This window comes from Kushneria sinocarnis (genome assembly GCF_003633775.1).
Lineage (GTDB): Bacteria > Pseudomonadota > Gammaproteobacteria > Pseudomonadales > Halomonadaceae > Kushneria > Kushneria sinocarnis.
Genome location: NZ_RBIN01000005.1, coordinates 113333 through 344018, shown reverse-complemented (window position 1 = coordinate 344018; position 230686 = coordinate 113333). Strand labels below are relative to the sequence as shown.

General features: G+C 65.0%; 202 protein-coding genes and 3 pseudogenes (2 of these 205 cut by a window edge). 93 read left to right on the top strand and 112 right to left on the bottom strand.

Features of this window, described 5'->3' with window-relative positions:
- The 3 genes from C7446_RS10215 to C7446_RS16480 all read left to right on the top strand — a co-directional run.
- On the top strand, nt 1-644 hold the 3' portion of the coding sequence (locus C7446_RS10215) for a Crp/Fnr family transcriptional regulator (protein ID WP_245977798.1). 94 nt of this gene lie to the left of the window's left edge; the window shows 644 of its 738 coding nt (coding positions 95-738); the start codon falls outside the window, past its left edge; its stop codon occupies nt 642-644.
- A 126-nt stretch (nt 645-770) separates the two neighbouring features.
- Nucleotides 771-2186, top strand: a complete 1416-nt coding sequence (locus C7446_RS10210) for a PepSY-associated TM helix domain-containing protein (RefSeq protein WP_121173002.1) — start codon at nt 771-773, stop codon at nt 2184-2186.
- Nucleotides 2187-2281: 95 nt separating this feature from the next.
- Nucleotides 2282-2446: a hypothetical protein gene (locus C7446_RS16480; RefSeq protein WP_170150055.1), complete on the top strand. Its 165-nt coding sequence runs from the start codon at nt 2282-2284 to the stop codon at nt 2444-2446.
- 6 nt (nt 2447-2452) lie between these two features.
- On the opposite strand, the gene C7446_RS10205 is transcribed toward C7446_RS16480, so the two are convergent.
- The 4 genes from C7446_RS10205 to C7446_RS10190 form a co-directional block, all read right to left on the bottom strand.
- A complete protein-coding gene (locus C7446_RS10205; protein WP_121173001.1) occupies nt 2453-3229 on the bottom strand; it encodes an ABC transporter ATP-binding protein in 777 nt (258 codons plus the stop codon).
- On the bottom strand, nt 3226-4266 hold the full coding sequence (locus tag C7446_RS10200; protein WP_121173000.1) for a FecCD family ABC transporter permease: 1041 nt from the start codon (nt 4264-4266) through the stop codon (nt 3226-3228). Before C7446_RS10200 ends, C7446_RS10205 begins: the two co-directional genes overlap by 4 nt.
- Complete coding sequence (locus tag C7446_RS10195; protein WP_121172999.1) at nt 4263-5339, bottom strand: ABC transporter substrate-binding protein; 1077 nt, start codon at nt 5337-5339, stop codon at nt 4263-4265. Before C7446_RS10195 ends, C7446_RS10200 begins: the two co-directional genes overlap by 4 nt.
- Before the next feature lie 228 nt (nt 5340-5567).
- Nucleotides 5568-6626 carry an SDR family oxidoreductase gene (locus C7446_RS10190; RefSeq protein ID WP_121172998.1) on the bottom strand — a complete coding sequence of 353 codons (1059 nt, stop codon included), beginning with the start codon at nt 6624-6626 and terminating at the stop codon, nt 5568-5570.
- Nucleotides 6627-6744: 118 nt separating this feature from the next.
- Between C7446_RS10190 and C7446_RS10185 the strand changes: the two genes are divergently transcribed.
- The 4 genes from C7446_RS10185 to C7446_RS10175 all read left to right on the top strand — a co-directional run bounded on the left by C7446_RS10185 (nt 6745) and on the right by C7446_RS10175 (nt 8996).
- The gene (locus C7446_RS10185; protein WP_245977796.1) at nt 6745-7689 is read left to right on the top strand and encodes a LysR family transcriptional regulator; all 945 of its coding nucleotides are present in this window, start codon (nt 6745-6747) and stop codon (nt 7687-7689) included.
- Nucleotides 7690-7792: 103 nt separating this feature from the next.
- Nucleotides 7793-8191, top strand: a complete 399-nt coding sequence (locus tag C7446_RS16595; RefSeq protein WP_211327934.1) for a YrhK family protein — start codon at nt 7793-7795, stop codon at nt 8189-8191.
- Entirely contained in the window at nt 8188-8610 is a 423-nt protein-coding gene (locus C7446_RS16590) for a hypothetical protein (protein WP_211327933.1), read from the top strand. Before C7446_RS16595 ends, C7446_RS16590 begins: the two co-directional genes overlap by 4 nt.
- 182 nt (nt 8611-8792) lie before the next feature.
- The gene (locus C7446_RS10175; protein ID WP_121172997.1) at nt 8793-8996 is read left to right on the top strand and encodes a putative motility protein; all 204 of its coding nucleotides are present in this window, start codon (nt 8793-8795) and stop codon (nt 8994-8996) included.
- Nucleotides 8997-9060: 64 nt separating this feature from the next.
- Here the strand turns inward: C7446_RS10175 and rarD are convergent, their stop codons facing one another.
- Nucleotides 9061-10017, bottom strand: a complete 957-nt coding sequence (gene rarD, locus C7446_RS10170; protein ID WP_121172996.1) for an EamA family transporter RarD — start codon at nt 10015-10017, stop codon at nt 9061-9063.
- Between the two features lie 221 nt (nt 10018-10238).
- On the opposite strand from rarD, the gene C7446_RS10165 reads away from it, so the two are divergent.
- Both C7446_RS10165 and C7446_RS10160 read left to right on the top strand, forming a co-directional pair.
- Nucleotides 10239-11219: a metal ABC transporter solute-binding protein, Zn/Mn family gene (locus C7446_RS10165; RefSeq protein ID WP_121172995.1), complete on the top strand. Its 981-nt coding sequence runs from the start codon at nt 10239-10241 to the stop codon at nt 11217-11219.
- A gap of 177 nt (nt 11220-11396) precedes the next feature.
- The gene (locus tag C7446_RS10160) at nt 11397-12311 is read left to right on the top strand and encodes a DMT family transporter (RefSeq protein WP_121172994.1); all 915 of its coding nucleotides are present in this window, start codon (nt 11397-11399) and stop codon (nt 12309-12311) included.
- On the opposite strand, the gene C7446_RS10155 is transcribed toward C7446_RS10160, so the two are convergent.
- The 3 genes from C7446_RS10155 to C7446_RS10145 form a co-directional block, all read right to left on the bottom strand.
- Nucleotides 12308-12736 carry an NUDIX hydrolase gene (locus tag C7446_RS10155; protein WP_121172993.1) on the bottom strand — a complete coding sequence of 143 codons (429 nt, stop codon included), beginning with the start codon at nt 12734-12736 and terminating at the stop codon, nt 12308-12310. The two genes, C7446_RS10160 and C7446_RS10155, sit on opposite strands and share 4 nt — an antisense overlap.
- A 128-nt stretch (nt 12737-12864) precedes the next feature.
- The gene (locus tag C7446_RS10150) at nt 12865-13182 is read right to left on the bottom strand and encodes a TraR/DksA C4-type zinc finger protein (protein ID WP_147408746.1); all 318 of its coding nucleotides are present in this window, start codon (nt 13180-13182) and stop codon (nt 12865-12867) included.
- Between the two features lie 178 nt (nt 13183-13360).
- Nucleotides 13361-14554, bottom strand: coding sequence for an ROK family transcriptional regulator (locus C7446_RS10145; protein ID WP_121172991.1), 1194 nt, complete (start codon nt 14552-14554; stop codon nt 13361-13363).
- Between the two features lie 367 nt (nt 14555-14921).
- On the opposite strand from C7446_RS10145, the gene xylB reads away from it, so the two are divergent.
- The 3 genes from xylB (at nt 14922) to C7446_RS10130 (ending at nt 17821) form a co-directional block, all read left to right on the top strand.
- Nucleotides 14922-15659, top strand: coding sequence for a D-xylose 1-dehydrogenase (gene xylB, locus C7446_RS10140; RefSeq protein ID WP_121172990.1), 738 nt, complete (start codon nt 14922-14924; stop codon nt 15657-15659).
- A gap of 86 nt (nt 15660-15745) precedes the next feature.
- A complete protein-coding gene (locus tag C7446_RS10135; RefSeq protein ID WP_121172989.1) occupies nt 15746-17155 on the top strand; it encodes a sugar porter family MFS transporter in 1410 nt (469 codons plus the stop codon).
- 138 nt (nt 17156-17293) lie between these two features.
- Nucleotides 17294-17821, top strand: coding sequence for an ankyrin repeat domain-containing protein (locus C7446_RS10130; RefSeq protein ID WP_121172988.1), 528 nt, complete (start codon nt 17294-17296; stop codon nt 17819-17821).
- Between the two features lie 10 nt (nt 17822-17831).
- On the opposite strand, the gene C7446_RS10125 is transcribed toward C7446_RS10130, so the two are convergent.
- The 3 genes from C7446_RS10125 to C7446_RS10120 form a co-directional block, all read right to left on the bottom strand.
- Nucleotides 17832-18434: a gamma-glutamylcyclotransferase gene (locus C7446_RS10125; RefSeq protein WP_121172987.1), complete on the bottom strand. Its 603-nt coding sequence runs from the start codon at nt 18432-18434 to the stop codon at nt 17832-17834.
- Between the two features lie 65 nt (nt 18435-18499).
- Nucleotides 18500-18622: a hypothetical protein gene (locus tag C7446_RS16780; RefSeq protein ID WP_281272348.1), complete on the bottom strand. Its 123-nt coding sequence runs from the start codon at nt 18620-18622 to the stop codon at nt 18500-18502.
- 453 nt (nt 18623-19075) lie between these two features.
- Nucleotides 19076-19990 carry a LysR family transcriptional regulator gene (locus C7446_RS10120; protein ID WP_121172986.1) on the bottom strand — a complete coding sequence of 305 codons (915 nt, stop codon included), beginning with the start codon at nt 19988-19990 and terminating at the stop codon, nt 19076-19078.
- 145 nt (nt 19991-20135) lie between these two features.
- Between C7446_RS10120 and C7446_RS10115 the strand changes: the two genes are divergently transcribed.
- The 4 genes from C7446_RS10115 to C7446_RS10105 all read left to right on the top strand — a co-directional run bounded on the left by C7446_RS10115 (nt 20136) and on the right by C7446_RS10105 (nt 24007).
- Entirely contained in the window at nt 20136-21155 is a 1020-nt protein-coding gene (locus C7446_RS10115; protein ID WP_121172985.1) for a zinc-dependent alcohol dehydrogenase family protein, read from the top strand.
- Between the two features lie 190 nt (nt 21156-21345).
- Entirely contained in the window at nt 21346-21678 is a 333-nt protein-coding gene (locus C7446_RS16475; protein ID WP_170150054.1) for a hypothetical protein, read from the top strand.
- Nucleotides 21629-22405 carry a hypothetical protein gene (locus C7446_RS10110; RefSeq protein ID WP_121172984.1) on the top strand — a complete coding sequence of 259 codons (777 nt, stop codon included), beginning with the start codon at nt 21629-21631 and terminating at the stop codon, nt 22403-22405. The genes C7446_RS16475 and C7446_RS10110 overlap by 50 nt, the downstream gene beginning before the upstream one ends.
- Nucleotides 22406-22573: 168 nt before the next feature.
- The gene (locus tag C7446_RS10105) at nt 22574-24007 is read left to right on the top strand and encodes a glycoside hydrolase family 28 protein (RefSeq protein ID WP_121172983.1); all 1434 of its coding nucleotides are present in this window, start codon (nt 22574-22576) and stop codon (nt 24005-24007) included.
- A 111-nt stretch (nt 24008-24118) separates the two neighbouring features.
- Here the strand turns inward: C7446_RS10105 and C7446_RS10100 are convergent, their stop codons facing one another.
- Together C7446_RS10100 and C7446_RS10095 are read right to left on the bottom strand one after the other, a co-directional pair.
- Entirely contained in the window at nt 24119-24397 is a 279-nt protein-coding gene (locus C7446_RS10100) for a hypothetical protein (RefSeq protein ID WP_121172982.1), read from the bottom strand.
- 182 nt (nt 24398-24579) lie between these two features.
- The gene (locus C7446_RS10095) at nt 24580-25641 is read right to left on the bottom strand and encodes an aldo/keto reductase (protein WP_121172981.1); all 1062 of its coding nucleotides are present in this window, start codon (nt 25639-25641) and stop codon (nt 24580-24582) included.
- A 385-nt stretch (nt 25642-26026) separates the two neighbouring features.
- Here C7446_RS10095 and C7446_RS10090 point away from each other — a divergent pair, with 385 nt between their 5' ends.
- The 4 genes from C7446_RS10090 (at nt 26027) to arfA (ending at nt 30220) form a co-directional block, all read left to right on the top strand.
- Nucleotides 26027-27448: a glycoside-pentoside-hexuronide (GPH):cation symporter gene (locus C7446_RS10090; RefSeq protein ID WP_121172980.1), complete on the top strand. Its 1422-nt coding sequence runs from the start codon at nt 26027-26029 to the stop codon at nt 27446-27448.
- An 82-nt stretch (nt 27449-27530) separates the two neighbouring features.
- The gene (locus C7446_RS10085) at nt 27531-28226 is read left to right on the top strand and encodes a glycoside-pentoside-hexuronide (GPH):cation symporter (protein WP_170150053.1); all 696 of its coding nucleotides are present in this window, start codon (nt 27531-27533) and stop codon (nt 28224-28226) included.
- A gap of 14 nt (nt 28227-28240) precedes the next feature.
- Nucleotides 28241-28675, top strand: a complete 435-nt coding sequence (locus C7446_RS10080; protein WP_170150052.1) for an MFS transporter — start codon at nt 28241-28243, stop codon at nt 28673-28675.
- Between the two features lie 33 nt (nt 28676-28708).
- The gene (gene arfA, locus C7446_RS10075) at nt 28709-30220 is read left to right on the top strand and encodes an arabinosylfuranosidase ArfA (protein ID WP_121172977.1); all 1512 of its coding nucleotides are present in this window, start codon (nt 28709-28711) and stop codon (nt 30218-30220) included.
- A gap of 56 nt (nt 30221-30276) precedes the next feature.
- Here the strand turns inward: arfA and C7446_RS10070 are convergent, their stop codons facing one another.
- The 3 genes from C7446_RS10070 to C7446_RS10060 form a co-directional block, all read right to left on the bottom strand.
- Nucleotides 30277-32478, bottom strand: a complete 2202-nt coding sequence (locus C7446_RS10070) for a TonB-dependent siderophore receptor (protein WP_121172976.1) — start codon at nt 32476-32478, stop codon at nt 30277-30279.
- 98 nt (nt 32479-32576) lie between these two features.
- On the bottom strand, nt 32577-33527 hold the full coding sequence (locus tag C7446_RS10065) for a helix-turn-helix transcriptional regulator (protein ID WP_121172975.1): 951 nt from the start codon (nt 33525-33527) through the stop codon (nt 32577-32579).
- Nucleotides 33528-33655: 128 nt separating this feature from the next.
- Nucleotides 33656-34603 (bottom strand): LysR family transcriptional regulator, encoded by a 948-nt coding sequence (locus C7446_RS10060; RefSeq protein ID WP_121172974.1) that lies wholly within the window; start codon nt 34601-34603, stop codon nt 33656-33658.
- A 222-nt stretch (nt 34604-34825) separates the two neighbouring features.
- Between C7446_RS10060 and C7446_RS10055 the strand changes: the two genes are divergently transcribed.
- From C7446_RS10055 to rhtB, 7 genes and pseudogenes are all read left to right on the top strand, one after another.
- On the top strand, nt 34826-35803 hold the full coding sequence (locus C7446_RS10055; protein ID WP_121172973.1) for a sugar phosphate isomerase/epimerase family protein: 978 nt from the start codon (nt 34826-34828) through the stop codon (nt 35801-35803).
- Between the two features lie 49 nt (nt 35804-35852).
- Nucleotides 35853-36803: a 3-hydroxyacyl-CoA dehydrogenase family protein gene (locus tag C7446_RS10050; RefSeq protein WP_121172972.1), complete on the top strand. Its 951-nt coding sequence runs from the start codon at nt 35853-35855 to the stop codon at nt 36801-36803.
- A 227-nt stretch (nt 36804-37030) separates the two neighbouring features.
- The gene (locus tag C7446_RS10045) at nt 37031-38434 is read left to right on the top strand and encodes a GntP family permease (protein ID WP_121172971.1); all 1404 of its coding nucleotides are present in this window, start codon (nt 37031-37033) and stop codon (nt 38432-38434) included.
- A gap of 304 nt (nt 38435-38738) precedes the next feature.
- A pseudogene (gene araD1, locus C7446_RS16470) lies at nt 38739-39692 on the top strand (AraD1 family protein); the annotation flags it as partial.
- A gap of 90 nt (nt 39693-39782) precedes the next feature.
- On the top strand, nt 39783-41360 hold the full coding sequence (locus C7446_RS10040; RefSeq protein WP_121173042.1) for an aldehyde dehydrogenase (NADP(+)): 1578 nt from the start codon (nt 39783-39785) through the stop codon (nt 41358-41360).
- A 192-nt stretch (nt 41361-41552) separates the two neighbouring features.
- Nucleotides 41553-43376 carry a glycoside hydrolase family 15 protein gene (locus C7446_RS10035; protein WP_121172970.1) on the top strand — a complete coding sequence of 608 codons (1824 nt, stop codon included), beginning with the start codon at nt 41553-41555 and terminating at the stop codon, nt 43374-43376.
- A gap of 176 nt (nt 43377-43552) precedes the next feature.
- A complete protein-coding gene (gene rhtB, locus C7446_RS10030; RefSeq protein WP_121172969.1) occupies nt 43553-44176 on the top strand; it encodes a homoserine/homoserine lactone efflux protein in 624 nt (207 codons plus the stop codon).
- Between the two features lie 108 nt (nt 44177-44284).
- Here the strand turns inward: rhtB and C7446_RS10025 are convergent, their stop codons facing one another.
- The 4 genes from C7446_RS10025 to C7446_RS10010 all read right to left on the bottom strand — a co-directional run bounded on the left by C7446_RS10025 (nt 44285) and on the right by C7446_RS10010 (nt 48410).
- Nucleotides 44285-45805 (bottom strand): tripartite tricarboxylate transporter permease, encoded by a 1521-nt coding sequence (locus tag C7446_RS10025; protein ID WP_121172968.1) that lies wholly within the window; start codon nt 45803-45805, stop codon nt 44285-44287.
- 4 nt (nt 45806-45809) lie between these two features.
- Nucleotides 45810-46283 carry a tripartite tricarboxylate transporter TctB family protein gene (locus C7446_RS10020; RefSeq protein WP_121172967.1) on the bottom strand — a complete coding sequence of 158 codons (474 nt, stop codon included), beginning with the start codon at nt 46281-46283 and terminating at the stop codon, nt 45810-45812.
- 88 nt (nt 46284-46371) lie between these two features.
- On the bottom strand, nt 46372-47322 hold the full coding sequence (locus C7446_RS10015) for a Bug family tripartite tricarboxylate transporter substrate binding protein (RefSeq protein WP_121172966.1): 951 nt from the start codon (nt 47320-47322) through the stop codon (nt 46372-46374).
- A 44-nt stretch (nt 47323-47366) separates the two neighbouring features.
- A complete protein-coding gene (locus tag C7446_RS10010) occupies nt 47367-48410 on the bottom strand; it encodes a 4-hydroxythreonine-4-phosphate dehydrogenase PdxA (RefSeq protein WP_121172965.1) in 1044 nt (347 codons plus the stop codon).
- Nucleotides 48411-48643: 233 nt separating this feature from the next.
- Here C7446_RS10010 and C7446_RS10005 point away from each other — a divergent pair, with 233 nt between their 5' ends.
- Nucleotides 48644-49312, top strand: coding sequence for a GntR family transcriptional regulator (locus C7446_RS10005; protein ID WP_121172964.1), 669 nt, complete (start codon nt 48644-48646; stop codon nt 49310-49312).
- Nucleotides 49313-49340: 28 nt separating this feature from the next.
- Here C7446_RS10005 and dcm read toward each other — a convergent pair whose 3' ends face one another.
- A complete protein-coding gene (gene dcm, locus C7446_RS10000) occupies nt 49341-50735 on the bottom strand; it encodes a DNA (cytosine-5-)-methyltransferase (protein WP_121172963.1) in 1395 nt (464 codons plus the stop codon).
- 243 nt (nt 50736-50978) lie between these two features.
- On the opposite strand from dcm, the gene C7446_RS09995 reads away from it, so the two are divergent.
- On the top strand, nt 50979-52121 hold the full coding sequence (locus C7446_RS09995) for an aldo/keto reductase (RefSeq protein ID WP_121172962.1): 1143 nt from the start codon (nt 50979-50981) through the stop codon (nt 52119-52121).
- 87 nt (nt 52122-52208) lie between these two features.
- Here C7446_RS09995 and C7446_RS09990 read toward each other — a convergent pair whose 3' ends face one another.
- From C7446_RS09990 to gltB, 4 genes are all read right to left on the bottom strand, one after another.
- On the bottom strand, nt 52209-52727 hold the full coding sequence (locus tag C7446_RS09990; RefSeq protein ID WP_121172961.1) for an Hsp20 family protein: 519 nt from the start codon (nt 52725-52727) through the stop codon (nt 52209-52211).
- Between the two features lie 489 nt (nt 52728-53216).
- The gene (locus C7446_RS09985; protein ID WP_121172960.1) at nt 53217-53753 is read right to left on the bottom strand and encodes an Hsp20 family protein; all 537 of its coding nucleotides are present in this window, start codon (nt 53751-53753) and stop codon (nt 53217-53219) included.
- 227 nt (nt 53754-53980) lie between these two features.
- Nucleotides 53981-55471, bottom strand: a complete 1491-nt coding sequence (locus C7446_RS09980) for a glutamate synthase subunit beta (protein ID WP_121172959.1) — start codon at nt 55469-55471, stop codon at nt 53981-53983.
- Nucleotides 55468-59991 carry a glutamate synthase large subunit gene (gene gltB / locus C7446_RS09975; protein WP_121172958.1) on the bottom strand — a complete coding sequence of 1508 codons (4524 nt, stop codon included), beginning with the start codon at nt 59989-59991 and terminating at the stop codon, nt 55468-55470. Before gltB ends, C7446_RS09980 begins: the two co-directional genes overlap by 4 nt.
- A gap of 166 nt (nt 59992-60157) precedes the next feature.
- Here gltB and C7446_RS09970 point away from each other — a divergent pair, with 166 nt between their 5' ends.
- Nucleotides 60158-61363 (top strand): PQQ-dependent sugar dehydrogenase, encoded by a 1206-nt coding sequence (locus C7446_RS09970; protein WP_121172957.1) that lies wholly within the window; start codon nt 60158-60160, stop codon nt 61361-61363.
- Between the two features lie 7 nt (nt 61364-61370).
- On the opposite strand, the gene C7446_RS09965 is transcribed toward C7446_RS09970, so the two are convergent.
- The 4 genes from C7446_RS09965 to C7446_RS09950 all read right to left on the bottom strand — a co-directional run bounded on the left by C7446_RS09965 (nt 61371) and on the right by C7446_RS09950 (nt 66563).
- A complete protein-coding gene (locus C7446_RS09965) occupies nt 61371-61715 on the bottom strand; it encodes a DUF427 domain-containing protein (RefSeq protein WP_121172956.1) in 345 nt (114 codons plus the stop codon).
- Nucleotides 61716-61790: 75 nt separating this feature from the next.
- Entirely contained in the window at nt 61791-62975 is a 1185-nt protein-coding gene (locus C7446_RS09960; RefSeq protein ID WP_121172955.1) for a cobalamin-independent methionine synthase II family protein, read from the bottom strand.
- A 161-nt stretch (nt 62976-63136) separates the two neighbouring features.
- Complete coding sequence (locus C7446_RS09955) at nt 63137-64957, bottom strand: aminopeptidase P family protein (RefSeq protein ID WP_121172954.1); 1821 nt, start codon at nt 64955-64957, stop codon at nt 63137-63139.
- 19 nt (nt 64958-64976) lie between these two features.
- Nucleotides 64977-66563, bottom strand: a complete 1587-nt coding sequence (locus C7446_RS09950) for a peptide MFS transporter (RefSeq protein WP_121172953.1) — start codon at nt 66561-66563, stop codon at nt 64977-64979.
- Between the two features lie 228 nt (nt 66564-66791).
- Between C7446_RS09950 and mmuM the strand changes: the two genes are divergently transcribed.
- Nucleotides 66792-67760 (top strand): homocysteine S-methyltransferase, encoded by a 969-nt coding sequence (gene mmuM / locus C7446_RS09945; RefSeq protein ID WP_121172952.1) that lies wholly within the window; start codon nt 66792-66794, stop codon nt 67758-67760.
- Here mmuM and C7446_RS09940 read toward each other — a convergent pair.
- The gene (locus C7446_RS09940; RefSeq protein ID WP_121172951.1) at nt 67753-69009 is read right to left on the bottom strand and encodes a DUF445 domain-containing protein; all 1257 of its coding nucleotides are present in this window, start codon (nt 69007-69009) and stop codon (nt 67753-67755) included. The two genes, mmuM and C7446_RS09940, sit on opposite strands and share 8 nt — an antisense overlap.
- Before the next feature lie 293 nt (nt 69010-69302).
- On the opposite strand from C7446_RS09940, the gene C7446_RS09935 reads away from it, so the two are divergent.
- From C7446_RS09935 to C7446_RS09905, 7 genes are all read left to right on the top strand, one after another.
- Complete coding sequence (locus tag C7446_RS09935) at nt 69303-70904, top strand: hypothetical protein (RefSeq protein WP_121172950.1); 1602 nt, start codon at nt 69303-69305, stop codon at nt 70902-70904.
- 379 nt (nt 70905-71283) lie between these two features.
- Nucleotides 71284-72930: a 6-pyruvoyl-tetrahydropterin synthase-related protein gene (locus C7446_RS09930; RefSeq protein ID WP_121172949.1), complete on the top strand. Its 1647-nt coding sequence runs from the start codon at nt 71284-71286 to the stop codon at nt 72928-72930.
- 456 nt (nt 72931-73386) lie between these two features.
- The gene (locus tag C7446_RS09925; RefSeq protein ID WP_121172948.1) at nt 73387-75075 is read left to right on the top strand and encodes a hypothetical protein; all 1689 of its coding nucleotides are present in this window, start codon (nt 73387-73389) and stop codon (nt 75073-75075) included.
- A gap of 87 nt (nt 75076-75162) precedes the next feature.
- Nucleotides 75163-75438, top strand: coding sequence for a DUF2218 domain-containing protein (locus tag C7446_RS09920; protein WP_121172947.1), 276 nt, complete (start codon nt 75163-75165; stop codon nt 75436-75438).
- 207 nt (nt 75439-75645) lie between these two features.
- Entirely contained in the window at nt 75646-77040 is a 1395-nt protein-coding gene (locus tag C7446_RS09915) for a DEAD/DEAH box helicase (RefSeq protein ID WP_121172946.1), read from the top strand.
- A 116-nt stretch (nt 77041-77156) separates the two neighbouring features.
- A complete protein-coding gene (locus C7446_RS09910) occupies nt 77157-78317 on the top strand; it encodes an App1 family protein phosphatidate phosphatase (RefSeq protein ID WP_121172945.1) in 1161 nt (386 codons plus the stop codon).
- 298 nt (nt 78318-78615) lie between these two features.
- The gene (locus tag C7446_RS09905) at nt 78616-79980 is read left to right on the top strand and encodes an OprD family outer membrane porin (protein ID WP_121172944.1); all 1365 of its coding nucleotides are present in this window, start codon (nt 78616-78618) and stop codon (nt 79978-79980) included.
- Here C7446_RS09905 and C7446_RS09900 read toward each other — a convergent pair.
- Both C7446_RS09900 and uraD read right to left on the bottom strand, forming a co-directional pair.
- A complete protein-coding gene (locus tag C7446_RS09900; protein WP_121172943.1) occupies nt 79977-80636 on the bottom strand; it encodes a DUF938 domain-containing protein in 660 nt (219 codons plus the stop codon). The two genes, C7446_RS09905 and C7446_RS09900, sit on opposite strands and share 4 nt — an antisense overlap.
- Before the next feature lie 31 nt (nt 80637-80667).
- Nucleotides 80668-81171, bottom strand: a complete 504-nt coding sequence (gene uraD / locus C7446_RS09895; protein ID WP_121172942.1) for a 2-oxo-4-hydroxy-4-carboxy-5-ureidoimidazoline decarboxylase — start codon at nt 81169-81171, stop codon at nt 80668-80670.
- A 93-nt stretch (nt 81172-81264) separates the two neighbouring features.
- Between uraD and uraH the strand changes: the two genes are divergently transcribed.
- Nucleotides 81265-81594: a hydroxyisourate hydrolase gene (gene uraH / locus C7446_RS09890; RefSeq protein ID WP_121172941.1), complete on the top strand. Its 330-nt coding sequence runs from the start codon at nt 81265-81267 to the stop codon at nt 81592-81594.
- A 193-nt stretch (nt 81595-81787) separates the two neighbouring features.
- Here the strand turns inward: uraH and guaD are convergent, their stop codons facing one another.
- The 5 genes from guaD to xdhA are packed head-to-tail and all read right to left on the bottom strand — an operon-like array spanning nt 81788 to nt 87848.
- Nucleotides 81788-83098 (bottom strand): guanine deaminase, encoded by a 1311-nt coding sequence (gene guaD, locus C7446_RS09885; protein WP_121172940.1) that lies wholly within the window; start codon nt 83096-83098, stop codon nt 81788-81790.
- Nucleotides 83095-83325, bottom strand: coding sequence for a hypothetical protein (locus tag C7446_RS16775; RefSeq protein ID WP_281272349.1), 231 nt, complete (start codon nt 83323-83325; stop codon nt 83095-83097). Before C7446_RS16775 ends, guaD begins: the two co-directional genes overlap by 4 nt.
- A gap of 38 nt (nt 83326-83363) precedes the next feature.
- Nucleotides 83364-83963, bottom strand: coding sequence for an XdhC family protein (locus tag C7446_RS09880; RefSeq protein ID WP_281272347.1), 600 nt, complete (start codon nt 83961-83963; stop codon nt 83364-83366).
- A 7-nt stretch (nt 83964-83970) separates the two neighbouring features.
- Entirely contained in the window at nt 83971-86409 is a 2439-nt protein-coding gene (xdhB, locus tag C7446_RS09875; RefSeq protein WP_121172939.1) for a xanthine dehydrogenase molybdopterin binding subunit, read from the bottom strand.
- Between the two features lie 2 nt (nt 86410-86411).
- Nucleotides 86412-87848 (bottom strand): xanthine dehydrogenase small subunit, encoded by a 1437-nt coding sequence (gene xdhA / locus C7446_RS09870; protein WP_121172938.1) that lies wholly within the window; start codon nt 87846-87848, stop codon nt 86412-86414.
- A 169-nt stretch (nt 87849-88017) separates the two neighbouring features.
- Between xdhA and C7446_RS09865 the strand changes: the two genes are divergently transcribed.
- The gene (locus tag C7446_RS09865; RefSeq protein ID WP_121172937.1) at nt 88018-88698 is read left to right on the top strand and encodes a TetR/AcrR family transcriptional regulator; all 681 of its coding nucleotides are present in this window, start codon (nt 88018-88020) and stop codon (nt 88696-88698) included.
- Between the two features lie 154 nt (nt 88699-88852).
- Entirely contained in the window at nt 88853-90169 is a 1317-nt protein-coding gene (shiA, locus tag C7446_RS09860) for a shikimate transporter (protein ID WP_211327932.1), read from the top strand.
- Nucleotides 90170-90420: 251 nt separating this feature from the next.
- Here the strand turns inward: shiA and aroQ are convergent, their stop codons facing one another.
- Nucleotides 90421-90846, bottom strand: coding sequence for a type II 3-dehydroquinate dehydratase (aroQ, locus tag C7446_RS09855; RefSeq protein ID WP_121172935.1), 426 nt, complete (start codon nt 90844-90846; stop codon nt 90421-90423).
- Nucleotides 90847-90942: 96 nt separating this feature from the next.
- Between aroQ and C7446_RS09850 the strand changes: the two genes are divergently transcribed.
- Both C7446_RS09850 and C7446_RS09845 read left to right on the top strand, forming a co-directional pair.
- Nucleotides 90943-91989, top strand: a complete 1047-nt coding sequence (locus C7446_RS09850; protein WP_121172934.1) for an NAD(P)H-dependent flavin oxidoreductase — start codon at nt 90943-90945, stop codon at nt 91987-91989.
- 127 nt (nt 91990-92116) lie between these two features.
- Nucleotides 92117-93646, top strand: coding sequence for a C69 family dipeptidase (locus C7446_RS09845; RefSeq protein WP_245977794.1), 1530 nt, complete (start codon nt 92117-92119; stop codon nt 93644-93646).
- A gap of 50 nt (nt 93647-93696) precedes the next feature.
- Here C7446_RS09845 and C7446_RS09840 read toward each other — a convergent pair whose 3' ends face one another.
- From C7446_RS09840 to C7446_RS09830, 3 genes are all read right to left on the bottom strand, one after another.
- On the bottom strand, nt 93697-94623 hold the full coding sequence (locus C7446_RS09840; protein ID WP_121172933.1) for a ribokinase: 927 nt from the start codon (nt 94621-94623) through the stop codon (nt 93697-93699).
- 61 nt (nt 94624-94684) lie between these two features.
- Nucleotides 94685-95092 (bottom strand): D-ribose pyranase, encoded by a 408-nt coding sequence (gene rbsD / locus C7446_RS09835; RefSeq protein WP_121173040.1) that lies wholly within the window; start codon nt 95090-95092, stop codon nt 94685-94687.
- A 149-nt stretch (nt 95093-95241) separates the two neighbouring features.
- The gene (locus C7446_RS09830) at nt 95242-95940 is read right to left on the bottom strand and encodes a pirin family protein (RefSeq protein ID WP_121172932.1); all 699 of its coding nucleotides are present in this window, start codon (nt 95938-95940) and stop codon (nt 95242-95244) included.
- A 479-nt stretch (nt 95941-96419) separates the two neighbouring features.
- Here C7446_RS09830 and C7446_RS09825 point away from each other — a divergent pair, with 479 nt between their 5' ends.
- The gene (locus C7446_RS09825) at nt 96420-97163 is read left to right on the top strand and encodes a Crp/Fnr family transcriptional regulator (RefSeq protein ID WP_121172931.1); all 744 of its coding nucleotides are present in this window, start codon (nt 96420-96422) and stop codon (nt 97161-97163) included.
- Nucleotides 97164-97797: 634 nt separating this feature from the next.
- Here the strand turns inward: C7446_RS09825 and C7446_RS09820 are convergent.
- The 7 genes from C7446_RS09820 to C7446_RS09790 all read right to left on the bottom strand — a co-directional run bounded on the left by C7446_RS09820 (nt 97798) and on the right by C7446_RS09790 (nt 109324).
- The gene (locus C7446_RS09820) at nt 97798-98637 is read right to left on the bottom strand and encodes an HAD-IIA family hydrolase (protein ID WP_245977792.1); all 840 of its coding nucleotides are present in this window, start codon (nt 98635-98637) and stop codon (nt 97798-97800) included.
- Nucleotides 98638-98731: 94 nt separating this feature from the next.
- Nucleotides 98732-99760 (bottom strand): SDR family oxidoreductase, encoded by a 1029-nt coding sequence (locus C7446_RS09815; protein WP_121172929.1) that lies wholly within the window; start codon nt 99758-99760, stop codon nt 98732-98734.
- A 27-nt stretch (nt 99761-99787) separates the two neighbouring features.
- Nucleotides 99788-102199: a glycoside hydrolase family 65 protein gene (locus tag C7446_RS09810; RefSeq protein ID WP_211327931.1), complete on the bottom strand. Its 2412-nt coding sequence runs from the start codon at nt 102197-102199 to the stop codon at nt 99788-99790.
- Nucleotides 102200-102221: 22 nt separating this feature from the next.
- Complete coding sequence (locus C7446_RS09805) at nt 102222-103184, bottom strand: PfkB family carbohydrate kinase (RefSeq protein ID WP_121172927.1); 963 nt, start codon at nt 103182-103184, stop codon at nt 102222-102224.
- Between the two features lie 34 nt (nt 103185-103218).
- The gene (locus C7446_RS09800) at nt 103219-106305 is read right to left on the bottom strand and encodes an FAD-binding and (Fe-S)-binding domain-containing protein (RefSeq protein ID WP_170150051.1); all 3087 of its coding nucleotides are present in this window, start codon (nt 106303-106305) and stop codon (nt 103219-103221) included.
- Between the two features lie 100 nt (nt 106306-106405).
- Nucleotides 106406-107506, bottom strand: coding sequence for an enolase C-terminal domain-like protein (locus C7446_RS09795; RefSeq protein WP_121172925.1), 1101 nt, complete (start codon nt 107504-107506; stop codon nt 106406-106408).
- Nucleotides 107507-107521: 15 nt separating this feature from the next.
- Entirely contained in the window at nt 107522-109324 is a 1803-nt protein-coding gene (locus C7446_RS09790) for a thiamine pyrophosphate-requiring protein (RefSeq protein ID WP_121172924.1), read from the bottom strand.
- Nucleotides 109325-109887: 563 nt separating this feature from the next.
- On the opposite strand from C7446_RS09790, the gene C7446_RS09785 reads away from it, so the two are divergent.
- Both C7446_RS09785 and C7446_RS09780 read left to right on the top strand, forming a co-directional pair.
- The gene (locus tag C7446_RS09785; protein WP_121172923.1) at nt 109888-111708 is read left to right on the top strand and encodes a glycoside hydrolase family 15 protein; all 1821 of its coding nucleotides are present in this window, start codon (nt 109888-109890) and stop codon (nt 111706-111708) included.
- A 138-nt stretch (nt 111709-111846) separates the two neighbouring features.
- Entirely contained in the window at nt 111847-112989 is a 1143-nt protein-coding gene (locus tag C7446_RS09780) for a glycosyltransferase family 9 protein (protein WP_170150050.1), read from the top strand.
- Nucleotides 112990-113097: 108 nt separating this feature from the next.
- Here C7446_RS09780 and C7446_RS09775 read toward each other — a convergent pair whose 3' ends face one another.
- The 4 genes from C7446_RS09775 to hpxO form a co-directional block, all read right to left on the bottom strand.
- Nucleotides 113098-113574, bottom strand: coding sequence for a hypothetical protein (locus tag C7446_RS09775; RefSeq protein WP_121172921.1), 477 nt, complete (start codon nt 113572-113574; stop codon nt 113098-113100).
- 249 nt (nt 113575-113823) lie between these two features.
- Nucleotides 113824-114216 carry an MAPEG family protein gene (locus tag C7446_RS09770; RefSeq protein WP_121172920.1) on the bottom strand — a complete coding sequence of 131 codons (393 nt, stop codon included), beginning with the start codon at nt 114214-114216 and terminating at the stop codon, nt 113824-113826.
- 199 nt (nt 114217-114415) lie between these two features.
- The gene (locus C7446_RS09765) at nt 114416-114853 is read right to left on the bottom strand and encodes a DUF4174 domain-containing protein (protein WP_245977790.1); all 438 of its coding nucleotides are present in this window, start codon (nt 114851-114853) and stop codon (nt 114416-114418) included.
- A 78-nt stretch (nt 114854-114931) separates the two neighbouring features.
- Complete coding sequence (gene hpxO, locus C7446_RS09760) at nt 114932-116107, bottom strand: FAD-dependent urate hydroxylase HpxO (RefSeq protein WP_121172919.1); 1176 nt, start codon at nt 116105-116107, stop codon at nt 114932-114934.
- 355 nt (nt 116108-116462) lie between these two features.
- On the opposite strand from hpxO, the gene C7446_RS09755 reads away from it, so the two are divergent.
- Nucleotides 116463-117860, top strand: coding sequence for a nucleobase:cation symporter-2 family protein (locus C7446_RS09755; protein ID WP_121172918.1), 1398 nt, complete (start codon nt 116463-116465; stop codon nt 117858-117860).
- 115 nt (nt 117861-117975) lie between these two features.
- Nucleotides 117976-118566, top strand: coding sequence for a DUF421 domain-containing protein (locus C7446_RS09750; RefSeq protein ID WP_121172917.1), 591 nt, complete (start codon nt 117976-117978; stop codon nt 118564-118566).
- A gap of 45 nt (nt 118567-118611) precedes the next feature.
- Here the strand turns inward: C7446_RS09750 and C7446_RS09745 are convergent, their stop codons facing one another.
- On the bottom strand, nt 118612-119424 hold the full coding sequence (locus tag C7446_RS09745; protein ID WP_170150049.1) for a sugar phosphate isomerase/epimerase family protein: 813 nt from the start codon (nt 119422-119424) through the stop codon (nt 118612-118614).
- Between the two features lie 271 nt (nt 119425-119695).
- Here C7446_RS09745 and C7446_RS09740 point away from each other — a divergent pair, with 271 nt between their 5' ends.
- Both C7446_RS09740 and C7446_RS09735 read left to right on the top strand, forming a co-directional pair.
- Complete coding sequence (locus tag C7446_RS09740; RefSeq protein WP_121172915.1) at nt 119696-120304, top strand: UbiX family flavin prenyltransferase; 609 nt, start codon at nt 119696-119698, stop codon at nt 120302-120304.
- Nucleotides 120305-120383: 79 nt separating this feature from the next.
- A complete protein-coding gene (locus C7446_RS09735) occupies nt 120384-121133 on the top strand; it encodes an SDR family oxidoreductase (protein WP_121172914.1) in 750 nt (249 codons plus the stop codon).
- Between the two features lie 43 nt (nt 121134-121176).
- Here the strand turns inward: C7446_RS09735 and C7446_RS09730 are convergent, their stop codons facing one another.
- Nucleotides 121177-121875, bottom strand: a complete 699-nt coding sequence (locus tag C7446_RS09730; RefSeq protein WP_121172913.1) for a GntR family transcriptional regulator — start codon at nt 121873-121875, stop codon at nt 121177-121179.
- A gap of 321 nt (nt 121876-122196) precedes the next feature.
- Between C7446_RS09730 and C7446_RS09725 the strand changes: the two genes are divergently transcribed.
- From C7446_RS09725 to C7446_RS09705, 5 genes are read left to right on the top strand one after another with little or no spacing between them, the layout of a single operon-like run.
- Nucleotides 122197-123408, top strand: a complete 1212-nt coding sequence (locus C7446_RS09725) for an NRAMP family divalent metal transporter (protein WP_245977787.1) — start codon at nt 122197-122199, stop codon at nt 123406-123408.
- A gap of 15 nt (nt 123409-123423) precedes the next feature.
- Entirely contained in the window at nt 123424-124194 is a 771-nt protein-coding gene (locus tag C7446_RS09720) for a LamB/YcsF family protein (protein ID WP_121172911.1), read from the top strand.
- Nucleotides 124191-124988, top strand: coding sequence for a putative hydro-lyase (locus C7446_RS09715; protein WP_121172910.1), 798 nt, complete (start codon nt 124191-124193; stop codon nt 124986-124988). Before C7446_RS09720 ends, C7446_RS09715 begins: the two co-directional genes overlap by 4 nt.
- Before the next feature lie 35 nt (nt 124989-125023).
- Nucleotides 125024-126628 carry a 5-oxoprolinase subunit B/C family protein gene (locus C7446_RS09710; RefSeq protein WP_121172909.1) on the top strand — a complete coding sequence of 535 codons (1605 nt, stop codon included), beginning with the start codon at nt 125024-125026 and terminating at the stop codon, nt 126626-126628.
- Nucleotides 126625-128421, top strand: coding sequence for an acetyl/propionyl/methylcrotonyl-CoA carboxylase subunit alpha (locus tag C7446_RS09705; RefSeq protein ID WP_121172908.1), 1797 nt, complete (start codon nt 126625-126627; stop codon nt 128419-128421). Before C7446_RS09710 ends, C7446_RS09705 begins: the two co-directional genes overlap by 4 nt.
- A 34-nt stretch (nt 128422-128455) precedes the next feature.
- On the opposite strand, the gene C7446_RS09700 is transcribed toward C7446_RS09705, so the two are convergent.
- Both C7446_RS09700 and C7446_RS09695 read right to left on the bottom strand, forming a co-directional pair.
- Complete coding sequence (locus C7446_RS09700; protein ID WP_121172907.1) at nt 128456-128899, bottom strand: CBS domain-containing protein; 444 nt, start codon at nt 128897-128899, stop codon at nt 128456-128458.
- 97 nt (nt 128900-128996) lie between these two features.
- Nucleotides 128997-130160 carry an N-acetyltransferase gene (locus C7446_RS09695; RefSeq protein ID WP_121172906.1) on the bottom strand — a complete coding sequence of 388 codons (1164 nt, stop codon included), beginning with the start codon at nt 130158-130160 and terminating at the stop codon, nt 128997-128999.
- Between the two features lie 208 nt (nt 130161-130368).
- On the opposite strand from C7446_RS09695, the gene C7446_RS09690 reads away from it, so the two are divergent.
- Nucleotides 130369-130596, top strand: a complete 228-nt coding sequence (locus C7446_RS09690) for a hypothetical protein (RefSeq protein WP_121172905.1) — start codon at nt 130369-130371, stop codon at nt 130594-130596.
- Nucleotides 130597-130623: 27 nt separating this feature from the next.
- Here the strand turns inward: C7446_RS09690 and ppsR are convergent, their stop codons facing one another.
- Nucleotides 130624-131463: a posphoenolpyruvate synthetase regulatory kinase/phosphorylase PpsR gene (gene ppsR / locus C7446_RS09685; RefSeq protein ID WP_121172904.1), complete on the bottom strand. Its 840-nt coding sequence runs from the start codon at nt 131461-131463 to the stop codon at nt 130624-130626.
- A gap of 392 nt (nt 131464-131855) precedes the next feature.
- On the opposite strand from ppsR, the gene ppsA reads away from it, so the two are divergent.
- Nucleotides 131856-134291 carry a phosphoenolpyruvate synthase gene (gene ppsA, locus C7446_RS09680; RefSeq protein ID WP_121172903.1) on the top strand — a complete coding sequence of 812 codons (2436 nt, stop codon included), beginning with the start codon at nt 131856-131858 and terminating at the stop codon, nt 134289-134291.
- Nucleotides 134292-134553: 262 nt separating this feature from the next.
- On the opposite strand, the gene C7446_RS09670 is transcribed toward ppsA, so the two are convergent.
- The 13 genes from C7446_RS09670 to C7446_RS09610 all read right to left on the bottom strand — a co-directional run bounded on the left by C7446_RS09670 (nt 134554) and on the right by C7446_RS09610 (nt 149023).
- Entirely contained in the window at nt 134554-136419 is a 1866-nt protein-coding gene (locus C7446_RS09670) for a bifunctional sugar phosphate isomerase/epimerase/4-hydroxyphenylpyruvate dioxygenase family protein (RefSeq protein ID WP_121172902.1), read from the bottom strand.
- A gap of 162 nt (nt 136420-136581) precedes the next feature.
- A complete protein-coding gene (locus C7446_RS09665) occupies nt 136582-138078 on the bottom strand; it encodes a tripartite tricarboxylate transporter permease (protein ID WP_121172901.1) in 1497 nt (498 codons plus the stop codon).
- Between the two features lie 18 nt (nt 138079-138096).
- Nucleotides 138097-138567, bottom strand: a complete 471-nt coding sequence (locus tag C7446_RS09660; protein WP_121172900.1) for a tripartite tricarboxylate transporter TctB family protein — start codon at nt 138565-138567, stop codon at nt 138097-138099.
- A gap of 62 nt (nt 138568-138629) precedes the next feature.
- Nucleotides 138630-139631 carry a tripartite tricarboxylate transporter substrate binding protein gene (locus C7446_RS09655; RefSeq protein ID WP_121172899.1) on the bottom strand — a complete coding sequence of 334 codons (1002 nt, stop codon included), beginning with the start codon at nt 139629-139631 and terminating at the stop codon, nt 138630-138632.
- A gap of 291 nt (nt 139632-139922) precedes the next feature.
- Nucleotides 139923-140771, bottom strand: a complete 849-nt coding sequence (locus C7446_RS09650; RefSeq protein ID WP_121172898.1) for a shikimate dehydrogenase family protein — start codon at nt 140769-140771, stop codon at nt 139923-139925.
- A 60-nt stretch (nt 140772-140831) separates the two neighbouring features.
- On the bottom strand, nt 140832-141476 hold the full coding sequence (pcaG, locus tag C7446_RS09645) for a protocatechuate 3,4-dioxygenase subunit alpha (protein WP_211327930.1): 645 nt from the start codon (nt 141474-141476) through the stop codon (nt 140832-140834).
- Between the two features lie 5 nt (nt 141477-141481).
- Nucleotides 141482-142201, bottom strand: coding sequence for a protocatechuate 3,4-dioxygenase subunit beta (gene pcaH / locus C7446_RS09640; RefSeq protein WP_121172897.1), 720 nt, complete (start codon nt 142199-142201; stop codon nt 141482-141484).
- The gene (pcaDC, locus tag C7446_RS09635) at nt 142198-143385 is read right to left on the bottom strand and encodes a bifunctional 3-oxoadipate enol-lactonase/4-carboxymuconolactone decarboxylase PcaDC (protein WP_121172896.1); all 1188 of its coding nucleotides are present in this window, start codon (nt 143383-143385) and stop codon (nt 142198-142200) included. The genes pcaH and pcaDC overlap by 4 nt, the downstream gene beginning before the upstream one ends.
- Before the next feature lie 25 nt (nt 143386-143410).
- Nucleotides 143411-144727: a short-chain fatty acid transporter gene (locus tag C7446_RS09630; RefSeq protein ID WP_121172895.1), complete on the bottom strand. Its 1317-nt coding sequence runs from the start codon at nt 144725-144727 to the stop codon at nt 143411-143413.
- Between the two features lie 32 nt (nt 144728-144759).
- Nucleotides 144760-145974 carry a 3-oxoadipyl-CoA thiolase gene (pcaF, locus tag C7446_RS09625; protein ID WP_121172894.1) on the bottom strand — a complete coding sequence of 405 codons (1215 nt, stop codon included), beginning with the start codon at nt 145972-145974 and terminating at the stop codon, nt 144760-144762.
- Entirely contained in the window at nt 145971-146813 is an 843-nt protein-coding gene (locus C7446_RS09620; protein WP_121172893.1) for a CoA-transferase subunit beta, read from the bottom strand. The genes pcaF and C7446_RS09620 overlap by 4 nt, the downstream gene beginning before the upstream one ends.
- Nucleotides 146810-147655 carry a CoA transferase subunit A gene (locus C7446_RS09615; protein ID WP_121172892.1) on the bottom strand — a complete coding sequence of 282 codons (846 nt, stop codon included), beginning with the start codon at nt 147653-147655 and terminating at the stop codon, nt 146810-146812. The genes C7446_RS09620 and C7446_RS09615 overlap by 4 nt, the downstream gene beginning before the upstream one ends.
- 201 nt (nt 147656-147856) lie before the next feature.
- Nucleotides 147857-149023 (bottom strand): lyase family protein, encoded by a 1167-nt coding sequence (locus tag C7446_RS09610; protein ID WP_121172891.1) that lies wholly within the window; start codon nt 149021-149023, stop codon nt 147857-147859.
- Nucleotides 149024-149261: 238 nt separating this feature from the next.
- On the opposite strand from C7446_RS09610, the gene C7446_RS09605 reads away from it, so the two are divergent.
- The 4 genes from C7446_RS09605 (at nt 149262) to C7446_RS09590 (ending at nt 153047) form a co-directional block, all read left to right on the top strand.
- The gene (locus tag C7446_RS09605) at nt 149262-150371 is read left to right on the top strand and encodes an aromatic ring-hydroxylating dioxygenase subunit alpha (RefSeq protein ID WP_121172890.1); all 1110 of its coding nucleotides are present in this window, start codon (nt 149262-149264) and stop codon (nt 150369-150371) included.
- A gap of 21 nt (nt 150372-150392) precedes the next feature.
- Nucleotides 150393-151118, top strand: a complete 726-nt coding sequence (locus tag C7446_RS09600) for a GntR family transcriptional regulator (protein ID WP_121172889.1) — start codon at nt 150393-150395, stop codon at nt 151116-151118.
- Between the two features lie 47 nt (nt 151119-151165).
- On the top strand, nt 151166-152173 hold the full coding sequence (locus tag C7446_RS09595; protein WP_121172888.1) for a PDR/VanB family oxidoreductase: 1008 nt from the start codon (nt 151166-151168) through the stop codon (nt 152171-152173).
- Between the two features lie 70 nt (nt 152174-152243).
- The gene (locus C7446_RS09590; protein WP_121172887.1) at nt 152244-153047 is read left to right on the top strand and encodes an IclR family transcriptional regulator domain-containing protein; all 804 of its coding nucleotides are present in this window, start codon (nt 152244-152246) and stop codon (nt 153045-153047) included.
- A gap of 15 nt (nt 153048-153062) precedes the next feature.
- On the opposite strand, the gene C7446_RS09585 is transcribed toward C7446_RS09590, so the two are convergent.
- The 6 genes from C7446_RS09585 to C7446_RS09560 all read right to left on the bottom strand — a co-directional run bounded on the left by C7446_RS09585 (nt 153063) and on the right by C7446_RS09560 (nt 158854).
- On the bottom strand, nt 153063-154349 hold the full coding sequence (locus tag C7446_RS09585; protein WP_121172886.1) for a TRAP transporter large permease: 1287 nt from the start codon (nt 154347-154349) through the stop codon (nt 153063-153065).
- Nucleotides 154339-154851, bottom strand: coding sequence for a TRAP transporter small permease (locus C7446_RS09580; RefSeq protein WP_121172885.1), 513 nt, complete (start codon nt 154849-154851; stop codon nt 154339-154341). Before C7446_RS09580 ends, C7446_RS09585 begins: the two co-directional genes overlap by 11 nt.
- The gene (locus C7446_RS09575; protein WP_121172884.1) at nt 154848-155885 is read right to left on the bottom strand and encodes a TRAP transporter substrate-binding protein; all 1038 of its coding nucleotides are present in this window, start codon (nt 155883-155885) and stop codon (nt 154848-154850) included. The genes C7446_RS09580 and C7446_RS09575 overlap by 4 nt, the downstream gene beginning before the upstream one ends.
- A gap of 216 nt (nt 155886-156101) precedes the next feature.
- The gene (locus C7446_RS09570; RefSeq protein ID WP_121172883.1) at nt 156102-157310 is read right to left on the bottom strand and encodes a 4-hydroxybenzoate 3-monooxygenase; all 1209 of its coding nucleotides are present in this window, start codon (nt 157308-157310) and stop codon (nt 156102-156104) included.
- A 183-nt stretch (nt 157311-157493) separates the two neighbouring features.
- Nucleotides 157494-158294, bottom strand: a complete 801-nt coding sequence (locus C7446_RS09565; protein WP_170150048.1) for a DUF3298 and DUF4163 domain-containing protein — start codon at nt 158292-158294, stop codon at nt 157494-157496.
- Between the two features lie 59 nt (nt 158295-158353).
- Entirely contained in the window at nt 158354-158854 is a 501-nt protein-coding gene (locus tag C7446_RS09560) for a C40 family peptidase (protein WP_121172881.1), read from the bottom strand.
- Nucleotides 158855-159123: 269 nt separating this feature from the next.
- Between C7446_RS09560 and C7446_RS09555 the strand changes: the two genes are divergently transcribed.
- Nucleotides 159124-159792 carry a ZapG family protein gene (locus C7446_RS09555; protein ID WP_121172880.1) on the top strand — a complete coding sequence of 223 codons (669 nt, stop codon included), beginning with the start codon at nt 159124-159126 and terminating at the stop codon, nt 159790-159792.
- Nucleotides 159793-159853: 61 nt separating this feature from the next.
- Here the strand turns inward: C7446_RS09555 and C7446_RS09550 are convergent, their stop codons facing one another.
- The gene (locus C7446_RS09550) at nt 159854-160486 is read right to left on the bottom strand and encodes an OmpW/AlkL family protein (protein WP_121172879.1); all 633 of its coding nucleotides are present in this window, start codon (nt 160484-160486) and stop codon (nt 159854-159856) included.
- Between the two features lie 239 nt (nt 160487-160725).
- Here C7446_RS09550 and C7446_RS09545 point away from each other — a divergent pair, with 239 nt between their 5' ends.
- Nucleotides 160726-161823, top strand: a complete 1098-nt coding sequence (locus C7446_RS09545) for a M42 family metallopeptidase (RefSeq protein ID WP_121172878.1) — start codon at nt 160726-160728, stop codon at nt 161821-161823.
- A 167-nt stretch (nt 161824-161990) separates the two neighbouring features.
- Here the strand turns inward: C7446_RS09545 and C7446_RS09540 are convergent, their stop codons facing one another.
- Complete coding sequence (locus tag C7446_RS09540; RefSeq protein WP_121172877.1) at nt 161991-162635, bottom strand: LysE family translocator; 645 nt, start codon at nt 162633-162635, stop codon at nt 161991-161993.
- Between the two features lie 157 nt (nt 162636-162792).
- Between C7446_RS09540 and gloA the strand changes: the two genes are divergently transcribed.
- The 3 genes from gloA (at nt 162793) to C7446_RS09525 (ending at nt 165441) form a co-directional block, all read left to right on the top strand.
- Nucleotides 162793-163329, top strand: coding sequence for a lactoylglutathione lyase (gene gloA, locus C7446_RS09535; protein ID WP_121172876.1), 537 nt, complete (start codon nt 162793-162795; stop codon nt 163327-163329).
- Nucleotides 163330-163405: 76 nt separating this feature from the next.
- A complete protein-coding gene (gene alkA / locus C7446_RS09530) occupies nt 163406-164878 on the top strand; it encodes a DNA-3-methyladenine glycosylase 2 (RefSeq protein WP_121172875.1) in 1473 nt (490 codons plus the stop codon).
- Nucleotides 164875-165441: a methylated-DNA--[protein]-cysteine S-methyltransferase gene (locus C7446_RS09525; protein ID WP_121172874.1), complete on the top strand. Its 567-nt coding sequence runs from the start codon at nt 164875-164877 to the stop codon at nt 165439-165441. Before alkA ends, C7446_RS09525 begins: the two co-directional genes overlap by 4 nt.
- Here C7446_RS09525 and C7446_RS09520 read toward each other — a convergent pair.
- From C7446_RS09520 to C7446_RS09505, 4 genes are all read right to left on the bottom strand, one after another.
- Nucleotides 165393-166781 carry a mechanosensitive ion channel family protein gene (locus tag C7446_RS09520; protein WP_121172873.1) on the bottom strand — a complete coding sequence of 463 codons (1389 nt, stop codon included), beginning with the start codon at nt 166779-166781 and terminating at the stop codon, nt 165393-165395. The two genes, C7446_RS09525 and C7446_RS09520, sit on opposite strands and share 49 nt — an antisense overlap.
- 179 nt (nt 166782-166960) lie before the next feature.
- Complete coding sequence (locus C7446_RS09515; RefSeq protein ID WP_121172872.1) at nt 166961-168259, bottom strand: TRAP transporter large permease; 1299 nt, start codon at nt 168257-168259, stop codon at nt 166961-166963.
- The gene (locus C7446_RS09510) at nt 168259-168858 is read right to left on the bottom strand and encodes a TRAP transporter small permease (protein ID WP_121172871.1); all 600 of its coding nucleotides are present in this window, start codon (nt 168856-168858) and stop codon (nt 168259-168261) included. The genes C7446_RS09515 and C7446_RS09510 overlap by 1 nt, the downstream gene beginning before the upstream one ends.
- An 81-nt stretch (nt 168859-168939) precedes the next feature.
- Nucleotides 168940-169986, bottom strand: coding sequence for a TRAP transporter substrate-binding protein (locus C7446_RS09505; RefSeq protein ID WP_211327929.1), 1047 nt, complete (start codon nt 169984-169986; stop codon nt 168940-168942).
- A 395-nt stretch (nt 169987-170381) separates the two neighbouring features.
- Between C7446_RS09505 and C7446_RS09500 the strand changes: the two genes are divergently transcribed.
- From C7446_RS09500 to dgoD, 4 genes are all read left to right on the top strand, one after another.
- A complete protein-coding gene (locus C7446_RS09500; protein WP_121172869.1) occupies nt 170382-171176 on the top strand; it encodes an IclR family transcriptional regulator in 795 nt (264 codons plus the stop codon).
- Nucleotides 171173-172126: a 2-dehydro-3-deoxygalactonokinase gene (locus C7446_RS09495; RefSeq protein ID WP_121172868.1), complete on the top strand. Its 954-nt coding sequence runs from the start codon at nt 171173-171175 to the stop codon at nt 172124-172126. Before C7446_RS09500 ends, C7446_RS09495 begins: the two co-directional genes overlap by 4 nt.
- Before the next feature lie 26 nt (nt 172127-172152).
- Nucleotides 172153-172776 (top strand): 2-dehydro-3-deoxy-6-phosphogalactonate aldolase, encoded by a 624-nt coding sequence (locus C7446_RS09490; RefSeq protein WP_342768365.1) that lies wholly within the window; start codon nt 172153-172155, stop codon nt 172774-172776.
- 169 nt (nt 172777-172945) lie between these two features.
- Nucleotides 172946-174094: a galactonate dehydratase gene (gene dgoD / locus C7446_RS09485; RefSeq protein ID WP_121172866.1), complete on the top strand. Its 1149-nt coding sequence runs from the start codon at nt 172946-172948 to the stop codon at nt 174092-174094.
- 27 nt (nt 174095-174121) lie between these two features.
- On the opposite strand, the gene C7446_RS09480 is transcribed toward dgoD, so the two are convergent.
- Nucleotides 174122-175210, bottom strand: coding sequence for an Lnb N-terminal periplasmic domain-containing protein (locus C7446_RS09480; RefSeq protein ID WP_121172865.1), 1089 nt, complete (start codon nt 175208-175210; stop codon nt 174122-174124).
- A gap of 159 nt (nt 175211-175369) precedes the next feature.
- Here C7446_RS09480 and yccS point away from each other — a divergent pair, with 159 nt between their 5' ends.
- Nucleotides 175370-177625, top strand: coding sequence for a YccS family putative transporter (yccS, locus tag C7446_RS09475; RefSeq protein ID WP_121172864.1), 2256 nt, complete (start codon nt 175370-175372; stop codon nt 177623-177625).
- On the opposite strand, the gene C7446_RS09470 is transcribed toward yccS, so the two are convergent.
- The 5 genes from C7446_RS09470 to C7446_RS09450 all read right to left on the bottom strand — a co-directional run bounded on the left by C7446_RS09470 (nt 177597) and on the right by C7446_RS09450 (nt 183221).
- Nucleotides 177597-178745, bottom strand: a complete 1149-nt coding sequence (locus C7446_RS09470) for a CapA family protein (RefSeq protein ID WP_121172863.1) — start codon at nt 178743-178745, stop codon at nt 177597-177599. The genes yccS and C7446_RS09470 overlap by 29 nt on opposite strands.
- Nucleotides 178746-178779: 34 nt before the next feature.
- A complete protein-coding gene (locus C7446_RS09465; protein WP_121172862.1) occupies nt 178780-180066 on the bottom strand; it encodes a flippase in 1287 nt (428 codons plus the stop codon).
- 158 nt (nt 180067-180224) lie between these two features.
- Nucleotides 180225-180479 carry a hypothetical protein gene (locus C7446_RS09460; protein ID WP_121172861.1) on the bottom strand — a complete coding sequence of 85 codons (255 nt, stop codon included), beginning with the start codon at nt 180477-180479 and terminating at the stop codon, nt 180225-180227.
- 133 nt (nt 180480-180612) lie between these two features.
- Entirely contained in the window at nt 180613-182172 is a 1560-nt protein-coding gene (locus tag C7446_RS09455) for a carboxylesterase/lipase family protein (RefSeq protein ID WP_170150047.1), read from the bottom strand.
- 65 nt (nt 182173-182237) lie between these two features.
- Nucleotides 182238-183221, bottom strand: a complete 984-nt coding sequence (locus C7446_RS09450) for a DUF2235 domain-containing protein (protein WP_121172859.1) — start codon at nt 183219-183221, stop codon at nt 182238-182240.
- Nucleotides 183222-183460: 239 nt separating this feature from the next.
- Here C7446_RS09450 and C7446_RS09445 point away from each other — a divergent pair, with 239 nt between their 5' ends.
- Both C7446_RS09445 and C7446_RS09440 read left to right on the top strand, forming a co-directional pair.
- A complete protein-coding gene (locus tag C7446_RS09445) occupies nt 183461-184378 on the top strand; it encodes a LysR family transcriptional regulator (RefSeq protein WP_121172858.1) in 918 nt (305 codons plus the stop codon).
- A gap of 92 nt (nt 184379-184470) precedes the next feature.
- Nucleotides 184471-185010, top strand: coding sequence for an inorganic diphosphatase (locus C7446_RS09440; RefSeq protein ID WP_170150046.1), 540 nt, complete (start codon nt 184471-184473; stop codon nt 185008-185010).
- Nucleotides 185011-185034: 24 nt separating this feature from the next.
- Here C7446_RS09440 and C7446_RS09435 read toward each other — a convergent pair whose 3' ends face one another.
- The 5 genes from C7446_RS09435 to C7446_RS09415 form a co-directional block, all read right to left on the bottom strand.
- A complete protein-coding gene (locus C7446_RS09435; protein WP_121173037.1) occupies nt 185035-185646 on the bottom strand; it encodes a cell wall hydrolase in 612 nt (203 codons plus the stop codon).
- Between the two features lie 205 nt (nt 185647-185851).
- Complete coding sequence (locus C7446_RS09430) at nt 185852-187465, bottom strand: aldehyde dehydrogenase family protein (RefSeq protein ID WP_121172856.1); 1614 nt, start codon at nt 187463-187465, stop codon at nt 185852-185854.
- The gene (locus C7446_RS09425; protein WP_245977803.1) at nt 187398-188309 is read right to left on the bottom strand and encodes an NAD(P)-dependent oxidoreductase; all 912 of its coding nucleotides are present in this window, start codon (nt 188307-188309) and stop codon (nt 187398-187400) included. Before C7446_RS09425 ends, C7446_RS09430 begins: the two co-directional genes overlap by 68 nt.
- 41 nt (nt 188310-188350) lie before the next feature.
- Nucleotides 188351-189517, bottom strand: a complete 1167-nt coding sequence (locus C7446_RS09420; protein ID WP_425454110.1) for a M20 aminoacylase family protein — start codon at nt 189515-189517, stop codon at nt 188351-188353.
- A 35-nt stretch (nt 189518-189552) separates the two neighbouring features.
- Nucleotides 189553-190848, bottom strand: a complete 1296-nt coding sequence (locus tag C7446_RS09415; RefSeq protein ID WP_121172854.1) for a DUF3100 domain-containing protein — start codon at nt 190846-190848, stop codon at nt 189553-189555.
- Between the two features lie 610 nt (nt 190849-191458).
- On the opposite strand from C7446_RS09415, the gene C7446_RS09410 reads away from it, so the two are divergent.
- The 3 genes from C7446_RS09410 (at nt 191459) to C7446_RS09400 (ending at nt 194110) form a co-directional block, all read left to right on the top strand.
- Nucleotides 191459-192031: a hypothetical protein gene (locus tag C7446_RS09410; protein WP_121172853.1), complete on the top strand. Its 573-nt coding sequence runs from the start codon at nt 191459-191461 to the stop codon at nt 192029-192031.
- A gap of 455 nt (nt 192032-192486) precedes the next feature.
- Nucleotides 192487-192771, top strand: coding sequence for a hypothetical protein (locus C7446_RS16305; protein WP_147408745.1), 285 nt, complete (start codon nt 192487-192489; stop codon nt 192769-192771).
- A 337-nt stretch (nt 192772-193108) separates the two neighbouring features.
- A complete protein-coding gene (locus C7446_RS09400) occupies nt 193109-194110 on the top strand; it encodes a DUF2235 domain-containing protein (RefSeq protein ID WP_121172851.1) in 1002 nt (333 codons plus the stop codon).
- A gap of 494 nt (nt 194111-194604) precedes the next feature.
- On the opposite strand, the gene C7446_RS09395 is transcribed toward C7446_RS09400, so the two are convergent.
- Nucleotides 194605-195471, bottom strand: a complete 867-nt coding sequence (locus C7446_RS09395; protein ID WP_121172850.1) for a LysR family transcriptional regulator — start codon at nt 195469-195471, stop codon at nt 194605-194607.
- Nucleotides 195472-195584: 113 nt separating this feature from the next.
- Here C7446_RS09395 and C7446_RS09390 point away from each other — a divergent pair, with 113 nt between their 5' ends.
- The 3 genes from C7446_RS09390 (at nt 195585) to C7446_RS09380 (ending at nt 197903) form a co-directional block, all read left to right on the top strand.
- The gene (locus C7446_RS09390; protein WP_121172849.1) at nt 195585-196820 is read left to right on the top strand and encodes a YbfB/YjiJ family MFS transporter; all 1236 of its coding nucleotides are present in this window, start codon (nt 195585-195587) and stop codon (nt 196818-196820) included.
- 55 nt (nt 196821-196875) lie between these two features.
- Nucleotides 196876-197367, top strand: a complete 492-nt coding sequence (locus C7446_RS09385; RefSeq protein ID WP_170150045.1) for a pyridoxamine 5'-phosphate oxidase family protein — start codon at nt 196876-196878, stop codon at nt 197365-197367.
- Nucleotides 197368-197534: 167 nt separating this feature from the next.
- The gene (locus tag C7446_RS09380; protein ID WP_121172847.1) at nt 197535-197903 is read left to right on the top strand and encodes a tautomerase family protein; all 369 of its coding nucleotides are present in this window, start codon (nt 197535-197537) and stop codon (nt 197901-197903) included.
- 361 nt (nt 197904-198264) lie between these two features.
- Here the strand turns inward: C7446_RS09380 and C7446_RS09375 are convergent, their stop codons facing one another.
- From C7446_RS09375 to C7446_RS09360, 4 genes are read right to left on the bottom strand one after another with little or no spacing between them, the layout of a single operon-like run.
- On the bottom strand, nt 198265-199194 hold the full coding sequence (locus C7446_RS09375) for a PfkB family carbohydrate kinase (RefSeq protein ID WP_121172846.1): 930 nt from the start codon (nt 199192-199194) through the stop codon (nt 198265-198267).
- A complete protein-coding gene (locus C7446_RS09370) occupies nt 199191-200642 on the bottom strand; it encodes a purine-cytosine permease family protein (protein ID WP_121172845.1) in 1452 nt (483 codons plus the stop codon). The genes C7446_RS09375 and C7446_RS09370 overlap by 4 nt, the downstream gene beginning before the upstream one ends.
- 5 nt (nt 200643-200647) lie before the next feature.
- Nucleotides 200648-201685, bottom strand: a complete 1038-nt coding sequence (locus tag C7446_RS09365; protein ID WP_121172844.1) for an ADP-ribosylglycohydrolase family protein — start codon at nt 201683-201685, stop codon at nt 200648-200650.
- Nucleotides 201682-202389, bottom strand: coding sequence for a GntR family transcriptional regulator (locus C7446_RS09360; protein ID WP_121173036.1), 708 nt, complete (start codon nt 202387-202389; stop codon nt 201682-201684). The genes C7446_RS09365 and C7446_RS09360 overlap by 4 nt, the downstream gene beginning before the upstream one ends.
- Nucleotides 202390-202662: 273 nt before the next feature.
- Here C7446_RS09360 and C7446_RS09355 point away from each other — a divergent pair, with 273 nt between their 5' ends.
- Nucleotides 202663-203040, top strand: coding sequence for a DUF6979 family protein (locus C7446_RS09355; protein WP_121172843.1), 378 nt, complete (start codon nt 202663-202665; stop codon nt 203038-203040).
- A gap of 135 nt (nt 203041-203175) precedes the next feature.
- Nucleotides 203176-203943: pseudogene (gene murI, locus C7446_RS16680) on the top strand (glutamate racemase); the annotation flags it as partial.
- A gap of 104 nt (nt 203944-204047) precedes the next feature.
- On the opposite strand, the gene C7446_RS16675 reads toward murI, so the two are convergent.
- Nucleotides 204048-204989 carry a 2-hydroxyacid dehydrogenase gene (locus C7446_RS16675; protein WP_121172841.1) on the bottom strand — a complete coding sequence of 314 codons (942 nt, stop codon included), beginning with the start codon at nt 204987-204989 and terminating at the stop codon, nt 204048-204050.
- A 68-nt stretch (nt 204990-205057) separates the two neighbouring features.
- Entirely contained in the window at nt 205058-205951 is an 894-nt protein-coding gene (locus C7446_RS09340) for a LysR family transcriptional regulator (protein ID WP_121172840.1), read from the bottom strand.
- Nucleotides 205952-206068: 117 nt separating this feature from the next.
- On the opposite strand from C7446_RS09340, the gene C7446_RS09335 reads away from it, so the two are divergent.
- A complete protein-coding gene (locus C7446_RS09335) occupies nt 206069-206707 on the top strand; it encodes an NAD(P)H-dependent oxidoreductase (RefSeq protein ID WP_121172839.1) in 639 nt (212 codons plus the stop codon).
- On the opposite strand, the gene C7446_RS09330 is transcribed toward C7446_RS09335, so the two are convergent.
- Nucleotides 206607-207737 (bottom strand): glycosyltransferase family 2 protein, encoded by a 1131-nt coding sequence (locus C7446_RS09330; protein WP_170150044.1) that lies wholly within the window; start codon nt 207735-207737, stop codon nt 206607-206609. The genes C7446_RS09335 and C7446_RS09330 overlap by 101 nt on opposite strands.
- A 281-nt stretch (nt 207738-208018) precedes the next feature.
- Here C7446_RS09330 and C7446_RS09325 point away from each other — a divergent pair, with 281 nt between their 5' ends.
- Nucleotides 208019-209314, top strand: a complete 1296-nt coding sequence (locus tag C7446_RS09325; protein ID WP_121172837.1) for an MFS transporter — start codon at nt 208019-208021, stop codon at nt 209312-209314.
- Between the two features lie 39 nt (nt 209315-209353).
- Here the strand turns inward: C7446_RS09325 and C7446_RS09320 are convergent, their stop codons facing one another.
- The 7 genes and pseudogenes from C7446_RS09320 to C7446_RS16580 form a co-directional block, all read right to left on the bottom strand.
- Nucleotides 209354-210511 carry a DegT/DnrJ/EryC1/StrS family aminotransferase gene (locus tag C7446_RS09320; RefSeq protein ID WP_121172836.1) on the bottom strand — a complete coding sequence of 386 codons (1158 nt, stop codon included), beginning with the start codon at nt 210509-210511 and terminating at the stop codon, nt 209354-209356.
- Nucleotides 210508-211375: pseudogene (locus C7446_RS09315) on the bottom strand (sugar nucleotidyltransferase). The gene C7446_RS09320 and the pseudogene C7446_RS09315 overlap by 4 nt, the downstream one beginning before the upstream one ends.
- Complete coding sequence (gene rfbB / locus C7446_RS09310; RefSeq protein ID WP_121173035.1) at nt 211375-212451, bottom strand: dTDP-glucose 4,6-dehydratase; 1077 nt, start codon at nt 212449-212451, stop codon at nt 211375-211377. The pseudogene C7446_RS09315 and the gene rfbB overlap by 1 nt, the downstream one beginning before the upstream one ends.
- A 293-nt stretch (nt 212452-212744) precedes the next feature.
- Complete coding sequence (locus tag C7446_RS09305; protein ID WP_121172835.1) at nt 212745-213821, bottom strand: glycosyltransferase family 2 protein; 1077 nt, start codon at nt 213819-213821, stop codon at nt 212745-212747.
- Between the two features lie 252 nt (nt 213822-214073).
- Nucleotides 214074-215579: an FAD-dependent oxidoreductase gene (locus C7446_RS09300; RefSeq protein ID WP_211327926.1), complete on the bottom strand. Its 1506-nt coding sequence runs from the start codon at nt 215577-215579 to the stop codon at nt 214074-214076.
- 182 nt (nt 215580-215761) lie between these two features.
- On the bottom strand, nt 215762-216496 hold the full coding sequence (locus C7446_RS09295; RefSeq protein ID WP_211327925.1) for a LysR substrate-binding domain-containing protein: 735 nt from the start codon (nt 216494-216496) through the stop codon (nt 215762-215764).
- Between the two features lie 23 nt (nt 216497-216519).
- Nucleotides 216520-216771 (bottom strand): helix-turn-helix domain-containing protein, encoded by a 252-nt coding sequence (locus tag C7446_RS16580; RefSeq protein WP_211327924.1) that lies wholly within the window; start codon nt 216769-216771, stop codon nt 216520-216522.
- A 213-nt stretch (nt 216772-216984) separates the two neighbouring features.
- On the opposite strand from C7446_RS16580, the gene C7446_RS09290 reads away from it, so the two are divergent.
- The 8 genes from C7446_RS09290 to C7446_RS09255 all read left to right on the top strand — a co-directional run bounded on the left by C7446_RS09290 (nt 216985) and on the right by C7446_RS09255 (nt 223526).
- The gene (locus tag C7446_RS09290; RefSeq protein WP_121172833.1) at nt 216985-217179 is read left to right on the top strand and encodes a hypothetical protein; all 195 of its coding nucleotides are present in this window, start codon (nt 216985-216987) and stop codon (nt 217177-217179) included.
- A 30-nt stretch (nt 217180-217209) separates the two neighbouring features.
- Nucleotides 217210-218394 carry an L-rhamnonate dehydratase gene (rhmD, locus tag C7446_RS09285; RefSeq protein ID WP_121172832.1) on the top strand — a complete coding sequence of 395 codons (1185 nt, stop codon included), beginning with the start codon at nt 217210-217212 and terminating at the stop codon, nt 218392-218394.
- A gap of 40 nt (nt 218395-218434) precedes the next feature.
- On the top strand, nt 218435-218788 hold the full coding sequence (locus tag C7446_RS09280) for an L-rhamnose mutarotase (RefSeq protein ID WP_211327923.1): 354 nt from the start codon (nt 218435-218437) through the stop codon (nt 218786-218788).
- A complete protein-coding gene (locus tag C7446_RS09275; protein WP_121172831.1) occupies nt 218775-219671 on the top strand; it encodes an amidohydrolase family protein in 897 nt (298 codons plus the stop codon). The genes C7446_RS09280 and C7446_RS09275 overlap by 14 nt, the downstream gene beginning before the upstream one ends.
- A gap of 40 nt (nt 219672-219711) precedes the next feature.
- Nucleotides 219712-220767, top strand: coding sequence for an L-rhamnose/proton symporter RhaT (gene rhaT / locus C7446_RS09270; protein ID WP_121172830.1), 1056 nt, complete (start codon nt 219712-219714; stop codon nt 220765-220767).
- A gap of 45 nt (nt 220768-220812) precedes the next feature.
- Nucleotides 220813-221583 (top strand): L-rhamnose 1-dehydrogenase Lra1, encoded by a 771-nt coding sequence (gene lra1, locus C7446_RS09265; RefSeq protein ID WP_121172829.1) that lies wholly within the window; start codon nt 220813-220815, stop codon nt 221581-221583.
- Nucleotides 221584-221706: 123 nt separating this feature from the next.
- Complete coding sequence (locus tag C7446_RS09260) at nt 221707-222474, top strand: HpcH/HpaI aldolase family protein (protein ID WP_121172828.1); 768 nt, start codon at nt 221707-221709, stop codon at nt 222472-222474.
- Between the two features lie 56 nt (nt 222475-222530).
- On the top strand, nt 222531-223526 hold the full coding sequence (locus C7446_RS09255) for an aldose 1-epimerase (protein ID WP_170150043.1): 996 nt from the start codon (nt 222531-222533) through the stop codon (nt 223524-223526).
- 66 nt (nt 223527-223592) lie between these two features.
- On the opposite strand, the gene C7446_RS09250 is transcribed toward C7446_RS09255, so the two are convergent.
- Together C7446_RS09250 and C7446_RS09245 are read right to left on the bottom strand one after the other, a co-directional pair.
- Nucleotides 223593-226703, bottom strand: coding sequence for an efflux RND transporter permease subunit (locus tag C7446_RS09250; RefSeq protein WP_121172826.1), 3111 nt, complete (start codon nt 226701-226703; stop codon nt 223593-223595).
- Nucleotides 226700-227854, bottom strand: coding sequence for an efflux RND transporter periplasmic adaptor subunit (locus C7446_RS09245; protein ID WP_121172825.1), 1155 nt, complete (start codon nt 227852-227854; stop codon nt 226700-226702). The genes C7446_RS09250 and C7446_RS09245 overlap by 4 nt, the downstream gene beginning before the upstream one ends.
- Nucleotides 227855-228082: 228 nt before the next feature.
- Here C7446_RS09245 and wrbA point away from each other — a divergent pair, with 228 nt between their 5' ends.
- Entirely contained in the window at nt 228083-228682 is a 600-nt protein-coding gene (gene wrbA, locus C7446_RS09240; RefSeq protein ID WP_121172824.1) for an NAD(P)H:quinone oxidoreductase, read from the top strand.
- Between the two features lie 90 nt (nt 228683-228772).
- On the opposite strand, the gene C7446_RS09235 is transcribed toward wrbA, so the two are convergent.
- Both C7446_RS09235 and C7446_RS09230 read right to left on the bottom strand, forming a co-directional pair.
- Nucleotides 228773-229408 (bottom strand): peroxiredoxin, encoded by a 636-nt coding sequence (locus C7446_RS09235; protein WP_121172823.1) that lies wholly within the window; start codon nt 229406-229408, stop codon nt 228773-228775.
- Nucleotides 229409-229575: 167 nt separating this feature from the next.
- Entirely contained in the window at nt 229576-229893 is a 318-nt protein-coding gene (locus C7446_RS09230) for a hypothetical protein (protein WP_121172822.1), read from the bottom strand.
- Nucleotides 229894-230032: 139 nt separating this feature from the next.
- On the opposite strand from C7446_RS09230, the gene ligB reads away from it, so the two are divergent.
- Nucleotides 230033-230686, top strand: the 5' end (the start) of a protein-coding gene (gene ligB / locus C7446_RS09225; RefSeq protein WP_211327922.1) for an NAD-dependent DNA ligase LigB. The gene runs 1056 nt beyond the window's last position; 654 of the gene's 1710 nt are visible here — the first part of the coding sequence; it begins with the start codon at nt 230033-230035; the stop codon falls past the right edge of the window.

The following is a 230686-nucleotide window of genomic DNA, read 5'->3' as shown; positions in this document are numbered from 1 at the left end:
CCCCCGAGAAGCTGCCCCCCGAGCGCGTGGTGTGGCGCGAGGGCGGGTCCGCCAACGAGCTGGCCGTGCTCAGCGAGGGCTGGGCGTGCAGCTATTACACCCTGGAGGATGGCAGCCGGCTGATTCTGGATATCTATCTGCCCGGTGATGTCATCGGCCTGCGCGAGTTTGCCACCTCGGAGCACCTGGCAACCGTCGAAACCATTACCGAGTGCACCCTGTGCCGCTTTCCGCACCACCATCTGACGGATATCTTCGCGAAGTCCTTCCGGCTGACCAGGGTGTTCTTTGCGGTGGCGACCACCCAGCAGTCGATCCTGGTCGAGCGCATGATCAATCTCGGTCGGCGCAAGGCCTCGAGCCGCATTGCCCACTTCCTGTGCGAGATGCACGCCCGGCTGGGGCGGATGAACGAGCACATGGGCAACCAGTTCCGGCTGCCGCTCTCCCAGGAGATGCTGGCCGATATCATGGGGCTCTCCTCGGTGCACGTCAGCCGCACCTTCTCCCAGCTTTACGATGATCATCTGGTGGAGCGCTCGCGCCACAATATCCGCATTCCGGACATGGATCGGCTGATCGAGCATGCCGGTTTCAGCAACAGCTACCTGGGCCGGCAGTCGATCATCCGAGACCGGGCCTGAGGACGCATGCCGGGCGTCATGAAGCCGCACTGAAGGCTCCCGACGGAGCGTGCGGAAAGTGATTCACAATACCTGTGTGCGGGGTTAAGGTTTGCGCCTGACCGCCACTGCTGCACGGGTACCGCCATGACCACTTCCACGTCCCGCACTGCCTCTGCCCGGAAGGCCCGGAGCGAGACGACCGGTATGCTGATGGCACTGCTGATGCGCCTGCACTTTCATGTCGGGCTGCTGGTCGGCCCCTTTCTGCTGGTGGCAGCGACCAGCGGCCTGCTCTATGCACTGACGCCGCAGCTCGAAAACGCGGTCTTTCATCATCAGCTGTATACCGACGCCCGTGGACCGACCCTGCCACTGGCCGAGCAGATCGGTGTCGCCCGGGGCGCCATCGGTGACGAGGCGCGGCTTTCGGCGGTGCGTCCGGCGCCGGCGCCGGGTAACACCACCCGGGTCATGTTTCACGAGTCCGGCATGGGGCCGTCGGATGCCCGGGCCATCTTCGTCGATCCGGTCACGGGCGAGGTGCGTGGTGATCTGCCCGTCTATGGCACCAGTGGGGCGCTGCCGCTGCGCACCTGGATCGACAAGTTCCATCGCAGCCTGCTGCTGGGCGACTGGGGCCGGCTCTACAGCGAGCTGGCGGCCTCCTGGCTGTGGGTGGTGGCGCTGGGCGGACTGGTGCTCTGGCGGCAGCGTCGGCGACGGGTCGCCGCCGGCCGTGAACGACCCGCGGGCATGCGCCGCTGGCACGGTACCCTGGGTGCCTGGCTGATGCTCGGGCTGCTGTTCTTCTCGGCCACCGGGCTGACCTGGTCGCAGTGGGCCGGCGGCAACATTGCCGTACTGCGCACTGCCTGGGGCTGGGGGACGCCGAGCGTGTCGACCCGGCTCGAGGGGAGCGAGCCGACACCGGCGCAGACGGCAGCGAACGTGCCCCACACCACGGGTGGCGCCACCACGGCCGCAGCCGGCGGCGTTACCCCCGAACGATTCGATGGCGTCCTCGCGGCTGCCCGGCAGGCCGGCCTCGAGGCCGGAAAGATCGAGATCATTCCACCCGCCCGGGCCGATCAGGCGTGGCAGGTGCGCGAGATCGACCGGGGCTGGCCGACCCGGGTCGATGAGGCGGCGATCGACCCGAAGACGCTGGAGATCACCGATCGCACCCGGTTCGAGAATTTTCCGCTGGCGGCCAAACTCACCCGCTGGGGCATTGACGCCCACATGGGATCGCTGTTCGGGCTGGCCAATCAGCTGCTGCTGGTGATGGTGGCCAGCGGCCTGATCGTGATGATCGTGCTGGGCTATCGCCTGTGGTGGCAGCGGCGGCCGACCCGGTACCGGCACGCCCGGCCGCCGCTGGCCATCCTGCGTCGGCTGCCGTGGCCGCTGACGCTGGGTATCGTGAGCCTGGCGGCACTGGTGGGCTGGGCGCTGCCGGTGATGGGGGCCAGCCTGCTGGCGTTTCTGGTGATCGATTCGCTGCTGTTGTACTACCGCCAACGCCGTGAGAGGGCCGCTTCGACCGAGGCCTCTTCATGACGCGATCAGCAGGCCAGGCTCCGAAAGCAGCTTCACGCACCGCTGTCGCCCCGGCATGAGCGCCACGGCGACAGCCCGCACGGAGAGTGAGATCCATGACCGAACACGACCCCCATCATGACCGCAGTCAGAACGGGACGAGGGCGCGACGCCGGCTGCCCTCTCTCGAGCAGCACCTGAGTCTTTATATCATCACGGCCCTGGCCTCGACCTTCATTCTGGGTTTTCTGGCCTTCGGGCTGAGTTCGCTGTTCGGCTGAGCGAGCTTACGCCGGAGGCAGATCGGGCAGGTAGTGGACCTGCAGCCGGCCGTGATGCGGCGAGCGCTCCACCACGGCGGTAACGCCGTAGACCTCGTGGATCAGCGCCGGGGTCAGCACCGTCGCCGGCGTGCCTTCCGCCACCAGCTGTCCGCGGTGCATGACGATCAGCCGGTCGCAGAACATCGCCGCCAGGTTGAGATCGTGCAGTGCGATCACGCTGGTCAGCGCCAGCCGGCGGATCAGGGCGAGCAGATCAAGCTGGTGCTGGATGTCGAGATGGTTGGTGGGCTCGTCCAGCAGCAGCACTTCCGGCTGCTGGGCCATGGCCCGGGCCAGCTGCACGCGCTGGCGCTCGCCGCCGGAGAGGGTGTGCCAGCGCCGGCGGCGCATCCCGGCCAGGCCGACGCGCTCGAGCACCTGGCGAATGATCCGCTCATCCTCGGGCTGCCAGGGCCTGAGCGGCCCGCGATGGGGGGTGCGGCCGAGCTGCACCACCTCTTCCACGCAGAGATCGGCCTCGGTCGTGGCATGCTGTTCGACCAGTGCCAGCCGCCGGGCAATCCGACGCCGGCTCTGGTGCCGCAGGGGCATGTCGCCGAGGCGCACCCGGCCGGTGTCGGGGGTGCGCAGGCTGGCCAGCAGCTGCAGCAGCGACGACTTGCCCGAGCCGTTGGGGCCGAGCAGACCCAGCGTCTCGTGCGGCTGTACCGTCAGGGTGACGTCATCGACGATGGGTGTCTGGTGTTTCATCCAGCGCAGCTCGTGGCCTTCGAGGCTCATGTCGATGGCCTTGCACGATAGAGGATGAGGGCGAAGGCAGGGGCACCGAACAGCGCGGTGACCACGCCGATCGGCAGCACCTGCTGGGGCACGATGATCCTCGAGAGGATATCGGCCAACACCATGAAGTTGGCGCCGATCAGGACCGAGGCCGGCAACAGGCGCAGGTGCCCCGGGCCGATGAGAAAGCGCGCCGCGTGCGGGATTACCAGCCCCACGAAGCCCACCGCCCCGACGATACTGACCATGGTGGCAGTAATCAGAGCGGTAACGGTCAGCAGAATCAGGCGCACAGGGGCCACGGCGACCCCGAGCGCGGCAGCGGCGTCCTCGCCAAAGGCGAAGGCATCCAGGGTGCGGGCGAAGCAGAGACAGATCAGGCCCCCGAGGATCACGATCGAGGCGGCCAGCCCGACATCCGGCCAGCGTACGCCGCCGAGACTGCCCAACAGCCAGAACATGATGCTGCGCGACTGTTCTGCATTGGCCGAGGTACTGACCACCCAGGCGGTCAGGGCATTGAACAGCTGGGCAGCGGCGACTCCGGCGAGGATTACGCGGGTCGTACTGCTACGCGCGCCGGCGGCCAGCAGGATCACCAGCGCAAAGGCGGCCAGAGCACCCAGGAAAGCGCCCATCGGCATGCCGATGAGTCCGCCGCCCAGGCCCAGCAGCAGCACCGTGACGGCACCGGTGGAAGCGCCTGCGGAAATCCCGAGGACATAGGGTTCGGCCAGTGCGTTACGCAGCAGCGCCTGCAGGATGGTGCCACACAGCGCCAGTCCGGCACCGCAACTGGCTGCCATCAGGGCCCGGCTCATGCGGTACTGCCAGACAATGCCCTGCTGAATGCGATCCAGCGGCAGGTCGGTGATGCCCAGACCATTGGTAATACTGGCGAGCGTCACCGACAGCGGGATCGGCATCTCACCGATCGAGGCCGCCAGGATGACAACGCCCGCGAGCATGATCAGGGCCAGCAGCGCCAGTAACCAGCGCGCCGGCCAGCCGGCGCGAGCAGCCAGCCATTCGATCATGAGTCGGCAGCGCGAAAGTCGGCCAGTTGTCGACCGATGGTTTCAATGGCATCGACCACGCGCATGGAGGGGTTGAGCCCCTGGGCACCGACGGTAATGATGTGGCCCTGCTCCACGGCATCGAGTTCGCGGGCCACCGGGTCGTGGTGGAGGAAGTCGAGCTTCTTGCGGACATCGTCGGCGGGAAAGCGCCTCCGGTTCATGTCGGCAATCACAATGATATCGGGGTCAAGGGTGGCAATTCGCTCCCAGCTCACGGCCGGCCATTCCTGAGAACTATCGATGATGTTATCCAGCCCCAGGGTGCGCGAGATGACGCCCGGCGCCCCATCGTTGCCGGCTACCCAGGGATCGCCCTGCAGCCGCGGGCTGGAGAACCAGTACACCACCGTGGGTTTGTCACTGCCCTCGGGCAGTGCCAGGCGAGCCTTGGCCCGGGTAATACGCTGATGCAGCCGATCGATCAGCGCCTGGCCCCTGGCCTGGACATCGAGAATGCGTGCCAGCTGGGTGATTTCCTGATCGATCACGGCCATGGTGAAGGGGCGGCTGCGGCTGCCATCGCTGTTGGAGCTTTCGGTCACCTGCTTGCCGAGGCAGTCGCTGGGTGACACCCAGGTGTGGATGCCGAGCTGCTCGAACTGATTCCGGGTAGCCACCTCACCGTGGGCACCCAGATGATAGGTGAACTGGGCAGCGACCAGGTCCGGTCGCAGACGGGTCACGGACTCGAAACTCGGCACATCTTCCGACAACCGGGGGACGGTTTGGTTGGCCTGACGCAGGGGCGGCCGTACCGGGCCGAACCAGACAGCAGTGCCCGCGATACGGTCGGCCACGCCCAGCGAGAGCAGCAGTTCGCTCTCCAGCTGACCCAGGGTGACAATTCGCCGGGGGGCCTGCTCGAAGGTCAGCTCATGACCGCAGTTATCGATCACGAGCGGATAGTGGGTACGAGACGCCGGAGACCGGGGGTCGGGGCGCTGTTCGTCGGCCTGTGCCTGCCCGATCAGCAGGCCGCCCAGCAGCAGGGCAGAAAGGGCCAGGGCGTGTGGCCGGCGGTGCACAGCCATGAACTGGGGTCCTCCGTTGAAAGCAGGATGCCTTCGGGAGCAAAGGCGACACCGAGCTTAACATTACTGAAGCCGATTAAAAGATATGTTATATTATAACAATATAAGGTCGCAATGATACACCGGCTCGGACGCTCGGCACAGGCACGAGCCGGACAGATGGCAAGACAGATGCAAAAGAGAGCGCCCGCAGGCGCCCTCCCGAGTGTACCCTGAATCCCCGCTTCCTCAGGGGATGATGCGCTCGGCGCGCAGCCGGGCGAACAGATCGAGGAAGGCGGCCCGGGTTTCGCGGAACTCGCTGAAGCCGAAGTCGCGGCACTTGGTGAGATCGTTGACGCACTCCTGCTCGCGGCCCAGGTCGGCATCGGTGTGCCACCAAGAGGCCAGCTGCGTGACATCCGACTCGACCAGACCATGGCGTTCGGCGATCCCGCGCCAGGTCTCTTCCATGCCGGCCATCTGCTCTTCCAGTGGTTGCGGGGTTTCCGGGCAGTCCGGCACCTCGAGACAGAAGAATTCGCCGATCTCCTGCCACATCCGGCGCCAGCGGAAGGTGTCTCCGTTGACCGTGTTGAAGGCCTCGTTCTGCGCGCCGGGCGCGAGTGCCGCCCACTCCATCTGGCGTGCCAGCAGCAGCGCATCGGTCATGTCGGTGAGCGCATTCCACTGGGTCTGCGAACCGGGGAAAACGAAGGGCCAGCCCTGCTCGCGGCAGATCGAGGCATAAACGGCGATGGTCACGCCCATGTTCATGGCATTGCCACGCGCATGGCCGATCACGGTGTGCGGGCGGTGCACGTTCCAGCTGAAGCCGTGGCGTTCGGCGGCCTCGATCAGGATGTCTTCCAGGGTGTAGTAGAAGTTCTCGCCCGGCACCCGCGGCGCGGACTCCCGGAAGGGGGTCTCGACCCGGCCGCTGCCGTAGCTTTCGAAGGCACCGAGATACTGCTTGGTGCCGGTCACCAGTGAGGCGTGCCGGAGACTGCCGGCATCGAGCGCATCGAACAGGTTGTTCATCATCGCACCGTTGGCCCTGACGTTCTCCTGCTCGCTGTCGCGCCGGGTCCAGGTGCAGAAGAAGACATGGCTGATCGGCAGGCCGTCCAGCGCCTGGCGGGTTGCGTCGCGATCGAGCAGGTCGGTGGCCACGGGAATCACCCCGGCCTGCCCCGAGGGGCGGCGTGAGAGACCGTAAACGGTCCAGCCGCTGGCGACCAGATAGGCAGCCAGATTGCCGCCGGTGATGCCGGTGGCGCCGACGACCAGTGCGGTACCCTTGCGCATATCGCTTTCCTCCTGTGAATGCCGAAGGCAGCGTCGACTGACGCCGCCGATACGCCCTACAGTCTGGTCAGCCGCTTTTGTTGCTACAATAGAAAAGATTGCAAAGCATTATTGCGCCATGGACAACTCGATCGATCTCAACGCCCTGCGGGTCTTCGAGCGGGTCGCGGCCAACGGCAGTTTCACCGCCGCGGCCCGCCACTTTCACGTCGCCGTCTCCTCGGTATCGCGTCAGATCAGTGCGCTGGAAGCCTCATTGGGGGTCCAGCTGCTCTATCGTCACACCCGGGCGGTCAGTCTCACCGATGCCGGGCGGCAGTATTACGAACGCATCCGGGGCACGCTGGAGCAGCTCGAGCGTGCCACCGAAGCGCTGACCGAGGGCGGTGCCGAGCCTTCGGGCACGCTGCGCATCAACGCGCCGGTGGCCTTCGGTCAGCGGCGAATCCTGCCGCTGCTGAACGACTTTCAGCAACGCCATCCGGCCATCCGGGCGGAACTGCTGCTGAGCGATGAGGTGACCGATCCGGTGCGCGAGGGCAGTGACATCACCTTCCGCGTCGGCGAGCTGGCGGACTCCTCGCTGGTGGCTCGGCCACTGGCCCCGATGAACTATGTCACCGCGGCGTCGCCGGCCTATCTCGACCGGCGCGGCACACCGGAGACGCCGCAGGCGCTGTTCGATCACGACTGTCTGCTCTACCAGGGCGAGATGGGGCGTCAGCGCTGGTACTTTCGCGGCGCCGGCGAGGCGCGCGCCACGGCCCTCGGGCTCGCCGGCTCGCTCTACAGCAATGATGCCGAAAGCCTGCTGCATGCCGCACTGCTGGGGCAGGGGATCGTGATGTTTCCCACCTGGCTGATCGGCGAGCTGCTGCACGAGGGCCGGCTGGTGCCACTGCTGGAAGCGTGGCAGTGCGAGGTCGCACCCCGGCGGCGCATGATTCACATGCTGACTACCGAGGGGCGCCAGCGTACCCCGAAGGTGCAGGCCTTCATCGATCATCTGCTGGCGGCCGTCGATCCGGTTCCCCCCTGGGATCGCTGGCGCGACGCCCACTGAGCGCCACCGCGCTGCGTTGCGCTGCGCCTGGCCGAATGGCCGTACCCGAACCACAATTGCCTGAATTCCATGCTTATGTTCCGGAACCGGGTGATTATCTCGTATGCCGCATCTGTTCACGAACCGGCCGCGCACTTCAAAGGTCTTCAGTCAGGATTCCAATCTGAACATCAATTTCCGCTGGGAAACGGTCAACTCCCTGCTCTACGAGCTGGGCGGCCTGCTGTTCATCATCGGCAGTGCGCTGTTCTTTCCCCGCTTCGAGGCGTTCAAGGACATCGGCGCCTGGCTGTTCTTCGTCGGCTCGCTGGTCTATCTGCTGGTGCTGGTGCACGACATGATGGAGATCTACCAGTTCTGGCCACGGCAGCGGCTCTCGCCCAGCCGGATGCTGGAGGTCAGCGCCCTGTGGTCGTACATCGCGGGCACCATATTGTTCACGGTGGGCAGCCTGTTCTTTCCTGGTGGGACTGGATCACGCCCGGCGCCTGGTGTTTCGTGATCGGCTCGGTCCTGTTCGTGTTCGGGGCCTGTCTGAACGTGCTGATGATCATCCGGGCCTCGTCGCTGATGACGCTGCAGCTGATGAACCTGACCGCGGTCACCTTCGTGATCGGTTCCGGTCTGTTCGTGGTCGCCTCCATTCCCTATCTCTGGGACATCAGGAGTCCGGCGGACGAGGAGAAGATGTTCGCCTTTCTCGCCTGGCTGTTTCTGATCGGCAGTGTGCTGTTCCTGGTGGGCGGGCTGTTCAACCATCAGCGCTCGCGGCTGGTGATGCAGGCAAGGCTCGATGCGCTGGCCAATGACCCCCAGGCCGACAATCGATTGCTCTCCTTCGTGCGCGGCGAGATCGAGGAGGATGAGTTCTACTCGCACAAGCAGGGACGTATCGGCGATTCTGCCGGGCAGGGCGACTGATGGGGGCGGCCTGCGCATCAATTTTTACCGGCGCAGGCCGTTAAGGCTCATGTACGCCCGTGTCGGCGCGGCATGGCCGGTGGGCGTGCACGGGCCGCAGCGGCCCCTGCCGGCACCGTCCTGCGGCAGCCGGTCGGTGTGCCGCTGCAGCAACGATTGATCCCGCCTGGAGGAGTAGCGGCATGGAGATGTCCGTCAATGCCACCGTCAGCTCGGCGCTGGCACTGCAGCAGGTCAATTCACAGCAGCAGGCGCAGGCCGGTCTGCTGAAGGAGTCGCTGGATGCCCAGGCCGCTCAGGTCGGCCAGCTGATGGCGCAGGTCGCACCGCAGCCGGCGCTGGCAACCAGTGGTGATGTGGGAACGCGCCTCAACACCTTTGCCTGATCGCAGGGTGCGGGGGTAACCGATGCCGTGGCGATAGTCGCCACGGCATTCTTGTATCGGCAGGTCAGGCCTGGCCCTCGCCTTCGGTATCGGCGCGGGGAGCATGCGACCCGGGGGCTGCCGCCCCGCCACGGTCTTGCCGCTGGCCGCGCAGGGTGTCGGTGGTATAGAGCGCCAGCCCCAGCCAGATACAGGCAAAGGTGATCAGATCGCTCTGCCGGAAGGGCTCTTCGAACAAAAAGACCCCCGTCAGCAGATGCAGGGTCGGGGTCATGTACTGGATCAGCCCGATGGTGCCGAGCTTCAGCCGGCGCGCCCCCATGGCAAAGAACACCAGTGGAAAGATGGTCACCACGCCGCAACCGAACAGCAGCAGATCAATGCTGCCCCGGGTGGTCAGGAAGACGGCCTCGTGGTGGGCATACAGCCAGCCGAGCCAGCTCAGGGCGAAGGGCAGCAGTAGCAGGGTTTCGATGAACAGCCCGGTGATGCTGTCGACCGTGAGCTGCTTGCGAATCAGCCCGTAGAGCGCGAAACAGCCCGCCAGCGCCAGCGAGACCCAGGGCACTTCCCCGTAGCCGATCACCATGATCAGCACGCCCACGGTCGCGATGGCGACCGCCAGCCACTGCAGCGGCCGCAGGCGCTCGCGCAGGAAGAGGCAGCCCAGCAGCACGTTGAGCAGCGGATTGATGTAGTAGCCCAGGCTGGTCTGCAGCACGTGGTTGCTGGTCACCGCCCAGATGAAGGTGCCCCAGTTGCAGCCGATCAGCGTGGCCGTGGCGATCAGCGCCAGCAGCAGACGCGGGGTGCACAGCGCGTCGCGGACGCGCCGGGCGCGGCGCGAGAGCAGCACGAACAGCGCCAGCAGCACGGCTGCCCAGAGCACCCGATGGATCAGGATCTCCCACGCCGAGACCGTCGGCCCGATCAGGTGGAAATAGAGCGGCAGAAAGCCCCACAGCAGAAAGCAGCCGAAGGCCGACAGCAGACCGACAGCCTGATCGCGCGATTGAGACATGAGCAGCGTCCGGGCGGGAGAAACCGGCATCATACGCCCGGTGCAGGCGCATGGCGATGCCCGTGACAGGCAGCACCCGGCGCCCCCGTTGCGCTCGAGGCCCGGCTCCGCTCCGGGGCGCTACCAGCCCGGGGCCCGGCGGGGCAGCGTGAACAGGGGTAGTGCATGTTATCCAGATGTTATAACATCACAATATCAACCGAATCGAAGGATGACAGGCAATGAAGGCATGGCGTTGGTGGGTGGCCGGGATCTCGGGACTGATGCCGGCGGTGGCGCTGGCAGCACCGCTGAACGTGGCGGTCAGCATCATGCCGGAGAAGTGGCTGGTCGAGCGGATCGGGGGAGACGAGGTGGATGTCTCGGTGCTGGTCAAGGCGGGCATGGAACCGCATGACTATTCGCCTTCGCCCCGTCAGCTGGCCGAGCTGACCCGCGAGCAGCTCTACTTTGCCATCGGCGTGCCCTTCGAGCAGGTCTGGCTGCCGCGGCTTCGCGAGCACGCCCCCGATATGGAGGTGGTGAAGCTGCAGCAGGGGCTCGAGCTGCGACAGATCGAGGCGCATGTCGAGCACGAGGCAGAAGGCGACGAGGCTGCCGGCGGCGAGGCGCAGCATGCTCACGACCACGACCACGACCACGACCACGACCACGACCACGACCACGACCACGGGCATGGGCATGGGCATGGGCACGATCATGGCGGCGCCGATCCGCACGTCTGGCTCGATCCGCACAACATGATCCTGATGGCGAAGCGGGTGGCGGACAGCCTGGCCGAACGTCTGCCCGAGCAGCGCGACGCCATCCGTCAGCGTGAGCAGGCGCTGGTGCAGCAGCTGCAGGCGCTCGATGCGCAGATCGCCCGGCAGCTCAAGCCCTGGGCGGGCGCCACCTTCATGGTCTATCACCCGGCCTTCGGCTATTTTGCCGATCGCTATCAGCTGCAGCAGCTGCCCATCGAGCTGAGCGGCAGCGAGCCCGGCGTGCGGTCGCTGGGTCGGCTCATCGACCGGGCGAAGGCGCACGATATTCATGCCATCTTCGTGCAGCAGCAGTTTTCGCAGCAGACCGCCGATCGCCTGTCACAGGCGCTGAACGCCCGGATCATCCCGCTCGATCCGCTGGCCGAGGACTATCCCGCCAACCTGCGCGCCATGGCCGATGCGCTGGCGAGCGGCTTCGAGCAGGGTAACGACTGAGCCTGCCGGCAGGGCGCCGTTTCCGGTGGCCCGCTTCGCTGGCTCTTCAGGGTCGGTGCTTCGGCGCCGACCCTTTCTGCTATCATGCCTTCCCCCGTGCCGGACCATGACGCAGGCGGTGCTGCCCCTGCTGCCGGTCCGGCCGAGTGCGATCATCGCCGCTACAGGGAAGGCAGCATGCAGAGTCATGACAGGGCAGGTCCTCTCGCCATCTGGGTAGCGCTGCTGGTGCCCGCCCTGTGGGGGCTTTACTGGATACCGCTGCGCTATCTGGAGGCGCATGTCGGCGCGGGGGCCTGGAGCAATGTCGGGGTGGTGCTCATCGCCTGTCTGGCCATGCTGCCGATGGCCTGGCGCCGGCGCCGGACGCCCGGTCATGCCAGCCGCACGGGCCTCTGGAGCACCGCCCTGGGCGGTGGCGCCTTTACCCTGTATTCGGTAGCCCTGCTCTACGGCAGTGTGGCGACGGTGATCGTGCTGTTCTACATGACCCCGGTCTGGAGCATCCTCATTGCCCGCTTCCGGCTGGGCGCCACCATCTCCCGCTGGCGCTACGCCGCCATCGGGCTGGGCCTGGCCGGCGTCTTTCTGGTCCTCAACGGCGGCAATGCGTCGGGCCTGCCGCTGCCGAGCAACATCGGTGACTGGATGGGGCTGCTGTCGGGCATCCTGTGGTCGATAAGCTCGACCGGCATGAATCGGCACTCCCGGCTTGATGCCGCGATCAGCAACTTCATCTTCTGTCTCGGTGCCCTGCTGACGTCGCTGCTGCTGGGGGTGGTGCTGGGCGCTCCCGACAGCGGTCTGCCCACCGAACCGGATTACGGTGCGATCCTGCTGGCGTCGCTGGCGATCGGTATCCTCTGGTGGGCGTTCTCGCTGACGGCCTTCATGTGGTCGGTTACCCGGGTGGACCCGGCCCGGCTGGGCATCTTCATGATGACCGAGGTGATCATGGGCGCCATCTCCTCCGCGCTGCTGGCTGCCGAACCCTATACGCTGATGATGGCGCTCGGCACCGGACTGGTGGTGCTGGCCGGTGGCTGCGAGGCGTATTCGAGCCGTGCCGGCCGGCCCCGCCCGGCCGGCTAGCGGCCGTCGGGAGCCAGCGCGAGTCGCGCCAGCCATTCGACGTCGGCGCTTGTCTGGTGATCGGCGGCGGCGATCTCATCCGGAGTGAACCAGCCGATCTCGCTGGCATCGTCATCGGCGATGCCATCACCCGTCTGCCAGTGACAGCGCACCGCGATCAGCACGAAGTGATGGTGGATGGCCTGGCTGCTGCCATCGATGACATTCAGCGCGGTCAGCACCTCGCCGGCGGTCGCGACCACGCCGGTCTCCTCCCGAAGCTCGCGTACCGCGGCCTGCTCGAGTCGTTCCCCCCATTCGATGCGCCCACCGGGAAAGCCCCACAGCCCGGCATCGGGTGGGTTGTGGCGGCGTACCAGCAGGACGCGATCGCGGCGCACGACCACGCTCAGGGCGGCGGGGCGCGGAATGGCAGGGTCCGTCATGGCGAGCACCGATAGTGGATGGCACCAACAGCAGCGCCGGCAACAGGCGCCACAGCGCCCGGAGCCGGGCAGTCATCCAATGACAACAGTCGCTGCCTGCCGTGTGCAAGGCCGCGCCGAGGGCCGGTTCACCTGGGGGAGTCATGATGCCAGGGCTGGGCCTGACAGTGGGCACACAGCGTGGTGCAGGGGTCGGCGGTGAGCTGCCAGCCATCGAGCGTCATCATGCAGCGGGCGCAGTACTCGCCCTCGCCGGAGGCGATGCGCAGCAGGGTACGCTCCACCCGTTCCAGTTCCTGCCTGGTCCGGGCAAGGTGCCGGGTCATGTCATCCTCGGTGGCCGGCTGCGGTCCGCCGGGCGTGCCGGATCGTTCGGGACGGTAGTGGCGCAGCCGTTCGCGCAGGTCGTAGCGCAGTGCTTCGAGTGCCATCTGACGCTCATTCATGATGCACCCCTCGAATGATCGGGCGTGCCCGCCGTGGCCGGGCACACCGGTGGTCGGATTGTGGTTGTCCGGGGTTGCTGCCGGGCAGCGCGTGCCGCCTTCTTCGGGTATAGCCAGGTCCGGCCGGCTTTTGAAGCGGGAATTGCACTGACGGGCGCACTCATCCGCCCTTCGAGGCTCAGGGAGCGCCGACCGCCCGGGCCATCACTTCGGCGGCCGCGCCGCGTGCGGCGGTAAAGGTACTGTCGTCGAGCACCCGGATGGCCACCTGGCCGTCGGTATTCAGCAGCCCGCTGCGATGGCGTTCGAAGTAGTCCAGTGCCGGCACCAGCAGGGCATCACCAAGCCCGGTCAGGGAGCCGCCGATGACGATCTCGGGCGGATTGAGAGTGTGGTGCAGGTTGAGCAGCAGCATGCCCAGCGCTTCGCCTGCCCGGCGCAGGGTGAGCGCCACCTCCGGCTCGCTGAGTCGTGGCCACAGGGCTTCGGTGACCCCCTGTTCGGGAGGAATGTTGAGCGCCGCCCGGATTGCCCAGCCACTGACCAGGGTTTCGACGCAGCCGCGATTGCCGCAGTGGCAGTAGAGGCCGCCGGGCTGCAGGATGGTATGGCCGATTTCGCCGACCAGCCCGCCCCGGCCGCGGACCACGGTCGGCATCTGACCGTCGCCTGCCACCAGACCGCTGCCGATGCCGGTGCTGGCGCTGAGATAGACCAGCGATTCGGGCGGGACACCGGGGTGGAAGTAATACTCGCCGAAGGCGGCGGCATTGGCTTCGTTGTCCAGCAGCCAGTGCCCGGTGATCTCCGGCAGCAGCGGCTTCAGCAGCTCCAGAAAGGGGATGTCGCGCCAGCCCAGGTTGGGGGCCAGCCGCAGCAGCGGCTGATCGGGCGCCACCGGCCCGGGCAGGGTGACGCCCAGCCCGAGGCAGTGGCGGTGGCGGATGGTCTCGTCGGCCAGCATCTCCCGGATCCGTGCGGCCAGCACGCCTGCCGTCTCTTCGGGGGTGGTCGGTGCCTGTTCGAGGTGGCGCTGCAGCAGCGGCTCCCCGGCCAGGGTGCAGGCGATCAGGCGCAGGCTCTTGACGCCGGCATCCACCCCCAGCAGCACATGGCGGCTGGCGTCCGGGTGCAGGCTGCGTCCCGGCCGGCCGCCGCCGCTCTGTCGCAGCTCGCCCTCGCGCAGCCACTCCCGATGCAGCAAATCCTGCACGATGGCACCGACCGTGGCCTTGGTCAGGCCGGTCAGCACGGCGATGTCCGCCCGGGTCACGCCCGGCGAACGGCGTACCGTTTCGAGGATGGCGCTGCGATTGTGGCGCTTGAGAAAACTGAGATTGCCACCGTGATGGGGGCGGGGGGTACCGGTCATGGCGCTGGTGGGTCCGCGTTGGCCGCACGGAGACGGCGGTGATGAAGACGCTGGTCCGAAGGTGGTCGCAGTGCGCCGATCGGCCTGCTGATGAGTTCATTGTCAGCATGAACGAAGTGCCAGTCTCACCTGCATGGTCCCGGAAAAGGAATACCACCCTGGTCGTAGCCGGCATGGCTGCTACGACCAATGTAGCGGGTACGGAAGGCGGTTTTTCGACCTTCGCTCAATGGCGACGCTGTCTTCACGGGCTCACTATCGGTACTTGGTTAAAAGCTCATACCAAGTACCCGGTGTGACCTGCCGGGAGGAATCATTCGCCCCGTTGTGAAGGTAGTGCGCAACCGGGCAAAGGGGACCGCAGGACATGAACTATGCCATTTATCCCAGCCTGAAAGGCAGGCGCGTGGTCGTTACCGGGGGCGGCTCGGGCATCGGCGCCGGCGTGGTGGAAGCCTTCGTGCAGCAGCAGGCGCAGGTCGATTTCCTCGATATCGACGGTGACGCTTCCCGGGCGCTGGTCGACCGGCTCGGCGACGGCGCCCGCTATCATCCGTGCGATCTGACCGATCTGTCCCGGCTTTCGCAGACACTCTCGAGCATCGGTGACGTCGATGTGCTGGTCAATAACGCGGCCAACGACGATCGCCATACCCTGGCCGAGATCACCCCCGACTACTGGGAGCAGGGTACGGCCGTCAACCTGCGCCACCTGCTGTTTGCCACCCAGGCCGTGGCGCCCGGCATGAAGGCGCGCGGCGGCGGCGCGGTGATCAATTTCGGCTCCATCAGCTGGCACCTGGGGCTGGAAAACCTCGTTACCTACGAGACCGCCAAGGCGGGCATCGAAGGCATGACCCGGGCGCTGGCACGCGAGCTCGGGGGCGACAACATCCGGGTGACCTGCGTGGTACCGGGCAATGTCGAAACGCCGCGCCAGAAGCAGTGGTACACCCCCGAGGAGGAACAGCGCATCCTCGACAGCCAGGCGTTGAAGCAGCGCCTGCAGCCCGAGCATCTGGCGCGTCTGGTGCTGTTTCTGGCGGCCGATGACGGTGCCCTGTGTACCGGTCACAACTACTGGATGGATGCCGGCTGGCGCTAGGCGCGTCAGGAATCGGCCCGGTTCCGGCTTTTCAATGCCGTGCGCGACCACCGCAGGCGGGGTCGCCGCACCCGAGGAGAGAGAAGATGGCAACAGCTTCCACTGATTCACAGCGCTCCATGGTGGTATTTCTCACCTGTTGCGTGGCCGCCATCGGCGGTTTCCTGTTCGGTTTTGACAGCGGTGTCATCAATGGCACGGTCGATGGTCTCAAGCAGGCCTTCGGCTCCAACAGTGCTGCCACCGGTTTCAACGTCGCCTCCATGCTGCTTGGCTGCGCCGTGGGCGCCTTCTTTGCCGGACGGCTGGCGGATCGCTTCGGTCGCCGTTCGCTGCTGCTGGTATCGGCGGTACTCTTTCTGATCAGCGCCTGGGGCTCGGGGGTTGCCACCGGGTCGATCGAGTTCGTCATCTATCGCGTGCTGGGTGGCCTGGCGGTCGGTGCTGCCAGCGTGATGTCACCGGCCTATATCAGCGAGATTGCCCCGGCCGGAGTACGCGGTCGACTGGCCACGGTACAGCAGATCGCGATCATTTCCGGGCTCTTCTTTTCCTTTCTCAACAACTATGTGCTGGCGCATCTGGCCGGGGCCTCGACCGAGACGCTGTGGTTCGGCTTCGAAGCCTGGCGCTGCATGTTCTGGATGGAACTGCTGCCTGCCGGCATCTTCCTGGTAGCGCTGCTGTTCATTCCGGAGAGCCCGCGTTATCTGGTCAGTGCCGGCAAGACCGAGCAGGCCGACCGGGTGCTCAACATGGTGCACGAGGAGAGCGCTGCCCGGGAGCGGCTCGGCGAGATTCGCAATTCGCTGGCGCAGAGTCACAAGCCGCGTCTTCGCGATCTGATCAACTCGAAGACCGGCAAGATCTACAGGGTCGTCTGGGTCGGTATCGGGCTGGCGATCTTCCAGCAGCTGGTCGGCATCAACGTGGTCTTCTACTACGGCGCGGTGCTGTGGCAGGCCGTGGGCTTCTCCGAAAACGACGCCCTGCTGATCAACGTCATCAGCGGCGCGGTCAGTATCGTGGCGTGTCTGCTGGCGATCGGGCTGATCGATCGCATCGGCCGCAAGCCGCTGCTCTGGGTGGGCTCCGTCGGCATGTCGATCACCCTGATGATCATGGTCTATGCCTTCTCCACCGGTGAGCTGGTCGATGGCAGCCTGCAGCTGCCGGGCAACAACGGCGTGATCGCGCTGCTGGCCGCCAATGCCTACGTGTTCTTCTTCAACTCCTCGTGGGGACCGGTGATGTGGGTCATGCTGGGCGAGATGTTCCCCAACCGGGTACGTGGCTCGGGGCTGGCGGTGGCCGGTCTGTGCCAGTGGCTGGCCAACTTCGGCATCACCATTACCTTCCCGATCATGCTTTCGGCGATCGGTCTGGCCGGGGCCTACGGCTTCTACGCCCTGTGCGCGATCATTTCGGTCTTCTTCGTGTTCCGCTTCATTCTCGAGACCAAGGGTCGTGAGCTGGAGGACATGGCCTACGAGTGATCGGGCATCCACTGCCCGCCAGCACGGGGCCCGGGGGCATTGCGCCCTCGGGCCCCGTTGCCTGTCGGGGCTATGCTGGTAGCGACAAATGATCGATCATGCATGAACATGATTACCCAATGCGCAACAGGAGCTTCCATGTCGGACGAACAACAGCCGCCCCGGGATGAGCCGGACGAGGAGACGATCCGGCTGGCCACCGAGGTGTTCAACAGTGCCCGCAATGGCGAGACCGAGAAGTTCCGCAACTGGCTGCCACAGGGGCTGCCGCCCAACATGCGTAACCACAAGGGCGACAGCCTGCTGATGCTGGCCAGCTATCACGGTCATCTCGACACGACCCGGGTGCTGCTCGAGCACGGTGCCGATCCCGAAATGACCAACGACAACGGTCAGAGTCCGCTGGCCGGTGCCGCCTTCAAGGGCAATCTGGCAATGGCGCAGCTGCTGCTGGAAAACGGCGCGGCGGTCGATGGCACCACGCCGGATGGCAAGACGGCGCTGATGTTCGCTGCCATGTTCAATCACACCGCAATCGTCGACTACCTGATCGCCAACGGAGCCGATCCGAATGCGCGTGCCGTGGGCGGCATGAGTGCCCACGATCTGGCGGTATCGATGGGCGCCAGCGATACCGCGGCGCAACTGGCCGGCTCGGACGGATGAGCCGAGCGGGTCAGCCGCCGCGCTCGAGGTTCAAAAGTGCCCGCTCCAGGGCGAAGACATGCTCGTCGGCGTGGCCGAGCGCGCGCAGGGTGGCGGCCAGCTGCAGCAGGTAGTCGCGGTTGGGGCCGCTGGGGCCACTGGAGTCGGCGATCTGCCGGGCAATATGGTGATCCGGTGCCTCACCCAGCCAGGCCTCGTTATCCTCGGTCGCGATGTAGACCAGCCCCTCTTCGCGGCCGCCGTCATCGAAGTACAGCTCGGTCACGAAGCGCAGGTAGCCGTTCTTCTCGCGGATATCGAGCTGATCGAACACGGCCGGGGTGATCAGATAGGCCATGCCATCGCAGACGGCGCCCGGTTCGGGGACCAGGGTGGCCACCCGGCCGGGTGCCCCGGGCGTGCCGCGATGGTCGTGTGAACCCTGCCAGAAGCGCCGGGCCCAGCCGTGGATGGCGGCGGGGCGGCATTCAAGCCAGGGGAAGCCGGCCTTGTAGAGCAGTGAGCCATAGCCGAACAGCCAGACCTGATCGTGATGGTCGAAGTAGTCCATCAGGCGGTTGGCGGCGGTGGTGTCGAGGCCGGCGCTCGGGGTGGCGGATGCGTCGTGGGACATGCAGGGCTCGTCGCTGCGGGAAGTATCATCATTGTGCGCAACGTATCGCCGGGCTGTCACCGGCATCAGGGCGAACGCTGCCAGCGGGATGGTCGACGGTCACGCCACCGCGGCCTGCGCGCAAGCGTGCGACGTACCGAGGCGATCAGGGCCGCGGCAATCAGCACGATGATCAGGCGGGGTTTCATGGCCGTGTGTCCTGTAGTGGCGAGTTCTGCCGGGGGCGCCGGGGCGGCCCCCTCGATCCTTCCTTCAGGCCGAGCGGCAGTGACTGCCCGGCCATGCCGGTCGCGCGTGGTGAGTCATGCTACGGGCGGCGGATGACGCTGATGTGTCAGCCTCGCCACCCGCTCGCTTCAGCAGCCGCGTGACTGCAGCCGGCGTGCGAAGCTCATCCGTCTGCATCGCAGCGTGCAGCGGATCGCGGCGACCGCGGCCAGCACGAGCAGTGCGATGATCAGGCGGGCTTTCATGAGGCGTTTCCTCCGAAGGAATGAGGGCGGCAGGGGGTAATGACAACACTCTGCGCCCGGCCGGGCACGGAAACGAATCGAAAGCAGCGAAGTCGAATATCGACAGCAGCAATAACGGCCGCCATGGCCGACCGCTTGAGCGGGTCGGCCATGCCGGAGGCGGTGTTTTCAGAGCGACTCGGGATCGCCGGCAAACATCTGGATGCGCGAGCGCAGCCAGCGCTCGCCGGGGTCGTTGTCCTGGGCACCGCGCCAGACCATGGAGAGCTCGAAGGGCTGGACCGCGAAGGGCAGCGCCTCCTCGCGCAGGCCGCCGGCTGCGGTTAGTACCCCGGCGGCGTAATCCGGCACGGTGGCGATGATATCGGTACCGGCGAGCAGCGACCCCAGGCCGTTGAACTGGGGCACGGCCAGCGCCACGTGGCGCTGACGCTCCATTCCGGCGAGATAGTCATCGACGTAGCCGGTCAGATCGCCATCGTGGGAGACCAGTGCGTGGGGGCGGGCGCAGAACTCGTCCAGTGTCAGCGCCCCGGGGCCGCTGTCGGCGCGGATCACCCGTGGCCGGGTGCGGCGCAGGATACGGCGCTTGGCGTTGGCGGGAAGTTCGCGGGTATAGCACACCGCGACCGTGATCTCGCCGGAACTCAGCAGATGAGGGGCCTGCAGATAGTTGGCCCGCCGGATGACCAGCGCCACGTTCGGGGCCTCGCTGCGCAGCCGCCTGACCAGCGGCGGGAGCAGGGCGAATTCGACATCATCGGACAGCCCGATCCGGAATACCGCCTCGCTGGTGGCCGGATCGAAATCGCGGGTGCTGCTCAGCACACCGGAGATGGCATCCAGCGCCGGCTGCAGCGATTCGAAGATCTCCCGGGCCCGGGTGGTCGGCTCCATGATGCGGCCGGTGCGCACGAACAGCGGGTCGTCGAACAGGGTGCGCAGGCGCGCCAGGGCGGCACTGGTGGCAGGCTGGCCGAGAAACAGCCGTTCGGCCGCGCGCGATACGCTGCGCTCCTGCATCAGGGTTTCGAAGACGATCAGCAGGTTGAAGTCGACCCGTCGCAGATCGTTGCGATTCATGAGCACCCCCGAATGATGGCTGCGGCCTGCCGCCCGGTCCGGGACAGCTATCATTGTCGGTTATAAAGAGTATCAATGCTCGTGCATAGTGTTTACCCCGGTCACGGGATAGAGTCGGGGTATCCAATGACAGGAGGGCTGACCCATGTCTCGCATGATTCGGTTCAATCGGTTCGGTCCCGCCGATGTACTCGAATTTGTCGAGCACTCGCCATCCCGGCCGGAGCCCGAGGAGGTCGTGATCGCGACCGAGGCCATCGGCGTGGGCTGGCGTGACGTGCTCTGGCGTCAGAACCTGGCCCAGACGAAGGCGGCCCTGCCGGCCTTCATCGGTGCCGAAATGGCCGGCCGGGTGGTGGAAGTCGGCGAGCGCGTCGAGCAGTTTGCCCCCGGTGACCGGGTGGCCTCGATTCCGGCCTTCGATCCCAACCGCTACGGCACCTATGGTGAGCGGATCGTGCTGCCACAGCAGGCGCTGATCCGCTATCCCGACCTGCTCGAGCCGGTGCAGGCGTGCATCCATTATGCGCCGCTGCTGAGCAGCTGGCTGGGCCTGAAGGAGCTGGCCGGGATCGCGCCCGGCGATATCGTGCTGATCACGGCCGGCTGTCAGCTCAACGGGCCCTACGCCATTCAGATGGCCAGCGTGCTGGGTGGGCGGGTCATCGCCACCACCGCCCGCGAAGCGCATGTCGACTATCTGCGTGAGCTGGGGGCCGAGTGGGTCATCGATACCGAAACCCGCGACCTGCTGAGCAGCATCGAACGGATCACCCATGGCAAGGGGGTCAATATCGTGCTGGATGCGCTGGGCGGGCCGCAGATGAGCCTGCTGGGCGAGGTGCTGGCGCCCTGTGGCCGGCTGATCCTCTATGACATGCAGGGCGGCAATCAGACCAGCTTTCCCGCCCGGGCCGCCTTCAGCAAGAATATCCGCTTCTTTCTGCACTGCCTGTCGAACTTTGCCGGCAAGCCGGAGCTGGGCATCGAGCAGAACCGTGATGCCATGCAGCGCGCGATTCGCGCCGTCGATCACTTCACGCTCGAAGGGCGTCTGCAACCCCATGTCGATCGACTCTTTGACTTCGACGAGATGGTCGAGGCCCATCGCTATCTGGAAAAGCACCGCGGCCCGCGCGGGCGGATTGCCGTGCGCGTCGGCTGAGCCTGCCGGCCGGGCGGTCCGGGGGTATCGGAAATGACTAGTCATTGGCTAATACATTTTTACTTGTTGAGTCATTTCCACGTTTGATATAGCCTAATCCTATACTGGCCAGAGAGTAATCAGCGTCCGGTGGCCGACGGAGCATCGGCCGAACAGGTATCGCTACCGCCTGCGCTGACCCTGAACATCGATGCATGCCCTGGCCCGGCTGGCAGCTCTTGCCAGCGCACACCCTTTGAACCTCGATCCCCGGATCGGGGTTTTTTTGTGTCCGGTCCTGCTGGCTGAAGCCCTTTCTCCTGAAAAAGGGGCAAGAACATGCGGCCGAAGACGAAAAAAGAAGCGAATGACCGCGATTGAAGGTTCCGGGTTTAACGCCTGTCGTTACACGATTACCGGCTTTTCCGAATACAAGAATAAAAACACGGTTTCGGAAGCAGGGAATCGCAACACAGTTACCCGGGAGAAACAGCATGAAGTTGGCCAGAAGGCCGGAAACGGCCTGGGCACTTGCCCACGATAATAATATTGCTTCATCCATTACAGGGATATCGGAGTACATGATGTTCGGATGTCGGATACAGAAAGATCGCTGCAATGGTGCCGGTGCATCGGCATATTCGGAATATCATTCCGTGCTGAAAGTCATCGAGAATATCCCGACCGGCAAGCGCGCCATCGGTCACTATCTTCACGGACCATGGGACACGATAAAGGCCGGTAAATGGCTGGATCACGCTGCAGAAACCATCGAGCAGCGGCTCTATGAAAGTCATCCCGGCTTCAGGAAATGGTCAAGAGTCAGAAAGCACAAGGTGCACTATCTGGCCAGGGTAATGCTCATGGCCCATCGCCAGTGTGCAGAGGATGAAAGACCGGTATGGTCGCCCGGAAGGATACGCAAGTGCATGTGGCAGCACTTCGGTGAGACGCTAGAAACCCGCTACTGGAAACGCAACTGGCAGAGTTGCTGGCAGGCTCTTGAGGACGCACTTGATGAGCTCAATGCGGAGATTCTGGCGCCGGTCGATCTGGCGCTCAAGGCTCTCGATAGTCGTCTTGACGGTGACGATGATGTGCGGGCAGACGGTGGCCCGGAAAGGCAAAAGGTCTTTACGGTCATTCACCGGAAATGTCCGCTGACATCAGGTATCGGTCAGCCGGTTACGGGCGTTTCCGATAACGACAAAGAGCCTGCGGGATGGTCTGCCGGCAACAGCATCGTGTCCGGAAATACCGGTTTGCGCTGAGCAGTAATCAAGCCGTCGGCCCGCAGGGTCGACAGGGATGACCGCCCGCCCCGGCGCCCTTCAGGTGACCGGGGCGTTGCAGGATATTCAGCTTTCAACCCCGCCGGGCCGCGCCCGAGCGGGGTTTTTTTACGTGCCCCTCAGGCCGTTAACAGTGAGGAGTCTGACATGGTCAATGATGCATCAATGCAGCAGCCTGCCGGTCGAGCGGATCTTGGCAGGGTCGGTTATCAGCGACCGATGCCCCGGCAGCTGCTGACCATTGCCGATGAGGACTGGGCGCAGTCCGCCAGCGAGCACATCCTCTCTCACGTCTCGACGCCCGTCTTTCCCGACTACAGCGTGGAGATTACCGCTCATGGGGCGCTCGGGGACGGCAGCACCGACAGTACGGCTGCCATTGCACGGGCGATCGACGAGTGCGTCAGGATGGGAGGCGGCCGGGTAATCGTGCCCGAAGGGACCTTTCTGACCGGTGCCATTCATCTGCAGAGCAATGTCGAGCTGCATGTCGGTCGCGGTGCCGTGCTGCTGTTCAGCCGCGATCCCGATCGGTACCTGCCGGGGGTGCATACCCGCTTCGAGGGGGTCGAGCTGATCAATCACTCGCCCTTCATCTACGCCCGGGGTGCAGAGAATGTGGCGGTGACCGGCCCCGGCATGCTCGATGGCCAGGCCGACCGGGAGTGCAGGTGGCCGTGGCCGGATGGGGACACGGCGGGGCAGTGCGACGCGGCAGCCGAACGGGCGGAAGCGATCAGCCAGCTGCATGCCATGGCCGACGACGGTCTGCCGGTCGAGCAGCGGCGCATCGAAGCCGGCGCCCTGCTGCCGCCCGCCTTCATCCAGTTCTATCAGTGCCGCAATGTCCTGATCGAGGGGGTCACCCTGCGCCGGGCACCGCAGTGGAGTGTCCACCCGGTACTGTGCGAGAGCGTGCGGATCCGCGGCCTGCATATCGACGGTTACAGCCCCGACAGCGATGGCTGCACGCCCGAGTCCTGTCGCCATGTGGTCATCGAACACTGCACCCTGGCCGTTGCAGGCAACTGCATTGCGCTGCGCTCGGGCCGGAACAGTGATGGTCGGCGGATCAACGTACCCTGTGAGGATGTCCTGATCCGGCACTGCACCATGACCGCCGGTCGCGGCGGCGTGGTGATCGGCAGCGAGACCAGCGGTGGGGTGCGCAACCTGCTGGTGCATGACTGCCGGTTCGCCGAGCACGACGTGGTGCTGCACATCAGGACCAACGCCCTGCGTGGCGGGGTGATCGAGAATGTACGCATGCAGAACGTCGTCGTCGAACGCGCGGTGGATGCCTTCATGTGCATCGACCTGTGTGACGACGAGGGCGACGTCGGCGTCTACAAGCCACTGGTGCACAACATCGATGTCCGGCGGGTCACCGTCGGTCAGTGCGGCGAACATGCGCTCGATCTGCAGGGGCTGCCCGATGACGTGCTCGCCGGCATCACCATCAGCGACACCCTCTTCAACCGGGCCGGGGCGGCGTGGCGCATCGACAATGCCGATGTGGCGCTTTCCAATGTGGTCATCAACGATGCGCACTACCCCCATCGGGTGCTGAAGGCCACATGATCCGGCGCTGTTCGGCCGGTCGATCCGGTCATGCCGGTCGGCAGCCGGGGCGATGGCTGCTCCGGGCCAGCGACGCGCTGCTCGACGGTCGCCGGAATGCGCAGGCGGGCTTCAGTGGCTGGTGCGAAAGCGTTCGATGCGTTCGCGCAGGGCCTGTTCGGGGCCGATCAGCTCGTTCAGTTCCGCTTCGGTCAGCTCGATGTGGCGGTGGTTGTGCACGATCTCGGCGTAGCTGCCGCCTGCCGTCATGGCCTGTTCCACCAGCAGCGAGAGCTCCTTGCGGTGGCTGATGGCGGCATGATCGAACCGCTGCTGATTGCGCTCGAGCTGGGTGCGCTGCTCGCGACGGCAGCGCTCCAGCAGATCCCGGGTAATGAACTGGGCAGTCATGGTCACGCTCCTCGTGGCAGGCCGATGTCTCCATGCTGGGCAGAGCCGGTGCTTTTCACCATCGCGCTTTGGGCGTATCGCCGAAAGTTGCATACTGCTGCCGTGCCCGGACATGACAGCGCCCGCTCGATGAGCGGGCGCCGGTTCAGCAGCGCTGGCCGCCGCGCGGCAGCGGGCGCGGATCACTCGCTGTCATCGAGATAGGGCTGGTGCAGGATGCGATCGTGCGAACCAAAGCGGTTGGCAGCCGTCTTGAGCTGATGCCAGTAGGGGTAGATCAGCGGCGGTCGACTGGCGGATTCGATCGCCTCGATCTCGTGCCGGGCGAGTTTCAGCTCGACTCCGGCCAGGTTGTCCTCCAGCTGATGATCCTTGCGGGCGCCGACCACCGCAGTGGTCACGCCCCGGCGGGTGAGCAGCCAGGCGAGGGTGACCTGGGCGGCGGAAACGCCGTGGTTCTCACCGATCTTCACCAGGGTGTCGATGACATTGTAGAGCTGCTCCTCGTCACGGATCGGCGGCTCGGTCCAGCCCTGGCTGAAGCGGGTGCCATCGGGGTTGGTCTGACCGCGGCGATACTTGCCGGAAAGCAGGCCACCGGCCAGCGGGCTCCAGATCATGGTGCCCAGTCCCTGATCGCCGGCGGCCGGCATCAGCTCGTATTCGGCATCGCGCGCCTGGGGGGTATAGTGAATCTGCTGGGAGACCGGCTTGATGAAGCCGTGACGCTCGCAGGTCTGCATCACCTTCATCAGGTGCCAGCCGGAGAAGTTGGAGATGCCGTAGTAGCGCACCTTGCCGTCGCGCACCAGCTGATCCATGGTCTGGAGGGTCTCCTCCAGCGGTGTCAGGCCATCCCACTGATGCAGCTGGTAGAGGTCGATGCGATCGGTCTGCAGTCGGCGCAGGCTGGCATCACACTGGGTCAGGATGTGCTGGCGCGACAGGCCGTCCTCGTTGGGCCCCTCGCCCATCGGAAAGCGCACCTTGGTAGCCAGCAGGATGTCGTCCCGCTTGTCCTTGATCGCCTCGCCGAGAATCTCTTCCGAAGCGCCCGCCGAGTACATGTTGGCGGTATCGAAGAAGTTGACCCCGCGATCGATGCACATGTCGATCTGACGCCGGGCGCCGGCCACATCGGTATCCCCGAGACTGGCCATCCTGCCCGAGCCGCCGAAGGTCATGGTGCCCAGGGTCGCGGTCGAGACACGCAGTCCCGAATTGCCCAGATTGCGATATTCCACAACGACCTCCTTGGTGAAATTGGTCAATGACACGCCGGCGCGATGCCGACCGTCCGTGGATACCTTCAGTGTGGCTGCTCGTTGGCCATTCAGCGAATCCCGACCGGGCCGGCGCGTCGTCCGTTGCGCCCGGCGCCGCGATGGTGATCACCATGCGACATTGGGCTAATCGGGCCTGCCCGCCCATTCGACTCTAGTGCAGGGGGCAGGTCGATACGCTGTTATATCTCTCTGTTTTCACTGCATGCCAATGACAACGATAACCGTAATATCATCAATGGGTGATGGTTTGGTTATTGGGCAGATGAGCGGGTTCTTGTATAGCTTCTGACGAAAGCAGCCGGCCTCGGGGAGGGCCGGGCGTCCGCGGTACCAAGAGCGCGACATGCAGGGCACCAGACTCGGCATCATCGAAAAGATCGGCTTCGGCATGGGTGATGCCGGCAACAACATGACCTTTGCCGCCGTGGTCATGTACCTCTCCTATTTCTACACCGATGTCTACGGCATCTCGCCGGCGGTGGTCGGCACCATCTTCCTCTCCATGCGCTTCGTGGATGCGGTCACCGACCCGCTCATGGGCGCCATTGCCGATCGTACCCACAGCCGCTGGGGGCGCTTTCGCCCCTGGCTGCTGTTCATTCCGGTGCCGCTGGCTGCAGCCTGCGTTTTGATGTTTACCACCCCGGACTTCTCGCAGGGCGGCAAGATTCTCTATGCCTTTGTCACCTATGCGGTGATGTCGCTTCTGTACACGGCCGTCAACATTCCCTACTGCGCACTGGGCGGGGTAATCACCAGCGACCATCGCGAGCGGGTGTCGTGCCAGTCGTGGCGCTTCGTGCTGGTGGGGGTGGCCTACCTGATCCTCAACAGCGGCCTGCTGCCGCTGGTCGAGTGGTTCGGCGGCGGCGATGAGGCGTTCGGCTTTCAGATCACCATGGGGCTGATGTGCGTGATCGCGCTCGGCATGTACGCCTTCTGCTTTGCCACCGTGCGCGAGCGGATCACGCCGCCGGTGCAGAGCAGCCGCAACCCGTGGCGCGATCTGCGCACGCTGGCCGCCAACCCCAAGTGGTGCATCATTCTCTCCATTACCTTCCTGCAGGCGCTGCAGTTCTTCCTGCGCCAGGGTGCGGCGGTCTACTACGCCAACTGGGTGCTGGGGCTGGGCGCCACCGGGATCTCGCTGTTTGTCACCCTCGGCGTGGTGGGCAAGATGATCGGCACCGCCGTCTCGCCGCTGATGACCGGACGCATCAGCAAGCGCTCCGTGTTTCTGGGCAGCACCCTGCTGCTGATCCTGGCCTCGGCGCTGCTGTTCGTGATTCCCGGCAGCACGCTGATCGTCGCCACCCTGGTGTTCATCCTGATCAACTTCTTCCACGGCATCGGTACGCCCGTCTCCTGGGCGCTCATGGCGGATGCCGAGGACTACGGCGAGTGGCGCAACGGGCATCGTCTGACCGGTGTCTCCTTCGCCGGCAACCTCTTCTTTCTCAAGCTGGGGCTGGCGCTGGGTGGCGGACTGATCGGCTTTCTGCTCTCCTGGGGTGGCTATGACGCCGGGCTGGAGCAGCAGGGCAGTGATGCGCTGCTGGCGATCACCCTGATGCTGACGCTGATTCCGGCCGCCATCTGCGTGCTGATGTGGGGGGCCATCTGGCTGTTCGGGCTCGATGATCGCACCATGGATCGCATTCACCGCGATTTCGAGGCGCGCAGCGATGCCCGCCACGCCGCCGAGGATGATCGCGCTTCCTTTGAGGATGACGACATGCGACCCGCTTCGACGCACCCCGGCTGAATGCCGGGGGCACGCGGTGACGCACGCTCGACGCCTCGCCGCACTTCGTTCATGGCAGTTCCATCGCAGGAAGGGTGCGAAGATGCAGCGGGGTGGTGTCAGCGTTATCGAAAAGATCGGGTTCGGCATGGGCGATGCCGGCAACAACATGACCTTCGCCGCCGTGGTCATGTATCTCGCCTATTTCTACACCGATGTCTACGGCATCTCGCCGGCAGTGGTGGGCACTATCTTTCTCTTCATGCGCTTCGTGGACGCGGTGACCGACCCGCTCATGGGCGCGATTGCCGATCGTACCCGCAGCCGCTGGGGGCGCTTCCGCCCCTGGCTGCTGTTCATTCCGGTGCCGCTGGCCGTGGCCTGCGTTTTGATGTTTACCACCCCGGACTGGTCGGAGCAGGGCAGGATCATCTATGCCTTTGTCACCTATGCGGTGATGTCGCTTCTCTACACCGCGGTCAATATTCCCTACTGCGCGCTGGGCGGGGTGATCACCAGTGACCACCGCGAGCGGGTGTCGTGCCAGTCGTGGCGCTTCGTGCTGGTGGGGGTGGCCTATCTGATTCTCAACTCATCGCTGATGCCGCTGGTCGAGTGGTTCGGCGCCGGTGACGAGGCCCGCGGCTTCCAGGTCACCATGGGGCTGATGTGCGTGATCGCGCTTTTCATGTTCGGTTTCTGCTTCGCCACCGTGCGCGAGCGGGTGCAGCCGGTCGGCAACACCTCTCACGGCTTGCTGAAGAACCTGCGCGCGCTGGCGTGCCGGGCAATCAGATAATCCCGGCGGGGATCGTGGTGATCGCGATCAACATCTGCCACGGCATCGGCACGCCGATTGCCCGGGCCTTCATGGCCGATGCCGAGGACTACGGCGAATGGCAGAGCGGCTATCGCAACACCGGGGTCTCCTTCGCCGGCAACCTCTTCTTCCTGAAACTGGGCCTGGCGGCCGCAGGCGGGCTGGTGGGCTTTCTGCTGTCGCTGGGCGGCTATGAAGGCGGGGCCGAGGCCCAGAGTGAGTCGGCGCTGACCATGATCGTGCTGCTCTTCACCCTGATTCCGGCGCTGATCAGTGCCCTGATGACCCTGGCCGGCTGGCGCTTCGGGCTGGATGACGGCGAGATGGACCGCATTCGCCATGATCTGGAAGCGCGCGCCGGCAACCGTTCGGGCCGTGCCGGGGCCGAGCCGGGCGCGACCGGCGCGGCCCGTCCGGCCACCCCCTGACACCGACCATGACCCTCTGACCGGGAGATCCCCATGAAGACCCGAGTGACCCTGCATCGCGACTTTGTCATCAGCGAGATCGATGACCGGCTCTACGGCGCCTTTCTCGAACACATGGGGCGCGCCATCTATGGCGGCATCTTCGAGCCCGGCCATCCGCAGGCCGACGAGCAGGGCTTCCGGCGTGACGTGCTGGCGCTGGTACGCGAGCTGGCGCCGCCGGTGGTGCGCTATCCCGGTGGCAACTTCGTCTCCTCCTACAACTGGGAGGATGGTATCGGCCCATGGGAAGTGCGCCCGGTGCGGCTCGATCTCGCCTGGCACAGCCGCGAATCGAATCAGGTGGGCATTCACGAGTTTGCCGACTGGTGCGAGCAGGCCGGCACCGAGATGATGCTGGCGGTCAACCTCGGTTCGCGGGACCTCGATGCGGCGCGCAACTTCATCGAGTACGTCAACCATCCCGGCGGCAGCGCCTGGAGCGATGAGCGGATCAGAAACGGTCGCCGCGACCCCTGGAACGTGCGGCTCTGGTGTCTGGGCAACGAGATGGACGGGCCCTGGCAGATTGGCCGGAAGAGTGCCGACGAGTACGGTCATCTCGCCCACGAGACCGGCAAGGCGCTGCGCGCCTTCGATCGCAATATCGAGCTGGTGGCCTGCGGCTCCTCGAATCCCGACATGGCGAGCTACCCGCAGTGGGAGGCGACGGTACTCGATCACTGCTATGAGACGGTCGACTACATCTCGCTGCACATGTACTTCACCAATCACGAGGACCGGCTCGGCGACTATCTGGCGCTGGCCGAGAAGCTCGATCGCTACATCGTCTCGATCGGGGGCGTGATCGACTACATGCGGGCGAAGAAGCGCACCCGCCATCAGGTGCATATCTGCTTCGATGAGTGGAACGTCTGGTATCACAGTGTCGAGCAGGACCGCCGCATCCTGCAGGGCAGCGACTGGCCCTTCGCGCCGCCGATCCTGGAGGATGTCTACAACGTCGAGGATGCGCTTTTGATCGGCTGCGTGCTCAACACCTTCATTCGCCGCTCGGATCGGGTGCGCATCGCCTGCATCGCGCAGCTGGTCAACGTGATTGCGCCGATCATGACCGAAACCGGTGGCAGTGTCTGGCGCCAGACGCTGTTCTATCCGCTGCTGTTTGCCTCGCGCCACGGCCGCGGCCGGGCGCTGGATGTCAGGGTCGACGGGCCCGTCTATCAGACCCGCGAGCTGGAGGAGGTGCCCTGCCTGGATGTGGCGGCCGTGCATGACGAGGCCGGGGAGCGCGTCACGCTGTTCATCGTCAACCGTGATCCGCAGCAGGCGCTGGAGCTCGATGTCGCGCTGGAGGGCTTTGATCATGCCACGCTGCGCGAGCATCAGTGTCTGATCCATCCGCACATGAAGGCGGTCAACACGGCCTGCACGCCCGATCACGTCAAACCGCAGCCCGGCGAGGGGCTGCGGGTGGAAGAGGGCCGGCTGCGCGGACAGGTGGCCCCGCTGAGCTATCACATGGTGGGCGTGCGCGTGGGCTGAGCCGGCCCCGCGCCATCCGGCCCGGTCGGCCACCCTGCGGTGGCCGTACCGAAGACTCAGAAGTGGTAGTCCAGCGTGGCCGTGACGCTGCGCTCGTCGCCGAAGTAGCAGTAGCTGCTGTTGAAGCAGCCGGTGACGTACTCCCTGTCGAACAGGTTGGTGGCATTGAGCCGCAGGCTGGCGCCCTGAAGCGCGCTGGAGAACTCGCCGAGGTCGGCACTGACGAAGGCGTCGACCAGGGTGTAGTCATCGGTCTGGCGCTCGTTGTCGGCACTGGCCTGGCTTTCGTCCACCCAGCGCATGCCCACGCCGCCGCGAATGCTCCGCGGGAACTCATGGGCCAGCCACAGCGAGGCCATCTGTTTCGGCGAGAGCACCGGCGTATTGCCGGATTCGATGGCGGGAGTGACGCTGTCGTTGTCATCCCGGTACTCGATGTCGTTGTAGCTGTAGCCGGCAATCATCTGGAGCCGGTCGGTGAGGGCCGCCCGGGCAGAGAGTTCGACCCCCCGCGAGCGGATATCGCCGACCCCGATATAGCTGACCGGCGTCACGCTGGCGCGCTGCTGGACATTCTGCTGGGTCAGGTCATAGACGGCGAGCGAGTAGAGATCCCGCGTGCCCGGCGGCTGGTACTTGATGCCGAGCTCGTGCTGAAAGCTCTCCACCGGTGCCGGTACCGCGCCATCGACGCTGGAGTCGGCGCTCGGATTGAAGGATTCGCTGTAGCTGTAGTAGGGCGCGAGGCCGGAGTCGAAGCGATAGAGCAGCGAGGCCTGGCCGGAGAAGTGCTGATCGCTGCGGCTGTCGGTGGCGCCGCTCAGCTTCGAGTGGTAGTCGCGATCGAGATAGTCCTGGCGCCCGCCCAGCGTCAGACGCCAGCCGCCCAGCCGGATCTGGTCCTGCAGGTAGACGCCGGCCTGCTGCACCTCGCGCTCCTGACTGCTGTAGACGGCCGGTTCGCTGGTCAGCGAATCGCCCGAGTAGTCGGGGTTGAAGGGATCCAGCGCAGTGGCGCCGGCACTCGAGAAATCGGCATCGTTGTGGCGCCACTGATAGTCCACCCCGGCCAGCAGGGTGTGCGACAGCGCCCCGGTGGTAGTCTCCCAGGTCAGCCGGTTGTCGGTGGAGAGCGCCTCCAGATCCTCGCTGGCACCGGAGTAGTAGCGGGTCAGTTCGGCCCCGTTGCCGTTGAAGCCGTCCTGATAGACCTGCTCGAGTTCCACATCCATGTTGATGTAGCGCAGCTGCGAGTTGACGGTCAGGCTGTCGCTGACGCGGTGCTCGAGCTGCGCGGAGAAGATGCGCTGATCGCGCTCGAACACGTCATGGGCCGGGTCGGCGTCGGAGAAGTCGGGATCGACGGTGCGTCCGAAGCGCGAACTGTCGACGCTCAGGTCATAGGGGACGGCGCCATGGAAGTCGCCGGCCGGATCATGCTGCAGATAGGCCTGCAGCAGCAGGTCGGTATCCTCCGAGGGGTGCAGTTCGACCTGGGGCATGACGGCATAGCGCTCGCGATCGGCGACATCGAACTGGGTGTCGGAGGCGCTGCCCAGCGCCGTGAAGCGGTAGTCGGCCCACTCGCCGTTGCCCACCGGGCCGGTGAGGTCCAGGCCCAAAAAGCGGTTGTCGAAGCTGCCGTAGCTCATCCGCAGCAGCCCCTGCTGCTCATGGCGGGGCCGTTTGGTGGTGAAATCGACCAGTCCGCCCGGCATGGTGCGGCCATAGAGGCTGGCGGCCGGCCCCTTGAGCACATCGATGCGCTCCAGAAAGAAGGGATCGATCTGGATCGCCGAATAGGCACCCGGATCGCTCTGCAGCCGCATGCCGTCGAGGAAGGTGTTGGAAACATCGCCGCCATGAAAGCCCCGCAGCGCCACCACGTCGGAGCGTTTGGAGGCACCGGCCAGGCCGGTAAAGGCGCCGGGCGTATAGAGCAGGGCGTCGTTCATGCTCTGCGCGTTCTGATCATCCAGCTGCGCCCGGGTGATCACGTCGACCGAACGGGCCGTCTCGATCAGCGGCGTGGCGGTTTTGGTGGCGGCATCACTGCCCGAGACCCGATAGCCTTCGGTGGGGCCGGTCACATCCGCCAGTGACGCGGCGGAGACCACCACCTGCGACTGGGTGCCGGGCTCCTCGGCGTGGGTGACCGCCATCGGCAGCGCACCGGACAGCAGGGCGCCGCAGAGCAGCGGTTGGCGAATGGCGTAACGGCAAAGCCGGTCGCGATAGCGGTCATATGGGCGTGACATGTTCCCTGATCCTTGCGCCTGTCGTTATGTAATGAGAATTATTCTCTTTGAAGGGCCGGCATGATCATGCGCAATGCTCAGGTTTTTTTGCCGGGTGCTCAGTTGCGTCGCACCAGCCTGCCGGGCGGAATGCCGTAGTGACGACGAAAGGCGGTGGCAAAGTTGCCGGCGTGGCGATAGCCGCAGAAGTGGGCGGCCTGCTGCACGCTCAGGCCCCGGGCGAGATGATCGCGGCCGAGGGCGAGCTGGAAGTGACGCAGCTCATCGAAGACGCTGCGACCGAAGGTGGCGCGGTACTTGCGACGCAGGCTGGCCGGACTCATCGCGGCGAGCTGCGCCAGGTGCTCCAGCCGGTACTCGCGGGCCGGATCGCTGCGCAGGGTCTCGCGTACCCGTTCCAGCCGCTGCCGCTCGCCCGGCGTCGGGGCGGTGGTCGCCTGCCGATCGGCACCGGCCAGACCGTGGGCGAGCAGCTGCAGGCTCAGCCCCTGCAGCTGCAGCCGCTGTGCCGTTCCCGCCAGCGGCGCGGCAATCGCCTCTTCGAGGGCACTCTGCAGGGTGCCGGGCAGATGCCAGGCGTGCATGCAGGAGCCGTGAGCGTCGGCGGTTTCGCCGGTGAACTCCGCCAGCCGGGTCTCGTCGAGGCTCAGGGTCAGGGCGCGAATGCGCTGGCCGGCGGCCTGGACCGCGGCCAGCCCGTCCTGCTGATCCAGCCGGACGCTGAGCGCCATGCCGGGGCGCAGGGTGAGGCGCTGCTCCGCCAGACCGACTTCGGCTTCACCCGCCAGCATGACGATGATCGACAGCGGCGTGGGCGCCCGGGAGCAGGAGTCGTAGCGCTTGAGCACCTCGATATCGGAGGTCACCAGCTGCATGCCGGGGGCGGGGGCCAGTTCCTGCACCCGGCCGCGCAGCACGGTTGCGGTCGGTGCGGCGGCGTCCGAGCGGGGGAAGTGATAGTCGATCCCGTAGCGCTGCCCCAGCGCCTTCAGCTCACGGGAGGTATGGGCCCGCACGGGCGGCGGATCGGGTATAGCGGATGAATTCATGCGACGGCGGCTCCGGCGCTCGGGTGGTAATGAGACTCAATCAGGTTCAGGTATCGCATGTCGGGCGGCGCTCGGCAAGGGGCACAGGCGAACGCGCACACTCCTGCCCCGGCGCCGGCCGCGGCCGGTCAGGGAGCAGGCGGCTCGCGCATCAGCTCGCGCAGGGTGGACATCAGCGCCCCGGTGCCCGGCGAGAGGCGCTGATGGCGCAGGCTGACCAGGCCGTAGGGCTGAATGCCGAGACGCTGCGGGTAGGGCAGGATATGAAAGCGTGCCGGATCGAACAGCCGTTCGGTGACATCGCGGGTGGCGACGGTGATGAACTCCGAGTTGTCGACCAGCGCCAGCGACACCATCGGATCCGGCGTATCCACCACCCAGCAGGGCAGCTCGAGCTGCTCCCGGTGCATCAGCTCCTCGACCCGCTGGCGCATCAGGCTGCCGCGCGGCTGCAGGGCCCACGGCCACTGGCTGAGAGTCGCCAGATCCGGCGCGGTTGACCGGGCCAGCGGATGGCGAACGCTGCAGACGAAGCAGATTTCTTCCTCGCCGATCTCCTCGAACACGAAGTGCTCGCCGGAAAAGCCGGCCGGAATGCGCGAGAGCACGAAGTCGTACCGGCCATCGAGCAGGCCCTGGACCAGCTGCCGGCTCACCTCGACGTTGATGCTGACATGCAGCCCCGGCCGCTCGCTGTGCAGCCTCTCGACGGCGCGGGTCAGTAGCGGCACGGCCGCCGCCATCACCGTGCCCACGCGCACCAGCCCGGTATGGCCGCTCTGCAGGGCGTTGAACTCCTCACCGGCCTGGCCGAGCTCGTCCAGCACCGAGCGCGCCCGTCGTACCATCAGCTCGCCATACCAGTTGGGGGTCAGCCCGCGGCTGTGCCGTTCGAACAGCGGCGTCCCCAGCCGGCTCTCCAGTTCGCCCAGCAGCTTCGAGGCCGCCGGCTGACTGATCTCCAGCTGGGCAGCGGCGCGGTGCAGGTTGCGCTGTTCATCAAGCGCCACGAACAGCTCGAGGTGGCGTAACTTTAGTCGAACGCGGGAAAACCAGTCCTTCGGCAGAGTGCCCATGAGATGCGATCCGGGTGGTCCATGATAACCAAAAGGTTATCAGATGGTAGCGGTATCAGCATTGGATGGTTATTTCCGCTCGGCGCTATCGTGCCTTCGATCACGTACCGAGCAACATGTTCGGCAGCGCCCGCTGCAGACGCCGGCATGCCGCCGGCCCCGGCGGTGGGCGCTGCCGTCTTGCCCTGCCATCGCTTCCGATGACCCGAAAGGAGACCTGCCATGCCCTATAGCGCTGAAGAATGGCCGATTGCGGCCGCCCTGCTGCAGTTTTCCGCCACCGATTCCCGGGGTCGGCATGTCAACGATGCCGATGCTGCCCACTGGCATGGCGTCTTCACCGAAGTCCGCGAGGCCGGCTTTCGCGATGTCGATCTCACCGATGGCTGGGTGAAGCCCGGTGACCTGTCGGCAGCGCGGCTGGATGAGTTCAAGCGCACCGCCCATGACGCCGGCCTCGGCATGCCCTCGCTGTCGGCAATCCGGCGCAGCGTGATCGATACCGAGCACGGCGAGGACAACCTGGCCTACAGCCACCGTACGCTGGAAGCCGCCGCCGAGCTGGGCTGCGAGGTGGTGTCCGTCGGCCTGCACCAGGCACTGACGCCCGAGCAGCAGAAGCAGCTGTGGTTCTGGACCGTCGAGGGCCACAAGGACCCGACCGGCGATCGCGATACCTGGAATCTGGCGGTGAAGCGGCTGCAGGAGCTGGGCCGGCGCGCCGAGGAGCTGGGCCTGCTGATGTCGCTGGAGATGTACGAGGACACCTATCTGGGTACCGCCGATTCCGCCGTGGCACTGGTCGAGGACATCGGCCTGCCGAACGTCGGCCTCAATCCCGATATCGGCAACCTGATCCGCCTGCATCGCCCGATCGAGCCCTGGCAGCAGATGCTGGAAAAGACCCTGCCGTACGCCAACTACTGGCACGTCAAGAACTACAGCCGTGACGAGGACGTGGCGCGCGATCAGTACATCGCCATGCCGGCACCGCTGGAGTTCGGTCTGATCAGCTATCGCAAGGCGTTCGAAATCGCGCTGGCCCACGGCTTCCAGGGCGTCATCTGCACCGAACACTACGGCGGTGACGGTCTGAGCGTTTCGAACACCAACCAGCGTTACCTGCGCGAACAGGTGCTGCCGCGCAGCACCGACTACGAGCTCGGTCAGAGCCGGGTCCGCCAGGGCGGCAAGCGCTGAGTCGGCGGTTTCAACACTTTTTCGCTTTCAACACCATGGAGATCACTTCATGACACGCAAGGTAGCTATCGTCGGTTCCGGCTACATGGGTGGCGGCATTGCTCAGGTGATGGCGCTGGCCGGTGCCGAGGTGCGCATCAGCGACGTTTCGTTCGAGGTCACCGAGAAGAACCGCCAGCGGCTGATCGAAGAGGCCCGCCAGTACGTCGCCGATGAGCTGTTTCCGGCCGATGCGGTCGAGCGCATCGAGCGCAATGTCACCGCGGCCGAATCCATCGAGGCGGCGGTCGAGGGCACCGACTTCATCGAGGAAGCGGTTCCCGAAAAGCTCGACATCAAGCACGAGACCCTGCGCCGGATCTGCTCGGCCGCACCGACGGATGCCATCATCGGCTCGAACACGTCCACCATCTCGATCGCCTCGCTCGCCGAGGCCGTGACCGAGCCGGGCCGCTTTCTGGGCGTGCACTTCTCCAACCCGTCGCCCTTCGTGCCGGGGGTGGAGATCATCCCGCACGCCGGGACCCGCTCCGACGTGGTGGATGCCGCCTGTGCCATCGTGCACGAGACCGGCAAGGAGACCGCCACCGTCAGTGACGTGACCGGTTTCGTGCTCAACCGCCTGCAGTATGCGCTGTTCCACGAGGCGACCCAGCTGCTCGAGGAAGGGGTGGCCAGCGCCGAGGACATCGATACCCTGGTGCGCACCACCTTCGGCTTCCGCCTGCCGTTCTTCGGCCCCTTCGCGATCGCCGACATGGCCGGGCTGGATGTCTACAACTTCTGCTATCAGTCGCTGCAGAAGGACTTCCCCGAGCGCTTTGCCACACCACAGGTGCTCAGTGACCTGATCGATCAGGGCAAGCTGGGCACCAAGAGCGGTGGTGGCTTCACCGATGTGCCGGCCGAGCGTATCCCGGAGCTGATTGCCTATCGCAACCGGGCCTACGTGAAGCTGCAGAAGCTGCTCGAGGAGCTCGGCCCGCCGCCGCTCTCCTGAAGCCCCGATCCGGGACCGGCACTGCGGCGCCGGCCCCGGCCGAGGCCTGTCCGCCTGCGCCCTCACCGGCGGCTGCGTGGAGGGTGCGTTTTTCGCCAGGGCGAGGCGTGTCATTCATCAGGCGCCTTCGTGGCCATCGCCCGGGCGGTGGTCAAAAGGCGCCTGGCCGATTTCATTACTGGTAGAGCCACCGTGGCTGCGGTGGCGGCCCTCCATGGAGGCTGATTATGCAAGGGGCTCAGGACGCAGCCGCTTCCGGAATGTCGACGCTCGGCCTGCTGGCCGTCGCGGCCGTTGCCATCGCGGTACTGCTGCTGTTGATCATCCGGATCCGGCTGCATCCCTTTTTCTCGCTGGTCATCGTCAGTATTGCCACGGCGCTGGCCACCGGTATCGGCGTCTCCGACCTGATGCCGACCCTGCTGTCGGGCTTCGGCGATACGCTGGGCAATGTCGCGCTGCTGATCGGCTTCGGGGCCGTGCTCGGCCGCATCGTGGCGGTCTCCGGTGGTGCCCGGGTGCTGGCCGATACGCTGATCCGCCTGTTCGGCCGTGAGCGGGCGCCGCTGGGGCTGTCGATTGCCTGCCTGCTGTTCGGCTTTCCGATCTTTCTCGATGCCGCCTTCGTGGTGATGCTGCCGATCATCTACTCGATTGCCCGCGAGCTGAAGGGCTCGCTGCTGCTCTACGGGCTGCCTGCTGCCGGTGCCTTTCTGGTGATGCATGCGCTGATGCCGCCCCATCCCGGCCCGGTGGCGGCGGCCGTGTTCCTGCATGCCGATGTGGGTCAGGTGCTGCTGGTGGCACTGCTGGCCGCCATTCCGACCTGGTATGTCATGGGCTATCGGCTCTCGGTGGCCCGCGCCGGGCGCATGCCGTTCCAGCCGGTGCCCGACATGATGGGCGACAGCCAGGCCGACGAGACCAGCGAGCTGCCGCCCTTCGGGGTGGTGATGCTGGTGCTGCTGATGCCGCTGGCGCTGATCTTCATGAACACCGGCATCTCGACGCTGATCTCCAGCGGCACCCTGCCCGAGGGCAATACCCTGCTGAACACGCTGCTGCTGATCGGCGAAACCCCGATTGCGCTGCTGATCAGCACCTGTGTGGCGATGTGGCTGCTGGTGCTGCGACGCCAGCGCGAGGAGGCCATGGATGCCATCAACGATATCGTCGAACAGGCGGTGGCACCGGTCTGCAGCATCATCCTGATCACCGGGGCCGGCGGCATGTTCGGTGGCGTGCTCAAGGCCAGCGGCATCGGCGAGGCGCTGGCCGGCAGCCTGCAGTCGCTGGGCATGCCGCTGATCGTGGCCGGCTACGTGATTGCCGCGGTCATCCGCGTGGCCCAGGGCTCGGCCACGGTGGCCGGCACCACGGCGGCCAGCATCATGGCACCGGCGGTACTGGCTGCGCCCGAGCTGGCCGGCTTCCCGGCGGCCTGCATCACGGTGGCGATCGTGGCCGGCGCCATCGGCTACTCGCACGTCAACGACTCCGGCTTCTGGCTGGTGGGGCGTTTTCTGGGGGTCAGTACCCAGACCATGCTCAAGACCTGGACGGTGGTCTCGACCGGCATTTCGCTGATGGCCTTCGGGCTGGTCTGGGGGCTCTTCCTGCTGATCACCTGACCCGCCACGCCGAGCCCGGCGACGCTGCTGCTCCGGCCGTGCGGTACCGAACTCCCGGTACTGCCGGCCGGAGCATTTTCGTTGCGGTCAGCCAGGGGCCGGCGCGGGTCACACCGCACGACGGCGGCGACCGGGACTTCGACCATGGTCGATTTTCGACCTTTCAATCGCCGCCAGCTGGCAGAGTTCTACTATGCTGGAGAGCTGTCGGCGATGTTGTATGACAACTGACCGCTGCCGCGACCCCGGTGATGGCCGCGCATGGTGACGGCCGCTGCCGGGAGCGAGCATCACGGAGAAGTGCATGAGACTGATCCAGTACCAGAGCGTTCACGGCCCGAAGGCGGCACTGGTGGAAAGCGCAGCGCAGGTCCGCCCGATCGAACTTGCGGGCGGCACCCTGGCGCTGGCCCGTCAGGCGATTGCAACCGGCCAGTCGCTGGCGAGCGTGATCGAGGGGCTGCTCGGCGACGAGACGCTTGACTACGACACCCTGGTGGCAGCCGGTGAACTGCTGCCGCCGATCACTCATCCCGATCCGGCCCACTGCCTGGTGAGCGGCACCGGTCTGACCCATCCGGGCAGCGTCGATACCCGTGCGGCGATGCACGGCGGCGCGGCGGCCGATGAGGCGAATCTCACCGATTCGATGCGCATGTTCCGGATGGGCATCGAGGGCGGCAAGCCGGAGCCGGGTGCCGTCGGCGTGCAACCGGAGTGGTTCTACAAGGGCGATAGCCGCTGCGTCATCGCGCCCGAGCAGCCCATTCCGGTGCCGAGCTTCGCCCGGGATGCCGGCGAGGAGCCCGAGCTGGTCGGCGTCTATCTCAATGATGACCGGGGCCGACCCTGGCGGATCGGCTACGCCATCGGCAACGAGTGCTCCGATCACGTGACCGAGCGCCACAACCAGCTCTGGCTGGCGCACTCCAAGCTGCGCCACTGCAGTTTCGGTCCCGAGCTCTTCATCGGCGAGCTGCCTGCCAGTCTCACCGGTACCAGCCGGATCGTGCGTGACGGCCGCACCCTGTGGGAGCGGCCGTTCGCGACCGGCGAGGCCAACATGTCGCACAGCCTCGCCAATCTCGAGTACCACCATTTCAAGTACGTGCTGTTCCGCCGCCCCGGTGACCTCAACCTGCATTTCTTCGGCACGGCGACGCTGAGCTTTGCCGAGGGCATCGAGACCCGGGATGGCGATCGTTTCGAAATCGAACTGCCGGCTCTGGGGCGAATGCTGCGCAATCCGCTGGCCTTCGTCCGGGAGCCGCCCTTGCTCCACATACACTCACTGAGTGCCCGTCATGGCAGTGATGCGCATGAGCGGGCGCCACAGGCAGGAGGCGTCATGGCACTGGAAGGTACCCAACTCATCGGTCAGCAGGCCGTTCGTGGCAGCCAGGCATCCATTGCGGCGGTCAACCCCGCCACCGGCGAGCAGCTCAAGCCGGACTGGCCGGGCGGCACCCGGGAGGATGTCGATCGGGCCTGTCGGCTGGCCTGGGAGGCATTCGACCGCTATCGCGAAACCGGGCTCGAGGAGCGTGCCCGCTTCCTGGAGAGCTGTGCCGATGAGATCGAGGCCCTCGGTGATGAACTGATCGAGCGCGCCGTGGCCGAGTCCGGACTGGCCGAGGGCCGCATTACCGGCGAGCGCGGGCGCACCTGCAACCAGCTGCGCATGTTTGCGCGGGTGGTGCGCGCCGGCGAGTGGCTCGATGTCCGGGTCGACCCGGCGCTGCCCGAGCGTTCGCCGATGCCGCGGCTCGACCATCGTCAGCGCCACATTGCGCTGGGCCCGGTGGCGGTCTTCGGCGCCAGCAACTTCCCGCTCGCCTTCTCGGTGGCCGGCGGGGATACCGCATCGGCGCTGGCCGCCGGCTGTCCGGTGGTGGTCAAGGCACATCCGGCCCATCCCGGCACCTGTGAGCTGGTCGGCCGGGCCCTGCAGCGTGCCGTCGGCAAGTGCGGCCTGCCCGAGGGCGTCTTCTCGCTGCTGTATGACTCGGGCTTCGAAGTCGGTCAGGCGCTGGTCGCCGATCCGCGCATCAAGGCCGCCGGCTTCACCGGCTCGCGCAAGGGCGGTCATGCGCTGTGGCAGATTGCCCAGCAGCGCGACGAGCCGATTCCGTTCTACGCCGAGATGAGCAGCATCAACCCGGTGTTTGCCCTGCCGCAGGCGCTGGAAACGCAGGGCGAGGAGCTGGGCCGGGCGTTCGTCAACTCGCTCAATCTCGGTGCCGGCCAGTTCTGTACCAATCCCGGTCTGCTGATCGCCGAGCAGGGCGCGGCACTGGATCGCTTCGTGGAGAGCGCCGGTGAGGCGCTGAAGGCGACCACCGCCCAGGCCATGCTGACTCCGGGCATTCATGAGGCCTACGGGCAGAGCCAGTCCCGGCTGGCCGGACATGCCGGGGTGCGCGAGATTGCGCGTGGCCCGCAGGGCGGCGGGCCGCACACCTGCCAGCCGGCGCTCTTTCTGACCACGGCGCAGGAGCTGCTGGCCGATCAGAGCCTGCAGGAGGAGGTGTTCGGCGCGACCTCGCTGATCATCGAGTGCCGCGACACCTCCGAAATGGTGCAGGTCGCCGAGAAGCTGGAGGGGCAGCTGACCGCTAGCCTGCAGATGGAGGACGCCGACCTTGATCAGGCGCGCCGGCTGCTGTCGATCCTCGAGCGCAAGGCGGGTCGCATTCTTGCCAACGGCTGGCCGACCGGGGTCGAGGTCTGCGATGCCATGGTGCATGGCGGTCCCTATCCCAGCACTTCGGACAGCCGTACCACCTCGGTAGGCACCGCGGCGATCCATCGCTTCCTGCGCCCGGTCTGCTATCAGAACCTGCCGGATGCGCTGCGTCCGGAGGCGACGCGCGAAGCCAACCCGCTGGGGCTCAACCGGCTGGTCGACGGCCGGCGCGAGGGCTGACGTCCCGCGCCGGGGTGATCCGAAAGAGGGTCACGGTAGCGCCCGCCCGGTACCCCCGGGCGGGCGTTTTTGCATGTCTGAAAGGCGTGACCCGGCCACCGAGGCAATCGGTGTTCAACTTTTGTCCTGGTACAGACTACCCTCGGAGGAAAGCATCACGACAGGGAACGTTGTGCAATGACGGAATGTGCAATGACGGAAAACGGTAGCGGTCTCGTACCGACGCGCGAAGCGGGCCAGGCCCCGCTGGCCGAGTATGCCGCCATCGGCGAGGGACGCACGGTGGCACTGATTGCACTGGATGGTGCCATCGACTGGTGGTGCGCGCCCGACATGGAAGCCCCGCCCCTGTTCGATCGCCTCATTGCTGCCGAGCACGGGGGCTTCTTTGCGCTGTCGCCGCGCGAGCCCTGCCGGGTCGAACGGCGCTACCGGGAGAACAGCAATGTGCTGGAGACGGTGTTCACCACCGCCGGTGGCAGTGCCCGGGTCACCGAATCGATCAACAGCAATACCGCCGGGCGTCTGCCCTGGTGCGAGCTGGCCCGCCGGGTGGAGGGGCTGGCAGGCAGCGTTGAATTCGACATCCGCTTCTGCCCGGGCACGCGCGCCGAAACGGTCAGCCCCTGGCTGCAGGCCAACCCGGTGGGCGATGTCTACAACATCGGCAAGCTGATGGCGATGTTTCGCTACTCCGGGGATGTCACGCTGCACGAGTGCGGGGATCGCGGAGTTACCGCGCAGCTCTGCACCACACCGGGGTCGCGCTCGCTGGTGGCGGTACTGGCCACCGAGAACGAGCCGCTGGCAGTGCCGCCGATCGAGCGCATCGATGGTCGCATCGATGTCAGCGACTTTGCCTGGCGAGACTGGGTCGACAAGCTGCATTTCGACGGCGAATACAACGCCTGGGTGATCCGTTCGGCGCTGGCGCTCAAGTTCCTGCTGCACTCGCCGAGCGGGGCGATTGCCGCGGCGGCGACCACCTCCCTGCCGGAGCGCATCGGCGGCGAGAAGAACTACGACTACCGCTATGCCTGGGTGCGCGACGCCTGTCTGGTGATCAAGGCCTTCGTGCAGGCCGGCGCGCCGGAGGAGTCCCAGGCGGCCTTCTCCTGGCTGACCGCGACCATTCGCCATCACGGCCCGGAAATGCGGGCCTGCTACCGGCTCAACGGCGATCTGGTGCCCGCCGAGCACTATCCGCCGCTGAGCGGCTACCGGGGCTCGCAGCCGGTACGCATCGGCAACGATGCCAAAGACCAGGTACAGCTGAGCATGTATGGTGACATGCTGGCGACCGCGACGCTCTTCATCGAGGCGGGCCATGTCATCGACGGTCAGACGGCACGCCTGCTCGGCGAGCTCGCCAATCAGTGCGCCGATCGCTGGCGCATTCGGGATGCCGGCATCTGGGAGCTGCCGGAGCAGCGCCACTATACGCACTCGAAGATGGCCTGCTGGCTGGCCCTGACCCATGCCGTGCGCCTGGCCGAGGCCGGTCATATCGAGCCGACCTGGCAGGAGCGCTGGCGCCGCGAGCGCGATCGCATCCGCGACTGGATCAACGAGCACTGCTGGTCCGAGGCCCGCCAGGCCTACACCTTCCACAGCGAGACCGAGGGGCTGGATGCCGCGATGTTCCTGACCCATCGCTTCGGTCGTGAGGAGAACCGCGAGCGGATGCTTTCCACCTACCGGGCGATTCGCGAGGAGCTCGGGCGGGGCGCGCTGTTGTACCGCTATTCGGGCGCCCAGGAGGAGGAAGGCGCCTTCGTGGCCTGCTCCTTCTGGCTGGTGGAGGCGCTGGCAGCCCTAGGCGAGCACGAAGAAGCCAATGCCGTGATGCGCCGGGCGCTGGAGGCGACCCAGGCCAATCTCGGTCTGATGACCGAGATGATCGACCCCGGTACCGGCGAGCATCTCGGCAATGTCCCCCAGGGACTCAGCCACCTGGCGCTCATCTGTGCGGCCAATGCACTGTCGGGTTGTCCGATCGAGGATGGTCAGCACTGAGGGGGCGGCATCATCGGCGTGTGGCGATGCAATGACGCTGATCGCCGCCGGCGCGGAGCTTCGCGCAGTGCCAGGGCCCGGCGCCTGTGGGAGCAATCGGCTGCCCTGTCATTCCACCGCCACGGTGCCGGGCGTATGATGGGCCTTCCCTCTCTCCCGGTCCGAGTCACGCCACCATGTCACCGGAACTCTTCTGGGCCTTTCTGGCCGCCACACTGCTGATCAGCATTACCCCCGGGGCAGGGGCGATCAATACCATGTCCAACGGGCTGCGCTACGGCCTGAAGCGGACGCTGCCGGCGATTCTCGGGCTGCAGGCCGGGCTGGGGATCCAGCTGCTGGTGGTGGGGGTGGGGCTGGGGACGCTGCTCGCCTCCTCGGAGCTGGCGTTCGCGCTGATCAAATGGGGCGGGGTGGTCTATCTGCTTCATCTGGGCGTGGCCAAGTGGCGCGAGCGGACGGTCTCGCCCGACGAGAGCGGGATGGCCGGAGCCGACGAACCGGCCTTGAGGCGCTTTGCCACCAGCGTGCTGGTCAATGTCACCAACCCCAAGGCAACCATCTTCCTGATCGCCCTGCTGCCCCAGTTTCTCGACCCGAACCTGCCACGGCCCCTGCAGTTTACCGTGATGGGCGTGATCATGATCGGTGTCGATATCCTGGTCATGTGCGGTTTCGCCGGGCTGGCCACCGTGATCGCCGGCTGGCTGCGCTCGCCGCGCCAGCAGAGGCTGCTCAACCGGCTGTTCGGTGGACTTTTCATTCTTGTCGCAGGGCTTTTGGCCAGCTATCGCACCTGAGCCGGGCGGTTACGGCCTTGATGCGATATACCGCGCCTCCGGCTTCGGCCGCGAGGCGTTGTGCCCCGGCGAGGGCCGGGGCACGGGGCAGGCAGGGCGGGTCGGCGCTCAGGAGCTCGCCTCGCGCTCGTGCCGGTGGTGGCGGGATGAGCGCTTCAGCCGGTGCCGCCAGGCAGCGAGAAGCGGTCCTGCCAGGCTCAGGAAGGTCAGAATGAAGAACGCCAGCGCAATGGGGCGGGTGAACATCAGCCACCAGTCGCCATTGAACATCGCCACGCTCTGGCCGAGCCGCTGCTCGACCATGACCCCCAGTACCAGACCGATCGCCAGCGAAACCACCGAGAAGCCGTAGCGCTGCATCAGAAAGCCGATCAGGCCGAAGGCCAGGGTCACGTAGATATCGAACACCGACTGGCGAATGGCGTAGGCGCCGATGATCGAAAACATGAACACCAGCGGCCACAGGATGGGGACCGGCACCTGGGTGATGCGGGCATAGAACCTGGCGCCGCCCAGACCCACGAGGATGAACAGGAAATTGGCGACCAGCAGCGCGGCAAAGAGTGCGCTGAGCAGATTGCCCTGCTCGTTGAAAAGCGTCGGCCCCGGCTGCACGCCCTGGGCGAGCAGACCGGCCAGAATGATGGCGGCGGTGGGGCTGCCGGGGATGCCGAGTGCCAGGGTCGGCACCAGCGAGCCCCCGACCGCCGAGTTGTTGGCCGCTTCCGAGGCGGCTACCCCCTCGATTTCGCCCTTGCCGAAGTTTTGCTTGTTGCTCGAATGGCGCCGCGCCTCGTTGTAGCTGATCATCGAGGCGATGGTGGCGCCCTCGGCCGGCAGCACGCCGACAAAGGTGCCGATGCCGGTGGAGCGCAGCACGGTATTGCGGATGCGCCGGAGGTCCGCCCACGACGGCAGGCGGGTGGCGCGCATGCCGATGACGTTACGCTTGAGCCCCAGCTCGGTGGACTGGCGCAGGAATTCGGCGATGCCGAACAGGCCGATCATCACCGGCACGAAGCCGATCCCGTCGTATAGGGCTCCGCTGCCGAAGGTATAGCGCTCGACGCCGGTCATCATGTGGACGCCCACGGTGGAGAGCAGCACGCCAAAGCAGCCGGCAATCAGGTTCTTGGCCGCCGAGCCGCCGCCGATGGTGGCGAGCATCGACAGGCCGAAGACTGCCAGCGCAAAGTACTCCGGCGGGCCGAACTGATAGGCGATCCCTGCCAGCAGCGGGGCGGCGAACAGCAGGAAGATGACGCTGATCACGCCGCCGAAGCAGGAGGAGAGGGTGGCCACGCCGATCGCCCGGCCGGCCTCGCCATTTCGGGCCAGCGGGTAGCCGTCCAGGCAGGTGGTGGCCGAAGCGGAGGTGCCCGGCGTGTTGATCAGGATGGCCGTGATGCAGCCGGCGAAGGTGGAAGAGCCGTAGATGGTGGCCAGCACCACGACTGCCGAGATGGGGTCCATGGTCAGCGTGAAGGGCAGCGCCAGCGCGGCGCCGGTGGTGCCGCTGAGTCCCGGTAGGACCCCGATCACGGTGCCGGCCAGGGTGGTGATCACGATCAGCAGCAGCAGGTCGGGATCGCTGAGTGCGGAGAGACCCGAAAGGAGAAGATCGCTCATGGTGTCAGCTCCACCGATAATAAAGGTTCAGCAGCGGACTGCGCGGAAACCTGACTTCAAGGACGATGTCGAACAGCACGATGGCCATTAGCGGCGCAAGCGCCAGGCTGATCAGGACCAGCGGGCGACGTTCGCCCCACAAAAGCGAGGCACCGAGGGTGGCGGCCATCAGGGCCAGCAGAAAGAGACCGGCGGCCACCAGGGCACCGAAGATCGCCAGCAGCAGTACCGACAGATAAAAGACGTTTGGCAGTCCAGTGGGCGACTCGGGTGGGTGGCGCAGATCATGGATGAAGGCCATCACTGCCAGTACCAGCACCAGCCCGGTAATCAGTCGCGGGAAGGTGGCGGGCTGCAGCCCCTTCGCCAGAATGGCGGGCACGGTGTCGAAGCCGAAACTCTGCATGAAAGCCAGCACGGCCAGCAGCGCAGCGATCAGCAGGGGCACTGCCAGGCGGAATGTATGAGCGTTTCGCATGGGGGAAACCTCGCTCTGCCGGCATCCGGCGGATGCCTGATGGCGGCCCGTACTCCGGCCGCCGTCGGTGGTTGGCGTCCGATACGCTTTACTGGATGTAGCCGAGTTCGGTCAGGGCCTGATGCATCCTGGCGACCGAGCTGTCCATCTGCTCGCCCCAGGTCTCGTGGCCGGCGACCGACTCCTGCGGATCAAGCCCCATGGTCGAGCTCAGGAACTTGCCGAACCGCTCATCCTGCATGCCTTCCATCAGGGCCGAGCGCAGCTTTTCGACCACCTCGGGCGGCGTGCCTTCCTTCACCGCGAAACCGCGGACCGTGGCGTAGTCGGCATCGATGCCCAGCTCATCGGTGGTAGCGACATCCGGCGCCTCGCTCAGCGGCGTGTCGGCCATGACCACCATCGGGCAGATCTTGCCCGCCTTGATCTGCGAGGTCGCCTCGCCGTAGTTGAGCACCGCGACATCAATGTTGCCGCCGATCAGGTTGGTCTGCAGGTCGCCTCCGCCCTTGAAGGAGACGATATCCGGCTGCTGGATGCCGGCCGCCTTGCCGAACATGAAGGCCGAGACGTCGTCGATGTTGGCCACGTGGGTGACCCCGTAGCGCAGTGACGCCTCCTTCTGGGCGTCGATGAAGGCGCGGGCATCGTCGTACTGGCCGCACTGGGTCATCAGCACCTGGGGATCGTTGGTGGCGCGTGCGATCGGGATCAGGCCGGTCGCCTCGGTCTCGCCGGCCTTCGCCTGGCGGACCGCGTGGCCGGTGGTCCAGGTCAGCAGGGTGTAGCCATCCGCCGGGCGCTCGTCGATATAGTTCAGCGCCACGTCGCCGGCACCACCGGGCTTGTTGACCACTACCATGTCGGTGCCCAGCACCGGTTCCACCGAGCGCATCATGGCGCGGGCGGTCAGATCGGTGCCGCCACCGGCACCGGAGTGGGTCACCACTTCGATAGTCTCGTCGGGAAAGTCTGCGGCCTGGGCCAGGCCGGTCATGCCCAGGGCGATCAGCCCGACTGTCAGTACGCGGGTTTTCATTGTTGCCTCCGGTATCGGATGTCCGAGGAATCGGTAGAAGGGGCTCAGGCCGTGGTCTGGCGGCGGGCGGCCATGCTCATGCGGGCTGCCAGCAGCAGCGCCTGGCGCGAAGCGCCGATGTCGGCAATGCCGCGCCCGGCGATGTCGTAGGCAGTGCCGTGGGCCGGAGTACAGACCGGGAAGGGAAAGCCGCCCAGCATGGTCACGCCGCTGTCGAAGCCCATCAGTTTCATGGCGATCTGCCCCTGGTCGTGGTACATGGTCAGCACGGCGTGATACCCCTCGCGGGTGGCGCGCAGAAACACGGTATCGGCCGGGAAGGGGCCTACCGCCTCGATGCCCCGAGCGCGGGCACGCTCGACGGCGGGGGCGATGATTTCTTCCTCCTCGCTGCCGAAGTTGCCGCCGTCGCCGGCGTGGGGGTTGAGCCCGGCAACGGCGATGCGCGGTGCGTCGATACCGGCCTGCTGCAGACACTGATGGGTCAGCGCCAGCTCCTCGATGATGCTCGCCTCGCTCAGCGATGCGGCCACCTGCGAGAGTGGAATGTGCGAGGTCACCCGGGCATTCCAGATGTTTTCCAGGATATTGAACTCCCGCGCCTTGCCCTCGAAGCCGACGGCACGCGCGACGAAACGGATCTCGTCGTCGTAATCGGGATTGGCGTAGCGCATCGCCTGCTTGTTGAAGGGCGTGAAACAGACCGCCTCGACATGGCCCGCATCGGCCAGCGCCAGTGCCTCATTGAAGTTGCGGGAGGCGAAACGACCGCCGGCCAGCGAGGGAGTGCCGCGCTCGATGTCCTCGCAGGCCAGGTGGCCGAGGTCGATGAAGGCCGGGCTCTCGACGTTGCCGCTGCGCAGGGCCGAGAGGGTGGTCTGTGTCAGCTCGGGAGCGAGCCGGGCCGCGCGGGCGCCCTCATCGAAGATCCGACGATCGCCGATGATGACCACTCGGGTCGCGTCGTGGACGGCTTGATCGGCAGCCAGCCGGGCGGTCAGCTCGGGACTGATGCCGGCCGGATCGCCCATTGCCAGCGCGATCAGGGGGCGTTCATGGTGGGAGTTGGGGGCCATGGGCTGGGACATGTACGGTGTTCTCCGAAGCAGCAGGGGAATAAGGTTGCGCTGGAAAACAGCCTGCGCCCGAATGCATAATGTATACATTATACGTTGGTCGCCTTTGTCCGCCTGCCGGCCTGGCCTTTGGTGGCAGAAGACGCAGGAACAAACGCCAGGACTTGCAGCAGGCCGCGCAGCGGCGTGCAATGGCGTGGAGACGGCCCCAGTAGGCAGTCACGGCCAGGATTCAGAGGAGCATCATGACCCGGCAACACAACGGTGCGGCATCACATATTTCGCGTCATTCGCTTCACGATGCCATCGTCGGGCGGTTGCGTGACCTGATCATCGAAGGCGAACTGGCCCAGGGCGAGCGTATCTTCGAAGCGCCGCTGTGCGAGACGCTGGGTGTATCGCGCACACCGCTGCGCGAAGCCCTGCGTTCGCTGGCCAGCGAAGGGCTGGTCGAGCTGGTGCCGCAACGCGGGGCCCGGGTGAGGCATTTCTCGGTGAAGGACGTGCACGACATGCTGGTGCTGATCCGCTCGCTGGAGGAGCTGGCAGCGCGGCTGGCCTGCGAGAGCGCCGGGGAGCACGACATTGCCGAGGTGCGCGAGCTGCACGACCGCATGATGGCCTTCTATCGCGATGGCAACCGGCTCGACTACTACAAGACCAACCAGCAGATCCACACGGCCATCGTGGCGCTGTCCGACAACGAGCCGCTGATTCAGACCCACGCCTCGCTGCAGGCCCGGCTCAAGCGCATTCGCTTCATCGGCCATGACGGCCCCGAACTCTGGGCAGCCGCCATTGCCGAGCACGAGGCCATGATGACGGCGCTGGAGCGCCGCGATGCCCAGGCCCTGACTGCCGCCATCGGCGAGCATCTGGGCAATGCCTGGGAGCGGGTGCGCGACATGGTATAGGGCGCGTTGCGCGGCGCCCGGCCAGCCGTCAGCTGTCGATTCCACCGGCCGGTGGCCATGACTGGCCGGCCAGCGCGCTCATCAGGCGCGGCGCCATCAGCCGCGCCACGGCCTCGAATACCGGCACTGCCACCGAGTTGCCGAACTGCCGATAGGCCTGGGTATCGGAGACCGGAATCACGAAGTTTGCCTCTCCGGGGCCGTCGAAGCCCATCAGCCGGGCGCACTCGCGGGGCGTGAGCCGCCGCGGCCGGTGGGCCTGATTGTGCGGGCTGTCGAATGCCTGCGCCGGGTCGAGGCCGCGATCGACCAGGATCTCCGAGCCGTCCTTGTGATAGCGCGCCGACAGGGTGCGGGCGATGTCCTGCGCGCCGGTCAGGCCGAAGCCGAAGCCATTGCCCTTCTCGCGATGCTTGCGGGCGTAGTCATGGAGATAGCGCCACAGCTTCGACGAGAGGATGTAGCGCTCATCGACATGCGCATCGAGCAGCGCGCCGAAGCTCGGCCGCCGCTCGGGCATGACCTGTTCGAGATCGCGCAGGGTGAAGCCCTGATGAACGTTCAGATCACGCCGGAAGCCGACCAGCACGATGCGCTCGCGGTGCTGGGGCAGGAAGTGGCGGGCGTCGATCACCTTGGGATCGCGCCCCTTCGGCGCCTCGCCGTCAGCCACTTCATAGCCGAGCTCGTCGAGCGCCTCGATGATCACCCGGAAGGTCTTGCCGCCATCGTGGCTCTTGAGATTCTTGACGTTCTCGAGCACAAACGCCGGCGGCCGCTTGGCGGCAATGATGCGGGCGACATCGAAGAACAGCGTGCCCTGGGCATCGCATTCGAAGCCGTGCTTGCGCCCCAGCGAGTTCTTCTTCGAGACCCCGGCCAGCGAGAACGGCTGGCAGGGAAAGCCGGCCAGCAGCACCTCGTGGTCGGGAATGGCATCATCGATGTGCTGATAGGCGGTGTCTTCGTCGATCTCCTCGCGGGCGGAGAGCGTGATGTCGCGGATATCGAGGTTGAAGCGGTGACGCTCGGGGTGGCAGTAGTGGTTGGCGCGATAGGTACGCACTGCAAAACGATCGCGCTCGGAAGTAAACACGCACTCGCCGCCGATGGCATCGAAGCCGCGGCGGATACCGCCGATACCGGCGAACAGGTCGATGAAGCGAAACGCCGGCGTGGTGGTGGGCGGGGTGGGCAGCAGACGCTGCAGGCGGCGGTGCTCGGCGTGTGACAGCCGCGGCGTGGCGCGTCCGCGGAGCCAGCGGTTGATGGTCTCGCGGCACCAGCGTTCGGGGGTGACCTCGTTGAGTATCTCGGCAATCCGCCGCTGATCGTGGATCGCCAGTACCCGCTCGAGCAGGGTGCGATCATCCAGCTCATCGGCCGGCGAGGGCGCGCTAAGGGCGGCTTTGGAAGAGGCCATCGGGCTACTCTGGGTCAAGGGTGTGACGAAAGAGCACTACTTTATGCCACCAGACGCGTCATGGCGAGCCGCCTTTCACGATATGCGCTCCGCGCGAAGGGCGGCTGGCCTGACCACGCCCGGTCAGCCAGGCTGGGATTGATTCTTCGCATCCTCACTGCAGGCGACGCCATGGAGCCCGTCGGGGGCGACTTCGGCGGCAGTCGCTGCGGTGTACCTGCAAGCTCGGCCAAGGGAGAGTGCATGAGTAACCGTCGCGAATTCCTGACTCGGGCAGCCATCACGGCTGCCGCCACCACGGTCGGTTCGAAGGCGCTGGCCGCGGGCAACGGCCAGCACTCCGCCGGCCAGGCGCCCGGCAGCGGCAATCCGGCGCTGCCGGCCGACCCGCCGCTGGCCATGAAGCGCTTTCCGCCGAAGTGGCAGTATGGCGTGGGCGGCACCCAGCTCGGCAACATGTTCGAGGTCACCCCCGATGATCAGGCCGAGGCCATGCTGGTGGCGGCCTGGCAGGGGGGCACGCGCTACTTCGATACCTCGCCCTGGTACGGGCTGGGGCTCTCGGAGCGGCGGCTGGGCCATTTTCTGGATGACAAGCCGCTGGAGGAGTACGTGCTGTCGACCAAGGTGGGTCGACTGCTGATGCCCGATGCCTCGGTGGATGAAGTCGGCATCTGGAAGGGCAATCTCAACTTCAACTACCGCTACGACTATACCGCCGCAGGGGTGCGTCGCTCGGTGGAGGACAGTCTGCAGCGTCTCGGGGTGCCCAAGATCGATCTGGTCTATATCCATGATCTGGCACCCAGTAACAAGGACCTGGGTGACGACTGGAAACAGTATCTGGATACGGCCCTCAAGGGCGCCATGCCGGAACTGACCCGCATGCGCGAGGAGGGCATCATCGGTGGCTGGGGCATGGGCGTCAACGATATCGAGCCCTCGCTGGCGGCCATTGAACAGGCCGATCCGGATGTGATCCTGCAGGCCACCCAATATACCCTGCTCAATCATCAGGACGCCCTGAACCGGCTGTTTCCGCAATCCCGCCAGGCCGGGGTGCCCCTGGTGATCGGCGCGCCGCTGGGCTCGGGCTTTCTCGCCGGTACCAACCACTGGATGTACAGCACCGATATCCCCCAGGGCTACCGTCAGCAGCGGGATCGGCTGAGCCGGATTGCCCGCGACCACGGCACCGATCTGCGCACTGCCGCACTGCAGTTCACCGCCGCGCCGGATGTGGTGGCGGCGACCATTCCGGGGGCCCGCAATGCCGACCAGGCGCGGGCGAATCAGCAGTCGATGCAGGCCGATATCCCGGCCGAATTCTGGCAGACCCTCAAAAGCGAAGGACTGATCCACGAGTCAGCGCCCACGCCGGGCTGAGGCGTGAAGATCCGGTGAAGTGACCTCAAAAAAGGCCCCGCCAACCGGCGGGGCCTCTTGCTGATACCGTCATGGCCAGTCGACAGCCTATTCGTCGGTCGCACCCAGATGGGCCAAGCGGCTGCGCCGGGTGCCGCGCAGCGGACGAATGCGCGAGAGACGCTGACGTACGGTGGTGTCAGCGCCCGAGTTGACCACGACCCGCTGCTCGCGCGGCGCTTCGGTGGCACCGCGATGGAGTTCGAGACTCAGCAGACCGTTGGCCAGTCGTGCCCGGCGCACGCTGATGTGGTCATCCAGCCGGAAGGCGAGTTCGAACGGCTGACGCTCGATACCGCGATAAAGCCGGATGGCCGAGCGGTCGCGCCGGTCATCCTCGGGCCGGGAGCTGATGGTCAGCACATGCTCCTCGACCCGGATCGACAGATCCCGGCCGCTCAGTCCGGTGGCGGGGACGGTCAGCCGGTAGTCGTTGTCGCTGTCCTGCTCGATATCGCAGGGCAGCGGCCCCGGGGCCTCACCGCGACGGGCGGCAGCGATGGGGTCAGGCAGGGGCGTGGCAGTACCGTTTTCGGACAGCGATGGAGTAAAAGCAAGCGATGCCATGAGAGACCTCTTGAGTCGGAATGCGGGTCCGGTTCATCGATTGCCTGCTTGACCGTGCGGCATCGGTCAGCAGCGCGCCGGATAACCCGTGGCGGTTATCCGCTTGCCGTGGCGTATTGCGCTGTTGCCGGAGGTGATCCTGTCGCTGACGTCACACAACCTCAGTTCGGGGATGCACTGCGCTGCGCTGACGGTAATGGCAGGCAGATCAGGGATTACCCTTGATATTTCCCCAGTATAGTGCCCGGGCCGTGGTATGGAAAGTTTTTAACCATATTGCAGCGATTATCGCAGTCGATTGGTCTGGCATAACAGCCTGTTTGCCATATGATCCACTGTTCATGGCGGCAAGGGCCCGTCGATGGATCGGGCATGCAAAAGGCCCCGCCGTTGCCGACGGGGCCTCGCTTGCTGCCGATGTTACCCGGCTGCAGTCGCAGAGCGGCAGTGACCGGCCCGCTTGCCGGCACCGGTCATGTGCCGTTCGCCTCAGGCAGTGGCAGCCGTCTCGCTGGGGCTGGTACTGCCCTGCACCTCGAGCGAATCCGACGAGCGCTCGCTGAGCTGCTCTGTGTCGCTACCGTTGATCGGAATCTGGCGAGCACGCTGCTGCTCGGGCACCAGCCGCAGCAGGTCGATCATCAGCAGGCCGTTCTCGAAGCGGGCGCCGCGGATATCGATGTTCTCGTCAAGGCGGAACGAGAGCCGGAACGCACGCCTGGCGATGCCGCGATGCAGATAAGTGACCGGGCTCTGTTCGCCGGCGTTGACCCCCTCGGTGCCGGCGCCGTCATTCTCCCGGCCGCCGCTGACGGTCAGCAGGCGGTTCTCGACATCGACGGCCAGCTCCGACTCGCTGAAGCCGGCCGCGGCGATCACGATGCGGTAGTCGTTGTCGCCGTGCTTTTCGACGTTGTAGGGCGGGTAGCTCGGCACGTCATTGTGCATGGCATATTCGAACAGATCGTTGAGCCGGTCGAAGCCGATGCTGCGACGAAAGAGCGGGCTCAGTGACATGGTGGACATGATAAACCTCCCGAAATATCAGCGAAGTTCTACATGCGCCGACCCGCTGACGCGGCGTTCGGCGGTCTCCGGCGAAGTCCCGGTCGGGCACTTTCATCCGCGACGTTATGTTAAATAGGGTCGCGGAAACCGGATTCAAGCGCGCCCGGCAAAAAATTTTCCGGGCGAGTCGGTCACCGTCGAGCGGGGCACAAGAGCGTCCCGGTGCCTTGGCACCGGGACCGGGATCACCCCGCCTCGGTAGGGGGGTTGTGGGTCTGCAGACTGGCCGGCAGGCGGGAGGGGCGGCCGGTCAGCCAGCTGTCGATATGGCGGGCGGCGTCGCGTCCCTCGCCGATCGCCCAGACCACCAGCGACTGCCCGCGGCGGGCGTCACCGGTGGCAAAGATGCCTTCCCGTGAGGTCATCATGGTGTCATCGGTCACGAAGGTGCCCTGGCGGGTCAGCGCCAGACCGCTGGCAGCGAAATCGTTCGCTTCCGGGCCGGTAAAGCCGATCGCGATCAGCACCAGGTCTGCCGCGAGGCGGACACCGGCCTCGGTGACGGTACGATCGACGCGCCGGCCGTGCTCGTCCAGTGTCCACTCGACCCGATCGGCCAGCAGGACATCCACCCGGCCATCATTGTCCTCGTCGAGAAAGGCGGTCACATCCAGCGAAAAGGCCTCTTCGCCGCCCTCGTCGATGGCATAGGTGCGCTTGTAGGTTTTCGGCTGCAGCGGCCAGGGGTTGTCCGCCGGTCGCTCGCCGGGGGCCCGGGCGCGCACGCTGACCTGCACCACGCTGGCCGCGCCCTGGCGGTGCGCGGTAGCCACGCAGTCGGCCCCGGTATCGCCGCCGCCGAGTACCACCACATGGCGATCGCGGGCGTGGTTGGTGTCGTCATCCGAGCCGCGGCCGCCCGCCTGGCGGCGGTTCTCGGCGGTCAGGTAGTCCATGCCGAAGTGGATGCCGGCCAGCTCGCGCCCGGGCAGTTCGACATTGCGGTGCTCGAGCGCGCCGATCGCCAGGCAGACGGCATCGAAGCGCTCGTTGAGCCGGGCCAGATCGGGATCGACGCCGATCCGGGCGCCGGTGTGAAACTCGATGCCCTCGGCCTCGAGCTGGCCGACCCGGCGGGCGACCTGATACTTGGCGAACTTGAAATCGGGAATGCCGCGGCTCATCAGCCCGCCGATGGCGTCGTTGCGCTCGAAGACGCTGACCCGATGACCGGCCCGGTTGAGCTGCTGGGCGCAGGCCAGCCCGGCCGGGCCGCTGCCGATCACGGCTACGCTCCGGCCGCTGCGTCGGGTCGGTGGCTGGGGCGTGATCCAGCCCATCTCCCAGCCCCGGTCGACGATGGCGCGCTCGATATCCTTGATGGTCACCGGGTCGGCATTATAGGCCAGCGTGCAGGCCGGTTCGCAGGGCGCCGGGCAGGTGTAGCCGGTAAATTCGGGAAAGTTGTTGGTGGCGTGCAGCCGATCCAGCGCCTCGCGCCACAGCCCGCGATAAACCAGATCGTTCCATTCCGGGATCAGGTTGCCGATCGGGCAGCCGCCCATGCAGGCCGGCACCCCGCAGTCCATGCAGCGCTCGCCCTGCTCGCGCAGCTGATCCTCCTGCCACACCGGTGCGTAGATCTCCTGATAGTCCTGTACCCGCTCGTCGGGCGGACGCTTGCCGATCGGCTGACGTTCGTGTTTCAGAAAGCCGTTGGGGTGTCGTTCGGTCATGCCGCAGCCTCTTGGGCAGGCGCCGGTAGTGCCGTGCGGATGTCGCGGCCGTCGCGCAGGTTGTTGGCGACCACCTGGGCATAGTCATCGGCCACCACCTTGCGAAAGCGGTGCCGGGCATTGTCCCAGTCATCCAGCAGGGCCCGGGCGCGCTGACTGCCGGTGTAGACATGGTGGTTGTGCAGCAGCCGCTGCACCAGCGCGATATCGCGCTCCTCTTCCAGCGGGTGGGCGCTGACCAGGGTCGGATTGAGATGAGCGTCGAGTCGCTCGTGCTCGTCGAACACATAGGCCTCGCCGCCGCTCATGCCGGCGCCGAAGTTGCGTCCGCAGTCGCCCAGGATGACCGCCACGCCACCGGTCATGTATTCGCAGCCGTGATCGCCGACACCCTCGACCACCGTGAGGGCGCCGGAGTTGCGTACGCAGAAGCGCTCGCCGGCCATGCCGTTGAAGTACGCCTGGCCACTGGTGGCGCCGAACAGCGCCACGTTGCCGATGATGACGTTGCCCGCGGCGCTGTACCCCGCCGCCGGTACCCGCACACTCAATCGGCCGCCGGAGAGTCCCTTGCCGACATAGTCGTTGGCATCGCCGGCAAGATGCAGGCTGATGCCGCGAACGAGAAAGGCACCGAAGCTCTGCCCGGCGGTGCCGGTGAGATCAACATGAAGGGTGTCCTCGGGCAGCCCGTCGGGGTGGCGCCGGACCACCGTTGAGGAGAGCAGCGTGCCCACGCTGCGGTCGCGATTGACCACCCGGGCGCTGAGACGCAACGCCTCGCCGTAATCGAGCGCCGGCGCTGCCCGCTGGATCAGCTGATTGTCGAGCTTCTCGTCGAGCTGATGATGCTGCTCGCGGCAGTGATAGGGCGTGTCATCGCTCTGTTCGCGGTGCAGCAGGGCCGACAGGTCCGGGCTGAGCCCGCGCGGGTGGTGGAAGTCGCGCTGTTTCAGGCGATCGCAGCGACCGATCATCTCGTGCACCGTGGCGAAGCCCAGCTCGGCCATCAGCTCGCGCAGCTCCTCGGCGACGAAGCGCAGATAGGTGATGATGTGCTCCGGCGCACCGGCAAACCTGGCTCGCAGCTCCGGATCCTGGGTCGCCACGCCCACCGAACAGGTATTGCAGTGGCACTTGCGCAGCATCAGACAGCCCACTACCACCATCGGCGCGGTGCCGAAACCGAACTCCTCGGCGCCCAGCAGGGCGGCAATCGCCACGTCACGGCCGGTCTTGATGCCGCCGTCGGTGCGCAGCCTGATCCGCGAGCGCAGCCGGTTGGCCATCAGCGCCTGGTGGGTTTCGGCCAGGCCCAGCTCCCATGGCGTGCCGGTGTGCTTGATCGAGGTCTTCTTCGAGGCCCCGGTACCGCCGGAGTCGCCCGAGATCAGAATGGCTTCGGCGCGCCCCTTGGCCACCCCGGCGGCGATGGTGCCGACGTTGGCCTTCGAGACCAGCTTGACGTGAATCTCGGCCTCGGGGTTGGCGCACTTGAGATCATGGATCAGCTGGGCGAGATCCTCGATCGAGTAGATATCGTGGTGCGGCGGCGGCGAGATCAGCCCCACGCCGGGGACGGTGAAGCGCACCTCGGCGATCTCCTCGCCGACCTTGCCGCCGGGCAGTTCGCCACCCTCACCGGGTTTGGAACCCTGGGCCATCTTGATCTCGATCTGGCGCGCTGAAGCCAGATACTGTGCGGTGACGCCGAAACGCCCCGAGGCGCACTGCTTCATCGAGTTCTCGGCCTCGGTGCCGAAGCGCTCCACCTGCTCGCCGCCTTCGCCGCTGCCGGACTTGCCGCCGATCCGGTTCATGGCGATCGCCATCGCCTCGTGCGCCTCGCGCGACAGCGCACCGAACGACATCGAGCCGGTGGCGAAGCGCGTCAGGATCGACGCCACCGGCTCTACCTGCTCGAGTGGAATCGAGCGCGCCGGGTCGATGTCGAAATCGAGCAGCCCGCGCAGGGTCTGCAGCTGCCAGGCCTGGTCGTTGATGGTGTCGGCGAAGCGCCGGTAGCTGGCGGCGTCGTTTTCGCGTGCGGCGTGCTGGAGAAAGCCGATCGAGCTCGGATTCCACTGGTGCAGCTCACCATCGCGCCGCCAGTAGAAGTCGCCCCCCTGGCGGAGCGGCAGGTTGCCGGCGATGCGATCGCTGAAGGCGATGGCGTGCTGCTCCTCGCACTCGTGCTCGATGGTGGCCAGGCCCACCCCCGGAATGTGAGCGGTGGTACCGGGGAACCAGGCATCGACAAAGGCCTGGTCGAGACCGATCGCCTCGAAGATCTGGGCGCCCTTGTAACCCTCCAGGGTGGAAATGCCCATCTTCGACATCACCTTGAGCAGCCCATCCTCCAGCGCCTCGCGATAGCGCTGCTCGAGGGTGGCATCGTCGCCTTCGATGAAACGGGCATCGCGTAGCGCACTGATGCTCTCGTAGCCCAGCCAGGGATAAAGGGCATCGATGCCGTAGCCGACCAGGGTGGCGATATGGTGCACCGCAAAGGCTTCGCCGGTTGCCATGATCAGCGAGGCCCGACTGCGCTTGCCGACCCGGGTAAGACGATGGTGCAGCGCGCCGGCGAGCAGCAGTGAGGGGACCGCCGCGCGCTCGGCATTCACGTTGCGATCATCGAGGACCACCAGGCTGACGCCGTCATCGATGGCGGCTTCGGCCTCGCCACGAATGCGTTCGAGCGCCTGTTCCAGCCCGCTGCCGGGGGGATAGGTGGTGTCGATCTGGCGGGCCTGCAGGCCGGGTCGGTCGAGCCGGCGCAGTGTCTGCCAGCCGCGATGATCGAGGATCGGCCCTGCGAGCCGGATGCGTCGGCAGTGTTCGGGTGTCTGCTCCAGCAGGTCGCGCTGGGCGCCCAGATGTGCGCCCAGCGAGGTCACCAGTGATTCGCGCAGATAGTCCAGCGGCGGGTTGGTCACCTGGGCAAATTGCTGGATGAAGTAGTTGTACAGCGGCCTGCGCTGGGCAGAGAGCACCGCCACCGGGGTGTCGTTGCCCATCGCGCCGAGCGGATCCTTGCCCTCGTCGGCCATCGGCGCCAGCAGCACCCGCAGCCCTTCCTGGGTATAGCCGAAGGCGCACTGCAGGGTGCCGACATCCTCGCCTTCGCGAGGCTCGGGCGATGCGGTCGCCGTGTCGGCGGCCAGCTCATCCAGCGTCAGGCGTTCGCGTGCCAGCCACTCGCCCCACGGCCGGGCGTGGGTGAGCTGATCGAAGATCTCCGCTTCCGGCACCAGTCGCCCGGCGGCGGTATCGGCCAGCAGCATCTGCCCCGGCCGCAGCCGGTGCTGGCTGCGGATCTCCTCGAACGGCGTCTCCAGGGTGCCGGTCTCGCTGGCCATGATCAGCTGATCGTCGGTCAGGCTGTAGCGGCACGGACGCAGGCCGTTGCGGTCGAGCACGGCGCCGACCCGCTCGCCATCGGTGGCGACCACCAGCGCCGGACCGTCCCAGGGTTCGATCAGACAGCTGTGGTAGTCGTAGAAATCGCGCCGCGCCTGTTCCATGTCGGCGTTCTGCTCCCACGCCTCGGGAATCAGCATGCGCAGGGCATGGGGCATCGAGCGCCCGCCGACCATCAGCAGTTCCAGCACGTGATCGAAGTCGGCGGAGTCGCTCTGACCCTCCTCGGCGAGTACCGGCAGGATGCGGTCGATGGCGCCTTCCAGCCGCCCGCCGGCGAGCGAGCCCTCGCGGGCGCGCATCCAGTTGATGTTGCCGCGCAGGGTATTGAACTCGCCGTTGTGTACCACGCAGCGATAGGGATGGGCGAGATCCCACGCCTCCAGCGTATTGGTGGAGAAGCGCGAGTGTACCAGTGCCAGCGCGCTCTCCACGCGCTCATCGGAGAGATCGGGGTAGTACTCGACCAGCTGGCTGCAGGTCAGCATGCCCTTGTAGACCAGGGTGCGCCGGTCGAGGCTGCAGATGTAGAAAAGCTCGGTACCGCTGCCTTCCAGTCCCCGCTCGCGGGCCTCGTTCTGGATATGACAGCGCAGCACGTAGAGCGCCACATCGAGAGCCTCGGGTGCCAGCGGCGATTCCGGCACCGCGAACAGCTGCATCACTACCGGTTCAACGGCGCGCGCCGTTCGGCCGATGCGCTCGCCTGCGGTGGGGACCCGGCGCCAGTGGTGGAGGCGAAATCCCTCCTCCCCGGCGACCCGTTCGATCAGCTCGATCAGCTGCCCGCGGCGCTCGTCATGCTGGGGCAGAAACAGCTGACCGACGCCGTAGCCGTCTGCCTCCGGCAGCGCGTCGATGGTGGCCGCGAAGAAGCGGTGGGGCTTCTGCAGCAGGATGCCGGCGCCGTCACCGGTGCTTTCGTCGGCGCCACGGGCGCCGCGATGGTCCAGGTTATGCAGGACGCGCAGGGCGTCCTCGATCAGGCCATGGCTCTTTTCGCCCCGCAGGTTGACCACGGTACCCACCCCGCAGTGGGCATGGCCGGCACGCGGATCAAACAGACTCTGCGTGCTGCGATTCTCCTCGTGCGTCATTGGCGAGCTCCCGCCAGTTCCGGTCACATTGTTTTCAGCATAGAACAGCACTCCGGGCCTGACAGGGGGTATAAGCGACAGCTGAAGTCAGGCCTGGCATGCCACCCGCACCTGCAGGGAGGGTGCTAGCGTGGGGAGTATCGCGATCCCTCGAGGAGTCCTGTCCATGCGTGCTGTCCTGCTTGCCGCTTCCCTGAGCCTGCTGCTGACCCCTGCCTTTGCCGCCCGCGGTGCGCCGGTGGAGACCCCGCCCCCCAATGCGCCCGATCAGCAGCCCGCCTTCCCCGGTCAGACCCGGGCGCCTGCCATGCAGTCGGCGGTCGAACTGCAGACCGAGGTGGTAGCCGAGGGCCTTGTCCACCCCTGGGGGATGGCGTTTCTGCCCGAGGGCGGCATGCTGGTGACCGAACGGCCGGGTCGACTGCGGCTGATCACGGCCGATGGCACCGTCTCCGAGCCGATTGCGGGGGTGCCCGAGGTCGATGCGCGCGGCCAGGGTGGACTGCTCGATGTCGCGCTCGACCCCGGGTTTGCCGAGAACCGCCGGCTCTATCTGAGCTATGCCGAGCCGCGCGAGCATGGCAGGAACGGTACGGCAGTGGCACGGGCCACACTCTCCGCCGACGGCAGCCGGCTGAGCGAGGTGCAGCCGATCTTTCGCCAGCAGCCCGACTGGGACTCCACCAGGCACTTCGGTTCCCGGGTCATCCCCGACGGCGAGGGCCATCTGTTCATCACCCTTGGCGAGCGTTCGCTGCCCGAGCCGCGTCAGCAGGCGCAGTCGCTCGAGAGCGAACTGGGCAAGGTGGTGCGCATCAATCGCGATGGCTCGAGTCCCGACGATAACCCCTTTGTTGGTCGCGACGATGCCCGCCCGACGATCTGGTCCTACGGTCATCGCAACATCCAGGGGGCGGCGCTGCATCCCGACAGCGGGGCGCTCTGGACCATCGAGCATGGCCCGCGTGGGGGCGATGAGCTCAACCGGCCGGCAGCGGGGCACAACTACGGCTGGCCGGTGATTACCTATGGCGAGGATTATTCCGGTGCGCCGATCGGCGAGGGCATCACGCAGCACGAGGGGATGGAACAGCCGATCTACTACTGGGACCCGGTGATCGCGCCCGGCGGCATGACCTTCTATACCGGCAATCGCTTTGCAAAGTGGCAGGGCAATCTGCTGATCGCCTCGCTCAGCCCCGGTGGCGTGGTGCGCCTGGCGCTCGATGGTGAACGGGTCAGCGGTGAGGAGCGGCTGCTGGAGGAGCTCGGCCGGGTTCGCGATGTCGCCCGGGGGCCGGATGGCGCGCTCTGGGTGCTGACCGACCAGCGCGATGGCCGGCTGATTCGGGTCACGCCCGAATCGTCCTGAGCATGACTCAGTCGTCGATGGTTACCGTGATCTGCTCACCAGCGAAGGCCAGCCGCTCCCGGATATCAGCGACGAACGCAAAGGGCGTCTCGTAGCTCCAGGCGATATCCGTGCCCTCGTGATCGGCAAGATAGCGGGCGTGGCCCTTGAACGGGCAGAAGGTGGCGGTGGCCGAACCCGAAAGGCGGGAGAGTTCAACGTCTTCACGCGGTAGATACTGCCGGGGTGGATAGTCCGTCTCGCGCAGTTCGATGGCGCGGCGGCTGTCAGCGAGCAGCACCTCACCGAGCCAGACGCGAACGCGTCGGTTATGCGGGTGTAGCGTGATACGTCCTTCGGGATTGTGGATCATGCTGCCATGCTCCGGTTGGTGTCAGCAGACGTGTGTCCTGCGAGCATCGCGGCCCTGCTCGCAGGACACAAGCGTTCATCCCCACAGCCGTTGCGAGGCCAGCGCGGCACCCTCGCTGAGTGCGCCCAGCTTGGCCCAGGCGACATCGGGGGCCACGAACTCGTAACTGGCAAAGGTGCCGAAGCCGCAGTCGGTGCCGGCAATGATCCGCTCGCGGTCACCGACGGCGTCGGCCGCGGCGCAGAGGCGATTGGCAACCACCTCGGGGTGTTCGAGATAGTTGGTGGTGACATCGATGACGCCGGGAATCAGCAGCATGTGCTCGGGCAGTGGATGCGTGCGAAAGGAGACACTCTCGTGCTCGTGACGCGGGTTGCCGAGCGGAATGCTGAGCGCCCCGACTTGCGCCTGATAAAGCAGCGGCAGCAGTTCGGCGACCGGCACATCATCCTGGTGCGGCCCCTGCCAGTTGCCCCAGCAGACGTGCAGGCGCACCTTCTCCGGCGGAATGTCGGCGAGTGCCAGATTGATCGCCTCGACATGCAGTTCGACCCGTTCGAGAAAGCTCCCCAGCGGCTGGTCACCGAACATGATCACCCGCTCCATGGCCAGATCGGGCGCGTCGAGCTGCAGCAGATGGCCCGCCGCAATGATGGCGTCATACTCCTTTTTCATCTCCCGGGCGACCGCCAGTACATAGTCGCGATCGGTGGGGTAATCCGGATTGTCGGCAGCACGCAGCATGGTGGTGGTGACCACGCCCGGTGAGGCCGCGGTCATGAAGGTTTCCGTCGGCCGGGCGTGTTGCTGCTTCAGGCCATGGTCGAACGCGGCCAGCTCGGCGGAGACACCGGCCAGCGAATCCTCGTAGTGCACCGCCCGCTGCGCCTCGGCAGTATTCCAGACCCGTGCCAGATCCTCCGCGACCCCGATCTGGCGGGCCATGTGGTCGGCATAACCGGGGAAGCGCTGCATGTCCAGTGCCGGCTTGCGGCGCTGTTCGCCGCCGAAGCCGGTCATGCGCTCGATCACGTAGGTGGAAAATCCGACCCGCGGCGCCTCGCCGTCGTTGATGATATCCAGTCCGGCATCGAGCTGATCCCGCACCGCCTGAGCCACCCCCTGCTCGATCTCGCGCGCAAGCGCCGTCTGATCGAACGGTTTGTGCTGTTCGCGCCGGACCAGCAGCTCGGAGAGCGAGCGGGGGCGCGGCAGGCTGCCGGTATGGGTGGTCAGGATGCGGTCGTGGCTGTATTGCATGGGTCATGGCCTGTTGAAAGCGTGAGCGGGGTGCCGACCCTCGGCCGGCTCCCATGAGTGCCTTCAGGATAAGTCTCCGACGTCATCGACACCGTGAAGATCAGCCGGCCGCAACATGAATGAATTTCATGAAAAACCGTGATGGTCATGACACCGGTCGATCAGCCCCGGCCGAGTGCCTGGGTGCTCTCCTCCAGCCAGGCGCGGGCGGCGCCGCTCAGCAGCGGTGAGAGTCGCTCCCAGACCGTGGCGTGGTAGTCGTCCAGCCAGGCGATCTCCTCGCGGGTGAGCAGCGAGCGTTCGATACAGCGGGTATCGATCGGGCAGAGGGTGAGCGTCTCGAACTGCAGGAAGTCACCGAACTCGCTCGCTGCCGCCGGACGGTTGGCGACCAGATTCTCGATGCGAATGCCCCACTGGCCCGGCCGGTAGAGCCCCGGTTCGATCGAGGTGATCATGCCCGGCTGCATCGCGGTCTGGGCCCGGCTGGCCGCCTGCCAGGCGATCACCTGGGGGCCTTCATGGACATTGAGAAAGTAGCCCACGCCGTGGCCGGTGCCGTGACCGTAATCCAGCCCGGCGGCCCACAGTGGCGCGCGGGCGATGGCATCGAGCTGCGGGGCGGGAATGCCGCGCGGGAAGTGCGCCCGCGACAGCGCGATGGTGCCCTTGAGCACCCGGGTGAAGTCGGCACGCTGCTCGGCGGTGATCTCGCCGATCGGCACCACTCGGGTGATGTCGGTAGTGCCGCCGAGGTACTGGGCGCCGGAGTCGATCAGCAGCAGGCCGTTGCCGGTGATCGCCGAGTGCGTCTGCTCGGTGGCGCGGTAGTGCGGCAGGGCCCCGTTGGCGTTGAAGCCGGCAATGGTGGGAAAGCTGCGCGAGACGAAGCCCTCGCGCGCTGCGCGGGCCGCGGTCAGGCGCTCGTCGATGGTCAGCTCGGTCAGCGCCTCGCCCCGTGCCAGGGCGTCATCCAGCCAGGCGAAGAACTCGCACAGCGCCGCGCCGTCCTGGGCCATGAAGTGGCGCACATGCTCGAGATCGGCCTCGGACTTGCGCCCCTTGGCCAGGCTGGTGGGCTGATACGCCTCGACCGGCGCCACCCCGTCGGGCAGTGCCCGGGTCAGCGCCAGGGTGACCCGGTCGGGGTCGAACAGCACCCGGGTATCGCGTGTCAGGGCGGCGATGTAGTCGCCCGTCGCCTGATAGTCGGCCACCTCGATGCCATCGTCGATCAGCGCCCGGCGCAGCGGCTCGTCGAGCTTGCCGGGGGCGATGAACAGGGTGGCGCGGTCGCGGCCGATCACCATGTGGGCGAGAAACACCGGGTTGTAGTCGACATCGGCACCGCGCAGATTGGTCAGCCAGGCGATGTCATCGAGCGTGGAGAGCAGGTGCCAGTCGGCACCGTGGTCGCGCATCGCCTCGCGCAGTGCGGCGAGCCGGTCGCGCCGGCGGGTACCGACGTACGCCTCGGGATGGGCGTAGACCGGCGCCTGCGGCAGCGCCGGACGATCCGGCCAGATCTCGTCGAGCAGGTCGTGATCGGTGCGCAGGGTGATGCCGTGCTCGCCCAGCGTCGCCTCCAGCTGGCGGGCGCTGGTCAGCGAGACCACGGCGGCGTCGCAGCCGACCGTGGCGCCGCGTGCCAGTTCACCGGCCAGCCAGCGGATCGGCGCCTGCGCCTGGCCGGGCTGCAGCTTCATCAGCTCAATGCCGCTGCCGGCCAGCTGCGCTTCGGCCTGTACCCAGTAGCGACTATCGACCCACAGGCCGGCGGCGTGTTGCGTCACCACCAGGGTGCCGACCGAACCGTCGAAGCCGGAAAGCCAGGCGCGCCCCTGCCAGTGCTCGGGCAGGTACTCCGAGAGATGGGGGTCCGAGGAAGGGATCCACCAGCCATCGAAGCCATGCGCCTGCATGGCGGTGCGCAGGGCGGCGAGGCGTTCGGCGGGGGTCGCGGGCGTCTCGGTCTGGGGCATGTCGCTCGGCTCCGGTGGTTCAGTGATGGGCGTTCGATGACGAGGTGGTTGCACCGTGCTGCACGGCAGCCGGATCAACGATCGGATTGCCCTTCAGCATACGCCGGATCGGCCGGATCAGCAGTGTCAGGATCAGCGCACAGATCAAAAGCGCCACCGCGCAGCGTCCGAACAGCTCGGGCAGCTGGCCCAGTTCATCGGCATTGACGTGCCCGCCGATCAGTCCGGCGACCAGATTGCCCAGTGCCGAGGCGGTGAACCACAGCCCCATCACCTGACCGCGCATCTGCCGCGGTGCCAGGGCGCTCATGGTCGACAGTCCCACCGGACTCAGACAGAGCTCGCCGAGGGTCAGCAGCAGCAGGCTGAGGGTGATCCAGCCGGCACTCACCGCGCCACCGCTGCTCAGTACCCGTTCGGCGGCCAGCATCATCAGGCCGAAGCCGCCGGCGGCCAGCAGCAGGCCGATCACGAACTTGGCGGGGCTGCCGGGCTCCCGGCCGCGTCGTCCCAGCGCCGGCCACAGCCAGCCGAACAGCGGGCCGAACAGGATGATGAACAGCGGATTGAAGGACTGGAACCAGACCGTGGGCATCTCCCAGCCGAACAGCGTGCGGTCGGTATAGTCGCGGGCGAACAGGTTATAGGAGGTGGGCTGTTGCTCGAACGAGGCCCAGAAGCAGGCGGCCGCCATGATCAGCACGAAACAGACCGCCACCCGGATGCGCTCCTCGCGATCCAGTCCGCTGAAGGCGAACAGATAGACGAAATAGCCCAGCGCACAGACGATGATCACGCTGGTCATGGCCTCGGCGATGGCGACCGGATCGAGACTGATTGCGCCCATGGCGACCAGTGCCACGAAGGCGGCCAGCGCAATCGCCAGCCCGCTGACCCAGTAGCCGACGCCGCGCCGGGCAACGGCGGGGGCGTCCCAGCTGGCAGCGCGGCCGCGCACTTCATCGGCGCGCCGGAGGCCGGGAATGGCCCACAGCCGGAAGATCAGCAGTGCCACCAGCATGCCCAGTCCGCCGATGCCGAAGCCCCAGTGCCAGCCGTACTGGCGCATCAGCAGGCCGGTGAACAGCGGCGCCAGCAGCGCCCCCAGGTTGATGCCCATGTAGAAGATGGCGAAGCCGCCGTCGCGGCGCGCATCGCCCTCGTCATAGAGGGTGCCGACCATCACCGACATGCAGGTCTTGAACAGCCCCGAGCCGAGCACGATGAACAGCAGCCCGATGAAGAACATCGTCGCCCCCCAGGCGGCGGAGAGGGCGATCGACAGATGGCCCAGCGAGATCAGGATCGAGCCGTACCACACCGCGCGGCGCTGGCCCAGCCAGTTGTCGGCCAGCCAGCCGCCGGGCAGGGCAGAGAGATAGATGGCGCCGGCATAGATGCCGACGATGGCCGAGGCGGTATCGCGCGCAAAGCCCAGCCCGCCATCGTGCAGGGTGGCGGCCATGAACAGCACCAGCAGCGGGCGAATGCCGTAGTAGGAGAAGCGCTCCCACATTTCGGTGAAAAACAGCGGCCCCAGTGCGCGGGGGTGCCCGAGAAAGCCCCGGTCCCGGGTGGAGTCGGGGGTGTCGGTGGGAGAGTGCATAAGCGTGTAGCCCTTGTGGTACCAGTCAGTCAGGGGGTGCCTGAAGCATCGGCTGCGTTGGCCTTGTGAGCCGTGGGCGCGCATGATGCCCGAGCCGAGTGACAACGCGCCAGCCTGCCGGAGGTCACGGGGTCGTCACCACCCGGACCATGGTCGCCTTGTGGCGGGCGTGGCACTCTGGTGGGCAGGGAGAACCTTGAGTGTACAGCCGATCGGGAGGCGCAACAGATGGCACGATCCCCCCTGCCGAGCGCGCTGGATGCGGTGCTCGAGCGCTTCACCTTCATGGTGCTCGACGGCGCGCTGGCGACCGAGCTCGAACGCATCGGTTTCGAACTCAATGACGCACTGTGGTCGGCCCGGCTGCTGCGCGAGGCGCCCGAGACCATTACCCGGGTGCACCGCGCCTGGTTCGAGGCCGGCGCGGACTGTGCCATTACCGCCAGCTATCAGGCCTCGCTGGAGGGCTTTCGCCGTCATGGGGTGAGCGAGCAGCAGGCGCTGCGATTGATCCGCCGCTCGGTCGCACTCGCCCGCCGGGCGCGCGATGACTTCCGGCGTGCGCACGCCGATGACTGCCGGCCCCGGCCGCTGGTGGCGGCCTCGGTGGGGCCCTATGGCGCCGCGCTGGCCGATGGCTCCGAGTATCGTGGCGACTACACCGATGATGAGCGGACCCTGCAGGCCTTTCACCGGCCGCGGCTGGCGGCACTCATGAGCGAACGCCCTGATCTGCTGGCGATCGAGACGCTGCCGTCGCTGGGCGAGGCGCGGGCGCTGAGTCGGCTGCTGCCGGAGTTTCCCGGCGCGCGCGCCTGGGTGAGCTTCACGACCCGGGATGCGAGGCATATCAGTGACGGCACGCCGATCCGCGACTGTGCCGCGCTGCTTGCCGAGTGTCCGCAGGTGGTGGCGATCGGCGTCAACTGCACCGCGCCGCACCATGTCGGCGAGCTCATCGGCGAAATCCGTGCGGTCAGCGATCGCCCGGTGATCGTCTACCCCAACGCCGGCGAGCACTATGATCCGCACCAGGGTGGCTGGCAGCCGCAGGCGACACCACCGGCCGGCACGTCGCCCTTTGGCGAGCTGGCCCGGCAGTGGCAGGCTGCCGGAGCCGCGATCATCGGTGGCTGCTGTCGCACCACGCCCGAGGATATCCGCGCCATCGCCGCGCAGCGCCGACGCCTCAGGTGAACGGCAGCAGCTGGGTCAGCACGTGGATGGCCAGGCCGATCAGGCCGCCTACCAGGGTGCCGTTGATGCGGATGTACTGCAGATCGTTGCCGACGTTCTTCTCGATCTGTTCGACGATCTCGGCGGTGTCGAGGCTGTCGAGATAGCGCTGGATATAGGCATCGATGCGCGGGCCGTTGCGCTCCACCAGCGCCGGCAGCACGGTTTCGGCCTGCTCGTTGAGCCAGCGCCGGGCGGCCTCGTCCCGGCGCAGCGAGCGGGTGTAGTGCACCAGGAAGTTCTCGAAGTGGCCGCGCATCTCGGAGTCCTCGCGGGCCAGATCGCGCTCGAGCCAGGCCACCATGTCCTCCCAGATCGCGCCCAGATAGCGGGTGAGGCGCTCGTTGTCGAGCAGCTCGTCGCGCAGTCCGTCAAGCTTGCGCGCCAGCCGCTGATCACTGCGGGTGCGCTCGATCAGGGCCTGGAACTGCTCATCGAGGTGGCGGCGCAGCGGGTGCTCGGGGTCGGCGCTGACCTCGCTGATGAGCCGGGCGCTCTGCTCGACGATGCGCTCGTTGACCACCCAGCCGGCCAGCCGGTGAAAGCTGACCTCGCGCCCCATGATGCGCGGGTTGAACAGCTTGAACACGGTATCGGTGATGAAGGTCTTGACCTGCTCCTGGTGCGCCTCGTCTTCCAGCCAGCGCGACAGCTTCGCCAGCGAATCATCGAGCAGCGCCTGATGGCGCCCCTCGGCCGCCAGCACCGACAGGCCGGCACCGAGCATGCGGGCGGTATCCAGCCGGCCCAGATGGTAGCGCAGGGTGTGGGTGAGGAAGTCGCGGGCGGCCTCCTGGCGCAGCGCCGACAGCGAGGCCACGGTAAAGCGGGCGACGCTGGCACTGACCAGGGCGCGGCGATCGGGGCGGTCGAGCCAGTCGATCAGCGCCCCGGCGAGATCGAAGCGGCGTACCGAGTCGCGCACATAGCGCTCGGAGAGGAAGTTCTCGCGAATGAATCCCGAGAGGCTGCGCCCGATGCGCTGGCGGTTGCGCGGGATGATGGCGGTGTGCGGAATCTTCAGCCCCAGCGGATGGCGAAACAGCGCAGTGACGGCAAACCAGTCGGCGATGCCGCCGATCATCGCCGCTTCGGCAAAGGCGGCCAGGTAGCTCATGCCCGGCCAGCGCCCTTCCAGCCAGAGGCTGGTGAGATACAGGATCAGCGCCGCCAGCAGGGAGAGCGTGGCGATCCTTCGACGATTCGGCATGGCGTCCTGCAAGGCAACCTCGATATTGATGGCGAAAGGTGGGTGAAGGCACTCGTCCCGAGGGGCGTCGTCACTCTCCGGCGCGGCATGGCAGCGGGAGAGGGCAGGAGGAGTGACGATATTGTGCCGATTGCGTCATGCAGCTTCCTCATGCATGGATGACAGTGTCTGGCTGATAGGCTGTGATGCTCATCGTTGTGTCGTACCCCGGGACCGCCACTTGCGTGGCCCCGGATCACAACAATAATCCATCGGGCCTGATGCCCGGGTCGTTACGCAGGAGTCCTCCGGTCATGAACCGTCAGCCGGCCATCGTGCTTGCCGCAGGCGCCCTTGTCGCCGTCATCCCCCTGCTGCTGTTCGGTTATTCCTGGAAGCAGTACGATTTCATCTTCCATTTCACTGCCTGGCAGGAGTATGGCCAGGCGATGGCAAATGGCAATCTTCTCCCGATCTGGAGTGATCTGGCCAACTTCGGGCTGGGCGAGCCCCGCTATCTCTTCTATCCGCCGCTCTCCATGATGCTCGGCGGGCTCCTGTCGTGGCTGCTGCCGCCTGCGCTGTTGCCGGGGGCGATGATCTGGCTGCTGACCTGGCTGTGTGCCCTGACCACCTGGCGACTGACGCCGGCCTCGCTGGATCATCGCCGGCGGCTGGTCGTGGCGCTGCTGCCGGCGCTCGGCTTCGGCATGCTCAACAGTGGACTGGTGCGCTATGCCATGGCGGAGATGATGGCGTGTGCGCTGATTCCGCTGCTGCTCTCCTGCTTCATCGGCATGCGCAGCGCGCCCGGCCCGCTCAGCGTGATCCGCTTTGCCGCGATTGCGGCGCTGATGTGGCTGACCAACATGCCGATGTCGATCGCCTCGGCCTATCTGCTGGGTGCGGTCGCGCTCTACTGCTGCCTCCGCGAGGGCTCACCGAAGCTGATGCTGCACTACCTGGTCGGCTATGCGCTGTCCGTGCTGGCAGTGGCCTGGTATCTGATCCCGGCAATGCTGGCCGAGTCGCATATCTCGCCCTCCGCGGTGGGTCCGGAAGGCTTTTCCAGCATGACGCTGCTGGATATCCCGTCGCTGATCGGACGCAACATGGTGGCGCTGGTGATCTCCGCCGTGGCGCTGGTCATCTTTCTGCTGGCACTGAGCCTGCGGCGGCGCCAGCTGGATCAGCGACTGGAAACGGTGGCCGTGGCCGGGGTCGTGGCCATTGCCCTGCAGCTGCCGGGCATGGTGTGGCTGTTCGACAAGCTGCCGATGACGGCCATGGTGGGCTTCTGGTTCCGCTTCTATTTCTTCGTCTCGCTGGCGCTGCCGGTGGTCGCCTTCTGCCTGTTCCGCAGCCGCTGGCTCTACGCCTTCATCGGGCTGGCCTACGCCGTCTTTTATGCCGGCGTGGGGCTTCTGATCCTGCAGCTGAGCCATCAGGAGGGCGCCGATACCGATCTCTATGCGCCCACGGCGGAAGTGCTGCAGCGTCACGCTGAGGGCTTCATCGGCTACCCCGAATACCTCAATTCGGCCACCGACGCCCGGGTCATCAGTCAGCCCTCGCAGCGTCCCGACTGGACCGTGACGGCGCCCGCGGGCTGCACCGGTGAGGTGATCGGGCAGCAGCGCGCCACGCTGCAGGTGGCAACGCACGGCGAGCAGGCCTGTACCCATACGCTGGCGCGCTACGCCTTCCCGTGGTGGCAGCTGCGCATCGACGGGCAGCCGGTGGCCCACGGTCATGATGAGCGCGGCCTGCTGACCGTCGAGGTCCCGCCCGGCGAGCACCGGCTGTCGGCCAGCGTCGAGCGGCCGCTGGGCGTCACCCTGCTGGGCTGGGGTATCAGCCTGGTGACCGTGCTGGGTGCCGGGGTGGTGCTCTGGCGAACCCGTCGGACACGTTAACAAGACGCCGACCCGGCAACTGCCTGCATGGCTGCCGGACTTCCTGCCCGTGACACCGGCAGGGGTCCGGCTGCTTCCCGCCTCGATCGATGCAGTAAAAGGGTCACTGATGCCGATCTTTCATGGCAGCAGCTTGGTGGTGCCATGGCTCTGGGAAATATGATCCAGCCATCGTCTGGTACCGGAAAATCACGCTCTGGTACGTTTTTGCCAGGCAAGCAATCAGGCAGAAAATTCGTTGGCCAGGCAGGTTGACTGATTTCTTGTGCTGTTGCGATTTTCATGAATAAAAGCGCCCTCATGCCGATATCATTGATTGCGAATTCGTTGCTGAAATGGTCGCGAACGCATTCCATGAATCGATAACAAAGAGGGCGAAATGTTCAGGGGACCATGGTTCGGTTTTGCCGGATTTGCACTGCTTGCCGTCATTCCCGTAGTGCTGTTCGGTTACCCATGGGAGCAGTACGATTTCATCTTCCATTTCTCCAGCTGGCAGGATTATGGGCAGGCATTAATGCAGGGTAATCTGCATCCTGCCTGGAGTGAGCAGGCCAATTATGGCCTGGGCTCACCGCGTCATGTCTTTTATCCACCGCTCTCGCTGCTGACGGGCGGGCTGCTGTCGCTGCTGCTGCCGGATCGCATGATCGGCGGGGGCATGATCTGGCTGTTCACCCTGCTGTGCAGCATTACCTGCTGGTATCTGGCACCTCGTCGTCTTGAACGCCGGGAACGTGCCCTGGTGGCGGTGCTGGCGGCCTTCGGTTTCGGCATGATCAATACCGGGCTGATTCGCTTTGCCATGGCGGATATGCTGGCCTGTGCCCTGTTCCCCCTGTTGCTGCTGCAACTGATCCGCATGCGCGAGCGCCGGGCAGGCAGCTTGCCGGGCATGGCGCTGGTAGCTGCCGGGATGTGGCTGGCCGATATTCCGCTGGCCATCGCCTCGGCCTATCTGATGGGCATGGTCACGCTCTACTGCTGTCTGCAGGATCGTTCTCCGCGGCTGCTCTGGCGTTATCTGCTCGCTTATGTGGCCTCGATTGCCCTGGTGGCCTGGTATCTGGTGCCGGCGATGGCAGCCAGATCCTGGATTTCGGAAGCGAATCTGGGTGTTTCCCATCGTTCGCTGCTCGAGGTGAATGATCTGGTCGGAAAAAGCTCGGCCGTACTGCTGATTTCACTGCTGGCACTGGGCGTCTGTCTGCTGGCACTTACCTGGTGGCGGCAGCGTCTGGATGAGCGCAGTGAGGTGCTGGCAGTACTGGGCGTTTCGGCGCTGCTGTTGCAGATGCCGGGCGTGCTGGAACTGTTTTATGCGCTGCCTCTGGCGGATCGGATAGGCTACTGGTTCCGGTTTTTCTTTTTCGTTTCGCTGGCCCTGCCGATGGTGGCTTTTGCCGTTTCAAGGGCGCGCCTTTTGCGTGGCCTGGTGATATTCGCCTACGGTCTTTTTTTCCTTTGTGCCCTCTATTTCATTGCCGGCCAGGGGCCCGCAAGCCAACCGGACAATCCGGATTACTATCAGCCCACCGCCCAGGTACTGAAACGTCATCAGCAGGGCTTTACCGGCTATCCCGAATACATCAACCCGGCGACTGATGCTCAGGTAGTTGCCCGGCCGGCCGAGCGACCCGACAGCACGATCAGCGCGTCCACAGGCTGCCAGGCGACGCTGCAGGGCTCGCAGTTGCAGTCGCTGACGGTTGCTACCCGGTCCGGTCATACATGCACCTATACCCTGGCGCGCTACGCCTTCCCCTGGTGGCAGATCAGGCTGGATGGGCAGGCGCTGTCGCATGGCCATGACGAGAGGGGGCTGCTGACCGTTACCGTGCCCGCGGGCGAGCATAAGCTGGCCATGCAATTTGAGCGTCCACTGCCGCTGGTGCTGTCGGGCTGGGCGATCACGCTGGCTACGCTGCTGATCATGAGCTGGCTGTCGTGGCGTCGGCGTGCGTGGCGGGGCCTTGGCAGTGTCTCGACGCAGTATGATCCGGCACCGGGCTCCACACGGGCCTGATCCCCTGCCGGGGTGATCGCGAGCCAGCCATGCCGGCAATTATCCGCACTGTCGCAAGGTCGGGCGTATCGCCGGGGTGGCGCCGAATGCGGTGCCGTCCCGGCCGACATGAAGCGGGCCTCTTCCGGACGTGTGATGCCGGCGCCTCCTGTCATGTTGCCGCCATGCTTTCGAATGACGCCCCGCCCGGTCTGCGCATGATGCTGATCATGCTCCTGCCGGTCCGAGCAGTCATTCGGAAAAGGCTCCGATTGCCGAGCGGGTAGTTTGCATTGTGCCGATCACGGCCTGCAGGCGAGGCGTGAGTGAATTCGGCCGTGATGCCTGTCATGTTGATTCAGATACGTTCGGCCGTATCCGAGCCGGGTGGCTGGCTGCAATGCAGATGCAGCAGGGCTGCCGTTCGGTGACGGCCGGTTTCAACCCGTTTGACAGCTGCAGGAAAAGGGGCAGCCAATGAATATCCGAAGGGATGCCATCATCCTGAGTCTGGCTGCCCTGGTGCCGCTTGGCATGTTCGTGCTGTTCGGCTACAACGGCAGCGACATCCGGTTCCACTACGCCTCCTGGATGGGGTATGCCGATGCCATCCGCCAGGGTGATCTGCTGCCGGGCTGGGACGGAGGGGCCAATCACGGGCTGGGCTCACCGAGATTCTACTTCTATCCGCCGCTGGCCCATCTGCTGGGCGGCCTGATCGGGGCCGTACTGCCGGTCAGTCTGATCGGCATCGTGTTTGCCTGGGGCTGCCTGCTGCTGTCGGGCTGCTCGATGCATGTGCTGAGCCGTATCTTCGTACCGCCCCGCCAGCGGCTGCTGGCTGCCCTGTTGTACATGGGCAGTTACTATGTGCTCTACATGATCTTCACCCGGTTTGCAGCCGGTTCCATGCTGCTCAACGGGCTGATGCCACTGACCCTCTACTGCTTCATCCGGCTGATGAGGGAAAGGGCGCCGGGGGCGCTCGCCGGTCTGGCAGGGCTGCTGGCGGCCGGCTGGGCGACGGATGTTCCCGTGTCGATTGCGTGTGCCTACCTGCTGGGCGTTACGGCCGTGGTGACAGCGCTGCGCCAGCGCGCTCCCGGAGCACTGGTATGGTACTGCCTGGCCCAGCTGATCGCGATTCTGCTGGTGTCGTGGTATCTGGTGCCGGCCTTTCTGGCATCAGGCTATATTGCCTCGACCGATTATCTCTATTACGGCTATACCCCCTTGCTGCTCTTCTCGCTCGAGTGGCTGTCGAACATCAGTGCCGATGATCTGATTCACCTGCTGCTGTTCGGCTGTACGGCGGGCGGGCTGATCGTCTGCGGCTACTTCGTGGTGCGCGAGCGCCGCCGGATCGCGGAGAGTGTGGCGTGGCAGATCATGATCACCACCGGGGCGATCTTCTTTCTGCTGCAGCTGCCCGGCACCCGCTTCATCTGGGAGTGGGTGCCGATGTTCCGGATCATCGGTTTCAATGCCAGGTTTCATGTGTTCCTGGCCGTGCTGCTCTGCCTGATGGCGACCGTACTGGCACAGGGGCGGTGGCGCTATCCGGTATATGGCTGCTGGGCGCTGCTGTTTCTGGTCATCGTTGCCGGTGCCGGCGTGCTCGGCTACAAGGCCGAGGCCCGCGGTGAGCACTACCTCGTACATCGCACGGCAGGCCTTGCAGAGCTGCATGACGATCATCCGGGGGTGCTCGAGTATCTGTCGCCGGCGGTGGTGGCACGATTTGACGATGGCACCGATTTCACGCCCATCTACGCGGGCGTCAGCAGACAGGCCCGGGAGCTGACGCAGCGGGCAACCGCCGTGCCTGCCGACTGCCGGGTGGCCATCAATAGCTGGGAGGCCGCGCGCAAGCAGCTGGTGGTCGATGCGCCGGACGCCTGCACGGTCACCCTGCGCCACTTCTACTTTCCGTACTGGACGCTGCAGGTGGATGGCCGGGCAGCCGAACCGGGGCGCAATCCGGCCGGGCTCATGACCTTCCGGGTCGATGCCGGTCATCACGAGGTGACCCTGGCGTTCCGCACCCCGGCCCGCAACCTGTGGATCGGGCTGAGCGGTATCGTGGCCGGCCTGTTGCTGCTGGGTGTCAGCCTGCGGGCGCTGCGTTCGCACCGGGCCACAAGGGCGCATCATGCCGCCCCTTGAGGATGAAACCATCCCGAGGCTTGCGTTTCACGATGAGCGCGGCAGAATCGAGGACCATTTCCACGCTTTCGCTTTCCGGAGATTTTCATGGCTGATGCTACCGCCATCGTGACGACCGAGTCCGGCAGTCGTCTGATCAACCGGCTCTGCAGGCACTGGTCACATCGCTTCGAGGTCGAGCATGACGACTCGCACGGCCACGTCGATTTCGGCGAGTCGCAGTGCTCGATGAGTGCCCATCCCGAACAGCTGGTGATTACCGTGCATGCCGGCGAGGAGGAGCTCGAAGGCATGCAGAACGTGGTCGCCGAGCATCTGCAACGCATGGCCGGCGAAGAGCGGCTGGAGGTCATCTGGCGCTGACAGTGGCACCGCATGATCGCGCAGCACTGGTAATCGCGCTCGGAATGCCCTATGTTAGCCTCCTCTTCGCACAGGGCGATGCGAGGCAGTGAACGTCGTTGCCGCAGCGCACGCGCCCGTCCTTCGAATCCCCCATGCAGTCCGTGACCGCTGGGCGCCGGCGAAGAGGCGCCGTTCGGCTTGCCGGCTGCTGCGAGAAGCTCACTGATGTCCTTTTCCGAACTCGGGCTGGCGCCCGAGCTGCTGCGTGCCGTCGAGGCCGCCGGCTACCATACTCCTTCCCCCATTCAGGCGAAGGCCATTCCGGCCTGTCTCGAGGGGCGCGATGTCCTCGCTGCCGCCCAGACCGGCACCGGCAAGACCGCCGGTTTCACCCTGCCGATCCTGCAGCGCCTCTCCCGCCAGCCGGTTGACGGCCGGCGCCCGGTGCGGGCGCTGATCCTCACGCCCACCCGCGAGCTGGCCGCCCAGGTGCATGACTCCGTCGAGAAATACGGCGCGGCCCTGTCGCCGCGGCTGGAGAGCGACGTGGTCTATGGCGGGGTCAAGATCAATCCGCAGATCAATCGCCTGCGCGAGGGCGTGGATATCCTCGTGGCCTGCCCGGGGCGGCTGCTGGATCTGGTCTCCCAGAAGGCCGTGCGGCTCGATCAGGTCGAGACGCTGGTGCTCGATGAAGCCGACCGCATGCTCGACATGGGCTTCATCCATGACATCCGCAAGATCCTGAAGCTGGTGCCGCAGCAGCGCCAGACCCTTTTGTTCTCGGCCACCTTCTCCAGCGAGATCCGCCAGCTGGCGGACAAGCTGCTGCATGAGCCGGTCAGCATCGATGTGGCACCGCGCAATACGGCGGCCGAAACGGTCGAGCAGTCGGTCTACAAGGTCGACAAGCCGTCGAAGACCGCGCTGCTGGTGCACCTGATCCGCCAGCAGCAGCTCGAGCAGGCGCTGGTGTTCACGGCCACCAAGCACATGGCCAACCGGGTGACGAAGAACCTGCAGAAGGCCGGCATCACCGCGGCGGCGATTCACGGCAACAAGAGCCAGAATGCCCGGACCTCGGCGCTCAACGGCTTCAAGTCGGGCGAGGTGCGCATCCTGGTGGCGACCGATGTCGCGGCCCGCGGTATCGATATCGCCCATCTGCCCCACGTCATCAACTTCGAGCTGCCGAATGTGCCGGCGGACTATGTCCACCGCATCGGTCGCACCGGCCGGGCCGGCGCCAGCGGCAGCGCGATGTCGCTGGTGGCGCCGGACGAGCGCGACCAGCTCAAGGGCATCGAGCGGCTGATCGGCAAGCCGGTTCCGGTGCACGAGAGCGAGGACTTCGACGCCCGCGCGGTACAGGAAGAGCTGACCAGCGCCGGCGGTCAGACCGAGGACCCGGGCCCGCCCGGTCAGCAGCGCAAAAACCGGCCGGGCGGTGGTCAGCGTCGGCAGCGCGCCGGCGACCAGGGCGGTCGTCAGCAGGGCAATCGCAGCCAGGGCAACAGCGAGCAGCCCCGGCGCGAGGGCGAGCGTCCGGCCCGGCGTCGCCGGCGTGGCGGACGTGGCCGCAGTGGCGGCGGCAACCACGCCTCCTCCGGCAACAGCTGACCCCCGATGGGGGATTCGGGCATGCAGCCAGCGCGACAAACGACTACGGTTAAGCTCAGTTCGTTGTCTACTGACCAATCCCCGCAGGCTGCATGCTGCTATCCGGAATCGAAACCATGTCGCGACGCTCCGCGCGTGCCGTGAGGCGTGGATTACGCTGGCTGCTCAGGGTGGCCGTGCGACCGATGAAGTCGGAACGCGCCCACGGCGGGCGCGTCATTCACTCCTACCGCGGCTATGGGTCGCGCACCGAAGTCTTTCTGATCGGTCGGGTCTTCCGTCAGCCCGGCCTCAACCTGCCCACCCGTCAGGATTCGCTGGCCAGTGACCTGGTCGATCTGGTACGGCGTACCATCCGCTGGGGCATTCATGATGTCGAGGTCGAAATCCGGGTGGATGAGACCCGGCGCGTGGTGACCACTGACCGTTACGGCTACTTTCATGCCAACATCCGCCTCGATGAGCCCCTGTCGCGCGACCGGATCTGGCACCGGGCCGACTTCCGGCTGCTGACCGGCACGGCCGATCCCGACAGCCGACGGGCCCGTGCGACCGCGGGGGCGACCGCCAGTGCCGACATCTATGTGCCGCCGCCCGATGTCGATCGGGTGGTGATCAGCGATATCGACGATACCGTGATGCATACCGGGGTCGCCAACAAGCTGACCATGTTCTATCGGCTGTTCTTCGAGAAGGCCGAGCGGCGCACGGCCTTTCCCGGCGTGGCGACCTTCTACCAGGGCCTGTTCGCGGGCGCCGACGGTCAGCGCCAGCGGCCGATGCTGTACGTCTCCCGGGGCCCCTGGAGCATCTATGAGGTGCTCGAGACCTTCTTTCAGATCAACCGCATCCCGGTCGGTCCGATCCTGTTCCTGCGCGAGTGGGGGCTGACCCTGCAGCATCCGCTGCCGCAGAAGGCCGAGGATCACAAGCAGACGCTGATCGAGAAGATGCTTGCCCTCTACGACGACATGCCGTTCGTGCTGATCGGTGACAGCGGCCAGCACGATCCGGAGGTCTATGCCCAGATCGCGCGCGATTATCCGGGGCGGATCAGCAACATCTACATCCGCGATGTCAGCCGGGACGGTCGGCGCAGTGATGCCATCCGCGAGCTGGCCGACGAGGTGGCCCGCTCCGACTGTACCCTGACCCTGGCCGAGGACAGCGCGACGCTGGCCGAGCACGCCCATCGGCATGGTCTGGTGTCGGCGGAGTGCGTCCGGCAGACCCGGGCCGACAGCGCGGAGCAGCGCCGGCGCCACCCGGAGGACTGACCCGAGGGCGCGGCCTCGGCGAGTGCCGGACCGGCATGGCGTACCGATGAAACACGGGTTTCATCGGTGCATGAACTGTTTCTTCCGTTTCATTCTGGTGCAACTCCCTGATCTGGCGACCGTGACGGCGTGGCCGCCGGGGCGGCGGGACGGTCCTCCGGCCCCGACGGGCCGTGCTGTGCAGCGGTCATGGCATGAATCGTGCTTGCCGGGCAGGCGGTGTCCAGCAGCCTTTCGCTGACCGAACGGTGCAGGCACCCTCCACCGCCAGTAAAAAAACGGGACAACAGGGAATTGCATGAAGGTTGCCACCTTTCAGCAGAGGGTTGCCGGTGCCGCACTGACCGGGCTTCTGATCACGACACTGACCGCTTCCGGGAGCGCCCGAGGCGCGCAGGACACGCCAGCGACCGAGACCACCGACAATGCGCCCAATGCCCCCACGGCGAAGAACGTGCAGGCCCGGCAGGCGGATGCCACCCGCGCCGATGCCGGACCAACGGCGAGTCACGGGCCGGGGGACATGTTCCGTTACGGCGAATTTCACGGCAGCCTGCGTACCCTCTATTACTCCACCCACAATGCGTACTTCGTGCCTGACAACAATCAGGACACCATCAGCTATGGCGGCAGCCTCGGCTTCGAAAGCGCCCGCTGGCAAGGCTTTCGCTTCGGGATCAGCGCCATCGTGCAGCGCGGTATCGATCATCCCGATGACGCCCATGCGGTGTCGGAGCTGGAACCCGACGAGACCAACATCGGCGAGGCCTACGTCAGCTGGCAGCACGGCGACTTCGGGCTGACGGCCGGCAACCAGCGCATGCAGCTGCCCTTTGCCAGTGACTACGACTGGCGTGTCACGCCGATGCTCTATCAGGGCTTCAATCTGCACTATGGCGATGACGAGGACTTTCTGCAGGCCGCGCGCATCTACCGCTACAAGTCCTGGGGCTCGGATACCTTCAGCCGCACCACCAACTATACCGACGTGGAGGAGGAGACCGACGGCATGTGGGCCGTGGGCGCCGGCCATGCCTGGTACGCCGATGGACAGAAGTGGAGCGGACAGCTGTGGCACGAGCGCTATGACGACTATGTCAGGATCAGCTATGCCGAAGGCCATGTGACGGCCACGCAAGGTGCGCTGCAGCCGCTGCTGGGCGTGCAGTACATTCGCGGCACCAGTGACGGCAGGGCGCTGGCCGGCGAGGTGGACAACCATACCTACGGGTTGCAGCTCGGCCTGCGCTACCACTCGCTCGAGGCCACGCTGAACATGGATCACATTGCCAGCAGCCCCGGGGACTACCTCAACGGTGCGCTGGTGACGCCCTATGCGCACAACTCATCCTCCGGCCCCTACTTTGCCCAGCCGTTCTTCACCAGCACCCAGGATCTCGGCGCGGGCAATGCCTACTCGCTGGATGTGACCGGCGCCGCCAGCGAGGCGCTGCTGGTCGGGGCGCGCTACTCCTTCATGGACCTGAAGGACGAGGCCGGGGCGGCCAGCCTCAATCAGTCCGAATACCTGCTGTTCGGGATTTACAGCTTCCAGGGCGCGCTGGAGGGCTTCAGCATCGCGGATTATGCCGGCGTGCAGACCTCGCCCGCGCGGGCGCGCGACTTCTGGCAGAATCGCGTGGCGCTGCAGTACGAGTTCTAGCGCCGGCGCAGGATCACGCTCAGGTTGTTGGCCGGCATGGTGATGACCTCATCGAGCCTCAGAGCGTGCTGTTCGGCCAGCGCCAGCACCTCGCTTTCCAGATCGCGGATGCCCCAGCGGGCATCGCGCGCCTGCAGGCTGCGATCGAAGGCGTCATTGCTCGGCGCGGTATGGGCGCCGTGGCGCCGGAAGGGCCCGTAGAGCACCAGCGGCCCGTGCTGCGGCAGGCGCTCGCCGGCCTCGGCGAACAGGGCCTGCGCGGCCGCCCAGGGGGCGATGTGAATCATGTTGATGCAGACCAGCGCATCGATCTCGCCCACCGCGGCCGGCCAGGGGCGCCGGGTGACATCCAGCTGCAGCGGTGCCAGCAGGCGGCCGGCCGGGTTGTCCACGGCATTCGGGTTATCCACACCCGGTTGTGACGCCTGGCACGCAGTCTCGCGCCAGGCGCGGATCGAGGCCAGCGCCTGCGGATCGGGATCGCTGGGCTGCCAGCTGAGCCCCGGCAGCTGCCGGCTGAAATAACAAGCGTGCTCGCCGCTGCCGCTGGCGATTTCCAGTACCCGCCCCGGCTGCGGCAGCACCCGGGCCAGCACCTCGCGCAGCGGCTCGCGATTGCGTGCCACCGCCGGACTGGAGAGACGCGCGTCGCTCATGATGGGCTCCCGATGATGAAACGCAGAGGGCTCATTCGCTCAGCAGCCGGTCCAGCCGCAGACGGGCGATGCGACTGATCTGGGTGAGGCTTTCGGCCAGCTCGGTATCGCTGTCGCGCGGCAGCCGTTCTTCGAGGGTGGCGAGGATCGTCTCCGGACTCATGCCGGCCACGGCGACCACGAACGGGAAGCCGTGACGCTGGCGATAGGCCTCATTGAGCGTGCGCAGCCGCTCGAGCGGCTCGCCGCCCTCGGTCAGCCCGGCGTTTCGCTGCTCATCCTGCGAGGGCGCGGTCAGCGATTCGAGCTGGCGACTGCCCAGCTCCGGATGGGCGCGCACCAGTGCCAGCTGCGCCTCGCGCGACGCCTCCCGAACCTGCTGCCGGGTCGCCTCGATCAGTGCCTCGCGGCTGGTGAAGGGGCGCAGATCGGCGACCGCTTCGACGATCCAGGGCGAGTGCTCGTAGAGACCGTTGAGCAGGGAGACGAAGTGCTCCCGCGGCAATCGATTGAGCGTGTCCAGCGTGGCCTGCATATCGGGGCTTCCCTTGTGCGATTGATCCTGCAAGGCTCACCGTAGGGGCAGCACTTGCCATTTCAGTGTAACGACAGGAGTGATGTATCCGCCATGACGACCCTGACCACCCATGTGCTGGATCAGCACGGCGGCCTGCCGGCGGCCGGCATGCACATTGATCTGTTTGCCCACGAGGCGACCACCCCCTGTGCCCACGGTGTCACCAACCGGGATGGCCGGCTCGATGCGCCGCTGCTAGAGGCGGGCGAGGGCGGACACTACACCCTGCGCTTTCACGTGCGCGACTACTTCCTCGCCCGCGGCGTCGATTCGCCGTTCCTCGATCGGGTGCCGGTGACGGTCACGCTGGCGTACGGGCAGCGCTATCATGTGCCGCTGCTGATCACGCCGTGGGCGTACAGCGTGTATCGCGGCAGCTGATCGGCAGGCAAGGGCGCCCGGGCCCTGAGAGGGAGGCCCGGCGCGCGTTGACGCCATGCCAGCTTCGTTCGGTTTTTCCCTTCTGCCCGGCCCGGCCTTCGCTCGTCGACTTCCACGAGCGGTATGGCGCCCGGTGTTCGATGATCGCGACTTCAGTCGCGATCAGTATTTCAGTTGCGAAATGCCATATGGTTCACGCCCGCTCATGTGCCAGCCGGCCCAGCACCCAGGTGGCGGCGATGGTGCGATCATCCCCCAGCATCATCAGGTTGAAGAGCTTCTCGCCCAGCGTCGGCTGATGGGCCTGCTTGCGCGCCATGAGCGGCGTCGAGGCAGGATCGAGCACCACCAGATCGGCCTCCATGCCGGGGGCCAGACGGCCGATGCGGTCCTCCAGTCCCAGCATGCGGGCGTTGCCGCGGGTAAGCGCATCGAACGCCTGCCAGGGCGTTAGCGTGTCCCCCTTGAGCTGACAGACCTTGTAGGCGTCCGAGAGCGTTGTCAGCTGCGACAGCGCGGGGCCGGCGCCGATGTCGGTGGCCAGCCCCACCGGGATGCCGGCCGCCTGCGCGGCGCGGCGGTCGAACAGGCCGCTGCCGAGAAAGGTATTGGAGCCGGGGCAGAAGGCGATCGCGCCGCCGCCGTCGCGCAGCCGGGCGCGCATGTCGTCATCGATGTGAATGGCGTGGGCGAACACGCTGCGCGGCCCCAGCAGCCCGGCGCGCTGATAGACGTCGAGATAGTCGCTCGCTTCGGGATAGAGTTCGGCGACCCAGTCGATTTCGGCGCGGTTCTCGCACAGGTGGGTCTGCATCACCATGCCCGGGTCCTCCTGCCACAGCCGGCCGGCGGCGGCGAGCTGCTCCGGCGTCGAGGTCGGTGCAAAGCGCGGCGTCACGGCGTACTCCAGCCGGCCGCGCCCGTGCCACTGCTGCATCAGCGCGCGGCTGTCGCGCACGCTGCTTTCGACCGTGTCGCACAGCGCCTGCGGGGCGTTGCGGTCCATCATCACCTTGCCGGCAATCAGCCGCATGCGTTCGCGCTCGGCGCGCTCGAACAGCGCATTGACCGAGTTCGGATGGCTGGTACAGAAGGCCAGGGCGGTGGTGGTGCCGTGGGCCAGCAGCTGGCGGATGAAACCGTCCGCCAGGGCCTCGGCGTAGTCGCGGTCGTTGAGCCGGATCTCCTCCGGGAAGGTGTAGGTGTTGAGCCAGTCGATCAGCTGCCGCCCGTGCGAGGCGATGATGTCGAGCTGACTGAAGTGCAGGTGCGGGTCGATGAATCCCGGCATGATCAGCTGATCCGGATAGTGCGCCACGGCCACGTCATCGGTGAGCCGCGGGGCCAGTGCCGCGTGGTGATCGACGGCCTCGATCACGCCGTCGCGGATCAGCACCACGCCGTCGGGATAGTGCGCGATGGCCCCGGCACGGGGCGTCTCACCGTCGCCGGGGTCGCGGTTGAAGCCGAGCAGTTCGCCGCGCAGGGCCTGCCACTGGGTCATGTCGATTCCTGTTGTGCGTGGTTGAAAGCGGTGGTCGCGGTGTTCAGTCGCGCCAGCGCGTGACGGTCGAGCCCGCGCAGGGTCGGCGGCTCCGCGGCCCCGGCCAGCGTCAGTAGCTCGGCGGCCGTGGCGATCGCGATCGCCTGCGGACGCTTGTCGCCGCCGCTGTTGCCGAGCGGGCAGCGCAGCGCCGCGATGGCCTGCGGATCGAGCCCGCGCTCGCGCAGTCGGCGTTCGAAGCGGGCCCGTTTGCTGGCCGAGCCGATCAGCCCCAGCGAGGCCTGGTCCCCCGGGCGATCAGCGCCGCCAGCAGCTGCTCGTCGAGGGCGTGATCGTGGGTCATCACCAGGCAGTGGCAGCCGGGCGCCAGCCGGTTCAGCTGCGCCTCGGCGGTGACGCCGAAATGACAGCAGGTGGTCGCGGCCGTGTCGATGGTGCCCAGCGTCTCGGGCGCGCGCGTATCGAACCAGTCGACGCGCCAGCCGAGTCCGCCGAGCAGCGGCTCCAGCGCCCGGGCGACGTGGCCGGCGCCGAACAGCGCCACCCGCATCCCGGGGGCCGGATAGAGGGTGATCAGCACCTCGACGTGGCCGCCACAGCACTGCCCCGAGCGGGCGCCCAGCGAGAAGCTCTCCAGCCGGCAGCCCGCCTCACCGCGTGCCAGCGCCGCCCGGGCGGTGTCGATGACCTGCTGTTCGAAGCGGCCGCCACCGAGGGTATCGAAGGCGTCGTTTGCGGTCACCACCAGCTGGCTGCCGGGCTCGCGCGGGGTCGAGCCGGCACTGGTGACGATCTGGGCGCAGGCGTGGGCGATGCCGCGGCGCTGGCAGTCGGCCAGCGCTTCGAACCAGCGTGGTGCAGTCATGTTCGGCTCACTTCGCCAGCGGCGCATCGGCGGTGGTCCCATCGGGTTCGGGGGCGGTGGACGGTTCGGCCTCGTGCAGTGCCCGGCAGGCGGTGAGCACCCGCTCCGGCGTGGCCGGGGTATCCAGCCGCGGGCTGATGCGGTAGTCAGCCAGGCTGGCGATGGCATCGCGCAGTGCCGACCAGACCGAGATGGCCAGCATCAGCGGCGGCTCGCCCACTGCCTTGGAGCGATAGAGGGTCGCCTGCGAGTTGGGATGACCTTCCAGCAGCTGCACCCGGAAGTCGCGGGGCACGTCGCCGCAGGTGGGAATCTTGTAGGTCGCCGGCCCCGTGGTCAGCAGATGGCCCGCCTCGTCCCACTTCAGCTCTTCCGAGGTCAGCCAGCCCATGCCCTGCACGAAGCCGCCCTCGACCTGACCGCGGTCGATCGCCGGGTTGAGCGAGTCGCCCACGTCGTGAAGGATGTCCACCCGCGCCACCCGGTACTCGCCGGTCAGCGTATCGACATGCACTTCGCTGACCGCCGCGCCCCAGGCGTAATAGTAGAAGGGCCGGCCGCGCCCGGTGGTGCGATCGTAGTGAATCTCCGGCGTGGCGTAGAAGCCGGTGGCGGAGAGCGGCACCCGCGCCATGTAGGCCTGCTGGATCAGCTCGTGCCAGCCGATGCGCCGCTCACCGGCGATCAGCGCCTCGTCGGCGAGCGAGAGCGACTCGCCCGGCACTCCGAGCCAGCCGGCGGCGAATTCGCAGAGCCGCTCGCGCAGGGTGATCGCGGCCTCGCGTGCGGCCATGCCGTTGAGATCGGCGCCCGAGGAGGCGGCGGTCGGCGAGGTGTTGGGCACCTTGTCGGTGCGGGTGGCGCTGATGCGTACCCGCTCGAGGGGCAGTCCCAGTTCGCGCGCCACTACCTGGCACACCTTGGTGTGCAGCCCCTGGCCCATTTCGGTGCCGCCATGATTGATCAGCACGCTGCCGTCGGTATAGATCGCCAGCAGCGCGCCGGCCTGGTTGAGGTGCTGCGCGGTAAAGGAGATGCCGAACTTGACTGGCGTCAGCGCCAGGCCCTTGCGGATCACCGGGCTGGTGGCGTTGAAGGCCGTGATCGCATGACGTCGGGCGCGATAATCGCTGGAGGCTTCCAGCGTCTCGATCAGCTCACCGATCAGCGGCTGGTCGACGGTCTGGCCGTAATGGGTCTCGCAGCGCTCGTGATCGTAGAGATTGCGCTTGCGCACATCGAGCGGATCGAGGCCGAGATGGCGGGCGATGTCGTCCATTGCCGCCTCGATCGGCATCATCCCCTGGGGGCCGCCGAAGCCGCGAAAGGCGGTGTTGGAGACGGTATGGGTCATCGCCCGATGACCGGTGACCCGGGCATCGCCGAGATAATAGGCGTTGTCGGCATGAAACATGGCGCGATCGACCACGCCCTCGGAGAGATCCGGCGAATGGCCGCAGTTGCCGATCAGCTCGATATCGGCGCCGGTCAGCCGGCCGCTGTCGTCGAACCCGACCCGGTAGCGGTTGTGAAAGCCGTGGCGCTTGCCGGTGGCCTGCATGTCGTCCGCCCGTGGCAGGCGAAAGCGGACCGCCCGGCCGCTGCGCTGCGCGGCCAGCGCGGCCAGCGCGCCCAGGGCGGCGGCCTGGCTCTCCTTGCCCCCGAAGCCGCCGCCCATCCGGCGCACCTCGGCGACGATGGTATTGAGCGACACCCCCAGCACCTCGGCGACCAGCTTCTGCACCTCGCTGGGGTGCTGACTGGAGGTCAGGATCCTCAGGCCGTCGTCATCGAGTGCCTCGGCCTGGGCAATCTGCCCCTCGAGATAGAAGTGCTCCTGACCGCCGATGACCTGCTCGCCGGCGAGCACATGCGGTGCATGGGCCAGTGCTGCCGGAGCGTTGCCGCTGGTCTGGGTGTCGCTGGCCATCGTCGCCCCGCGATCCAGTGCCGGGGCAGGCAGCGGCCGTTCGTGGACGTGTTCGGGCAGCACGGTCAGCCCGGCGGCAATCGAGGCCACCGGATCGAGGGCGGCGTCCAGCGGGGCATAATCGATCGCGGCATGGGGCACGGCGCGGCGGGCGTTGTCGAGGGTATCGGCCAGCACCGCAAACACCATCTGGCCGGCGTAGCGCACCTTGCCCTCGGCCAGCAGCGGATCGCCGGGATAGACCGCGCCGACCTCGTTGACTCCGGGGATATCGGCCGCGGTGATGACATCCACCACCCCGGGTTGGCGGCGCACCTCATCAAGATCGAGCCGGGTGATGCGGGCGTGGGCATGCGGTGAGAGCCCCACGGCCAGCTGCAGCATGTCGGCGGGCCCCGGCAGATCATCGATATAGGCCGCACGACCGGTGACATGGCCGACGGCGCTGTCGTGCGGCGCCGCATGCCCCGGCGCTACCGTCGATGCCGAGGTGCCGGGTTGAATCAGCTTGCGCATGGTCAGACCTCCTCCAGCGTCATCGGGATGGCGGCGGGATGCGTGTTGAGCTGATGAAAGGCGCGCGTCAGCAGGCCGGCGGCGGCGTTCAGCCGATACTCGCGGCTGGCACGGACGTCGTCGATCGGGGCGAAGTCCTCCGCCAGCGCGGCCCGGGCCCGGGCCAGGGTCGAGGCCTCGAATACGCGGCCCTCGAGCTGGCGCTCCACCCGGCGGGCGCGCTGTGGCGTGGCCGCCATGCCGCCACAGGCCACCCGCACGTTCACGAGCCGACCGCGGTCATCCACGGTGGTACGCAGGGCCAGCATGACGGCCGAAATGTCATCCTCGCGGCGCTTGCTGAGCTTCCAGGCCAGCAGCCGCTGGCCCGCCTGCAGCCGCGGCAGCTGCACGGCCTCGAGATATTCGCCGGGGGCCAGCGCCGTCCGGCGATAGCCGGTAAAGAAGTCGTCGATGGCCAGTTCGCGCGCACCGTGAATCCCGTTGAGGCGCAGCCGGGCGCCGAGGGCCAGCAGGACCGGCGGGGTATCGCCGATCGGCGAGGCGTTGGCGAGATTGCCGGAGAGCGTGGCGCGATTGCGAATCTGGCGCGAGCCGAGGCGTTCGAGCAGCTGCAGGAAGGCCGGATGGGTGTCGGCCAGCAGGGGCTCGAGCCGGCTGTAGGTGACGCCGGCGCCGATCCACCAGCCGGCCTCATCCTCGTCGATGTGCTGCAATTCGGGAATGGCGGAGAGATCGATCAGCGGCGCGAGCGGCTCCAGGGCCAGGGTATGCGCCAGCATCAGATCGGTGCCCCCGGCGATCAGCCGCGCCTGCGGATGCTGGCGCAGGCGCTCGATCAGATCGGCACGGGTGGCCGGGCGATGAAACCCCGCGCTGTCGGCTGCGGTCTCGGGCGCCGGGTCGCCCGATGCCTCCTCCGGTGCGAGCTGGGCCGCCGGCAGGGTGTGCATCCTCTTCGCCGCGTCGCGGATCGGCCGATAGCCGGTGCAGCGACACAGGTTGCCGCCCAGCGCGGCCTCGATGGCGTCGTCATCGGGCGGCCCGGCGAGCCCCCGGCGGCGGCGTTCGTGATCGAGACAGAACAGCGACATCACGATGCCCGGGGTGCAGAAGCCGCACTGGCTGGCGTGCTGATCGACCATCGCCTGCTGCACCGGGTGGAGCCCGTCGCCGTGCGCCAGCCCTTCGACCGTGACCACGGCCTGCCCCTGGAGCTGATGGACCGGCGTGATGCAGGCGTTGGCGCTGTGATAGTGCCGGCCACCACGGTCATTGCGGGTGCCGATGGCAATGGTGCAGGCGCCGCAGTCGCCGGAGGCGCAGCCCTCCTTGGTGCCGCAGGCCCCGGCACGACCGCGCAGCAGTGCCAGTGCCGTGGTCTCCGGCGCGACGGCATCGAAGCTGCAAGGCCGCCCGTTGAGGGTAAATGTGAGCATGACTCGACCTCCTGATGATTCGCTGCCCCTGATCATGCAATTTCCTGACCAATTGTTCAGGAAATGCCGGAGCCCGGCGATTCGACCCTGGTCGCGGATTGCGTCAGTATCGCGAGAGTGCGCATGCTGCGCTGCGTCGAGGGTTGTTCGTCTTGCCAATGGAAAACGCATGAGTGATATCATCGGAGAACCAGGCAGGGCCGATGCGGTCACACCGGCAGAGGGGGCGGCCGGCGCCATTCGGGCGCGCAACGAGGCGCACATTCTGACCGCCGCCGAGGGCGTGTTTGCCGCGCACGGCTATCGCGGCGGCAGCCTGCAGGCGATCGCCGATGCCGCCGAACTGCCCCGTTCCAACCTGCTCTACTACTTCGGCAGCAAGCGCGGGCTCTACGTGGCACTGCTGGAGCGCACCATGGCGCGCTGGAATGCCCTGCTCGACGAGATCACGGTCGAGGATGACCCCGCTACCGTGCTGACGCGCTTCATTCACGCCAAGCTGGCGCTGGTGCGCCGTCATCCGCAGGCTTCCCGGCTGTTTGCCAGCGAGATCCTGCAGGGCGCGCCGCTGCTGCAGGCGTATCTGCGCGGCCCGCTGCGCGAGTGGGTGGATACCCGCGCGGCCATTTTCGAGCGCTGGAGGAGCGAAGGGCGGCTGGATGTGCGGGTCGAGCCGCGGGCGCTGATCTTTCTGATCTGGTCGGCGACCCAGCACTACGCCGATTATGAAGCCCAGGTGCTGGCGCTGACCGGCCGTGAACAGCTGAGCGATGCCGATGATCGCCGCATCGCCGATTTCCTCTGCCACATGATTCTCAGCGGCTGCGGTCTGCAGACGCCCGGCACCTGATAATGCACTCGGGAAGTGCAGAAGCGAGCGCTGCTGCACCACGACAAGGCTGATGCAGGGCCCGCGAATGGACGCCGCCCGGCGGCAATGGCATGGTTGCCGATCCTCGCAAGCGCGGGGCCAGGGATGCAGCGGCCGAGAGGATGACGTGAACGTGAATGCAGCAATGACCGCCGGGGCGGAGCAGCGCCTGTCGACAGCCCGCCAGGCGCGCCGTGCGGCGCTGGGCAGTTTCATCGGGGCAGTGGTGGACTGGTATGATTTCCTGCTCTACGGCATCGTGGCCGCGCTGATCTTCCACACGCAGTTCTTTCCCAATGTCAGCCCGGCAGCCGGCACCCTGGCGTCGCTGGCCACCTTCGGCGTGGGCTTTCTGTTCCGGCCACTGGGGGGCGTGGTATTCGGTCACTTCGGTGACCGGCTCGGGCGCAAGCGGATGCTGCTGCTCACCGTGATGATGATGGGCGTGGCCACGGCACTGATCGGACTGTTGCCAACCTATGCCTCGATCGGGCTGTGGGCACCCGTGGCGCTGGTGGTGCTCAGGGCCATTCAGGGCTTTGCCGTGGGCGGCGAGTGGGGCGGTGCCGCGCTGATGGCGGTGGAGAGCGCGCCCGAGGGGTGGCGGGCCTTCTACAGCAGCGGTGTGCAGGTGGGCTATGGCGTGGGCCTGATTCTGGCCACGGGCAGTGTCTCGCTGCTCAGTCACCTGCTCAGCGAGACCGCCTTCGAAAGCTGGGGCTGGCGGCTGCCGTTTCTGTTCAGCTTGGTGCTGGTCGGCCTGGCGCTGCTGATCCGTACCCGGCTCGAGGAGTCACCGGAGTTCGTCGAGGCCGCCCGGCAGCGCGAGAAACCGGCCCGACCGCCGGTGTTCGAGGCGCTGCGCTGCCATCCCCAGGCCTTTGTGGTGATCATCGCCATGCGGCTGGCGGAACTGTTCACCATGTATATCGTCACCACCTTTGCGCTGAGCTACTCGACGGTCAATCTCGGCCTGTCGCGGGAGCTCTTTCTCAACATCGGCCTGCTGGTGGGCGCGATCAGCTGTGTGACGATTCCCTGCTTTGCATGGCTGGCGGATCGCTTCGGACGGCGCCGGGTCTATCTCACCGGCGCCTGCATCGGCGTGCTGGCGGCGTTCCCCTTCTTTCTCGCGCTGGAGGCGCGCTCGGTGGTGTGGATCGTGCTGTTTGCGGTCGTTCTCGCCAACCTGGCGCACGACATGGTGGTCTGCGTGCAGCAGCCGATCTTCGCCGAGCTGTTCGGCACCGCCTACCGCTACAGCGGCGCCGGCGTGGGCTATCAGGTGGCCAGCGTGGTCGGCGGCGGCTTCACGCCCTTCATTGCGGCGGCGCTGGTCGACCTGGCCGGCGGCAGCTGGGTGCCGGTCGCGGTCTATCTGGCGGTGGGCTGCGCGCTGTCGGTGCTGGGTGCGGTGTGGATGAACCGGCGCAGTGAAACGCGGGCGTAGGAACGCCCTTGTCCGTGAGCGTGCTGCCGGTTATCGCGACTGAAGTCGCTCCTGCAAAACCATAGCGGGCTGGCGGGATGGGGCATCAGGTCCTCGCGGCTGACGCCGCTTCTGCAGGGACCGTTGGATGCCGGGTGCCGGGGTGGATATCTCCTGGTTGAGGAGGCCGGCAACCGGGGCTGGTGCGGTTGTGACCGCCGGGCCCACCCGTGTAGGAGCGACTTCAGTCGCGATTCGGGCGGCACGCGCCGCTAGCAGCGCAGCAGGAAATCCAGCGCGGCCTGATAGCCGAAGCTGCCCAGCCCGGCGATGACGCCGTCGGCGCGGGCCGACACATACGAGTGGTGGCGAAAGGCTTCGCGCTGGTGGATGTTGGAGAGATGCACCTCCACCACCCGGCCTTCGAAGGCATTGAGCGCGTCCAGCAGTGCCACCGAGGTGTGCGACCAGGCCGCCGGATTGATGATGATGGCGTCCGCCTCCTGACGGGCAGCATGGATGCGCTCGATCAGTTCGCCTTCATGATTGGTCTGCAGGAAATCGATGTCGACGCCCGCCGCGAGCGCCTGCCGGCGCAGGCCGTTTTCGATATCGGCCAGCGTCTCGTGACCGTAGATGTCGGGTTCGCGCTGACCCAGCAGGTTGAGGTTGGGACCGTTGAGCACCAGCAGTTTCATGACGACTCCGAGCAGGGGATGGCAGAGAGCAGCTGATCGTCGCATCCTGTAGAGCGTAGTGGAAGCCGTTCGTAACTCATCCGCTGGAGTGCTGTCATGCTGCCCGCTCCCGATTTTCTGCCCTGTACCCTGCCGCTCGTTCAGGCCCCGATGGCGGGCATTTCGACCCCCGAACTGGCGGCGGCGGTCAGCAACGCCGGTGCGCTGGGCTCGATCGCCGTGGGTGCGGTCGATGCCGGACGTGCCGGTGAGCTGATTACCCTTACCCGGGCGCTGACCGATCGACCCTTCAACGTCAATGTCTTCTGCCATGCACCGCCGCGTGAACGGGGTGATGTCGACAGGGCCTGGCAGGCGCATCTGGCACCGGCGTTTGCCGAGTTCGAAGCCGCGCCTCCCGAGCGGTTCGACAATCTCTATGCCAGCTTCATCGACGATGAGGCGATGCTGACCCTTCTGATCGAGCGCCGTCCGGCGGTGGTCAGCTTTCATTTCGGCATTCCCGATGCCGCTCGCATTCGCGCACTGAAAAGCGCCGGCATCACGCTGATGGCGAGCGCCACCACGCCGGCGGAGGCCGAGCGCATCGAGGCCGCCGGCATTGACGTGATCATCGCCCAGGGGGCGGAGGCCGGCGGGCACCGCGGGGTATTCGATCCCGACAGCGGCGACGCCATGATCGGCACCCTGGCCCTGACCCGGCTGATTGCCGCACGCACCACCTGCCCGGTGATCGCCGCCGGCGGGCTCATGGATCGCGCCGCGATCGAGGGGGTATTGGCCGCCGGTGCCGGGGCTGCCCAGCTGGGCACGGCCTTCATCGCCTGTCCGGAATCGTCGGCCGGCGAGGCCCAGCGCGCCCTGCTGCTCAGCGAGCGCGCCCTGGAGACCCGGGTGACCAGCGCCATCTCCGGGCGTCCGGCGCGGGCGATCGTCAACCGCTTCGTGCGCGATCTGGACACACCGGATCGCCCGCCGGTACCGGATTATCCGCGTGCCTATCATGCCGGCAAGGCGCTGGCGGCCGCTGCCCGCGACGCCGGCAGTCACGAGTTCGATGCCTGCTGGGCGGGGCAGGGCGCCCCGCTGACCCGGGCGCTGCCGGCGGCCGAGCTGGTGGCGGCCCTGACCGGGACGGGGTGAGCCCGGGGCACAGGCGCCGGCGAGCAGGGCGCAGTGTGATCCGTTATTGAATCGACATTTTCGGATAAAAAATCGTGATCATGGTCTATGATAGCGGGTTGCCGATTTCACAAGAACAGGGGAACCCATGACACGATCACCGATCATTGCGACGCTGGCGGCCGCACTGATGACGCTCAGCCCGTCGGGCTGGGCCAGCCATGCCTTCTATATAGGCAAGCATCTCACCGAAAGCGGCGGCGTGCTGGTGGGCGGTACCGGCGAGGAAGTCTCCAGCCACTGGCTGGAGATCGTGCCGGCCGCTGATCACAAGCCCGACGAAACGCTCAAGGTGGGCGTGACCGAGGCGGCGGCCATGCCCGGGCGGCTGATCGAGATTCCCGAGGTGCGTCATACGTATCGCTATCTCTCGATGTCCTATTCGGACTACGAGGGCTTTCCGGCGCCGCTGACCAATGGCGGTGTCAACGAACATCAAGTGGCCGTGCGCGATGTCTGGGCGACAGCGCGCAAGGAGCTGATCGACATGACGCCCACGCCGCAGCGGGGCGTGCAGTACAGTGACCTGGCGCGGCTGGTGCTGGAGCGGGCGAAGACCGCCCGGGAGGGCGTCGAGCTGATCGGCGATCTGATTGCAAAGCATGGTTATGCCACCTATGGCGGCAATACCCATCTGATCGCCGACCCCGATGAAGCCTGGGTGGTCTGGGAGTTCCCCGGCGGGCAGGGGCTGTGGGCCGCCGAGCGACTGGGGCCGGATGACGTGCGGGTGCTCTATCCCGGCTACATTCAGGATTTTCCACAGGATTATCGGAATAACCCCGACTACATGGGATCGAAGAACCTGATCTCGTTTGCCGAGCAAAAGGGCTGGTTCGACCCTGACAGCGGTGAGCCCTTCAATGTCTTTCGGGTTTATGGTCGCCAGGATACGCAGGCCCGTACCGGTGGCTACAAGTACATGAGCCAGGCCGAGCTGGAAGAGGCTACCCGGGAGATGGCGCCGGTCAGCGAGCAGGACATGATCGAGCGGGTCCGGGACTATCGGATCTCCGACGACGAGGCCGGCTACGGTCAGGTGGTGACACTGGAAAAGGGCATCGATCCCGACATGGTGCGCATCTGGGTGGCGCCCACCGGCTCGGTGGCCGCACCCTATGTTCCCTGGTGGCTGGGGGTACAGCAGGTGCCGCTCTCCTTTGCCCAGCACCGTTATCTCACCAGGGGGGCAGGCTCGCACTTTCTCAATCCCGACTACGCGCTTCAGGAAGCCAGCGATTTCGCCGGGCGTCGCTTCAAGCAGGTGATGTACTACATGTGCGAGAAGCCTGATATTTATCGGCCGATGGTGCAGGACATGCTGCGCGGTTTCGAACAGCAGAGCTTCAACGATATCGGCTGGGTAGAGGATTCGGCCCGCACACTGATCAAGCAGGGCAAGCGCGATCGCGCCGAATCGCTGCTGACTTTCTATTCGACCACCCGGGCCAATGATGCCATGCAGCTCGGGCGCACCCTGGTCGATGGGCTGGCTGCCCACACCCGGCTGGTGAGCGGCGAGCGCCGGCCGAGTGGCGATCAGATCAACGATCAGGGCGGTGAGACGGTGAACTGCCTGACAGGTGCCGACCCCGACCAGCCGAAGAACGCTCAGTAACTCCCCCGGTGCCTGTCAGAGCGAGCGGCCGCCCTTCGGGGCGGCCGTTTTCATGACGATTCGGCCAACAGGCGTTCGACCTCTTCCCTGAGCGGAATGCTGTCGGCCGCGCCGGGGCGCTGGACGCCGAGGGCAGCCGCGGCACTGGCGCGGGTCAGGCACTCGGTGATGGCACGGCCGTGCTGAAGGGCGGCCAGGAAGTAGCCGATGAAGGTATCGCCGGCGCCGGTGGTATCCACCGCGCTGACACTGCGGGCGGGCTCGAAGCGGGGCAGCTCGCTGGCGGTCCGGCCCGGCAGGAAGTGCGCCCCTTCGCGGCCCAGCGTAAGCACGATATCCGGGCCGGGATAGCGCTCGGTCAGTGCCCGGATCAGGGTTTCGGTCGGGGTGCTGTCGTCGCACTCGGCCAGCGCGGCCGCTTCGCCGCGATTGAGAAACAGCAGCGCCAGCCGGGTCAGCGGCAGCTGGCGGATGGCATCGACCATGGGAGCGGGGTTGAAGGCGACCTGCAGGTCGGCCTCGAGGGCGCGCTCGATCACGGCGGCGGTGTCATTGCACTCGTTCTGCAACAGCAGCCAGTCGCCCGGGCTCGTGGTGGCGAACAGCGTATCCAGCCGGTCGGCGTCAAAGCCCTGATTGGCGCCGCCGAACAGCACGATGGCGTTCTCGCCGTCATCATCGACCTGGATGACCGTGTGGCCGCTGGGGCCGTCGATGAGTTCGAGCTGCTCATCGTTGACGCCGGCTTCCCGCAGGGGCGCCAGTGCCCAGCGGTCACTCTCGCCGAGCCGGCCCCAGTGGGTGACATCACCCCCGGCGCGCGCCATCGCCAGGCTCTGGTTGGCGCCCTTGCCGCCCAGTACCGGGCGATACTCCCGGCTGGCCAGCGTCTCGCCGGGGCGCACCAGGTGGGGGACGCGGTAGACATGATCGATGTTGATCGAGCCGTAGTTGTGCAGGTGAAAGCGGGTGGTCATGGGATTACCTGGAAGCTGTCGGGGCATGAGGGTGAGCGGTGCTACCGGAGCCGCGCATGTTTCAGAAGGGCACGCCGCAGTGCAACAGGATATTGGCATAGGGCGTACATTCGCCGGTACGCACCACGCCGCGGACTTCCTGCAGGCGAGCCTTGAAGTGCTCGTGCGCAAGGTGAACGGGGGTGATGGCCGGCGTGAGTCGGTCCAGGCGCTGGCGGAGCTGCCGTTCCAGTCCGGCATTGCGGGTGGTGATCTCCTCGGCCAGGGTGGCGCCCTCGATGCAGAGCTCGGCGAGCATGGCATCGAGCACACCGAGAAAGTCGGGAAAGCCGGGTGTGATGGCCAGGTCGATCCGGGGGACATGAGCGGGGATCGGCAGCCCGGCATCGGCAATGGCGATCACATCGGTATGGCCGAGCTCGGCGATCAGGGTGTTCAGCGGGGCATTGAGCAGGCCGGCTTTCTTCACGGTCGTCTTCCGGGAGCTGGAAAAATGAAGGGCCAGCATGACGGCAAAAACCGGCAGGTGCGATTGCGCTTTGGTTCAGTGAGGCAAGCCGGAGCTCGTCACCGGGGGTGACGAGCCGCGCGGAGTGCGCCCCTGGTCGAATCGCCCGCTCAGGGCAGATCGAATAGCAGCACTTCGGCATCCTCGCCGGCTGTCAGGCGGATAGCCGGTTCATCGCTGAGCATCAGGGCGTCACCACCCGAGAGTGGCTGCTCATTGACGCTGACCCGCCCGCGAATCACGTGCACGTAAGCCTGCCGGCCGGAGGCGAGCTCGTGCGTCACGCGCTCATCGCCATCGAGCAGGGTGGCGTAGACCACCGCATCCTGCTGCAGGATCAGCGACCCCTCGCGGCCGTCAGAAGAGACGATCGGGCAGAGGCGGCCCCGCTTGTCGGCGGGCGTGAAGTCGGCCTCGCTGTAGCGGGGTGCCAGACCGCGCTCACGCGGCCGCAGCCAGATCTGCAGAAAGTGCACCGGCTCGCGCTCGGAGTGGTTGTACTCGCTGTGCTGAACGCCGGTGCCGGTGGTCATCAGCTGGACCCGCCCCGGACCGATTGCCGAGCCGTTGCCCAGCGTATCGCGATGGGCGAGCTCGCCGGCGAGCACATAGGAGAAGATCTCCATGTCGCGATGGCCGTGCAGCCCGAAGCCACCGCCCGGGGCGACCCGATCCTCGTTGATGACCCGCAGGGCGCTGAACTGCATGTGGTCGGGATCGTGATAGTCGGCAAACGAAAACGAGTGATAGCTCTCGAGCCAGCCGTGATCGGCGTGGCCGCGTTCCTGAGCGGGTCGCAGGGTCTGCATGGGGCTCTCCTGGTCGGAAAAGGGCGAATGCGGGGGGTGAACGCCAGCATTGCACTCGCCCCCATCAAGGACCAGCGCAAAAAGATGCCGTGGCTATCTCATTTTTTCGAATAGGCCCAGAAGGTCATTGCGCCAGGACCAGGGCGCATCGAGAAGTGACTGCCCGGGGCAACTGCATGGTTTCCAAAGTCATTCGGCAAGGACGACAAGCGAACGATCTTTTGGCGGTAATGGTACGGGAATACTGGATCAGCAAAATATATGCGTGGGCATTCCTGGTAATAAATGTTAATGTGAAAACTCATTTATCCGAATCAGCAGGGAGATAAAGCTTCAGGCCATTCTGCTGCCATATATATTTTTCGGTCATATCACTGTGTGCAAAGGAACTGCTGAGGTTCCACTGCAGCTTGTTGAGTCGGAGCTCGGGGAGTCCGGTGGCTATCGCCATGTTGTATTAAAACACCCGGGGAGCGCACATGATCGAAACCCTGCTATGCCGGCTGGAAAACTTCCAGCCACTTGCTGATGAGGATCGAAGGGTATTGCAACAGGCCCTGACCCCACCTGTCCGGATGGACAGGGGTGAAGATGTCATCAGCGAGGGGGAGCGGCCGGAGCATGTCCATCTGATGATCGACGGCTGGGCGTGCCGCTACAAGCTGCTCGCCGATGGCCAGCGCCACATCATGGCCTATCTGATGCCGGGTGACCTCTGTGACATTCACATCACCCTGCTGAATCGCATGGATCACTCCATCGGCATCCTGACCAGGGCCCACGTGGCGGGGATTCCGCGTCAGGCGCTGGATCATATCTATGCTCATCACCCCGAGCTTACCCGGGCACTGTTCTGGTCCACGCTGGTGGATGAGGCCACCCTGCGGGAATGGCTGGTCAACGAGGGCCATCGCCCGGCCGATCAGCGATTGGCGCATCTTTTCTGCGAATTGCTGGTGCGTGCCAGAGTAGCCGGGCTGACGGAGAATCACTGCATGGAACTGCCCCTGACCCAGGATGAGTTGAGTGACGCCATGGGGTTGAGCACGGTGCACACCAATCGGGTGCTGCAGAAACTGCGCCGGGAGGGCCTGCTCACTCTGCGCGGGCGCACGCTGAGCGTTCATGACTGGCAGGGGCTGACGGAATTTGCCGACTTCGATCCTCTCTATCTTCATCTGGAGCGCTCGGAAAGGATGTCAGACCTTTTGGGAGGAATTTAATCCCATAGACTTGTTTACACTTAATAACATTAATTGACCTTTTTAGGCATTAAGCACGTATTAGTATTAATCCTTTCATATAAGAAGAAAGGTTTGATTTGGAAATGGTGTTCGCCATGAAAAAACTTCATTCCCAGTTATAACATTGTTTAGTTATAGAGAGGTGTTTCTGCGTTATCGTTAGAATTCATGGCAGGGACGCCATGGAGCAGCAGGGAAGGCTGCTCTTCAACAGGAGTTGAGAACGCACAGGAAGTGCGTCAGAAACCACGGCAGGAGGCCGTGCAGTGGCGTACAGGGAAGTACGTCGGACAGGAAGTCCATGCGTCAGGATGATGCAAAACCCTCGCAGCGGCCAGCGCTTCTGACGGTCAGGTCCGGGAGCGTTCGGCCGCTGCATCTTGCCTGTTACCCCTCGAGGGTCCCAGGGCGCCGAGCGCAGGGTAGTATCATCCTGGCAGAATCCCGCCTGTTCGTGAACTTCCGTGACCGCAAATCGTCATCCCGGTATCAAAAATCATTCACAGTGCGCTCAGGGGAAGCGGGATAACCATGCCGGTATCCCGGCTGTCCGGGTAATCCCGTAGAGGAGGGTGCCGGACCCCGCTTGCGGCGAGGCCCGCAGGCCGAGTGGTTACTGCTCGCTTTTCCGTGTGTTTTTGGCTTCCTTCGAATTCGATTTGCGGCTGTTGCCGCTGGCAGGCTCATCGAGCAGGTCGGCCACCGAATCGAGAATCTCCTTGGGCCGGAAGGGATAGCGCTCGACCTCGGCGCGATCGGCAATGCCGGAGAGCACCAGCACGGTATGCAGCCCCGCCTCGATGCCGGCCACCACGTCGGTATCCATGCGATCACCGATCATGCCGGTGCGCTCGGAGTGCGCGCCCAGCCGGTTCATGGCCGAACGGAACATCATCGGGTTGGGCTTGCCGATCACATAGGGCTCACGCCGGGTGGCACTGGTGATCAGCGCTGCCACGGCCCCGGTGGCCGGCAGCGGGCCATCGGCGCTGGGACTGGTGACATCGGGGTTGGTGGCAATGAAGCGCGCGCCGTCATTGATCAGCCGGATCGCCCGGGTAATCGCCTCGAAGGAGTAGGTGCGGGTCTCGCCGAGCACCACGAAATCCGGTGCCACGTCGGTCATCACGAAGCCGGCTTCGTGCATGGCGGTGGTAATGCCGGCCTCGCCGATCACGAAGGCCGAGCCATTGGGCGACTGATCGCGCAGGAAGGTGGCGGTGGCCAGCGCCGAGGTCCAGATGCTGTCCTCGGGGACCTCGAGACCGCTGCGGCCCAGCCGGGCGCTGAGATCGCGCGGGGTATAGATGGAGTTGTTGGTCAGCACCAGAAAGGGCTTGCTCTGGCTGCGCCACTGCTCGATCAGTTCCGCAGCCCCGGGCAGCGCCTTGTTCTCGTGAACCAGCACGCCGTCCATGTCGGTCAGCCAGCAATCAACGTCTCGTTCTCTCACTGTGCGCGCTCCTGTCGGAAGTGGCCTTCAGCATAACCGTGCATGCTGCACACTGTCTTCCGGCGATGAACGAATGGCTGACCGGCCCGCCGGCTCAGCGGCGTGTCAGCCGTCGGCGACGCGCCCGACCGGCGCCGCCCAGCACTGCGCCCAGTACCACTGCCGCACCGGCAACCAGACCGATTTCACGTCGATGGGTGGTGGCCCACAGCTGGGCACTGCTGGCGTGTGCTTCGTGATTGAAGCGGCCGTGCGCGCCCTTGTCGCCGGCGACCGGCTGCCACAGATTGTCGGCGCGGTCAGGATCTTCCGGCGCGGCGGTCTGCTGACCGCTGACGGCATTGCGGGCGAGATAGCGATCCATCAGCCCGGGAGCGATCTTGTTGCCCCAGATGGTCAGCACCGAGGGGATGCCTACGTAGAGCTGACGGCGGCGATGGTGCGCGGCCCAGTAGATCGCCCGGGCGCCGACCTCCGGCTGATAGACCGGTGCCACCGGGCGGGCGCGATGAGAGAGATGACTGCGGCACCAGTCGAACTGGGGTGTATTGAGGCCCGGCATTTCGACGATGGTGACATGCACCCGACTGCCCTCGTTGAGCAGTTCGCAGCGCAATCCTTCGGTATACCCCTTGATGGCGTGCTTGGCACCGCAGTAGGCCGTCTGCAGGGGAACCGGGCGGTAGGCGAGTGCTGATCCGACCTGAACGATGGTGCCGTGATCGCGCGGACGCATGCGCTTGAGGGCGGCCATGGCGCCGTTGACGTTGCCCAGATAGGTGACTTCGGTGACCCGCTTGAACTCCTCGGCACTCATTGCATGCAGCGGCGAGAACACGGTGGTCATGGCATCATTGACCCAGATATCGATGGGGCCGAGCTCGTTCTCGATGCGATCGGCCGCCGCTTCGATCTGCGCGGCCTCGGCGACATCGGTGGCCACGGTGACGACGCGGGCGCCCAGTGCTTCGGCTTCGCTCTTCACCACCGCCAGGCGCGTTTCATCGCGTGAAATCAATCCGAGATGGGCGCCGCGGCGGGCAAATTCGCGCGCCGTGGCGCGCCCCAGTCCGGCGCCGGCGCCGGTGATGACGACAATTTCCTGTTGTTTGCTGACTGTCATGGGGACTCCTTGCCTCATCTCCCGGGATTACTGCTGCTCATGGCCGGCGTGCTTCACTTCCACCGCTATGCAGCATGTTTCCCCCGGGTGTAGTTGTGAGATGCCCTTGCTGTGAATCACCGGGATAACGCCGTCGCTGTCCGTGCTGGCGGTCAGGTGCAGTTCGTCTTTCGTCAGCGCCAGCATCAGGTGGTTGCCATGATAGGTCATCGTCATGGATACATCGCCCAGTTCGGGCGGTGGCGTCGGAGTTACATGCAACCCGTCTTCGGCGGGGTTGATCCCCAGATAGTGCCGCTGTAATACATCAAGGGTGCCGGCCATGGCACCCAGATGAACGCCTTCCCGCGTGCCGAGATTGCCCGGGGCCTGGAGATCGGTATGCAGACTCTGGCAGAAGAAGTGCCATGAAGTTTGCGGATCGAGCTGGATCAGCGCGCCGGCACAGACTACCCGTGACAGGCTCGACTCATGGGTGATGCGGGCCATGTAGTAGTCCGTAGTGTGCCGGCATGCCCTGCTGTCAAACGTATAGCCGAGCCGCGCGAGTAAAGCCTGCAAACCATCCGGTGACAACAGATACAGCAGCATCAGTACATCGGCCTGCTTGGTAAGCTGATATTCATCCACGCTTCTGCCTTGTGAAGCCAGCCACCAATCGGCGCGTGGATGGTCGGTGCTGAATACCATTGCCGGCGGTGATGCCAGCTTCTCGAAGCCTTCGAACTGACTGATTACCTCGGTGCCGATGAAGGGGATGTACATGTGACGACTTACGTGGTCCCAGTGCGTCAGCTCATCCGGTGTAATGGTCAGTCGATCACATAGCGCCGCTGCTTCTTCGGGCAGAAGCTGGTCCATGACGTCGCAGGCCTGACTCAGCGTCCAGACCGCCATGACATTGGTATAGGCGTTGTTATCGAAACCGGGGGTTTCGCGGCCGGGGTAGGCGTCGTGGTATTCATCCGGGCCCAGTACCCCGCGAATGACATAACGCTGCAGCGAGTCGTCATACTGCGCCATGCTGGCCCAGAAGCGGGCGATTTCCAGCAGCAGTTCGCCTCCTTCGCCGGCCAGCATGGTTCGGTCACCGGTGGCCTGCCAGTAATGCCAGGCGTTGTAGGCGATGGCTGTACCGATATGGCGCTGAAGAAAGGAGTGGTCCGATTTCCAGCTTCTGGTCAGAGGGTTGAACTGGAAGGGCGGCGTCTCTTCCTCGCCGCTGCGCGCGCTGCGCCATGGAAACATGGCGCCCCGGTATCCGGCACGCCGTGCCCGAGCACGTGCCGTCTCCAGCCGGCGGTGACGATAATGCAGCAGGCTCCGGGCGATCGCGGGGAAGTGGCTGGCCAGAAAGGGAAAGGCAAACAGTTCGTCCCAGAAGACCTGGCCGAAATAACCTTCCTGCCAGCCTCGTGGAGGAAAACCGAGATCCTGCGTCACGCTGTGTGGTGACAGCGTCTGTAGCAGGTGAAAGCGATGCAGATGCAGCGCCTGAGATGGCGAGAGTGACATCGCCGTGAGCGGCATCTGTGCCCACAAATGCTGCCATGCCCGGACATGGGCTGCCATCAGCGTGTCGAATCCCGGCGTCTCGTGGTGACTGGCCATGGCGTAGTGCAGACCCTGTGGGTCTCGGGGGCCAGTGGAAATCTCGTCATCGACGTGTACTGCGGCAATCCTGTCGAGCGTTACCGACTGGCCATCCGACACCGGGATCTCGGTTTCCTGCACCACTCGCGTGCCGTCCCACACGCTATGCCACTCGGGTCGAATAACGCCGTGAGCGCTCCCGAGTCGGGAGTGCGCTGCTACCGTTACTCGCTGTCCGGGATCATATAGTTGCGCACCTACAGCAGCTTCTCCCGCCGTATTGTGGTGCGCCACGACACGCCGCAGACGCGGCCCTTCATAATCGGCCTGGCGTGTGATCGCCGCGTTGTGAACACCGGCATCGAGTACCGAACGAAGACGAAGCTGACCCTCCCACCCCAGTGGGCACAGGCACCAGCGTAGCGCCCCCACCTGGGGCGATGCCATGCTGACCAGTCGCGTCTCGACAAGTTGCAACTTCCAGCCGCCCGGCGATCTGATGGTCAGCTCGCGGGAGAGCAGCCCGTTTTCCAGTGAAAGCGCCTGGTGGTAATCGAGCAGCTCGCTGTTTGCCAGGTTGAACCACTCTTCGTTTCCGACGGCAAAACTCAATGCAAAGGGGTTGGGCAGATTGACCAGCGCTGCCAGTGATACGGTTTGACCGTTGACTATACGCGGTGCCTGGTCGTACCAGCCAGCCCGATAGAAGCCCGCATAGTGTTCCTGTCCATGTTCTACCGTTGAAGCTGCCTCCGGGGCGCTGGCACGCAAGGACAGACAACCATTGCCAAGCGTCAGCAAGGCTTCGCGGCGTCGCTCATCGGTGGGATCATGGGTATCAAACACGATCTCTCGGGAAGGGGCACGGTTACCGCTCATCCAGCGCCCTTGCATGTTGCAACAGTGTCGGCACCCTCTTTTCGATGCACTCACGGGCCGGATAGGAGGGCTGCGAGCCATAGGCGGTCACTGCCAGGCTGGCGGCGGCGACCGCGCGGCTCGCAGCTGTCAGGGGTTCGCAACCTTCCAGCAGGGCAACGGCCAGCACTCCGGTGAAAGCATCCCCGGCACCGGTGGTATCGACAACCTCGGCATCGCAGGACGGAATCAGCGAGAGGGTTGTGCCTGTTCCCAGCACGCAACCGCCATCGGCCAGCTTGACGCAGGCCATTCCAACCCCGGCATCCAGTAGTCGGCGCGCCGCCCTGGCGGCTGTTTCCGGGCCATCAACCTCGATCCCGGTCAGTGCCTTGGCCTCGGCAACATTGGGAGTAATGGCGGTAATTCGATCGAGCAGCGCCTGCTCGACCCGCTCGGGAAAGGAGGGGTCAAGCACGATGGGAATGTTATGGTGATGCGCCATGACAATGGCCTGATGGACCACATCAGCAGGTACTTCGTAATTGACTGACAGCAGAGCGGGGAGCGGTGTTCGGCCGATTTCGTCCTGTAATGCCTGGATCGACTCCTCGGGCCAGTGATCGTTGGCATTGGTTGCCAGCACGATCTGTTTTTTACCCGTCGGAGGCACCATGATCATCGAAACGCCGGTCGATTCACCTTCGGCACGTGCAACCCGGCTGATATCCACTCCGGCTCGGTGCAGGGGTGACAACGCATGAGTAGCCAGATCATCGTCGCCAACACAGGCCAGCAATACGGAGCGGCAGCCGAAGGTGCAGCCTATATAGGCTGCATTGGAGGCCTTGCCGCCCGATAGTCGGCGCTGATCATGAGCGAGCAGGGTTTCCGCGCTGCCCGGAGTGTCATCAATCCGAACCTGAAAGTCGGCATTTACGCTGCCCAGTGCCAGTAGCGTACGCGCATTCAAGAGAGATTACTCCTGCATTGCCTGTCCTGTAGTGTCAATTCCGGCGGCTCAGTTTCCAGAGTAGCAGACCGCCGGCGGCGATCGCCCCGGTGGCCAGCGCGGCGCGCTGATTGGCACGACTCTGGGCCCGGGCGCGGTTGCGGGTGATCTCGCGTTCGGGCGGCTCATGGGTGACGGGCCGCTGGTGCAGGGCCATCTGCATCACCTCGGCGATGTGCAGGGCACTGCGCGGTGTGGTCTGCTCGATCTGCTCGCGGCAGCTGAAGCCGTTGGCAATGATCAGGGTCTGATCGTCGGCTTCGCGCACCCGCGGCAACAGCACCCGTTCACCGGCGCCGATGGAGACGTCGTACTTGCCCTCCTCGAAGCCGAACGAGCCGGCCATGCCGCAGCAGCCCGAATCGAGCACCTCGTAATCCAGCCCCATGCGCTCGAGCAGCCGGTTTTCCGCCTGCATGTGCAGTGCGGACTTGTGGTGGCAGTGGCCATGCACCAGCGCCTTGCGATCGAGCTTCGGCGGCTGGTAGTCGTCGACCCGCTCCATTAGAAACTCGCTGAACATCAGGCTGTTGCGGCTGAGCTTCTGCGCCCGGGGATCGTCGGGGAAGAGATTGGCGAGCTCGTCGCGGAACACCGAAATACAGGAGGGTTCCAGCCCGACGATGGGGATTTCGGCATCGATCACGTTGCCCAGCTGGGTCATCAGTCGCTGCAGATAGGCTTTGGCGTTATCCAACAGGCCGAAGTCATACAGCGGTCGGCCGCAGCAGATCCCCTCGGAGGGAATGATCACCTGGTAGCCGGCGTCCTCGAGTACCTCGACCGCTGCTTGGGCAGTGTCGGGATAGAAGTGGTTGGTGAAGGTGTCCGCCCACAGCATCACCGGCATGGCTTCGGGATTGACCAGCGGGCGTTTGGCAAACCACGTCTTGAAGGTCTCCGGCGCATACTGCGGCATGGCGCGCTGCTGCGGTACGCTGGCGGCCTTCCTGACCAGGTGGCGCAATCCCGGGGTGCGGGTGACGAAGTTGGTGACTGCCGGCAGTTTCGAGGCCAGCCGCGACCAGCGATCAATGAAACCGAAGATATAGTGGTTGCGTGGTCGGCGATGCTGTTCGTAGTAGTGCGACAGGAACTCGGCCTTGTAGGTCGCCATGTCGACGTTGACCGGACAGTCGTTCTTGCACCCCTTGCATGCCAGACAGAGATCGAGCGACTCGCGCACCTCTTCCGACTGCCAGCCGTCGGTGATGACATCACCCTGCATCATCTCCATCAGCAGCCGGGCGCGGCCGCGGGTTGAGTGTTTCTCCTCGTGGGTGACCATGTAACTCGGACACATGGTGCCGCTGTCATCGCTGCGGCACTTGCCGACGCCGACGCAGCGCATCGCCACGTTGGAGAAGTGGCGGTGATCCTGCGGAAAGGCGAACCGGGTACTCGGCTCGCGCGGGCTGTACTCGATCATGCGCAGGTTTTCGTCCATCCGCCACGGATCGACCACCTTGCCGGGGTTCATCTTCCACTGCGGGTCCCAGATCGCCTTGAACTCGCGAAAGGCGTCGACCAGCTCATTGCCGTACATGCGATTCAGCAGTTCACCGCGTGCCTGACCATCGCCGTGCTCACCGGAGAGCGAGCCGCCGTAGGCGGTCACCAGGTCGGCAGCTTCCTCGGCAAAGGCGCGATACTGGCGCGCGCCTTCCTCGGACTGCAGGTCGAAATTGATGCGCGAGTGAATGCAGCCCTGGCCGAAGTGGCCGTAGAGCGCTCCCTTGTAGTCATACTTGTCATAGAGCTTGTGCAGATCGCGCACGTAGTCGCCGACCTGATCCGGCGGGACCGCGGAATCTTCCCAGCCGGGCCAGTGCGAGTCCTGATCCGGCGGTGGAAAGGCGGTAGCGCCCAGTCCGGCCTTGCGCACGGCCCAGATCTTGCCGGCCTGGGTGGGGTCATCGACGATCTGATGGCCCTTCGGCGCGCTTTTGCCCTTTTCACGCCGCATCTCATCGAGCAGGGCATTGGCCTGGCGGTGGGTGTCTTCCCTGTCGCGGCCGCCGAACTCGACCATCAGGTAGGCGTTGCCATCCGGCAGCCGCTGGAGTTCTTCCTCGTGCATGTGCTGCTGTTTCTCATCGTCGAACAGCAGCTTGTCGATCGCCTCCAGCGCGATCGGTCTGGACTTCATGATTGCCGGCACATGGTCGCCGGCGGCGCCGACATCCTCGAAACCGATCACCACCAGGGTGCGATGGTGGACATTCTCGGTCAGTTTGAGGGTCGCATGCAGCAGGGTGGCGCAGGTGCCCTCGGTGCCGCACAGCGCAGCAGCGAGGTTGAACCCGTTCTCCGGCAGCAGATTGTCGAGGTTATAGCCCGACACGCGCCGCGGCATGTGCTCGATCTTCGGGAAACGCTCGCGGATGCGATCGGCGTAGCGGTCGCGCAGATCGCGCAGCTTCGCAAAGATTTCGCCCTGACGCCCGCCGGCCTGAATGACCTGCTCAATCTCCTCCTCGCTGTAGTGATCCTTCAGCGTCATGCGCACACCGTCGTAGGTGACGATGTCGAGCGAATGCACGTTATCGCAGGTGCGCGGGCCGTGGCCGTAGAACTGGGCCTGAACCGAGTGCACGCCGCAGGAGTTGTTGCCGACGTTGCCGCCGATGGTGCACCACTCGTGGGTGGAGGGGTCGGGCGGGAAAAGCAGGTTCCAGGGCGCCAGCGCCTGATTGACCTTGTCGTTGACGGTACCGCCTTCCACCGTGACCAGCCGATGGTCGGCATCGATGCTGACCACGTGATCGAGATACCTGGAGTGATCGATGACCACGGCGTGATTGACCGTCTCGCCGGAGAGGCTGGTGCCTGCGCCACGAGACAGGATGGGGACGCCACGGGCGTGACAGATGCGGTGGATGGCGAGAATGTCGTCGACGGTGCGGGGCAGGGTGACGCCGATCGGCGGCTGTCGATAGTTCGAGGCGTCGTTGGCATAGAGGGCGCGCGAACCGGCATCGAAACGCGCTTCGCCCTCGATGTTCGCGGCGAGTTCCTCGGCCAGATCCTGGTAGTCATGCGAAACGCGCTCCTTGGGCGCGCTGCCTTGTACTTCGCTCACCATGGCCTCCTTGCATTGTGGTGATGATCGACTGATGAGGACACCGCCCGGGTTGGCCGCGCCTGGCTGAGGGCGCGGCGGTCAGGTCGATCCGGGAGTGTCAGATTCGGTAGCGCTCGGCCTCCTCGCGACGCAGCGTCAGGCCCAGCCCGGGACGGGCAAGATTGGGGCGCAGCCGCCCCTCGACCGGGCCGATGTTGTCCTCGAACAGCATCGACTCGATCCGGGCGTGGTCGTGAAAGTACTCCAGATGGCGAACCTGTTTGGCGCAGCAGCCCGGGTGGAGATGAACGGCCGGCGCGGTGTGCGATGACAGCGGAATGTTCCACGCATCGCACAGTGCGGCGACATCGAGAAAGCCGGTAATCCCGCCGCAGCGAGTGGCATCGGCCTGCAGCACATCCACCCTCTGCCCTTCGAGCAGATGACGGAAGTACGGAAGGTCGTAGCCGTATTCGCCGGTGGAGATCTCGATGCCGCCGGGGCAGCGGTCACGCAGCAGTTTCAATCCTTCCGGATCGTCGGAGGAGACCGGCTCCTCGTACCAGCTCACCCCGTGGGTGACGAACTCCCGCTCCGCCATGGCCAGTGCCTGCTTGCGCGTGTAGGCGCCATTGGCGTCGACGTAGAGCTCGGCATCCGGGCCAATCGCATCGCGGGCCTCGCGAATGCGCTCCGGATCCTGATCGGGATGCCGGCCGATCTTCATCTTTACCCGCGGGATATCGGCGGCTACCCAGCCGCCCAGCTGCTCGCGCAGCCGATCCAGCGAACAGGAGGTGAAGCCGCCGCTGCCATAGATCGGCACCGATTCACGGAGGGCGCCCAGCAGTGTGACCAGGGGGACTTTCAGCAGTCGGGCCTTGAGGTCCCACAGGGCGATATCGACCGCGGCGATCGCCATCGAGCAGATCCCCGGGCGACCGAGATTGCGAATCGCCTCGACCATCTTCAGCCAGCATTCGCGCTGGGCCATTGCGTTGCGACCGCGCACGATAGCGGCGAGCTTGTCGCGGATCAGGGTGGCGCAGGCCGGGTCCCCATAGGTGTAACCCAGCCCGGTGCAGCCCCCGGCGGTGAGCTCGACCAGCACCATGGTGGTCGAGTCCCACGCCAGGGTGCCATCGGATTCCGGCTCGTCGGTGGGAATCGTATAGGCACTGACCGCCACGTCCTCGACGGGTACGTGTGTCCGGCTCATGTCGCCGTACTCCCTTCAGTGACCGCGAAGCTTCGGCACGATACTGTTGGAGAACTGCCGGAACGACTCCTTGACGATGCCCATCGAGTCCGGATCACCGTGAATCAGCGCCGACATGTAGGCTTTGGCCTGGGCGCGTTTGATGTGTGGCGGAATCGGCGGCACGTTCGGGTCGGTGATTACCTCCAGTACCGTGGGCCGATCGGCATTCAGCGCCCGCTCCCAGGCGTCGGCAAGGGCATCGGGTTCGTCGACGCGAATGCCCTGCAACCCCAGCAGCTCGGCGTACTGGGCGTAGGGGAAGTCCGGCAGATCCTGCGAGCCGGGATACTTGGGATCGCCCACCTGGGCGCGCATCTCCCAGGTCACCTGGTTCAGGTCCTGGTTGTTGAGCACCATGATCACCAGCCGCGGATCATCCCAGCGCTTCCAGAAATTGGCGATAGTGATCAGCTCGGCGTTGCCGGCCATCTGCATGGCGCCGTCGCCGACCAGCGCAATTACCGGCCGATCGGGATAGGCGAACTTGGCAGCGATGGCGTAGGGCACGCCGTTGCCCATGGTGGCCAGACCACCCGACAGCGAGGCCATCATGCCGCGGCGCAGCTTGAGATCACGGGCGTACCAGTTGGCCGCCGAGCCGGAGTCGCTGGTGAGAATGCAGTTATCGGGCAGCTTTGGCGACAGTTCCCAAAAGACGCGCTGCGGATTGACCGGATCGGCATCGGCCATGGCGCGCTCCTCGAGCACCTCCCACCAGCGGCTGACGCTGTGTTCGATGTGTTCGCGCCAGCTGCGATCCTGCTTGCGTTCGAGATACGGCAGCAGCTCGCGGATGGTGGCGGCGCTGTCGCCGACCAGATTGACCTCCATGGGGTAGCGCATGCTCAGCATGCGACCGTCGATATCGATCTGCACCCCGCGGGCCTGGCCTTCCTCGGGCAGAAATTCCGAGTACGGGAAGGTCGAACCAATCATCAACAGGGTGTCGCAATTGGCCATCATCTCCCAGCTGGGATTGGTGCCCAGCAGGCCGATCGAGCCGGTCACGTACGGTAGATCATCGGGCAGCGCGGCTCGACCCAGCAGTGCCTTGGCAACTCCGGCGCCCAGTACATCGGCCAGCTGCATTACTTCATCAGTGGCATGCAGCGCGCCGGCACCGACCAGAATACCCACGCGCTGTCCTTCGTTGAGTACCTGGGCGGCGCGCTTGAGATCCTCCTGCTGAGGCACCGTATAGGGTGTCGGCGTCCCCACGCCGGAGTGCACCGTGCCGTGGGCATGCGCGGGCGTTTCCACCGCCGGCTGGGTCTGCAGATCGTTGGGAATGATCAGCGCCGTTACCGTACGGGCCGACATCGCAATGCGAAAGCAGCGATCGATCAGATGGCGTACCTGAGCCGGCGTATTGGCGCGGTGGACGTACTCGTTGGCGACATCCTTGTAAAGCGCCGTCAGATCGACTTCCTGCTGATAGTCGCCGCCCAGTGCCGAGCGGGCCTGCTGACCGATGATGGCGACCACCGGGCGATGGTCCTTCTTGGCATCGTAAAGACCATTGAGCAGATGGATCGCGCCCGGGCCGGAAGTTGCCATGCATACGCCGACTTCATCGGTAAACTTGGCATGCGCAGTGGCCATGAAGGCTGCCATTTCCTCATGACGGGTCTGAATGAAATCAAAGCGATCACCGGCTCGATCCAGTGCCCCCATGATGTCGTTGATGCCATCACCGGCATAGCCGTAGATGCGATGAATGCCCCATTGCGATAGTCGATTGAGCAGAAAGTCACTGACGTTTTCCGTGTCACTCATGCCGTTGCCTCCATGCAGGGTCACGATAGTCATGTGCAGGGCAGCGATGGCCCTGTGCTGATGCGAAGATTGCCGTGTGTGAGTGTGGCTGCTCGGGTGTTCATTGCACGCGAGCCTAGCTTAAAATCAATTTAAGATGATGGTTCCGGAAAACATGAAATGAAAAAAATTCAACCACTGTGCGCGGCTCGATGGTTGAGAAAGAATGGCCTTTCGAATCATCCTGGTGGCTTCATGTATCGTTAGGTAAATGATGTCTCGCAGCCGGTGTATCGTCTGCATCGTACCGGTTACAAGGGAATTCGAAGGGTGAAAGGGGTCCAAAGGGCGTTTCCCGTTTCGAACCGGGCAGCGAATCGCCTCGTGGTGTTGCTATACAGCTGCTTCACTATCGAAGCCCTGCAGCCGCATCGACACCGAACTTTCAGCCAGGACGCATGCACCTTCTTCAGGGCATGTCTTTCCAAAATGACAGTGTCTGCGTTATCCGGGGTCATTCGAACGCCATGCTCACGAGCGCAGATGAGCGCTTCACCGCTTCATCACTGACAGGAGAATTCGGCATGGAGGCTGCTGACAAGCGGATCGAGGATTACGGCTTCATTGGCAACATGCGCACCAGCGCGCTGATCGATCGCGATGCCTCGGTCGAATGGCTGTGCATGCCTCGTTTCGATTCCGATGCCTGTTGTGCCTCGCTGCTCGGCACCCGGGACAACGGCTTTTGGCAGATTGCGCCGACCGCGGAGGTGACCGCTCGCTCGCGTCGCTATCGGGGCGAGACGCTGGTGCTGGAAACGCAGTTCGAAACCGCTGATGGCCGTGTGGCGGTCATCGATTTCATGCCGGTGTGTCAGGATGGCGAAACCACCATCGATCTGATGCGGGTCGTCGAGGGACGCAGCGGCAGCGTGGAGATGCAGTGCGATACCCTGTTTCGCTTCGATTACGGCGATGTCACGCCGCTGGTGCGTCATGGCGAGCACGGCATGTCGGCCATCTCCGGACCGGATGTCCTGCGCCTGTGGGCACCGTTTCCGCTGGAGGATGGCGATGGCCACTCGCGGGCCAGCTTTACCGTCAACGAGGGGGAGCAGGTGCCCTTCGTGCTGACCTGGTACGAGTCCCACAACGACGAGCCGGAAGTCGGCGATGCCCTGCAGGCGCTGGAGGAGGTCGAGCAGTGGTGGCGCGACTGGAGCGCCCGGTGCGATGTCGATGACGAGTTTCGCGAACCGGTGGTGCGCTCGCTGATCACCCTCAAGGCGCTGACCGACGCCCAGACCGGCGGCATGGTCGGCGCAGCCAGTTGCTCGCTACCGGAGCGCATCAACGGCGAGGCCAACTGGGACTATCGCTACACCTGGCTGCGCGATACCACCTTTACCCTCTACGCCCTGCTCTCTTCCGGCTACACGGAGGAAGCCTACGCCTGGCGGCAATGGCTGCTGCGGGTGGCAGCCGGTGAGCCCGGCAAGCTGCAGCCGATCTACGGCATCGCCGGCGAACGACGTCTGCCCGAGCAGCAGCTGCCCTGGCTTGCCGGCTTCAACGGCTGCAGCCCGGTACGCATCGGCAACGGCGCCTATCGTCAGGTACAGCTCGATATTCATGGCGAGGTCATGGACGGCCTGCATGTCGGACGTATTCATGACCTCGAGCCCGACGAGGATCTCTGGCAGGTGCAGTGTCAGTTGGTGAGCTATCTCGAGCAGCACTGGCAGGATACCGGCGCCGGGCTGTGGGAGCTGCGCGGTCCCGAGCGGCACTATACCCACTCAAAGGTGATGGCGTGGGTAGCCATCGATCGTGCCATCAAGGGCGTCGAGGATCACGGGCTCGAGGGTGACGTGGAGCGCTGGAAGGCGCTGCGCCAGCAGATTCATGACGATGTCTGTGAACACGGCTTCAATCGCGAGCGCAATACCTTCGTGCAGTACTACGGCGGTGAGGCGCTGGATGCCTCGCTGCTGCTGATTCCGCTGGTCGGCTTCCTGCCTGCCGATGATCCCCGCATGGTCGGCACCATCGAGGCGATTCAGCAGGATCTGATGGAAGACGGCTTCGTCTATCGCTTCGTCACGGATAAAAAGAAGCACGACCTGGCCGAAGGGGAAGGAGCCTTTCTGGTGTGCGGTTTCTGGCTGGTCGACAACCTGCTGCTGCTCGATCGGCGGGATGAGGCCCGTGAACTGTTTGATCGCCTGCTCGGCGTGCGCAACGATCTCGGACTGATGTCCGAGGAGTATCACCCCATCCAGCAGTGTCTGCTGGGCAACTTCCCGCAGGCCTTCTCCCATGTCGGGCTGATCAACAGTGCCCACAACCTGGCCCGGGCGCATCGGCTCGGCGAGCAGCCGGCCGAATCCCGGCAGGAGCACTGAGGCGTCAGTGACCGCAGAGGCCCGCGGTGGGCCTCTCTAAAACCGCGTTAAGCTTTCAGCGGCAGACTGCGCGCTTTGATGTTCCCGCCGGGAGCCGGGCGCGTCCCGGCTCCCCGGATCCGGATGACGGGGTGTTGCATGTCGCTGCTGGCACGAATTCGCACCAATACGGTACTCAAGAGAGTGGCGCAGCGCGCCGAAAAGGCCCTCAGGCGACACCTGATGGCGCTGATATGGCGCTGCCTGCGTCAACCCGAGCCGACCTCGATCGATCGGGTCATGCCAGTGCATCGCATTCTGCTGATCCGGCCCAACTACCGCATCGGCAATGCGCTGATCATGACCCCGGCCATCGATGCCTTCCGCGCACGCTTCCCCCATGCCGAGCTCGACTGCCTGGTGACCGATACCACCGCCGGGCTGTTCGAGGGGCGCCCGCTTGATCGCTGTCATGCGCTGTCACGGCGGGCCATCCTCAGGCCCTGGCAGTTCGTCGGGCTGCTGTGGCGACTGCGCCGGCGACGCTACGATCTGGCCGTCCAGGTCGGTTCGAGCTCGCAGACCGGCTTCATCTTTACCCGTTTCATCGGCAGCCGATTCACCATGGGGATGAGCCGCGGCGAATCGCGCTGGTTCGATATCGAGGTCGGCGGCAGCCAGTCACACGCCTACGAGCTGGTACCGCGATTCGCGGCTGCGCTGGGCGTGCCCTGTCGGCAGCAGCCGCTGATGACCCTGACGGAGACGGAGCAACGCCGGGGGCGGGCAGCCCTGCAGGCGCTGGGCCTGGCGGTGAACGACGCCGGCGAGCCGCTCCCCTTTATCGCCCTGTTCGTGGGCGGTCATCTCGACAAGCGCTTCTCCCGCGACTTCTGGCGTGAGCTGATCGCGGCACTGGAAGCCGCGGGCAAGCGCTATCTTGTTGTGCTCGGCCCCGAGGAGCACGCTCTCGGCGACTGGCTCAAGCGTCAGCAGGTGATGGCCTCGCACGGGGTGCTCTGCCAGCCGCAGCCGCTGCGACAGCTGGCGGCAATGCTGCTGCCGGCGCGCTGTCTGGTCACGCCGGATTCCGGGCCGATGCATCTGGCAGCGGCCGTCGATGTGCCCGTCGTGCCCCTGGTCCGGCGTCGCAAGTCGCTGCGGTTTGTGCCTCGCGGTGACCATGATCGCACGCTGTGGGAGCCTTCGGTTGATGAGGTGCTGGAATGTCTCGGCTTGTCCCGCCGGCCGTCCGACAGTCGCGTGGCCGGCCATGTGCCGCCGGCCGCCGGGCCGGCGTAGCGCCGCGCCCCCCGACATGACACGGGCCCCGCCCGGCGATGCCGGACGGGGCCCGTGTCATGATCGCACCGCTTGCGGGCGCGATCGGCTGGGGACGGCGGGCGTCTGTCAGGCGTCCGCTTCGCTCGAGGCGGCCGGCCGGTCGGCATGCCGATAGACCAGCGAGCCGTCATCGACCCGCAGCGGCTCGCTGATATGGCGATACGTTTCGGCCATTGCCGGGCTTTCGCCACTCCCGAAGCGGGCGATATGACGAATGTCGCGACCCCGGCTGTGGCGATAGTCGCCGTTTTGATCGGCGACCGCTGCATGACCGAGATTGAGCGGCTGGGTGTTGTGCCGATAGGTGGCGGCCATGGCCGCACTCTGGCCCTGGCCGGGCTGCAGGTTCGCGGGCTCTGCGGCAAACGGGCCGCTCGGGGTGCTGTCCTCGACACTGACCGTCTGGCTCTGCCGGTCGAAATGTGCCGCCATGGCTGCGCTTTCGCCCTGACCGGCGTCGAGCGGGTTGGCCAGTGCTGCTGTCGGCAGGGCGGCTGCGAGAATAACGGCGGCCAGCGTATTGGTGCGAGTGATATGGCTCATGAGGATCTCCTTGCCATGATAGATGGAAGCTCTTGTCGAGCTGATGGTGATAGTCTGAGCCTCGAAAGCGCCCGGGACGAATCGAACCTGTCAAAGGTGGATATCACTCGGATTGATGCAGTTACGGGGTGAGGGGCATGAAAAAACCGCCTCGGGGGAGGCGGTTGCATGAGGGTGCAGCGTTCGACTGCTGGCGGGTGGGGTTGCGTCGCGTATCGGGCCGGTGCCGGCCGTCCGGCGTCGGAGGCGTCAGAACAGCACGGCCAGCAGCACCAGCACCAGTCCCAGCAGCGAAACCGCCCACACCAGCGAGCGTAGCCAGGGGATGCCCATGGCGTAGAGCGGGACATAGACGATCCGCGCCAGCAGATAGAGCCAGGCGCCCCAGGCGGTCAGTGCCCCCTCCTGACCGCCGACATGTGCGATCAGGATGGCGCCGATGAACAGCGGCAGGGTCTCGAACAGGTTCTTTTCCGCCCGGGTCAGGCGTCCGGTCAACCGCCCCATCGGCGGTCCGGGTTCATCGCGCGGTCCGGTATTGTATTCGATGCCCGTTTCCCGGTTGCGCAGCATGGCGGGCAGCAGGATCTGAATGATCGCCAGCACCAGGGTCCAGCCCAGCAGGTAGAGTTCAAGGCTCATGGCGGGAGTCCGATAGCCGATGGATGTGCCTTCAAGTTAGCAGTCCCGGCTCTGTCATGGGCTGGCAGGGGCGCGCTACCGGGTCGGTACTTGCAGGACAACCGGCAAGCGGAGCGCATGACATGAGTGATCGACAGGCCACCGGGAACTGCCTGTGCGATCAGCTACACGGCAGCTGGACGAAAGGTCGCCGGTCCGGTCAGTCACCGGCCTGGCGCATCGGCATGCGGTCGATGGTGTCGAAGATCGTCATCGGGTCGACAGGGCCGGTCTGCTGGACCTTCCTGCCGCCGTCCTTGCCCACCAGCACCGTGGTCAGCTCGCCGTGCGGGTCGAGTTCGAGGGCATTCAACAGGGCCGTGGTTTCGGCGTCCGTCATGGGTTGGCCTGCGCGTTCGCCCTCGCCGTTCTCGACGGTGTAGAGCAGCATGTCGCGATCCTCGAACGCCTTGTGGTGACTCGCGAGGATGCCGCGCATGCGCTGGTAATCCGGATTGTCCACCGAGGGTGTGACGATGATCAGTGGCCGGAAGGTCCACCTGTCGCCGACCAGCGGGTTGGCCGGGTCGGCGGCCGAGGCGCCTCCGGCGACGCCGATGCCGGCCGCCATCATGGCGCAGAGCAACCAGTGTTTCATGTGAAACATGCCTTGAAGATGATCTCCGGTTCACTCTAGCAGAGTCCGGGCGTCGGGCAGCACGGCTTCAGCCGGCGCTCAGCCGAGCGGGCCACCCTCGATGGTCTTCTGCATCCCCGCCATGATGTGATGGCCGTCCTCGGCGGCCAGCTCCCGATACCACTGCGCGGTCACGTCCGGGTCGTGGCCGTGGCTCATGGCGGCGCGCTTGCGGGCGCGCAGGATGATATCGCCGACCCGCTCGACGCGCTGGTGATCATAGCTCGCCAGCGCGCCGGCCAGGTCGCCGCCGTGGGCCTCCAGCGCGCGCGCCAGCACCCAGCCATCCTCCATGGCCTGACAGCCGCCCTGACCGAGATCCGGCGCCATGGCATGGGCGGCATCGCCGAGCAGGGCGACCCGCTCTCCCACCAGGCTCGGCAGCGGGTCGATATCGTGGATCGGGATGCGTGCCATCAGTTCGGGGTCGAGCCGCTCGATCAGCCGCTGCACCGGCTCGGCCCAGCCGGCAAAGTGGTGGCGCAGTTCCGTCCGGTAGTCGCCGCTGTCGGTCAGATTCTCGCCTGCCAGCGGGACATCGAAGAAGCAGTAGAATTCCGGCCGGCCGTCCTCACGAGCGCCGCTGCCCATCGGCATCAGCGAGACGCGCTGATGATCGCCGACGTACTGATCCCAGTGCTGCAGGGGCGCGAGATCCTCGCTGGCCGGAACCCGCACGTTCCAGTTGACGTAGCCGCAGTAGTGCCGCTCGATGGTGCGTCCGGCCACCCGATTGCGCAGCCGGGAGTGGGTGCCGTCGGCGATGATCAGCAGCTCGGCGCGGCGCTCATGGCCGGCGGCGAAGCGCACCGTCACCCCGGTCGGGTCGGCTTCGAAATCGACACACTCGTCGCCGAGATGCACGCACTCCGGGCCCACGGCCTCGAGCAGCTGGCGCTGCAGTTCGGCGCGCGCGATGGGGCAGGCGGGCTGGCCGACGGCGTGATAGAGCGGCGTCAGACTGAAATCGGTCAGCACGCGGCCCGCGGCGGTGAGATAGCGCATCGCGCGCATGTCGCCGCTGGCCTGCTCGATGGCATGGCCGAGACCGAGACGGTGGAGGATCTTCGCGCCGTTGGACCAGACCGACAGGGCTGCCCCGATGGGACGCAGTTCGCCGACCCGATCATGCACCTGTACCCGATGACCACTCTGCTGGAGGGCCAGCGCGGCGGTCAGACCGCCCATGCCGGCGCCGATGATCACGATATCCATGGCTCCACCTGCTTGTTGTTGGAAGATGACAGCGAGGGTAGTGGTGACAGATTACCTCTCTGATGGCGGTTTTTGAAACGATCGATTCATCGGCGCCGGTACGGTCATGACTCCCGATTTTCAATGGCTTGAGGCGCTCTCTTGTGGTGCATGGCTGTGACATGGTGGTGCATGGAAGGCGGTTCGGGTCATCATGAAACCAACGTTTCAACGGGCGGCGCTCATCGGGCCCGGAGGGGAGCAGGGGCCGGCCGGGCGGATGCCGGAGGCGTACCGGCAGGCCCGGGCTCGGCGAGGCTGGCCGAGGTTTTGCATGGGAGGGTCATGACGACCACTCTTCACGGAAGCTCCCGCCATGGCGCACAACACCCCGGATAACGCTCCCGCCCACGAGCTGATCTACGCGCTCGAAGATCGACCGTCACCGGGCGCCGCGCTGCTGGCAGCCGTTCAGCATGTGCTGGCCTGCTTCGTTGCCGTGGTCACACCGACCCTGGTGATCGCCGGCATTCTCGGCCTCGACCGGCAGCTGCCCTATCTGATCAGCATGGGACTGATGGTGTCCGGCGTCGGCACCTTTATCCAGGCGCGCCGGCCGCTGGGCATCGGTGCCGGCATGATCTGCATCCAGGGCACCAGCTTCTCCTTTCTCAGCGCGATTACCGCTGCCGGCATGCTGGTCAGACAGCAGGGCGGCAGCCCCGACGACATGCTCGCCATGATCTTCGGCATCTGCTTTTTCGGCGCCTTCGTCGAGATCGTGCTGAGCCGCTTTCTGGGCCAGCTGAAGCGCGTCTTCACGCCGCTGGTAACCGGTATCGTGATCACCATCATCGGCATCAGCCTGATCCGGGTGGGCATGACCAATCTCGGCGGGGGCAGCAGTGTCGAGGATTTCGGAGCCCCCGGCTATCTGGCGGTGGGCGGCCTGACCCTGCTGATCATCGTCATCCTCAACCACGCCCGCAGCGCCTGGCTGCGCCTGTCGTCGATCGTGATCGGGCTGGCAGTGGGCACCCTGGTGGCCTGGGCGACCGGGGTGGCCGGTTTCACCGCCCTGGCCGACCGGCCGCTGGTCAGCGTGCCCATTCCGTTTCGCTACGGCTTCGATTTCGACTGGTCGGTGTTCATCCCGGTGGCGCTGATCTATCTGATCACCTCGATCGAGTCGGTGGGCGATCTCACCGCCAACTGCATCATCTCGCGCCAGCCGATCGAGGGGCCGCGCTATCTCGAACGGATCAGCGGCGGGGTGCTGGGCGACGGCGTCAACTCGCTGCTGGCGGCGGTCTTCAACACCTTTCCCAACACCACCTTCTCCCAGAACAACGGGGTGATTCAGCTCAGCGGCGTGGCCAGCCGTTACGTGGGGCAGTACGTGGGCGTGGTCCTGCTGCTGCTGGGGCTGTTCCCGGTGCTGGGCGCAGTGCTGATGCAGATCCCGCGGCCGGTGCTGGGCGGGGCGCTGCTGATGATGTTCGGCAGCGTGGCCGCCGCCGGCATTCGCATCCTCGCCCGGGTCACGCTCGACCGTCGCAGCCTCACCATCATGGCGGTGGCGTTCGGCATCGGACTGGGCGTCGAGAGCCGGCCGGAGATCTTCGACCAGCTGCCGGACCTGCTCGGTCAGCTGATCGGCTCGTCGATCAGTGCCGGCAGCATTACCGCGATCCTGCTCAATGTGCTGCTGCCGGTGCAGGGCAGTGCGCCGGCTGCGGAGGACGCCGCCGAGCCGGAGCGCCCTTCGGCCTGATGTGATGACGGGCCGGGGTGGCGCTGCCGGCCGAAGTGGCACATGACTGTGCGCGACCCGATCCCGGTCGGCAGGTTAGGGTGCCCTGTACCCGATACACCAATGGGAGTCTGGCATGTGGAAGGAGTGGCTGCTCAATCCGCCCATGACGCTGCTGGCCGTACTGGCCAGCACCCTGGGCATGTACCTCACGGCACTGCTGCTGGCCCGCTGGGCGGGTGTACGCAGCTTTGCGCAGATGTCGGCCTTCGACATCGCCATTACCATCGCCATCGGCTCGGTGATCGCCACCACCATTGCGGCCGCCACCCCCTCCCTGCTGCAGGGCATGACGGCGCTGTTCGGCCTCTATGCGGTCCAGCTGGTGGTGTCGCTGCTGCGGTTGCGCTCCCACCGGCTGCAGGCCACGGTGGACAATGCCCCGATCCTGGTGATGGGGCAGGGCGGCCGCCTGCTGTGGGAGAACATGGCGGTGGCGCGCGTCACCGAGGATGACCTGCGCCAGCAGCTGCGCAAGGCCAATGTGCTCGATCCGGGCCAGGTCCAGGCGGTGATCATCGAGGGCACCGGCAACGTTCATATCCTGCACGGTCACGGTCGGGACCTGTCGAGCGATGACTGGGTGGTCGAGAACGTGCGCGACTACAGCGGCGTACTGCGCTCGCCGGATGAACCGATGCCGTCGGCGCGCACCCGGCTGCCCTGACCACCCGGCCGGCGCGGCTGACGGCACACGCGATTGCATGGCCGGTCAGCCGCTGTTGTTCGCTCCCCGGTCGATGTTATCCAGCGAGCGGTAGCCGGCGCGGGCGACCTCATCGACCGGCCGCCGGCTGGTGTCATCACTGAAGATCTCCAGCGACCACGGCCCGTTGTAGCCGGTCTGCTGCAGCGCCGCGAGGAACGCCTCGTTCAGCAGCGTGCCTTCACCGGGAAAGCAGCGGCCGTGCCGGCTCCAGTCGAGCAGCCCTCGTTCGGCGCGGGGGTGAGCGTCGGCCAGCTGCACGAGGGTAATCCGCTCGCCGGGCAGGCTCGTCAGCAGGTCGAGCGGTTCGCCACGGGCGAGGATGTGGAAGCTGTCGATGACGATGCCCAGCGCGGGATGATCGACGGCCTCGATCAGCGGCCAGACCTGGCGGTAATCGCTCAGATGCCCCCAGCTCAGGGCCTCCACGCCCACCCGCACGCCGGTGGCGTGGGCGCGTTCGGCGATGGCGGCAAGCTGCGCCCGGTTGGTGGCGAAATCGGTCAGGGCATCCTTGCGGGTGCTGGTACACATCAACAGCCGGTCGGTCCCGAGTTCCGCCATCAGCGCGAGCTGGCCGTCGAGGCGGGCCAGCGCGAAGGTGTCGAAATCCGGAGCGCCCAGCGCATCCGGCCACGGCTGCAGCGCCACGATGGTCAGGCCCAGCCGGGCGGCCAGTTCGGCAATCGCCCGCGGCGACTCCTCGGCCTCGCGGACATCCGGTTCGAACAGCTCGACGCCGCCGAACCCGGCAGCGGCCACGGCTTCGAGCTTGTCGGCCAGGCGCCCGCCCAGCGACACGGTGGCGATCGCTCTCATCGTTGCTCTCCGGTCATGGCTTTCGTTCGACCATAGTCGGCGCGCGGTGCCAACGACAGCTCGGTGCAGGGCGGGCCGCGCGCCTGCCGTTCGGCTGAAGGCCCCTCCCGAGCGGTACGGCAAGGGTGTATCCTGCAGGCTCACTTCCGAGCGGACGGTACCTGACGCCCATGCAAGACGCATCCGGACATTTCACGCGCCTGCCCGGTGCACCCCACCCGGCCCCGGTGCGGGCGGGCAGAATGACGCCGGTTCAGGGAGGTACGCCGTCATGAGCCGTCGTCGGCTGATCGTCGCCATCACCGGCGCCAGCGGCTTCGTCTACGGGGCAAGAGCGCTGGAGCTGCTGCGGCCGCTGGAGGTGGAAACCCACCTGATCCTGTCGAAATCCGCCGATCTGACCCGGCACTACGAGACCGGGATCACGCGTGAGGCGCTGCATGAGCTGGCCGATGAGGTGCATCCGGTGGGGGATATCGGCGCCTCGCTCTCCTCGGGCTCGTTTCGCACCCTGGGCATGCTGGTGGCGCCCTGTTCGGTGAAGACGATGTCCGAGATCGCCAGTGGCGCTACCACCAACCTGATCTCCCGGGCGGCCGACGTGGTGCTCAAGGAGCGGCGCCGGCTGGTGCTGATGCTGCGCGAGACGCCGCTGCATCTGGGCCACCTGCGGACCATGACCGCCCTGACCGAAATGGGCGCGATCATGTTCCCGCCGGTGCCGGCCTTCTACGCCCGGCCCGATTCGCTGGAGAGCATGATCGATCATAGCGTGGCGCGGGCGCTGGACCTGTTCGACATCGAGATCGAGGGCATGCCGCGCTGGGGTGAAAACCTGCACCCGCCGGGCAAAACCCGAGAGTCGCGCAACGACGACTGAAGGATCGGGCTGCTGCCGCCTGCTTCCGGGTGTTTGCTATCCTGGACGTTATGGTGAAGTGGCATGATATGGAGCAGGTATGGATCTTTCAGGCAACACGGTACTGGTGACGGGTGGTGGTAGTGGCATTGGTCTGGCCATCGCCGAGCGTTTTCTGGCCGCCGGCAGTGAAGTGATCATTTGTGGGCGGCGCGAAGATCGGCTGCGTGAAGCACAGCAGCAGCATCCGGCATTGCATGTGCGTGTGGGTGATGTCGAGCATCAGCAGGGGCGTGAGACACTGATCGAGCAGATCACCCGGGAGTTTCCGAACTTCAACGTGCTGGTCAATAACGCCGGCCTGCAGCGTCGGCACCGCTTTGCCGAGGATGACGCGCCCTGGTCGGAGCGCCAGCAGGAGATCACCATCAATTTCGAAGCACCGGTGCATCTGGCGTCGCTGGTACTGGACCATTTTCGGACCCGGCCGCGTGCGGCTGTCATCAACGTCTCCTCGGGGCTGGCCTTTGTGCCGGGGCTATTCGCGCCAGTCTATTCGGCGACCAAGGCTGCCCTGCACTCCTTCTCCCTCTCCCTGCGCGGTGAGCTGGCCCATACGCCCATCGAGGTCATCGAGATCGCGCCCCCTGCGGTCAATACGGATCTGGGTGGCGTGGGTGTGCACGTCAATGGTGAGCCGGTCGATGCGTTTGCCGACTCGGTGATGCAGCGGATCGCCGCGGGTGAAGTGGAGGTCGGCTATGGGGGTTCGGAAGAGCGCCGCCGCGCCTCCCGAGCGGAACTCGACGCCTGGTTCGAACGCATGAACGGTCCGCTGATGCAGCGCTGATCTCGCGGCAGTCGGCCTCCGGGAGCCGACGCCTTTGTTTTTCTCAGTCCATCCCGGGCGTTGACGCGATGTTGGCGCCCTCTTCATAGCGCGTATAGGCCGCCAGCACGAGCCGCTCCGACTGCACCAGGTAGTGCTCGAGCAGCTCCGAGGCTTCCCGCGGCCGGCCGGCTTCCAGCGTGTCCAGGACACGCCGGTTCATCGCCACATAGGGCTCATGCAGCATCTCGGGGTCGGCGATCAGTCCGAAGGCCAGCCGCAGCTCGGCGGCCAGCCGGCGGAAGAAGACGTTGAGCCGCTCGCTGTCGGCCAGTTCGACGATGGCGGCGTGGAAGGCCATGTTGGCGGTGCCCACGGCATTCCAGTCCTGCGTCTCGCGATGGGTGCCGGCGTCCGCGACCGCGGCACGCATCGCCCGGGCCCCCGGGTGACCGGGCCAGGCTTCCGCCAGGGCCCGACACTCGATAAAGCGCCGCAGCCGGTAGATGTCCACGATGGAGGCCATGCTGGGCGTGGTGACAAAGACCCCCCGGTTGGGGTGATGGGTGACCAGCCCTTCATGCGCCAGGCTGCGAAACGCTTCGCGCAGGGTGTTGCGGGAGATGCCCAGCTGTTCGCTCAGCCCCGCCTCCGAGAGCCGCTGGCCCGGAATCAGTTCTCCCTCGACCAGCATGCGGCGCACGCGGTTCGTGACGGTTTCCCCCAGGGTCCTGCCGGTCTCACCCGCAATTGGCTCTCTCATCTCGATGCAGTTCCCGCTCGTGTTTCATGATCGTCTGTCCCGAATGGTCCCCGATTCCTGCCGCAGGCGACAAGGGCACGGCCGCGCCCCGGGGGCGGTGATGCACGCTCATGGCGCATGGCAGCCGTGAAACGCCCCATTATTGAACGCAAGTCGTATCCAGGTTCAGCGGAGTCTCCTTTATTGTTGAACAATAAAGGCGTGATCAGTGCACGATATCAGGCGTGCTGTTCATTCTGGCATGCAAATTGCGTCGATACGGCATCATCCACCCGACCCCGGAGTCCCGCCGCCATGACGAGCCGCACCAAAGCACATCCCATGAAGACGAGACAGGCGTCGCTGCTCGGCGCCGTCTTCATGATGGCCACCTCGGCGGTCGGCCCCGGATTCATTACCCAGACCGCGACCTTCACGTCGCTGATGGGGGCGGCCTTTGCCTTCGGCATCCTGGCGTCGATCGTGATCGACTTCGTGGTCCAGCTGAACATCTGGCGGGTGGTGACCGTGACGGGCATGCGCGCGCACGAGGTGGCCAACGCGGCGCTGCCCGGCAGCGGCTATCTGCTGGCGGTGCTGGTGATCTTCGGCGGGCTGGTGTTCAACGTCGGCAACATCGCCGGCGCCGGGCTGGGGTTCAATGCCCTGACCGGGCTCGACCCCCGGTGGGGCGGCGCGCTGAGCGGGCTGATCGCCATCGGCATCTTTCTGTCGCATCGTGCCGGGGTGGCCATTGATCGCATCGTGATGGCGCTGGGGGTGCTGATGCTGGCGCTGACGGTGTTCGTCGCCATTGCTTCCGACCCGCCGGTGGGTGAGGCGCTGCGCCAGACCGTCATGCCCGACAGCATCAGCTTTGCCACCATCACCACCATCGTGGGCGGCACGGTGGGCGGCTATATCACCTATGCCGGCGCACACCGCATCCTGGATCGCGGCGTGGGCGGCGTCGAGCATGTCGAGACCGTGTCGAAGGCGGCACTGCGCGGCATCCTGGTGACCGGGGTGATGCGCTACGTGCTGTTTCTGGCGATTCTGGGAGTGGTCGCCAGCGGGGTGACCATCGACATCTCCAGCCAGGGCGCCAACCCCGCGGCACAGGCCTTCCAGGTCGCCGCGGGCGAGTTCGGCCTGCGCGCCTTCGGCCTGATCCTGTGGGCGGCCGGGATCACCAGCATCATCGGCGCCGCCTATACGTCCATGACGTTTCTCGGGGCCTTCCGCCCCGGCATCGGCGAGGCCATGCGCAATCGTGCCACGGTGGTGTTCATCGCGGTGTCGCTGGTCGTCTTCATGCTGCTGGGGACCCCGCCCGCCGCCCTGCTGGTCTTCGCCGGCGGCTTCAACGGGCTGATCCTGCCGCTGGGGCTGACGCTCTTTTTGTGGGTGGCCTGGCGGCGTCAGGATCTGATGGCGGGCTACCGTTATCCGCGCTGGCTGCTGGTGGCGGGCGCCGTCGTCAGCCTCATGACCTGGTACATGGGCTATCAGTCCATCGGTCCCATCTTTGCCTTTCTCACGCCGAGTGCCTGACAGGGGAGTTCACACATGGCACATATCGATCTCAACAGCGATCTCGGAGAGAGCCTCGGTCAGTGGCGCATGGGGGATGACGACGCCATGCTGGGCATCGTCACCAGTGCCAACGTGGCCTGTGGCTTTCACGCCGGCGATCCCGCCGGCATCCTGCGCACGCTGAAGGCCGCCGCCGACCGGGGCGTGGCGATCGGAGCGCACGTGGCCTATCCCGACCTGGTGGGCTTCGGCCGCCGGGCCATGGATATCGCCAGCGAGGACCTGCGCGCCGACGTGATCTATCAGATCGGCGCGCTCAAGGGGCTGGCGCGGGCGGCCGGGACCCGGGTGCGCTACGTCAAGCCGCATGGTGCCCTCTACAACACCATCGCCCGCGACGAGCGTCAGGCCCGCGCCGTGATCGAGGCGGTGCTCGCCGTCGATCCCGCGCTGGTGCTGATGACGCTGGCGGGCACGCCGCTGACCGGCTGGGCCGGGGCGGCGGGGCTGAACACGGTGGCCGAGGCCTTCGCCGATCGCGCCTATGAAAGCGACGGCAGCCTGGTCTCCCGCCGCGAGCCCGGGGCCATGCTGCATGATGCCGGGGTGGTCACCGAGCGGATGCTGCGACTGGCCCACGAGGGCGTGGTGACCAGCCGCGACGGGGACGACATCGCCGTGGCGGCGGATTCGATCTGTGTGCACGGGGACAGCCCCGATGCCGTGGCGCTGGCGCAGGCAGTCCGCGACCGGCTTGTCGCGGCCGGCATCGAACTGCGTGCCTTTGCCGGGGCCCGCTCATGACGACGAACGTGCATCCGTCACTGGTCGCCGCCCGCCAGGCTCGCGAACGCTTTCGTGCCGGGGAGTGTCGCCCTACCGCCGGTCTGGCCCCGGGCATGACCCAGGCCAACCTGATCGCCCTGCCGGGTGACTGGGCGTGGGATTTTCTGCTCTACGCCCAGCGCAACCCGCAGGCCTGCCCGGTGCTTGAGGTCAGTGACCCCAGCGACTGGCGCACGCCGATGGCCGAGGGCGCCGATCTCCGTACCGACCTGCCGCGCTACCGACTCTGGCGCGACGGCGCGCTGGCCGAGGAAATCAACGACGCCCGCGCCTGCTGGGAAGCGCACCCCAATCTGGTCACCTTTCTGATCGGCTGCAGCTTCACCTTTGAAAACGCCCTGCTCGAGGCCGGCATCGAGGTGCGTCACATCACCGACAACACCAACGTGCCGATGTATCGCACCACGCTGCCCTGCCGTCCGGCCGGACGACTGCAGGGGAACGTGGTGGTTTCGATGCGCCCGCTGCCGGCGGCTCATATCGCCAGGGCAAGCACCATTACCGCACGCTACCCCGGTGTCCATGGCGCGCCGATTCACGTGGGCGACCCGAAGGCGCTGGGTATTGTGGATCTCGACCGCCCCGATTTCGGTGACCCCGTGCGCCTTGAGCGCGGCGAAACCCCGGTGTTCTGGGCCTGTGGCGTAACCCCACAGGCTGCGGTCATGGCATCAAGCGTGCCCTTTGCACTGACGCATGCGCCGGGGCACATGTTCATCACCGACGTGCCGGACAGTCGCTATCACGTCTGATCCGGACTACCGGAGACATGCCTTCAGGAGGCTTTTTGAACATTTTCCCCGTCAATCTGAGTGCGCTGCTGGTCGAGCTGGACGATCTGCCGCAGACGCTGGGGCTGTTCGAGCAGCTCGACAGCAGCCCGATCGAGGGCATTACCGCCATCATCCCGGCGGCGCGCACCCTGCTGGTGCACTTCGATCCGGGGCGGATCAGCGCCCGAACGCTGGCCGCAGCACTGCGCCGGTATCCGCTGACCGGCCACCGCCGCGAGCACGGCGAGCTCGTCGAGATTCCCGTGTACTACAACGGCGAGGATCTCGCCGAGGTCGCACAACTGCTCGAGCTCACGACCGACGAGGTCATCCGCCGTCACTGCGCGACCGAATACCAGGTGGCCTTCTGCGGCTTTGCGCCGGGGTTTGCCTATCTCACCGGCGATGCCGGGCTGGAAGTGCCGCGTCGCCCGACGCCGCGCACGCGCATTCCGGCAGGCGCCGTCGGGCTGGCCGGGCCCTTCAGCGGGATTTACCCCACCGACAGTCCCGGAGGCTGGCAGCTGATCGGCGTGACACCGCTGACGATGTGGGACGTGAACCGGGAGCCGGCGGCGCTGCTGCAGCCCGGCATGCGGGTACGCTTCACGCCGCTGGACGAGCAGCCGACGCGCCCGGCGGCCACTGCCGCTGCCGATACCGCCCCCTCGCACCGTGGCGCGCCCCCGACGCTGGAGGTTCTCCAGCCCGGCCTGCAGAGTCTCTTTCAGGATCTCGGCCGCACGGGGCAGACGCACCAGGGCGTTTCGGCCGCCGGGGCGATGGATCGGGCGGCCTTTCGCGCGGCCAACCGGCTGGTGGGCAATCACTCGGATGCCACCGCCCTCGAGATTGCCCAGGGCGGCCTGACACTCTACTGCCACCGCCCGACGGTGGTCGGTGTAACCGGGGCGAAGCTGTCGCTCACCCGCCAGCCCGCCGAGGGCGCGGCACACCAGGTGCCGGGCTGGCAGCCGATCGAGCTGGCGGCGGGCGACACCCTGACGCTGGGCGCCGTGACCGCCGGCGTACGCAGCTATCTGGCCCTGCGGGGCGGATTCGAGGTCACGCCGGTGCTGGGCAGCTGTGCCACCGATACCCTGGCCCGGCTGGGGCCGGCGCCGCTGGCGGGCGGAGACCGGCTGTACACGGCCGGCCTGCCGGTGAGCGCGGTCGCACTGCACGAGGCACCGGCGTTCGAGCTGCCGTCACCCGGCGACACCGTCACCCTGGATATCCTCATGGGGCCGCGCAGCGACTGGTTCACCGAACCGGCCCTCGAACGGCTCTGCCAGCAGGTCTGGCAGGTCACGCCGCAGTCGGATCGGGTCGGCCTCCGGCTGGCCGGCGAAGCGGCGCTCGAACGCAGTGACACCAGCGAACTGCCCAGCGAAGGCACGGTCAGCGGGGCCCTTCAGGTACCGCCCAGCGGGCAGCCGGTGCTGTTTCTCGCCGATCATCCGCTGACCGGCGGCTACCCGGTCATTGCCTGTGTCGCCGACCATCACCTCGACCTGGCAGGGCAGATTCCCGCCGGTGCGAGGATCCGCTTCAATCCGATCAGTGCTTTCGCGCCCTGTGCCGACGATTCCCGAGAGACCACCGAGGGGGCTGCATGAACCATTCCGTTTCCCACGACACCGCTTCCCGCCAGCCGCTGAAGAAGGTCCTGATCGCCAATCGCGGCGAGATCGCGGTGCGCGTGATTCATGCTTGCCGGGACTACGGGATCGGCTCGGTCGCCGTTTATGCCGAGGGCGAGCTGGAGGCGCTGCACGTGCGGCTCGCCGATGAAGCCTTTGCCCTGGCAGGGGACCCGCCCGTCCGGGGCTATCTGTCGATCGATCAGCTGCTGGAGGTCGCGCGTCGCTCGGGGGCCGATGCCATCCATCCCGGCTATGGCTTTCTCTCCGAGCGCGCCGATTTTGCCCGGGCGGTCCAGGCTGCTGGGCTGGTCTGGATCGGTCCCGATCCGGACACCATCGAGGTGCTGGGGGACAAGGTCGAGGCGCGCCGGCTGGCGCTCGAGGTAGGCGCCCCGCTGGCGCGCGGCACCGAAAACCCGGTGGACAGTGCCGAGGAGGTGGTGGCCTTTGCCGACGAGGTCGGCCTGCCGATTGCCATCAAGGCGGCCTTTGGCGGCGGCGGACGCGGGCTGAAGGTGGCCTGGCGCATGGACGAGGTCACCGAGTGCTATCACTCGGCGGTGCGCGAGGCCGAGGCCGCCTTCGGTCGCGGCGAGTGCTTTGTCGAGCAGTATCTCGACCGGCCGCGGCATATCGAGGCTCAGATCATGGGCGATCACCACGGCAACGTGGTGGTGGTCGGCACGCGTGACTGCTCACTGCAGCGACGCAATCAGAAGCTCGTCGAGGAGGCGCCGGCGCCCTTTCTGAGCGACGAACAGCTTCGCCGGATTCATCAGGCCGCCCACGATATCTGCGCCCGGGCAGGCTATGTCAGTGCCGGCACGGTGGAGTTTCTGCTGGGCAGCGATGACACGCTGTCGTTTCTGGAGGTCAATACGCGATTGCAGGTCGAGCACCCGGTCACCGAGGAGACCGCCGGTGTCGACCTGGTGATCGAGCAGCTGCGCATTGCCGAGGGCCACCCGCTCTCCTTCACCGAGACCCCGGCACCGCGCGGCCACAGCTTCGAGTTCCGGATCAATGCCGAGGATGCCGCCAAGGGCTTTCTGCCGACGCCGGGACGGCTCGGGACATTCGGGGCCCCCGCCGGCCCCGGGATCCGACTGGACACCGGAGTGGACAGTGGCGACCTGGTCTCCGGACACTTCGATTCCCTGATGGCCAAGCTGATCGTGACCGGGGCCACCCGGACACAGGCGATTGCCCGGGCAAGACGCGCGCTGGCAGCGTTTCACATCGAGGGGGTGGCGTCGGTGCTGCCGTTTCACCGCGCGGTGATGCAGCATGCGGATTTCACCGGCGGTGAGCATGATGAAACCGGTTTTCGCGTGCATACCCGCTGGATCGAGACCGAGTTCGATACGCCGCTCGACTGGGACGCACGTCAGGCACCGGCGGACGAGCCCGGGATGCTGCATTCCGTGATCGAGCTCGATGGCCGGCGTCACCGGATCGGCCTGCCGGCGACGCTGCTACAGGGTCTCGGATCCGGCGTGCCCGAGGCGCCCGCCGAGACGGCGCCGGAGGCCGACGAGGGCGTCGTGACGGCACCGATCAGCGGGCATCTCTACGCCTGGCAGGTGGCCGACGGCAGCCACGTCGAGGCCGGTGAGGTGATCGCCATCATGGAAGCGATGAAGATGGAAACCCGGGTGCAGGCGACGCGTGCCGGCACCCTGGTCATCGAGGCCCGGGAAGGCAGCACGCTGACCGCCGGCGAGACCCTGGCACGCATCGACGCCGATCGGGACCGGTCGGCGTGAGCCACGGGGGAGACGGCCGGCCCGTCGCGACGGTTCAGCTGCCGTTCGTGTCGAGCAGCTGTACCGCCAGCTTCACGAAATCCACCGAGGAGAGGATGCCCACCAGGTGTGCTGCCTCGTCCAGCACCGGCATCGCCCCCTGCCGGGAGGCCAGCAGGTGCCGACCGGCCTCGGCCAGCGGCATGCCGGCCGCCAGGGTCAGTACATCGCGGGAGATGACCGTGTCGAGCGGAATCTGCGCGAGATGGTGATTCAGCCGGCGGGTGCCGTAGCCATCGGCGATGTGCAGGGACTCGCGCAGCACGATCTTCTGGTTGAGCAGTCCGACCAGCCGGCCCTCGCCATCGACGACCGGCAGATGGCGGATGCGGTGCTCGCGCATCAGTTCGTGGCCGTCATGCAGGCTCTGTTCCACGCGCAGGGTGATCACCTCGCGAATCATGATGTCCGCGACAAGGGCGGGGCTGGTTGTATTCATGCGGGGCTCCTGTAAGCCGGTCAGCTGACGCACCGTGTGCCGTTGCTGTCTGATATCGGCACCGGTGGGGCCGGCCTGAAGCGGCGCGCCCCGGGCGTCACTCGGCAATCGAGCGCTCGTGGATGCGATACACCCGATTGAGACGGCTCTCGATGGCGTCGGCGATGGAGACCATCCCCTGGTTGTCCTCGAGGATCCAGCCGATCTCCGCGCGGGTGGCGCCGAAGTGTTCGAAGGAAGCCCGGCGGGTGTATTCGATCATCATGAAGGCGATCTGGGAGGCCAGCCGCGAGGCCTGCAGCTCCTTCTTGACGCCCATCAGCGGCACGCGTATCCGACTGACATCGGGACGTCCGGACAGACCGCCGTTGAGACGCCACAGCAGCTTGAGAAAGCCGAACGGATAGAGCCGCCCATCGAGATCCCGCTGCAGTTCGTTCAGGTCCGGCAGGGTGAGCATGAAGGCGACGGGGTCGCCATCGAGCTCCGCGATGTAGATCAGTTCCCGAAAGACGATCGGCTTGAGCTTCTTGCCCGCATAGGCGATTTCCGCATCGGTCAGCGGCACGAAGCCCCAGTTGTCCGACCAGGCGTCATTGAGCAGTGACAGGATCAGCGCCGCTTCCTCTTCGAAGCGTTTCTTGTCGATCCGGCGGATGCGGATGCGCGAATTGCGCTCACCGGCCTCGACAATGCGCTGGATCAGGGGCGGAAACGGGGTCGAAACGTCCACCTCGTAGGTGTTCAGATCCTTGATGCCCGCATAGCCGGCCTGCTCGATCCACTGCTGATAGACCGCCCGATGGTGCCCCAGCATGACGGTCGGCGGTTGATCGTGCCCCTCCACCAGCAGCCCCGGCTCATCCCAGATCGAGATCGAGATCGGCCCGATCGCCCGGCGGACCCCCCGCGCCCGCAGCCACTGCTCGGCGTGGGCGATCAGCGCTGCGGCGACCGCCTCATCCTCGGCTTCGAACATGCCCCAGTTGCCGGTGTCCCGGCCGCCCCCCTGATGTTCGGGCATTTCGGTCCAGAGCCGGTCGATCTGTGCCGAAATCCGGCCCACATCGACCCCCTCCCGCACGGCAATGAAGAAGCCGGCGGTGCCGTGACCGAACCAGGGATTCTTCCCCTCGCTGATCAGGCCCATCATCTCGTCCCGAAGGGGCGGCACCCAGGCCGGATCGTCCCGGTTGAGTCTGAATTGCAGGTCGACGAAGCGCTTCTTCTCGGCCCGGCTGTGTACTTCGATGATGTCCATGAAGGCCTCTTGTCCCAGGGAGCGGCGGCCGGCATGCGGTAGCCGGCATGGCGGCCATTATGACGTGTTACAGCGCCGCTGTTGATCACCGCTCACCGGGCTGGCGTCATCAAAACGACATCACGGCGGGGCAGACTGTCTCCGGCAGCGCGGTACTGAAGGCGCGGCTGCCGGCTTGCAGGGTTCTACCACCCGGGAGGTTTTCGACATGATGGAACTGACCCCACAGGAACTCGAACGTCTGGAACGCAAGGGCATTCATCCGCTCAGCCGGCTGGGAGAAGAGTGTCTGGTCGAGATTCATGGTCGGACCATCCGCTGTGCCTGGCAGGATGTCCGTCGGATTGCGGCGCCCTCGCTGAAGGAGCGGCTGTGCGCCCGGTTGCCGCTGACCGCTCGCGGGCCGGCGCCGGGCGAGCGGCGTTCGGCCCGCTGAACGGGTGCGAGGGGAGCGGGCTTTCGCTCAGAAGATCCGGCGGTCGATGCCCATCGTGTCGATCAGCCGGGTGGCGATCTCCTCGACCGAGTAGTTGGTGGTATCCAGCCAGGGGATCCGATAGCGCCGGAAGAGCTGCTCGACCTCATCGAGCTCCAGCCGACACTGGCGGAGCGAGGCGTAGCGGCTGCCGCTGCGCCGTTCGGTGCGGATCCGCGAGAGGCGCTCGGGGCTGATGGTCAGCCCGAACAGGCGCTGGCGATACGGCTGCAGCGTCCGGGGCAGGTCGAGCGAGGTCATGTCCTCGGCGATGAAGGGATAGTTGGCCACGCGCAGGCCGAACTGCAGGGCGAGATAGAGACTGGTGGGCGTCTTGCCGCAGCGCGAGACCCCCACCAGAATCACCTGCGCTTCGTCGAGCTGGCGCAGCGACAGGCCGTCGTCGTGCGCCAGCGCATACTCGACCGCGGCAATCCGGGCGTCGTAGCGCGCCAGATTCTGACGGGTCAGGCCGTGTGTCCGGTGCAGGGTGGCCTGGGGGGTCATGTCGAGCTCTTCGCTCAGCGGCGTGATCAGCGATTCGATCACGTCATGACAGAAGCCGCCACTGGCCAGAATGATGCGCTTGATCTCGTCGGAGACGATCGAATGGAAGACGATCGGTCGTTCGCCGGTGCTCTCGAACAGGGCGTCGATCTGCGCCCGGATCTGTTCGGCACGCTCCCGGCTCTCCACGAAAGGGTAGGTTTTCTGCACGAATTCGATGGGAAACTGGGAGAGTACGGCGTGCCCCAGCACCTCCATGGTGATCGCCGTGCCATCGGAAATATAGAAGACATTCTTCTGCCCCACCTGATCGTTCTCCATGATGTTGGCTCCCCGAAGGACGCTGGATATTCCGTCTTTTGCGCGGGAAATCTGCTCGTTTTTCAGTCCTTTTGATGCAGGTTTTAAGGGTCGCTGTGACGATAATCAGTGTCGCTTGGTCACGCCCTTAATGAAAAATGACTGCGCGCAAATCGGCCCGTGACGGGCATTGAGGTCTAATAAAATGTAGTAGTATTTCAAAAGCTTGTTAGCCGTTAAAAGATCAGATCAGACTATTGTAGTGGCTCGAAAAACGCTAGCCTTGTGCGGGCATCGGGGCTGCCAGGGACGGGGCAATGCCGCCGCCATGAAGTGCCCCGCAATGCCCGTAAAAAAACGACGATACCGATTCGAATATGGCTGTCGAGAGAGCCTGTCGAGAGAGAGACGCCATGACAACTCGTAAAGTTAACGACAAGGATGTGGTCTGGTACCACGAAGTAGGCATGAGTGACGTCGATCGGGTCGGCGGCAAGAATGCTTCCCTGGGGGAAATGATCGCCAATCTGAAGGATGTGGGGGTGCGGGTTCCCGGAGGATTCGCGACCACCGCGGCAGCGTGGCGCCGTTTCCTTGAACAGAGTGGCGTGGATCAGCGCATCCACGCCCTGCTCGATGAGACCGATATCGAGGATACCCGGGCGCTGGCCGATGCCGGGGCACGCATTCGGCAGTGGATCATCGACACGCCCTTTCCGGCGGCACTCGATGACGCCATTGCCGAGGCCTGCGCCCGGCTGGAAGCGGACAACCCCGGGGCCTCGTTCGCGGTGCGCTCCTCGGCCACGGCCGAGGACATGCCCGAGGCGTCCTTCGCCGGCCAGCAGGAGACCTTCCTCAATGTCGAGGGGCTCGAGGCCATCCGGCTGGCGATCAAGCATGTGTTCGCTTCGCTGTTCAACGATCGGGCGATCTCCTATCGGGTGCATCAGGGCTTCGATCACAAGGAAGTGTCGCTCTCCGCCGGAGTGCAGCGCATGGTGCGCTCCGACCAGGCGAGCTCGGGGGTGATGTTCACCATCGACACCGAGTCCGGCTTCGACCAGGTGGTGTTCGTGACCGCCGCCTGGGGGCTGGGCGAAATGGTGGTCCAGGGCGCCGTCAATCCCGACGAGTTCTATGTGCACAAGCCGACCCTGGCCGCCGACAGACCGGCGGTGGTACGCCGCAGCCTGGGCTCCAAGGCCGAGCGGATGGTCTACGCCGATGACCGCGAGCACGGCAGGCAGGTGCGCATCGAGCCGGTGCCCGAGGCCCAGCGTCAGCGTTTCTGTCTCGATGACGCAGATATCGAGTCGCTGGCCCGCCAGGCCGTGCTGATCGAGCAGCACTACGGCCGGCCGATGGATATCGAATGGGCGAAGGATGGCCGCAGCGGCGAGCTCTTCATCGTCCAGGCACGACCGGAGACGGTGCGCTCGCGCCAGCAGGTGATGGAGCGCTACCAGCTTTCCGCACGCGGCCCGCTGCTGGCCGAGGGCCGGGCCATCGGCCAGCGCATCGGCGCCGGGGCCGTGAAGATCATTGACGACATCAGCGAGATGCATCGCGTCGAACAGGGCGATGTGCTGGTCACCGACATGACCGACCCGGACTGGGAGCCGATCATGAAGCGGGCCTCGGCGATCGTCACCAACCGCGGCGGGCGCACCTGCCATGCGGCGATCATCGCCCGCGAGCTGGGTATTCCGGCGGTGGTCGGCTGCGGCGACGCGACCGAGCGGCTGGCGCGTACCGACCGGGTGACGGTCTCCTGCGCCGAGGGCGATACCGGCTATATCTACGAGGGCGAACTCGCATTCGAGGTGAAGAGTGCCGCCATCGATGATCTGCCCGAGCTGCCGCTGAAGCTGATGATGAATGTGGGCAACCCCGATCGCGCCTTCGACTTCGCCACCCTGCCCAACGAGGGCATCGGACTGGCGCGACTGGAGTTCATCATCAACCGCATGATCGGCATCCATCCGCGCGCGGCACTGGAGTTCGACCGGCAGTCTCCCGAGCTGCAGGCCGAGATCCGTCGCCGGATCGCCGGCTACGACGATCCGGTGGAGTTCTACGTGGCCCGGCTGACCGAAGGCATGGCGACGCTGGCCGCGGCGTTCTGGCCGCAGCGGGTGATCGTGCGGCTGTCCGATTTCAAGACCAACGAGTACGCCAACCTGGTCGGCGGCGAGCAGTACGAGCCGCATGAAGAGAACCCGATGCTGGGCTTTCGCGGCGCGGGCCGCTATGTGTCGCCGGAGTTCCGCGAGGCCTTTGCGCTGGAGTGTCAGGCGGTGAAGCGAGTGCGGGATACCATGGGGCTGACCAATGTCGAGATCATGATCCCGTTCGTGCGCACACTCGAGGATGCGCGCGGTGTCAGCGAGGTACTGGGCGAACAGGGGCTTTCGCGCGGCGAGAACGGGCTGCGCGTGATCATGATGTGCGAGCTGCCCTCCAATGCCCTGCTGGCCGATCAGTTCCTCGAGTACTTCGACGGCTTCTCGATCGGTTCCAACGACATGACCCAGCTCACCCTAGGGCTGGATCGCGACTCGGGCACCGTCTCCGAGCAGTTCGACGAACGCAACGAGGCGGTGAAGGCGCTGCTGACCATGGCGATTGCTGCGGCGAAGCGCCACGGCAAGTATGTCGGCATCTGTGGCCAGGGGCCGTCGGACTATCCCGATTTCGCGGCCTGGCTGATGGCCCAGGGCATCGACAGCCTCTCGCTCAACCCCGACACCGTGCTGCCGACCTGGCTTGCCCTGGGCGAACAGGTGGCAGCTCCGGGCGGACAGGCCGCGCCGGGCACCGCAGCCGATCCGGCGCTCTCCCGGTAACCCCGGCCGACCGGCTCGGCCCACCGCCGGCCCGCACCCCTGGTGCGGGCCGTTTTTTATTGCGGCGCTTGCGCCTCGAGCAGCAGCAGGTAGTGAGCCCGTTCCGGCGGGTAGTGTCCTCGACGCTGATGAGCTTCCTGGTGGCGCACCAGAAAGGCGAGCTGGCGTTCAAGGGTTGCATGATGAAATCCGAGCCGCCGGCTCACAAGGAGGGCTCGCGCACCAGCGGTCAGGCCCGCCGCTGCGCGAGCTGGGCCTGGCCTTACCTGCGTGATCCGGACTGACTCACCTGCCGGGACTGGGCTGCCAGACGGATGGGGGCATTGACTGCCCCGAACTGCTGATAGTTGCCCCGTCGTTCGAGGATTTCGAAATAGAACCGATCGGCAAACAGTGGCGTATAAGCCTGGAAGAACTCGCCATCCTCGTTGCGATCATAAAGAATATTGCGATCCTGCATGGCTTGTAACAGCTCCGGATCCATGTCCATGCGAGCCGCCAGGTCATCGTAGTAGTTGGCGGGGATGTCGAGCAGGGGGAGGCCATTGGCTATCAGCTGATCAACGGTCGCGAAGATATCCTCGGTGGCCAGTGCTATCTGCTGTACTCCACCCTTGTGCTCCGCCTGAAAGCGTCCCGGCAGTGTTTCAGTGGCCTGGGAAGCATTGAGGGGCAGCCGGATGGTGCCATCCCGGCTGGTCATGGCCTGGCTGAGCACCAGTCCGCGGGGGTCTGCCAGTTCATGCTCACTGCCGGCCTCGAAGTCGAAGATGGTCTTGTAGAACAGCTGCCAGCTCAGCAACTGGGTACTTGGCATGACCTGAGAAATATGGTCGATACGGGCCAGCCCTGCATCCGGCTGCTCGTCATGGGCCGACAGCTCGAAATCGGTACGCCATTGCCTGTCACGTGCCGTTTCCGGATCGACCAGATAGATCAGGCTGCCCTCGATACCACGCAGTGCGGGGATCTTCAGTTCGCCTGCACCGATCGGGCCGGAGTAGGAGCGGGCCTGAAAGGCGCTGGCGCGGGCCATCACCAGTTCGGGGTCGTTGACGCGAAAGCCCATGGCACACACCGAGATGCCATGAATCAGGCGATAGGTATGGGCGAAGCTGTCCGTTTCGAAGTTGAGTACCACATGCATGTCCCCCTGCTGCCAGAGATCGATGTTCTTGGAGCGGTGACGACCGATCCGGCAAAAGCCCATGGCCGCCAGCCAGTGTGACAGTGGCGCGGCACTCTCCTCATCGAGGGTGAATTCCATGAAGTGCACACCATCGCAGACCGGCGGCGAGGGTAATGATTGAAAGAAGGGGCTGTGTTCGGCCATGTTCTCCATCAGGATCAGGGAGCGCATGCCATCCAGAGCCGTTTCACGCGGCGGAGCGGCTCGGAAACTGTCGTTGAAGATCTCGTGCGAGAGTGGCCCGTTGTAACCGGTGTCGGCCAGAGCCTGCATGAAGCTTGCCATGGAAAAGCGCCCCTGCCCGGGGAAACAGCGGTGGTGACGGCTCCAGCTGAGCACGTCCATGTCCATTACGGGTGCATCCGCCAGCTGCACGAGAAAGATACGCTCCCCCGGTATAGCAGCGATGGGGTCGGTCGGCAGATCAAGCGCCAGGGTATGGAAGCTGTCCAGTACCAGGCCAAGCGCCGGATGATCGGCACGCTGCACGATATCCCAGGCATCGCGATAGTCCGAGATGTGACGGCCCCAGGCCAGGGCTTCGAAGCCGATGCGCAAGCCGTGTGCCTGGGCCCGTTCGGCCATCTCCCTCAGATCGGCCGCTGCCCGCTCGGGATCATCGACGGCGTGATTGGAAGTATTGCTGCACACCAGCAGGAAATCGGTGCCCAGCGCCTTCATCAATTCGAACTTGCGCTCGGCGCGTTCGAGGTTGCGCGTTCGTTGTGGTTCCGGCATGGCCTCGAAGTCACGAAACGGCTGCAGCGCAATGATCTTAAGCCCCAGTGATTGTGCAAGTTCACGGACTTCTTCCGGGGTCCCGCCCCATGAGAGCAGATCATTTTCAAAGATCTCGACCCCCTCGAAGCCTGCTCGCGCAATGGCCTCGAGTTTGTCTGAAAGATCGCCACTGATGGATACGGTTGCTATTGCGCGCATGTCACCTCCTTCCGCGAGAGTAGTGATCTGTACAGTTGACCTGAATCTGATGCAGCTCGAGCAGGCCTGCCTGCCGTATCAGCCGGTCCGAAGCATCAGCAGCAGAAAGGGCAGGGAAATAAAAGCGAGCGGCTGCCAGCGATGTCCCTTCTTGCAATATCATCAGCGGCTCCGGCGTGACAGGACACGGCGCAGGGGAGTATTGGAAAGCAGCAGCAGAATCACTGCGCTGGTCAGTATCAGCGATAGCGGATTGGTAACCAGATCCAGCAGAAAGGCAGTGCCATCATTGCCTACCGATGACATCGCTTGGCGATAGCTCTTGTCCATCAGCGGGCCGAGAATGACGCCGAGGATAACGGGGCCCATCTGAAAGCCGTAGATTTTCATGAAATAGCCGACCAGGCCGAAGCCCAGCATCCAGTAGACTTCCGTCATGCTGCTGTTGAGGGAATAGGTGCCGACAACACAGAGCACCATGATGGTGGGAATCAGTATGGCTCGGGGCAGCTCCACGATCCGGGCAAAGATCCTGATGCCGGTCAGACCGAATATCAGCAGGAAGAGGTTGGCCAGCACCAGATTGCCGACGGTAAACCAGAAGATATGAGGGGTCTGGATCATCAGCATCGGTCCGGGATTGAGCCCGTGGATGACCAGTGCTCCGATGATGATGGCGGTTACCGCATCACCCGGCATGCCCAGAGTCAGCATCGGCACATAAGCGCCGCCCACGGCTGCATTGTTGGCGGTTTCGGGGGCGACCAGGCCTTCATAGGCCCCCTTGCCGAAGGGTTGGGCAGGGTTCTTGACACTTCTTTTGGCATGATCGTAGGCAAACAGCGAGGCGATATCGCCTCCTGTGCCGGGCAGTGCGCCAACAATGACTCCGATGATGGAAGTGCGGATCGACAGGGGCAGGAACTTGAGCACCAGATTCAGCGAGGGCACGATCCGGTCCACCTTCTGGCGTACGGTTTCGGCATTGAGCTGATGAAGCTGAAACAGGGCTTCGGCGACGCCGAACATGCCGATCATGACGACCACATAGTGGATCCCGCCCATCAGATTCGTGAAGCCGAGTGTGAAACGTGGCTCGGCAGTCACCGGATCGAGCCCGATTAACCCGATCACGCCTCCCAGTGCTGCTGCGAAGATGCCCCGTGCCAGGGACTGCGCTGACAGGCTGCCTACCAGCAATAGGCCCAGACCTGCAATCAGGAAATAATCCCGGGGTGCGAATTGCAGTGACATTTCGGCAAGGAAAGGGGCAACACTGGCCAGCACCAGCACGCCAATCAGACCGCCGATCACCGACATGACCGTGCTCAGGCCGATGGCCTGACCGACTTCGCCTCTCTGGGCAAGCGGATAGCCGTCAAAGGAGGTGGCGACAGCTGAGGGAGCACCGGGAATATTGAGCAGGATGGCCGTGCGCGATCCGCCGTAGACGCCACCACAGTAAATACCCACGATCAATGCCAGGGCCTGATTGATATCCCAGGCAAAGGTGAAGGAGATCAGGATGGAGGTTGCCATGGTGACCGAAAGGCCGGGAAGTGCGCCGACATAAATACCGGCCAGGGTGCCTGCAGCTGTCAATAGCAGTAGCGAGGGATCGGTCCAGGCCATCAGGAAGTAGCTAACCGTCTCGGGCACGGTAATCTCCTTGTGATTTCAGGGCAGATAAACCTGGAAGATAATCTTGAACAGGGCGTATATCACTATTGTTGTAATGATCGTGATAATGCCCGATGCCATCATTTTCCCACTGCGTAGATAGAGTTGTGACAGGAACAGGAAGAGTATCGTGGCTGGCAGGAAACCCAGGGGGTGCAGCAATGCCAGGTAGATGATTGCCATTGCCGTGAAAACGGTCATTTCCCGGGGGCAGCAACACTGAATGAACTGTTTTGCGGCGTTGCCGACCCCGCTGGTAGCCGTGCCGGATCGGTGACGCTGTTCGGCAAGAATGACCAGCATGGCGATGATCATGATCATGCCCAATATCAGTGGAAAGGCCCCGGGGGCGTTCAGCAGGTCAAACCCGGAAATCTGATAGGCTTCATATAGAACACCTGCACTGAGAACGAGTAACAGGAGGTTGAAAGTTCGCTCTCCTGGCTTGAGTAACTTTTCCTGTGACATGCCATACTCCTGATATGGCGGCCTTCATTACGGGCCGCCATGGTGAATATCAGGGATTGAATTCAGGGTTTGGGGATGCCGAGTTCCTCGGGAGAAACCTTTGCCGAGCCTGCATTCTCCAGTGCCCAGGCTGTAACGGATTGCCAGTTCTTCAGGAAATCCCTGGCCTCCTCACCCTGCAGATTGAGAGGCTCGGCCCCGTTGTTTTTCAGGAATTGCTGGAACTCGCGATTGGCAACTCCCTTCCGATAGGCTTCAGACAGGGTCTTTACGATCTGATCAGGTGTATCCTTGTGCACGGATACAGCCCAGAAAGGCCCCCAGGGTAAATAACTCTCCATTTCAGGCAGTGCCTGGGTAATGGGGGGTGCATCCGGAAGAGCATCCACCGGCTCCTTGGCTACAACTGCCAAAGGCTTGAGTCGGCCAGCCTCTATCTGCTCCTGGGCTCCGGCAAGACTGAGTGGCATGAAATCGATATGTCCCCCCAGCAGGGCAGTAATGCCCGGACCATCGCCACCGAATGTGACATTACGGACATCCAGGCTATCGACCGAATTGATCATGGCAAGAACCGTATCCGGCAGACCACCCTTGCCCGTACTGCCCATTCTCAGCTCTCCGGGATGCTGATGGGCGTAATCGAGCAGATCACCGAGATTATCCCAGTCCTTGTCGGCTGGAGCAGCGATGACAACCAGGCCCTGACCGATGATGTTGATCGGTGTCATGTCGCTGTAATCGTAACTGGCCAGATCCAGAACGGGATAGAGCTGGGGGTTTTCTGCACCATAAAGCAGGGTATAGCCGTTGGCCGGTTTGTGCATGACGGCGTTCATGCCGATGACGCCGGTGCCTCCGGGGCGATTGTTCAGCACGATATCCGTGTCCAGAGCCTTTTCGACATGGGGTGTCAGGCTTCTGGCCACATTGTCGGTTGCGCCTCCTGCGCCCCATTGAATGATGCCTTCAATATTGCGTTCCGGGTAGTCGGCGAGTGTTTCAGAAGTGATACCCAGTGTACCGACCATGACAGCCAGGCCGGTTAACAGAATCCTGATCATGATAATTTCTCCCCCCTTTTGATCGGGTCTTGTTGTCCATGAGTAATTAAGACGGTTGCTTTATTCGGTCATGATCCATGCAAGTGGGTAGACCGTGTCAATCAAGAATCGGGCTTGTTGTACCAAGGTTTAATGTTGAGGGTGTTATGCAATTTCAGCTGTATTTTTTCATTGAATAATACATCCCTGTTACGGGCAGAACTGTCGGCATGACCGAATAATTATTTGCCACTTATTTTTTCCTGCTGACGGCTGTTTATGGTGGCAAAAGGCAAGCGCCAATATGTCCTTTCAGAAACCCGAGGTTGAATGGTAATGGCGTCTGAGTTCGGGAATTTCACGGTCAATATCCTGTTTGATTCGTGATTCGCCGATAAAGAATTTGAAAGCATCCACACCCTGAAAAAGGAAAAGATCCACGCCGGAAAGTATATCGATCTGTTTGTCCATGGCGCATTGAACAAGCTGGGTTACGGGTGGTGTATAAACCGCATCGAATATCCATAGTCTTTCATGAAGATCCGATGGATCGATCGGACAGCCAGGATGATCGACATGGCCCACGGGAGAGCAGTTGACCAGCCCATTGCCCCTGCGAATGGCCGCTGACACTCTGTCAGGGGGCGTGACTCGTGCCACGCTTCCCAGCTCATCAGCGAGCGCGTGGGCACGTGCCGAATCGGTATCGACGATGGATATGGACAAGGCGCCCAGCTGAGCCAGGCCATGGGCGACAGCTCGCCCCACCCCGCCGGCGCCGATCTGGATCACCTCGTCTGGCTGGCGGTCGGCAAAGCTGAAACGCCAGGCACTGATGAAGCCGGTGAAATCGGTGTTTTCGGCACTGATCCGGTCACCCTCGAAAATCAGGGTATTGGTCGCTCCCACCCGACGTGCCCCTTCGCCAACCCGATCGGCGAAATTCAGGGCCTGTTCCTTGAAGGGGTAGGTGATATTGGTGCCGCGATAACCCTGAGCCCGGAGCGTATCGAGCTGGCGGGAAAGGGAAAAATCCGTTTGATCGCCGGCTTCGACAATATCGTATTGCACGGGCTGACCGACCAGTCGCCCCAGTCGTTCGTGTAGATCGGGGGAGCGGGACTGACGTATCCCCTGACCGATGAGACCCAGTTTGATCATTGGCTGTTTCCCCTGTAGTCGCGAGCCCGAGCCCTGACGAGTGCGGGGCAGGGCCGGGAATCACTCCTGCTCGATCAGAAAGACCGTTTCTGCGGCACCCTGCATGTAAAAATTGAAGTGATAGGTCACCACATCCTCGCTGGAGGTAGTGCTCCGTCTGGCAATCAGGGTATCCCGGCGCTCCTCGGGCACCTGTGCCAGCAGCGGATCGTGCTGATTGTGTTCGTCATCGAAATAGATGCGTGTGAACAGCGTATGCAGTACGCCGCGGGCGAAAAGGTGTACGTCGAGATGCGGTGCGGCCGGCAGCGCATCATCGCTTACCCCGGGCTTGAGGGTGTCGATGGTGAAGGCGCCATCGGCATCGGTGGCAAAGCGGCCGAAGCCGTCGAAATCGGGTTCGGCCCGCTCGGTATGAAATCGACCGCGGCCATCGGCCTGCCAGATTTCCAGCAGGGCGTCGTTGATCGGGGCGCCGGCACCGTCGAGCACGGCACCGGTAAGGCGAATGCGCTGGCCGGGTGGCAGATTGTCACCACGAATCAGCGGCACATCGCCGCGTTCGACCATGCCGAAGTGAAAGTACGGCCCGACCGTCTGGGTGCCGGTCGGTAGCCAGGCCGGCTGCCGCGTGGCCTCCTCCTGCTCCCGGCGCATGATTTCCCGGGGTGAGAGGCCTTCGAAGGGAGAGCTGCGATGAACCATGAGATCTACTCCAGCGGGGTGCCATTGGGCCCCAGGAACATGTCGAAGCGAAAGCCCAGGGCGTTATCCGGGATGTCGAAGCGCCGGTCATAGCGGGCGATCAGCAGATCGCGCACGCGCCGGTCAGGGTTGGCCATGTAGATCGGATCGATTTCCAGCAATGGATCGTCGGGGAAGTACATCTGGGTGATCAGGCGCTGGCGAAAGCCCTGTCCGAGTACTGAAAAGTGGATGTGCGCCGGCCGCCAGGCATTGTAGTGATTGCCCCATGGATAGGCGCCGGGACGAATGGTGGTGAAGCTGTAGTAGCCATGAGCGTCGGCAAAGGTACGTCCGGCGCCAGTGAAATTGGGGTCCAGCGGTGCCGGATGCTGATCGCGCTTGTGGATATAGCGCCCGGCGGAATTGGCCTGCCAGAGCTCGATCAGCGCATGCGGAATCGGTTGACCGTGAGTGTCGCGGATACGTCCGGCCACGATGATCTTCTGGCCCAGCGGGGTGCCCTCGTGCTGTACCGTGAGATCATTGTCCTCACCACCGATATTGTGAAAGCCGTAGACCGGTGCGGTGCGTTCGGTAAGACCGGAATGAATTGGAATCAGCCCGTTGCGCGGACCGCGCAGACGAGTGGAGACATAGGGGTCAAAGACCTGAGGCGGCTGATGGGTCTCTACCGGACCATTGAGTCGCGGATCGAAATCGCGATCGAAATCGAGACTGCTCATGAGTGTTCTCCCTGATGTTCGTCTCCCCAGCCGTACTCGCGGGCGAGCGAAAAGGCGTGATTGGCAGCCGGCACGCCGGCGTAGGTCGCTACATGCATCAGCACCTGACGCAGCTCGGTTTCGCTGACGCCGGTACGGTAGGCGGTCTTCAGATGCAGGCGAAGTTCGCCGTCGCGTCCCAGTGCCGCCAGAATCGCCAGTGTGATCAGACTGCGCTGGGTCACGCTGAAGGTGTCGTCGCCCCACAGTTCGCCCCAGGCAAAACGGGTGATCAACTGCTGGAAAGGCAGATTGAAGGGCGTGGCGGCGGACAGTGAGCGCTCGACATGCTCGTGACCCAGCACCCGCTGGCGTACTGCCAGCCCGGTCTCGAAATCCACGCCCTGCTCGCCGCCGCGCTGCACGAAAAGATGGCGCAAAAGCAGTGTCGTCATGTTTTCCGGCGCCTCCACGGAGGGGACATGACCGACGTCGTCGAAGATGTCCAACGGGGCGTCGTGCAAACCGTGCGCCAGCGTCTGCAGGGTTTCCGGCGGTGTGGCACCATCCTCCCGGCCGCCGATCAGCTGAAGGGCGGGCAGTGGCGCCGGCCACTCCTGCTGGCGAAAATCCGTCGCGGCAAGTAGCTCGCACAATCGGGCGTAGCTCTCGTCGTCGACTCGTTCGAGCTGGCGGGTCCAGCCGTCAACCAGCTCGGGGACTGTCTGGCGGGTAGCCGGGGAGAACCAGCGTGGTGCCAGCTCGCCGGCCATGTGCTCCAGACCCTCGCGGCGTACCCGGGCGGCGCGCTCGTGCCAGTTGTCGGGGGCGCCGATCTGTAGCCCGGTATTGGTCAGCACCATGTGCTCGATCATCTCTGGGCAGTCATGCAGCAGCTGCAGACCGATCATTCCACCGATCGAGGTACCCACGAAGTGGCAGTGCTCGGCGCCGGCGGCAGCGATCAGCGCCCGGACTTCATCGGCGAGATCGGCAGCACTCAACGCCTGTTCGACGGGCGCGCTGGAACCATGACCGGGTAGATCCCAGGTCAGCACCCGATAGCGTGGCACCAGCGCGCCCAGCAGCTCGTCCCAGACGCCCTGATTCATGCCCAGCGGATGAGCCAGTACTACCAGCGGTGCGGCCGGCGGACCGATCAGACGCCAGGCGATCAGGCGGTTGTTGATGGTAGTGAAATGCATATCGCACTCCTGCAGGATTGCGTGACTAGGCAAACGTCGCCAGAGCGACGAAAGTGCCTGCAATGGCGGTACCGGAGATAATCAGCCAGATCAGCAGATAGCCCATGATGTCGCGGGCCGAGAGTCCGGCGACGCCAAGCAGTGGCAGCGCCCAGAAGGGCTGGATCTGATTGGTCCAGCCATCGCCCCAGGTAAAGGCCATGATGGTGCGTGCCGGATCGGCGCCGATTGCTGCTGCAGCCTCCATCATGATCGGGCCCTGAATGGCCCATTGGCCCCCGCCGGAGGGAATGAAGAAGTTCACCACCCCGGCAGACAGAAAGGTCCACAGCGGAAAACTCTCGGGTGTCGCCAGCGATATGATCGCCTGCGAAAATTGAGTTACCAGTCCGGCGTGGGTCATCATCCCGGCGATTCCCGCATAGAGTGGAAACTGCACGATAATGCCGCGTGCCGCGCCAACCGCCTTCTCCACTGCACCGATGTAGGCGGCAGGGCTGTTGTGTAACAGCAGGCCGAGCGCCAAAAAGATCAGGATGATGGTGTTCAGGTTGATGCTGAAACCTTCGGTAATGGCCTGTTCAATCAGATAGCTTGCTGCCAGCAATCCCATGAACAGGGTAGGTAGACGGCTGTTCTCGATTCGATCGGAGAAACTGCCATCATGATGATGAACCGAGGGGGCGTCTGCCTCATCGGCTTCAGGTGTCTCCAGTCGCACGCTACGTTCGGGGTGCTTCTGCAGCAGGAAAAACAACACCAGCAGCGCCAGTAGTGCTAGCGTCAACGCAATATTCCAGCTTGAGTAGAGCGTCTCGGAGACCGGCACGATGCCGATGGCCTGCTCCATGAAGTGTCCCGGCGTGGCGATCACCAGCGGAATCGAGGACGATGGCCCGCGGACCAGCTCACCGCCATAGGCTGCGGCCACGATCAGTGGGAAATGAATGGCTACCCGACGGCCCATCTCGCGCGCAAGAATGGCGCCGGCGACCATGCCGAAACCCCAGTTGAGGTAGTAGCAGACGAAGCTGACGACGATGGTCAGTACCAGTGCCTGACGCGGGGTACCCGCCTGCCGGGTCAGTCTGGTAAGCATTCGCTGCATGACTGGTGTCAGTGCCAGCACGTAGCCGGTCATCAGTACCAGTACCATCTGCATGCCGAATTTGAACAGCGATGAAAACCCCTCACCCCAGTAGCCTGCCATCGCTAACGGTGACTCGCCGCCCAGCGCCACGCCGAGGACAAGAACGACGGCGGTCAGGATTACCGCCAACACAAAGGCGCTGGGCAGATAGCGCTGTACGATACGTACGGAAAATTGAGTCACCGCTTCCATCGGATGGACCTTTTCCAGATGACCTGTTGCTGTCAGACCCTTTCGAGCACCGTGGCGATGCCCTGTCCGACGCCGATGCACATGGTGCACAGGGCGTAACGACCGCCGCGTTCCTGCAATTCGTGAAGGGCACTGTTGACGATGCGCACCCCCGACATGCCCAGCGGATGGCCGAGTGCAATGGCGCCGCCATTGGGATTGACCCGGGGGTCGTCACTGGCGATGCCGAGCTCGCCGAGACAGGCCAGTGTCTGGGCGGCAAAGGCCTCGTTGAGCTCAATGTGATCGAAGGCATCCAGGCTCATGTCCAGTCGCTCGAGCAGGCGACGGGTAGCCGGCACCGGCCCCATGCCCATGATGCGGGGTTCGACCCCGGCGGTGGCCATGCCGTGAATGCGTGCCATCGGGGTCAGGTCGAAGCGCCTGACGGCTTCCTCACTGGCGACCAGCACCGCACCAGCGCCGTCATTGACTCCGGAAGCGTTGCCGGCGGTAACGGTGCCACCTTCGCGGAACGGTGTGGGCAGTGCCGCGAGCTTCTCCAGTGAGGTATCACGGGGATGTTCGTCGGTATCGAATACCAGCGGTTCCTGCTTGCGCCGGGGAATCTCCAGCGGTTCGATCTCCAGTCCCAGCCGGCCACTCTGCTGGGCCCGTTTCGTGCGCCGCTGTGATTCCAGTGCGAAGGCATCCTGGGCCTCACGCGAGATGCCATACTCCTCGGCCACATTTTCGGCGGTTTCCGGCATTGACCAGGTGCCGAACTGCGACTTCATCTGTCGATTGACGAAGCGCCAGCCGATGGTGGTGTCCTCCATGGTCTGGCCGCGGCCGAAGGCGGTTTCAGCCTTGCTGACCACATACGGGGCGCGCGACATCGACTCCACGCCGCCGGCCAGCATCAGTCCGGCTTCTCCGGCGCGAATCGCCCGTGCCGCAGTGCCGATGGCATCCATGCTGGAACCGCACAGCCGATTGAGGGTGGTGCCCGGCACACTTTCCGGCAGGCCCGCCAGCAGGGATGCCATGCGTGCCACATTGCGGTTGTCCTCGCCGGCCTGGTTGGCGCAGCCGAGAATGACATCGTCGATCGCGGCCGGATCGAGTGACGGTGTCTGGCGCAGGACCGCTTCAATAATGCGGGCGGCCATGTCATCAGGACGAATGGTGGCGAGTGTGCCGCCATGCTTGCCCACCGCGCTGCGCCTCGGATGACAGAGATAGACGTCCCTGAGTCGATCATTCATGACGAGCGCTCCCCGGAGGCTTCTGTTCCGCTGTGATGATGATCGGTGCGTTTCTTGAGTTCGCGCAGCACCTCGATCTCGTGCGTGCTCGGGGCTGGCGTGGTGGCCAGCGCATCGGCGAAGCGGATCTCCCAGCCGGTGGCCTCGATGACCTGTTCGCGGGTCACTCCGGGGTGCAGCGAGGTTACGATCAGCTCCCGGCTGTCGGGATCCGGTTCAAGCAGGCAGAGATCGGTGATCACCCGGGTTGGCCCGCGGCCCATGTGGCGGGCGGTTTCGGGATTGAGGTTATCGCGCGCCCGGCCGTCTCGGCCGTAGCCGAGGGTGGTAATGAAATCGACCGCCTCGACGAAGGTGCGTGTCGAGTGCTTGACGGTGACGAACAGTTCGCGCGAATTGGTGGCAATCTCCGGGGCGCCCCCACCACCGGGCAGGCGTACCTTCGGTTCGCGATAGTCGCCGATCAGGGTGGTATTGAGGTTGCCGTAGCGGTCGATCTGGGCAGTGCCCAGGAAGCCGACGTCGATATGACCACCCTGCAGCCAGTAGCGGAACATCTCCGGCACCGACACGGTAGTCAGTGCGGTATCACACAGCTCGCCGTCGCCGATGGAGAGCGGCAGTATATCGGGACGGGTCTGCAGGGTGCCGGATTCATACACCAGGACCACATCCGGGGCGTGGGTCCGCCGGGCCAGATTGGCCGCCTCACCGGGCAGGCCGATGCCCACGAAGCAGGTGGTGCCGTTGCCCAGCGCGCGCGAAGCGGTAACGGTCATCATCTCCGCGGCGGTATAGTCGTGAGCGCTGTCGCTTGAAGTTTCGGGGGAGGCGTTCATGCCGATTCTCCTGCACGGGGCTGCGCATTGGGCGAGCTGGCGTTGATGACGTTGTCTTCCATCCAGCGCGCGAAGGTATCGCGATCGCGGGCGATGGCATCCCACTCCTTGTAGAAGCGGTTGTTGCGGGCGTAATAGCCATGGCTGTAGGAGGGCCAGGCGCCGCCGGGTACGGTGGCGATGGCGTTGATGCACCAGGCCGGCAGCACGCAGGCATTGGGGTGGGTGTCGAGTTCGTCGACCACCTCCTCGACCGTGATCACGGCGCGACTGGCAGCCAGCACGGCTTCCTTCTGCACCCCGATGATGCCCTCGATCAACACATTGCCGGCACGGTCGGCCTTCTGGGCGTGCACGATCGAAACATCGGGGCGATTGGCGGGCACCGCGGCGAGCTGCTCGCCGGTAAAGGGGCATTCGATGGTGCGGATATCGGGATTGACCCGCGGCAGGTCGCTGCCGACATAGCCGCGCAGTACTGCCATCGGCAGCCCGGCGGCACCGGCCTCCCAGGCACAGGCCATGGCGGCATGACTGTGTTCGAGAATTTCCAGTGGTGCCGGATAACCGTGTTCCACTGCGTCGCGCAGCCTATGCAGCGAGCCCACGCCGGGATTGCCGCCCCACGAGAAGATCAGCTTCGAGGCGCAACCCATGCCGATCATCTGATCGAAGATCAGATCCGGCGTCATGCGGATCAAAGTCAGCTCGCGGCGGCGCTGACGAATGATCTCGTGACCCGCGGCAAACGGGATGAGATGAGTAAAGCCCTCCAGTGCAACGGTATCGCCATCGTGCACATGGCGGGCGATTGCCTCGGAGAGGCCCAGGAACTCGGCCATCGGATTTCCCCTGTCGAGTTGTTCGCATAACGAACATTACATTCACCATACGAACAAAATAGGCTCCGAAGCTTTCGAGCGTCAATTGCACCGAGGGCCAGGAGAGCTGCCAGTCAGCGCCTTTTTTTCGATTAACTTTATGATTTTTAGTGCAAAAATCTTTCAATCGCGGGAAGTGTCATGCCACCAATGTCTAATAACTCAGGACCCGGCATCGTGGCTGCTGCGGGACAGGGCGGCATCACTTTGCATGATCAGTGCACGAAAGCGGGCCAGCGCTCGTTCATCGGGTGACTGCTGACCGCTGGCTTGAAGGTTCTCTTCCATCTGGGTGGTGTTCACCTCCAGCCCTTCGAGCAGGGGAATCAGCTGATCAAGGGCGCCCTCCAGCAGCAGCTGGGCTTCGATCAGCGGCGTCCACTCGGCATGCCAGTCGCCAAGGCCGCGTTCCAGCGGCTGGGCACCAGCATTGATCACGGTGGCGGTGTGGCCGTGAATCTGCCTGGCGGCGGTACGAATCAGCGCGCAGCGTACCGGGTTGCGCTTGTGACCCATCGAGGAGGAGCCGCCCATGCCTTCGGCGGCAGGTTCGCGCAGCTCGCTGATTTCGCTCTGGGCGAGCAGGGCGATATCGGTGGCGATCTTCTCCAGCGCGATAGCCACGGCGTCCAGCGCCGTGATCAGCTGATGGATCGGCTGGCGGTTGGTGTGCCACGGCATGCGGGGGGCATCGAGTCCGAGGCGGGCTGCGACATCGTCCATCAGCCTGGCGCCATCGTCGAGACCGGTCAGTGCGCCCACCGGGCCGCCGAACTGTAGTGGAAAGCGCACCGCGGCAAGCCGTTCCAGCGCCTGATCAAGATTGTCCCTCCAGTGCGCCACGGTGACCCCGAAGGTGATCGGCAGCGCCTGCTGCATAAGGGTTCGGCCGATCATCGGTGTCCGGGCATGGGTCGTCATCAGCTGTTGTAGTACGCTCAGCAGGCGTTGGCCGCGATTCAGACGCTCAGGTTGGCGGGCATGGGCGCACAGCATCAGCGCGCTGTCGATCAGGTCCTGACTGGTCGCGCCGACGTGAAACCGATCGCGCAGTGTATCCGGCAGGGTGGCCTTTGCCTGGGCGACAAGGGGGATGGCGGCGTTGCCGCCACGCTGCACGCCGGCCTCGATATCGGCGAGATCGAACTCATGTCCCGTCAGGGCGTTGGCGATGGCGCCATGGCTGCCATCGGGGATCAGGCCATGCCTTTCACGAACGGCGACCAGCGCCAGTTCGAAGTCAAGCATGGCCTGCACGAGCGCCCCGGCATCGAAGGCTTCACGGGCGGCGGCCGACATGAAAGGTGTCTGGGTGAAACGGTTATACATGCTGGTACTCCGGAACGGTGATGGCTCGTGGTGGCACCCGATGGCGGTCACTGCCGGGGAGTGTCGGTGTATACATCATCGCTGAAAAGGTGCGCCTTTGGTCGCAATTAAAACCAAAGATCAATGCTCATCCATCGTCTGCAGCGTTTATCTGTATACATGCAGTGCGCGATGAGCTGAGGACAGTGGCGCTATCGCGGGTACTGCTTTTCCGTGGCAATGATCAGAGGAGTCCGACATGACCGAGTCGAGCTGGCCCCGCAATGCCTGGTATGCTGCTGCCTGGAGCAGCGAGATCGAACATGAACTCAACGCCCGCTGTCTCTGCGATACCCATGTAGTGCTCTATCGTCGCAGTGATGGTGATATCACCGCACTGGAGGATGCCTGCTGGCACAGGCTTTTGCCGCTCTCTCTGGGCAAGCTGGATGGCGATCAGGTGATGTGTGGCTATCATGGTCTGAAGTTCGATGGCAGCGGCCGCTGCACCTTCATGCCCTCTCAGCCCACCATCAATCCGTCCGCCTGCGTGCGTGCTTTCCCGGTAGTCGAACGCCACAGCCTGGTATGGCTCTGGATGGGTGATCCGGCGCTGGCGGATACCGATCGGGTGCCCGATTTTCACTGGAATGACGATCCGCAGCTGGCCGGACGTGGCGGCACCTTCTACAGCCTTGCCTGTGACTACCGGCTGGTCGTCGACAATCTCATGGATCTGACCCACGAAACCTTCGTGCATGCCGGCAGCATCGGTCATGACGCCATTACCCGTGCTCCCTTCGATGTGACCCATACCGAACGCGAGGTCACCATGGAGCGCTGGATGCGCAACATCGATGCGCCACCCTTCTGGGCCCGCCAGCTGGAGTGCGGCGAGGCGCCGGTTGATCGCTGGCACCTGATCCACTTTCAGGCGCCCTCGACGGTCGTCGGGGATGTCGGTATTGCCCACGCCGGCACCGGGGCGCCCGAAGGGGATCGCAGTCAGGGCGTTACCGGCTATTTTCTCGCCGCCATTACCCCGGAGACGGCCACTACCTGCCACTATTTCTGGAACTTCGTGCGTGATCACCACCTTGCTGATCCGCAATGGACCGAATATCTGCACTGTGCCCATGTCAATGATACCGGCCAGGGTGTCTATCAGCAGGATGAGGCCGTGCTCGAAGCCCAGCAGAAAGCGGTCGATCGCTATGATCGGGCGCCTTTCTACAACCTCAATATCGATGCCGGCGCGATGTGGGCGAGGCGCCTGATCGATCGCATGATCGAAGCCGAGCAGATCCCTCGATCCGCCCGAGCCCGGACCGGAGAGTCGACGCTGATTCATTCCCAGCCGGCAGGCTGACGGAATCGGGAGGGGTTGCGGATGCAACAGACACAGCGTGCCCTGCTCACCCTGCGCGAAATGATTCTCGAAGGCGTGCTGGTATCCGGTGAGCGCCTGTGGGAACCGGCGCTGGCCCGTCGCATCGGCGTCTCGCGCACGCCACTGCGGGAGGCGCTGGTGCGGCTCGAGCACGAGGGTTTCATCGTGGCCCCCGAAGGCAGCGGTTACCGGGTGCGTGTATTCGATCACGACTATTTTCGTGATGCCATCGAGCTGCGTGGCACCCTGGAGGGCATGGCGGCTCGACGGGCCGCCGAACGCGATCATGATGAAGCCTCGCTCGGGGCGATGGACGAGCTCGTCGAGGGCATCGCGATCATTGTCGATCAGCCACGACTCAGCCACGCGGATTTCGAGCAGTACATGACGCTCAACGCCGAATTTCATCAGCGCCTGGTGGCGCTGGCGGAGTGTACGCTCCTGGCGGAGGAACTCGATCGCATTGCCGCGCGTCCCTTCGCTTCTCCCAGTGCCTTTGTCATGGCGCAGGCCATCCTGCCGCGCTCGCGGGACATTCTGTTCATCGCCAACGATCAGCATCGCTGCCTGTGTGATGCCATCCGCTCGGGTGACGGCAGTCGCGCCGAACAGCTGGCGCGGGAGCATGCCCATATTGCCCGCCGCAACCTGGCCGTGGCCCTGCAGGATCATGCCTTTCTGGATCGTATCAGCGGAGCGCCCATGCTCAGGGCTGCACTCGACTGAGCCCATTTTTTACTGAAGCCGCCCGTGGAGCGGCGGGAGTACATGACATGACCATTCCGGCTCGCCGACAGCGTGTCTGGCAGACTGCCCGGGTCGCCCGCAGCGAAATCATTGCCGAGGATGTCCGGCTGCTCGATCTGGTGCCCGATGGGCCGATATCAGCGTATACGCCGGGCAGCCATGTCGATGTGCAGGTCCCCTTCGTGCATGACGATGGCCAACAGGACAGCGATATCCGCAGCTACTCGCTGATCGAGGATGCCGCTGGTGAGGGATGTTATCGGATTGCGGTCAAGCGTGTCGCTCATAGCCGGGGCGGCAGTCGCTTCATGTGGTCCTTGTGTCAGGGCGATACCCTGCCGCTGGCACCGCCGAGCAATTTCTTCTCGCTGAGTTATACCTGTCCGGAATATCTGCTGGTGGCGGGAGGCATTGGTATCACCGCCCTGCATGGGATGGCGCTGTCGCTGGCGCGGGCCGGTAAATCCTTTCGACTGCTCTACTGCGCCCGCTCCCGGGATCGGCTGGCGCTTGCCGAGTCACTGCGAACACAGCTGGGGGATCGGCTGGAAACCCGGATCAGTGATGAGGGCAGCCGTCTCGATACGGCCGCCGAAATAGCTCAGCTGCATCCGGAGGGTGAACTCTACATGTGCGGACCGATGGCGCTGATGGATCACATTCGTGACGAGTGGCGTCGTCAGGGACGTGCCGAATGGCGTCTGCGCCATGAAACCTTTGCCAACAGCGGCCGACTGGCTACCGTCCCCTTCACCGTAGCGGTCGAGAATCTGGGCGTTGAATTCGAGGTGCCGGTCAATCGCTCCATGCTCGATGCCCTGCGAGAGCACGATGTGGAAATCCTCGCGGACTGCGAGCGGGGCGAGTGCGGCCTGTGTGCCGTGGAAGTGGTAGCAGCCGAGGGTGAAATCGATCATCGCGATGTCTTCATGACCCGCGATCAGCAGCGTCGCAGCCAGCATCTGTGTGCCTGTGTCTCGCGGGCGAACGGCCGGGTGGTGATCGATACGACGCGTCAGGGCACCTTTGAATAGCCGGGTGAAGGTGTCCGCATAGCGAACAAGAGTGCTAGCATGACCACCATGAGACGTCAGGAGGACCGGCATGGTGGACGGACAGGAGCAGGGCGATGACGAGGATCGGATCACGCCCCAGGATCGCGATTTCGTCACTGCCCTGGCCAGCGGGCTGGAGGTGATTGCTGCCTTTGATGAGCATCATCGCAGCATGACCCTGAGTGAGGTTGCCGCCCGTACCGGCATGAACCGAGCCCGGGCGCGGCGCTTTCTGCTGACTTTGCATGCACTGGGTTACGTGCGCCGCGATCAGCGCCGCTTCGAACTGTCACCGAAGGTGCTGTCGCTGGGCTACGCTTTTCTCTCGGCCAATAATTACCATTCGGTGATCCAGCAGACGCTCGAGGAAATTACCGAGCAGACCGGTGAGTCTTCCTCGCTGGGTGTACTCGATGAGCTGTCGGTGGTCTACGCGGCCCGGTCGGCAGCGCGTCATCGACTGATGGCGATCAGCCTTTCGGTGGGGACACGGCTGCCGGCCATGTATACCTCCATGGGACGGGTACTGCTGGCCGAACTCGACGATGCTACCCTGGAGCAGCGCCTCGCCGGCGAGACCCTGCAGGCCTGGACCGAGCACACCATTACCGACTTCGCCGAGCTGCGAGAGACCCTGACGCAGGTGCGCCGCGACGGCTACTGCATCGTCGATCAGGAGCTCGATTCCGGACTTCGCTCGCTTGCAGTGCCCCTGCGCTCGGGTAGCGGGCGGCTGCTGGGCGCGGTCAATCTCAGTACCAATGCCGCACGTATCGATCACGCCACTCTGGAACAGCGCTTTCTGCCGATCCTGCAGGAGAAGTGTGCGTTTCTCTCCCGCCATATCAGCTAGTCTGCGCAGCAGTACTTACAGTAGCAGTGTGGTCAGCACCGGGAAGGCGATCAGCAGGGCGAGGCGTACCAGGTCGGCGAGGATGAAAGGGATGACTCCCCGGTAGATCTCGCCGATGCTGACATGTCCGGCGGTCGCGTTGATCACGAAGACATTCATGCCTACCGGGGGAGTGATCAGCCCCAGTTCGACGGTCAGCACGGTGACAATGCCGAACCATATCGGATCGATGCCCAGCGAGGTGATCACCGGATAGACCACCGGCACTGTGATCAGCAGCATGGCGATGGCGTCCATAAAGCAGCCAAGCACGAAATAAAGCAGCAGCAGGCAGAGCAGTACGCTCAGGTTCGATAGCCCCAGCCCCGTGATGTACTCGGTAATGGTGAACGATATCCGCGAAGCGGAGATGAAGTAGCCCAGCGTTTCGGCTCCGACAATCATGAAGAACACCACGGCCGAGAGCGCCAGGGTTTCCTGTACTGCCGACCACAGTCCCGGTAGACGCAGACCGCGGATAAATGCATATATCAGAGTGGCAAAGGCCCCTGCCGAGGCACCCTCGGTAGGAGTGAACAAGCCGCCATAAATGCCCAATACCATCAGTGCGAAGATGCTGCCGAAGGGCAGTAGCCCGGTAGTGGCCTGCAGCTTCTCGGTCAGGCTGGTGGGCCGGGAAGGTGCCGCTGCCGCGGGGCGCAGCTTGACCACGATCGCTACCGTGATGATGTAGAATACCAGCCCCAGCAGACCGGGAATGAAACCGGCCGCGAACATGTCGCCTACCGACTGCTCGGTAATGATGGCGTAGAGCAGCAGGGCAATCGAGGGGGGGATCATGATGCCGAGTGTCCCCCCGGCAGCCAGGGCGCCGGCACCCAGGGAGGCAGCGTAGCCGTTACGCTCCATCTCGGGCAGCGCAACCCGGCTCATGGTACTGGCGGTCGCCAGCGATGAACCGGAAATGGCCGAGAACAAGCCACAGGAACCGACTGCAGCGATGGCCATGCCGCCCTTCCAGCCACCGCACAGCCGGCGTGCGGCATCGAACAGACTGCCGGCCATGCCCGAGTGCGAAGCCAGTACACCCATGAGTATGAACATGGGGATGGCACTGAAGCTGTAACTGGTTAGTACTTCGAGTGGGACCAGTTGCAGCATGGCAAGCGCCGCACCCGGGCTGATGATAGCGGCAAAGCCGCAAGTACCGATCAGCAGCATGCACAATGCCACCGGTACGCGCAGTGCCAGCAGCACCAACAGGGCGATCATGCCGGTATAGCCGATCATCTCAGGCGTCATGCGTGACCCCCTGCAGCAGACCGCGCAGGCCGTAAATGGCACTGCGCAGGGCGAGAATGGCAAACAGTACCGCTGCGGTGTCATACATCGGCGCTTTGGGAATGGCGAGATCCTGGGTGACTTCGCCGAATTCGGCCAGTGAACGGGCGGTTTCGAAGAGCCCCATGGCCAGCAGACTGCCCACCGCTGCGAAGAGCAGCAGATAAAGACCGGCGAGACGTGCCTTGAGCGGGCCGCTCAGGGCACGGGTAAAGAGCTCTACCACTACCTGGCTGTGCTCCACATGGGCTGCCATGGCGGAAAGCATGGCGCCCAGCATCAGGTACTGCACCAGTTCCACACCGCCGGTGAAGGTTAAACGGCTGGCCCCGTCGGTCAGCTGAAAGAGATAGCGCAGCACGATATCCACGACGGTGATGGCCATCATCGCCAGCAGGGCAATCCCGGCAAACGCCAGGGCAATGTGACCAAGCCAGGTGCCCAGGCGACTCAGTACCGTCATGCGTGCCCTCCGCTACATTCCCGTGCCGCTTCGCGGGCCTGCCGGTAGAGCTTCCGGGCGGGCAGACCCTGCTGTTCCAGCTGTTGCAGATAACCGTTGATTGCCCCGTGCAGCGGTGGTCCCCAGCGCGGATCGTCAAGCGGGTGCTGAATTTCGATGACGTGATGGTCGTCGCCCTGGACCTGCTGGCGTCCCGCCGTATCCTGAGCCTGGAAGACCCGACCGGCGCGGCGTGCCCACTGCATGCCGCTGTGGTCATCGATCACCTGCTGCAGATGAGCGGGCAGACGCTGATAGGTCTGCCGGTTCATGGTGGCCACGAAGGTCAGGGTATAGAGCGGCATGACCGTGTGCTGGTGTGCCAGTTCGTTCAGGCGAAAAGTCTTCATGCCCTCCCAGGGGAGCGTGACCCCATCGATCACTCCACGCTGCATGGCGGTATAGGTGGCGGGGGCCGGCATGCCCACCGGTTGGGCGCCCAGTGACTCGAGCAGTTCTCCTACTACCACCGTGGGACGGCGGATACGCAGTCCGGCAAGGTCATCAGGTGCGCGCACCGGTCTTGCACGTGTGTTGATGAACCCCGGACCGGTGGTAAACAGGAACAGGACATGACTGTCACGATACTCACGGGCCAGGGCCCGGTTCTCGCTGAACAGTGTCTGTGCGATACAGGAGCCCTGCTCGGCATCACTCGAGACGCCGGGCAGCTCGATGATCTGGGTCAGCGGGAAGCGTCCTGCGGTATAGCCCTGAGCCGTGGCGGTAATGTCAGCAATGCCGTCGACCGTGGCTCGGTAGGCGTGATCGGCTCCCGCAAGTGTCTCTGAAGGAAAGATCTGTACCTCCAGCTCGCCATCGGATGCCTGTTCGATGGCATCGGCCCAGACCCTGAAGACCTGCTGATTGATGGCCGAACCGGCCGGCCAGAAATGAGCAAGGCGCAGTGTCGTGGCGGCGTCAGCGCTCATCGGCAGCATGCCCAGTGCCAGGACACCGGATAAAAGAGCAGTGTGCAGCCATCTGACGCGCATGAGTGACCTCGCCATGATATGTCTGCCACCTGAGCCGGGCAGCGGTGCCGTTCGATTCTGCTGTTCGCACAGCGAATCAATGTTCGTTAAATGATTTTACAGCAATCGGCGAAGTGCACCGTTAGACGTTGGTCGTCGCACTCCGGGCATATCGCATATGCCAGCGCAGACCCGGCGGGCGGGGACATCAGATCGGCGCGCTGTCATGGTCGATCATCAGGGTGGCGTCATGAAGCGCTGCGAGGCGTCAAACGGCATGCCGGTGTAGTTTTCCGCCAGAGCGGTCGCTGCTGCGGTCGAGCGATGCAGATAGTCAATGCGACTCATGCGCAGCTGATGCTCGTAGGGGTTCTCCTCGGGCGCGTTGTGCAACAGTCCGGTCATGAAGTTGGAAAAGGCATTGGCCCGCCAGACTCGCCACAGCACCCGGGCGTTGTAATCCTTCAGCGGGTGCTCATCATCGTCGAGGTAGTGTGCAATCAGCGCATCCCCCAGTACCCGGATGTCGGCAATCGCCAGGTTGAGCCCCTTGGCTCCGGTGGGTGGCACGATATGGGCGCTGTCGCCGGCGAGGAAGAGCCGACCGTACTGCATGGTTTCGGCCACGAAACTGCGCATCGGGGTGATGCTGCGATCGAGGATTGGCCCACGCTGCAGCGTCCAGCCGGGGGTGCCCAGACGGGCTTCCAGGGCCTCCCAGATCCGATCGTCCGACCAGTTGTCGGGGTGATCATCGTGCGTAACCTGCAGGTAGAGCCGACTGATCTCGGGCGAGCGCATGCTGTGCATGGCAAAGCCATCGCGATGAGCGGCGTAGATCAGCTCGTCGGTGGAAGGCGGTACCCGTGCCAGAATACCCAGCCAGCCGTAGGGGTAGTGGTTGTCGAACAGCCGCTGACGATGCTCGGGTATGGCGTTGCGACAGGGGCCGTGAAAGCCGTCACAGCCGATGATGAAATCGCACTCGAGGCGATGCTCTTCGCCGTCGAACCGATAGCTGATGGCCGGATGATCACTGTCGGGGTCGTGAACGCCCTCGACCTCGGCCTCGAAGTGCAGTGCGCCGCCGCTTTCCAGCCGAGCAGCGATCAGATCGCGGGTCAGTTCGGTCTGGCCGTAGACCGTGACACTGCGTCCACAGAGTTCGGTCATGGGGATGTGGAAGCGCTGACCATCGTGCTGCAGATAGATGCCATGGTGCTCGAGCCCATCGCGATCCATGTGCGCATTGAGTCCCAGTTCACGGATCAGTTCGACCGTGTTCTGCTCGAGTACTCCGGCACGGAGCCGGGATTCGACATACCCGCGTGAACGCCGCTCCAGTACCGTACAGTCGATACCCTGTCGTGTGAGCATGTGCGACAGCACCAGTCCGGCGGGACCGGCTCCAATGATGGCGACACGGGTGCGGTGTACAGAAGTCATGTTGGCTCTCCCTGTCGTGGCGCCTTGTTCGTCAGTTGAACAATAATTTGCAATGCGAACCAAGCTAGGCGGCGCCATCGGAGAGCGCAATGGAGACTTTGGTCCCAGACAGAAAAGAACCGGCCATACCGAGAGAGGTATGGCCGGTTGATGGGCGCGGATGTAACCGGGAACAGCGGGACCTCAGGATGCGTCCTGCGGCAGATAGCGCGGCTTGAAGATGCCTTCCAGCTCGCGGTACGGGATATGCAGCTCGGGCTGGCCGGCGGCATAGGGCGCAATGGCATAGGGCTGGTACTTCACCACTGCGCCCTCGGGCAGGAGCGCGACGTTGTCGCTGGGTGCGAAGGGCCAGTCACCGGTGTCGAGGGGCTGATCGAGGCTGTCCAGCCAGCGCTGATGGGCGGCCTGCAGGGCCTGGTTGAAGGCCTCGCGCTGGCCCGCCTTGAGCATGTCATCGAGGGTGACCACGTGCCGGTTGCGCTGGTCGATCACCATGTAGCCGGTGGTCGGCATGCCGTGGGCACCGCCCCGGAAGACGTAATCGTCGAGCCGGATGACCAGCAGGTCATCGTGATCGGCGACCACTTCGGCCTCGAAGCGGGCCTCGTAGGTCGCGGTGTCCGGATGCTCCTCATGATCGGCTGCCGCCTGCGCGAAGAAGTGCTCGGCGAACTCCCGGATTGATGCCGGGGCCTCGTCGGCACTCTCGTTGAAATCCCCGGCCAGCAGCAGCTGGCGAAGTTCGAGCTGTCGTGTCAGCCGGGGGGCTCCGTCCAGGCGCAGGGAGTTGACGGTAATGGTGGCGCAGTTGTCCCGGCAATCCGGCTGGACGAGCCGCCGGTTGATATGGACCGGATTCAGCGGGGGCTGCCCGGTTGCCTGGTCGTCTTCGCCAGAGGAGGTGGTGTCATGACCACCGCAGCCCGCCAGGCTCACGAGAGCCGTGAAGGCGAGCGCCAGGCAGGATCGAGGCATCGACATGGCATGCATTCCGAAGCAATGGATGGCACGCTTGATTCTGACAGCTGAAGCCGTTCGGGTCATCGCGCCGGGCCCGCCGCGCCCCGGTAGTGCTGACGCCAGTAGCGTTTGGTGATGTTGGAGGTTCGCACCGACCGTCCGCTGCCGGGTGCATGAATCATCTGCTGGTTGCCGATGTAGACACCGACATGGCTGACGCTGCCCGAGCCGAAGAACAGCAGGTCGCCGGGTCGGGCAACATCGCGATGCGGCAGCCGGTCGAACTGCTGCTGCGAGGTGCGCGGAATCGTTATGCCGGCGGCGGCGTAACTGACCTGTGCCAGACCGCTGCAGTCCATGCCGCTGGCGGTGGTGCCCCCGTAGCGATAGGGCGTGCCCAGTGCCTGCCGGGCCCGTTCGATGATCAGGACCCGGTCGATCGACAGCTCTTGATCGGCCGTGCCGGTATCGCCGACATCCAGGGGCGGGTTACCGGCACAGCCGGCCAGCAGTAACAGTGTCAGGACGGTCAGCAGACCATGAAACCGGCGCCAGGCGGTGGCGGGGAAGGGCGTGGACATCAGGCCTCTCTCGTCTGTCTGCGGTGAACTCCGGTCAGCCGTTATCAGGCGCCGATTGCACAACCGGGGTCAAGCCCCGCGGGAATCGGCATGGCAGCGCCGGGTAGCGGGCATGGTAACGTCAGTACTGACGCTTAAGCTGAAAAATCTGACATGGCGGCTGTTGCCATGCTTTGCTGGGAGACGGGCTACGGCCGTATCACCGTGATGCGGCTGACGGCGGACACCGGTGCAATGTCCGCGCATTCACGATAACAGGAGTATCCGGGATGGAAAGTATCGGTACCGGCGAGTGGATTGCCATTGTCGTAGTGGGGTGCATCATTGGTGTGCTGATCGGCTACTGGCTGGGCTCCATGACGGGGCGCCAGCACGCCAGGGATGTGCAGCAGTCGCGGCGTGAGCAGAATGATTACAGGGCCGAGGTGCGTGAGCACTTTCAGGAGATCTCGACCATCATGACCCGGATGGCCGGTGACTATCGCGAGATGTACCAGCACGTGGCACGCCATGCCGAGCAGCTGGCGGATGTCCATCCCGAGCATCTGATCGACCTGCCGCCGGCCCCGGAGACGATTACCGATCAGCGCTCCGAGGCCGATCGGGAGGCCGACAGGGGCGAGGGCGACCGGCCCGCGCCGCACTCGGCCTCCCGGTCAACCGGCGCGACCACCGGCGGTACCGCCGACAGCCGGAGCCGCGCGGCCGCGCAGGATGAAACCGCCGAAGAGCCGGGCTATTCGCAGGCGCAGGCCTACGAGGCGACGACCGGCCACGAGCAGGATGGCAGAAACGGCGCCGACAGCACTGCGGCGGCGGGTGACGAACGGCCCGATGGGGTGCGTGCCGACGACGCCGCGCGCAACCGGGATGCGGCTGCCCGCGAGGCAGCTGCGGCCTCCTCGCAGGAGGAGCAGCGTACCAGCGGGCAGCGCTGATACCTGCAGGCCGCCGGTCGGCGGCGGGCCCGGGCCGAGCCTGCCGCCGGGCAGGGCGGTGTCAGAAGCGGTAGCTGATGCCCCCCATGACCACGACCGGGTCGATGTGCACCGTGGTGTCGTAGTCGTTGCCGCCCACGGTGGCCGTGGTATCGGAGTCGATGTCGAGATACCAGGCGGCGGCGTTGAGTGCCCAGTGTTCGCTCACCAGCAGGTCGACGCCGACCTGGCCGGCCCAGCCCCAGGAGTCATCCATGTCGAGGCTGCCGCCGTCGAGCTTCTCGTCCGAGAAGTGGGTGTAGTTGACCCCGGCGCCGATATAGGGCTGCACCCGGGCCTCGGTGCCGCCGAACGGGTAGTACTGCAGGGTCAGCGTGGGCGGCAGGTGTTTGGTGGAGCCGGCTTCGTTGCCATCAAGATTGATGTCGTGCTTGAAGCGCTGGGCGGCCAGCAGTTCGACGCCCCATTGATCGAGGAAGCGGTAGCCCAGGGTAAAGGCGAAGCCGGAATCGTCGTCGACATCGATCTTGTCGACCCCGATGGCGTCGAGATCGCCGTTATCGTCCTTCGGCGACACCTTGGCGACCCCGAAGCGGGTGTAGACATCCCCCTGCCCATAGGCCAGTGCGGGCGTGGCCGCGAGACTGCCGGCCATGGCGAGGATGGCGGCAGACAGCATGGTAACCGTGCGCATGATGCAGTACTCCCCTGAAATGATCTCTTGTTGAATCGATCCCAGGCGCCTTGAGATAGCCCCAGACTATGCCCTCGATAGGGCAGTGTCGCGAGGCAGGTTGTCGCACTGGCGTAGCACCGATGACCTGGTACGATTCGGGCAGGGCGGCGCGTATTGGTTATCATGCAGGGGGAAGTCCGGTTCGGGGCCCGCAGCGGCGTCGAGCCGATGTTTCACGCAATCAGGACAGTCAAATCATGAGTGCCGAAACCGGTCTGCTGAGCGCCGATGCCATGGCGTTTCTCGAACGCTATCTCAACAATGCCGCCCCCACCGGCTACGAGTGGGAGGGCCAGAAGCTCTGGATGGAGTACCTGCGCCCCTGGGTGGATGAGTTCTTCACCGATACCTACGGCACCGCCGTGGGCGTGATCAACCCCGAGGCGACCTACAAGGTGGTGATCGAGGGGCACGCCGACGAGATCTCCTGGTACGTCAATCACATCACCGACGACGGCATGATCTACGTGATCCGCAACGGCGGCAGCGACCATCAGATCGCACCCTCCAAGCGGGTCAACGTGCACACGAAAAACGGCGTGGTGCCCGGCGTGTTCGGCTGGCCGGCGATTCATACCCGGCGGGGCGGCCAGGGCGAGGAGCAGGCGCCCAAACCGGACAACATCTTCGTCGATGTCGGCGCCGGCTCGAAGGATGAGGTCGAGGCGCTCGGCGTTCACGTCGGCTGCGTGATCACCTATCCCGACGAGTTCACCGTGCTCAACGGCGACAAGTTCGTCTGCCGGGCAGTCGACAACCGCATCGGTGGTTTCATGATCGCCGAGGTGGCCCGGCTGCTGAAGGAGCGCGGACAGACGCTCGATTTCGGCCTGTATATCGTCAATGCCGTACAGGAAGAGGTGGGGCTGCGCGGGGCGCAGATGATCGCCGAGCGTATCCGGCCCGATGTGGCGATCGTCACCGATGTCTGTCACGACACCAGCACGCCGATGATCGATCCCAAAACCCAGGGCGCCAATAAAATCGGCGCCGGCCCGGTGATTGCCTACGCGCCGGCGGTGCAGAACCGGCTGCGCGAGCGCATCATCGAGACCGCCGAGCAGCAGCAGATTCCCTTCCAGCGCCTGCCGCGCTCCCGCGCCACCGGCACCGATACCGACTCGTTCGCCTACAGCAACTGCGGCGTGGCCTCGGCGCTGATCTCGCTGCCGCTGCGTTACATGCATACCACGGTGGAGATGGTGCAGCGCAGCGATGTCGAGCAGGTGATCGAACTGATCTACCACAGCCTGCTCAATATCCAAAGCGGTGAGACCTTCAGCTACTTCGAGTGAGCCGATCGCGGCCGCTGGCGCCGGCGATGACCTTCAGGGGGCGTCGCCGGCGTGGCGCTCGGCCAGCAGATGCGACTGCATCAGGCGCCGGATGCAGTCGCCCTGCAGCGGCGAGACAGTGATCGCCACGCTCAGTGCCTGTGACCAGCCATGGTCGTGCCGCCCGGTCAGGGGGCGCGGGTCAGGGCCAGCTTGATGCCCATGGCCACGAAAAGGGCGCCAACGCTGCGCGCCAGCAGCCCTTTGAGTGTGGCACCGGGTTTCAGGCGCTGACCGGTGACGGTCAGGGTGACGATCAGCACGGCGCTCCAGAGCATGCCGGTGACATCGAAGATCAATCCCAGCACCAGAAAGGCCAGGGGCTCCAGCCCGGTGCCGGGCGTGATGAACTGGGGCATGAAGGCCAGAAAGAAGAGCGCCACCTTGGGGTTGAGGGCATTGGTCAGCAGGCCCCGGCGAAAGAGGGCCCCCCGGGACGCCGAGACCGGCGGCCGGGCAGACAGGCGGCCTGTTCCGGCCGGCGTACCCCGTTGCAGCAGGGCCGAAAGGCCGAGCCAGATCAGCCACAGCGCGCCCGCCCACTTGATGACCGTGAAGGCCGTGGCGGAAGCGCTCAGCAGCGCCGACAGGCCCAGAGCCGCGGCCGTCACGTGCACCAGCGTGCCGGTACCGATGCCCAGCGCCGTGACGGCGCCGCCCCGCCAGCCCCGGGTGGCCGTCTGCGACAGCACCAGCAGCGAGTCCGGGCCGGGCGTCATGTTGAGCAACAAGCCGGAGAACAGAAACAGCGGCAGATCATGAAGGCCGAGCATGGCGGATGTTCCGTGACGGGCAGTGCAGGGCCAGCATGCCCAACCCGCAACGCCGGCGTCCAGTGGTGGCGGGCCGTCACCGGGGGCGGCGGGGGCAGTCATCGGCCTTCGGATCGTCTACCCTTGCAGATTCCAGTTCCAGAACAGGGAGTCTGCAATGTCGACCTTTACCGAAAACGCCCCCGGCGTGGCCGAACAGTCGCCCGATGCGGCGGCCGGCTTTACCCTCAACCACTCCATGCTGCGGGTGAAGGACCCGGAGCGCTCGCTCTATTTCTATACCCATGTGTTCGGCATGCGGCTGCTGCGCAAGCTCGAATTCCCCGAGATGCAGTTCACGCTCTACTTCCTCACCCGGCTGCTGCCGGAAGACAGCGTGCCGGAGGATCCGGACGAGCGGACGGTCTGGACCTTCAGCCAGCGCGGGCTGCTGGAGCTGACCCACAACTGGGGCACCGAGGACGATCCCGATTTCGCCTATCACAACGGCAACGACGCGCCCCAGGGCTTCGGCCACATCTGCTTCAGCGTGCCCAACCTGGAGAGTGCCACGACCTGGTTCGAGGACATGGGCGTGGAGTTCGTCAAGCGGCCGGGCTCGGGGAAGATGCCCGACATTGCCTTTGTGAAGGACCCCGACGGTTACTGGATCGAGATCGTTCAGCCCGAGCTCACTGCCGGCCTGGGGCGCTGAGCCGATCACCGGAGCGGGGCGCTCACATGTCCGAATCCGGCGAGCGCTACCGCCGGTGGCAGCCTAGAGTAGCGGCATGAACCTCGATTTCGAAACCTGCTATCAGGCCATGCTCTCCCGTGACCGCCGCTTCGACGGCTGGTTCTTCACCGGGGTGACGACCACCGGCATCTACTGCCGGCCGGTCTGCCGGGTGCGCCAGCCGCGCCGGGAGAACTGCCGCTTCTTTGCTCACAGCGCTGCTGCCGAGCAGGCCGGGTTTCGGCCCTGCCTGCGCTGTCGTCCCGAACGGGCACCGGGGCTGGCGATGACGGACATGTCGGCGCGGCTGGCGCAGTCGGCGGCCGCGCTGATCGAGAGCGGTTTTCTCGATGAGGCCCCGATGGCTGCGCTGGCAGGCCGCATCGGGGTCAGCGATCGCCACCTGCGCCGGATCTTCGAAGCCCATTTCGGGGTGAGTATCCGCCGCTTCGTGCAGACCCGCCGGCTGCTGCTGGCCAAACGCCTGCTGACCGAAACCCGGCTGCCGATGACCGAGCTGTCACTGGCCGCCGGCTTCGGCAGTCAACGACGCTTCAATGCCCTGTTTCGCCAGGGCTACGGGCTGACGCCGAGTGCCCTGCGCCGGACCGGCGGCAGTGACGCCGGCGCGCCACTGTGTATCGAACTCGCCTATCGTCCGCCGCTGTGCTGGTCGGCCCTGTTGGCCTTTCTGGCGTCGCGCGCCATCGAAGGGGTGGAGAGCATCGAAGGGGAGTGCTACGCCCGCACGGTCGCGATCGAGCGCCGGGGGCAGTGGCATCATGGCTGGGTAAGGGTGAGCCATGTGCCCGAGCGTCATGCGCTGAGCGTGACCCTGCCGGCGAGCCTGTACCCAGTCGTCGCCGGGGTCTTGTCCCGCGTGCGCCGGCTGTTTGATCTGGACTGTTCCCCGGAGCTCATCGATGCCCACCTGGGCGAACTGGCGGCTGACCGGCCGGGCATCAGGGTGCCGGGTGCGTTTGACGGTTTCGAAATGGCGGTGCGGGCGATCGCCGGTCAGCAGATTCGCGTCACGCAGGCACGGCGCCTGCTCTCGCGGCTGGTCGAGCAGTTCGGTGAGCCGGTGGCGGGCGCTCCGGCTGGCCTGAGTGTCACCTTTCCGCAGGCCTCGCGGATTGCCGGGCTGGCGCCGGAAGCACTGATCGCGGTGGGGCTGCTGCGTCAGCGGGCCGAGGCGATCATTGCACTGGCGTGTGAGATCGTCGCTCAGCGAGTGAGCCTGGCGCCGCTGATGCACCCGGCTGAGGTACTGCCGGCGCTGCGGGCGATTCGCGGTATCGGTGAATGGACCGTGCAGTACATTGCCATGCGGGCACTGGCCTGGCCCGATGCCTTTCCCGCCGGCGATGCCGTGCTCAAAAAGCGGCTGGGGCTGGAGAGCGCCAGGGCGCTCGAGCAGTACAGCCATCGCTGGTCGCCCTGGCGCGCCTATGCCGCGATCCGGCTGTGGGAAGGTGAGGATCGACCGGTGACAACACCATCACATGAGGAGGTCACCCCATCATGACGCATTACGCCAGCATGGAAAGCCCGCTGGGTGAGATCGTGCTGCGGGCCGACGAGCATGAGCAGCTGAGCGGTGTGTTCCTTGTCGGTCAGCGCCACTTTCCGGCCCTGACGCAGCCCTCCGAGCCGGTCGGTGCCAGCCGGTCGCCGGTGATCCGGCACGCCGCGGAGCAGCTTGCGGCCTATTTCAGCGGTGAACGGTTCGAATTCGAGCTGCCGCTGGCGCCGCCCGGTACGGCGTTCCAGCAACGGGTCTGGCAGGCACTGCGGGCCATCCCGTGGGGCACGGTGACCGCCTACGGAATGCTCGCCGAGCAGCTCTCGCTCTCGCCCGGCCACGCCCGCGCCGTGGGCGGTGCGGTAGGACGCAATCCGCTGTCGATCATCGTGCCCTGCCACCGGGTGCTGGCCGGCTCGGGCAGGCTGGGCGGCTATGCCGGCGGGCTCGAGCGCAAGCGCGCGCTGCTGACGCTGGAGGGCGTCGGGCTGCCCGCCGACACCGGAGTAACCCGCGTTCAGGCATCCGAGGAGGAGGGCGAGCTGCTGCGTTCCGGCACGCCGTAGGTCGACTCCTCTTCGCTGTCCGGGTGCCCGCGCTCGGCCGGCGCGCCGGCGCTGCCCTGTGGTGGCAGATCAAGGCGCACCCGCGGCAGCGCATCGGGGTAGTGCCCGGCAATGAAGCGGATCAGACCCTCGCGCATCTCGCAGCGCAGATCGAAGGTGTCGGGGCCACCGGTGGCGCTGACCAGAACGCGTAGCTGCATGTTGCGTTCGGTCATCTCCAGCAGCTGCACCTTGCAGACCTTGCCGTTCCACAGCGGTGAGGCCTCGGCGATGCGCTCGGCCTCCTCTTGCAGGGTGTCGAGCGGCAGGTAGTAGTCGGCGTAGAGCATCACGGTGCCGATCAGATCGCTGGTGCGCCGGGTCCAGTTCTCGAACGGATGATCGATGAAGTAGTTGATCGGCAGCACCAGCCGCCGCCAGTCCCACAGCCGCACCACCACATAGGTGAGGGTGAGCTCTTCCACCCAGCCCCACTCCCCCTCGACCACCACGGCATCGTCGAGCTGGATCGGCTGGGTGAGGGCGATCTGGATGCCGGCAATCAGGTTGCCGATGACCTTCTGGGCAGCGAAGCCCAGTACCACGCCCAGAATCCCCGCCGAGGCCAGGATGCTGGCGCCGAGCTGGCGGACCTTGTCGAACACCATCAGCATCGAGGCCAGCGCCAGCAGGATGATGATGAAGTTGACCAGCTTGCGCAGCACGGCGATCTGGGTATGTACCTTGCGAGCCACCAGGTTGTCGGCCACATCGATGCGATAGCGCTCGCTCAAAAGCCGTTCGGTCACGTTGACGCCATGCACCATGACCGCGGCGATGCTGGCAATCAGCAGCAGACTGGTGATGTTGTGCAGCACGGCATCGATGCGCGTGGAGGTAATGAACAGCGGCAGCAGCGAAAACAGCAGCAGCACCGGCGCCAGCGCCGCCACGCAGCGCACCAGAAAGGGCACGAGGTAGCGTTCGAAACGGTGCTCGCGCTGTCCGGACCAGCGATCCATTACCGCGATCAGCCGGCGCGACACGCGAATCACCAGCCATACCCCGAGCAGGGCGGCGGCATTGGCCAGCGTCATGATCGCCGGATGCCATGCCACGCCATCCGGAATCAGATGCCAGAGGGTGATCGCCAGCCCGTAGAGCCAGACACCGGCCACCAGCGGCGGGTGCACGGCAATGGCCGCGACATTGAGCGGGTGCAGCCTGCCCTGCGCCAGCCGGCGCAGGCGAAGGTGCAGATAGCCCAGCAGGGCATGGAGGGCCACGGTCAGGGCCAGGACGCCGCCGGCCAGCACCCAGCCGGGCAGCTGGGTAGGCCAGCTCATCAGTGTCTCGCGCATGCAGGGGCCTCGACTGTGCGTGAATGCCGCCGATCGGCAGGACCTGATACAAGTGATGGCGGGAGCTGCGGCTGCTGTCAAACCCTGGTCGCAGGCAGGAAAGTGTCGCGCAACCGGCTAAGACCAGTGGCCAGGGTGACAACAGCGCCGCCCGGCAGCGGGCGGCGCGGGGCGGGGGATTACTTCAGCTCGAACAGGTGCGGCAGGCCCAGCGAAAGGGCCGGAATGAAGGTTACCGCCAGCAGCACCAGCACCAGCACGGCGTAGAACGGCAGCAGCGGTCTGAGCAGATGCTGCAGCTTGACCCCCGAGACCGAACAGCCGACAAACAGCGCGCTGCCCACCGGCGGCGTCAGCAGCCCGATGCAGAGGTTGAACACCATCATGATGCCGAAGTGCACCGGGTCGATGCCGAGCTGGGTGGCGATCGGCAGAAAGATCGGGGTAAAGATCAGCACCGCCGGGGTCATGTCCATGAAGATGCCGACGATCAGCAGCGCCAGATTGATCATCAGCAGGATCACGATGGGGTTGCTGGACACCGACAGCAGGGTATCGCTGATCGCCTGCGGGATGCCGGAGACATTCATCGCCCACGACATGCTCACCGACAGCCCGATCAGCAGCAGTACCACCGAGGACATCACCACCGACTCCAGAATCAGCTTCGGCAGCTGGCGGAAGGTCACCTCGCGATAGATCAGTACCGACAGCACGAAGGTATAGACCACCGCGATGGCCGAGGCCTCAGTGGCGGTGAACACGCCGCCGAGAATGCCGCCGATCACCACCACGATCATCATCAGGCTGGGGATGGCGCGCAGAAACGCCTGCACCGCCTGCTTCAGCGTCGGCCGCTCGGCGGTCGGGTAGCCGCGCCGTCTGGCGATGATGCCGCCGGTCAGCATCAGCCCCAGCCCCATCAGGATGCCGGGGATGTAGCCGGCCATGAACAGGGTGGCGATCGACACCCCGCCCGAGGTCAGCGAATAGACGATCAGCACGTTGGAGGGGGGAATCAGCAGTCCGGTCACGCAGGAGGAGACATTGACGGCGGTGGAGTAGGGCGCCGGGTAGCCCTCGCGCTGCTGGATCGGCCCCAGGGTGCCGCCGACGGCCGCGGCTGCCGCCACCGCCGAGCCGGAGATGGCGCCGAACATCATGTTGGACATGATGTTGACGTGCGACAGCGAGCCCGGCAGCCGGCCGACCAGTACCTGGGCGAAGTCGATCAGCCGTCGGGCGATGCCGCCGCTGCTCATCAGCGTACCGGCGAGAATGAAGAACGGGATCGCCAGCAGCGTGAAGCTGTCCAGCCCGGTGGCCATGCGCTGGGCCACGATCGACACCGCGACATCGAACGGAAAGGTCAGCAGCATGGTGATCACGGTGGCAATGCCGATCGAGAAGGCCACCGGTACACCCAGGAAGATCAGCAGGAAGAAGCTGCCGAACATGGTCAGCATCGAGGCATCCATCAGCGCCGCTCCTCCTGCTCATCGAGAGTCGCCGGGCCGGTCGCAGCCGCTTGCGCGGCTACCGTCTCGTAGTGCTCGGCCGATGAGGCGAGACCGGCCACGCGATGGCGATCGGGCCGGCACAGGTCGATCAGGTGACCGATGCAGAACAGAGCGCAGTAGTAGCTCATCACCACGCCACTGATCGGCAGCACGAAGTAGACATAGCCCATGGGGATGCGCATGGCCGGCGAGAGCTGACCGGAGGCCAGCGACTTGTCGATCAGGCCGAGCCCGCCGCGAGTGATCACCAGCAGTGCGAAGGCCACCACCACGGCATTGATCAGCACGCCCATCGCCGCCCGGTCCCGGGCACCCATGGCGTCGGTGATCAGGTCGATGGCCAGGTGCTGCTGCAGCCCCACGGTATAGGCCGCCCCCAGCAGCCCCACCCAGATCATCGCGTAGCGGGCCAGCTCGTCGGTGATGGTGCTGGGTTCGCTGAGCACGTAGCGGCTGAAGACCTGCCAGACCACGCAGCCCACCAGCGCGACCATGACGGTCACGGTGAGGGTGGCGATCACGGCATCGACGGGTTTCTTGAAGGTAGCAAGACTCATGGCAGTCTCTCGGGCTGACGACACATGAACGACACCGGGCCGGATCGGCTCACCGACCCGACCCGAACCCCGCAGGGTGGATCAGCCCTGCGGCTGATCATCATCCTGTTCGGCATCGCGAATCCGCTCGAGCAGTTCGGCATGTCCGGACTGCTGCCGGTACTCCTCGTAGAGCGGCTGGACGGCCTTGCGGAAGGCGTCCTTGTCGACCTCGATGAACTGTGCGCCCATCTCCTTCGCCTGCTCGCGGGCCTGCTGGTTGACCTTGTCCCACAGCTTCTGCTGATACGCTTCGGAGTCTGCCACTGCCTTTTGCAGGATCTGCTGCTGCTCGTCGCTGAGCCGGTTCCAGGTCGAGGTGGCAATGGTCAGGAAGTCCGGTACCGAGGTGTGCTGATCCTCGGAGAAATACCTGGCGAGCTCGGCATGGCGGGTCTGTACATAGGACGGCACGTTGTTCTCGGCGCCATCGACCACGCCCTGCTGCAGTGCGCTGTAGACCTCGCTGAAGGCGATCGGCGTGGGGGAGCCGCCCATCAGCTTGATCATCCTGATGGTGGTCGGCGAGGACTGGACGCGGATCTTCATGCCCTCGAGATCGGCCGGGGTGCGGATCGGCTTGCTGGCGTAGAAGCTGCGATAGCCGGCCACATAGGCGCCGATGGCAAAAAAGCCCTTCTCCCGCGTGGACTGCATGATCTCTTCGCCGATCGGGCCGAAGACCACCTTCTTGAAGTCGGCCTGGGAGGGGAACAGATAGGGCAGATTGAACACCGAATAGATGTCGTCGAAGCTTTCGAGATTGCTCGCCGAGGCGTGCACCAGATCCAGCGCGCCATTCTGCATCTGACCCAGCATGTCCTGGGTACTGCCCATCTGACCGTTGGGGAAGATGCGCAGATGCATGCTGCCATCGGAGAGCTGTTCGAGCTCATCGGCCATGTGGCGGTAGGAGCGCGCGACCACGTGATCCTCGTTGAGGGCGTGGCCCACTCGCAGGGTGACACTGTCGACCGCCAGCGCCTGCGATGACAGCAGACCCGACATCAGCCCGACCGCGGTCAGGGCAAGAGGGGTAAGGCGAGACCGAAGGGGCTGAGGGCGCCGGCCCGTTCTGGCAGAACTCATGAAAACACTCCCGCGTTATCCGGTGAACAGCGCCCACCGGTGGCTCGGTTATATGATGTCATTCATCTAGCCACTCCTTGATAAGGCGCCTGTGCGCTGTCTGTCCATGGCGACTTTAGTCTGGGAGTGCCGGACCGGCTGCTGCGAGACAGTGCTGGCGGGCCCTGCAGCGGCGTGCCCGGCGCCCTGGACTTTGGCTGCATGGCAGGTTCGGTCAACCGCAAACACGCAACAGGGTGAACAGGGCGCAAGCAGCGCGCCATCGTACGCGGCCGGCAGGGGCGGTGACCGGGCAGTCCGCCCCGCCGAATCCTGAAGCGGTTTCTACCTGTCCCATATGGTGGGATGCGATCTTGCATATTGGGACAGTGGCCTGAACGGCGTATACTGCGGCCATGAACGATACCTCAGCAACGCCTGCGGGCACCCAGGCGCTGATGCGCGGCCTTGCCGTCATCGAGGCGGTGGCCGAGGGCAGCACCTCGCTGGCCGCGATCGGCGAACGCATCGGCTGCTCGCGCAGTACCACCCATCGGCTGGTGGGTGCGCTGGTCAGCACCGGCTATCTGCGTCAGGGCGCGGACGGCTACCGGCTGGGCAGCCATCTGATCGGCCTCGGCGCCCGGGCCCGCGAGCAGAGCCCGCTCTCCGCACTGGCCCGGCCGGTGCTGGCGCAGCTGGCCGAACGGTGCGGCGATACCGTCCACCTCGGCATTCGCGAAGGCGACGATGTGCTCTACCTTGACAAGGTGGCCGGCTCGCGCGGGCTGGAGATGCGCTCGCGGATCGGCCTGCGCATGCCGCTGGCGCTTACCGGCGTAGGGCGGGCGCTGATGCTGGCACTGCCGGAGGCGGAGTGGCAGCGGCTGTTCGAGCGCGCGCTGACCGAGCGCACTGCGTCCGGCGATGCCGCGGTCACCCCGGCGCATGCTCCGCCCGAGTGGCCGGCGTACCGTGCGCGCCTGCACGACTACGCCCGGCGCGGCGTGGTGTTTGATCTCGAGGACAATGAACTGGGCATTCGCTGCGTGGCGGCGCCGGTACGCGATGCCGGTGGCGATATCGTCGCTGCCCTCAGCGTGGCCAGCGCCTCGCCGTGGATGCCCGAATCCCGTCTGGCAGCACTCGCACCCGAGGTCAGTGCTGCCGCAGAGCAACTGTCCCGTGAACTCGGCTGGAGAGACTCATGAGCAGGCAACCCCGACTGATCGCCGCGGACTGGGGCACCTCATCGCTGCGTGCCTGGCTGCTGGATGATCAGGGTGACATTCTCGAAAGCCGCGCCGAGCCGTGGGGCATTCAACAGCTGCCCGATGGTGACTTCGCCGGTGCCTGGCGGCGCATCGCCGGTGGCTGGCGTACGCAGTACCCCGCACTGCCGGCGCTGGCCTGCGGCATGATCGGCAGCCGGGGTGGCTGGCGCGAAGTGCCCTATGTCGACTGTCCGGCCGCCCCGGAACAGCTTGCCGAAGGGCTGGTCGAGTTCGATACCGGCACCGGGCCGCTGACGCTGGTGCCGGGCATCATGCAGCACTCGAATGGTGCCACCGCGACCCTGCCCAACGTGATGCGTGGCGAGGAGACCCAGGTGCTGGGCGCGCTCGAACGTCAGCCGGCGCTGCGTGACGAGGCCCTGCTGGTCATGCCGGGTACCCACTGCAAGTGGGTGACGGTGCGCGACGGCCGGATCACCGATTTCACCACCCACATGACCGGCGAGCTCTTCGCCGTGCTGCGCGAGCACTCCATTCTCGGCCGCCCGGCCCGGGAGGTCGCTACCGAGGCCAGCGAGGCGGCCTTTGGTGACGGTCTGGATGTCGCCCGGCAGTGCGGCGCCGCCGGGATCAGCGGCGCGCTGTTCTCGGTGCGCAGCCGAGTGCTGGCCGGTGAACTCGCCGTCGAGCACTCGCTGGAGTATCTCTCGGGGCTGCTGATCGGCGAGGAGCTGCGCAGCGTGCTGGTCGGGCGCGACAGCTGCCCGCCGCTGATGCTGATCGGAGACGACAGCCTCTGCCGGCGCTACCGGCTGGCGCTGGCGCGATTCGGCATCGACGATGTTCAGCCGATGGCGGACGCCGGCATCGCCGGGTTGTGGCGCATTGCCCATACCGCGGGGCTGGTGAGCGACCGCGGGCACTGATTACCAGAAGCATCCTGAGGAGCATCATGATGTTCGAGCACTATCTGCAGGAGCTGCCGCTGATCGCCATTCTGCGCGGCGTGACCCCCGAGGAGATCGAGCCGATCGGCGATGCGCTGTTCGAGGCCGGGTTCCGGGTGATGGAGATCCCGCTCAATTCGCCCCGGCCGCTGGAGAGCATTCGCAGGCTGAGCGCGCGACTGGGCGAGCGGGCGCTGGTCGGGGCCGGTACCGTGCTCGACCCGGCCCAGGTCAGCGAGGTCGGCGAGGCCGGCGGCCGGCTGATCGTCTCGCCGCACGGCGATCCCCGGGTGATCGAGGCCACCGTCGAGGCCGGCCTGGTCAGCTCACCCGGCGTGGCCACGCCGACCGAAGGCTTTGCCGCGCTCAATGCCGGCGCCCACGGGCTGAAGCTGTTCCCCGCCGAGCAGCTGGGCCCGCAGGTGGTCAAGGCCTGGCGGGCGGTGTTCCCGCCGCAGACGCTGCTGATGCCGGTGGGTGGCGTGACGCCGGACAATATGCAGGAATTCGTCGATGCTGGTGCCAGCGGCTTCGGGCTGGGGTCGTCGCTCTACAAGGCCGGGCGCAGTGTCGAGGAAGTGCGCACCAATGCCGAGCGGTTTGCCGACGCCTGGCGCTCGCTCGGGTAGATCAACATGCGTTGCGCTCGTATCGGAGGCAGATTTACGCAAGGGCGCTGTTAATCCATCCGTGGACGCTACTTTCGCCATTCATGGCGAAAGACCCTTGCTGCAATCTGCCTCCTGCCATTGGGTTGAGCAGTTACCTTTTCCAATCACGTCATCCGGGATTTGCCTTATGAAAATCACCCGCCTGGAAACCTTCATCGTGCCGCCGCGCTGGTGCTTTCTGAAGATCGAAACCGACGAGGGCATCACCGGCTGGGGCGAGCCGGTGGTCGAGGGCCGCGCGCATACCGTGGCGGCGGCGGTCGACGAGCTCTCCGACTATCTGGTCGGCAAGGACCCGCGCCACATCGAGGATCACTGGACGGTGCTCTATCGCGGTGGCTTCTACCGCGGCGGCGCGATCCACATGAGTGCGCTGGCGGGCATCGACCAGGCGCTGTGGGACATCAAGGGCAAGGCGCTGGGCGTGCCGGTGCACGAGCTGCTCGGCGGGGCGGTGCGCGACAGTATCCGCGTCTACTCCTGGATCGGCGGCGACCGCCCGGGCGATGTTGCCGGTGCCGCGAAGGAGCGCGCCGAGCTCGGCTTCTCCGCGATCAAGATGAACGCCAGCGAGGAGATGCAGTTCATCGACTCCTACCGGAAGGTCGATGGCGTGATCGAGAACGTTGCGGCGATCCGCGAGGCCCTGGGGCCCAACTTCGGCATCGGGGTGGATTTCCACGGCCGGGTCCACAAGCCGATGGCGAAGGTGCTGATGAAGGAGCTCGAACCCTACCGGCTGATGTTCATCGAGGAGCCGGTGCTCAGCGAGCACTACGAGGCGCTGAAGGAGCTGGCGCCGCAGTGCAATACGCCGATCGCGCTGGGCGAGCGGCTGTTCTCGCGCTGGGACTTCAAGCAGGTGCTGGCCGGCGGTTATGTCGACATCATCCAGCCCGATCCCTCGCACTCCGGCGGCATTACCGAGACCCGCAAGATCGCCTCGATGGCGGAGGCGTACGATACCGCGCTGGCGCTGCACTGTCCGCTGGGGCCGATCGCGCTGGCGGTCAACCTGCAGCTTGATGCCAACTGCTACAACGCCTTCATCCAGGAGCAGAGCCTGGGGATTCACTACAACCAGAGCAACGATCTGCTCGACTACGTCAACAATCCGGAAGTCTTCGACTACAGCGACGGCTACGTGAAGATCCCGCAGGGGCCCGGACTGGGGGTCGAGATCAACGAAGCCTATGTGCGCGAGCGCGCCGAGGTCGGTCACCGCTGGCGCAATCCGGTGTGGCGTCATCGCGATGGCAGCTTCGCCGAGTGGTGAGCCGGCGCGACTGATGGCCGGCGGCCATCATGGTGCAGTGGCCGGGTCCCCGGGGGCCGGCGGTGCGATCAGCGTACCGTCGGCAGCCGGCACGCCGCGGCGGATGGCGCGGGAGAAGTCCGCCGCAGCGTGACCGTCGATGTCCGAGGCGCGCGCCCGGGCATTGATGTGGCCGAGCCGGCGCAGGGTCTCAAGCGAACGTGAGTCATCCAGCCCGCCGAGATCGTAAGCATAGTCCGGCAGATAGCCCGACAGCAGCAGCCGATAGTCCAGCGGCAGGCCCGGCACGATCGGTCTGAGCATGTCGAACACCAGGGTGGTGCAGTTGCTGGTCAGGGTGTTGTAGAACGCCGGCTCGCTGCGCAGCGCCCGGGCGGTATCGAGATAGGCCAGCAGCAGCTGGCGCATCGCCGGCCGCGACAGCCCGACCCGATAGAGATACACCGCTTCATGGCGCACGTTGGTGCGGGTACGCACGATGTCGCGCTCGTCGGCGGCGATCAGGCTCACCTCGAACTGCCTGAAGAACCCGCCGAAGGTTGAAAAGGCCTCGCCGCGCTCGCGGCGAATCTCCACCGAAAAGGTCAGGTAGCGGCCATCGCTGAAGCCGAAGCTCACCAGCGTATGGGCGATCGCCGGCCCCATCCAGTACGACACCAGCATGTCCACCGAGCGCAGCTGATCGAGATCGTACTCCCGCGTCTCCCAGTGCGGCGTGAAGCCGCCGGTTGCGCGCCACTCGAAGTTGCGCACGTTGTAAAGCGTGACCTGCGAGCCGTGACGCTCGAAGGCGAGCTGACGGGCCACATCCGGCGCCCAGTCGCGGTCGTTGCGCGGCGTGAGGGTCTGCCACCAGCCGAGCAGGGCCGCCAGTGCGAGCAGGTAGCCGGCCAGGCTCCAGCGGCGCAGGCGTCTCATGCGGGGGCAGCAGAGGGCGATTGCCAGCAGCAGCGCAAGCGTGCCCCAGAGGGCGATCACGAGCTCGCGCAGCGGGGCGGGTCCGGGCAGCTGGAACCAGAGGGCGCCGCCACCCCAGGCAGTCGCGACGGCCACCACCGGCAGCAGCAGCAGGCGCGCCGAGGCGGTCAGCAGCGTGGGTAAAGAGAGCCGTGGCATGAAGACAGGTTCCGTGACAGAGGCTGCCATCATGCCAGTCGTGTCGGGGCTCGGCGAGCCGGGCGGTGGTCGCGGCGCCCTGGCGTGATCCCGCTGGAATGTTTGCGAGCGGCCGGGAGTGTGGCATCCTGGCCGAACCCGTCGATCAGCGAGTGCTTCATGTCATCGTCCGAGTTTCCCGCCGCCCTGAGTCTGTCGCTGCGCCGACTGTGGGCGCTGGATCGTTTCGCCTACAGCTTTCGGGTGTTCATCGCGCTCTCGGGGGCGATGCTGTGGAGCTGGTGGCAGGATGACATGCAGGTAATGATCCCGCTCTTTCTGGGGATCATCGCCAGTGCCCTGGCCGAGACCGACGACAGCTGGCAGGGGCGGCTGCTGGCGCTGCTGGTGACGCTGGTGTGCTTTTCGGTGGCGGCGCTCTCGGTCGAGCTGCTGTTCGAGTGGCCGTGGCTGTTTGCGGTGTCGCTGGGCGCGTCGAGCTTCATGCTGATCATGCTGGGAGCGATCGGCCAGCGCTATGCCACCATCGCCTCGGCCACGCTGATCCTGTCGGTGTACACCATGATCAGTCTCGAGCATCGTGGCGGGGTGCCGCCGGACAACCTCTGGCACGGTCCGGCGCTGCTGGTGAGCGGCGCGGCCTGGTACGGGCTGCTGTCGGTGCTCTGGCATGCGCTGTTCACCCACCAGCCGGTCCGACAGAGCCTGGCCACCCTGCTGAGCGAGCTCGGCGACTACCTGAGGCTCAAGTCGGCCCTGTTCGAGCCGATCCGCGGAGTCGACATCGAGCAGCGCCGGGTGGCGCTGCTGCGCCAGAACGGGCGGGTGGTCGAGGCCCTCAACCAGACCAAGGAGATGATCTTCAGCCGTATCGACGGCCAGCGCAGCGGCCGACGCCTTGATCGCTATCTGCGGCTGTACTTCATCGCCCAGGACATTCACGAGCGGGCCAGCTCGACCCACTACCCCTACGGGGCACTGATCGAGCACTTCTATCACAGCGACGTGCTGTTCCGCTGTCAGCGCCTGCTGCACCAGCAGGGCCGGGCCTGTCAGACCCTGAGCCGGGCGCTGCTGCTGCGCCGCGCCTTCGACCATCATGAGAGCGAGCAGGCGCTCGAGGACCTGCGCGCCTCGCTTGATCATCTGCACGCTCACGGGCAGCCGGACACCCCCGAACGGCAACGGCTGCTGCGCTCGCTGAATGCGCTTCTGATCAACCTCACCGCGCTGGAGCGCCAGCTGGGCGGGGCCTACAACCCGGAAGTGATTCCCGCCGAGGGGGATCGCAGCCTGTTCGATCGCACCCCCAGCGGGCCGCGCGACGCCTGGCAGCGGGTCCGCGGCCACCTGCGGCTGCGTTCACCGATCCTGCGCCACGCCCTGCGCCTGTCGACGGCGCTGATGGTGGGCTATGGCGTGCTCAGGCTGGTACATCCGGTACAGGGGTACTGGATCCTGCTGACCACGCTGTTCGTCTGCCGGCCCAGCTTTGGTGCGACCCACCGCTTCCTGCGCCAGCGCATCCTCGGCACCGTGGGCGGGCTGGTGGCCGGCTGGGCGCTGATCACGCTGTTTCCGCAACCGCTGGTGCAGTCGATGATCGCGGTGCTGGCGGGGGTGCTGTTCTTCGCCAACCGCACCACCCGCTATACGCTGGCCACCGCGGCGATCACGCTGATGGTGCTGTGCTGCTTCAACCAGGTGGGCAACGGCTTCGGGCTGATCCTGCCGCGGCTGATCGATACCCTGCTGGGGGCGCTGATCGCGGGGCTGGCGGTGGTGCTGATCCTGCCGGACTGGCAGGGGCGAAGGCTCAACCGCGAGGCGGCGGCCACGGTCAGCGCCAGTCGCGACTATCTGCGCGAGATCCGCCGCCAGTATCAGACCGGCAAGCGTGATGATCTTGCCTATCGGCTGGCGCGGCGCAACGCGCACAATGCCGATGCGGCCTTCTCCACGCTGCTCTCCAACATGCTGCTCGAACCGGCCCCCTATCGGCGCGGCGCTGATGACGGCTTCCGCTTTCTGGTGATTGCCCACACCATTCTCGGCCATCTCTCGGCGCTGGGGGCGCATCGGCGCAATCTGCAGCGGCACGAGGCCGATCATCCCGATGATCCGGCGGTGGCGTACGCCTACGAGCAGCTGATCGGCTATCTCGACCGTATCGCCCGGGCGCTGAGCGAGCGCACGGCGATCGCCCCCTTCGAACCGGCCCCGGAGGCGGTGGCAGCGTCGCTGGAGCCGCAGCCCGAGACGAGCGACGAGGGCGATCGGCTGGTGCCCACCCAGCTGGCGCTGATCTGCCGTCAGATCACGCCGCTGGCCGAAGCCGCCGGCCGGCTGACCGATAGCGGTACCGGCACTACCCGGGCCACGGCGGTCAGCGGGCAGGCTGGCCGGAGCGGCTGAGCAGCTCCAGTGCGTGGCGGGTGGCGTAGTAGTACGTCTCGTTGCGGGTCAGGTGCAGCTGCTGGGTGGTGCGATCGAAGCCGCGCCGCCGGCCCAGCAGGGTGGCGGCTGTCTCCTTCAGGGTGCCACGCAGGGTGCCGTCGCTGGGCAGGGCCAGCAGCGAGCGGGTGAGCTGGCCGCGGATGACGGTGCGATAGACTTCGAGGCTCATGGCCTCGTGACGCCGCTGATACTCATCGGCATTGAGCTGCCGGCAGAGCTCGTCGAGGTCGATGCGCTCGGTCTCCTCGGAGAGCACCACCACGCCGTCGCGGTTGTGATGAAAGACCGGTGTGAAGCCGATCGGCGCGCCGCGCTCGAGCTGCAGGCGCAGGGCGTAGCTGTGATGGCGATCGCCCGTCTGCGTACCGAGCGAATTGAAATGGAAGTTGCCCAGGCTGTAGACGATCAGCGAGTCGCCGTGGCGCTCCCAGCCCTGGGGCACGTGCGGATGGCAGGCGATGACCGCATCCGCGCCCAGCGCGCAGAGATGGCGGTAGCGCTCGCGCCACTCCTGCTGGGGAATGGAGTAGTGCTCCATGCCGGCGTGGGCGAACACCAGCACGAAATCGCACGCCCGCTTCAGTGCCAGCAGGGCGCGATCGAAGCGGGGGTGGTTCAGCCAGGCATAACCCGCCTGGTCCGACGGCGTATTGAAATCGAGTACCCCGAACTGGGCTTCGCAGGCGTTGAGCATGCCGACGGTGACATCACCCACGCGGCGGATCAGCGGCCGATAGGCGCTATCGGCATCGGGTCCGGCGCCCAGGCTGTCCAGCTCGAGACGCCGAATCTCCTCCAGCGTGGCCTGCAGGGCCGGCTCGCCGTAATCCATGATGTGGTTGTTGGCGAGCAGCATCAGATCGAAGCCCTCCTCGCGCAACCGTGACAGCACGCCGGCAGGCTGATTCAGGTGCGGCCCGGACTTGCGCAGCGGCTGGCCGTGACCGCTGACCGGCGCCTCCAGATTGCAGATGGCGTAGTCGGCCGCACGGATCTGCTCGCTCAGTGCCGGATCGCAGAGGGGCTGGCCCTGATGGTGGGCGTTGACCACGTCGCCGCAGACGAACAGTTCAGGCATGCAGGATTCCTTTCAGGCAACGATGAGGCGGCGATTATACCCGCAGGCTCTCGCGCAGTTTGTGCGGCATCAGTACTTCCAGCTGCAGACGGAAGATCCGCCCCCGGCTGTAGAGCAGATTGAGCACGAATGCCGACAGGATCTCGGCGCACAGCGTCGACAGCGCCGCCCCGGTCAGCCCCAGCTGCGGAATCAGCAGATAGTTGAGGCCGATGTTGAGCAGGCTGACCGCGATCATCTTGCGCAGCAGAAAACCGTAGCCGCCGAGCACCGTGATCACGCTGTGCGCAGCGGTGCCCAGCCCGGAAAAGACCGACGAGATCACGGTGATGCTCAGGACCATGGCCGCCGGTGCGTAGTCCGCCCCGTAGAGCAGTTCCACCAGCGGCTCGCTCAGCACCCCGATGAAGATCGCCGGCCCCAGGGTAATGAACAGCACCATGGCGAAGAGCTTGCGCACCTTGCGATCGAACAGCGCAGGGTCGTTGTGCCGGGCGGCTTCGTTGATGCGCACCATGTAGGAGGTGATGATCGCCATGGGCAAAAACATCCAGCCCTGGGAGAGGGTCAGGGCGGCGCTGTAATAGCCCACGTGGGTCTGATCCACCATCGCCCCCAGCATGATCTGATCGGTGCGGGTGTAGATGGCAATCGAGATGCTGGAGATGGCCAGCGGCAGGCCGACCTTCAGCAGGTGGCGGGTATGGCGCCGGCTCTTGCCGTTGAAGTCACGCACCCGGTCGCGGGTCTGACGGCGATAGACCCGCCACTTGATGGCGTAGGAGACCGCCCACTGCGCCACGTTGGCACTGGCGAACCAGATCACGCTGCCGCCGAACTTGATGAACACCAGCTTGAGTACCACACCGATGGCGAGCGCGATATTGCCGGCCAGGGTGTTGAACTTGGCATTCAGCAGGGCATTGAAGAAAACCGCGAAGATGTCATTGGCGGTGAAGAAGCTGCCCCACAGCAGGATGCAGAAGACGATGATCGCTTCGCGGCTCTCGAAGTAGAACAGCGCGCCCACGGTCAGCAGCAGGGCGATGCAGGCAAACAGCAGGGCGCGAATCCTGCCCGAGGTCTCCAGCAGCAGCAGGCCGCTGGGCTGGTTGCGGACCAGCCGGTTGAACACCACGTTTTCGCTGCCCAGCTTCACCAGCGGGCTGATCAGCGCCACGATGGCCATGGAGAAGCCGATCAGACCGAAGGCATCGGGTCCCAGGTAGCGGGCGACATAGACATTGATGAAGATGCCGGCCAGCGCAAACATCACCTTCTCGGTGAGAATCCAGCCGGTATTGAGTAGCGCCCTGTTCATGCTGCGAATGGACCACGGACCGATAAGTGAAATGGCTGAGCAGACCCTAGCCTGTACAACCGAATGATGCCAGAAGTCCGGTTGTACAGATGTGCAGGGGCGAGGAATGTACGGCGGTCGGCCCGGGCAGGCAAGGGGGCCGGCAGGGCGCCGGCAGCTCAGACGGCACGTGTGGCCAGTCGATCGAGCAGCTCACCCAGCCCGCAGTCGTGCAGCTGCTGTTTGAGCCGGGGCGGGCAGCGTGCCCAGACCTCGCCGGCCTGTTCGCAGTCGTGATGGAGTTCACGGTAGTCGCGCTCGAGCTGATCGAGCCGGACAAACATCTGGTGAATGTAGTTGCCCTCGAGCAGGCGGGCACGCAGCGCGTGATACTCCTGCTCGTTGGCCTGGGCGTGGTAGCGGTCGAGTTTCATGAGGGAAGCGCCTGTTGCATGAAGTTACAAACGCTTCATCGGCCGCCCGGGGGGCCAGCTTGATTCACCCCTGGCAGGGGTGGATGTAGCGCCACGACATCCGGGACGGCGAGACCGCCCCGGGCAGCGGGAGTCACTCGTCACGCTGACGCAACGCCTGCAGCATGTCCAGCCGGTCACGCCACGGTTCGGGGCGCGCCTGTGCCCCCTGGCGGGCGAAGATCATCAGCGCTTCGCGCTCGGCATCGTGGCGGGGCCACTCCGGCAGGCCGGGGCCGTTGGGGTTGCCGTCGCGGGCAAAGTTGACGAAGTAGTCGTGCATGGCGGCAGCCGTGGCCCGATCGCTGTCGCTGAGCGCCCGGGCATCAAAGCGGGCCGGCAGCGTCTCGAAGAGATAGGGCAGTTCGGTGGCGTGCGGCGCGCCCGGCCACTGCTCCCGCTTTGGTTCGGCCACATGCGCGAAACGGTAGCGCCAGGTCGGCTGGCCGCCGGCGGTGGTCCGGTTGGCAATGAAGCGCGCCGGCTCGGTCATCGTCCAGTCGCGGCCGATCTCGCTGATCAGGGTCTCGAGATCGGTATCGCCGGTCGGATCATAATATTGTCGCGCCTGCTCGGCGAGGTCGCCGAAGCGCTCGAACAGCGCTGCCTTCGATTCGGCCGGGAAGAAGCCGAGGTCGGCGTCGGTGGTGCCGATCAGCATCGGTACCTGCAGCTGCTCGCCTGCCCCGTAGCGCTCCTCGGGCGTGGCCCTGACGATATCGCCATCCACGATCGGACCGCCCACATAGGTACGCCGTGCCGTGCCGTTCAGGGTCAGCATGTTGAGATCACCGACCACCTCATCGCCGGAGAGCTGGCGCAACCGTGCCGCCGCCTCCCGGTCATCGCCCTGAATGCCATGCGCCCGGGCAAAGCGCTCGCCCACGCGGGTGGCACCGGGCATCTCGTCGGTGGCCTCGGTGAGCCGGGGGCGCGGGCCGAACAGCTCGCGCCCGCCTCCGGACATCACCGCCGCGCGCTGGAACAGACCCTCTGCCGCCGGCGAGGCCGCCAGGTTGAGCACGGCATCGCCACCAGCGGATTCGCCAACGATCGTCACGTTAGCGGGGTCGCCACCGAACTGCGCGATGTTGCGCTGCACCCACTCAAGGGCCGCGAGCTGATCCATCAGCGCGTAGTTGCCGCCGGGCGCATCGCCGTCTGCCGACAGCGCCGGATGGGCGAAGAAGCCGAACCGGCCCAGCCGGTAGTTCAGGCTGACCAGCACCACGCCATCACGGGCGAAGGCGCTGCCGTCGTAGACCGGTGAGGCGCTGCCGCCGTTGACGTAGCCGCCGCCATGAATCCAGACCATGACCGGATGGGTGGAGCGTTCATCCCGGGGCTGCCAGACATTGAGATAGAGACAGTCCTCGGCATAGCCGCCGCGCAGTGGCGCCTCATCGCCCGATACCGGCTTTTGCAGGCAGTTCGGCCCGAAGCGGGTGGCATCACGCACGCCTGCCCACCCGGGGACCGGCTGCGGCGGCTGCCAGCGGTTGGCACCCGTCGGCGGGGCAGCATAAGGAATCCCGCGAAACACGTTCATGCCATCGGCTTGCTCGCCGCGAATCAGGCCGCCGTCGACCCGGACCGTGGTCGATTCGCTGCCCGCGGCCTGACATGACAGGCCGAAGGTCATCAGCATCATCATGATGCCCGCTCTCGCACCGCGCACTGCCTGCATGTTGCAACTCCCCTGGTGTGGTCGTGAGTGATTCAGTCGGCACTGCCGTGATCGTGACGCGCTGATGGCAGATTGCTCGGCGAATACGCCGGCATGGCGCTCAGCCGTTCGTGCACGCTTGGATGCAGCCTGGCGCCCTCGGGCAGTTCGCGCACGTGGCGGCCGAGCAGCCGCCACCAGCCGGTTCGGCCGTGATGCAGCGTACCCAGCGGATCGGGCGTTAGCTGCTCAAGGGCGTTGTCGGTCAGCTCGAGACCGCGCTCGCGGGCCTTTTCCAGCATCCAGTGCAGGGCGATATCCGCAAGCCCGCGCTCGCGATAGCTGCCGCCGATATCGCCGTGCACGCCGGCAAACCAGACCTGCTCGACATGCTGATCGTCACCGATGTCGTGCTCATCCCACAGTGCCGGCACGAAGGGGCCGCGGCGCTCGTCGATGGCGACGGCATGAAAGGCATTGGCCACTCCCGGTGCCAGCTTCGCGGTATGGAACCGGCGCATCGACAGCAGCACGCCGAGTGCGCCGATGGTATCCCAGACGCCGACGAAATGGGGCGGGCACGGCCGGGTAAAGGTCCGGCGGAAGTCGTCGAGCTGTGCCAACGATGCGTTGTTCAGATAGTAGTCGCTGACGGTGGAGATCATGTTCTCGTGATGAGGGTAGAGCAGCCCGCAGGCATCCAGCATCGAGGCCAGCGAGCGGGCGATGAAGGCGCCCCGGCTGAAGCCGAAGATGAACACCCGGTCCCCCTCCTCGTACTCGTTCATCAGATAGCGGTAGGCCTGTTCGAGACTCTGGCGAATGCCGTAACCGAACGCCGAGCCCAGCAGCCTGCCCAGCGTGGTGCCCACGTTGAGGCCGAAGAAGCGGGCCGCGAAGGTGCCCACTCCGGGGGTGTAGAAGAACTTCTGACCGTGTGAGTGGCGTTCGAGGGCCTGAAGCAGATGAATCACGTTGGTATTGCAACGACCGAACTGATGATCGGTGCCGTCGCAGCAGATGACGATATTGCGCATCGGGCTCCGGAACGGTGGAAGGATGACGGACTGACCGGTGGGCACGGCCACGTCTCACGGCGCAGCAGGCCCTTGAGTGACTGTAGTCATCCTGCCGGGGCTGGTCACCTCTGCTGCCGGCTGCCCCGAAATGTGTCGTCTTGCTACTCCCGGCGGCGTTCGCGAGGGGGGCGGCCTGCAGCGTTGACCCGCTGCCGGTGGGGTGTACTAATGACGGCAACAGCGTCAGGCAGTTCATCATGGATATTCCGCATCAGCGACTGGTCTATTTCCGGGTTACCGCCGAGTCGGGGTCGCTGCGGCGGGCCGCGAGCCGGCTGAACATTGCCCCCTCCGCGGTCAGCCGTCAGATAGCCCTGCTGGAAGACGTCTTCGATGCGCCGCTGCTGGAGCGGACCTCCCGGGGCATGCGGCCGACGCCGACCGGGGAGATGGTGCTGGATTACTGCCGCCAGCGCAGTGCGCTGGATGATGAATTCATCGCGCGGCTCGAGGCGCAGCAGCGGCTCGAGGCCGGCACCATCGCGCTGGTGGTGGGCGAGGGCTTTGTCGGCGATCTCATTGATACTCCGCTGAAGTCCTTCGCCGAACGCTATCGCGGCATCCGGCTCGACGTCGAGGTGGCCGGCACCGATGGCATCATCGAAGCGGTGGTCGAGGATCAGGCCCATATCGGGCTGATGTTCCACGAGCGCATCCATCCCCAGCTGCGTTTCTGGCACTCCAGCGAGCAGCCGCTGATGGCGGTGTGTCCGCCCGGTCATCCGCTCGCCGGGGGGGAGGCGCCGCTCACCCTGGCGCAGCTGGCCGAAACTCCCCTGGCGCTATGGCGGCCCGGCCACGGGGTGCGCACCCTGGTCGATCAGGCCTTTGCCGAGGCCGCCCTGCGCCCGCAGGTGACGCTCGAGACCAACTCCATGGCCGTGCTCAGACACTCGGTGCTGGCCGGCATGCAGCTCACGATCCTGCCGCGCTTTGCCGTGGTCCGGGAGCTGGAGGCGGGCAGCCTGGTGGCCCGGCCGATTGCCTGCGCCACCTTCTGCAGCGCCCAGGCGCACATGATCACCCGGGTCGGCCGGCGTCAGCCGCAGGCCAGTCTCCGGCTGCTGCGCCATCTCGCCGAATGGATGCGGGCATTCAGGACGTACAGCAGCTAGCTTTGCAGGACGCGTGCCGCCAGGGCACCTGACTGAATCGACCGGGTATGGGCAGATGCCGTGCCGATGACCTGCAGAACCGGAGAACGCTCATGATGCCGATGGATGCAGTAGCGCGCATGGCAGCCGTGGATGACAGCGGCGACATCAATGTGATCATCGAAACGCCCAAGGGCAGCCGCCAGAAATACGATCTCGATCACTCGACCGGGTTGTTCCAGTGGTCGCTGGAACTGCCCGAGGCGATGCTGTTTCCGTTCAGCTTCGGCTTCATTCCCGGCACGCTCGGCGCCGATGGCGACCCGATGGACGTGATCCTGCTGCTCGATGGCGCCGTGCCGCCCGGCACGCTGGTCAAGTCACGCCTGATCGGTGTGCTCGAACTCGAGCAGGACGAGGGTGGCGAGATGGTACGCAATGACCGGCTGATTGCGGTCGCCAATCTCTCCCGCGCCTACGCCGGCGTTGACCGGCTGGAGGAGACCCGCGAGGGGCTGGCCTGGGATATCGAGCAGTTCTTTCTCTCCTATAACCGTATGCTTGATCGAGAGATGAATGTGCATGGCTACGAGGGACCGGAAGCCGCGCAGCAGTTGCTGGAAGGGGGGCGCCGGGATGACGGGGGCACCTGAGGCACCCGCTCACCCTGCTGCTCATCACCCCCCTGGCTTGTAGAAGATGAACTCCTCGGTGCTGACGGTGAGCTTAAAGTGATCGGCCCAGGCGGGTGACACGCCGCGATGGTGAAAGAACAGGGCACCGCGCGTGCGCTGTGGCAGATCGCCGTTGAGCGCGCGCCGGGCGATCTCCCGGGAGTAGGCATACGCCTGCTCGCTGGTGGCCTGATCCGGCCGGCCATCGCACCACCAGGAAAACTGGCAGCTGCCCTGTTCCGAACCCTGGCGCACCACGCCACAGACGGTATCGGGAAATTCCGGGCTGCCCAGCCGGTTCATGACCACCTCGGCGACGGCCTCCATCTCCCGGGTATCGGTGCCGCGCGCCTCCCAGTAGACGGTACGCGCCATGCAGGTAATGGCGTCATCCAGCGGCGCGGTGCCGTCAGGGTCGACCGCCTGCACCCCCTGTCTGGTAATGGTGACACTGGCTGGCACGCTGCCCGTGCTCTCGGATGAAGCCGTTCTCTCCAGTACCCGGGCCTTCTGCTCGGCCACCTGGGCACGAGAGGACGGCTCGGCATCGGCCTGAAGGGGCAGCGACAAGAGCGAGAGGCAGGCAAGCAGAACGGTGATCAGACGCTGGCGCATGGTCAGCTCCACGGGAATTGACGCTTCATTCTACGTGGATGGCGCGCGGAGGAAACCTGGCGCAACCTTGAGGGTGGCCAGCGGCCTATCTGTCATGGGCGCTGCTGTCGGCCGGATGCAGCCGTGCGCCAGGTGCAGCGCACGACTGTCGGCCCCCGCGGGATCGGTTCCAGGGCGCCGGAATGTATCGGTCGACAAAGGCCGCTTACCGCCCGCTGCCGTAGCCCATCGCCACGCTGGCCGTTTCGCCGGTTTCCACCCAGACGCTCTGCGCCAGACTGTATTCGAGCAGGCCGTCCGGGCCGCTGGAGCGGCCGAAGCCGCTGTCGCGGAAGCCGCCGAAGGGTGACATCACGCTGATCGACTTGTAGCTGTTGATCCACACCGTGCCGGCCCTGAGCTGGTGAGCGACGCGGTGGGCGCGGGCCGGGTTCTGCGTCCACACCGCGCCGGCCAGCCCGAAGCGGGTGGCATTGGCCAGGCGCAGGGCGTCGGCCTCGTCATCGAACGGCATCGCCACCAGCACCGGGCCGAAGACCTCCTCGTGGGCAATCGCCATCTCGGGGGTGACTTCGGCCAGCAGCGTCGGCGCCAGATAGTAGCCATCGGCGCCTTCCGGCAGCCCCTGCGGCCGGTCGCCCCCGGTCACCAGCCGGGCGCCGGCCTGTCGAGCGGTCTCGATCATGGCCATCACGCGCTCGTACTGGCGGGCGTTCTGCAGCGGCCCCATGCGGGTGGTCTCGTCCTCCGGCAGGCCGACCGCGATCCGCTCGGCGGCGCTTCCCACGCGCTCGATGACCTCGTCGAAGATATCGCGCTGAATCAGCAGCCTGGAACCGGCCACGCAGCTCTGCCCGGCAGCGGCAAAGATGGCCGCCTGGGCGCCGGCCACGGCGTCGTCGAGCCGGGCATCGCTGAAGATGATGTTGGCGGACTTGCCGCCGAGTTCCAGCACGCTGGGCACCAGCCGCCGGGCGCCGGTCTCGGCGATCACCCGGCCGCTCTCGGGGGAGCCGACGAAGACCAGCTTGCCGATGGCGTCATGGCCGGTGAGGGCCGCGCCGGTCGACGGGCCGAGGCCATTGACGATGCTGATCAGCCCCGGCGGCAGGCCGCCGCTCTCCAGCAGCTTCGCCACCGCCACCGACGAGAAGGGGGTGAGTTCGGAGGGCTTGAGTACCGCCGCGTTACCGGCGGCAACGGCCGGCGCGAGCTGCCAGGCGCAGGTGAACATCGGCGCGTTCCACGGCGTGATCTGGCCGACCACGCCATAGGGCACGCGGCGTACATAGTTGAGGTGGCTGGTGGGCACCGGGATCACCTCGCCGTGCTGCTTGTCGCACCAGCCGGCGTAGTACTCGAACATCTCGCGCACCTTGCCCACCTCGCCGCGGCAGTCGCGGATCGGCTTGCCGGCCACCACGCTCTCCAGCCGGGCAAGTGCCTCCTCGTGGCCTTCGAGCATGCGCACCGCGGCGTTCATGCGTCGGCCACGCTCGCTGGCGGTGAGCGCCATCCATTCGGCCTGGGCGCGGTGGCCGGCGGTGACGGCACGCGCGACCAGCGCCTCGCCGGCGTCGGCGTAGCGCACCAGCTCACCGCCGGTGGCCGGATTGGTCAGCGCAATGGGGTCGCCGGCACCGGCCACGGCCTCGCCATCGATCCAGTTGGCCAGCGGCTGCGCGCGGGAGCCGAGGCCGAAGTGCGCCAGCAGCTGGTCCAGGTGTCGTGTGCCTGCTGATCGAGTGCGTTCATGAGGCGGTCTCCTCCCGGGCGGCGGCGAGCAGCTCGCCGGCAATGCGATTGAAATCCTCACCATCGGCGATACCCTCGGCGCCGCTGTGCCAGCGCTCGACCACGGCGGCCAGCAGCCCCGGCGGCATACCAAGCTGTTCAGCGGCGTCGCGTGCCAGGCGCAGATCCTTGCGCATCAGCCCGGTGGTGAAGCCGGAGTCGAAGCGATCGCTCAGAATCCACTCGGGGAAATTGACCTCGCTGACCGCGCTGCGCCCGGAACCGCTGTTGAGCCCGGCCAGACAGGCGGCCGGCTCGACGCCCGCCCGGGCGGCCATGGCGACGGCCTCGCCGGTGGCGATCAGGTTGGTGGCGCAGAGGTAGTTGTTAGCGAGTTTAACCACGTGACCGCTACCGGCGCCGCCGACATGGGTACGTTTGGCCGAGAGCGCCTCCAGCAACGGCATTACGCGCTCGATGGTGGCGGCTTCCCCTCCCAGCAGCATGCCGAGCTTGCCTGTCGCAGCCCCTTTGGGCCCGCCACTCAACGGCGCATCGAGCCACGCCAGCCCGGCGCCGATCACCTGCTGCGCCAGCGCGCGGCTGACCGTGGGATCGCTGGTCGAGGCGTCGATGACCACGCTGCCCTTCGGCGCGCGGATCAGCAGCCCGGGAGCGGTTTCGATGACTTCGCGCACGTGATCGGAGGTCGGCAGCGACAGCAGATAGACCTCGGCGGCCGGCAGCTCATCCGGCGCGGCCACCTCAAGCCCCTGATCCGCCAGCCGCTGGCGGGCGGCTTCGAAAACATCGCAGCCGGTAACCTCAAAGCCGGCCTGTTTGAGGGTGAGGGCCATGTTGCCGCCCATCTGACCCAGGCCGATGACAACACTCTTCATGGTACGGCGTCTCCTTGTTCTTGTGACGATTGGCCTGACAGCGGTCTGAAGTGCGGCCCGAGCGCGTCGGCTCAGGTGTCGGCAGTGGTAAGCAGCCCGCGCACCAGTGCCTGCCAGTAGGCCACGCCCAGTGGGGCGATGGCGTCGTTGAAGTCGTAGGCGGGGTTATGCAGCGCGGCGCTGTCGCCATTGCCCAGCCAGATATAGGCACCGGGGCAGTGTTCGAGCATGAAGGCGAAATCCTCCGAGCCCATGCTCGGTGGCAGGTCGCGATGGACCCGGCGGATGGCCGGCATCGCCTCCAGCACCCGGGCGCAGCGGGCGGCGTGCTCGGCGCTGTTGACGGTGGCGGGGTAGCGCGCCTGATAGTCCAGCTCGACCTCGAGACCGTGGAACTGCGCCAGCGCCTGAATGGCCTCGTTCAGCCGCTTTGCCAGATGTGCCTTGAGTGCGGGATCGAAGCAGCGCACCGTGCCGCGCAGCTCGACCGACTCCGGCAGCACGTTGAAGGCATCGCCGGCGTGGAACTGGGTGATGCTGAGCACCGCCGACTGATGCGCCGGGGTCTCCCGGCTGATCACACCCTGCAGCTGGGTGGCGAGCTGGCAGGCAGCGAGGATGGTATCGCTGCCCAGGTGCGGCATCGCCGCGTGGCAGCCGTGCCCGGTCAGCGTCAGGGTGAAGACATCGAACGCCGCCATCACCGGCCCGTCGTGTACCGCCGCCTCTCCAGCCGCCAGCCCCGGCCAGTTGTGCAGCCCATAGACGGCCTCCATGGGAAAGCGCTCGAACAGCCCTTCCTCGACCATCACCCGGGCGCCGCCTTCGCTCTCCTCGGCAGGCTGAAAGATGAAGTGCACCCGGCCGGCAAAATCCGGCGCCCGCGCCAGCGCACAGGCCGCGCCCAGCAGCATGGTGGTATGGCCATCGTGACCGCAGGCATGCATGCGCCCGGCGATGGTGGAGCGATGTTCGAACTCGTTGCTCTCCTCGATCGGCAGCGCGTCGATATCGGCCCGCAGGCCGATGGTCGGCCCCGGCCGGCTGCCTGAAAGCGTTGCCACCACGCCGGTGCCACCGCCCAGCCCGGTGGTCACCTCGAGCCCGTGCGCCTGCAGGATCTCGATGATCTGCGCGCTGGTGCGGTGCTCCTCGAAGGCGATCTCGGGGTGGCGGTGAAAGTCGTGGCGCCACTGCTTCAGCGTGGCGGCATCGGGGTAGGTCGCCGGTGGCGTCATGGCGTCTTCCATGGCATGAGTCTCCCGTCGCATGTTCAGAGCAGCAGCTGGGCGACAATCGCCGAGCCGATATAGGTGCCGGTAAACACCAGCAGCGCGATGATCACCAGCTTCCAGCCGGTCTGGCGGAACATGGTGAACTCGCGCCGGGTGAGCGCCAGCCCGGCATAGGCCAGCACCGGGGTGACGATGGCGAGGAAGTTCACCGCCTTGAGCTGCTCGACCATCCAGCCGCTACCGGGGAACCAGGGCAGCGTCAGCAGGATGCTCACCAGTGACACCCACGCCACGCCGGGCAGGTAGAAGGGCGCGGCGCGGGTGATCAGCAGCCCCAGCATCGACATCACATAGAGGATGATCATCCCCGGGGCGGCGGCGACCAGCGAGGCACCGTTGATGGTGTTGGTGATCCACGCCACCGCGCAGACCACGGCCAGCACGATGGCGGTACGGCCCAGCTGCTGCTCGGGGCGATCATCGGTTTCGCTATCGGCGGCCAGCGCGTGCTCATCGACCGCGCCGACCGTCGACTGCTCCCGCGCGGGGCCTCGCAGCCTGCGGTAGAGCCACTCCGCCACCGGCAGGGCAATGAACAGTGAGATATAGAGCCCGGTGGCATAGGTCAGCAGGTTGCTGGCCCCGGCAAAGGCCAGCAGATCATCCTTCATCGCCGGTACGGCGCCGGCCAGTGCCCCGGAGCAGGCCGCCACCATGCTGCCGCTGCCCACCCCGCAGGCCATCGCCAGCGCGCGCGGATCGAAGAAATCGAGCGAGGCCAGATAGCCCGCCATCAGCGCAAACCAGAGCGTGCCGAACATGGTGCCGACCACGTAGACGCCCATCACTCCGACGCCCTCCGGGCCGCGAAGCCCGTAGCGATCGGAGATGATGGCGATATTGGGTTCACGCGCGATGGAGTAGGTGGCGCCGATGCTCTCCCGCCCCATCTTCAGCACCAGCACCGCCACCGGCAGCGCGATCAGCATGGTGCCGAGGTTACCCAGCTCCTGCAGGATCAGCGCCGGCCCGGCACTGATGATCTGCTCGATGGCCGGCCCGATGGTCGAACCGAAGCGGGCAATGAACGGCATGATCGACAGCAGAATGATCGGCCCCGCGGCGTGGCTGACTGCCTCCGGCATCACGCGTCTGGTCGCTGAAAACAGATGAGGATTGAGCAGCACGCCGAGGATGAAGGCGTAGAACAGTGGGAGCAGCAGCAGGGTGCCCGGCCCAAGTGGAATTTTGATGATGCCGATCGCCTCCGCGATCAGCGAGAGGATCACGGCCGCCAGATGCAGGCGCCAGTTCAACAGCAGTGACAGTGTCATCGCAGTGCCCTTGTTGTTGTGGTTATGGATCAGGGCGATAACCGCAGGCGGCTACCGCGCTACCGGCAGTATTGAAAGAGCGGGTGTTGCAATGGAAGAGCGGGAGTGTTCTGAAAAAGGGAACAGTGGGGTGGGGCTTTTGATAGGTAATGGCCATAAGCCCAGGGGCGGCGGGACAGGCGTTGATGCAGCGGTGGCAGGGCAGGAGGCAGAAAGGTACGCGGTATGGGGCGTGCTCAGACGAATGTATGAAGCAAATAATGTAATCGTTCAGTGACATCGTGTGTATTTCGCCATAGGCTGATGGAGTAGATGGCTGATTACACCATGAGAGCTTTGTTGTTTTTGGGATGTTGTTGAATACGAATTGGGGCTGGTATCGACCTAAGCGGGTGGCCCGAGGAAGGTCGCATGCGCGTTCCAGGGTGTTATGTAGCATGCACGATGATCGCTGATATATAGCCGAGTTATAAGTGATTTTTTATATTTCAGTGCCTCTTAGGGGCTCTGCATGCGAGCGGCATAACATTCTTGAACGCGCGCACGCGTTTTGCGTTCAAGTTAATAAACGAACACGCTGTCTAATACCTTTTACATATAAGGAGAATAAATGGAAATCACCTTCCAGATTGATGATGATGAATTCGAAGAGAATCAAAAAGAGCTGGTTAAAAAAACCCTCAAGATTGAAGAGGCAGCAATTCAAGAAGCCTTAAGTAAAATTGGCAAGGCCTCTCTGACTGAGTATTTGACGATGCTGGTTGAAGGTGGGATGCCTAGCCGTGCGGATGAGGCCAAACAGGATCGGCTGCTGTACCTCATAGAAAGTTACTTTTGCGATAGCCTGCCCACTGAATCTCAAATTTCAATAATATTCCAGCTCACTCAGAGTCAAAGCAAAACCTTACTGAAAAACACTGTGTCGCGCTTCAGAAACAAGCTCGATGAAATACTTGCAAATACGATGAAGTCTGTCTTGGAAGATGCTGAGCACTCTAACCAAATATTTTTGGTCGTTATCAGTTCTGATGTGGTTAAAGATGAATTGAACATGCTGATTACCCAAAATGAGCCAACATTTAAACCAATTTCTAAAAGAAAAGGAAGTGCGGGTCAGTATGAAATCAGCGAAGATTCGTATACTCTTTTATGCAGAGTTCTCGAGCTAAACGATGTTGAATGACATTGTTTCCGTATCTGGATTGCTTTTAACACTGGCAACTTTTCTGTTTAATCTGGCTTGGCCAAAAATAAGTCATGCGATTAATTTGGAAGAAAATATACCGGGTCATCATGCTAAGCAGAGGCTTAGAGAGGAAGTAGACCGGGTTATACTGACAGCTGTGCTCCCAATATTGATATCGTTCATTCTTTTGTTCTATGTAAATCTTCCTGTAGCATTTAATATTTTTGCATCGAGCAAATTGGCGTTATGGGATTTTGATCCAAGGAAAACGCTTTATATTTTTGTGGTTTATGCGCTATTTGCTCTTCTTGTATTTAATGGCTACATATTTTTTCGATTGATCAGAAAGCGGGAGAGATGCAAGTAATGTGAAATAATGTGCGTCACGCGGATGGCCTAAAGGACACCGGTGAGCTTGCCGTTATACATCATGTAGGATCGGGAAGTTTGAAATGGAAATTTTTCTTACAGTTGCTTCGATTGTTTCTGGGTTTTTGTCTGCTGCAAGCTGGTTAAAAGCTAGTGTCGTTAAAATAAGTCGAGAAGAGGAAGTCTCACGAAGAAAGGGTGAAGCAGAGAAAAAAGGTGTTAAACCAAATCTAGCCGGTGTGACTTTGGATGGTTGGGATATGAGTGGCACTTTTCGGATTCAGGCTAAATGGAACTCTATTGCAGCTATATTGGCCGCAGTAACTATTTCGTTGCAGGCAGTGGTTAAAGTTTTACAAAATATATAAAATCCAAGTCAGTGGGGCCCTAACTTAGGGGCCCATAACTTCGTTCCGTATTTTAGCCTACGCGTTATTGCCTCTGCTTGGGACGTTAAATTTCAGAAAGAGTTTAATGGTCGCTTCTGGCCGCTAACGAACGTCCCATTTGACTGCTGGATAGCGTGATCTCGTCAAAAAAGCTTTCTACGCGCGACTTGGGTCGTAGGCATCCACACCGACTGCTTCATGGTTGCGTGCGCTGAGTACAGCGCTAAGGTTGGTTACTGGTATCTGCTTAAATTCAGCGGTGCGCTGTAAGGGATACGTCATAAAAGAGGCACGCGACGAATCACAAGGGGAAATTATGAGTAAGAAAATCGTGCTCTGCTGCGATGGCACCGGACAGAAGTTCCAACACAACAAGGCCAATCCGTTGCGCCTGTACTATTGCCTTCGCAACGACGAGAACCAGATCTCATTCTATGACCCAGGCGTCGGCACATTCGATCCAGAGGAATCACCGAACTACGATGCGGGATGGCTCGGCAACCTATGGTCTAATGCGACCAGTGTGATTGAAGGCAAAGGCCTTGGTCGCGGCATCGTACGCAATATCCTAGATGCGTATCGCTTCTTGATGCAGAACTACGTTGATGGAGATGAAGTCTATCTGTTTGGATTTAGCCGCGGCGCGTTTACCGCGCAGGCGGTGGCCGGTATGCTAAACAAGTGCGGGCTGCTCTATCAAGATAATGACAATCTTATCCCATACGTCACCGAGATCTATCTGACACGCGACAACGACGATATTGCAACTGACTTCAAGGACACCATGTGCCGTACCTGCAAACCAAAATTCATCGGCGTCTGGGATACGGTGAAGAGCTTGGGCCCGCATCATCAAGACGACTATTTCTACGGCGCTGCTGCCGACAACTGCGATGTCGGACGTCATGCGCTTTCCATTGACGAGCATCGTAAGGATTTCTACCCGAGCGTATGGAACACCGATCTCGGGGATCTTGAGCAGGTGTGGTTCGCGGGTGTCCATGCAGACGTCGGTGGTGGTTATGCCGACGATGGGTTGGCCAACATCGCGCTGCAATGGATGATCGAGCAGGCCGAACAGCACGGTGTCCAGTTCAGGCCTGATCGCGTCGCCGAGTTCGTCCCGGATCCGGCGGACACGCTACATGTGTCGCTGAAGGGCTTCCTATATGAGGCCCGCGGAGCACGTGTGCGTGAAGTTCCCGCTGCTGCCAACGTACATCGAAGCGTTAACGATCGACGCAACTCGGTCCGTAACTACGATCCAGACAATCTCCCGGCTCTCGACCAAATTGAATTTGTTCCAGTCGAACATTGAAAGAGAAAGGAAATGCGCCCACGGGCCGATCTATGATCGGCCCGTGGGCGCGCGTAGCTAAGACGCCAGAAGGGCGCCTCTCCCCGTCTCGAGTAGCGACATAAACTGAAGCCTTCAAGCTCGAAGCACGATCCGCTATTGGCTGAAAATAGACCATCTTTATCGCTTGAATAAAGAGGCTGTCTACCCACCCGATTGGGCATCACTATTGCCTTTGCCGAATTGGCTTTCCTGTGAAACGTCGCCTCACGCCAACATTCCCTCCCTCCTGCCTGCTTCCCGCGCCGGCCTTCGAGGAGGCGCAGGCGCTTAAGATGTTCGAGCTGCCCCCTGCCAGCGCAGAGTTTCATGATCTCGGCGCTGTGGCACCCGAGGCTCGGCGCCGATCCGGCTCATCGCTGGTTCCGTTACACGGTGATCGCAGTCTGTCGGCAGTGGATGGAGGCGGCAGAGGGTGGATATCAGGAAGGCTGATCTGTGTCCCTGGCAAACCATCACTTCTGGAGTGTCTGAACCATTCGCTCGAATGAGACCAGTGCTGGTGACCAGCCGTCGGGGGTTGTGGCTGCAAACCACGTTGTTACATGGCCAATGTCCTCGGGCAGTTCAAGATAATGGATGGCAAAGCGGGATTGTTGCGCTTCTACGATCGCCTTCGGTAGCAGGGCATACCCCATGCCTACTGCTACACATCCCAGGATGCCGTCAATCGAGCCGAATTCGAATATTCGACCTCCGGCGATGCCCTGACGGGCCAGCAAGCGCTCGATACAGTGTCGATAATGGCAACCCTGTCTGAATGCCAGAAACGGCGTCTCCAAAAACTCGTCACTGGAAGGCATGGCCTCGATCGGGTCGCTGGTGACCAATACGAGCGATTCCTGAAATGCCTTGCGGGAATGAAGCTTCGAATGAGGAGCCGAACCCGCAATAAAAGCGCAGTCGAGCGTGCCGTCCAGAAGTTGCGTGACAATATCGGTTGTGGTGCCGGTGACCAGGCGAAGATCGATGAGGGGATACTGCTTGTGGTAGATCGCCAGCAGATCCGGTAGCCGCACAGCAGCCGTGCTCTCCATCGAGCCGATACGCAATACACCACGGGGCGCCTCTGACGTCTGGAAGGCGGCCCGGGCATTGTCGTGAGCGGCGAGGGTCCGTCGGGCATGGGTGATCAATGTATGACCCGCCGGGGTGAGATGAATGTGGCTCTGGCGCTCAAAAAGCGTCACCCCCAGTTCGCTTTCCAGCTTCTTGATATGGGCCGTGACATTGGATTGAACCGTGTGCATCTGTTTAGCAGCGGCGCTGAAACTGGCGTTGTCGGCCACCGCGACGAACAGGCGTAGCGAGTGCAGTTGCATGACAGCCCTCATGATCACTGAAAGTGATTCTTATCATCTCTTTAAATCGTTTTAAATGAAAATTGACGTCGCTTAGTCTTGATCGCAGTTCACGACCGCGACAGCAGATTTTCATGGTGGCAACGACCCGCGAGCAGCATTCGGTTATCCCGGCGATCACAGTGGGCCTGGCGTCCACGCTGGTCGGCATCGGCCTGACCCGCTTCGCCTACACGGCACTCATCCCGCCGGTCGTGGAAGCGCACTGGTTCACGACCTCGGGCGCCGTCTATCTGGGGGCGGCCAATCTGCTGGGCTATTTCCTCGGCGCAGTAACGGCGCACCCGGTTTCAGAGCGTTTCGGCGCACGCGCTACGCTCGCGGCATCGTTCGGTATGGCGGCGCTGAGCTTTCTGGCCTGTGTGCATGCGGCGCCTTTCGGATGGTTCTTCTTCTGGCGGCTGCTCTCCGGCCTGGCGGGCGCGTGGCTGATGGTGGTCGGACCCGCGATCGCACTAGCGGCCACCGCTGCTGATCGACACCCGATCGTGGGGTCAATGATGTTCATGGGTCTGGGGCTGGGGGCACTGCTATCCGCCCTGGTTGTACCCGCATTGCTGCACGCCGGGCTATGGGTAGCATGGTGCGCGCTGGGCGCTTTGACACTGATTGCCGGCACTGCGGGCGACGTGGCGCTTTATCGGCTGCCCGACCCGGTCGAGGCGCACGACCGGCCTGTCTCTGGCACATCTGCCTCGAATCCGGCACTCCGATGGGCCGTGGCGCTCGTCATCATCGCCTATGCCTGTGACGGTATCGGTTTTGTGCCGCATACCATGTTCTGGGTCGACTATCTCGCCCGCGAAGTTGGCCAGGGAATGGCGCCTGCCAACGTTCAGTGGGCGCTGTTCGGACTGGGCGCGATGCTGGGGCCGATAATCACGCGTGCCATTGTGCCCTGCATCGGCTGGCGGGCCAGCCTGACGACGGGATTCATCATCAAAGCCCTGGCAGTCGGTTTGCCGTTTGTCGCAATCGGTATCTGGACACGGTCGCTGTCATCGATCGTCGTGGGCGCGCTCATCCCGGGCATCGTCGCACTCACCTCTGGCCGATTGGCTGAAATGGTCGGCCCCTTCGAACACAAGCGCCTATGGGGTCGCGCTACCGCCGCGTTTGCGGTAGCGCAGGCGAGTGCCGGCTACGGCATGTCCGGGCTTTCGACGGTCATCGGCAGTTACCGTCCGACCTTTGCGATCGGCGCGCTGGTGCTGGCGGTGGCCTTCGTTCTGTCCTGGCTCGGCGATCCAGCGCAATTCAAGCGACGCCGGGTCCGCCGAGCAAACGTGCCACCACAGGCACTCGATTGAACCCGGATGCACTGCACGTCTTTCACCAACACACTGCTGCTTAATGGAGGATGCCATGGAAAATCAGGCTTCGGGCGCACGCTGCGTCGAACTCTTGAACACCTGCCTGTACGCCAATATCGCAACGATCGGCGGTGAGCAACCGTGGAACACGCCGGCCACGGCGATTGCGGATTCGAGCCTCAATATCTATTGGTCCTCCTGGACCGAGGCCGTTCATTCAAAAAACATTCTTGCCAATCCCCGGGTTTTTATCACCTATTACGACTCGACTCGCGAGCGGGGAACCAACAATCGCCGATGCCTTTATCTGCGTTGCGAGGCCGCGGTGGTTTCGGACAGGCATGAAGCCTGCGCTGCACATGAACTGCTTTACCCGGACGAAGAGGTTCAGCTGGATGATTTCCTTGATTCAGGGCTGCGCCGCTTCTATCGCGCAACGCCGTTGCAGGCGTGGTTGAACTGTCTGTCGGAACAGCAGGTACAACCCAATACCATCGATATGCGAGTTGAAGTACCTCTGGAGGAGATACGAGGGGCGCTCTGACGATTATCTGGCGAATGGCCGTTTTGATACATGGCGCAATGGCCTGATTGGCAGCAATCGCCGAATGGTCTTTAGCCACTACAGGTTGCGCTTGTCTGGGCTTCGCGATCTCTTGCCTTCAATGCTGGCCAGCCGAACTCACAAACATTATTCATGGAATAAACAGGATGCCTTTCGTCAATATCGCCATACTCGCTGGCAAATCCACGCAGTATGCAAAAGCCGTGGCCAATGGCGTTAATGAGGCGGCCATTGGTGCCCTCGATTTCCCCGAGGATGATCGCTATCAGCTCATCACTGAATATGCAGAGCATGCCTTACAGCTCCAGACCCGCACCGGGGATCGAGTCATGCTGTCGTTGGTCATGCGTGCGGGCAAGACCGACGCCCAGAAAAAAGCGTTTTACCGGCAAGTGGTCGACAAGCTGAGCGTCGACCCGGGTATCGAGCCACACAACATGATGATCACCATCGTGGAAAACCGGGATATCGACTGGTCCTTCGCCGACGGCCAGGCCAGCTTTATAGAGCGCTGAAGCCCGGGCTCACTGGTTTACTCGATTCCTGAAGGGGGCGAGAAGGGGATGACGACATCAGGCAGTGCACCGGCATGCCCGGATCAGGGGCCAAAACAACCCCGCGTCGCTGCCATTAATGACAACGGTTCCTGTTGAATTTCGGCAAACCTTTCACGGTCTCCCGGGGGCATGATCTTTTTTCATCCAGCTTCCCCGAGTGGGCTCGTAATAGGTCTGCGGCGGCTCAGGTTGATTTTTTGCCAATGTTGGCTGGGCAATCCGGGGCATGGAAAATGCTCCCAGCGGCGTGCTCATCACGGTAATAGCCCCCTCGGTTCGTGGCAGGAGGCGTCGGTGAGCTGCTGCCTGATGAACAAGCTCAGGGGAATGGAGGATGGGCCAGCAAGGCGTCGATCTCGGACCCCGAAGGCGAAGTGGCCGGGCCATGACGGCTGACGGCCAGGGCCGCCGCCGCATTGGCACGTTGTGCTGCCTGTTCGGGCGTTTGGCCTCGGCTAAGCGCGGCTACCAGTACGCCGGTATGCGCATCGCCGGCGCCATTGGTATCCACGGCGCGGGTGGCGAAGCCGGCGATGTGCTGGTGGTGCCCATCCATTAGCAGATGACACCCTCGGGGACCATCACGCACCACGATCAACGGTGCACTGGTCCTGGCGGGCAGCGCCCTTGTGGCGGCCTTGAGTGAATCGGTATCGGTCAGGGCGCGTGCTTCGTCGGTGTTGCAGCTGAGGATCGTGGTGCGCTGCATGACCTTTTCCAGCCGTTCGGGGCAGAGTTCACCGATCATCGGGCCGGGGTCGAATATAACCGGGACCTGATCGGGCAGTGTGTCCAGCCACTCGGTCAGGGCCCTGCCTGTCGTCTCATGAAACAGCGTATAGCCGCTGACAAGCACATGATCGCCGGGCTCGGGGGTGAGCCGATACAGCACGTCGAGGTGGCCGATTTCCGCACCGGTATGGGTGATGAATGTGCGCTCGGCCGCCTGATCCACCAGCGCGACACAGAAGCCGGTATCGAGTGTTTCATCCATCTGGGCCAGCCATTCGATGCCTTCCCGGCGCATGGCCTCACGGGCCATGTCGCCGAAACGCCCACGGCCATGGCCGCCTGCATGGACGACTGTCATGCCGTCCCGAGCGGCGGCGGCCATGACATTGAACCCGCCGCCGACCTCGAAGGTGGCCCCCCGGGCCACGGTGTCTCCGCCCGGGGCAGGCAGCCGATCGATCGGCATCACCAGGTCGATGATGACCTGGCCGGTATGGATCACACGGACCTGGTTCATCGGGCCTCCTGGTAGGTGGTATGGCGAGCGCTGCCCAACAGGCCATAGCTGCCGGCGGCGACCACGAAGGTGGCGATCCAGCCCAGGCCGTTGCGACCCAGCCAGCTGTCGGCCAGTACCCCGGTAAACCAGACATGATCGCCAACGCCGATACTGGTGAAGCAGAAGCCGATCACGATCGCCAGTGCCCAGCTGGCAAAGGCGCGCCATTCGATACCGCCGCGATACCAGTAGGCGCTCGAGGGGGTGACATCGAGCAGATCCGGGCCGGAGTAGTGGTGACGATGGATCAGATCCACCAGGAACACGCCGACCCAGGCGGTGATGGGCACGGCCAGTAGGCTGATGAATGAGATGAACGGGCCGTAGAAATTGCCCGCGATCAGCATGAAGTAGATGGAGCCGGCAAAGATGGCCACGATATCCACGACCACGGCATAGACCCGCTTGATGCGCAGGCCCAGGGTAAGCGTGGTCAGCCCGGCCGAGTAGACCGACAAGTTGTTGGAGAGCAGCAGTCCGCCGAAGGCCGCCAGCAGATAGGGCACGGCCATCCAGTCGGGCAGCATCTCCCGGATCGCTGCAATGGGATCGTTGGCCGAGGCCAGATGATCGTCACCGGCGGAAATCAGCCCGCCCAGCGTGATCAGCAGCGTCAATGGAATGCCCGCACCAGCGGCGGCGGAAAGGACCAGTTTCCAGCCTTTCACCTGACCGTGCTGATAGCGTGACATGTCGGCACCGGCGTTGGCCCAGCCGATGCCGGTGCCGGCGGCAATGGTGCCGATGCCTATCAGGACGGCGCTCAGCGGTGCGGCCGGCGTATCAGCGACGGCCTGCCAGTCGATGGTCGCCATCAGAAACAGGGCGACCACGATGTTCAGTGCGCCGAATCCCCATGTTGCCCATTTCTGGATGACCAGCAGCGTCGCATGCCCCAGGCCCGAGACCAGCAGGGTGCAGGTCACGAAAAGGGCAATGAAAATCAGCGTCAGCAGTGGTACTTCGCCCGCGGTGGGCGCTGTACCGAACAGGATCGTGGAGAGTGAGAGCAGGGCGTAAGCCGCCGTTGTGGTGTTGACCGTTTCCCAGCCCAGTCGAGACATCAGCGACACCAGCGTTGGCCCGATGTTGCCCCGGACCCCGAAAACCGCGCGTGATAGCGTCAGACTGGGAGCCCGCCCTCGGCGGCCGGCAATCGAGATCAGCCCCACGACAGCAAAGGAGCCCCCGGCACCGATCACGGCAACAATGAACGCCTGCCAGATCGCCAGCTGCTGATAGACGACCAGCGTGGCCCCCAACGGCAGGCCGAGAATACTGATATTGGCGGCAAACCAGACCCAGAACAGCTGTAGCGGATGCCCATGACACTCCGCTTCCGGTGCTGGCTCGATGCCGCGTGTTTCCAGTTGTCCTGCTTTCGAGGAGGCTTCGCTGGAGGTCATGGCGTTCACCCTGAGTGGGTCGGAGCATGGTGTTGACGCAGCATCAGCAGCTGGTCGACGAGAGGTTCCGGCGCGAAGTGACTGACACGAGCGACCTGTTCTAACAGCGCAGCAGGCAGGCCCTCGGGACCATGACAGGCGCCGAGTATGGCGCCCAGCATGGCGGCGATGGTGTCGGTGTCTCCGCCAATTCCGGCGGCCAGCGTGAGTGCCGAGCGCGGCTCCTCGCCGGCGAGTTCGGCGAGGGCGAAGGTGGCGACCACCGACTCCTGAGCCGCGACCGAGGTGCCGATCAGATCATGAATGAGGGCGATGCCCGTTGCCTGATCGCGGCCCCGAACCAGCTGGCGTGCCCACTCGATGCGTGCTGAGATCAGCCCCCCGGCACTCCAATGGCCCTGCTGCTCGCCCAGGAAAGCCATTTCGTGTCCGACACGCAATGCCTGATCCAGTGGTGCGCCTTCCAGTCCTGCCGAAATGGCGCCGGCGACGGCGGCGGCGCTGGCAATCCCCAATGAGGTGTTGTGTGTCACGCGGCTGGCCTCGATGACCGCCTCGAGCAGCGTTTCGCGGGGCGTTGCCGGAGTGGCGATGGCGACTGGCGTAATACGCATGGCAGCACCGTTGGTGGTGCCGAACCGGCCGCTCTGCTCGGGGCTGATACCTTCGGCAATCATGGCCAGCGCCCGGTTGGTGGAGGGGCCGAGCAGATCCTGTGACCCCCGGGCCTTCATGTCGGCTTCCCAGTCGGTCAGGGCTCGGGCGAAGGCCACGGGTTCGATGTGGCCCTTGCCGTTGATCAGCAGTTCTGCCACCAGTACGGCCTGTTCGGTATCGTCGGTGATCGAGCCGGCAGGCATGCCGGGCGCAATCGGTTGATCCGCCGGCCCGTCATGGAGCGTATCGATCGAGCCAAAGCGGCTGATGATGTCGGCGCGACTGAAGGACTGGGTCGGCATGCCCAGCGCATCGCCCAGGGCCAGGCCGTAAAAGGCCCCCAGCGCCCGGCGACGCAGATCAGAGTCAGCAAGGGAGTCGGTCATGAGTCAAAGGCCAGATGGAAGTGAAAGTGGGTGGGATCGAGCAGGCTGGTCACGTGTTCGACAAAACGATCATCGGCATCGAGGGTCAGACGCGTCGATTGCATGAACAGGGTCCCGGTCGCTCTGTTGAGCTGTTGGGCCTGCTGTTCATCGAGTGCGGCAATGCTCAACCACTGCTCGCCGCGAGCGGCTATCAGCTCATGGGCTGCCAGGGTGTCGGTGATGGAGTCGTTGAGAAGACCGTGCTCCGGCAGGTTGGACAGTTGGCCGCGCGCCGGTATCAGAGAGCGTTCCAGCGAGACGATTTCGCCCTCGGCCAGACGCCGGCGGCGCACGATTTCCACGAAGCGGTTGCAGTGGACGCGATCGGCCAGTGCATCGTCATGCACGCATTCAATGCTTAATAGTTCGGTGACGATGCGGACTCCGGAACGGGCCAGTGCTCGGGCCCAGCCCTGCTGTTGATCCAGGGCGATACCATCGAAGGTGACGAAGGAGCCCACGCCGCTCTGGGTCGCGATGTACTGCTGGCGCTGAAGCTCCAGCAGCGCCTGACGCAGCGTACCGCGGCTGACATTGAATTCGGTCGCCAACTGATGCTCGCCGGGTAGCTGGCGGCCCGAAGACCACTCACCGCTGCGAATACGACGTCCCAGCTCATCGACGACACGCTGCTTTTTGCCAAATCGTACATGTTTGTTCATGTACATACTTGTACAGTGCCAGCCTGTCTCCGGCACTTGGACATTCGTCGATCAGCCCTTGGTCGAAGCAGTCAGGATTCCAGATGTATAAAACAAGGCAGGAAGTCGGTTGGATGTGCAAAAAATGCAAAGATCTCAACTGAGAAGGGCGTTGGTGATGGGCAGCGAGCTCGAATGAGTGAAAGAAACGGCATGGCTGACCAGGCGTTGTAAACATACTCTGAAAAAACTTTCAAAGGAGGTTGTAGCCCGGTAACTGAACAAGGAGAAAAAATGAGGCGATATGGGAAAGTGGCTACAGAAGCCGTGTACATGGCCCAGTCCGGGGTCGACCCGGTCAATGCGTGGCAGAGGGCCGCTGAAAACGAGTTTGTCGATCGTGTGGCAGCCATCAAGAAAGGTTGTCCAAAGAGCGCGTTTCTGGGCCTGGCGGAAGAGGGGCATATTCAGGGGATTCCTTCAGGCAGTTACACCACATCCAAAAGGAACAAACGCTATGCCCTTGAGCTGTTCAGATTGTTGAAGGGCGACCATGGCCTTGTCGATGACAGGCGTACCTTGTGGGTCAGGGCCTGTGGCCCCGAGCACAAGGCGCACAATGGACAAATGGATGTGGTCATTGCGCTCTGGTCCGAGGGCTTGCTGCATTAACGAGAGCATTGGGTTGGCATCGCCACGGGGCTCTTCTCTCCCTGGCAGATTGGCTTATCAATCGGCCCCTGCTTCAGGTCTCCTTGAGACGAGAGATTGAGCTCGATCATGTTACTGGCATGCCGATGAGCGATAATGCCCCGAATTCTTGTGAATCCACACAGGGCCAACGCGGAGATGACAAGCAGTGAACCGGGGCAGGCCGGCGTGGTGCTGCTGATCGATTCCGGCGTGGGTGGGCTGACCATTGCCGAGGCCATTCAGCGGCGTTGCCCGGCGCTGCCGCTTTTGTATGTCGCGGACAACGCCTGGTTCCCTTATGGAGAGTTATCGCGTGATGCCCTGATCGAGCGGGTCCTCTCACTGGTGGCGCGGGTGCAGGCCGGGCAGTCGCTCCGGGCGATCGTGATCGCCTGCAATACCGCCAGCACGGTGGTGCTGGATGCACTGCGTGAGCGGGTGGCGTGCCCGGTGATCGGGGTGGTGCCGGCCATTCGCACCGCGGCGCAGCGAAGCCGCAGCGGGGTGATTGGCCTGCTGGCCACGCCCGGCACAACACAGGGCCCTTATGTCGATACGCTGATCGAGCGCTTTGCCGCGCACTGCCGGGTGATTCGTGTGGGGGCCGAGCATCTGGCCGGGCTGGCCGAGACGGCCATGCGCGATGGGCCGCCGGATGAGGCGCTGCTGACCCGTGAGCTGGCGCCCCTGCTGCAGGCGCGCGCGGCCGGGCTGGATACCGTGGTGCTGGGCTGTACGCACTATCCGCTGCTGGCCGGGGCCATTCGCGGTCAGCTGGGGGCGTCGGTGGCACTGGTGGATACCGCCGAGCCGGTGGCGCGGCGGCTGGCGATGCTGCTGGCGGTCGATGCCGCGCCGGGCGCGGCTGTCCCGATGCATCGCTTCCGCTTTACCGCCGAGCGTGCGGAGAACGGCGCGCTGATCCCCTTCCTGCAGCGGCGGGGCTTCGCCCTGAGCGATACGCGCCTCGCGAACCGAGCGGCGGCTCAGGGCACCGGCGTAACCAGCGCCTCGCCGGCCTCGAAGGCCTGCAGGTTGCGGATCACCAGCGCGATGGTGGCCTCCAGCGCGCTCGGCGAGAGGCCGGCGGTGTGCGGGGTCAGAATGATCGACTCTTCGGCGAGCACGTCCTCGGGCACCTCGGGCTCGCCGTCGATCACATCCAGCCCGGCCGAGGCGATGCGCCGTTCGCGGATGGCGGCCACCAGTGCCTCGGTGTCGACCACGCTGCCGCGGCCGATGTTGATCAGCACGCCGCTGGCACCCAGGGCGGTGAGCATTGCCTCATCGACCAGATGATGGGTCTGCGGGCCGCCGGGCAGGGCGGCGACCAGCACGTCCGCCTGTTCGGCCACGCGCCGTGCCTCGGGCTCATGGTGATACGGCAGCTCCGTTTTTGGTGAACGGCTGTGGTAGACCACCGGCATGTCGAAGCCGTAGTGGGCGCGTTTGGCGATCGCCCGGGCGATGTTGCCCATGCCCAGCAGCCCCAGCGTCCTGCCGTGCAGATCGGGGTGGCTGCGCCGGGCGTTCTGCCATTCGCCGCGGCGTACGGCGGCATCGCTCTGGGGAATGCGGCGCAGGCAGGCCAGCATCAGCCCCAGGGTGTGGTCGGCGACGGTATCGGCATTGGTGCCGGGGCCGTGGGTGACGGCAATGCCGCGTTCGCGGGCGGCGGCGACGTCGATGCCCTCGAAGCCCACCCCCTGGGCGCAGATCAGGCCGAGCCGGGGCAGTTCATCCATCTCTTCAGCGGTAAAGCCGATGGTGCCGATGGTCAGCACGGCACGAATCGAGTCGCCGTGTTCGGCGATCACCTCGCGGCGCCGTTCGTCGTGCTCGGCCCGGTGCACGCGAAAGCCTGCCTGCGTCAGCTGCTCCCGGTGGCGACGGGAGATGTGGGTTACGAGCAGCAGATCGAGCGGCATGGTGGTTCTCCGGCTGAAGAAGGGATGGCACAACGTCATTCTGGCAGCTTTCGGCCAGGCATTGGGCATTACAGCAGCGCCGGCAGCCGCTCGCCGAGGAAATCCAGCAGCAGGGTGATGCGCTGGGCCAGCGCGGTATTGCGGTAGTAGACGGCATTGATCGCCTGAAAGCGCGGCTGGGTCAGGGTCTCGAGGACCGGGATCAGATGACCGTCGCGGCGATCGGCCACGGTGGTGTAGTCGCCCAGGCAGACGATGCCCTGTTCGGTCAGCGCCAGGCTGCGCAGGGTGGTGGCACTGGAGGCTGCCAGGTCGGGGGTGACCTGCAGATCGCCGCCGAACGTATCCGCCAGCGGCCAGCGGTTGAGATGGGTGAGCTGGTGGAAGCCCAGCAGGGTGTGCTGCTCCAGCTCGGCCACCGCCTGCGGGGTGCCATGACGCGCCAGATAGCCGGGGGCGGCCAGCAGTTGCAGGCGGCTGCGCCCCAGCGGGCGGGCGTGCAGGCTGGAGTCGCTGAGCTCGCCGATGCGGATGGCGACATCGGTGCGCTGCTCGAGCAGGTCGATGAAGCGGTCGTGGGTGTCGAGTTCGAGCGTGATGCCCGGGTAGCGCCTTCGGAACTCGCCGATCAGCGGCACCATCACGTGCTGCATGAAGGTGGGGGCGGCGTTGACCCGCAGGCGCCCGACCGGCTGCTGATGGTGCAGCGCCATCGCTTCTTCGGCGGCTTCCACTGCGGCGAGGATGGCGCGGGCGTGATCGAGGAACTCGTGGCCCTCTTCGGTCAGCTCCAGCCGGCGGGTGGTGCGCCGCAGCAGGGTGGTGGCGAGCTTGCGCTCCAGGCGATTGAGGGCGCGGCTCACGCCCGAGGTGGTCTGGCCGAGCTGTTCGGCGGCGGCAGTGATCGAACCGGCATCCACCACGGCGACAAAGGCCTGCTGCTCTTCGAGGGTGCTGCGCATTATTGATCGGCAATCAAGGGTTTTTTGCAGTTTATCGCATTTTTCGACAATAAAACGCCGGGTAGGCTGCCTGCCCATTGCGGCCGGCGGCCGCCTCGACTGCTACAGGAGTTCGTCTTGAAGATTCTTTTGATCAACGGCCAGCGCCCGTTCGCCCACTCCGGGGGCCGGCTCAACACCACCCTGCACGAAGCGGCCCGCGAGGAGCTGACCGCGCTGGGCCACGAGGTGACTACCACCACCGTGGACGACGGTTACGAGGTCGAAGAGGAAGTGGCAAAGTTCGTGCACGCCGAGGTCATCATCTATCAGATGCCGGGCTGGTGGATGGGGGTGCCCTGGAGTCTCAAGCGCTATCTCGATGAGGTGCTGACCACCGGTCACGGCACGCTCTACGCCAGCGATGGGCGCAGCCGCCACGATCCGAGCCGGCAGTACGGTAGCGGCGGACTGCTGCAGGGCCGGCGCTACATGCTGTCGCTGACCTGGAACGCCCCGCAGGAGGCGTTCGACGAACCCGGCAACTTCTTCGAGGGCCGGGGCGTGGATGCGGTCTACTTCCCGTTTCACAAGGCGCAGCAGTTTCTCGGCCTCGAAGCGCTGCCCACCTTTCTCGCCACCGACGTGATCAAGGCGCCGGCAGTCGAGCATCATGTCAGTCGCTATCGCGCTCACCTGCGCGAGCTCTTCGCCCGAGGCGATACCACTGCTCGAACGAGCCGGCAGACGCCGGCGGCGCAGCAGACCGGCGCCTGAACCCCCGGCGCTGCCGGCGCAGCCAGCTGCAGAGATTGGAGGCCAGAGGCGACAGCATCAGCAGCCGGGTGTTCGAGGGCAGTGGCAGCGCGTATCGCGCCCGCAGTGGCCGCAGCTGTCGGACCACCTGGCGGATCTTCGGCAGCGAGGCGAGATAGCCTTCGAGCCGGTTGGCGACCGTCTTGTAATAGAGCGCATCCTGACACGCCAGCAGGGTCATCAGCCGGTTCTGGTAGTCCGGCCCCTGGCCTGCGATCTCCAGGTGCAGTTCGATGATGTGGCCGATGTCGGTCAGGTCGCGCGGCCGGGTATTGCGGGCCTGCCCCTGCGGGTTGATGCGATAGGCGATCAGGGCTTCGTCGGTGGCAATGATCTCCCGGGCGCGCAGATAGACCCGGGGGATCAGCATCATGTCCTCGAAGTGCAGGCTGACCGGAAAGCGCAGGTTGTCGAACAGCCGGGTGCGATAGATGCGGGTCCAGACATACCACTCCGAGGCGGTGAAGATCCGCTCCAGCTGCGTCGGCGTGAGCAGGCCACGGTAGTTGCCCAGCGCGTTGAAGCGCATCAGCCGGTCGCCCGACCAGTCCTCGGTGGCGACCAGTCCGGGGTCGGCAAGGGCGTTGAATTCGATGAGATCGACGTCGCCGGTGATCAGCTCATCGACATCGCCGATCAGTGCTTCGAGCCGGGGGTAGTAGCGCTCGAGCCAGTAGTCATCGCCATCGAGAAAGGTGAGAAAGGGGGTGGTGGCGCGCTCGATGGCCATGTTGCGGACCGTCGCCACGCCGGCATTGGGCTGATCGATGACCAGGATGCGCTCGCGCGTGGCGGGCGCATAGCCCGTGATCAGCGACTGGATGCGGTGTGCTGTCTCGTCGCTCGAACCGTCATTGACCACGATGATCCTGACCCGGTGATCGGTCTGGCGCACCACCGAATCGATGGCCGCCCGGATGTGATCGGCATTGTTGTAGGCGGCAATGCCGACCGTCAGCCAGGCTTCGTCTGCTCCGCTGGTGATGTTCATCTCATGATCTCTGGCGCATGGAATCATCGCCATTATTGGTCTTTGACAAGGGGCTGCTATGCCGAAAATGTCGGTCGGGCTGCGCCGGGAAAGCTGATTTTTATCCTTGTTTTCAATACCTTGAGAAAGTTGTAGTAGTACTCCTCCATGGGCCTGGACTGATGGCCCGCGCATGTGGTGGGCCGCTCCGGTTCGGTGGTCTGACCAATGTCGTAGAGACTCTTTTTCAGCCTCGTTTCAGGGTGGCAGGGAAAGGAACTGCACTGAAACGGGGAGGCGAAATGACCCAGGCAAGCGCGGCACCGGCCTCGAAGGTTCGCTATCGAATCGTGCTCTGGCTGCTGGTCGGCGGCATGATCAACTACATCGATCGCGCCAATCTGTCGATTGCAGCACCGGCCATGATTGCGGAGCTGGGGCTCGACAATACCGACATCGGGCTGATGGGCACGGTGTTCGCGTGGTGTTATGCCGTCGCCCAGCTGCCGGCCGGCTGGATTGCCGACCGCTTCGGGGCAAGGCTGGTGTATGCGCTGGCCCTGCTGGCCTGGAGCCTGGCGACCATGGGCATGGGGCTGGCCAGTGCGCTGTGGGTCTTTCTGCTGCTGCGGGTACTGCTGGGCTTCGGCGAGGCGCCCTGCTGGCCGACCGCGGCCAAGGTGACCTCGTTCTGGTTTCCGCGCCAGGAGCGGGGCATCGCCACCGGCATCTTCGACAGCGCCTCGAAATGGGGGCCGGCGCTGGCACCGCCGGTGCTGGTGGGGGTGCTGGCGTGGTTCGGCTGGCGAGGCCTGTTCCTGTTCACCGGCCTGGTCGGGGCCGTCTTCGCGCTGGTGTTCTATCTCTTCTATCGCAATCCGGATCGGCATGCCCGGCTGCCGCAGGCAGAGTTCGACTGGATCGAATCCGGGGGCGGTGGCCATGAGCAGGTCATGCAGCGCTCGCCGATGCCCTGGCGTGCCCTGTTTGCCCAGCGCAGCGTGTGGGGCATGATTCTGGGCTATTTCTGCACCATCTGGATCTGGAACATCTTTCTGGTCTTTTTGCCGCTCTACCTGAAGGACAGCTGGCAGATCACCCTGACCGAGATGGGGTTCTACTCCTCCATTCCGTGGATCGGCGGTGCGCTGGGCAACATCGCCAGCGGTTTCGTGGCCCGAAGCCTGGTGGAGCGGCAGGGGCTGCCTTCGCTGAAGGCGCGTCAGTACATCATCGCCGTCAGCGCCCTGGTGGCTGCGGGGGCGGTGATCGCGCTGCCCTTCATGGGCTCGCTGGCCATGACCATTGCGCTGATGACCCTCGCACTGGCCTTCATTTCGGCGATCACCGGCAGTGCCTGGGCGCTGGCCGGTGATGTGGCGCCGCCCTCGATGGTGGCCTCGGTCGGCTCGATCCAGAACTTCGGCGGCTATTTCGGTGGTGCCTTCTCACCGCTGGTGGCCGGAATGATTGTCGATACCACGGGCTCGTGGTCGCTCGCCTTCATCTCCGGCGGCATCATCGCCGCCGGGGCCGCCATCTGCTATCTGTGGATCGTGCGGGACCCGATTGTCACGCCCGAGGCCGAGGATCGCTGAGCCGCATGGCGCCGGCCCGGAGCCGGGCCGGCGGCTTCGTCAGGGGCGCATGCCCACCGCCTGCTGCGTGAGCTCGGCGTGGTGTATCGCCGGCATCGCCGCCGGTGCAAGGTTCGCCGACCGAGGCAGGCCATCGAGCACGGCATCGGCGATGCGGTCGATGCTTTCCGCGTCCAGTTCATGATAGCTGGGCAGGCACAGCACCCGGGCGGCCACATCCTCGGCGACCGGCATGAACGCATGGGGCACCCAGGCCAGGGTGTTGAGACTCGGGGCGAAGTAGCGCCTCGGCACCACCTCGATGGCAGCCAGCCGCTCCACGGCATCCAGCAGGTGCTGCTCGCTGGCAAACAGGATCGGGTAGTAGGCATGATTGCTGCGGGTGCCCGGGATCACCGCCGGCCGCTGCAGGCCGCTGCCGGCGAACCGCTCGTCATAGGCGCGGGCGATGGCACTGCGGCGCGCCAGAATGGCCTCGAGCCACGGCAGGATGGTCAGTCCCATGGCCGCATGCACCTCGGAGTTCTTGCCGTTGATGCCGGCCAGCATGTAACCCTCCTGGCCCACCTGACCGAACTCGCGGGTCGCCCGCAGGGCGGCGGAGAGTTCGGCGTCATTGGTGAAGAGGCCGCCCCCCTCGATGGTGTGGAACAGCTTGGTGGCGTGAAAGCTGGTAATGCTGATATCGCCGTAGTTGAAGACGCTGCGCCCCTGATAGAGGGTGCCGAAGCAGTGCGCGGCATCGTAGATGACCTTCAATCCGTGACGGTCGGCGATGGCCTGGATGGCATGAATGTCACACGGATTGCCGTAGACATGGGTCGCCAGAATGGCCACGGTACGTTCGGTGATTGCCGCCTCGATCCTGCCGGCATCGATGTTCAGTGTATCCGGATCGATATCGACAAAGCGCGGCGTGAAGCCCTCCCAGACGATACTGCTCAGGGTGGCCACGAACGAGAAGGGGGTGGTGATGACCTCCCCCTGCTGCGGCAGGGCCTTCAGCGCCAGCTGCAGGGCAATGGTGCCATTGGCGATATAGTGAAAGTGGCGGACGCCGGTCAGGGCCGTGATCCGCTGCTCGAACTCCCGCACCTGGGGGCCGTGATTGGTCCACTGTCCGGCGCGATAGATGTCGCCGATACGCGCAATGTAATCGGCCTCGGGCGGCATGAAAGGGCGGGTTACCGGAATCATGGCGAACCCTCCACGGCGTGATGGGTGGCCTGTGTTGCCGGAGTGAACGGCACCTGGATCTCCAGCGAATCCCCCTCCATGGCACGATTGTCGAAGATATCCAGCAGATAGCGGCCGTAGTTGTTCTTCTTCAGGGAGTGGCCGATATCGAGCAGATGATCGTCGCCGATCCAGCGGTTGCGCCAGGCGATCTCTTCCAGACAGGCAATCTTGTAGCCCTGGTTCTTCTCCAGGGTTTCCACGAACATGGAGGCTTCCAGCAGCGACTCGTGCGTGCCGGTATCCAGCCAGGTGTAGCCCCGGCCCAGCAGTTCGACGCTGAGATCGCCCCGCTCCAGATAGGCCTGATTGACGCTGGTGATCTCCAGCTCACCGCGGTGTGACGGGCGCACGTTGCGGGCGATCTCGACCACGTCGTTGTCGTAGAAGTAGAGCCCGGTGACGGCGTAGTTGGACCTCGGGTGAGCGGGTTTTTCCTCCAGCGAGATGGCACGCTGCTGGCGGTCGAACTCGACCACGCCGAAGCGCTCCGGATCCTGGACCTGATAGCCGAAGATGGTGGCGCCGTGGTCGCGTCCCGAGGCGCGGATCAGCTTCGGCCGCAGGCCGTGGCCGTAGAAGATGTTGTCGCCGAGAATCAGGCAGACACTGTCATTGCCGATGAACTCCCGGCCAATGATGAAAGTTGCTCTGGTCGCGTTCGGTGGTGATGATCAGGATGTCGCGGATGCCGGCCAGCATCAGTACCGACAGCGGATAGTAGATCATCGGCTTGTCGTGCACCGCCAGCAGCTGCTTGGACGTCGCCAGGGTCAGGGGATAAAGGCGTGTACCGCTGCCACCTGCAAGAATGATGCCTTTCATCATGAATGCTCCTCTATCAGACCCAGTCGTTCACGGTTGTATTTGCCGCTCTGTGCCGATTGACACCACTGCCCATTGGCGATGTACCACTGCACTGTCTTCAGCAGCCCGCTTTCGAAGGTCTCCTGCGGCGTCCAGCCCAGTTCCCGGCGAATCTTGCGGGCATCAATGGCGTAGCGGGTGTCGTGACCGGGTCGGTCATTGACATGGGTGATCAGCTCCCGGAACCGCTCGACACCGGCCGGCCGAATCGGCGCAATGTCTTCCAGGATGTCGCAGATGCCGTGTACGACCTCGATGTTTCTTTTTTCGTTGTTACCGCCGATGTTGTAGGTCTCTCCCACCCGACCCTTTTCCACGACCTGCATCAGTGCGCGGGCATGATCCTCGACGAACAGCCAGTCACGGATCTGGTTGCCCTGGCCATAGACCGGGAGCAGCTTGCCCTCGAGCGCGTTGAGAATGGTCAGCGGGATCAGCTTCTCGGGAAAATGACAGGGGCCGTAATTGTTGGAGCAGTTGGTCAGTACCACCGGCAGGCCGTAGGTGCGATGCCATGCCCGTACCAGATGATCCGATCCGGCCTTGCTGGCGGCATAGGGTGAGCTGGGCGCATAGGGCGTGGTTTCCTGAAAGCCGCCCGGGGTATCTCCCAGATCGCCATAGACTTCATCGGTCGATATATGGTGGAAGCGGAACGCCGATCGCCTTTCACCGGACAGCTTCTGCCAGTACTGGCGTGCCACCTCAAGCAGGGTATGGGTGCCCATGATGTTGGTTGTCATGAATTCTGCCGAGTTGTCGATGGAGCGATCGACATGAGACTCGGCCGCCAGATGCATGATGGCATCAGGACGGTATTTTTCGAAAATGGTTGCCATTGCAGCCCGGTCACGAATGTCCTGCTGCTCGAAATGATGGCGACTGCTGCCGGCGATACTGCGCAGCGATTCGAGGTTGCCGGCATAGGTCAGCCTGTCGATGTTCACGACCCGGTTGGCCGTGTTCCTGACAAGATGGCGCACCAGTGCGGACCCGATGAATCCCGCACCTCCTGTCACAATGATCGTTTTCACCACGACACCTCATGTTTTTTTTCAAGGAGGTCCTGGGGCTGAATCTAACGAAAAGGGTAACGATTTATTGTGCTGTAATGGTTGCATTGATGCTGGTTTATAATGTTCTGTAATAAAGTATTAACTAACTCCTGGAGCGATTTTGTTTTGATGACAGTTCACTCCTCGGAGCATGTCAAAAGAGTGATGGTGCATGAATTAATTCTTTTATTTTGAGATCATGTAACAAAAAAGCTCATCCACGAAGTGGATGAGCGATGCGGGCGAGGACGTTTGATCAGTCGCTTGAGCAGTCAGATATGCTGCCGGGCGGCAGTGGTTTTTCCCGGTTCAGGCAGTTTTCCGAGCTTTTTCAGGGCCTGGGGGCGTGTCTTCAGCCAGGTATAGAGATTCGATGCCAGCGGCGACATGAACAGCAAACGAGTCTTCATCGGCAGCTTGATCCTGCTGGCCAGCATGGGCTGGATGGTGGCAAGACGTCTTCTTATGGGGCCGAGAGAGCCGATATAGCCCAGTCTGATATTGGTCATGATCTTGAAATAGAGCGCGCTCTGACAGGCCAGCAACACCATCAGGTCACGGGCATGGCCGGAACTTTTCCGCGCGATATTCAGGTGAATGTCGATGATCCTGGAGACATCATCGATATCACGCTGCGCCGGATTGCAGACCTGGCCGCCAAGATTGATCCGGTAGGCAATCAGCGGGTCTTCGGTCGCAATGATGGTGCGGGCACGCAGGTAGAGCTGCGGCACCAGCATCATGTCCTCGTAGTGCAGTTCCCGGGGGAAGCGCAGGCCGTCAAACAGTGATTTCCGATAGATTCGGGTCCAGACATACCACTTGGAGGCGGTAAAGATGCTCTTGAGATGCTCCGTAGAGAGCTCGCCCCGGTAGTTGCCCAGCGGGTTGAACCTGACGAATCTGCCTGCCTTCTGGTCCGGTTCGAGCAGGCGCCGGTCTTCCAGCACGTTATATTCCAGCAGGTCAAACTCGGCCTGTGCCGGATCTCCGATCAGTGACAGCACGCTGTCGTAGTAGTGATCCAGCCAGTAGTCGTCGCCGTCGAGGAAAGTGATATAGGGGGCACGGGACCGGTCGATGGCGATGTTGCGAACCGCGGCAACGCCCGCATTGTCCTGATCAATCAGGGTAATGCGCTGACGGGTCGGTTCATTGTAACTGGCCAGCAGGTCATGAATGCGTGCCAGGGTGTTGTCCCTGGAACCGTCATTGACAATGATGACCTCGACCCGGCTATCCGTCTGTCGGACGACCGAATTGATCGCCCGGCGAATATAGGCAGCACTGTTATAGGCCGCAATGCCGACGGTCAGCCAGGGCGTATTTTCCCCTGAAGGCGTGCTCATGTGCCCCGTCCCCTTGTTCTGTGGTAAGCGCCATTATTGGTGTCTTCAGGTTTCCCGCTGTGCCGGGACGTGCATTTATGTTAATGGATGTTTATATATTTAAACTGGATTAATAAAATGCAGCGCTTTTTTTGAATTAATGTTCGGTTGCTAATGTTTATTTTAAACGGGATTAATATTTGAATGCAGGGTCGGAGCCCGCCGGGTCGGTGGCGCCTTGCCGCCGACCCGAAACGTCAGATGCCGGACGGGTCATTTCATGCCGGTGGCGTGTCCCTGTGTGCATGACGCGCTCTCATTGGCGCTGGCGGTAGCCTGGAGGACGCTCTCCACGATGAGCATGCCCACGTCGTTCTGCCACAGCCAGAGACCGTTGGCCTGACCGGCAAAGCTGGGTTCGCCGCCCAGTTCGCCGCTGGGCACGAAGCCGGCGGCCAGGCCGATACCGTAGAGATTGCGGATCGGCTGACCATCGGTCGCCATGACCCGGCACTGTCGATCGACCATGGCCGGGCGGCCGGGGCCCTGCGCGGCCAGTGCCAGCGGATTGTTCGAGGCGTCGAACAGCGGCAGGGCGTGCGGTCGGTAACCGAGCGCGGCAATTACCACATCGGCCTGATCCAGGAGTTCAAGCGCTGCCGGGTCATGCCGGTCGTTCATCCGATGCAGGCGCAGGCGCGGGTCGGGCGCTCGCCCGTCGAGGCTCAGCATGCGCAGCAGCAGTTCGCGTGATTCCAGTCTCAGGCCGGCGAGACGGTAGACGAAGCCGCTGACCGGACAGATGTCCTCGCTGCCGAAATCGGTAAAGCCTTCGGCATGCGCCGCCTCGGCGGAGGGGTAGAAGGGGCGCAGCGGGCGGCGATGGAGCAGGGTAATGGCATTGGCGCCCAGCGGCAGCGAGGGCGAGGCCTTGAGCAGCAGGGCGGCGGTGCTCAGGGCACTGGTGGAACCGCCCAGAATGGCAATCCGGGGGGCGCGGCAGTGCGACAGGCGTTGCCGCAGCCGCTCGACGCCGCCGAGTTCCACCACCTCGTCGGACTGGATCAGGCGATCGCTGACCCGCTCCATGAGCGAGACACCGGCAAAGCGCTCCTCGGCCAGCCGCTGTGGTGGCTGATGACCGCCGGTAGCGATGACCACACTGCGGCTGAGCAGCGTACGCTCGCTACCATCCGCCCGGCAGCGCAGGCGGACGTGCCACAGGCCATCCGTCTGTTGCCGGGCCGAGACCGCTTCATGGCCGGTCAGCACGCTGCCGCCGTGGGTTTCCACCAGCCGATGCAGCTGCCGGCCGGTTTCGCGCAGGAAGGGGCCGGTCTCGGCCAGCGGCACGCCGAGTGCATCGCTGTAACGCGCGATCTGCCGGCCGCTGGGATGCTCCATCAGTGCCGCCAGCTCGGGGTGCACGTTGTCCCTGACGGCGCTGAGAAAGGTGGCCGCCGTACTGTCGGAGGTGATGGCGTAGTTGCCCAGCCGGCCGCCGCCAATGGCGTCGTCGCGCTCTACCACGACCAGACCCGAACGGGCCAGTTCGGGCAGCCGATTGCGTTTGGTGGCGGCGGTCAGCAGTGCGGTGCCGGCGGGCCCACCACCGATCACCACGACCGAATGAATGCGGTCATCCCCGCGGCCGGCTGGCGCAGGGGTGGGCTGGTGAAGTGTCGAAGCGGACGGTGGACTGGCATGGCCGTGAGTAATCGGAGCGGGGGTGGGGCGGGCGATGGTATGCGGGAACCACTGGCGCATGTAATCAGGCATGACGAGACCCATTTGTTGGTGTTGGTGTTGGTGATGGTGGTGAGTGCTGTGTTTCCTGCTGATACGGTGCTCACCGCCATTCTTGGTTGGGTCTTAAGTACTTACTTTGCCGATATGGACATTCCCTTAAGTTCGAGTGAAGAGGGTCATGTCGGCATGGTCGGGCGTTTCGAAACCACTGCCTACAGCGGTGGCAGTGCCTGCGCGCGCTGGCGCAGCTGCTCGCGGAAGGCCAGTGCGGCCGCACTAATGGGTTCGCCGCGGCGGGTCAGCAGACCGTAGGGGGCCAGCGTCGTGCCGATGCGGATCGGCAGCGCCCGGATCAGATCGCTCTGCAGATGGTCGCGGACCACGCTTTCTGCCATGGCCAGTACCGCATCGCTGCGCTGAACGAGCTGCAGTGCGGCAAAGATGGAGTCGCACTCGATGGTATCGCGCGGTGAACACAGGCCGAGCCGTTCGAATTCGTGCTCCAGTGTCTGCCGGGCGGGGCTTGCGATCGGCTGCATGATCCACGGCCACTGCTCCAGCAGCTCGCTCAGCTCGGGCGGGTCCTGGGCCGCCATGGTATCGATCAGCGGATGATCGCGTCGCACCACCGTCAGCAGGGTTTCGTTGCCCAGTGCCTCGAATTCGAAGCGGTTGTGCTGCAGTGGCGAGGCGAAGCGCGCCACCGCCAGATCGATCCGGGAGTGCTCCAGCCACTCCATCAGCTGATCACTGGTCTCGCCCATCAGCCGAATCTGCAGCAGCGGCTGCTGTCGCTTGAGATCGATGATGGCCTGCGCCACCAGATCAGGTGCCGCGCCCATGATCGCGCCGATGGCGAGCGTGCCCTGACCGCCCAGCCGGGAGCGCTCCACCAGTTCGGCGCAGCGATCCAGCCGCGTCAGCGCGCTGCGCGCGAAGATCAGCACCTCCTCGCCCAGCGGGGTGGGCGCTACCCCCGGGGGTGGCGTTCGAACAATCGGCAGTCGAAGGCGTTTTCGATCTCCGCCAGCATGCGCGTCGCTGCCGGCTGGGACATCGCCATGCGCTCGGCGGTGCGGTGCAGATTGCCGCACTCGGCCAGTGTCAGCAGCAGCCGCAGATGCTTGTAGCGCAGCCGGGTAATCAGCTGGTGCAGTCGCTCCCGGGCCTGCTCGTCACGCCGCTGCGGCAGTTCACTGCTCTTATCCTTTGGTCGTTCCATGACGCGCCTCCCACTCGAAGGATGCCTGTAGACCACTGACTCACGGTGGCTTTTTTATCCGATAACAAAAAGGTATCAGAAAGCCCGAATATTTGATTGGTCTGCCGCGAACCTGGCTCCCCATCCTGAGCGCATTGTCAGCCAAGCCTCTGAAATGACTGAAGCAGGGTCACAGGCATCGCCTGACCGGCTCATCGCGGGAGCGTCGTGATCATGGCCAGCCAAAACGGTCCGGGTATCGCCCGAGAGAGTGAATCGGAAGTCAGCGGAGCGTTGATCGGTCGACTGATCCGACGACTGATGCCGTTCCTGCTGCTGAGCCTCGGCCGGCTCGGCCTGAGCGGCGGCGGCACCGACCCGCGAGCCACCGGCGCGACGGACCGGTCACCGGCGCCGGTACGTTCCTGATTTCTGCCGATTCCTGCAAGGAGTAGCCTCATGAGCATGCCAACCATTCGTGAAGTGCGGGCCTATACCGTGCGCGGCGGCGGCGCCGACTATCACGACCAGGGCGAGGATCACTGGATCGATGGTCAGATCGCCACGCCGATGGGCAAGTATCCCGAGTATCGCCCGCACCGGCGCAACTTCGGGCTCAACGTGCTGGGGACCCTGGTGGTCGAGGTCGAGGCCACTGACGGTACCGTCGGTTTTGGCGTCACGACCGCCGGTGAGCTCGGGGCCTGGATCGTGGAGAACCATCTCGCCCGCTTCATCGAGGGCACCCGCGCCAGCGATGTCGAGAAGCTGTGGGACCAGATGTTCAATGCCACGCTCTTCTACGGGCGCAAGGGCATCGTGCTCAACGTCATCTCCGGGGTCGATCTGGCGATGTGGGATCTGCTCGGCAAGCTGCGCGACGAGCCGGTGCACCAGCTGCTCGGCGGGCCGGTGCGCGATGAGCTGAGCTTCTATGCCACCGGCGCGCGCCCCGACCTGGCCAGGGACATGGGCTTTCTCGGTGGCAAGATGCCGCTGGTTCACGGCCCCGCCGAGGGCGACGACGGCATGGAGCGCAATCTGGCGCATCTGGCGAAGATGCGCGAGGCCGTGGGCAGCGACTTCTGGCTGATGTGGGACTGCTGGATGAGTCTGGATGTCAGTTACGCCACCCGGCTTGCGCAGCGCGCCCGCGAGTTCGATCTCAAGTGGATCGAGGAGGCCCTGCCGCCGGACGACTACTGGGGCTATGCCGAGCTGCGGCGCAACGTGCCCACCGGGATGTGGGTCAACACCGGTGAGCACGAGGCCACCCGCTGGGGCTTTCGCATGCTGCTGGAAATGGAGTGCTGCGACGTGATCCAGCCGGATGTGGGCTGGTGCGGCGGCATTACCGAGCTGCTCAAGATCTCGGCGCTGGCCGATGCCCACGGCCGGTATGTCATCCCGCACGGCTCGTCGGTCTACAGCTACCACTTCGTGGTCACGCGCCACAACAGCCCGTTCTCGGAATTTCTGATGATGGCGCCCAAGGCCGATCGGGTGGTGCCGATGTTCAGCCCGCTGCTGCTGGATGAGCCGGTGCCGGAAAACGGCCGGATGTCCGTCTCCCAGCTCGACCGGCCCGGCTTCGGGGTGCGTCTCAACCCCGACTGCGAGCTGGCACGGCCCTTTACCCACTGATCGACCCGGATCGCGGCCCCACGACCCCGGAGGCGCCCTCATGCCGACCCGAGCCTTTCGCATGACCCTGTATCCCGGCTGTGCCGAGGAGTATCGCCGGCGTCACGATGCCATCTGGCCGGAGCTGGTTGCGGCCCTGCGTGATGCCGGGGTCGAGGACTATCGCATCTTTCTCGACGAGGAGAGCCTGGCGCTGTTCGCGGTCATGACCCACCGGGATGAGCACGCTCTCGAACGCCTGCCCGAGCTGCCGGTAATGCAGCGCTGGTGGAGCATGATGGCCGATCTGATGGTCACCCGGAATGACAGTGCGCCGGTCGAGGTCGAGCTGGTGCCGATGTTCAGCCTGGCCGACCATCCCACCGGCACGGGAGGGACTCATGGAACTGATTGACGCCCATGTGCATCTCTGGTCGCTGGCCACCGGCCTCTATCCGCACTTCGAGCAGCCGCCGCGCGCGGGCATGCTGGGCGATGCCCGCGGCCTGGCGGGGGATCACCGGCTGGCCGATCTGAAACGCGAGGCCGCCGACTGTACCGGGCTCGAGCTGGCCGGTGCGATCAACATCGAAGCCAATGCCACCGACGCACTGGCGGAGACGCAGTGGCTGGAGGCGGAGGCTGACGCTGATGACCTGCCGCTGGCGCTGATGGTAGCTGTCGATCTCGCCGCGCCGGATGCCCGTGCGCAGCTCGAAGCCCAGCTGGCGGCCTCGGCGCGGATTCGCGGGGTGCGCCAGATTCTCAATGTGCACGCCGATCCGGCCTACGACTATGTCGGCCGCCACTACATGCGTGAGCCGGCCTGGCGCCGGGGGTTTGCGCTGCTCGCCGAATACGGGCTGTCCTTCGAGCTGCAGCTCTATCCCGACCAGATGCGCGAGGCGGCCGAGCTGGCCCGGGCGCAGCCCGACACAACCCTGCTGCTCAATCATGCCGGGATGTGGGTGGATCGAACCCTGGCCGGCTGGCGGGCATGGCGTGATGGCCTGCGCCGGCTGGCGGCGTGTCCCAATGTGGCGATCAAGCTGAGTGGCCTTGCGATGCTGGATCATCGCTGGACAGTGGAGAGTCTGCGACCGCAGATCCTGGAGGCGCTCGATGCCTTCGGCAGCGAGCGCTGCCTGTTCGGTTCGAACTTCCCCATCGACGGCCTGTTCAGCGATTACGCCACGCTGATGGCGGCGTGGCAGCAGATCGTGGCGGGCGCGAGCCTCGACGAGCAGCGTGCGCTGTTCGCCGGCAACGCGCGACGCTACTACCGGCTGTCGGCATGACACGCCGGCGTCATTCATTCGAGCGGCGGGAGTCTGCGTCATGTTGATCGTGCTGGGTGTGATCTATCACTTCATCGGCGGCTTTGCCGCGGGCAGCTTCTATATCCCCTTCAAGGAGGTGCGGCGCTGGTCGTGGGAGAGCTACTGGCTGATCGGCGGCCTGGCCTCGTGGCTGCTGGTGCCGCTGCTGGCGGCCTGGCTGACGATTCCGGACTTCACCGCCATCATCCTCGAAGCCGACCCCGTGACCCTGCTGTGGACCTATCTGTTCGGGGTGCTGTGGGGCATCGGCGGGCTGACCTTCGGCCTGACCATGCGCTATCTCGGCCTGTCGCTGGGGATGTCGGTGGTGATGGGGCTGACTTCGGCGTTCGGTTCGCTGGTGCCGCCGATCTACCGGGACCTGTTCACCGATGCCAGCGAGCAGACGCTCACCGCGATGCTGGCGAGCGCCGGCGGGCACTGGGTGCTGTGGGGCGTGGCGGTATCGCTGGTGGGGATCGCCATCTGCGGCCGCGCCGGCATGATGAAGGAGCGCGAGGTGTCCGAGGAGACCAAGCAGCGCAGCGTGGCGGAGTTCTCGCTGGGGCGGGGGCTGACGGTAGCGGTGATTTCCGGCGTGCTCAGTGCCTGCTTCAGTTATGCCATCAGCGCCGGCCATCCCATGGCAGCAGAGGCGGTCGAGCGCGGTGCCGATCCGCTGTTCCAGAACAATGTCAGCTTCGTGGTGATCCTGCTGGGCGGACTGACCACCAACGCCCTCTGGTGTCTGGGGCTCAATGCCCGCAACCGCAGCTTCGGCGACTACGCCAATCGCGAGACGCCGCTGGTGCGCAACTATCTGCTGTCGGTCATCGCCGGCACCACCTGGTTTCTGCAGTTCTTCTTCTACGGCATGGGCGAGAGCCTGCTGGACAACGATGCCAGCTCCTGGGTGCTGCACATGTCATTCATCATCGTGGTCTCCAACCTGTGGGGGCTGTTCTTTCGCGAGTGGCAGGGCACCAGCCGGCGCAATCGCCAGGTGCTGATCGTCGGCGTCGTGACCATCCTCCTCAGCGTGCTCATGGTGGGCTACGGTAACTATCTGAGATAACGGCTTGTGGCGATGAATGAACGAGACGAGAGGGAGGAGCACGTCATGTTGCTCAGTGGTCAGAGCGTGATAGTCACCGGTGGGTCCAGCGGCATCGGTCGCGCCGCGGCGCTGGCGTGCGCACGCCAGGGCGCCGATATCGTGATCGGCCACATCGGCAGCGATGACAGCGCCGCCGAGGTTGCCACCCTGATGGACGAGATCGACGAGGTCGGTCGACAGTCGGTGGCAGTGGGCGGCGATGCCGCCGATCCGGAGACTGCCCGGCGGCTGGTCGACACGGCGGTTGATGCGTTCGGCGGGGTCGATGTACTGATCAACAGCGCCGGCATCTGCCCCTTCCACAGCTTTCTGGACATGCCGCTGGAGCTCTATCGTCAGACGGTCGATGTCAATCTCAACGGCGCCTTCTACGCGGTGCAGGCGGCGGCCAACCAGATGAAGACCCAGGGCCGCGGCGGCGCCATCATTGCCGTGAGCTCGATCAGCGCGCTGGTCGGTGGCGGCATGCAGACCCACTACACCCCCACCAAGGCGGGGGTGAATTCGCTGATGCAGTCCTGCGCCATCGCACTGGGCCCCTGGAACATCCGCTGCAACGCGGTGCTGCCGGGGACCATCGAGACGGCGCTCAACCGCGAGGATCTCGCCAGTCCGGAGAAGCGCGACTACATGACCGGCCGGATTCCGCTGGGCCGGCTGGGAGAGCCCGATGATCTGGCCGGACCGATCGTGTTTCTGGCATCAGGCATGGCCCGCTATGTCACCGGTGCCTCGCTGCTGGTGGATGGCGGGCTCTACGTCAATCTGCAGTAGGCGTACGGCAGGATTCGACTGCCGTGCCCGGTCGGGCGTGCGCCTGCCGGGCATCCCGGAACGCCTCGAAGCGCCGGCATGTCGGCCGGCTTTTGTCACCCCTGTCCCTGAAGGGTTTCGACCATGGAACTGCCCCGCAACGACTTCAAGGCCGCACTGCACGGCGAGGCCATCCAGTACGGCTGCTGGGCCGGACTGGCCAACGGCTATGCCAGCGAGATCCTAGCCACCAGCGGCTTCGACTGGATGCTGCTCGACGGCGAACACGGACCCAATACGGTGCCTACCCTGCTGGCCCAGCTGCAGGCGGTGGCGCCGTACGCCACCGCACCGGTGGTGCGGGCGGTCGATGGCAATCCCACTCTCATCAAGCAGCTGCTCGATATCGGTGCCCAGACGCTGATGATCCCGATGGTGGAGAGCGCCGAGCAGGCCCGGGCTCTGGTGAGCGCGATGCGCTATCCGCCGCAGGGCATTCGCGGCGTGGGCGGTGGTCTGGTGCGCGCTACCCGCTGGGGCAGCGTGCCCGACTATCTCGCGCGCGCCCACGAGGAGCTGTGTCTGATCGTGCAGATCGAGTCCGGTGCCGGAGTCGACAACGTCGAGGAGATCGCGGCGGTCGAGGGCGTGGATGCACTGTTCGTGGGGCCGATGGATCTGTCGACCGACATGGGCGAGGCCGGCAATCCCGGGCACCCCGCGGTGCAGGAGAGGATTCGTCACGTCATCGAGGCCACCCACCGGGCCGGCAAGCCCTGCGGCATTCTGGCGCCCGATGAGGCAGATGCGCGCCGCTACGCCGAATGGGGTTGCCGCTTCATCGCCGTGGGGCTGGATATTGTCATGCTGCAGGCGGCGGCGGCCGAAACCCTTCGCCGCTATCGCGACTAGCGGGGTCGTTCGGCTACGCTCTGCGGATACAAAGGCGATTCAAGGAGCGCACGACGATGACATTCACGATGCATCGCACCACCTGGCAGCAGTGGCCGGTTGTCGAAGTGCACGATGAGCAGGGGGTGCGGCTGCGTCTCGCCGAGCGCGGCGCCACGCTGCTCGAGCTGGTGCTGGTGAGCCCCGACGGTCAGCGCCTGCCGGTGATCGATGGCGCCCGCAGCGCCGATGAGCTGGCCGAGGGGCGTGGCGCGCGCAGCGCCATCATGGCGCCCTTCTCCAATCGCATCGATCAGGGGCGCTACCGTTTCGATGACCACGAGCATCAGCTGCCGACCGTCGCCGGGGAAGGACATGCCATGCACGGCGTGGTGCGCGGCATGGACTGGGAGGTGACGGAGCAGCACGCCGACGAGCATGCGGCGCGCATTACGCTGACCACCCGGATCGGGGAGACCACGCTGCCCGGCTACCCCTTTGCGCTGCGGCTGAACTGCACCTTCACGCTCGATGAAGACGGGCTGGAGTGGTCACTGGTCACCGAGAACATCGGTGATCGGCCGGCGCCCTTCGGCTGCGGCTGGCACCCCTACTTCGTGCCGCCCGGCGGCGGTGTCGATGATGTCCGGGTGGTGCTACCCGCCACCCGGCAGGTGGTGACCGACGAGCGTCTGATTCCGCTGGCCGGTGATGCCGCGCAGCAGGGCCTCGGGAGCACCACCCTGACGCTGGCGGGTCAGACGCTGGATCGCTGCTTTACCGAGCTTGCGCGCGACGAGGACGGCTTCTGCCGTACCCGGCTGGAGGTGCCGCGCAGTGGCCTGGCGCTGGTGCTGGCCCAGCCCTATGGCGCGGTCCACGTGTTCACCGGCGATACGCTCGGCGACCGGCCGCGCGAGGCGGTGGCCCTCGAGCCGACCGAGTTCATGCCCGATGCCTTCAATCGCCCCGAGCTGGCCGAGCAGCGGGTCATCCGCTCCGGCCATCACCGTGCCTTCGGGGCGCGGGTCTCGCTGGCAGCGCTGGAGGCGTCGCTGCACCTGGGCGGCTGAACACCGCGTCGGCAGTGCCCGCCATCCGTTCGATCATCACGCCGCGACCCGGCAGGCCGGGCCCGGTCACTCCGAGCGGTGGCGTTCATCGAGCTCGCGGCGGAGCCGGCGGGCGCGATGGCCGGGGCTGCGCTGGCGGCCGGTCAGCCACTGATAGGCCAGCGGGACCACCACCAGCGTCAGCAGGCCGGCGCTGGCGCAGCCGAAGAACAGCGTCACGCCCAGCCCCAGCCGGCTGTTGGCCCCCGGACCGGTGGCCAGCAGCAGGGGCAGGGCGCCGGCCATGGTCGAGACCGACGTCATCAGGATGGGACGCAGCCGCGCCCGCGAGGCCTCGATCACGGCGTCGCTCAGGGCGTGGCCGCGATCGCGCAGCTGGTTGGCAAACTCGACGATCAGGATGCCGTTCTTGGCGGCCAGCCCGATCAGGATCAGCAGCCCGATCTGGGCATAGAGGCTCAGGCTCTGGCCGAACACCACCAGGCCGGTGCCGGCACCGATCAGCCCGAGTGGCACGGTCAGCATCACCACCAGCGGGCTGAGCAGACTCTCGAACTGGGCGGCGAGCACCAGCCAGGTCACCAGCAGGGCGATGGTGAACACCAGTGCCAGGTCGCGGCCGGCCTCGATCAGGTCCTGCGAGGCGCCCTTGTAGTCGACCCGCGCGCTGTCGGGCAGCTCCCGTTCGACCGTTTCGCGCATGTGCTCGAGCACCTCGGAGAGGGCGTAGCCGTCGGCGGCACTGGCGGAGAAGGTGATCGCCCGCAGCCGGTTGTAGCGGTTGAGCGTGCGCGATACCGCGACCTCCCGGAGCTCTACCAGGTTGTTCAGCCGTACCAGTTCGCCACTGGCCGTGCGCACCCGCAGCTCACCGAGGGCCTCGGGGGTCAGGCGATCGCTGCGCTGGCCCTGCAGCAGCACATCATAGGCCTGGCCATCGCGCTCGAAGGTGGTCAGGGTGCGGCCACCGAAGAAGGTTTCCAGCGCCTCGCCGACGGTTTCGGCACTCACTCCCAGCTGGGCGGCGCGGGCGCGATCGAGTCGGACCTCGAGCTGCGGGGTGCTCTCGACATAGTCGCTCTGCAGCTCTTCCAGCCCCGGGTAGCGCTCCCACAACGGCATCAGGGTCTCCTGCCAGCGCTTGAGCGTTTCATAGGAGGGCCCGCCGAGCACGAACTGGACCGACGCCCCATGACTGGAGGAGAGCCCCTCCGGCAGCCAGGTCGAGACCTGCAGCGGGGCAAAGTCGTCCAGCCGACGGCGCAGCTCGCCGGCCACTTCCCGGGTGGTGACAGCGCGCTCGCTCCAGGGGGTGAAGCTGATGATCCAGCGGCCGACGTTGACCGCACCCTCGCTGTTGCCGGGGGTGGGGACGCGCATCAGGATGTTGCTGATCGCGCCCTCGGGCAGGGCCGGGGCCATCTCCTCGCCCATGGCATGCATGCGGGCGACCATCTCCTCGAAGTTGGTGCCCTCCTCGGCGCGGGTATAAAGGCGCAGACTGCCGCGATCCTCATAGGGTTCGTACTCGCCGGGCAGGCTCAGGGTCAGGGCGACGGCGGTCAGGGTGACGGCCACGAAGCCGGCGCCGACCAGCAGCGGCTGGCCGCGCAGGCGCTGCAGTAGCGCTGCGTAGCGCCGCTCCAGCGCGCCCAGCCACCGGTCGATGAGCGGCTGGCGGCGCCCGGCCCGTGCCGGCAGCAGCCGCAGCAGGCAGGAGGCCAGCATGGGGGTCAGGGTCAGCGAGACGAAGGTGGAGAAGGCAATGGTGGCGACGATGGTGACGGCGAACTCGGTGAACAGCCGGCCGGTCTGACCGCTCATCAGGGTGATCGGCAGAAAGACGGCGCTGAGTACCGCGCTGGTGGCGAGAATCGCGAAGGCGACCTGACGCGCCCCCTGCCAGGCGGCGACCAGCGGCGTGTCGCCGGCCTCCAGATGACGCTGGATGTTCTCCACCATGACGATGGCATCATCCACCACCAGGCCGACCGCCAGCACCAGCGCCAGCAGGGTCAGCAGATTGAGACTGAAGCCGAGCCACAGCAGCACGATGCCGCTGGCCAGCAGCGGTACCGGAATCGCCATGGCGGCCACCAGTGCCGCCCGCCACGAGCCGAGAAAGGCGATGATCACGGCGATGACCATCAGCACGGCGATCGCCAGGGTCACGCTGACCTCGTGCAGGGCGGCGGCAATATAGCGGGTGTCGTCGTTGCGTACACCGATCGACAGCCCCTCGGGCAGCTCGTCTTCCAGCTCGTCGAGCACCCGATAGACGCCATCGGCGATCGCCAGCGTGTTGGCCGTGCTCTGGCGGCTGATGGCAATCGCCACGATGGGGTTGCCATCGGCCTCGAAGGCTTCGCGCAGGGTATCCGGTCCCAGGCGCACCCGGGCAATATCGCTCAGCGTGACCGTATCGGTGGCATCGCCCCGGCGCACGACCAGCGACTCGAAGTCGCGGCTGCGCTCATAGCCCGGCAGCAGGCGGACGCTGAACTCGCGGGTGGCGGATTCGATCCGCCCGCCGGGGTACTCCACGTTCTCGCGGGCCAGGGCGTCGGCGACATCCTCGACAGTCACATTGCGCGCCGCCATCGCCCGGCGATCGAGCTCGATGCGCATGGTCGGCAGCTGCGCGCCCCACAGGCGTACCCGGGAGACGCCACTGATGGTTGAAAAGCGGTCGAGCAGGTAGCGATCGGCGTAGTCCGACAGCGCCATGGCGCTCATCGATTCCGCCTGCAGGGCCAGCACCATCAGGGTGTCGCTGCCGCCCTGATCCTTGCTGATCTCGGGGGGATCGGCCTGGTCGGGCAGGTTGTCGGCGATCCGGCCGACCCGGTCACGGACATCGTTGGCGGCGCTGTCGAGATCGGTCTCGCTGGTAAAGATCAGCGAGATGTCGGCCTCGCCATCCTCGCTTTCGGACTCGATGGTCCTGAGCCCCTCGATGCCGGAGACGGCATCTTCCACCCGCTGGGTGATACGCGACTCCACCACCGCGGCCGAGGCGCCCGGATAGCCCACCTCGACGGTGACCTCGGGCTCCTCGATGGCGGGGTATTCGCGAATCGGCAGTTCCAGAAAGGCGAGCACCCCGAACAGGACCAGCAGCGTGGAGGCCACGGCCGTGGCGACCGGACGCTGGACGGCCAGGTCGGCCAGCTTCATGGCAGTGCCCCGATCGGTTCGTCGCCGGCGGCAAACAGCGCGGCGGTATCGCTGCCGGCATCCTCATCCAGCGTCACGCGCCGGCCGCTGTCGAGCTGACGCTGGCCCGTGACCACGATGCGATCGCCCGGCTCGAGCGTGCTGCCCGACTCGGCGGCCACGGCGGCCCAGCCGGGGCGGCGCTGATGGACCGAGACCGGCACGCGTTCAACGCGCAGGGCGTCATTCCCGGCGCTGGTCAGCCGGTAGAGCGAGGTCTGCAGGTTCTCTCCCACCAGGGCACTCTCGGGGACCACCAGCTGCCGCTCGGCGGGCGTTTCGATGGTGATGTGCAGCAGCATGCCCGGACGCAGCCGGCCGTCGGGGTTGTCGAAGCGGGCGCGCGCGATGATGCTGCGGGTGCCGGCTTCAAGGCGGGGACGGACGGCACTGATGCGGCCGGAGAAGGTGGTGCCGGGCCAGGCGATCGAGGTCGCGCTGACCGCCATCCCGGTTTCCAGCGTTGCCAGGGTCCTTTCCGGCAGCGGGATGTCGACATGGACCCGGTCGATGCGATCCAGGGTCGCCAGCTGCTCGCCGGGGGTGACCAGCTGCCCCGGCGACACATCACGCAGCCCCATGACGCCGTCCACCGGCGCGCGGATGGCCCGGTCATCGAGCGCCTGCTCCAGCCGTGCCACATCGACCCTTGCCGTTTCGCGTCGGGTGCGCAGTTCATCGAGCCGCTGGGAGGCGATGGAGCCACGCTCGACCAGTGGCTCGATACGGTCGTACTCCCGTTCGGCTTCCTCCAGTGCCACGCGCGCCGCGCGCAGCTCGAAGCGTTCGGTACGGTCATCCAGGGCGATCAGCAGGTCCCCCTTGCTGACCCGGTCGCCGCTTTCGAACAACACTTCATCCACACGTTCGGTGACCAGCGAGGCCAGTGACAGGGCATCACGGGCCTGAACGCTGCCCATGCCCTCGAGATGATCGCTGATGGCACGCTCGATGACCTCGGCCACGCCGACCGGCACGGGATCGGGGGTGCTGGCCTGCCGTGGCGCCTGCGCATGCAAAAGCCACCAGCCGAGCAGGACGGCTGAACACAGCAGCAGCAGCGCCATCAGCCAGGCGTGCGGTCGGCGCAGGTCGTGGGAAGGGTCGGTCATACCGGCTCTTGTAAAGGGGGCAGGAGATCTTCCGCGAGAATGACAATACTGAGCAGGGTTTGCGAGGGCATTCGATTCAAGCCGGTTTAAGCTGATCGGGTTCGAGCGGATCGAAAGCGGCTGGCAATATTATTCACTGGCCGTGACGCTTCATCCCGTTATGCTGGCCGGGTGCGGTTGCCGTTCGGCGGCAGCCATCGGTTCGGATCAGGTCGAAGGAGCAGACTCATGACACGCATTCTGGTGCTGTATTACTCCATGTACGGGCATATCGAGACCATGGCGCAGGCCGTGGCGGAGGGCGCGCGCAGCGTCGAAGGCTGTGAGGTAAGCGTCAAGCGGGTGCCGGAAACCATGGACGAGCAGGCCTTCAGGCAGGCCGGCGGCAAGACGGAGCAGGACGCCCCGGTGGCCTCGCCGGACGAGCTGGCCGATTATGACGCCATCATCATCGGTACGCCGACCCGCTACGGCAACATGGCCGGCCAGATGCGCACCTTTCTCGATCAGACCGGACAGCTATGGGCCCAGGGCAAATTGCGCGGCAAGGTCGCCAGTGTGTTTACCTCGACCGGTACCGGGGGCGGCGAAGAGATGACCATTACCTCCAGCTGGACCACGCTGGCCCACCACGGCATGGTGATCGTGCCGATCGGCTATGGCGTACAGGAGCAGTTCGACATCTCGCAGGTCAGCGGTGGCACGCCCTATGGCGCCTCGACCATGGCCGGCGGTGATGGCTCGCGTCAGCCCAGCGAGCGCGAGCTGAAGATCGCCCGCTTCCAGGGAGAATATGTGGCCGGCTTTGCGAGCAGGCTCAGCGACTGATCCAGACTCCGGTAACGAATGAGAACGGGCCCGGCAACTTCAGTGCCGGGCCCGTTCCGTTACGCGCCGGTCATGCCGGAAAGGGTGATCTCAGCGCTTGTTCAGTCTGGTCATGCGCAGATAGGGCTTCTTGGCTTCCCAGCCCTGCGGGAAGAGCTTCTTCGCATCCTCGTCGGAGAGCGAGGGCACGATGATGACATCATCGCCGTCGTTCCAGTTGACCGGCGTGGCCACCTTCTCGTTGTCGGTCAGCTGCAGGCTGTCCAGCGCCCGCAGGATTTCCTGGAAGTTGCGACCGGCACTGGCGGGGTAGGTCAGGGTCAGCCGGACCTTCTTGTCAGGGTCGATGATGAAGACCGAGCGCACCGTCAGGGTGGAGTTGGCGTTGGGGTGAATCATGCCGAACTTCTCGCTGACACTGCGATCGGCATCCGCCAGCAGCGGGAAGTTCAGCCCGCAGCCCTGGGTCTCCTCGATATCCCCCTTCCAGGCGTGGTGATCCTCGATCGGATCCACCGACAGGCCGATCGCCTTGGTATTGCGCTTGTCGAACTCCGGCTTGAGGCGGGAAACCTCGCCCAGCTCGGTGGTACACACCGGGGTGAAATCGGCCGGGTGCGAAAACAGGATGCCCCAGCTGTTGCCCAGCCACTCGTGGAAGTGGATGGTGCCTTCGGTGCTTTCCTGAGTGAAGTCCGGTGCGGTATCGCCGAGTTGCAGCGTCATGCGAAAACTCCTGTCAATCCGGGTAGAAACATCGAATGATCCGGTTTCCGCCATCGGAAACCGATACCGTAGCTGATTGCTTGCCTGATAGTGACGATTTTGGCCGCGCAAGCCAAACAACAAGTTTGAATAAGGGTCTTGTGATCCGGGTATAAAAACCGTCTTCTTCAGTCGTCTTCGCTATAACGGACGAAGGCCCGATGGCTGTCGGGCACCCTGACGCGCTCACCGACGGCCAGCCCCTTGTGATGGTCACGCGGGGTGTCATCGTCCGGGCGAATGCCGATCACCCGAGCGATGGAGGTGTCCGCCTCCGGTCGTTCGAGCACTTCCAGACGGACGCTGGCGCCAGCGTAGCGGGCGGTGATGATACTGCCCGCCTGGGGTTTCTGCTTGAGGAACCAGAGATCATTGTAGTGCTCCCGGACCCCTTCATGCCCGGGGGCCTCCCATTTGATCTCGCGTGCTTCACTCGAGTCGTTCATGCCGTTTTCACCGTGATCTCGGGCGTTTCCTCAAGTCTAGCAGCTGACTTTCGATCGTGATGAGAAGCCGTGCTCAAGCGAGCGTCCGTCGGGCCGATAGTCCTTTAACAGTGTTTGCTGATAAAGGGAGGGCGGGTGCTTGGCAAGGCTTGCGGGGGGGCTGGTGATACTGCTGCTGATGGTCGGCTCGGCCCGGGCGGCGGACTGTCCCGATCCGACCGTCTCCCGGGCGCGGGAAAGCGCGCTTGCCGAGCGTATCGCGCAGTGGGATGACGCCTACTACCAGCAGGGCCGGCGGCTGGTCAGTGATGGCCTTTATGACAGCGCGCGTCGGCAGCTGAGCCGCTGGCGGCGCTGCTCGGGCAACGCGGCATCGGTGGCGCGGCGACCGAATGACGGCGTGGCACACCCCATCGTGCAGACCGGGCTCGACAAGCTGCCCGACCGCACCGCCATGACCCGCTGGCTCGAGGCGCATGAGGCGCGCTCGCTGTGGGTGCAGCCCAAGGTGGATGGCGTGGCGGTCACCCTGGTCTATCGCCATCACCGGCTGGTACAGGCGATCAGTCGGGGTGACGGAGTCACCGGGCAGGACTGGACCGCAGCGGTGCAGGCACTGTCGCACGTGGTGCAGCAGTTGCCCGACGAGGCCCCGGAGGTGCTGGTGTTGCAGGGCGAGCTCTATCTGCGCCTGAACGCGCATGTCCAGGCCGAGTCCGGTGGCGTGCGGGCCCGCAGCATCGCCGCCGGGCTGCTGCAGCGGGATCGGCTCTCGCCCCGGGCGGCCGAAAGG

Coding starts and splice junctions, on each gene's coding strand:
- C7446_RS10210 (WP_121173002.1), top strand. CDS start 771: ATGACCACTTCCACGTCCCGCACTGCCTCTGCCCGGAAGGCCCGGAGC.
- C7446_RS16480 (WP_170150055.1), top strand. CDS start 2,282: ATGACCGAACACGACCCCCATCATGACCGCAGTCAGAACGGGACGAGG.
- C7446_RS10205 (WP_121173001.1), bottom strand. CDS start 3,229: ATGAGCCTCGAAGGCCACGAGCTGCGCTGGATGAAACACCAGACACCC.
- C7446_RS10200 (WP_121173000.1), bottom strand. CDS start 4,266: ATGATCGAATGGCTGGCTGCTCGCGCCGGCTGGCCGGCGCGCTGGTTA.
- C7446_RS10195 (WP_121172999.1), bottom strand. CDS start 5,339: ATGGCTGTGCACCGCCGGCCACACGCCCTGGCCCTTTCTGCCCTGCTG.
- C7446_RS10190 (WP_121172998.1), bottom strand. CDS start 6,626: ATGCGCAAGGGTACCGCACTGGTCGTCGGCGCCACCGGCATCACCGGC.
- C7446_RS10185 (WP_245977796.1), top strand. CDS start 6,745: ATGGACAACTCGATCGATCTCAACGCCCTGCGGGTCTTCGAGCGGGTC.
- C7446_RS16595 (WP_211327934.1), top strand. CDS start 7,793: ATGCCGCATCTGTTCACGAACCGGCCGCGCACTTCAAAGGTCTTCAGT.
- C7446_RS10175 (WP_121172997.1), top strand. CDS start 8,793: ATGGAGATGTCCGTCAATGCCACCGTCAGCTCGGCGCTGGCACTGCAG.
- rarD (WP_121172996.1), bottom strand. CDS start 10,017: ATGTCTCAATCGCGCGATCAGGCTGTCGGTCTGCTGTCGGCCTTCGGC.
- C7446_RS10165 (WP_121172995.1), top strand. CDS start 10,239: ATGAAGGCATGGCGTTGGTGGGTGGCCGGGATCTCGGGACTGATGCCG.
- C7446_RS10160 (WP_121172994.1), top strand. CDS start 11,397: ATGCAGAGTCATGACAGGGCAGGTCCTCTCGCCATCTGGGTAGCGCTG.
- C7446_RS10155 (WP_121172993.1), bottom strand. CDS start 12,736: ATGACGGACCCTGCCATTCCGCGCCCCGCCGCCCTGAGCGTGGTCGTG.
- C7446_RS10150 (WP_147408746.1), bottom strand. CDS start 13,182: ATGAATGAGCGTCAGATGGCACTCGAAGCACTGCGCTACGACCTGCGC.
- C7446_RS10145 (WP_121172991.1), bottom strand. CDS start 14,554: ATGACCGGTACCCCCCGCCCCCATCACGGTGGCAATCTCAGTTTTCTC.
- xylB (WP_121172990.1), top strand. CDS start 14,922: ATGAACTATGCCATTTATCCCAGCCTGAAAGGCAGGCGCGTGGTCGTT.
- C7446_RS10135 (WP_121172989.1), top strand. CDS start 15,746: ATGGCAACAGCTTCCACTGATTCACAGCGCTCCATGGTGGTATTTCTC.
- C7446_RS10130 (WP_121172988.1), top strand. CDS start 17,294: ATGTCGGACGAACAACAGCCGCCCCGGGATGAGCCGGACGAGGAGACG.
- C7446_RS10125 (WP_121172987.1), bottom strand. CDS start 18,434: ATGTCCCACGACGCATCCGCCACCCCGAGCGCCGGCCTCGACACCACC.
- C7446_RS16780 (WP_281272348.1), bottom strand. CDS start 18,622: ATGAAACCCCGCCTGATCATCGTGCTGATTGCCGCGGCCCTGATCGCC.
- C7446_RS10120 (WP_121172986.1), bottom strand. CDS start 19,990: ATGAATCGCAACGATCTGCGACGGGTCGACTTCAACCTGCTGATCGTC.
- C7446_RS10115 (WP_121172985.1), top strand. CDS start 20,136: ATGTCTCGCATGATTCGGTTCAATCGGTTCGGTCCCGCCGATGTACTC.
- C7446_RS16475 (WP_170150054.1), top strand. CDS start 21,346: ATGCATGCCCTGGCCCGGCTGGCAGCTCTTGCCAGCGCACACCCTTTG.
- C7446_RS10110 (WP_121172984.1), top strand. CDS start 21,629: ATGAAGTTGGCCAGAAGGCCGGAAACGGCCTGGGCACTTGCCCACGAT.
- C7446_RS10105 (WP_121172983.1), top strand. CDS start 22,574: ATGGTCAATGATGCATCAATGCAGCAGCCTGCCGGTCGAGCGGATCTT.
- C7446_RS10100 (WP_121172982.1), bottom strand. CDS start 24,397: ATGACTGCCCAGTTCATTACCCGGGATCTGCTGGAGCGCTGCCGTCGC.
- C7446_RS10090 (WP_121172980.1), top strand. CDS start 26,027: ATGCAGGGCACCAGACTCGGCATCATCGAAAAGATCGGCTTCGGCATG.
- C7446_RS10085 (WP_170150053.1), top strand. CDS start 27,531: ATGCAGCGGGGTGGTGTCAGCGTTATCGAAAAGATCGGGTTCGGCATG.
- arfA (WP_121172977.1), top strand. CDS start 28,709: ATGAAGACCCGAGTGACCCTGCATCGCGACTTTGTCATCAGCGAGATC.
- C7446_RS10070 (WP_121172976.1), bottom strand. CDS start 32,478: ATGTCACGCCCATATGACCGCTATCGCGACCGGCTTTGCCGTTACGCC.
- C7446_RS10065 (WP_121172975.1), bottom strand. CDS start 33,527: ATGAATTCATCCGCTATACCCGATCCGCCGCCCGTGCGGGCCCATACC.
- C7446_RS10060 (WP_121172974.1), bottom strand. CDS start 34,603: ATGGGCACTCTGCCGAAGGACTGGTTTTCCCGCGTTCGACTAAAGTTA.
- C7446_RS10055 (WP_121172973.1), top strand. CDS start 34,826: ATGCCCTATAGCGCTGAAGAATGGCCGATTGCGGCCGCCCTGCTGCAG.
- C7446_RS10050 (WP_121172972.1), top strand. CDS start 35,853: ATGACACGCAAGGTAGCTATCGTCGGTTCCGGCTACATGGGTGGCGGC.
- C7446_RS10045 (WP_121172971.1), top strand. CDS start 37,031: ATGCAAGGGGCTCAGGACGCAGCCGCTTCCGGAATGTCGACGCTCGGC.
- C7446_RS10040 (WP_121173042.1), top strand. CDS start 39,783: ATGGCACTGGAAGGTACCCAACTCATCGGTCAGCAGGCCGTTCGTGGC.
- C7446_RS10035 (WP_121172970.1), top strand. CDS start 41,553: ATGACGGAAAACGGTAGCGGTCTCGTACCGACGCGCGAAGCGGGCCAG.
- rhtB (WP_121172969.1), top strand. CDS start 43,553: ATGTCACCGGAACTCTTCTGGGCCTTTCTGGCCGCCACACTGCTGATC.
- C7446_RS10025 (WP_121172968.1), bottom strand. CDS start 45,805: ATGAGCGATCTTCTCCTTTCGGGTCTCTCCGCACTCAGCGATCCCGAC.
- C7446_RS10020 (WP_121172967.1), bottom strand. CDS start 46,283: ATGCGAAACGCTCATACATTCCGCCTGGCAGTGCCCCTGCTGATCGCT.
- C7446_RS10015 (WP_121172966.1), bottom strand. CDS start 47,322: ATGAAAACCCGCGTACTGACAGTCGGGCTGATCGCCCTGGGCATGACC.
- C7446_RS10010 (WP_121172965.1), bottom strand. CDS start 48,410: ATGTCCCAGCCCATGGCCCCCAACTCCCACCATGAACGCCCCCTGATC.
- C7446_RS10005 (WP_121172964.1), top strand. CDS start 48,644: ATGACCCGGCAACACAACGGTGCGGCATCACATATTTCGCGTCATTCG.
- dcm (WP_121172963.1), bottom strand. CDS start 50,735: ATGGCCTCTTCCAAAGCCGCCCTTAGCGCGCCCTCGCCGGCCGATGAG.
- C7446_RS09995 (WP_121172962.1), top strand. CDS start 50,979: ATGAGTAACCGTCGCGAATTCCTGACTCGGGCAGCCATCACGGCTGCC.
- C7446_RS09990 (WP_121172961.1), bottom strand. CDS start 52,727: ATGGCATCGCTTGCTTTTACTCCATCGCTGTCCGAAAACGGTACTGCC.
- C7446_RS09985 (WP_121172960.1), bottom strand. CDS start 53,753: ATGTCCACCATGTCACTGAGCCCGCTCTTTCGTCGCAGCATCGGCTTC.
- C7446_RS09980 (WP_121172959.1), bottom strand. CDS start 55,471: ATGACCGAACGACACCCCAACGGCTTTCTGAAACACGAACGTCAGCCG.
- gltB (WP_121172958.1), bottom strand. CDS start 59,991: ATGACGCACGAGGAGAATCGCAGCACGCAGAGTCTGTTTGATCCGCGT.
- C7446_RS09970 (WP_121172957.1), top strand. CDS start 60,158: ATGCGTGCTGTCCTGCTTGCCGCTTCCCTGAGCCTGCTGCTGACCCCT.
- C7446_RS09965 (WP_121172956.1), bottom strand. CDS start 61,715: ATGATCCACAATCCCGAAGGACGTATCACGCTACACCCGCATAACCGA.
- C7446_RS09960 (WP_121172955.1), bottom strand. CDS start 62,975: ATGCAATACAGCCACGACCGCATCCTGACCACCCATACCGGCAGCCTG.
- C7446_RS09955 (WP_121172954.1), bottom strand. CDS start 64,957: ATGCCCCAGACCGAGACGCCCGCGACCCCCGCCGAACGCCTCGCCGCC.
- C7446_RS09950 (WP_121172953.1), bottom strand. CDS start 66,563: ATGCACTCTCCCACCGACACCCCCGACTCCACCCGGGACCGGGGCTTT.
- mmuM (WP_121172952.1), top strand. CDS start 66,792: ATGGCACGATCCCCCCTGCCGAGCGCGCTGGATGCGGTGCTCGAGCGC.
- C7446_RS09940 (WP_121172951.1), bottom strand. CDS start 69,009: ATGCCGAATCGTCGAAGGATCGCCACGCTCTCCCTGCTGGCGGCGCTG.
- C7446_RS09935 (WP_121172950.1), top strand. CDS start 69,303: ATGAACCGTCAGCCGGCCATCGTGCTTGCCGCAGGCGCCCTTGTCGCC.
- C7446_RS09930 (WP_121172949.1), top strand. CDS start 71,284: ATGTTCAGGGGACCATGGTTCGGTTTTGCCGGATTTGCACTGCTTGCC.
- C7446_RS09925 (WP_121172948.1), top strand. CDS start 73,387: ATGAATATCCGAAGGGATGCCATCATCCTGAGTCTGGCTGCCCTGGTG.
- C7446_RS09920 (WP_121172947.1), top strand. CDS start 75,163: ATGGCTGATGCTACCGCCATCGTGACGACCGAGTCCGGCAGTCGTCTG.
- C7446_RS09915 (WP_121172946.1), top strand. CDS start 75,646: ATGTCCTTTTCCGAACTCGGGCTGGCGCCCGAGCTGCTGCGTGCCGTC.
- C7446_RS09910 (WP_121172945.1), top strand. CDS start 77,157: ATGTCGCGACGCTCCGCGCGTGCCGTGAGGCGTGGATTACGCTGGCTG.
- C7446_RS09905 (WP_121172944.1), top strand. CDS start 78,616: ATGAAGGTTGCCACCTTTCAGCAGAGGGTTGCCGGTGCCGCACTGACC.
- C7446_RS09900 (WP_121172943.1), bottom strand. CDS start 80,636: ATGAGCGACGCGCGTCTCTCCAGTCCGGCGGTGGCACGCAATCGCGAG.
- uraD (WP_121172942.1), bottom strand. CDS start 81,171: ATGCAGGCCACGCTGGACACGCTCAATCGATTGCCGCGGGAGCACTTC.
- uraH (WP_121172941.1), top strand. CDS start 81,265: ATGACGACCCTGACCACCCATGTGCTGGATCAGCACGGCGGCCTGCCG.
- guaD (WP_121172940.1), bottom strand. CDS start 83,098: ATGACCCAGTGGCAGGCCCTGCGCGGCGAACTGCTCGGCTTCAACCGC.
- C7446_RS09880 (WP_281272347.1), bottom strand. CDS start 83,963: ATGACTGCACCACGCTGGTTCGAAGCGCTGGCCGACTGCCAGCGCCGC.
- xdhB (WP_121172939.1), bottom strand. CDS start 86,409: ATGCGCAAGCTGATTCAACCCGGCACCTCGGCATCGACGGTAGCGCCG.
- xdhA (WP_121172938.1), bottom strand. CDS start 87,848: ATGCTCACATTTACCCTCAACGGGCGGCCTTGCAGCTTCGATGCCGTC.
- C7446_RS09865 (WP_121172937.1), top strand. CDS start 88,018: ATGAGTGATATCATCGGAGAACCAGGCAGGGCCGATGCGGTCACACCG.
- aroQ (WP_121172935.1), bottom strand. CDS start 90,846: ATGAAACTGCTGGTGCTCAACGGTCCCAACCTCAACCTGCTGGGTCAG.
- C7446_RS09850 (WP_121172934.1), top strand. CDS start 90,943: ATGCTGCCCGCTCCCGATTTTCTGCCCTGTACCCTGCCGCTCGTTCAG.
- C7446_RS09845 (WP_245977794.1), top strand. CDS start 92,117: ATGACACGATCACCGATCATTGCGACGCTGGCGGCCGCACTGATGACG.
- C7446_RS09840 (WP_121172933.1), bottom strand. CDS start 94,623: ATGACCACCCGCTTTCACCTGCACAACTACGGCTCGATCAACATCGAT.
- C7446_RS09830 (WP_121172932.1), bottom strand. CDS start 95,940: ATGCAGACCCTGCGACCCGCTCAGGAACGCGGCCACGCCGATCACGGC.
- C7446_RS09825 (WP_121172931.1), top strand. CDS start 96,420: ATGATCGAAACCCTGCTATGCCGGCTGGAAAACTTCCAGCCACTTGCT.
- C7446_RS09815 (WP_121172929.1), bottom strand. CDS start 99,760: ATGACAGTCAGCAAACAACAGGAAATTGTCGTCATCACCGGCGCCGGC.
- C7446_RS09795 (WP_121172925.1), bottom strand. CDS start 107,506: ATGAGCCGGACACACGTACCCGTCGAGGACGTGGCGGTCAGTGCCTAT.
- C7446_RS09790 (WP_121172924.1), bottom strand. CDS start 109,324: ATGAGTGACACGGAAAACGTCAGTGACTTTCTGCTCAATCGACTATCG.
- C7446_RS09785 (WP_121172923.1), top strand. CDS start 109,888: ATGGAGGCTGCTGACAAGCGGATCGAGGATTACGGCTTCATTGGCAAC.
- C7446_RS09780 (WP_170150050.1), top strand. CDS start 111,847: ATGTCGCTGCTGGCACGAATTCGCACCAATACGGTACTCAAGAGAGTG.
- C7446_RS09775 (WP_121172921.1), bottom strand. CDS start 113,574: ATGAGCCATATCACTCGCACCAATACGCTGGCCGCCGTTATTCTCGCA.
- C7446_RS09770 (WP_121172920.1), bottom strand. CDS start 114,216: ATGAGCCTTGAACTCTACCTGCTGGGCTGGACCCTGGTGCTGGCGATC.
- C7446_RS09765 (WP_245977790.1), bottom strand. CDS start 114,853: ATGAAACACTGGTTGCTCTGCGCCATGATGGCGGCCGGCATCGGCGTC.
- hpxO (WP_121172919.1), bottom strand. CDS start 116,107: ATGGATATCGTGATCATCGGCGCCGGCATGGGCGGTCTGACCGCCGCG.
- C7446_RS09755 (WP_121172918.1), top strand. CDS start 116,463: ATGGCGCACAACACCCCGGATAACGCTCCCGCCCACGAGCTGATCTAC.
- C7446_RS09750 (WP_121172917.1), top strand. CDS start 117,976: ATGTGGAAGGAGTGGCTGCTCAATCCGCCCATGACGCTGCTGGCCGTA.
- C7446_RS09745 (WP_170150049.1), bottom strand. CDS start 119,424: ATGAGAGCGATCGCCACCGTGTCGCTGGGCGGGCGCCTGGCCGACAAG.
- C7446_RS09740 (WP_121172915.1), top strand. CDS start 119,696: ATGAGCCGTCGTCGGCTGATCGTCGCCATCACCGGCGCCAGCGGCTTC.
- C7446_RS09735 (WP_121172914.1), top strand. CDS start 120,384: ATGGATCTTTCAGGCAACACGGTACTGGTGACGGGTGGTGGTAGTGGC.
- C7446_RS09730 (WP_121172913.1), bottom strand. CDS start 121,875: ATGAGAGAGCCAATTGCGGGTGAGACCGGCAGGACCCTGGGGGAAACC.
- C7446_RS09725 (WP_245977787.1), top strand. CDS start 122,197: ATGAAGACGAGACAGGCGTCGCTGCTCGGCGCCGTCTTCATGATGGCC.
- C7446_RS09720 (WP_121172911.1), top strand. CDS start 123,424: ATGGCACATATCGATCTCAACAGCGATCTCGGAGAGAGCCTCGGTCAG.
- C7446_RS09715 (WP_121172910.1), top strand. CDS start 124,191: ATGACGACGAACGTGCATCCGTCACTGGTCGCCGCCCGCCAGGCTCGC.
- C7446_RS09705 (WP_121172908.1), top strand. CDS start 126,625: ATGAACCATTCCGTTTCCCACGACACCGCTTCCCGCCAGCCGCTGAAG.
- C7446_RS09700 (WP_121172907.1), bottom strand. CDS start 128,899: ATGAATACAACCAGCCCCGCCCTTGTCGCGGACATCATGATTCGCGAG.
- C7446_RS09695 (WP_121172906.1), bottom strand. CDS start 130,160: ATGGACATCATCGAAGTACACAGCCGGGCCGAGAAGAAGCGCTTCGTC.
- C7446_RS09690 (WP_121172905.1), top strand. CDS start 130,369: ATGATGGAACTGACCCCACAGGAACTCGAACGTCTGGAACGCAAGGGC.
- ppsR (WP_121172904.1), bottom strand. CDS start 131,463: ATGGAGAACGATCAGGTGGGGCAGAAGAATGTCTTCTATATTTCCGAT.
- ppsA (WP_121172903.1), top strand. CDS start 131,856: ATGACAACTCGTAAAGTTAACGACAAGGATGTGGTCTGGTACCACGAA.
- C7446_RS09670 (WP_121172902.1), bottom strand. CDS start 136,419: ATGCGCGCAATAGCAACCGTATCCATCAGTGGCGATCTTTCAGACAAA.
- C7446_RS09660 (WP_121172900.1), bottom strand. CDS start 138,567: ATGTCACAGGAAAAGTTACTCAAGCCAGGAGAGCGAACTTTCAACCTC.
- C7446_RS09655 (WP_121172899.1), bottom strand. CDS start 139,631: ATGATCAGGATTCTGTTAACCGGCCTGGCTGTCATGGTCGGTACACTG.
- C7446_RS09650 (WP_121172898.1), bottom strand. CDS start 140,771: ATGATCAAACTGGGTCTCATCGGTCAGGGGATACGTCAGTCCCGCTCC.
- pcaG (WP_211327930.1), bottom strand. CDS start 141,476: ATGGTTCATCGCAGCTCTCCCTTCGAAGGCCTCTCACCCCGGGAAATC.
- pcaH (WP_121172897.1), bottom strand. CDS start 142,201: ATGAGCAGTCTCGATTTCGATCGCGATTTCGATCCGCGACTCAATGGT.
- pcaDC (WP_121172896.1), bottom strand. CDS start 143,385: ATGCATTTCACTACCATCAACAACCGCCTGATCGCCTGGCGTCTGATC.
- C7446_RS09630 (WP_121172895.1), bottom strand. CDS start 144,727: ATGGAAGCGGTGACTCAATTTTCCGTACGTATCGTACAGCGCTATCTG.
- pcaF (WP_121172894.1), bottom strand. CDS start 145,974: ATGAATGATCGACTCAGGGACGTCTATCTCTGTCATCCGAGGCGCAGC.
- C7446_RS09620 (WP_121172893.1), bottom strand. CDS start 146,813: ATGAACGCCTCCCCCGAAACTTCAAGCGACAGCGCTCACGACTATACC.
- C7446_RS09615 (WP_121172892.1), bottom strand. CDS start 147,655: ATGGCCGAGTTCCTGGGCCTCTCCGAGGCAATCGCCCGCCATGTGCAC.
- C7446_RS09610 (WP_121172891.1), bottom strand. CDS start 149,023: ATGTATAACCGTTTCACCCAGACACCTTTCATGTCGGCCGCCGCCCGT.
- C7446_RS09605 (WP_121172890.1), top strand. CDS start 149,262: ATGACCGAGTCGAGCTGGCCCCGCAATGCCTGGTATGCTGCTGCCTGG.
- C7446_RS09600 (WP_121172889.1), top strand. CDS start 150,393: ATGCAACAGACACAGCGTGCCCTGCTCACCCTGCGCGAAATGATTCTC.
- C7446_RS09595 (WP_121172888.1), top strand. CDS start 151,166: ATGACCATTCCGGCTCGCCGACAGCGTGTCTGGCAGACTGCCCGGGTC.
- C7446_RS09590 (WP_121172887.1), top strand. CDS start 152,244: ATGGTGGACGGACAGGAGCAGGGCGATGACGAGGATCGGATCACGCCC.
- C7446_RS09585 (WP_121172886.1), bottom strand. CDS start 154,349: ATGACGCCTGAGATGATCGGCTATACCGGCATGATCGCCCTGTTGGTG.
- C7446_RS09580 (WP_121172885.1), bottom strand. CDS start 154,851: ATGACGGTACTGAGTCGCCTGGGCACCTGGCTTGGTCACATTGCCCTG.
- C7446_RS09575 (WP_121172884.1), bottom strand. CDS start 155,885: ATGCGCGTCAGATGGCTGCACACTGCTCTTTTATCCGGTGTCCTGGCA.
- C7446_RS09570 (WP_121172883.1), bottom strand. CDS start 157,310: ATGACTTCTGTACACCGCACCCGTGTCGCCATCATTGGAGCCGGTCCC.
- C7446_RS09565 (WP_170150048.1), bottom strand. CDS start 158,294: ATGTCGATGCCTCGATCCTGCCTGGCGCTCGCCTTCACGGCTCTCGTG.
- C7446_RS09560 (WP_121172881.1), bottom strand. CDS start 158,854: ATGTCCACGCCCTTCCCCGCCACCGCCTGGCGCCGGTTTCATGGTCTG.
- C7446_RS09555 (WP_121172880.1), top strand. CDS start 159,124: ATGGAAAGTATCGGTACCGGCGAGTGGATTGCCATTGTCGTAGTGGGG.
- C7446_RS09550 (WP_121172879.1), bottom strand. CDS start 160,486: ATGCGCACGGTTACCATGCTGTCTGCCGCCATCCTCGCCATGGCCGGC.
- C7446_RS09545 (WP_121172878.1), top strand. CDS start 160,726: ATGAGTGCCGAAACCGGTCTGCTGAGCGCCGATGCCATGGCGTTTCTC.
- C7446_RS09540 (WP_121172877.1), bottom strand. CDS start 162,635: ATGCTCGGCCTTCATGATCTGCCGCTGTTTCTGTTCTCCGGCTTGTTG.
- gloA (WP_121172876.1), top strand. CDS start 162,793: ATGTCGACCTTTACCGAAAACGCCCCCGGCGTGGCCGAACAGTCGCCC.
- alkA (WP_121172875.1), top strand. CDS start 163,406: ATGAACCTCGATTTCGAAACCTGCTATCAGGCCATGCTCTCCCGTGAC.
- C7446_RS09525 (WP_121172874.1), top strand. CDS start 164,875: ATGACGCATTACGCCAGCATGGAAAGCCCGCTGGGTGAGATCGTGCTG.
- C7446_RS09520 (WP_121172873.1), bottom strand. CDS start 166,781: ATGCGCGAGACACTGATGAGCTGGCCTACCCAGCTGCCCGGCTGGGTG.
- C7446_RS09515 (WP_121172872.1), bottom strand. CDS start 168,259: ATGGATGCCTCGATGCTGACCATGTTCGGCAGCTTCTTCCTGCTGATC.
- C7446_RS09510 (WP_121172871.1), bottom strand. CDS start 168,858: ATGAGTCTTGCTACCTTCAAGAAACCCGTCGATGCCGTGATCGCCACC.
- C7446_RS09505 (WP_211327929.1), bottom strand. CDS start 169,986: ATGAGTTCTGCCAGAACGGGCCGGCGCCCTCAGCCCCTTCGGTCTCGC.
- C7446_RS09500 (WP_121172869.1), top strand. CDS start 170,382: ATGAACGATACCTCAGCAACGCCTGCGGGCACCCAGGCGCTGATGCGC.
- C7446_RS09495 (WP_121172868.1), top strand. CDS start 171,173: ATGAGCAGGCAACCCCGACTGATCGCCGCGGACTGGGGCACCTCATCG.
- C7446_RS09490 (WP_342768365.1), top strand. CDS start 172,153: ATGATGTTCGAGCACTATCTGCAGGAGCTGCCGCTGATCGCCATTCTG.
- dgoD (WP_121172866.1), top strand. CDS start 172,946: ATGAAAATCACCCGCCTGGAAACCTTCATCGTGCCGCCGCGCTGGTGC.
- C7446_RS09480 (WP_121172865.1), bottom strand. CDS start 175,210: ATGCCACGGCTCTCTTTACCCACGCTGCTGACCGCCTCGGCGCGCCTG.
- yccS (WP_121172864.1), top strand. CDS start 175,370: ATGTCATCGTCCGAGTTTCCCGCCGCCCTGAGTCTGTCGCTGCGCCGA.
- C7446_RS09470 (WP_121172863.1), bottom strand. CDS start 178,745: ATGCCTGAACTGTTCGTCTGCGGCGACGTGGTCAACGCCCACCATCAG.
- C7446_RS09465 (WP_121172862.1), bottom strand. CDS start 180,066: ATGAACAGGGCGCTACTCAATACCGGCTGGATTCTCACCGAGAAGGTG.
- C7446_RS09460 (WP_121172861.1), bottom strand. CDS start 180,479: ATGAAACTCGACCGCTACCACGCCCAGGCCAACGAGCAGGAGTATCAC.
- C7446_RS09455 (WP_170150047.1), bottom strand. CDS start 182,172: ATGATGATGCTGATGACCTTCGGCCTGTCATGTCAGGCCGCGGGCAGC.
- C7446_RS09450 (WP_121172859.1), bottom strand. CDS start 183,221: ATGCGCAATATCGTCATCTGCTGCGACGGCACCGATCATCAGTTCGGT.
- C7446_RS09445 (WP_121172858.1), top strand. CDS start 183,461: ATGGATATTCCGCATCAGCGACTGGTCTATTTCCGGGTTACCGCCGAG.
- C7446_RS09440 (WP_170150046.1), top strand. CDS start 184,471: ATGATGCCGATGGATGCAGTAGCGCGCATGGCAGCCGTGGATGACAGC.
- C7446_RS09435 (WP_121173037.1), bottom strand. CDS start 185,646: ATGCGCCAGCGTCTGATCACCGTTCTGCTTGCCTGCCTCTCGCTCTTG.
- C7446_RS09430 (WP_121172856.1), bottom strand. CDS start 187,465: ATGGTGAGGATTTCAATCGCATTGCCGGCGAGCTGCTCGCCGCCGCCC.
- C7446_RS09420 (WP_425454110.1), bottom strand. CDS start 189,517: ATGACGCCACCGGCGACCTACCCCGATGCCGCCACGCTGAAGCAGTGG.
- C7446_RS09415 (WP_121172854.1), bottom strand. CDS start 190,848: ATGACACTGTCACTGCTGTTGAACTGGCGCCTGCATCTGGCGGCCGTG.
- C7446_RS09410 (WP_121172853.1), top strand. CDS start 191,459: ATGGAAATCACCTTCCAGATTGATGATGATGAATTCGAAGAGAATCAA.
- C7446_RS16305 (WP_147408745.1), top strand. CDS start 192,487: ATGGAAATTTTTCTTACAGTTGCTTCGATTGTTTCTGGGTTTTTGTCT.
- C7446_RS09400 (WP_121172851.1), top strand. CDS start 193,109: ATGAGTAAGAAAATCGTGCTCTGCTGCGATGGCACCGGACAGAAGTTC.
- C7446_RS09395 (WP_121172850.1), bottom strand. CDS start 195,471: ATGCAACTGCACTCGCTACGCCTGTTCGTCGCGGTGGCCGACAACGCC.
- C7446_RS09390 (WP_121172849.1), top strand. CDS start 195,585: ATGGTGGCAACGACCCGCGAGCAGCATTCGGTTATCCCGGCGATCACA.
- C7446_RS09385 (WP_170150045.1), top strand. CDS start 196,876: ATGGAAAATCAGGCTTCGGGCGCACGCTGCGTCGAACTCTTGAACACC.
- C7446_RS09380 (WP_121172847.1), top strand. CDS start 197,535: ATGCCTTTCGTCAATATCGCCATACTCGCTGGCAAATCCACGCAGTAT.
- C7446_RS09375 (WP_121172846.1), bottom strand. CDS start 199,194: ATGAACCAGGTCCGTGTGATCCATACCGGCCAGGTCATCATCGACCTG.
- C7446_RS09370 (WP_121172845.1), bottom strand. CDS start 200,642: ATGACCTCCAGCGAAGCCTCCTCGAAAGCAGGACAACTGGAAACACGC.
- C7446_RS09365 (WP_121172844.1), bottom strand. CDS start 201,685: ATGACCGACTCCCTTGCTGACTCTGATCTGCGTCGCCGGGCGCTGGGG.
- C7446_RS09360 (WP_121173036.1), bottom strand. CDS start 202,389: ATGAACAAACATGTACGATTTGGCAAAAAGCAGCGTGTCGTCGATGAG.
- C7446_RS09355 (WP_121172843.1), top strand. CDS start 202,663: ATGAGGCGATATGGGAAAGTGGCTACAGAAGCCGTGTACATGGCCCAG.
- C7446_RS16675 (WP_121172841.1), bottom strand. CDS start 204,989: ATGCCGCTCGATCTGCTGCTCGTAACCCACATCTCCCGTCGCCACCGG.
- C7446_RS09340 (WP_121172840.1), bottom strand. CDS start 205,951: ATGCGCAGCACCCTCGAAGAGCAGCAGGCCTTTGTCGCCGTGGTGGAT.
- C7446_RS09330 (WP_170150044.1), bottom strand. CDS start 207,737: ATGAACATCACCAGCGGAGCAGACGAAGCCTGGCTGACGGTCGGCATT.
- C7446_RS09325 (WP_121172837.1), top strand. CDS start 208,019: ATGACCCAGGCAAGCGCGGCACCGGCCTCGAAGGTTCGCTATCGAATC.
- C7446_RS09320 (WP_121172836.1), bottom strand. CDS start 210,511: ATGATTCCGGTAACCCGCCCTTTCATGCCGCCCGAGGCCGATTACATT.
- C7446_RS09305 (WP_121172835.1), bottom strand. CDS start 213,821: ATGAGCACGCCTTCAGGGGAAAATACGCCCTGGCTGACCGTCGGCATT.
- C7446_RS09300 (WP_211327926.1), bottom strand. CDS start 215,579: ATGCCTGATTACATGCGCCAGTGGTTCCCGCATACCATCGCCCGCCCC.
- C7446_RS16580 (WP_211327924.1), bottom strand. CDS start 216,771: ATGGAACGACCAAAGGATAAGAGCAGTGAACTGCCGCAGCGGCGTGAC.
- C7446_RS09290 (WP_121172833.1), top strand. CDS start 216,985: ATGGCCAGCCAAAACGGTCCGGGTATCGCCCGAGAGAGTGAATCGGAA.
- rhmD (WP_121172832.1), top strand. CDS start 217,210: ATGAGCATGCCAACCATTCGTGAAGTGCGGGCCTATACCGTGCGCGGC.
- C7446_RS09280 (WP_211327923.1), top strand. CDS start 218,435: ATGCCGACCCGAGCCTTTCGCATGACCCTGTATCCCGGCTGTGCCGAG.
- C7446_RS09275 (WP_121172831.1), top strand. CDS start 218,775: ATGGAACTGATTGACGCCCATGTGCATCTCTGGTCGCTGGCCACCGGC.
- rhaT (WP_121172830.1), top strand. CDS start 219,712: ATGTTGATCGTGCTGGGTGTGATCTATCACTTCATCGGCGGCTTTGCC.
- lra1 (WP_121172829.1), top strand. CDS start 220,813: ATGTTGCTCAGTGGTCAGAGCGTGATAGTCACCGGTGGGTCCAGCGGC.
- C7446_RS09260 (WP_121172828.1), top strand. CDS start 221,707: ATGGAACTGCCCCGCAACGACTTCAAGGCCGCACTGCACGGCGAGGCC.
- C7446_RS09255 (WP_170150043.1), top strand. CDS start 222,531: ATGACATTCACGATGCATCGCACCACCTGGCAGCAGTGGCCGGTTGTC.
- C7446_RS09250 (WP_121172826.1), bottom strand. CDS start 226,703: ATGAAGCTGGCCGACCTGGCCGTCCAGCGTCCGGTCGCCACGGCCGTG.
- C7446_RS09245 (WP_121172825.1), bottom strand. CDS start 227,854: ATGACCGACCCTTCCCACGACCTGCGCCGACCGCACGCCTGGCTGATG.
- wrbA (WP_121172824.1), top strand. CDS start 228,083: ATGACACGCATTCTGGTGCTGTATTACTCCATGTACGGGCATATCGAG.
- C7446_RS09235 (WP_121172823.1), bottom strand. CDS start 229,408: ATGACGCTGCAACTCGGCGATACCGCACCGGACTTCACTCAGGAAAGC.
- C7446_RS09230 (WP_121172822.1), bottom strand. CDS start 229,893: ATGAACGACTCGAGTGAAGCACGCGAGATCAAATGGGAGGCCCCCGGG.